Annotated in this window: 215 protein-coding genes, 3 tRNA genes and 2 pseudogenes (1 of these 220 only partly in view); 101 read left to right on the forward strand and 119 right to left on the reverse strand. The window is 69.8% G+C overall.

Annotated elements, in window-relative coordinates; genetic code table 11:
- Positions 1 to 59: 59 nt before the first annotated feature.
- Positions 60 to 1,295, reverse strand: coding sequence for an IS256 family transposase (locus tag ABC271_RS00890; protein ID WP_046746337.1), 1,236 nt, complete (start codon positions 1,293 to 1,295; stop codon positions 60 to 62).
- Positions 1,296 to 1,425: 130 nt separating this feature from the next.
- Here ABC271_RS00890 and ABC271_RS00895 point away from each other — a divergent pair, with 130 nt between their 5' ends.
- Positions 1,426 to 1,692: a hypothetical protein gene (locus tag ABC271_RS00895; RefSeq protein ID WP_459564427.1), complete on the forward strand. Its 267-nt coding sequence runs from the start codon at positions 1,426 to 1,428 to the stop codon at positions 1,690 to 1,692.
- Between the two features lie 310 nt (positions 1,693 to 2,002).
- Here the strand turns inward: ABC271_RS00895 and ABC271_RS00900 are convergent, their stop codons facing one another.
- Positions 2,003 to 2,788, reverse strand: a complete 786-nt coding sequence (locus ABC271_RS00900; protein WP_412923049.1) for a TIGR02391 family protein — start codon at positions 2,786 to 2,788, stop codon at positions 2,003 to 2,005.
- A gap of 179 nt (positions 2,789 to 2,967) precedes the next feature.
- Complete coding sequence (locus ABC271_RS00905; protein ID WP_056207437.1) at positions 2,968 to 3,957, reverse strand: Abi family protein; 990 nt, start codon at positions 3,955 to 3,957, stop codon at positions 2,968 to 2,970.
- Positions 3,958 to 4,155: 198 nt separating this feature from the next.
- On the opposite strand from ABC271_RS00905, the gene ABC271_RS00910 reads away from it, so the two are divergent.
- Positions 4,156 to 4,617, forward strand: coding sequence for a hypothetical protein (locus ABC271_RS00910; RefSeq protein ID WP_056518829.1), 462 nt, complete (start codon positions 4,156 to 4,158; stop codon positions 4,615 to 4,617).
- 69 nt (positions 4,618 to 4,686) lie between these two features.
- On the opposite strand, the gene ABC271_RS00915 is transcribed toward ABC271_RS00910, so the two are convergent.
- The 7 genes and pseudogenes from ABC271_RS00915 to ABC271_RS00945 all read right to left on the reverse strand — a co-directional run bounded on the left by ABC271_RS00915 (position 4,687) and on the right by ABC271_RS00945 (position 11,206).
- Positions 4,687 to 5,004, reverse strand: coding sequence for a hypothetical protein (locus ABC271_RS00915; protein WP_156454719.1), 318 nt, complete (start codon positions 5,002 to 5,004; stop codon positions 4,687 to 4,689).
- Positions 5,005 to 5,011: 7 nt separating this feature from the next.
- On the reverse strand, positions 5,012 to 6,508 hold the full coding sequence (locus tag ABC271_RS00920; protein ID WP_412926187.1) for a hypothetical protein: 1,497 nt from the start codon (positions 6,506 to 6,508) through the stop codon (positions 5,012 to 5,014).
- Between the two features lie 189 nt (positions 6,509 to 6,697).
- Positions 6,698 to 7,159: pseudogene (locus ABC271_RS00925) on the reverse strand (TniQ family protein); the annotation flags it as partial.
- Positions 7,156 to 8,211: an AAA family ATPase gene (locus ABC271_RS00930; RefSeq protein WP_162237841.1), complete on the reverse strand. Its 1,056-nt coding sequence runs from the start codon at positions 8,209 to 8,211 to the stop codon at positions 7,156 to 7,158. The gene ABC271_RS00930 and the pseudogene ABC271_RS00925, both read right to left, overlap by 4 nt.
- A 101-nt stretch (positions 8,212 to 8,312) precedes the next feature.
- Entirely contained in the window at positions 8,313 to 10,466 is a 2,154-nt protein-coding gene (locus ABC271_RS00935) for a helix-turn-helix domain-containing protein (RefSeq protein ID WP_056518834.1), read from the reverse strand.
- Complete coding sequence (locus tag ABC271_RS00940; protein WP_412923050.1) at positions 10,463 to 10,858, reverse strand: hypothetical protein; 396 nt, start codon at positions 10,856 to 10,858, stop codon at positions 10,463 to 10,465. The genes ABC271_RS00935 and ABC271_RS00940 overlap by 4 nt, the downstream gene beginning before the upstream one ends.
- Entirely contained in the window at positions 10,859 to 11,206 is a 348-nt protein-coding gene (locus tag ABC271_RS00945) for a TnsA-like heteromeric transposase endonuclease subunit (RefSeq protein WP_412923051.1), read from the reverse strand.
- A gap of 332 nt (positions 11,207 to 11,538) precedes the next feature.
- Here ABC271_RS00945 and ABC271_RS00950 point away from each other — a divergent pair, with 332 nt between their 5' ends.
- Positions 11,539 to 11,859 carry a hypothetical protein gene (locus ABC271_RS00950; RefSeq protein ID WP_156454721.1) on the forward strand — a complete coding sequence of 107 codons (321 nt, stop codon included), beginning with the start codon at positions 11,539 to 11,541 and terminating at the stop codon, positions 11,857 to 11,859.
- Positions 11,860 to 12,072: 213 nt separating this feature from the next.
- Here the strand turns inward: ABC271_RS00950 and ABC271_RS00955 are convergent, their stop codons facing one another.
- From ABC271_RS00955 to dnaB, 4 genes are all read right to left on the reverse strand, one after another.
- Complete coding sequence (locus tag ABC271_RS00955; RefSeq protein WP_412923052.1) at positions 12,073 to 13,599, reverse strand: ThiF family adenylyltransferase; 1,527 nt, start codon at positions 13,597 to 13,599, stop codon at positions 12,073 to 12,075.
- 244 nt (positions 13,600 to 13,843) lie between these two features.
- On the reverse strand, positions 13,844 to 14,836 hold the full coding sequence (locus tag ABC271_RS00960; protein ID WP_056518837.1) for an SMODS domain-containing nucleotidyltransferase: 993 nt from the start codon (positions 14,834 to 14,836) through the stop codon (positions 13,844 to 13,846).
- Positions 14,836 to 15,831: a CBASS cGAMP-activated phospholipase gene (locus ABC271_RS00965; protein ID WP_412923053.1), complete on the reverse strand. Its 996-nt coding sequence runs from the start codon at positions 15,829 to 15,831 to the stop codon at positions 14,836 to 14,838. Before ABC271_RS00965 ends, ABC271_RS00960 begins: the two co-directional genes overlap by 1 nt.
- 354 nt (positions 15,832 to 16,185) lie before the next feature.
- On the reverse strand, positions 16,186 to 17,556 hold the full coding sequence (dnaB, locus tag ABC271_RS00970; protein WP_412923054.1) for a replicative DNA helicase: 1,371 nt from the start codon (positions 17,554 to 17,556) through the stop codon (positions 16,186 to 16,188).
- A 593-nt stretch (positions 17,557 to 18,149) separates the two neighbouring features.
- Here dnaB and ABC271_RS00975 point away from each other — a divergent pair.
- On the forward strand, positions 18,150 to 19,214 hold the full coding sequence (locus ABC271_RS00975; protein ID WP_412923055.1) for a hypothetical protein: 1,065 nt from the start codon (positions 18,150 to 18,152) through the stop codon (positions 19,212 to 19,214).
- 83 nt (positions 19,215 to 19,297) lie between these two features.
- Positions 19,298 to 20,893, forward strand: a complete 1,596-nt coding sequence (locus ABC271_RS00980) for a chaplin family protein (protein ID WP_412923056.1) — start codon at positions 19,298 to 19,300, stop codon at positions 20,891 to 20,893.
- Between the two features lie 277 nt (positions 20,894 to 21,170).
- Here ABC271_RS00980 and ABC271_RS00985 read toward each other — a convergent pair whose 3' ends face one another.
- From ABC271_RS00985 to rpsF, 6 genes are all read right to left on the reverse strand, one after another.
- A complete protein-coding gene (locus ABC271_RS00985; RefSeq protein WP_412923057.1) occupies positions 21,171 to 21,602 on the reverse strand; it encodes a cupin domain-containing protein in 432 nt (143 codons plus the stop codon).
- Positions 21,595 to 22,920, reverse strand: a complete 1,326-nt coding sequence (locus tag ABC271_RS00990) for an amidohydrolase family protein (RefSeq protein WP_412923058.1) — start codon at positions 22,918 to 22,920, stop codon at positions 21,595 to 21,597. Before ABC271_RS00990 ends, ABC271_RS00985 begins: the two co-directional genes overlap by 8 nt.
- A 91-nt stretch (positions 22,921 to 23,011) precedes the next feature.
- Positions 23,012 to 23,464 (reverse strand): 50S ribosomal protein L9, encoded by a 453-nt coding sequence (gene rplI / locus ABC271_RS00995; RefSeq protein ID WP_138177627.1) that lies wholly within the window; start codon positions 23,462 to 23,464, stop codon positions 23,012 to 23,014.
- 10 nt (positions 23,465 to 23,474) lie between these two features.
- Positions 23,475 to 23,729 carry a 30S ribosomal protein S18 gene (gene rpsR, locus ABC271_RS01000; protein WP_013584646.1) on the reverse strand — a complete coding sequence of 85 codons (255 nt, stop codon included), beginning with the start codon at positions 23,727 to 23,729 and terminating at the stop codon, positions 23,475 to 23,477.
- Between the two features lie 101 nt (positions 23,730 to 23,830).
- Positions 23,831 to 24,340, reverse strand: a complete 510-nt coding sequence (locus tag ABC271_RS01005) for a single-stranded DNA-binding protein (RefSeq protein WP_412923059.1) — start codon at positions 24,338 to 24,340, stop codon at positions 23,831 to 23,833.
- 5 nt (positions 24,341 to 24,345) lie between these two features.
- Positions 24,346 to 24,738 (reverse strand): 30S ribosomal protein S6, encoded by a 393-nt coding sequence (gene rpsF / locus ABC271_RS01010; RefSeq protein WP_412923060.1) that lies wholly within the window; start codon positions 24,736 to 24,738, stop codon positions 24,346 to 24,348.
- A 201-nt stretch (positions 24,739 to 24,939) separates the two neighbouring features.
- On the opposite strand from rpsF, the gene ABC271_RS01015 reads away from it, so the two are divergent.
- Positions 24,940 to 26,034, forward strand: a complete 1,095-nt coding sequence (locus ABC271_RS01015; RefSeq protein WP_412923061.1) for a hypothetical protein — start codon at positions 24,940 to 24,942, stop codon at positions 26,032 to 26,034.
- A gap of 120 nt (positions 26,035 to 26,154) precedes the next feature.
- Here ABC271_RS01015 and ABC271_RS01020 read toward each other — a convergent pair whose 3' ends face one another.
- The 6 genes from ABC271_RS01020 to ABC271_RS01045 all read right to left on the reverse strand — a co-directional run bounded on the left by ABC271_RS01020 (position 26,155) and on the right by ABC271_RS01045 (position 34,228).
- Positions 26,155 to 27,846, reverse strand: coding sequence for a dipeptide ABC transporter ATP-binding protein (locus ABC271_RS01020; RefSeq protein ID WP_412923062.1), 1,692 nt, complete (start codon positions 27,844 to 27,846; stop codon positions 26,155 to 26,157).
- Complete coding sequence (locus ABC271_RS01025; protein ID WP_412923063.1) at positions 27,843 to 28,907, reverse strand: ABC transporter permease; 1,065 nt, start codon at positions 28,905 to 28,907, stop codon at positions 27,843 to 27,845. The genes ABC271_RS01020 and ABC271_RS01025 overlap by 4 nt, the downstream gene beginning before the upstream one ends.
- A gap of 1 nt (position 28,908) precedes the next feature.
- Entirely contained in the window at positions 28,909 to 29,982 is a 1,074-nt protein-coding gene (locus tag ABC271_RS01030; protein ID WP_412923064.1) for an ABC transporter permease, read from the reverse strand.
- Between the two features lie 66 nt (positions 29,983 to 30,048).
- Complete coding sequence (locus ABC271_RS01035; RefSeq protein ID WP_412923065.1) at positions 30,049 to 31,680, reverse strand: ABC transporter substrate-binding protein; 1,632 nt, start codon at positions 31,678 to 31,680, stop codon at positions 30,049 to 30,051.
- A gap of 437 nt (positions 31,681 to 32,117) precedes the next feature.
- Positions 32,118 to 32,867, reverse strand: coding sequence for a 3-hydroxybutyrate dehydrogenase (locus ABC271_RS01040; protein ID WP_412923066.1), 750 nt, complete (start codon positions 32,865 to 32,867; stop codon positions 32,118 to 32,120).
- A 5-nt stretch (positions 32,868 to 32,872) separates the two neighbouring features.
- The gene (locus ABC271_RS01045) at positions 32,873 to 34,228 is read right to left on the reverse strand and encodes an MFS transporter (RefSeq protein WP_412923067.1); all 1,356 of its coding nucleotides are present in this window, start codon (positions 34,226 to 34,228) and stop codon (positions 32,873 to 32,875) included.
- Between the two features lie 104 nt (positions 34,229 to 34,332).
- On the opposite strand from ABC271_RS01045, the gene ABC271_RS01050 reads away from it, so the two are divergent.
- Positions 34,333 to 35,286, forward strand: a complete 954-nt coding sequence (locus tag ABC271_RS01050) for a LysR family transcriptional regulator (RefSeq protein ID WP_412923068.1) — start codon at positions 34,333 to 34,335, stop codon at positions 35,284 to 35,286.
- A 56-nt stretch (positions 35,287 to 35,342) separates the two neighbouring features.
- Positions 35,343 to 36,404: an LLM class flavin-dependent oxidoreductase gene (locus ABC271_RS01055; RefSeq protein ID WP_412923069.1), complete on the forward strand. Its 1,062-nt coding sequence runs from the start codon at positions 35,343 to 35,345 to the stop codon at positions 36,402 to 36,404.
- A gap of 187 nt (positions 36,405 to 36,591) precedes the next feature.
- On the opposite strand, the gene ABC271_RS01060 is transcribed toward ABC271_RS01055, so the two are convergent.
- The gene (locus ABC271_RS01060; protein ID WP_412923070.1) at positions 36,592 to 37,533 is read right to left on the reverse strand and encodes an ATP-grasp domain-containing protein; all 942 of its coding nucleotides are present in this window, start codon (positions 37,531 to 37,533) and stop codon (positions 36,592 to 36,594) included.
- Positions 37,534 to 37,662: 129 nt separating this feature from the next.
- Between ABC271_RS01060 and ABC271_RS01065 the strand changes: the two genes are divergently transcribed.
- From ABC271_RS01065 to ABC271_RS01100, 8 genes are all read left to right on the forward strand, one after another.
- The gene (locus tag ABC271_RS01065; protein ID WP_412923071.1) at positions 37,663 to 38,493 is read left to right on the forward strand and encodes a class I SAM-dependent methyltransferase; all 831 of its coding nucleotides are present in this window, start codon (positions 37,663 to 37,665) and stop codon (positions 38,491 to 38,493) included.
- Positions 38,494 to 38,604: 111 nt separating this feature from the next.
- Positions 38,605 to 39,144 (forward strand): hypothetical protein, encoded by a 540-nt coding sequence (locus ABC271_RS01070; protein ID WP_412923072.1) that lies wholly within the window; start codon positions 38,605 to 38,607, stop codon positions 39,142 to 39,144.
- A gap of 86 nt (positions 39,145 to 39,230) precedes the next feature.
- Entirely contained in the window at positions 39,231 to 40,166 is a 936-nt protein-coding gene (locus ABC271_RS01075; RefSeq protein ID WP_412923073.1) for an ABC transporter ATP-binding protein, read from the forward strand.
- On the forward strand, positions 40,163 to 40,960 hold the full coding sequence (locus ABC271_RS01080; RefSeq protein ID WP_412923074.1) for an ABC transporter permease: 798 nt from the start codon (positions 40,163 to 40,165) through the stop codon (positions 40,958 to 40,960). Before ABC271_RS01075 ends, ABC271_RS01080 begins: the two co-directional genes overlap by 4 nt.
- 20 nt (positions 40,961 to 40,980) lie before the next feature.
- Entirely contained in the window at positions 40,981 to 42,090 is a 1,110-nt protein-coding gene (locus ABC271_RS01085; RefSeq protein WP_412923075.1) for a sensor histidine kinase, read from the forward strand.
- On the forward strand, positions 42,087 to 42,692 hold the full coding sequence (locus tag ABC271_RS01090) for a response regulator (protein ID WP_412923076.1): 606 nt from the start codon (positions 42,087 to 42,089) through the stop codon (positions 42,690 to 42,692). Before ABC271_RS01085 ends, ABC271_RS01090 begins: the two co-directional genes overlap by 4 nt.
- Positions 42,693 to 42,902: 210 nt before the next feature.
- A complete protein-coding gene (locus tag ABC271_RS01095) occupies positions 42,903 to 43,850 on the forward strand; it encodes a hypothetical protein (protein ID WP_412923077.1) in 948 nt (315 codons plus the stop codon).
- Positions 43,851 to 43,858: 8 nt separating this feature from the next.
- On the forward strand, positions 43,859 to 44,179 hold the full coding sequence (locus tag ABC271_RS01100) for a hypothetical protein (protein ID WP_412923078.1): 321 nt from the start codon (positions 43,859 to 43,861) through the stop codon (positions 44,177 to 44,179).
- 36 nt (positions 44,180 to 44,215) lie between these two features.
- Here ABC271_RS01100 and ABC271_RS01105 read toward each other — a convergent pair whose 3' ends face one another.
- The 4 genes from ABC271_RS01105 to ABC271_RS01120 form a co-directional block, all read right to left on the reverse strand.
- On the reverse strand, positions 44,216 to 44,602 hold the full coding sequence (locus ABC271_RS01105; protein ID WP_412923079.1) for a DUF779 domain-containing protein: 387 nt from the start codon (positions 44,600 to 44,602) through the stop codon (positions 44,216 to 44,218).
- A 190-nt stretch (positions 44,603 to 44,792) separates the two neighbouring features.
- A complete protein-coding gene (exaC, locus tag ABC271_RS01110; protein WP_412923080.1) occupies positions 44,793 to 46,343 on the reverse strand; it encodes an acetaldehyde dehydrogenase ExaC in 1,551 nt (516 codons plus the stop codon).
- Positions 46,344 to 46,681: 338 nt separating this feature from the next.
- Positions 46,682 to 47,206, reverse strand: coding sequence for a hypothetical protein (locus tag ABC271_RS01115; protein WP_412923081.1), 525 nt, complete (start codon positions 47,204 to 47,206; stop codon positions 46,682 to 46,684).
- 28 nt (positions 47,207 to 47,234) lie between these two features.
- Positions 47,235 to 48,542: a GAF domain-containing protein gene (locus ABC271_RS01120; RefSeq protein WP_412923082.1), complete on the reverse strand. Its 1,308-nt coding sequence runs from the start codon at positions 48,540 to 48,542 to the stop codon at positions 47,235 to 47,237.
- Positions 48,543 to 48,910: 368 nt separating this feature from the next.
- Here ABC271_RS01120 and ABC271_RS01125 point away from each other — a divergent pair, with 368 nt between their 5' ends.
- The 3 genes from ABC271_RS01125 to ABC271_RS01135 all read left to right on the forward strand — a co-directional run bounded on the left by ABC271_RS01125 (position 48,911) and on the right by ABC271_RS01135 (position 51,699).
- Entirely contained in the window at positions 48,911 to 49,945 is a 1,035-nt protein-coding gene (locus ABC271_RS01125) for an NAD(P)-dependent alcohol dehydrogenase (RefSeq protein ID WP_412923083.1), read from the forward strand.
- Positions 49,946 to 50,230: 285 nt separating this feature from the next.
- Positions 50,231 to 50,590, forward strand: coding sequence for a PadR family transcriptional regulator (locus tag ABC271_RS01130; protein ID WP_412923084.1), 360 nt, complete (start codon positions 50,231 to 50,233; stop codon positions 50,588 to 50,590).
- The gene (locus ABC271_RS01135; protein WP_412923085.1) at positions 50,587 to 51,699 is read left to right on the forward strand and encodes a hypothetical protein; all 1,113 of its coding nucleotides are present in this window, start codon (positions 50,587 to 50,589) and stop codon (positions 51,697 to 51,699) included. The genes ABC271_RS01130 and ABC271_RS01135 overlap by 4 nt, the downstream gene beginning before the upstream one ends.
- 175 nt (positions 51,700 to 51,874) lie before the next feature.
- Here the strand turns inward: ABC271_RS01135 and ABC271_RS01140 are convergent, their stop codons facing one another.
- From ABC271_RS01140 to ABC271_RS01150, 3 genes are all read right to left on the reverse strand, one after another.
- Positions 51,875 to 53,797, reverse strand: coding sequence for a M1 family aminopeptidase (locus tag ABC271_RS01140; RefSeq protein WP_412923086.1), 1,923 nt, complete (start codon positions 53,795 to 53,797; stop codon positions 51,875 to 51,877).
- 147 nt (positions 53,798 to 53,944) lie between these two features.
- Positions 53,945 to 55,372, reverse strand: a complete 1,428-nt coding sequence (locus tag ABC271_RS01145; protein ID WP_412923087.1) for a CCA tRNA nucleotidyltransferase — start codon at positions 55,370 to 55,372, stop codon at positions 53,945 to 53,947.
- Positions 55,373 to 55,551: 179 nt separating this feature from the next.
- Complete coding sequence (locus ABC271_RS01150; protein ID WP_412923088.1) at positions 55,552 to 57,066, reverse strand: DUF7059 domain-containing protein; 1,515 nt, start codon at positions 57,064 to 57,066, stop codon at positions 55,552 to 55,554.
- 106 nt (positions 57,067 to 57,172) lie between these two features.
- Between ABC271_RS01150 and ABC271_RS01155 the strand changes: the two genes are divergently transcribed.
- The 3 genes from ABC271_RS01155 (at position 57,173) to trxA (ending at position 60,814) form a co-directional block, all read left to right on the forward strand.
- Positions 57,173 to 59,308, forward strand: a complete 2,136-nt coding sequence (locus ABC271_RS01155; protein ID WP_412923089.1) for a DUF6049 family protein — start codon at positions 57,173 to 57,175, stop codon at positions 59,306 to 59,308.
- A gap of 133 nt (positions 59,309 to 59,441) precedes the next feature.
- On the forward strand, positions 59,442 to 60,428 hold the full coding sequence (gene trxB / locus ABC271_RS01160) for a thioredoxin-disulfide reductase (RefSeq protein WP_412923090.1): 987 nt from the start codon (positions 59,442 to 59,444) through the stop codon (positions 60,426 to 60,428).
- 62 nt (positions 60,429 to 60,490) lie between these two features.
- On the forward strand, positions 60,491 to 60,814 hold the full coding sequence (gene trxA / locus ABC271_RS01165) for a thioredoxin (protein ID WP_412923091.1): 324 nt from the start codon (positions 60,491 to 60,493) through the stop codon (positions 60,812 to 60,814).
- 158 nt (positions 60,815 to 60,972) lie between these two features.
- On the opposite strand, the gene ABC271_RS01170 is transcribed toward trxA, so the two are convergent.
- The 6 genes from ABC271_RS01170 to ABC271_RS01195 all read right to left on the reverse strand — a co-directional run bounded on the left by ABC271_RS01170 (position 60,973) and on the right by ABC271_RS01195 (position 68,820).
- Positions 60,973 to 61,320, reverse strand: a complete 348-nt coding sequence (locus tag ABC271_RS01170) for a tryptophan synthase subunit alpha (protein WP_412923092.1) — start codon at positions 61,318 to 61,320, stop codon at positions 60,973 to 60,975.
- An 84-nt stretch (positions 61,321 to 61,404) separates the two neighbouring features.
- Complete coding sequence (locus ABC271_RS01175) at positions 61,405 to 62,394, reverse strand: ParB/RepB/Spo0J family partition protein (RefSeq protein ID WP_412923093.1); 990 nt, start codon at positions 62,392 to 62,394, stop codon at positions 61,405 to 61,407.
- The gene (locus ABC271_RS01180) at positions 62,394 to 63,311 is read right to left on the reverse strand and encodes a ParA family protein (protein WP_412923094.1); all 918 of its coding nucleotides are present in this window, start codon (positions 63,309 to 63,311) and stop codon (positions 62,394 to 62,396) included. Before ABC271_RS01180 ends, ABC271_RS01175 begins: the two co-directional genes overlap by 1 nt.
- Positions 63,312 to 66,398: 3,087 nt before the next feature.
- Positions 66,399 to 66,761, reverse strand: coding sequence for a hypothetical protein (locus ABC271_RS01185; RefSeq protein ID WP_412923095.1), 363 nt, complete (start codon positions 66,759 to 66,761; stop codon positions 66,399 to 66,401).
- A 22-nt stretch (positions 66,762 to 66,783) separates the two neighbouring features.
- Entirely contained in the window at positions 66,784 to 68,217 is a 1,434-nt protein-coding gene (locus ABC271_RS01190) for an MFS transporter (protein WP_412923096.1), read from the reverse strand.
- Between the two features lie 90 nt (positions 68,218 to 68,307).
- Positions 68,308 to 68,820 (reverse strand): TetR/AcrR family transcriptional regulator, encoded by a 513-nt coding sequence (locus ABC271_RS01195; protein WP_412923097.1) that lies wholly within the window; start codon positions 68,818 to 68,820, stop codon positions 68,308 to 68,310.
- Between the two features lie 596 nt (positions 68,821 to 69,416).
- Between ABC271_RS01195 and ABC271_RS01200 the strand changes: the two genes are divergently transcribed.
- Entirely contained in the window at positions 69,417 to 69,797 is a 381-nt protein-coding gene (locus tag ABC271_RS01200; RefSeq protein WP_412923098.1) for a hypothetical protein, read from the forward strand.
- 22 nt (positions 69,798 to 69,819) lie between these two features.
- Here ABC271_RS01200 and rsmG read toward each other — a convergent pair whose 3' ends face one another.
- Genes rsmG through rpmH form a run of 6 tightly spaced genes read right to left on the reverse strand, consistent with a single transcriptional unit; the run spans position 69,820 to position 72,894 of the window.
- Complete coding sequence (gene rsmG, locus ABC271_RS01205) at positions 69,820 to 70,449, reverse strand: 16S rRNA (guanine(527)-N(7))-methyltransferase RsmG (RefSeq protein WP_412926082.1); 630 nt, start codon at positions 70,447 to 70,449, stop codon at positions 69,820 to 69,822.
- A 10-nt stretch (positions 70,450 to 70,459) separates the two neighbouring features.
- Positions 70,460 to 70,966 (reverse strand): Jag family protein, encoded by a 507-nt coding sequence (locus ABC271_RS01210; protein WP_412923099.1) that lies wholly within the window; start codon positions 70,964 to 70,966, stop codon positions 70,460 to 70,462.
- Positions 70,967 to 70,979: 13 nt separating this feature from the next.
- Entirely contained in the window at positions 70,980 to 72,053 is a 1,074-nt protein-coding gene (yidC, locus tag ABC271_RS01215; RefSeq protein WP_412923100.1) for a membrane protein insertase YidC, read from the reverse strand.
- A gap of 3 nt (positions 72,054 to 72,056) precedes the next feature.
- A complete protein-coding gene (gene yidD / locus ABC271_RS01220) occupies positions 72,057 to 72,413 on the reverse strand; it encodes a membrane protein insertion efficiency factor YidD (protein ID WP_412923101.1) in 357 nt (118 codons plus the stop codon).
- A complete protein-coding gene (rnpA, locus tag ABC271_RS01225) occupies positions 72,410 to 72,748 on the reverse strand; it encodes a ribonuclease P protein component (protein ID WP_412923102.1) in 339 nt (112 codons plus the stop codon). Before rnpA ends, yidD begins: the two co-directional genes overlap by 4 nt.
- Before the next feature lie 8 nt (positions 72,749 to 72,756).
- Entirely contained in the window at positions 72,757 to 72,894 is a 138-nt protein-coding gene (rpmH, locus tag ABC271_RS01230) for a 50S ribosomal protein L34 (RefSeq protein ID WP_022879826.1), read from the reverse strand.
- 420 nt (positions 72,895 to 73,314) lie between these two features.
- Between rpmH and dnaA the strand changes: the two genes are divergently transcribed.
- The 10 genes and pseudogenes from dnaA to ABC271_RS01280 all read left to right on the forward strand — a co-directional run bounded on the left by dnaA (position 73,315) and on the right by ABC271_RS01280 (position 83,829).
- Positions 73,315 to 74,616 (forward strand): chromosomal replication initiator protein DnaA, encoded by a 1,302-nt coding sequence (gene dnaA, locus ABC271_RS01235; protein ID WP_412926083.1) that lies wholly within the window; start codon positions 73,315 to 73,317, stop codon positions 74,614 to 74,616.
- Between the two features lie 359 nt (positions 74,617 to 74,975).
- Positions 74,976 to 76,070: pseudogene (gene dnaN, locus ABC271_RS01240) on the forward strand (DNA polymerase III subunit beta); the annotation flags it as partial.
- 195 nt (positions 76,071 to 76,265) lie between these two features.
- Positions 76,266 to 77,417 carry a DNA replication/repair protein RecF gene (recF, locus tag ABC271_RS01245; RefSeq protein WP_412923103.1) on the forward strand — a complete coding sequence of 384 codons (1,152 nt, stop codon included), beginning with the start codon at positions 76,266 to 76,268 and terminating at the stop codon, positions 77,415 to 77,417.
- Entirely contained in the window at positions 77,410 to 77,898 is a 489-nt protein-coding gene (locus tag ABC271_RS01250; RefSeq protein ID WP_412923104.1) for a DciA family protein, read from the forward strand. Before recF ends, ABC271_RS01250 begins: the two co-directional genes overlap by 8 nt.
- Positions 77,899 to 78,017: 119 nt before the next feature.
- On the forward strand, positions 78,018 to 80,051 hold the full coding sequence (gene gyrB / locus ABC271_RS01255; protein WP_412923105.1) for a DNA topoisomerase (ATP-hydrolyzing) subunit B: 2,034 nt from the start codon (positions 78,018 to 78,020) through the stop codon (positions 80,049 to 80,051).
- A gap of 31 nt (positions 80,052 to 80,082) precedes the next feature.
- The gene (gyrA, locus tag ABC271_RS01260; protein ID WP_412923106.1) at positions 80,083 to 82,707 is read left to right on the forward strand and encodes a DNA gyrase subunit A; all 2,625 of its coding nucleotides are present in this window, start codon (positions 80,083 to 80,085) and stop codon (positions 82,705 to 82,707) included.
- A complete protein-coding gene (locus tag ABC271_RS01265; RefSeq protein WP_412923107.1) occupies positions 82,704 to 83,108 on the forward strand; it encodes a DUF3566 domain-containing protein in 405 nt (134 codons plus the stop codon). The genes gyrA and ABC271_RS01265 overlap by 4 nt, the downstream gene beginning before the upstream one ends.
- A 68-nt stretch (positions 83,109 to 83,176) precedes the next feature.
- Positions 83,177 to 83,250 (forward strand) — tRNA-Ile (locus ABC271_RS01270).
- 14 nt (positions 83,251 to 83,264) lie between these two features.
- Positions 83,265 to 83,337: transfer RNA gene (locus ABC271_RS01275), tRNA-Ala, on the forward strand.
- Positions 83,338 to 83,406: 69 nt separating this feature from the next.
- On the forward strand, positions 83,407 to 83,829 hold the full coding sequence (locus ABC271_RS01280) for an NUDIX hydrolase (protein WP_412923108.1): 423 nt from the start codon (positions 83,407 to 83,409) through the stop codon (positions 83,827 to 83,829).
- A 3-nt stretch (positions 83,830 to 83,832) separates the two neighbouring features.
- Here ABC271_RS01280 and ABC271_RS01285 read toward each other — a convergent pair whose 3' ends face one another.
- Positions 83,833 to 84,306, reverse strand: a complete 474-nt coding sequence (locus ABC271_RS01285; protein ID WP_412923109.1) for an aminoacyl-tRNA deacylase — start codon at positions 84,304 to 84,306, stop codon at positions 83,833 to 83,835.
- Entirely contained in the window at positions 84,303 to 84,875 is a 573-nt protein-coding gene (locus tag ABC271_RS01290; protein ID WP_412923110.1) for a DNA helicase, read from the reverse strand. Before ABC271_RS01290 ends, ABC271_RS01285 begins: the two co-directional genes overlap by 4 nt.
- A 100-nt stretch (positions 84,876 to 84,975) precedes the next feature.
- Between ABC271_RS01290 and ABC271_RS01295 the strand changes: the two genes are divergently transcribed.
- Together ABC271_RS01295 and ABC271_RS01300 are read left to right on the forward strand one after the other, a co-directional pair.
- Positions 84,976 to 85,533 carry a peptidylprolyl isomerase gene (locus ABC271_RS01295; protein ID WP_412923111.1) on the forward strand — a complete coding sequence of 186 codons (558 nt, stop codon included), beginning with the start codon at positions 84,976 to 84,978 and terminating at the stop codon, positions 85,531 to 85,533.
- Positions 85,534 to 85,702: 169 nt separating this feature from the next.
- Positions 85,703 to 86,479, forward strand: a complete 777-nt coding sequence (locus ABC271_RS01300; protein ID WP_412923112.1) for a rhomboid family intramembrane serine protease — start codon at positions 85,703 to 85,705, stop codon at positions 86,477 to 86,479.
- A gap of 60 nt (positions 86,480 to 86,539) precedes the next feature.
- Here ABC271_RS01300 and ABC271_RS01305 read toward each other — a convergent pair whose 3' ends face one another.
- Complete coding sequence (locus tag ABC271_RS01305; protein WP_412923113.1) at positions 86,540 to 86,779, reverse strand: cell division protein CrgA; 240 nt, start codon at positions 86,777 to 86,779, stop codon at positions 86,540 to 86,542.
- 54 nt (positions 86,780 to 86,833) lie between these two features.
- On the opposite strand from ABC271_RS01305, the gene ABC271_RS01310 reads away from it, so the two are divergent.
- The 3 genes from ABC271_RS01310 to ABC271_RS01320 are packed head-to-tail and all read left to right on the forward strand — an operon-like array spanning position 86,834 to position 88,400.
- Positions 86,834 to 87,607 carry a class E sortase gene (locus ABC271_RS01310; RefSeq protein ID WP_412923114.1) on the forward strand — a complete coding sequence of 258 codons (774 nt, stop codon included), beginning with the start codon at positions 86,834 to 86,836 and terminating at the stop codon, positions 87,605 to 87,607.
- Positions 87,607 to 87,762, forward strand: coding sequence for a hypothetical protein (locus tag ABC271_RS01315; protein WP_412923115.1), 156 nt, complete (start codon positions 87,607 to 87,609; stop codon positions 87,760 to 87,762). The genes ABC271_RS01310 and ABC271_RS01315 overlap by 1 nt, the downstream gene beginning before the upstream one ends.
- A complete protein-coding gene (locus ABC271_RS01320; protein WP_412923116.1) occupies positions 87,759 to 88,400 on the forward strand; it encodes an anthranilate synthase component II in 642 nt (213 codons plus the stop codon). Before ABC271_RS01315 ends, ABC271_RS01320 begins: the two co-directional genes overlap by 4 nt.
- Here ABC271_RS01320 and pknB read toward each other — a convergent pair.
- From pknB to ABC271_RS01355, 7 genes are read right to left on the reverse strand one after another with little or no spacing between them, the layout of a single operon-like run.
- On the reverse strand, positions 88,382 to 90,082 hold the full coding sequence (gene pknB, locus ABC271_RS01325) for a Stk1 family PASTA domain-containing Ser/Thr kinase (protein WP_412923117.1): 1,701 nt from the start codon (positions 90,080 to 90,082) through the stop codon (positions 88,382 to 88,384). The two genes, ABC271_RS01320 and pknB, sit on opposite strands and share 19 nt — an antisense overlap.
- Before the next feature lie 40 nt (positions 90,083 to 90,122).
- The gene (locus ABC271_RS01330) at positions 90,123 to 91,865 is read right to left on the reverse strand and encodes a serine/threonine-protein kinase (protein WP_412923118.1); all 1,743 of its coding nucleotides are present in this window, start codon (positions 91,863 to 91,865) and stop codon (positions 90,123 to 90,125) included.
- Positions 91,862 to 93,331 (reverse strand): peptidoglycan D,D-transpeptidase FtsI family protein, encoded by a 1,470-nt coding sequence (locus tag ABC271_RS01335; RefSeq protein ID WP_412923119.1) that lies wholly within the window; start codon positions 93,329 to 93,331, stop codon positions 91,862 to 91,864. Before ABC271_RS01335 ends, ABC271_RS01330 begins: the two co-directional genes overlap by 4 nt.
- Before the next feature lie 46 nt (positions 93,332 to 93,377).
- Positions 93,378 to 94,778 (reverse strand): FtsW/RodA/SpoVE family cell cycle protein, encoded by a 1,401-nt coding sequence (locus tag ABC271_RS01340; RefSeq protein ID WP_412923120.1) that lies wholly within the window; start codon positions 94,776 to 94,778, stop codon positions 93,378 to 93,380.
- Positions 94,775 to 96,013 carry a Stp1/IreP family PP2C-type Ser/Thr phosphatase gene (locus ABC271_RS01345; protein ID WP_412923121.1) on the reverse strand — a complete coding sequence of 413 codons (1,239 nt, stop codon included), beginning with the start codon at positions 96,011 to 96,013 and terminating at the stop codon, positions 94,775 to 94,777. Before ABC271_RS01345 ends, ABC271_RS01340 begins: the two co-directional genes overlap by 4 nt.
- Positions 96,014 to 96,022: 9 nt before the next feature.
- Positions 96,023 to 96,571, reverse strand: coding sequence for an FHA domain-containing protein FhaB/FipA (locus tag ABC271_RS01350; RefSeq protein WP_412923122.1), 549 nt, complete (start codon positions 96,569 to 96,571; stop codon positions 96,023 to 96,025).
- A complete protein-coding gene (locus ABC271_RS01355) occupies positions 96,568 to 97,305 on the reverse strand; it encodes an FHA domain-containing protein (protein ID WP_412923123.1) in 738 nt (245 codons plus the stop codon). Before ABC271_RS01355 ends, ABC271_RS01350 begins: the two co-directional genes overlap by 4 nt.
- A 153-nt stretch (positions 97,306 to 97,458) precedes the next feature.
- Between ABC271_RS01355 and ABC271_RS01360 the strand changes: the two genes are divergently transcribed.
- Positions 97,459 to 97,542, forward strand: a tRNA-Leu gene (locus ABC271_RS01360).
- Positions 97,543 to 97,657: 115 nt separating this feature from the next.
- On the opposite strand, the gene ABC271_RS01365 is transcribed toward ABC271_RS01360, so the two are convergent.
- Positions 97,658 to 98,050, reverse strand: coding sequence for a type II toxin-antitoxin system VapC family toxin (locus ABC271_RS01365; protein ID WP_412923124.1), 393 nt, complete (start codon positions 98,048 to 98,050; stop codon positions 97,658 to 97,660).
- A complete protein-coding gene (locus tag ABC271_RS01370) occupies positions 98,047 to 98,310 on the reverse strand; it encodes a hypothetical protein (protein WP_412923125.1) in 264 nt (87 codons plus the stop codon). The genes ABC271_RS01365 and ABC271_RS01370 overlap by 4 nt, the downstream gene beginning before the upstream one ends.
- Positions 98,311 to 98,401: 91 nt before the next feature.
- On the opposite strand from ABC271_RS01370, the gene ABC271_RS01375 reads away from it, so the two are divergent.
- On the forward strand, positions 98,402 to 99,658 hold the full coding sequence (locus ABC271_RS01375; protein WP_412923126.1) for a sensor histidine kinase: 1,257 nt from the start codon (positions 98,402 to 98,404) through the stop codon (positions 99,656 to 99,658).
- Positions 99,651 to 100,337, forward strand: a complete 687-nt coding sequence (locus ABC271_RS01380) for a response regulator (RefSeq protein ID WP_412923127.1) — start codon at positions 99,651 to 99,653, stop codon at positions 100,335 to 100,337. Before ABC271_RS01375 ends, ABC271_RS01380 begins: the two co-directional genes overlap by 8 nt.
- A gap of 247 nt (positions 100,338 to 100,584) precedes the next feature.
- Here the strand turns inward: ABC271_RS01380 and ABC271_RS01385 are convergent, their stop codons facing one another.
- Genes ABC271_RS01385 through ABC271_RS01395 form a run of 3 tightly spaced genes read right to left on the reverse strand, consistent with a single transcriptional unit; the run spans position 100,585 to position 101,633 of the window.
- Positions 100,585 to 100,938, reverse strand: coding sequence for a UBP-type zinc finger domain-containing protein (locus ABC271_RS01385; protein WP_412923128.1), 354 nt, complete (start codon positions 100,936 to 100,938; stop codon positions 100,585 to 100,587).
- Between the two features lies 1 nt (position 100,939).
- Positions 100,940 to 101,215 carry a hypothetical protein gene (locus ABC271_RS01390; RefSeq protein ID WP_412923129.1) on the reverse strand — a complete coding sequence of 92 codons (276 nt, stop codon included), beginning with the start codon at positions 101,213 to 101,215 and terminating at the stop codon, positions 100,940 to 100,942.
- 31 nt (positions 101,216 to 101,246) lie between these two features.
- Positions 101,247 to 101,633 carry a nuclear transport factor 2 family protein gene (locus ABC271_RS01395; RefSeq protein ID WP_412923130.1) on the reverse strand — a complete coding sequence of 129 codons (387 nt, stop codon included), beginning with the start codon at positions 101,631 to 101,633 and terminating at the stop codon, positions 101,247 to 101,249.
- A 194-nt stretch (positions 101,634 to 101,827) separates the two neighbouring features.
- Here ABC271_RS01395 and ABC271_RS01400 point away from each other — a divergent pair, with 194 nt between their 5' ends.
- The 4 genes from ABC271_RS01400 to ABC271_RS01415 are packed head-to-tail and all read left to right on the forward strand — an operon-like array spanning position 101,828 to position 105,220.
- Positions 101,828 to 102,574 carry a 3-oxoacid CoA-transferase subunit A gene (locus tag ABC271_RS01400; RefSeq protein WP_412923131.1) on the forward strand — a complete coding sequence of 249 codons (747 nt, stop codon included), beginning with the start codon at positions 101,828 to 101,830 and terminating at the stop codon, positions 102,572 to 102,574.
- The gene (locus ABC271_RS01405; protein WP_412923132.1) at positions 102,571 to 103,218 is read left to right on the forward strand and encodes a 3-oxoacid CoA-transferase subunit B; all 648 of its coding nucleotides are present in this window, start codon (positions 102,571 to 102,573) and stop codon (positions 103,216 to 103,218) included. Before ABC271_RS01400 ends, ABC271_RS01405 begins: the two co-directional genes overlap by 4 nt.
- Position 103,219: 1 nt before the next feature.
- Positions 103,220 to 104,395 (forward strand): thiolase family protein, encoded by a 1,176-nt coding sequence (locus tag ABC271_RS01410; RefSeq protein ID WP_412923133.1) that lies wholly within the window; start codon positions 103,220 to 103,222, stop codon positions 104,393 to 104,395.
- A gap of 33 nt (positions 104,396 to 104,428) precedes the next feature.
- Positions 104,429 to 105,220, forward strand: coding sequence for an IclR family transcriptional regulator domain-containing protein (locus tag ABC271_RS01415; RefSeq protein WP_412923134.1), 792 nt, complete (start codon positions 104,429 to 104,431; stop codon positions 105,218 to 105,220).
- Here ABC271_RS01415 and ABC271_RS01420 read toward each other — a convergent pair whose 3' ends face one another.
- The 4 genes from ABC271_RS01420 to ABC271_RS01435 are packed head-to-tail and all read right to left on the reverse strand — an operon-like array spanning position 105,221 to position 110,176.
- Positions 105,221 to 107,368 carry a heavy metal translocating P-type ATPase gene (locus tag ABC271_RS01420; RefSeq protein WP_412923135.1) on the reverse strand — a complete coding sequence of 716 codons (2,148 nt, stop codon included), beginning with the start codon at positions 107,366 to 107,368 and terminating at the stop codon, positions 105,221 to 105,223.
- 20 nt (positions 107,369 to 107,388) lie between these two features.
- A complete protein-coding gene (locus tag ABC271_RS01425; RefSeq protein ID WP_412923136.1) occupies positions 107,389 to 109,593 on the reverse strand; it encodes a heavy metal translocating P-type ATPase in 2,205 nt (734 codons plus the stop codon).
- Positions 109,590 to 109,877 (reverse strand): heavy-metal-associated domain-containing protein, encoded by a 288-nt coding sequence (locus tag ABC271_RS01430; protein ID WP_412923137.1) that lies wholly within the window; start codon positions 109,875 to 109,877, stop codon positions 109,590 to 109,592. Before ABC271_RS01430 ends, ABC271_RS01425 begins: the two co-directional genes overlap by 4 nt.
- Before the next feature lie 17 nt (positions 109,878 to 109,894).
- Complete coding sequence (locus ABC271_RS01435; protein ID WP_228162000.1) at positions 109,895 to 110,176, reverse strand: metal-sensitive transcriptional regulator; 282 nt, start codon at positions 110,174 to 110,176, stop codon at positions 109,895 to 109,897.
- A 77-nt stretch (positions 110,177 to 110,253) separates the two neighbouring features.
- Between ABC271_RS01435 and ABC271_RS01440 the strand changes: the two genes are divergently transcribed.
- Positions 110,254 to 111,258, forward strand: a complete 1,005-nt coding sequence (locus ABC271_RS01440; RefSeq protein ID WP_412923138.1) for an endonuclease/exonuclease/phosphatase family protein — start codon at positions 110,254 to 110,256, stop codon at positions 111,256 to 111,258.
- Between the two features lie 10 nt (positions 111,259 to 111,268).
- Here ABC271_RS01440 and ABC271_RS01445 read toward each other — a convergent pair whose 3' ends face one another.
- Both ABC271_RS01445 and ABC271_RS01450 read right to left on the reverse strand, forming a co-directional pair.
- Entirely contained in the window at positions 111,269 to 111,697 is a 429-nt protein-coding gene (locus ABC271_RS01445) for a hypothetical protein (RefSeq protein WP_412923139.1), read from the reverse strand.
- A gap of 60 nt (positions 111,698 to 111,757) precedes the next feature.
- Positions 111,758 to 112,375 carry a GntR family transcriptional regulator gene (locus ABC271_RS01450; RefSeq protein ID WP_412923140.1) on the reverse strand — a complete coding sequence of 206 codons (618 nt, stop codon included), beginning with the start codon at positions 112,373 to 112,375 and terminating at the stop codon, positions 111,758 to 111,760.
- A gap of 318 nt (positions 112,376 to 112,693) precedes the next feature.
- On the opposite strand from ABC271_RS01450, the gene ABC271_RS01455 reads away from it, so the two are divergent.
- Positions 112,694 to 112,897: a cold-shock protein gene (locus ABC271_RS01455; protein ID WP_412923141.1), complete on the forward strand. Its 204-nt coding sequence runs from the start codon at positions 112,694 to 112,696 to the stop codon at positions 112,895 to 112,897.
- A 9-nt stretch (positions 112,898 to 112,906) separates the two neighbouring features.
- Here ABC271_RS01455 and ABC271_RS01460 read toward each other — a convergent pair whose 3' ends face one another.
- Positions 112,907 to 114,970: a bifunctional lysylphosphatidylglycerol flippase/synthetase MprF gene (locus tag ABC271_RS01460; protein ID WP_412923142.1), complete on the reverse strand. Its 2,064-nt coding sequence runs from the start codon at positions 114,968 to 114,970 to the stop codon at positions 112,907 to 112,909.
- A 62-nt stretch (positions 114,971 to 115,032) separates the two neighbouring features.
- Between ABC271_RS01460 and ABC271_RS01465 the strand changes: the two genes are divergently transcribed.
- The gene (locus ABC271_RS01465) at positions 115,033 to 115,908 is read left to right on the forward strand and encodes an N-acetylglucosamine-6-phosphate deacetylase (protein WP_412923143.1); all 876 of its coding nucleotides are present in this window, start codon (positions 115,033 to 115,035) and stop codon (positions 115,906 to 115,908) included.
- A gap of 2 nt (positions 115,909 to 115,910) precedes the next feature.
- Here the strand turns inward: ABC271_RS01465 and ABC271_RS01470 are convergent, their stop codons facing one another.
- The 4 genes from ABC271_RS01470 to ABC271_RS01485 form a co-directional block, all read right to left on the reverse strand.
- A complete protein-coding gene (locus ABC271_RS01470; RefSeq protein ID WP_412923144.1) occupies positions 115,911 to 117,083 on the reverse strand; it encodes a hypothetical protein in 1,173 nt (390 codons plus the stop codon).
- On the reverse strand, positions 117,076 to 117,777 hold the full coding sequence (locus ABC271_RS01475) for an HAD hydrolase-like protein (protein ID WP_412923145.1): 702 nt from the start codon (positions 117,775 to 117,777) through the stop codon (positions 117,076 to 117,078). Before ABC271_RS01475 ends, ABC271_RS01470 begins: the two co-directional genes overlap by 8 nt.
- 162 nt (positions 117,778 to 117,939) lie before the next feature.
- Positions 117,940 to 118,635 (reverse strand): endonuclease NucS, encoded by a 696-nt coding sequence (gene nucS, locus ABC271_RS01480; RefSeq protein ID WP_412923146.1) that lies wholly within the window; start codon positions 118,633 to 118,635, stop codon positions 117,940 to 117,942.
- 9 nt (positions 118,636 to 118,644) lie between these two features.
- Positions 118,645 to 119,886 (reverse strand): MFS transporter, encoded by a 1,242-nt coding sequence (locus tag ABC271_RS01485; RefSeq protein WP_412923147.1) that lies wholly within the window; start codon positions 119,884 to 119,886, stop codon positions 118,645 to 118,647.
- 78 nt (positions 119,887 to 119,964) lie between these two features.
- Here ABC271_RS01485 and ABC271_RS01490 point away from each other — a divergent pair, with 78 nt between their 5' ends.
- The 7 genes from ABC271_RS01490 (at position 119,965) to mnhG (ending at position 127,495) form a co-directional block, all read left to right on the forward strand.
- Positions 119,965 to 121,014 carry a LacI family DNA-binding transcriptional regulator gene (locus ABC271_RS01490; RefSeq protein ID WP_412923148.1) on the forward strand — a complete coding sequence of 350 codons (1,050 nt, stop codon included), beginning with the start codon at positions 119,965 to 119,967 and terminating at the stop codon, positions 121,012 to 121,014.
- Positions 121,015 to 121,110: 96 nt separating this feature from the next.
- Positions 121,111 to 124,044: a Na+/H+ antiporter subunit A gene (locus ABC271_RS01495; protein WP_412923149.1), complete on the forward strand. Its 2,934-nt coding sequence runs from the start codon at positions 121,111 to 121,113 to the stop codon at positions 124,042 to 124,044.
- A complete protein-coding gene (locus ABC271_RS01500) occupies positions 124,041 to 124,691 on the forward strand; it encodes a Na(+)/H(+) antiporter subunit C (protein WP_412923150.1) in 651 nt (216 codons plus the stop codon). Before ABC271_RS01495 ends, ABC271_RS01500 begins: the two co-directional genes overlap by 4 nt.
- Complete coding sequence (locus tag ABC271_RS01505) at positions 124,688 to 126,244, forward strand: Na+/H+ antiporter subunit D (protein WP_412923151.1); 1,557 nt, start codon at positions 124,688 to 124,690, stop codon at positions 126,242 to 126,244. Before ABC271_RS01500 ends, ABC271_RS01505 begins: the two co-directional genes overlap by 4 nt.
- On the forward strand, positions 126,241 to 126,855 hold the full coding sequence (locus tag ABC271_RS01510; RefSeq protein ID WP_412923152.1) for a Na+/H+ antiporter subunit E: 615 nt from the start codon (positions 126,241 to 126,243) through the stop codon (positions 126,853 to 126,855). The genes ABC271_RS01505 and ABC271_RS01510 overlap by 4 nt, the downstream gene beginning before the upstream one ends.
- Complete coding sequence (locus ABC271_RS01515) at positions 126,852 to 127,118, forward strand: MrpF/PhaF family protein (protein WP_412923153.1); 267 nt, start codon at positions 126,852 to 126,854, stop codon at positions 127,116 to 127,118. The genes ABC271_RS01510 and ABC271_RS01515 overlap by 4 nt, the downstream gene beginning before the upstream one ends.
- A 2-nt stretch (positions 127,119 to 127,120) precedes the next feature.
- Positions 127,121 to 127,495, forward strand: a complete 375-nt coding sequence (gene mnhG, locus ABC271_RS01520; RefSeq protein WP_412926084.1) for a monovalent cation/H(+) antiporter subunit G — start codon at positions 127,121 to 127,123, stop codon at positions 127,493 to 127,495.
- 126 nt (positions 127,496 to 127,621) lie between these two features.
- Here the strand turns inward: mnhG and ABC271_RS01525 are convergent, their stop codons facing one another.
- The 7 genes from ABC271_RS01525 to ABC271_RS01555 all read right to left on the reverse strand — a co-directional run bounded on the left by ABC271_RS01525 (position 127,622) and on the right by ABC271_RS01555 (position 135,889).
- Positions 127,622 to 129,586 carry an MDR family MFS transporter gene (locus tag ABC271_RS01525; protein ID WP_412926085.1) on the reverse strand — a complete coding sequence of 655 codons (1,965 nt, stop codon included), beginning with the start codon at positions 129,584 to 129,586 and terminating at the stop codon, positions 127,622 to 127,624.
- 208 nt (positions 129,587 to 129,794) lie between these two features.
- Complete coding sequence (locus tag ABC271_RS01530) at positions 129,795 to 130,337, reverse strand: SRPBCC family protein (protein WP_412923154.1); 543 nt, start codon at positions 130,335 to 130,337, stop codon at positions 129,795 to 129,797.
- Between the two features lie 82 nt (positions 130,338 to 130,419).
- Entirely contained in the window at positions 130,420 to 132,315 is a 1,896-nt protein-coding gene (locus ABC271_RS01535; protein ID WP_412923156.1) for a YhgE/Pip family protein, read from the reverse strand.
- Positions 132,312 to 132,938: a hypothetical protein gene (locus ABC271_RS01540; RefSeq protein WP_412923157.1), complete on the reverse strand. Its 627-nt coding sequence runs from the start codon at positions 132,936 to 132,938 to the stop codon at positions 132,312 to 132,314. Before ABC271_RS01540 ends, ABC271_RS01535 begins: the two co-directional genes overlap by 4 nt.
- Positions 132,938 to 133,543 (reverse strand): TetR family transcriptional regulator, encoded by a 606-nt coding sequence (locus tag ABC271_RS01545; RefSeq protein ID WP_412923158.1) that lies wholly within the window; start codon positions 133,541 to 133,543, stop codon positions 132,938 to 132,940. The genes ABC271_RS01540 and ABC271_RS01545 overlap by 1 nt, the downstream gene beginning before the upstream one ends.
- Before the next feature lie 125 nt (positions 133,544 to 133,668).
- Positions 133,669 to 135,111 carry an argininosuccinate synthase gene (gene argG / locus ABC271_RS01550; RefSeq protein WP_412923159.1) on the reverse strand — a complete coding sequence of 481 codons (1,443 nt, stop codon included), beginning with the start codon at positions 135,109 to 135,111 and terminating at the stop codon, positions 133,669 to 133,671.
- A gap of 85 nt (positions 135,112 to 135,196) precedes the next feature.
- Positions 135,197 to 135,889 (reverse strand): Pr6Pr family membrane protein, encoded by a 693-nt coding sequence (locus ABC271_RS01555; RefSeq protein ID WP_412923160.1) that lies wholly within the window; start codon positions 135,887 to 135,889, stop codon positions 135,197 to 135,199.
- Positions 135,890 to 136,008: 119 nt separating this feature from the next.
- Between ABC271_RS01555 and ABC271_RS01560 the strand changes: the two genes are divergently transcribed.
- Together ABC271_RS01560 and ABC271_RS01565 are read left to right on the forward strand one after the other, a co-directional pair.
- A complete protein-coding gene (locus ABC271_RS01560) occupies positions 136,009 to 137,295 on the forward strand; it encodes an adenylosuccinate synthase (protein WP_412923161.1) in 1,287 nt (428 codons plus the stop codon).
- A gap of 1 nt (position 137,296) precedes the next feature.
- Positions 137,297 to 138,496 (forward strand): lactonase family protein, encoded by a 1,200-nt coding sequence (locus tag ABC271_RS01565; RefSeq protein WP_412923163.1) that lies wholly within the window; start codon positions 137,297 to 137,299, stop codon positions 138,494 to 138,496.
- A 3-nt stretch (positions 138,497 to 138,499) separates the two neighbouring features.
- Here ABC271_RS01565 and ABC271_RS01570 read toward each other — a convergent pair whose 3' ends face one another.
- The gene (locus ABC271_RS01570) at positions 138,500 to 139,624 is read right to left on the reverse strand and encodes an AI-2E family transporter (RefSeq protein ID WP_412923164.1); all 1,125 of its coding nucleotides are present in this window, start codon (positions 139,622 to 139,624) and stop codon (positions 138,500 to 138,502) included.
- 64 nt (positions 139,625 to 139,688) lie between these two features.
- Here ABC271_RS01570 and ABC271_RS01575 point away from each other — a divergent pair, with 64 nt between their 5' ends.
- The 4 genes from ABC271_RS01575 to ABC271_RS01590 all read left to right on the forward strand — a co-directional run bounded on the left by ABC271_RS01575 (position 139,689) and on the right by ABC271_RS01590 (position 143,642).
- Entirely contained in the window at positions 139,689 to 139,994 is a 306-nt protein-coding gene (locus ABC271_RS01575) for a chorismate mutase (RefSeq protein WP_412923165.1), read from the forward strand.
- A 315-nt stretch (positions 139,995 to 140,309) separates the two neighbouring features.
- Positions 140,310 to 141,659 (forward strand): quaternary amine ABC transporter ATP-binding protein, encoded by a 1,350-nt coding sequence (locus ABC271_RS01580; protein WP_412923166.1) that lies wholly within the window; start codon positions 140,310 to 140,312, stop codon positions 141,657 to 141,659.
- Entirely contained in the window at positions 141,659 to 142,615 is a 957-nt protein-coding gene (locus ABC271_RS01585) for an ABC transporter permease (protein WP_412923167.1), read from the forward strand. Before ABC271_RS01580 ends, ABC271_RS01585 begins: the two co-directional genes overlap by 1 nt.
- Positions 142,616 to 142,733: 118 nt before the next feature.
- Positions 142,734 to 143,642 (forward strand): glycine betaine ABC transporter substrate-binding protein, encoded by a 909-nt coding sequence (locus tag ABC271_RS01590; RefSeq protein ID WP_412923168.1) that lies wholly within the window; start codon positions 142,734 to 142,736, stop codon positions 143,640 to 143,642.
- Positions 143,643 to 143,672: 30 nt separating this feature from the next.
- Here ABC271_RS01590 and ABC271_RS01595 read toward each other — a convergent pair whose 3' ends face one another.
- Positions 143,673 to 144,419 carry a YqjF family protein gene (locus ABC271_RS01595; RefSeq protein WP_412923169.1) on the reverse strand — a complete coding sequence of 249 codons (747 nt, stop codon included), beginning with the start codon at positions 144,417 to 144,419 and terminating at the stop codon, positions 143,673 to 143,675.
- 48 nt (positions 144,420 to 144,467) lie between these two features.
- Here ABC271_RS01595 and ABC271_RS01600 point away from each other — a divergent pair, with 48 nt between their 5' ends.
- Positions 144,468 to 144,728, forward strand: a complete 261-nt coding sequence (locus ABC271_RS01600) for a DUF3253 domain-containing protein (protein ID WP_412923170.1) — start codon at positions 144,468 to 144,470, stop codon at positions 144,726 to 144,728.
- Between the two features lie 51 nt (positions 144,729 to 144,779).
- Here the strand turns inward: ABC271_RS01600 and ABC271_RS01605 are convergent, their stop codons facing one another.
- Both ABC271_RS01605 and ABC271_RS01610 read right to left on the reverse strand, forming a co-directional pair.
- Positions 144,780 to 145,499 (reverse strand): hypothetical protein, encoded by a 720-nt coding sequence (locus tag ABC271_RS01605; protein ID WP_412923171.1) that lies wholly within the window; start codon positions 145,497 to 145,499, stop codon positions 144,780 to 144,782.
- Between the two features lie 9 nt (positions 145,500 to 145,508).
- Positions 145,509 to 146,426 (reverse strand): hypothetical protein, encoded by a 918-nt coding sequence (locus ABC271_RS01610; RefSeq protein ID WP_412923172.1) that lies wholly within the window; start codon positions 146,424 to 146,426, stop codon positions 145,509 to 145,511.
- A 186-nt stretch (positions 146,427 to 146,612) separates the two neighbouring features.
- Between ABC271_RS01610 and ABC271_RS01615 the strand changes: the two genes are divergently transcribed.
- Together ABC271_RS01615 and ABC271_RS01620 are read left to right on the forward strand one after the other, a co-directional pair.
- Positions 146,613 to 147,878, forward strand: coding sequence for a TrkH family potassium uptake protein (locus tag ABC271_RS01615; RefSeq protein WP_412926086.1), 1,266 nt, complete (start codon positions 146,613 to 146,615; stop codon positions 147,876 to 147,878).
- On the forward strand, positions 147,871 to 148,566 hold the full coding sequence (locus tag ABC271_RS01620) for a potassium channel family protein (RefSeq protein ID WP_412923173.1): 696 nt from the start codon (positions 147,871 to 147,873) through the stop codon (positions 148,564 to 148,566). The genes ABC271_RS01615 and ABC271_RS01620 overlap by 8 nt, the downstream gene beginning before the upstream one ends.
- Before the next feature lie 66 nt (positions 148,567 to 148,632).
- Here ABC271_RS01620 and ABC271_RS01625 read toward each other — a convergent pair whose 3' ends face one another.
- The 5 genes from ABC271_RS01625 to fdhD all read right to left on the reverse strand — a co-directional run bounded on the left by ABC271_RS01625 (position 148,633) and on the right by fdhD (position 154,983).
- Positions 148,633 to 148,770 (reverse strand): hypothetical protein, encoded by a 138-nt coding sequence (locus ABC271_RS01625; protein WP_412923174.1) that lies wholly within the window; start codon positions 148,768 to 148,770, stop codon positions 148,633 to 148,635.
- Between the two features lie 58 nt (positions 148,771 to 148,828).
- Complete coding sequence (gene purL / locus ABC271_RS01630) at positions 148,829 to 151,177, reverse strand: phosphoribosylformylglycinamidine synthase subunit PurL (protein WP_412923175.1); 2,349 nt, start codon at positions 151,175 to 151,177, stop codon at positions 148,829 to 148,831.
- Positions 151,178 to 151,353: 176 nt separating this feature from the next.
- Complete coding sequence (locus tag ABC271_RS01635) at positions 151,354 to 151,515, reverse strand: hypothetical protein (RefSeq protein WP_412923176.1); 162 nt, start codon at positions 151,513 to 151,515, stop codon at positions 151,354 to 151,356.
- Between the two features lie 206 nt (positions 151,516 to 151,721).
- Positions 151,722 to 154,043, reverse strand: coding sequence for an FdhF/YdeP family oxidoreductase (locus ABC271_RS01640; protein ID WP_412923177.1), 2,322 nt, complete (start codon positions 154,041 to 154,043; stop codon positions 151,722 to 151,724).
- Positions 154,044 to 154,104: 61 nt separating this feature from the next.
- The gene (gene fdhD, locus ABC271_RS01645; protein WP_412923178.1) at positions 154,105 to 154,983 is read right to left on the reverse strand and encodes a formate dehydrogenase accessory sulfurtransferase FdhD; all 879 of its coding nucleotides are present in this window, start codon (positions 154,981 to 154,983) and stop codon (positions 154,105 to 154,107) included.
- Between the two features lie 118 nt (positions 154,984 to 155,101).
- Here fdhD and ABC271_RS01650 point away from each other — a divergent pair, with 118 nt between their 5' ends.
- From ABC271_RS01650 to ABC271_RS01660, 3 genes are all read left to right on the forward strand, one after another.
- Entirely contained in the window at positions 155,102 to 155,695 is a 594-nt protein-coding gene (locus tag ABC271_RS01650) for a hypothetical protein (RefSeq protein WP_412923179.1), read from the forward strand.
- Positions 155,696 to 155,766: 71 nt separating this feature from the next.
- Positions 155,767 to 156,519: a YcnI family copper-binding membrane protein gene (locus tag ABC271_RS01655; RefSeq protein WP_412923180.1), complete on the forward strand. Its 753-nt coding sequence runs from the start codon at positions 155,767 to 155,769 to the stop codon at positions 156,517 to 156,519.
- Positions 156,520 to 156,521: 2 nt separating this feature from the next.
- The gene (locus ABC271_RS01660; protein ID WP_412923181.1) at positions 156,522 to 157,133 is read left to right on the forward strand and encodes a copper resistance CopC family protein; all 612 of its coding nucleotides are present in this window, start codon (positions 156,522 to 156,524) and stop codon (positions 157,131 to 157,133) included.
- Between the two features lie 133 nt (positions 157,134 to 157,266).
- Here ABC271_RS01660 and ABC271_RS01665 read toward each other — a convergent pair whose 3' ends face one another.
- Positions 157,267 to 157,755 (reverse strand): DUF1990 domain-containing protein, encoded by a 489-nt coding sequence (locus ABC271_RS01665; RefSeq protein ID WP_412923182.1) that lies wholly within the window; start codon positions 157,753 to 157,755, stop codon positions 157,267 to 157,269.
- 158 nt (positions 157,756 to 157,913) lie between these two features.
- Between ABC271_RS01665 and ABC271_RS01670 the strand changes: the two genes are divergently transcribed.
- From ABC271_RS01670 to ABC271_RS01680, 3 genes are read left to right on the forward strand one after another with little or no spacing between them, the layout of a single operon-like run.
- Positions 157,914 to 159,110 (forward strand): molybdopterin molybdotransferase MoeA, encoded by a 1,197-nt coding sequence (locus tag ABC271_RS01670; protein WP_412923183.1) that lies wholly within the window; start codon positions 157,914 to 157,916, stop codon positions 159,108 to 159,110.
- On the forward strand, positions 159,104 to 159,691 hold the full coding sequence (gene mobA / locus ABC271_RS01675; protein ID WP_412923184.1) for a molybdenum cofactor guanylyltransferase: 588 nt from the start codon (positions 159,104 to 159,106) through the stop codon (positions 159,689 to 159,691). The genes ABC271_RS01670 and mobA overlap by 7 nt, the downstream gene beginning before the upstream one ends.
- Positions 159,688 to 159,957 (forward strand): DUF6457 domain-containing protein, encoded by a 270-nt coding sequence (locus tag ABC271_RS01680; RefSeq protein WP_412923185.1) that lies wholly within the window; start codon positions 159,688 to 159,690, stop codon positions 159,955 to 159,957. Before mobA ends, ABC271_RS01680 begins: the two co-directional genes overlap by 4 nt.
- Before the next feature lie 137 nt (positions 159,958 to 160,094).
- Here the strand turns inward: ABC271_RS01680 and ABC271_RS01685 are convergent, their stop codons facing one another.
- A complete protein-coding gene (locus tag ABC271_RS01685) occupies positions 160,095 to 161,276 on the reverse strand; it encodes a citrate/2-methylcitrate synthase (RefSeq protein ID WP_412923186.1) in 1,182 nt (393 codons plus the stop codon).
- A gap of 52 nt (positions 161,277 to 161,328) precedes the next feature.
- On the opposite strand from ABC271_RS01685, the gene ABC271_RS01690 reads away from it, so the two are divergent.
- Positions 161,329 to 162,444 (forward strand): citrate synthase, encoded by a 1,116-nt coding sequence (locus ABC271_RS01690; RefSeq protein WP_412923187.1) that lies wholly within the window; start codon positions 161,329 to 161,331, stop codon positions 162,442 to 162,444.
- A 128-nt stretch (positions 162,445 to 162,572) separates the two neighbouring features.
- Positions 162,573 to 163,769 (forward strand): MFS transporter, encoded by a 1,197-nt coding sequence (locus ABC271_RS01695; RefSeq protein WP_412923188.1) that lies wholly within the window; start codon positions 162,573 to 162,575, stop codon positions 163,767 to 163,769.
- Positions 163,770 to 163,826: 57 nt separating this feature from the next.
- Here the strand turns inward: ABC271_RS01695 and ABC271_RS01700 are convergent, their stop codons facing one another.
- Positions 163,827 to 164,702, reverse strand: a complete 876-nt coding sequence (locus tag ABC271_RS01700) for a helix-turn-helix transcriptional regulator (protein ID WP_412923189.1) — start codon at positions 164,700 to 164,702, stop codon at positions 163,827 to 163,829.
- Between the two features lie 73 nt (positions 164,703 to 164,775).
- Positions 164,776 to 165,150 (reverse strand): hypothetical protein, encoded by a 375-nt coding sequence (locus tag ABC271_RS01705; RefSeq protein WP_412923190.1) that lies wholly within the window; start codon positions 165,148 to 165,150, stop codon positions 164,776 to 164,778.
- Positions 165,151 to 165,223: 73 nt separating this feature from the next.
- Between ABC271_RS01705 and ABC271_RS01710 the strand changes: the two genes are divergently transcribed.
- A complete protein-coding gene (locus ABC271_RS01710) occupies positions 165,224 to 165,967 on the forward strand; it encodes a DUF429 domain-containing protein (protein WP_412923191.1) in 744 nt (247 codons plus the stop codon).
- A 50-nt stretch (positions 165,968 to 166,017) separates the two neighbouring features.
- On the opposite strand, the gene ABC271_RS01715 is transcribed toward ABC271_RS01710, so the two are convergent.
- Positions 166,018 to 166,770, reverse strand: coding sequence for an SDR family NAD(P)-dependent oxidoreductase (locus tag ABC271_RS01715; protein ID WP_412923192.1), 753 nt, complete (start codon positions 166,768 to 166,770; stop codon positions 166,018 to 166,020).
- 305 nt (positions 166,771 to 167,075) lie between these two features.
- Here ABC271_RS01715 and ABC271_RS01720 point away from each other — a divergent pair, with 305 nt between their 5' ends.
- Together ABC271_RS01720 and ABC271_RS01725 are read left to right on the forward strand one after the other, a co-directional pair.
- Positions 167,076 to 167,441, forward strand: a complete 366-nt coding sequence (locus tag ABC271_RS01720; RefSeq protein WP_412923193.1) for an ArsR/SmtB family transcription factor — start codon at positions 167,076 to 167,078, stop codon at positions 167,439 to 167,441.
- A gap of 18 nt (positions 167,442 to 167,459) precedes the next feature.
- Positions 167,460 to 168,437, forward strand: a complete 978-nt coding sequence (locus ABC271_RS01725) for an SRPBCC family protein (protein WP_412923194.1) — start codon at positions 167,460 to 167,462, stop codon at positions 168,435 to 168,437.
- A gap of 50 nt (positions 168,438 to 168,487) precedes the next feature.
- Here the strand turns inward: ABC271_RS01725 and fdhA are convergent, their stop codons facing one another.
- The 4 genes from fdhA to ABC271_RS01745 form a co-directional block, all read right to left on the reverse strand.
- Positions 168,488 to 169,705 carry a formaldehyde dehydrogenase, glutathione-independent gene (gene fdhA, locus ABC271_RS01730; RefSeq protein WP_412923195.1) on the reverse strand — a complete coding sequence of 406 codons (1,218 nt, stop codon included), beginning with the start codon at positions 169,703 to 169,705 and terminating at the stop codon, positions 168,488 to 168,490.
- Positions 169,706 to 169,901: 196 nt separating this feature from the next.
- A complete protein-coding gene (locus ABC271_RS01735; RefSeq protein ID WP_412923196.1) occupies positions 169,902 to 170,345 on the reverse strand; it encodes an iron chaperone in 444 nt (147 codons plus the stop codon).
- A 445-nt stretch (positions 170,346 to 170,790) separates the two neighbouring features.
- Positions 170,791 to 171,246, reverse strand: a complete 456-nt coding sequence (gene sufU, locus ABC271_RS01740) for a Fe-S cluster assembly sulfur transfer protein SufU (protein WP_412923197.1) — start codon at positions 171,244 to 171,246, stop codon at positions 170,791 to 170,793.
- Positions 171,243 to 172,490, reverse strand: a complete 1,248-nt coding sequence (locus ABC271_RS01745) for an aminotransferase class V-fold PLP-dependent enzyme (RefSeq protein WP_412923198.1) — start codon at positions 172,488 to 172,490, stop codon at positions 171,243 to 171,245. Before ABC271_RS01745 ends, sufU begins: the two co-directional genes overlap by 4 nt.
- A 254-nt stretch (positions 172,491 to 172,744) precedes the next feature.
- Between ABC271_RS01745 and ABC271_RS01750 the strand changes: the two genes are divergently transcribed.
- Positions 172,745 to 173,218, forward strand: coding sequence for a hypothetical protein (locus ABC271_RS01750; RefSeq protein ID WP_412923199.1), 474 nt, complete (start codon positions 172,745 to 172,747; stop codon positions 173,216 to 173,218).
- A gap of 355 nt (positions 173,219 to 173,573) precedes the next feature.
- On the opposite strand, the gene ABC271_RS01755 is transcribed toward ABC271_RS01750, so the two are convergent.
- The 7 genes from ABC271_RS01755 to ABC271_RS01785 all read right to left on the reverse strand — a co-directional run bounded on the left by ABC271_RS01755 (position 173,574) and on the right by ABC271_RS01785 (position 181,871).
- Complete coding sequence (locus tag ABC271_RS01755; RefSeq protein ID WP_412923200.1) at positions 173,574 to 174,245, reverse strand: response regulator; 672 nt, start codon at positions 174,243 to 174,245, stop codon at positions 173,574 to 173,576.
- Positions 174,245 to 176,755 carry a DUF4118 domain-containing protein gene (locus tag ABC271_RS01760; protein ID WP_412923201.1) on the reverse strand — a complete coding sequence of 837 codons (2,511 nt, stop codon included), beginning with the start codon at positions 176,753 to 176,755 and terminating at the stop codon, positions 174,245 to 174,247. The genes ABC271_RS01755 and ABC271_RS01760 overlap by 1 nt, the downstream gene beginning before the upstream one ends.
- 422 nt (positions 176,756 to 177,177) lie before the next feature.
- Positions 177,178 to 177,768 carry a K(+)-transporting ATPase subunit C gene (kdpC, locus tag ABC271_RS01765; RefSeq protein ID WP_412923203.1) on the reverse strand — a complete coding sequence of 197 codons (591 nt, stop codon included), beginning with the start codon at positions 177,766 to 177,768 and terminating at the stop codon, positions 177,178 to 177,180.
- Between the two features lie 11 nt (positions 177,769 to 177,779).
- Complete coding sequence (gene kdpB, locus ABC271_RS01770; RefSeq protein ID WP_412923204.1) at positions 177,780 to 179,921, reverse strand: potassium-transporting ATPase subunit KdpB; 2,142 nt, start codon at positions 179,919 to 179,921, stop codon at positions 177,780 to 177,782.
- A gap of 2 nt (positions 179,922 to 179,923) precedes the next feature.
- The gene (gene kdpA / locus ABC271_RS01775; protein ID WP_412923205.1) at positions 179,924 to 181,594 is read right to left on the reverse strand and encodes a potassium-transporting ATPase subunit KdpA; all 1,671 of its coding nucleotides are present in this window, start codon (positions 181,592 to 181,594) and stop codon (positions 179,924 to 179,926) included.
- An 11-nt stretch (positions 181,595 to 181,605) separates the two neighbouring features.
- Complete coding sequence (kdpF, locus tag ABC271_RS01780) at positions 181,606 to 181,686, reverse strand: K(+)-transporting ATPase subunit F (protein WP_412926087.1); 81 nt, start codon at positions 181,684 to 181,686, stop codon at positions 181,606 to 181,608.
- Positions 181,683 to 181,871, reverse strand: a complete 189-nt coding sequence (locus tag ABC271_RS01785; RefSeq protein ID WP_412926188.1) for a hypothetical protein — start codon at positions 181,869 to 181,871, stop codon at positions 181,683 to 181,685. The genes kdpF and ABC271_RS01785 overlap by 4 nt, the downstream gene beginning before the upstream one ends.
- Positions 181,872 to 182,250: 379 nt before the next feature.
- On the opposite strand from ABC271_RS01785, the gene ABC271_RS01790 reads away from it, so the two are divergent.
- The 4 genes from ABC271_RS01790 to ABC271_RS01805 all read left to right on the forward strand — a co-directional run bounded on the left by ABC271_RS01790 (position 182,251) and on the right by ABC271_RS01805 (position 184,580).
- On the forward strand, positions 182,251 to 182,580 hold the full coding sequence (locus tag ABC271_RS01790; RefSeq protein ID WP_412923206.1) for a PadR family transcriptional regulator: 330 nt from the start codon (positions 182,251 to 182,253) through the stop codon (positions 182,578 to 182,580).
- Between the two features lies 1 nt (position 182,581).
- Positions 182,582 to 182,941, forward strand: a complete 360-nt coding sequence (locus ABC271_RS01795; RefSeq protein ID WP_412923207.1) for a DUF1048 domain-containing protein — start codon at positions 182,582 to 182,584, stop codon at positions 182,939 to 182,941.
- Positions 182,942 to 183,033: 92 nt separating this feature from the next.
- Positions 183,034 to 183,822 (forward strand): ABC transporter ATP-binding protein, encoded by a 789-nt coding sequence (locus ABC271_RS01800; protein ID WP_412923208.1) that lies wholly within the window; start codon positions 183,034 to 183,036, stop codon positions 183,820 to 183,822.
- Positions 183,819 to 184,580: an ABC transporter permease gene (locus tag ABC271_RS01805; RefSeq protein ID WP_412923209.1), complete on the forward strand. Its 762-nt coding sequence runs from the start codon at positions 183,819 to 183,821 to the stop codon at positions 184,578 to 184,580. Before ABC271_RS01800 ends, ABC271_RS01805 begins: the two co-directional genes overlap by 4 nt.
- A gap of 7 nt (positions 184,581 to 184,587) precedes the next feature.
- On the opposite strand, the gene ABC271_RS01810 is transcribed toward ABC271_RS01805, so the two are convergent.
- Both ABC271_RS01810 and ABC271_RS01815 read right to left on the reverse strand, forming a co-directional pair.
- Entirely contained in the window at positions 184,588 to 184,953 is a 366-nt protein-coding gene (locus ABC271_RS01810; protein WP_412923210.1) for a PLDc N-terminal domain-containing protein, read from the reverse strand.
- A 214-nt stretch (positions 184,954 to 185,167) separates the two neighbouring features.
- Positions 185,168 to 187,258: an APC family permease gene (locus tag ABC271_RS01815; RefSeq protein WP_412923211.1), complete on the reverse strand. Its 2,091-nt coding sequence runs from the start codon at positions 187,256 to 187,258 to the stop codon at positions 185,168 to 185,170.
- A 132-nt stretch (positions 187,259 to 187,390) separates the two neighbouring features.
- On the opposite strand from ABC271_RS01815, the gene ABC271_RS01820 reads away from it, so the two are divergent.
- The 8 genes from ABC271_RS01820 to ABC271_RS01855 all read left to right on the forward strand — a co-directional run bounded on the left by ABC271_RS01820 (position 187,391) and on the right by ABC271_RS01855 (position 196,868).
- Entirely contained in the window at positions 187,391 to 188,473 is a 1,083-nt protein-coding gene (locus tag ABC271_RS01820; RefSeq protein ID WP_412923212.1) for a VanZ family protein, read from the forward strand.
- A 225-nt stretch (positions 188,474 to 188,698) separates the two neighbouring features.
- Positions 188,699 to 190,021, forward strand: coding sequence for an extracellular solute-binding protein (locus ABC271_RS01825; RefSeq protein ID WP_412923213.1), 1,323 nt, complete (start codon positions 188,699 to 188,701; stop codon positions 190,019 to 190,021).
- Between the two features lie 149 nt (positions 190,022 to 190,170).
- Positions 190,171 to 191,025: a carbohydrate ABC transporter permease gene (locus ABC271_RS01830; RefSeq protein ID WP_412923214.1), complete on the forward strand. Its 855-nt coding sequence runs from the start codon at positions 190,171 to 190,173 to the stop codon at positions 191,023 to 191,025.
- Complete coding sequence (locus ABC271_RS01835; protein WP_412923215.1) at positions 191,022 to 191,858, forward strand: carbohydrate ABC transporter permease; 837 nt, start codon at positions 191,022 to 191,024, stop codon at positions 191,856 to 191,858. The genes ABC271_RS01830 and ABC271_RS01835 overlap by 4 nt, the downstream gene beginning before the upstream one ends.
- Before the next feature lie 31 nt (positions 191,859 to 191,889).
- Positions 191,890 to 193,272, forward strand: coding sequence for a NosD domain-containing protein (locus ABC271_RS01840; RefSeq protein WP_412923216.1), 1,383 nt, complete (start codon positions 191,890 to 191,892; stop codon positions 193,270 to 193,272).
- An 11-nt stretch (positions 193,273 to 193,283) separates the two neighbouring features.
- Positions 193,284 to 194,330 (forward strand): LacI family DNA-binding transcriptional regulator, encoded by a 1,047-nt coding sequence (locus tag ABC271_RS01845; protein WP_412923217.1) that lies wholly within the window; start codon positions 193,284 to 193,286, stop codon positions 194,328 to 194,330.
- A 46-nt stretch (positions 194,331 to 194,376) separates the two neighbouring features.
- On the forward strand, positions 194,377 to 195,609 hold the full coding sequence (locus ABC271_RS01850; RefSeq protein ID WP_412923218.1) for a glycoside hydrolase family 32 protein: 1,233 nt from the start codon (positions 194,377 to 194,379) through the stop codon (positions 195,607 to 195,609).
- Positions 195,610 to 195,632: 23 nt separating this feature from the next.
- Positions 195,633 to 196,868, forward strand: a complete 1,236-nt coding sequence (locus ABC271_RS01855; protein WP_412923219.1) for a wax ester/triacylglycerol synthase domain-containing protein — start codon at positions 195,633 to 195,635, stop codon at positions 196,866 to 196,868.
- 155 nt (positions 196,869 to 197,023) lie between these two features.
- On the opposite strand, the gene ypfJ is transcribed toward ABC271_RS01855, so the two are convergent.
- The 3 genes from ypfJ to ABC271_RS01870 are packed head-to-tail and all read right to left on the reverse strand — an operon-like array spanning position 197,024 to position 199,719.
- Positions 197,024 to 197,899, reverse strand: a complete 876-nt coding sequence (gene ypfJ / locus ABC271_RS01860; protein ID WP_412923220.1) for a KPN_02809 family neutral zinc metallopeptidase — start codon at positions 197,897 to 197,899, stop codon at positions 197,024 to 197,026.
- A gap of 55 nt (positions 197,900 to 197,954) precedes the next feature.
- Positions 197,955 to 198,458: a hypothetical protein gene (locus ABC271_RS01865; RefSeq protein WP_412923221.1), complete on the reverse strand. Its 504-nt coding sequence runs from the start codon at positions 198,456 to 198,458 to the stop codon at positions 197,955 to 197,957.
- Positions 198,459 to 198,504: 46 nt separating this feature from the next.
- The gene (locus tag ABC271_RS01870) at positions 198,505 to 199,719 is read right to left on the reverse strand and encodes an amidohydrolase (RefSeq protein WP_412923222.1); all 1,215 of its coding nucleotides are present in this window, start codon (positions 199,717 to 199,719) and stop codon (positions 198,505 to 198,507) included.
- 391 nt (positions 199,720 to 200,110) lie between these two features.
- Here ABC271_RS01870 and ABC271_RS01875 point away from each other — a divergent pair, with 391 nt between their 5' ends.
- Both ABC271_RS01875 and ABC271_RS01880 read left to right on the forward strand, forming a co-directional pair.
- Entirely contained in the window at positions 200,111 to 201,304 is a 1,194-nt protein-coding gene (locus ABC271_RS01875; RefSeq protein ID WP_412923223.1) for an NAD(P)/FAD-dependent oxidoreductase, read from the forward strand.
- Between the two features lie 63 nt (positions 201,305 to 201,367).
- Positions 201,368 to 202,588: a DUF4190 domain-containing protein gene (locus ABC271_RS01880; RefSeq protein WP_412923224.1), complete on the forward strand. Its 1,221-nt coding sequence runs from the start codon at positions 201,368 to 201,370 to the stop codon at positions 202,586 to 202,588.
- Between the two features lie 14 nt (positions 202,589 to 202,602).
- Here ABC271_RS01880 and ABC271_RS01885 read toward each other — a convergent pair whose 3' ends face one another.
- Both ABC271_RS01885 and ABC271_RS01890 read right to left on the reverse strand, forming a co-directional pair.
- Positions 202,603 to 203,601: a LacI family DNA-binding transcriptional regulator gene (locus tag ABC271_RS01885; RefSeq protein ID WP_412926088.1), complete on the reverse strand. Its 999-nt coding sequence runs from the start codon at positions 203,599 to 203,601 to the stop codon at positions 202,603 to 202,605.
- Positions 203,602 to 203,628: 27 nt separating this feature from the next.
- A complete protein-coding gene (locus ABC271_RS01890) occupies positions 203,629 to 205,308 on the reverse strand; it encodes a glycoside hydrolase family 13 protein (protein ID WP_412923226.1) in 1,680 nt (559 codons plus the stop codon).
- A gap of 165 nt (positions 205,309 to 205,473) precedes the next feature.
- On the opposite strand from ABC271_RS01890, the gene ABC271_RS01895 reads away from it, so the two are divergent.
- Positions 205,474 to 205,998, forward strand: a complete 525-nt coding sequence (locus tag ABC271_RS01895; protein WP_412923227.1) for an adenine phosphoribosyltransferase — start codon at positions 205,474 to 205,476, stop codon at positions 205,996 to 205,998.
- Between the two features lie 575 nt (positions 205,999 to 206,573).
- Here ABC271_RS01895 and hpxO read toward each other — a convergent pair.
- From hpxO to uraD, 3 genes are read right to left on the reverse strand one after another with little or no spacing between them, the layout of a single operon-like run.
- On the reverse strand, positions 206,574 to 207,758 hold the full coding sequence (hpxO, locus tag ABC271_RS01900; RefSeq protein ID WP_412923228.1) for an FAD-dependent urate hydroxylase HpxO: 1,185 nt from the start codon (positions 207,756 to 207,758) through the stop codon (positions 206,574 to 206,576).
- Positions 207,759 to 207,767: 9 nt separating this feature from the next.
- Entirely contained in the window at positions 207,768 to 208,088 is a 321-nt protein-coding gene (gene uraH, locus ABC271_RS01905; RefSeq protein ID WP_412923229.1) for a hydroxyisourate hydrolase, read from the reverse strand.
- A complete protein-coding gene (uraD, locus tag ABC271_RS01910; protein WP_412923230.1) occupies positions 208,085 to 208,612 on the reverse strand; it encodes a 2-oxo-4-hydroxy-4-carboxy-5-ureidoimidazoline decarboxylase in 528 nt (175 codons plus the stop codon). Before uraD ends, uraH begins: the two co-directional genes overlap by 4 nt.
- A gap of 411 nt (positions 208,613 to 209,023) precedes the next feature.
- Between uraD and allB the strand changes: the two genes are divergently transcribed.
- From allB to ABC271_RS01955, 9 genes are all read left to right on the forward strand, one after another.
- Positions 209,024 to 210,352: an allantoinase AllB gene (gene allB / locus ABC271_RS01915; RefSeq protein ID WP_412923231.1), complete on the forward strand. Its 1,329-nt coding sequence runs from the start codon at positions 209,024 to 209,026 to the stop codon at positions 210,350 to 210,352.
- A complete protein-coding gene (locus tag ABC271_RS01920; RefSeq protein WP_412923232.1) occupies positions 210,349 to 211,638 on the forward strand; it encodes an acetamidase/formamidase family protein in 1,290 nt (429 codons plus the stop codon). Before allB ends, ABC271_RS01920 begins: the two co-directional genes overlap by 4 nt.
- The gene (locus tag ABC271_RS01925) at positions 211,635 to 211,823 is read left to right on the forward strand and encodes a hypothetical protein (protein ID WP_412923233.1); all 189 of its coding nucleotides are present in this window, start codon (positions 211,635 to 211,637) and stop codon (positions 211,821 to 211,823) included. The genes ABC271_RS01920 and ABC271_RS01925 overlap by 4 nt, the downstream gene beginning before the upstream one ends.
- Entirely contained in the window at positions 211,820 to 213,478 is a 1,659-nt protein-coding gene (locus ABC271_RS01930; protein WP_412923234.1) for an AtzH-like domain-containing protein, read from the forward strand. The genes ABC271_RS01925 and ABC271_RS01930 overlap by 4 nt, the downstream gene beginning before the upstream one ends.
- A 184-nt stretch (positions 213,479 to 213,662) precedes the next feature.
- Complete coding sequence (locus ABC271_RS01935) at positions 213,663 to 214,892, forward strand: pyridoxal-phosphate-dependent aminotransferase family protein (protein WP_412923235.1); 1,230 nt, start codon at positions 213,663 to 213,665, stop codon at positions 214,890 to 214,892.
- The gene (locus tag ABC271_RS01940; RefSeq protein ID WP_412923236.1) at positions 214,889 to 216,166 is read left to right on the forward strand and encodes an allantoate amidohydrolase; all 1,278 of its coding nucleotides are present in this window, start codon (positions 214,889 to 214,891) and stop codon (positions 216,164 to 216,166) included. The genes ABC271_RS01935 and ABC271_RS01940 overlap by 4 nt, the downstream gene beginning before the upstream one ends.
- A 218-nt stretch (positions 216,167 to 216,384) precedes the next feature.
- Positions 216,385 to 217,233, forward strand: a complete 849-nt coding sequence (locus ABC271_RS01945) for a PhzF family phenazine biosynthesis protein (RefSeq protein ID WP_412923237.1) — start codon at positions 216,385 to 216,387, stop codon at positions 217,231 to 217,233.
- Between the two features lie 121 nt (positions 217,234 to 217,354).
- Complete coding sequence (locus ABC271_RS01950; protein ID WP_412923238.1) at positions 217,355 to 217,945, forward strand: class I SAM-dependent methyltransferase; 591 nt, start codon at positions 217,355 to 217,357, stop codon at positions 217,943 to 217,945.
- Positions 217,942 to 218,772: a PIG-L family deacetylase gene (locus ABC271_RS01955; RefSeq protein ID WP_412923239.1), complete on the forward strand. Its 831-nt coding sequence runs from the start codon at positions 217,942 to 217,944 to the stop codon at positions 218,770 to 218,772. Before ABC271_RS01950 ends, ABC271_RS01955 begins: the two co-directional genes overlap by 4 nt.
- Positions 218,773 to 218,801: 29 nt before the next feature.
- Here ABC271_RS01955 and ABC271_RS01960 read toward each other — a convergent pair whose 3' ends face one another.
- The 3 genes from ABC271_RS01960 to ABC271_RS01970 are packed head-to-tail and all read right to left on the reverse strand — an operon-like array spanning position 218,802 to position 223,026.
- Entirely contained in the window at positions 218,802 to 221,537 is a 2,736-nt protein-coding gene (locus ABC271_RS01960) for a molybdopterin-dependent oxidoreductase (RefSeq protein WP_412923240.1), read from the reverse strand.
- Positions 221,538 to 221,574: 37 nt separating this feature from the next.
- Entirely contained in the window at positions 221,575 to 222,408 is an 834-nt protein-coding gene (locus tag ABC271_RS01965; RefSeq protein WP_412923241.1) for an FAD binding domain-containing protein, read from the reverse strand.
- A 3-nt stretch (positions 222,409 to 222,411) separates the two neighbouring features.
- Positions 222,412 to 223,026 (reverse strand): pyridoxine/pyridoxamine 5'-phosphate oxidase, encoded by a 615-nt coding sequence (locus ABC271_RS01970; protein ID WP_412926089.1) that lies wholly within the window; start codon positions 223,024 to 223,026, stop codon positions 222,412 to 222,414.
- Positions 223,027 to 223,167: 141 nt separating this feature from the next.
- On the opposite strand from ABC271_RS01970, the gene ABC271_RS01975 reads away from it, so the two are divergent.
- Positions 223,168 to 224,190 (forward strand): methylenetetrahydrofolate reductase C-terminal domain-containing protein, encoded by a 1,023-nt coding sequence (locus tag ABC271_RS01975; RefSeq protein ID WP_412923242.1) that lies wholly within the window; start codon positions 223,168 to 223,170, stop codon positions 224,188 to 224,190.
- A gap of 394 nt (positions 224,191 to 224,584) precedes the next feature.
- On the opposite strand, the gene ABC271_RS01980 is transcribed toward ABC271_RS01975, so the two are convergent.
- Together ABC271_RS01980 and ABC271_RS01985 are read right to left on the reverse strand one after the other, a co-directional pair.
- Positions 224,585 to 225,349, reverse strand: coding sequence for a GNAT family N-acetyltransferase (locus ABC271_RS01980; RefSeq protein WP_412923243.1), 765 nt, complete (start codon positions 225,347 to 225,349; stop codon positions 224,585 to 224,587).
- A gap of 168 nt (positions 225,350 to 225,517) precedes the next feature.
- Positions 225,518 to 226,053, reverse strand: partial view of an SDR family NAD(P)-dependent oxidoreductase gene (locus ABC271_RS01985; protein ID WP_412923244.1) — the 3' portion only. The gene runs 169 nt beyond the window's last position; 536 of the gene's 705 nt are visible here — the last part of the coding sequence; its start codon lies off the right edge, out of view; its stop codon occupies positions 225,518 to 225,520.

The following is a 226,053-nucleotide window of genomic DNA, read 5'->3' on the forward strand; positions in this document are numbered from 1 at the left end:
GGCCGCGTCCGTTTGAGTGGTGGTCTTTCGCTTCGTTGCGATGATCAGCTGTCGTTAGTTTAGGCGGCGGTGATCTCGGGGAGTATCACCGCCTCGTCGATGGTGGGGGTGGTCGCGGTGAGCTCGGTCATGGAGGCTTCGGAGAAGTAGCGGCGGTCGGCGGCTTCCCATTCGTCGTGTTGCTCGACGAGGACGGAGCCGGCCAGGCGGAGCAGGGCGGCGTTGTTCGGGAACACGCCAACGACGTCGGTGCGGCGCTTGATCTCCCGATTGAGGCGTTCCAGCGGGTTCGTGGACCAGATCTGTCGCCAATGCCGGGCGGGGAACGCTTTGAACGCGAGGATGTCGTCACGGGCGTCGGTGAGCATCACGGCGGTCTTGGGGTGGACGCGCTCGATCATGCGCACGACTTCGTCGAACTGGGCATCGATGTGCTCGGCGTCGGGTTGGGCGAAGATCGTGCGGATCACGCTGGCGACCATCTCCTGCCGGCCCTTCGGGAGGGCGGTCAGGACGTTGCGCATGAAGTGGACGCGGCAGCGCTGCCAGGCGGCGCCCTGCAACACGGTCGCTGCGGCCTTCTTCAGTCCGGCGTGGGCGTCGGAGATCACCAGCTTCACCCCGCCCAGACCTCGTGTCTTCAACGAGCGCAGGAACTGCTTCCAGAACTCCTCGGTCTCGCTGTCTCCGACATCGAAGCCCAGCACGACCCGCCGCCCGTCAGCGGCGACGCCGATCGCGACGACGACCGCCTGGGACACGACACGGTGGTCGATGCGGACCTTGCAGTAGGTCGCGTCGAGGAACACGTAGGGGTAGGCGATGTCAGACAGCGAGCGGTCGCGGAACGATGCGACCTCGGCGTCGAGCCCTTGGCAGATGCGGGACACCTCGGACTTCGAGATGCCAGTGTCAGCGCCGAGCGCTTTGACGAGGTCATCGACCTTCCGGGTTGAGACGCCGTGGAGGTAGGCCTCCATCACGACCGCGAACAAGGCTTGGTCGACCCGGCGGCGCCGCTCCAGCAGCGACGGGAAGAACGACCCCTGCCGCAACTTCGGGATCCGCAACTCCAGATCCCCAGCCGTGGTCGACAGCACCCGCGGCCGGGAACCGTTGCGGGTAGTCGTGCGCTCGCTCGTGCGCTCGTAGGGGGCGGCGCCGATGAATGCGGCTGTCTCCGCGTCGATCAGCTCCTGGTAGAGCCGCTCGGTCGCGGCTCGGATGCGGTCGGTGGTGCCGGTGAGCTTCAGTTCCCCGAGCAGCTCGAGGAGGGCAGACTGGTCAAGAGCCATCGTGCGGTGTCGTCTTTCTGTGTGAGTTCTTGGTCGTTCTCACTGACCATCGCACGATGGCTCACCCCGTCGCGGTCACGACGCCGCGGGCCCGAAAGACCACCACCCCGCGGGACTCCAGGCGGGATTCGTGCTCTCCCTGCTGTGGATGTCCCTGGCCGGCACCGCCGCGACCACCGTCGCCTGGTACGCGGAGACGCAACGGTCCCGGCTCGACATCCTCACAACATGGACGATTCTCGTGCCCGTCTTCGGGATCGTCCTGTCCGTCGGGCTCTTGCAGGAGACCCAGAGCGTGCTCGGCTGGACCGGCACCGCCATCGTGATCGGCTCCGTCGCCCTCCTCACCATCCCCGGCAGACACGCTGACCGCGCGTCCCGTCGGCTTGAAGGTTGAGCGCCCGCCTGGTGGCGCCCCGCCACCACCCATCAAACCGACGTCCCAGCCCTGGCCGGGTGATGTAGTCGTCAAGCTGGTCGGACATGCCGGTGACGTGGCCGCAACGAACAGCCCGAGATGCCGGTACACACGACCCATCGGACAAAACGAATAGCCCGTCCGCCCGCCGCCGGTGGAAATTGCAGCTCCTATCGAGAACCCTCACCCTGGCGGTCCGTCGCGCAGAAGGACGGCGCCCGAGAGCTCAGTGTAGGTTCCCGTTGGATTTGGTGAAGAGTTCCGCGATTCCACCGTAGGTGGCAGCGGTTCAGGGTCGTCGAGTGCGGGCCGCGTCGAGACGCCGGTGGATGTACGACAGGGTGGAGAAGACATCGAGTGCGTCCGGCTCGCTGACGGGCCACGCCACCCGGGGTGCGTGCGCGGTCGGGTTGCGGAATGTTCCGATCACCCCTCTGAGGAGGTTCGCGAACCCGGTGTGTTCACTGGCCTCCGACTTCGTCTCCCAGTCGTTGATCGTCACCAGCGGCCGGCCCTTGGACGACGAAAAGCACGCATCGATCAGCTCCGAACCATCCAGGATGAGCCCGGTCATGGTGCGAAGCCGGTCGCACGCACCTTTTACTGCCTCGGAGACGGCGTGGAAGGTCGATTGCCGGATCAGTTCCTCCCGGCAGTATGCGAGGACTTGGTCGTGCACGCCACGACGCTGTGATTCGGCGAGGAGCCGACCCGTGAGCGCGGCGACTTCATCGAATGTTGTCGCCTTGCGTCCGAGACGAGCGACGCGGCCGTCGTCTCGGATACGGAGCCCAGCCAACGACAGTGCCGGGTCTACGACATCCCTCAGTTCCTCGAATCGTTCTTGCCTGCCCAGGTAGCGGCCGATGGACATGGATTCGGCCACGAAGCGGATGATGCCGTTGCTTGCGTTGTCCTTGCGCTGCTGGTTGATCAGCGCGACCGCGAGGCGATGCCGCTTCGTCATGTCGGGGCCGGGATCATCGAAACCCAGCTGCACCAGAATCCTCCCGATCTCCGAGCCCGTCAGCCCGATGCTCGTCTCGCCGAGAGCGTCGGCGATCGCCGTCACCACGCCCTCTGATAGCGGTGCGTGTCGTGTGTTCGGCATGTGCCTAGCTTCGCGAATCCCGCAACCGGGTGCGCAGCACGGGGAGATGTCGCGGCGTGGATGATCGCGCAGCCCGTCTCGTCCTGCGTCCGCGCGTCACCGCTCCGGCAGCGGGAGTGTGAGCGGGCCACCGATGGAGGTCGCTATTCGCGCCAGAGATCCATCTCCGACCATCGCGGGTGCACGCCGAGAGCGTCGACCGAGAAGTTCTTCGCGGCGGGAAAGGTGTCCAGGAGTGTGACCAGTCGCCGCGGCCACCCAGACTTGGCGTCGATCGAACGAAGGAGATAGGCGGTGACGGCCAGGGCGTTGTAGAGGCCGTAGACAGCCTTCGACGACTCCTCGTCACGGAGATGGTCCAGGAGGGGGACCACGCCGACGCCCGGCCGGCTGGGAGCCACCACCAGTTTCCGGTTGAACAATCGCGCATGGTGAGCGGCGACGTTGCGCACATAGTTGAGGCTGGCAATCCAGCTGGCCATCACTCGTTTGGAAGGCACCGCGTACGCGTGCGCGATCTTCGTGGCGCGCGAGTTGCTAAGCCCGCCGTAGAGCCGACCGAGATGACCGAGCTCCAACACCTCGGTCAGCGCCCAGATCGGCATCTGACCGTCGTACTTCTCCCGGAAATGGGCGACGAACGTCTCATCCGACCCGCCCAGCCGACTGTCCACTCGCCGCAACCATTCCCGATGCTTGCTCGTCTCCTCGCCGGTCTCGGGGTCCTCATATAGTTCGGTGAACGAGGAGACGAATGTGTCCGCGTCACGATGCGCGAACGGGGACCCCTCGCCGAGTACGTACCCGATCTCCATCCGGAGGGACACCTCTATTCGCTCGACACCATCCATCACCAGCATCCGCAGTGCGCGGTCGAAGTCGATCAGCTTGGCGGCATGCGCGAGGGAGGTGCCGGGCAGGTACTCGTTGAGCACCCGAACCCGGGATCTTCCGTCGTCGCTCTCGTATCGTTCGGAACGCCGAAACGGGTACAGATAGCCGGTCAACCGGTAGTACCCCACCGCTCGGAGCAGCTTCGTCGCTTCGGTGCGGTCGCCGATTTCGATGCCGCGGCTGACGAGCTTGTCGGTCTGGGCGTCCACCGACAGCCAGGGCTTGGTGTACTCGACCATCATGCCCACGGTACAAAGAAAATCAGCCCGAGCCGTGAGGCGAGCGGGCTGATCGTGATGACTTTAGGGTAGCACGAGCAGGCGACAGCACGTCCGCATACATCCTCGAGTTCGACTCTGCTGCAGTCGCGGTGGAGGGTGTGGACGCGGCCGTGCCCGGGTGACAGACTGCTCTGTTCTGCTTAGGAAGGGTTTCGCATGTCACACGATGATCACGGGGTTGATTGGGAGCAGGCGATCGACGACATGATTCAACGAAACACCGAGTCCGCCCCCACCGAACCAGGCGTCTACCGGATGCCGTGCGGGAACTGCTACGTAGACTTCTTCCTCGCCTCGGACGGCTCCGAACGCTGGCTCGTCCCCGGAGACGAACGCAGCTATACGCGCGACACAATCTCCACCTTTCGGCACGGTGAGCACCCGTGGGAGCGGATGTACACCCTCGCGCACGCCGCCGCCGAGATCCGGCGCCGCGCGACCGCGGAAAGCACGTCAATCGAGGTACTTGTCGGCGACCTGGAGTCGATCGCGGATGCCGAGGATGCAGCGGAGGAAGAAGAGATCGCCCGCATCGTCCGGGAACGTCCCGCCGACAGTGAGGAGATCCCGCTCGCCGAACTTGCCCAGAAGTTCGGGATCGATCTCGACGAACTCTAGCTATGTCTAATCAGGTCTACGGAAACGGTAGACACAGCTAGATTCCGCTAGACACCCGCCCGGCCAGGTTCAGCTCTGGTCCCACGCCTCCACCAGGTACCGAGTTGCGTCTGCGAGGTTCGCTACTTCCTCGTTTCCAGACACAGCGAAATTGATCTTGATGTCGGCGCCGGTCGCGTAGAACACGTACGGGTAGCCGCCGTCGTGGAGAATCTGCGCACGTCCATCTTTCGCTGACTCAAGGAGATGGTCGACCCAGGTCCGGTATGGGACGTACGCGAGTCGGCGGGCGATCACCGCATTCAGGTGGATTGTTCTTTCCTCGTTCGATTCGAGTGCGATCCGACCGATGTCTTCTGCGGAGACACCGGCCGCGATCTCGTACACGTATGCGTCATATCCGAGCATCGGCCGATCCCGTTCCTCGTCGTTGGGATGATGTATGCCGTCCTCCACGTGGTCTGAGGTCGATGCCGGCGGCACGTAGGTGGCGGTTGGCTGTCGTTTCGCTGCATCCAGCGATGCGTGCGATCTGCCCGATGGTGTGCTGATGCGTCTCGTACTGCTCGCGCAACCAGACAGGATCAGGGGTGAAGGTGCGGGGTCGTCCTCGACGGGTTTGGGTGCCCGCGTCGGCGAGTATGCGACTCACGGTCTGCCGGGACACGTTGGCATCTGCAGCGATCTCGGACGTCGACGCTCCTGCCGTGTACGCCCGCACCATGTCGTCTGGCGAGCTGGACTTCATGGCAGCTGTTCGCGCTGGGCGGCTCGGCGGCCACAGGGTTGAGGCGGTTTGCGCGCTTTCCGTCCGGGCCGTGTCGGCGACGGGAGGGCACCACGTGATCGGCTCGTGGATGCCGTTGGCGATGAGGAAGTCGGCGGCGATCTGCTCTAGCCGGAGGCGGCCCTCATGCGGCAGCGCTTTCACGAAGCGGGCGACGGATCGTGTGCTGACTCCCGTAGCTCCCCACTCGGCCGGGAGCGTGCGGAGCGGGTTGCCGGACAGTGTCCGGTACAGGAACGCACGAGCCACCCGCCACCGCCGTCCGCCGCCCGCGGATACGCCCACCGCCCGGCACGATTCCCGCCACTCGGCTTCTGGTAGCAGTCCGGTGTAATCGAGGGAGCGGCGCCGGGTGTAGTCCACGGGCACGTCGTGGGTGTCCAGGAACGCGACCAACCGGAGGATCGCGTGGAGCGTGTGGACGTCGTGGGCGCTGCGGCCGAGGTCACGCATCACGTGCGTGACTTGCCGGACCGGTGCGTCCGGATCGAGCAGAGCGAGGGCTGCGGAGTGTGTGAGCCGTGTGCCGGTGAACACGACAGCCGCCGCCAGTGCTGATGCCGCGATCTCGTTTGTCACGCGGAGCGGCGCGTGGTGGGCGATCCACTCGTCCCACAGCTGTGCGGGTACCGTCCGGGCGCGTTCGGCCGGCCCGATCCCGGAAGGTGGCGCGGACTGCAGGAACACGGTAGGACGGCGGCGTCGCCCCAGCGCGGTGGCGATGAGCGTCTGTAGTTGCGGGGTGTTGGCTGTGTACGACGTGCTCTGCGCGACGCGTCCCCGCAGGAGGGTAGCAACGGTCTCAGGGTTGGCCAATGCCGTCAGCGCGAGGGTGGTACCGGCTGCCGCCCCAACTGCGGACTCCGGTCGCGCCCGGACGGCCGGGGTCCAATCCTCGCTCGCCCGGAACAGCTGGACGGCATCTTCCCCGAGCGCGCCGGTATCGATGCCGTCGTCAGCGACCATCGCGTTCCGTGCGATGCGAGACAGCAGCCGGACGTCTTCCAGCACGGCCACTGCTGGCTGCGGTGCGCCCACGTAGATCCCGAACCGTGCGCTCCCGGTGGAGATGATCCGCATCATCGCCCGCTGCGCTTCCAACACGGCGCGAGGGACGGGAGCGGGTGTCGGGTTGTCGGTGAGGTCTGCCCGGCATCGGTTGGCCTGGGGGCCTCTCTGCGGACCCGGGATCGGGTTGTGGCAGCGGCCGGGAACCGGAACGAGGGCGAGCGGGTGAGCGCGTTGCCGGGCGGGACGATCGCATGCGCGGCATCGATCTACGAGCAGGCGACGATGGCGGGCGCACGCAAACCCGAACGGGAACTGCCACGACATCCGCCATCGCCCACCTGAGTCGACCAGGCACTCGGGGCAGTATCGTCCCGTAGTTCCCGCAGCCGGGCATTGCGCGCTTATCCGCCCCTGCCGGGTGAAACGGATCGCGTGGCGTGCAAACCTCATCCTGGTCATCTCATGGAACTGATCTGTGGGGATGCCCGTCGACGCTTCGAGTCGGGAGGCCTGGTCGGCGGTGAGGGTAGTGGCCCACATGTCCGCCATCCATGCAGTCGCGGAGACCGCCAATCCTTTCTGCTGCTCGATGAGGCCGAGTGCGCAAGCCATCTCGTTCATCGTTGCCCCGTAGGTGGCCGCCATCTTCTCCAGCCAGGAGTCGAACGGCTCATCCGGCAGCGGCCGCACTCGGAACGGCAGTACCCGCACCTGATCCGAGGGCGTTGCCGTCGTCGTGGTCATGCGGTCGCCGCCTCTGCGTCCTGATTCTTGCGGCGGCGGTGTGCTTTCTGGGTTCGCGATTGCTGTTCGAGCTTGGCCTCAAGCTCGCGTCGTTCGGTTTCGGCGCCTTCGTCGATGCGGATGTCGTCGAGCAGTTCGCGGTCGATGGATTCCCGGCCGGTGCGGATTGCGCGAGATGCGCCGCGGCGGATCAGGTCCATCAGGGAGCCGATGTTTCCAGTGGTGCGGGCGAACAGGTACCGCGATAGGTCCACCAGCATCCCAGGGCGAGCGTCGGTGAGGACGAGGGATTGTTCGATGCCGAATAGCAACCGGCCCCATTCCTCCCTGCCGCGTTTGTGGGCGAGAGTGAACGGGCTCAACCCGAGCACCGTCCACCGGCGGAATGTCTGTGCCATCGCCGCTTCCCTCCCGGTCTCACCTTCACCTACCAGGCCGCGGGCGCGCAGGGCGACGCCGGCGAACAGGAAGGTGGCGTTGTACTCGTTGGCGAGCCACTTGAGCTGGTTGGCGACCTCGACTCCGTCACGGGTGCGCATGTTCAGGAAGTGCAGGTCGTCGATGATCACCAGCCGGGTGTCGTGTCGTTCGATGCATTCCGCTGCCGCCCGCGCCAGGTCACGGCCGGCCATCGACCGGTGCAGGATGCCGGCGGTGGCGGGGTGGGCGTAGAAGCCGAGGATCATCATGTGCAGCCCTTTGATCGTCAGCCGCCCGGTCAACGTGACGTGGCACACCGGCAAGTGCCGAATATCCCTGTCCGGGTCCAACCAGTCCCCGACCTCCGCGTTCCGCTGCTGATGGAACATCCGGCCGAAGTTGTTCACCACGGTCGACTTCCCCAACGCTGGCGGCGCGTCAATCGCTGCGGCGGACTTGACCCGGTCGGAGTCCTGCAGGTTCGAGTCGAGGATGTCCGCCAATTGCACCTCGATGTCCTCCACCTGCCGGGTGCGCAGCAGGATGTTCGCATGCCAAACTCGCCGCTCCAGGTCGTACGCCGCGCGTTCGCGAGCCGGCAACGAATCCAGCTGTAGGCGGGTGAGCTTCATGGGGCGAGTGCGGGGTGGACGGTCAGCGAAGTCCGTCCAGCCCTCGTAGGTGGACAGGCTGCGCTGACGGGGCGGCAGCTGCGTCTGCGCACTTGGGGACGTCATCGGAGCATCTCCATCGGTTCGAAGTGATAATCGGCGCGGATGGTTGGTTCGTCGATGTCGTCCTCATCGTCGTCATCGCCGGTGTCCGGCGAGGCCACCCGACGACCGGGGTCCTGCATGGGGCCGCTGAGCTCGGTGGCGAGATCAGATGAGCTCGACAGTTCCGCGTCCAGCAGCCGCTGGACCGTGCGCAGCGACCACACCCCGTCTGGGTCGGGCTCCCGCTCATTCAGCTGGGCGGCCATCCGGGCGCTCATACGCCGCTCCGAAGGGGTCAACCCACGCCCGGCGCCCCAGTCCTCCAGCAGCTGCGCCGCGACATCGTCGACCCGTGAGGGACGACCCTGGCGAACCGCGATCTTCTTCGCGTACTCCAAAGCGTCAAGGCTGAAGGGCGTGTCGAAGCTGCCTTTATGCTCCCACTCGAGGGTGTGCCAGGTGTGATCCTCCGGGTCGTGAAAGTAGATCTTGGTGAGGTCGTCCGGGTTCACCACGAACGGCCACTCCGTGCCCTTGTCACGGTGGATCGACCGGGCACGGTTGCGGTACTTCGCGACGGAATCACCGGTGTAGCGCAGCTTGTGGATCTCTACCCCGTAGTGATTGAACTGCCGCTTCACCACCGGCAACAGTTCCAGGAGCACGTTCCGGTCTGCCGGCATCCGCAGCGCCCCCGCCACCGCGAGGCCCTGGTCGTACCGTTGTGCAGGGCTCATCTTCACACCGGGCAACCCAGGGTCGACGAGGGAATCGTGCGGCCGGAGGTGATAAACCGTCGCGATCCACTCGCGGATGATCTGCTCCAACTGCGGGACCGTGTACACCGCCTCAGCCTCGATGTCGTCGCCGCGACCGGACACGTCAGCGCCCTTGTAGCCAGGGAGCTCTTGGAGGAGTGAGTCGAGGGTGCGGAAGAACCGTTCGACCGGGCTCTTGTCGGTCGGCTGGTAGATGCGGGCGGGCTGGATCGAGATTCCTAGCCGAGCGCATGCCGTGGTGACGTGTTCGGACAGGAACGGGCGGCCGTGATCGATCACGATCGTTTCCGGCAGGATGCCCGCCCGAGTGAACCGGGCAACACCGGTGCGGGCGGGGTCGACGAGCACCGTGTCGGGGAGCCCGTGGTACGGCCAACGAGCTGGCGTGCCCCAGCTCTTCGGGATCTCGAAGGGCTGCATAGCTTCGGCGAGGACGCCGGACACGTCGATGGACTTCGTGGAACCCGGCGTGAGTCTCAGTCCGAGGATGCACCTCGAGTAGAGGTCGATCGCGACGGTGAGGTCCGCGCACACCCACTTTCCGGTGACCGGTGCGACGGCGAACACGTTCAGCGGGGTGGTGTCCAGAAGGACGAACTCGCCCGGGCGGGTCGCTGTCAGGCGGCCGTAGGGGGCGGAGGGCCGGTTCGCTATTGATCGTTTGGCTTTCGTGGACCCGGAGAACGTTGCTCGGCCTCGGGAGAGCTCGTCCAATGCCCGGTATCCGCTGGCGGTCGACGGGAGGGTGACGACCTCGGGTCCGTGGACGCGCTCGACGCGGGCGGCGATGCGGGCGAGGATGATCTTCTTCTGCACCTTGGACTGGTTGCCCTGTTCATCGATCACGGTCCGGGCGGCGTCGACCCAGCGCGGATCGAAGTTCGTCAGGGCCGCGCCCGTCCGAGACCTGCGGGTGTCGATCAGGCCCGCCTCGCCGGTGTCGCGGTAGCGGGATACCCAGCGTTCCAGTGTCCGCGTCCCGATGCCGAGCTCCTTGGCCTTCGCGGTCTGCCGTTCTCCCAATGAACGTTGTGGGTGGTACTCAAAGCGCGGTTCTCCCTCACGGGCGATCTCTCGACTTCCCGATCTGTATCCGGTGAGTACCTCGCGGACATGATCGGCGCGCTCATGGGCGGCCGCCTGGGCGGACTCGGTCGCATCAGACCAGACGAGCATCAACGGCTGCGACTCTTCGTCATCGGGAAGTCTTCCCGGGACGTGCGCGGTACCGCCCTCCGAAGCAGGCCGCAGCACGTCGAGCATCCGCAGCCGGCGAGTACTCCCGTCCGCGGTGCGGACGATGACCGCTCCATCCCCGATCTCCGCGACGGTGCACATTTCGCCGTCGTAGACGAGCTGTGCGCCCGGGGCAACCGTCCATGTCTTCTTCATCCCGACTGGTCCTCTCTGGAAGATGGCGTCAAAAGGCTGGCGGTCGACAGGGGCCGAGTCAGGTCGGCGTTCAGATGCCGCACCCACAGCAGATGCAAGACGAGGGAACGCGCGAACCTGATGTCACCCTCTATAGGAGCTACGGCTCGCACCGCCTCTCCAAGGGTGAGAGGAGTGTGGAGAGTGCCGGTCGCGGCGGCAACCTCGGCGTCCGGAAACTGGAATCGGCGCCGGTAGCCCGCGAGGAACTGCACGTTGGCAAGCATCACGGGGTTGGGTTCGGATTGCACCCGGTATTCCCAGCCGTGCCCCTCGATGACTCGCCGGGACCACGCCAACGAGTTGTGAACCTTTGGTCGCGACAGCTTCTCGGCGGGCTTCACGTCGACCACTCACGCCGAGTCATCGGCGTGAATAAGCAGGTAATCCGGAACGTGCCTCCGCGCCGTGCCTCGGTCATCTCCGTCGACCAAGAATGGCTGTGACAAGATCCACACCACCCGCGGGTCGAAGTCCGCCAACAAGAGGTTCGCGTACTCGAGCCGCGATTCGTACCCGACCGGCGCCTCCATCGTCGCCGACCAGTAGGAGCCAGAGAAGTGCCGTTGCTTGCGGTACCAGCGAAACTCCCGCCACGGCACCGCCGTGTCGAACTGACGAACACGAAGATCACGCAGGTCACTGACGTCGACGCGATCGTCGGACCTGCGGATCCGAATGGTTGCCTCTGCCCCCGTCACGAGCCGAGGACTACCCGGCGCGAGACCTCACCCGAACTACCACTCGCGGGAGACCGATCTGTGGACATACGGCCATCCTGGAGGCCTATCGACACAAGCAACCATGAACGAATCCCACGCAATTACGTAAGTCACGTCGTACCGAATCGCACTTGTGGCAACGGCGTTTACGTAGTACGTGACATACGTTTCAGTGAATGTCACATTCACTGTACGCTCGAAACCAGCGGAGTCAAGTTGTGTAGGTCAGGTAGACAACACCGGAAGGAGAATGCCTCAGAATCACCTTCGCGTAGGTGCCGGGCGTCGGCGACCTATGCGAAACTCGGGGCATGACGATAGTGGAGCCGATCGCACCGGAGGAGTCCCGTCTGTTCTTCGGCAACAGCTACATGAACGCCGTCGTCATCGAGATCGCCGCACTCGAAGGCGAAACCTTCTCACCCAAGCAGATCGTCGAAGCGACCGGGTTGCTGGGGAGCATCGTTCACCCGCTGATCCACAAGCTCCGCGACGCACACTTCCTCGAATTCGTTGGCCGCGTTCCGGGGGAGCGGACCCTGCTCTACCGGATCCGCGACAACTACTGGTGGGAAGCGGCACGACGCTACGCCGCGGATCGACAGGCGACAACGGAGCGCGCGGCCTCCTAAGCGTCCGCCGCCCGCCGTCCGCATGTCGCGGCGCCGCCCCTCGTTGCCGTAAGAGCGTCGGCAACCCCAACGCCGCAACACGAAAGCCCACGACCTCGGGCCCTAGTCATCCACGCCCGCGCAAACATCGCCGGTGCGATCGCTGCAGATGGATCTCCGACAGGAGAGTCATCCGCGCCGACGCGGCAAAACGCAACCTGAGACTAGCTCCGGTCAGGCAGCGAGCCCCTCGCTGATGTCCGCGGCAGTCACGGGGACGAAATGATGTCGGGGTCCTGCTGAGGCGTGCGGCAACGCGATCAGGTGTGCGCCGGCGGTGGAGGAGTCTGCGGCGAGGTGTGTGCCGATCAGGCTGGTGAGGACTCCGGCCACGGCGGCCAAGTCCGCAGCGGAACCATGAAAGGTCGGCACCGAACATCCCCGGGTGGGGACGATCTCATCACCGGCCAGAGGGTCCCGCCACAACCCGTGGTACAGCTCGAGCGCCGGATCGGCGCCCACGACCCGACCCACCCGGTCGTCCACAGACGACGGCGACCCAGCGCGGGACGGGCAGATCGTGACCAACCCAAGGGTGCCGGACGCGACATCGGTGGCGACTTGGGCGATCACCGCCCGACGGTCCGGCACCTCTGCGGTGGCGTCCAGGAGGGTCGTCACGGCGTTGCTGACCGTCGCGTCGATGACGATGTCCGCGTCGAGCGCGGCGCTGAGGTCTTCGGGGATCGCGCCGGCGGCGACATGGACGACGATGTCGTCACGAAGCGACCGCAGCCGTGTGGCGAGAGCTTGGGCCTTGGTCTCGCCGATGCTCGTCTCGGTGTAGTTCTGCCGTACCAGCAACCCACCGGTCACGACACCCGGGTCGCAAATCGTGATCTCTCGGGCCCCTGCCCGGACGACGAACTCGGCGATCCAGGATCCGAGACCTCCGCACCCCCACACGTGCACGGACTTTCCTGCGAACCCGTTGACGGGACGGTCCACGTCGCGTCGCGTGGTGACGGCTTCTCGTTCATCAGACATGTTGCACCATTCGATCGGCACCTCGACGTCGAGGAGGGTGGGATTCAGGTCCAGCGCCGTGCCCCGCGTCCGGCCGACTTTGCGCAGCGCGTTCGCGACAGCGGGTGTGAGCCGGCCGCAGAGCAGATGCGGTGGCCCGCCCGCACCGTGCGGGACGGCGAGGACGAAGTACTGAGGCGAATCCGCGGGGCTGCGCAGAGCGGCGGCGATCAGCATCGTCGTGAACGCCGGACCGAGCGGGGCATGGCGGCGCACCGGTCCGAACGCGCGGGGTGTCGCGACGTCCGCGGTCGGGTAGTCAATCAGGTATAGCAACGGCACCAACGACTCGGTCGCACCAAACGGCAGGTCGGAGAGCAGTCGCACCACCGGCACGATCATCTCGCCACGGTTACGCCAGGTGAGATCCAACCGTGCGTCGGTTCGTCGGTGCAGCGTCGCGGTCGTCACGCGCAGCGCCGGGAGATCATCGCGGGCGACGATCGTCGGTGTGCCCTGGGTGCGGTGCAGCACCCCGCCAACGGCGTGGTACATGGCCGTGGACGGATCGAACAGTGCCGCGGCGGCCTCGGCAAGCCACCCCCAGAGCCGGTTCAAGGTCGCGCTGACCCCGCTCTGTGGGTGCCACTCGCGGGACGGGTCCAGGTAGATGCACAGTCGACGCCCCTGCAACACGTGCGGGAACCCGAGGAAGCGGGTATGGGTGACTTCCACGGTCGGGGGGAGAAGGGGCTGGTCGGGATGCGCAGCACGAAAGGCTCCCAGCCATGCAGCTGCAACCCGTTCGCGGCGTGCTCGATCGTGTCGGTGTTCAGCTCGATCGGGACGCAGGCATCACCTTCAGGTCCCTCGCTCGCCGCACCGCAGCGCAACTCGTGCGGGCGTGCTCTGGCGAGTGCCCGTAGTTCCTGCAGCTGGGTCACCTGCCAGGGCGCGAAGGTCGGCTGCTTTCGCTTGGTCATCCCGCGCGCCCCGACCTCCCCGTTGTGGTCTCCTTCGTCGGGGCGGCCGGGGCGAACTTCGCAGGGCCGCTGCCGGCTGGTGCCTTGAAGCCGTCGCCGAACAGCGCCTGCCACTTCTGGACGCTGCGGTCCTTGTCCGGCTCGGCGTAGGCGTCCTCGATCTCGGCCGCGTGGACGTGGATGCGGTCCCGGAAGTACGAGTACGTCTCATCGGACCACCGGTGGTCGAAAGTGACTCCTGATCCTGACGGGTCGGCGATTGACGGCCGGTTAGGTCGAGCCTGCAGCCACTCGTCAAGATCCGTGACGATCGTGCGCAGCGCGGTGGGGAGGTTGCTGTAGCAGGACGGGTCGCTCATCTTGCTGAGCTCGCTGACCCGCTCTCCGAGGAGTGTGGTGAGCAGGATCGATCGGGTGCCGGTGAAGGAGTTCTTGTGATCGCGGAGGAACTTGATGAGGCGGATGACGCGGCGCAGGTTGCCGCCGGCGATCTGGTCCTGTTTCTTCATCCAGTCCGTGAACCCCTGCGGGTTGGTGTCTTCCCAGATGTTCTCGTCGCGGTTCACGATCACCTCCCGCCAGCCGGAGAGGATGACGTGCGGGACGATGTCGACATGCATGTCGTTCGCGTACGAGACCCGCACGCACCGGCACTTGCGGGCTAGGGGCATCTGCCCGTACTTCGGATGCCGCTTCAGGGCGTAGTAGACCTCGTCGATGTACGTCTTCGGGCTGGTGGACCAGTCCGGGTTCTCCTCCATGTCGAGCATGAAGTCGGCGTCGAACTCCTTCCCCTTCTGGGGCTGGATGATCGTGCGATGTGCCCACGATCCCTGCGGGGTCTTCCCCAGGATCATCGCCCCGATCGTCGCATCCGCGGCGATCGCCGCGTAGATCGCGTCCACCCTCGTCTCGAGAGTCTCCAGCTTGAACTGGCTGAGGTTGACGGTGTCCTTTAGAAGGACATCGAAGTGGTCGGCGAGCTGCATCAGTGGGCCTCCGGTTGATTCTCGGATGTCGATCCCGTTCGGGTAGGGATCGAGAAGGCAGGTGTGTAAGCCGCGGCGCGGTGCGCGGCGAACTGCGCCTGGTACGTCGGGCTGAGAATCCGGCTGGCCGACGCCGCCAACCCGACCACGTCGTCGCGGTCCACCGCGTCAAGCGCGAACGCACCCCTCGGAGTCGGGGCGTCGAAGCGTACGTAGTTCTGCTTACCGACGAGGTGTTCGGCGATCCCTTGACCGCCCCGGCTGCTCGCGTTCAAGATCATGGACGCGGCCGGCTTCGCCCACCCGAGCAGACCAGCCTCGTCGAGATGCTTCCCGTGTGAGGCATCCGGCTCCATCGTGCCGACGTTGAGAACACGGACGTTGCCGATCGACGCGCCGAGCATGCTCGTCGCTTCCGCGATCGCAACCACCGACGGGTTGTTCGCCCACACGCCACCATCGATCAAACGCAGCCCACCCACCCGCGCAGCCGGGAAGTACAGCGGGGCCGCAGCGGTCGCGTTCGCGACATCCACCATCGAAGTCCGCCAATCGCGTCGGAGCCGATCATGGTGCGGCGTCTTGAAGACGTGCACACCTCCCCACTGCACATCCCACGACGGCACCACCAGGCGCTTCCCGCTGTCGCCGACCCGAAGATCGCCGAACACTCCGGCCAGAGCGGCGCGCAGCGCGTCGGCGTCGTACACCGGCCGGAACAACTGACGGCCGCGACGCCACACACGGCGACGCGAATGCGGGAAGACCCGTTCGATCAGCAGCTCGTAGTGCTCGACGATCTCCGCGGGACGAAGCCCGGCGCCTAGTGCGAGCGCGATGATTCCACCCGCAGACGTACCGGCGATCAGGTCGAACGAGTCCGCAACAACAACACCGAGGTCCTCCTCGAGCTGGGCCAACACGTGGGCAGTGAACAACGCCTTCGCGCCGCCACCGTCCAAGGCGAGGACCTGCAGGCGACCGGCCCAAACCACGTCAGCCCCACGCCCAGCCGCATCAGAAGAGCCATCAGTCATCTCGTTCACCGCCGGCGTGGTGTTGGTGGAATTACATACGTGTAATTATGATACGCCGTTCCACCGACACTCACTCGGTTCGCGAGAACCAGGCGATCGAATCGTCGCCCCCCGTGACGTCGCGAAATTCGCAACTCGCTCGACGGACGTCGCGGAGTTTGCGGGGCCAATCGAGGACCGAAACCTCCGCCCGGCACATACGGCGCCTCGCGTCCGTCTACAGACGTCGTTCTCAAGAACATGACGGATCCGCCACTTGTCCGCCACTTCATCTGAGAATCCGCCATCTTCGCCGAGAACCTACACAGTCGATCACATACCCGGCGCCATATCCGCGAACCGCGAATAGTGCCCCTGGAACGCCACCGTGATGGTGTCGGTGGGCCCGTTACGGTGCTTCGCCACGATCAGGTCCGCCTCGCCGGCGCGGGGGCTGTCCTTCTCGTACGCGGCTTCGCGGTGGAGGAGGACCACCATGTCGGCATCCTGCTCGATCGAGCCCGACTCACGCAGGTCGGACAGGGCCGGCTTCTTGTCGGCGCGCTGCTCGGCACCACGGTTCAGCTGTGACAGCGCGATGACGGGAACCTGAAGCTCTTTCGCCATCAGCTTCAGCGCACGCGAGAACTCACTGACCTCCTGCTGACGCGACTCGACGCGCTTACCGCTCGTGAGCAGCTGCAGGTAGTCGATGACGACCATTTTCAGACCCTCGCGCTGCTTGAGGCGACGGCACTTCGCGCGGATCTCGACGAGCGTCATATTGGGGCTGTCGTCGATGAAGAGGGGAGCGTCGTTGATACGACCGCGCGTGGCGGCCACCGTCGTCCAGTCGCGCGAGTCGAGGGTTCCCTTGCGCATGCTCTGCAGCGGAATCGCGCCCTCGGCGCTGAGCAGACGCATCGCGATTTCGCTGCGCCCCATTTCGAGCGAGAAGAAGATGGTCGGCATGTTCGCCTTGACCGCGGCGGCACGGGCGAAGTCGAGCGCGAGCGTCGACTTACCCATGGCGGGGCGCGCGGCGATCACGATCATCTGACCCGGGTGCAGACCGTTGGTCAGCTGGTCGAGCCCCGCGAAGCCGGTCGGGATGCCGGTCATCGACCCATCACGGCCGCGAGCGGCCTCGATCTCGTCGACCGCGGCATCCACCGCCACCGTCAAGGGCACGTAGTCTTCGGCGCTGTCGTCGCCCGAGACGTTGTAGATCTCGGCCTGCGCACTGTTGACGAGCTCGGTCGGGTCGCCCTCGCCCGCGTAGCCCATCTGCACGATGCGGGTGCCCGCCTCGACGAGACGCCGCAGCAACGCACGCTCGGCAACGATCGACGCGTAGTAGCCGGCGTTCGCGGCCGTCGGCACGATCGAGGTGAGGGTGTGCAGGTAGTCGGCACCTCCGGCGCGCTGCAGCTCGCCGGTCTTGATGAGCTCGTCGGTGACGGCGACGACGTCGGTCGGCTCGCCGTGCGAGTAGAGCGTGAGGATGGCCTCGAAGATCAGCTCGTGCTTCGGCACGTAGAAGTCGGGCCCGCGGAGCGTCTCGATGACGTCGGCGACCGCGTCCTTCGAGAGCAGCATGCCGCCCAGCGCGCTCTGCTCGGCGAGCATGTCGTGCGGCGGGGTGCGCTCCGGCCGGGGCTTGGACCCCCCGAGACGCTCGTCGGCGATGTCGGCAATCGACACAGGCACTCCTTCTCCGTTTCGGACGCACGCCCCCGTGGGCCGATTCGCGCACAGAAAGCGCACGGAACAACTCGGCATCACGATCTCGGGACAGCATCGAATCACCGACCTCCGACATCGGCGACCCTGCGCTGACGCGCTGCTCCGATGGGATGCACCCACGCTAAGGACGACCCCTCCTCCACGCAAATGACCCTGTGGATAACTCTGTGGACAGCTTGCGAGAAACGCCGCGATTGCTGTGCACAACTCCTGTGGACAACTCCGTGGATGATGTGGAATCTCCTTCGCGAATCAGGCCGCGACCAGGCATTTATCTGTCCACAGGAAACCTGTGCGAATCCTGTTTGAAGCCCGGGTTGAAGGTTCTCGGACTTGACAAAAAGGTGTGTACAACCCGGTGGAGAACTGGGGCCAAGAGCTACTGGCAACCCCGCCTCGTGTCAAGTCACATTCACCCGCGGCGTGTCGCTGCGTTACGCAGTGTCCATCTCCCGATAGCTGCACGTTTCCTGTGACTCTGTCCTCCTCCGGCTCCGAGGCGTAGAGTCGCGCGTCATAGATCAACGTCGATCGACTTTGGGGAGTCAGACATGGATGCCGCGGCCCGGCGGAGCGCGATACCGGCGCTTCGTGTGCTCGGCCTGGCGTTCCTCGCGGCCCTCGCGGGGGTCCTCCTCTCGCTCACGTTCTCCACCTCATCAGCATCGGCGAACGACGAGCCCGGCTCAGGCCTCCTCGGCGCCGTCTCGCACACCGTGAACGAGACCACCGGCGCGGTCGGCGGAGTCGTCGACACCGTGGCATCCGTCGTCCAGGCCGTCGAGCCGGTGACGGCTCCGGTCGTCGAGGTCATCCCGGAGCCCGTGAGCGAACCCGTCCGCACGATCACCGAGAGCACAGTGGATGCCGTGAACGCGGTCGTCGAGCACGTCGATGAGACCGCGACGAGCGCGGTCGACACCGTTGCCGACACGGTCTCGGACGTCGCCGCCTCACACCTCGTCGGAACGGTCGTGGACCCTGTTGTCGACACCGTGGTCTCGGTTCCCCTGGTCGGCGATGTCGTGTCGGGGATCGGCCTCGACGACGTCGTGACCGGGGTGGTCGACACCGTCGACGAAACCGTCCCGGCGGTCGTCGGAACCGCGCCCTCCACCAACCCCCTGCTGCCGCCCCTTCCCGGCGGCAGCGACCACCCGCTGCTGCCCACTCCCCCGGGCAACGGCGTCGAGCCGGCCACGCCCGCCGAGCCCGGACCCGGCGCCACGCCGACCGAGCAGGCGGTCCCTGTCGCACCCGAGCCGGGAGCATCCGCGTCGGCGCCCGTCCCCGCGGCGAGCGCCGCAAAGCCCGCCACGACCGATGCTGTCCGGACGGCCGCCGCGGCCTTCGCCGCGGCCACCACCACCGTCCTGGTCGAGAGCTCCGTTCACAGCACGCCACTTCCCGCCGAGATGCCCGTCACGTACGGCCTGGGCGATGGCATCCCGGGCTCGGCTTCGGCATCCCTCTCGTCCGGCGGCACGGGCCCGACGGCCGCGCGCCTCGACGACCGCACGGGGTCGCCGACCTTCGTTCTTCTCTTCCGCAGCGCACCCGTCGACGACGATCTCCCCGGCGCTCCCACCTTCGCCACCGACGTCTCCCCTGACTGAGGCGGTCCGCGTCGTGCCCCGGCACGACAGACGGTCCCCCGCGCGTTCCGCGCACCTCATTCACACCTCAGGAGAGAACTCTCATGCGAAAGATCTACTCGCGCGCCATCCTCGGTGCGCTGATCGGCGGCGGCTTGGCCGTCGTCGGAGCCGGCATGGCCAATGCCGCGGAGACGTCGGGCACCGACGGCCTCCTCTCGGGAGACCAGGCGATCATCTCGGTCGACCTGCCCATCACCGTCGGCGGCAACGCCGTCTCGGTCATCGGCGACAGCCACAGCGAGGATGCCGACACCTCGGCACCCGCGTCGCAGCCGTCGCCCGATGCGACCACCGAGGGAAGCGACAGCATCCTCGGCGGCAACCAGGGCCTCGTCTCGGTGGACGTGCCCGTGACCGTCGGCGGCAACGCCGTGTCGGTCATCGGTGACAGCCACACCGAGGATGCCAACACGTCGGCACCCGCCGAAGAGGCGGCGCCCGCGCCGGTCGGCGACGTCTCGACGGACGGGACCGACAGCATCGGTGGCGGCAACCAGGTCGAGGCTCCGGTCTCGGTGCCCGTGACCGTCGGCGGCAACGCCGTGTCGGTCATCGGCGACAGCCACAGCGAGGATGCCACCACCACCGGCGGCGAGACATCCGGCGACGCCGTGGGCGACGTCGAGACCGACGGATCGGACAGCATCCTCGGCGGTAACCAGGCGGCCCTGCCCGTGTCGGTGCCCGTGACCATCGGCGGCAACGCCGTCTCGGTCATCGGCGACAGCCACACCGAGGACGCGACCACCACGGGCGGCACCAGCGGCGGCACCTCGGGCGACGTCTCGACCGACGGAACCGACAGCATCGGCGGCGGCAACCAGGCCGTTCTGCCCATCGCGATCCCGGTCACCGTCGGCGGCAACGCCGTCTCCGGAATCGGCGACAGCCACACCGAAGACGCCACCACCACGGGTGGCACCACCGGCGGCACCGTGGGTGACATCGAGACCGATGGCAACGACAGCATCCTCGGCGGCAACCAGGCGGTCCTCCCGATCAGCCTCCCCGTCACCATCGGCGGCAACGCGGTCTCCGGCATCGGTGACAGCACCTCCGAAGACGCCACCACCACCGGCGGGGGCACGGGCGGCCTGATCGGCGACGTCACCACCGACGGCGGCGACAGCATCCTGGGCGGCAACCAGCTGATCATCCCGATCAGCCTCCCCGTCACCATCGGCGGGAACGCGGTCTCGGTCATCGGCGACAGCACCACCGACGGCTCGGAGACCGGCACCCCGGGCACCCCCGGAACACCGGGAACCCCCGGCACCCCCGGCACCCCCGGCACCCCCGGAACACCGGGGACCCCCGGCACCCCCGGAACCCCGGGAACGCCCGGCACCCCCGGCACCCCCGGCACCCCCGGCACCCCCGGAACCCCGGGAACGCCCGGAACCCCCGGGACACCCGGCACCCCCGGAACGCCGGGAACGCTCGGCACCTCGGGCGTGACCGGCTCGGTCGCCTCGGTGTCGTCCGTCTCGGCGATGTCATCCATGGCCTCGGGCAACAACGGCGCGCTGGCCGTCACGGGACTCGACGACGGCATCATGTGGGGCCTGCTCAACGCGGCGCTGATCATGCTCGGCCTCGGAGGGGTGCTGATCGCCCGCCGTCGCCTCACCGCCTGACACCCGTCGGGGGGGCTATGGCCTCTCCCGACAGGGCACCGGATGCCGCGGCTCATTGAGGGCGTGGCATCCGGTGCCTGGCGTGTCCGGACTCGGCCCGCCGCCGCACCCCACCCGCGATCCGCACGCGGTGGCGCCGCGCGACGGGAGGACTTCCGCGCGGCGGAGGACCGTTCGCCTCCGCGCGGTCCTCCCCTCGCCGAATCTCCTCCCCCACCCCAGGATCACGGGCCTGGATGCCATGCGTCCCGCGCCGAAGGAGGGCCTGGCGTGAAGCTCAGTCGGCCAGGCGCCAGTCGTCGAAGCTGAACCCGGGCGAGACCAGGCAGCTCACGACCGCCTCGGCGTCGTCGACGAGCCGCGCGGACTGCCACACACCCGCGGGGACGGTGGCCTGCAGCCGCTCCCCCGCGGCGAGGTCGGCGCCGAGCACCACGGCGCCAGTGAGTTCCGGAGAGAGTTCATCGCCGCCGAACGACAACTCGAGCCGACCGGGGCCGTGCCACAGCCACACCTCGTCGCTCGTCACGACGTGCCACGCGCTGTGCTCCCCCGGGGTCAGCAGATAGTGGATCAACGTCGCCGCGGGACGCTGGCCTGCGGCGGTGTCGACCGCATACGTCCCGGTCCACATGCGGCGGAACCATCCGCCCTCGGGGTGCTGCTCGAGGTCGAGCAGTCGGGCGGTGGCGGGACGGTCGTCAGTCACGGGACACTCCGGTCTCTCGGGTGAAGGCGGACGAGGCGAAACGCGCGTCGCCGTCGATGAAGGTCGCGGCCGCGCGGCCGGCCCCATCGACGACGAGATGCTCGAGCATGTCGTCGGCCGCGGCGGCGGGGATGTCGAAGAATGCGAGGTCGGCGACGGCCCCGACGGCGAGATACCCGGTGCGCTGAGGTCCGGTGTCGAGCCCCATCGCGTGAGCTCCCCCGAGCGTCGCGGCGCGCAGCAACAGCGCGGCCAGGTCGCGGTTCGCGTACCCCTGGTGACGGGCGAGACGGTGCAGTTCCGCGACGTCGGCGAGGAGGTCGAGTGACGGAGACGATGACAGCGAGTCGGTCCCCACCGCGATCGCATTGCCCTCGACGAGGTACGCGGCGACCGGCGGCTCGTCGAGACCGATCACGGCGTTCGACCGCGGGCACAGCGCCACCGTCGTTCCGCGCAGACGCAGCGTCGCGCGGTCGCGGGCGGTCATGTAGACGCCGTGGGCGATGTGGCAGTCGGGTCCGAGGACGCCGAGCTCGTCGACGAACTCCGTCGCTCCGGTGCCGAAGCCCTCATCGCGCAGCGCCTGGAAGCTCGCGGGCCGCCGCTCGCGCCACGGCAGCGCCTCGCCGTGCTCGCGCTCGAACGCGGCCTCGCCGAGGTGGATGTGCAGGCGACTCCCCCGCTCTCGCACGATGTCGGGGATCTCGAGCAGCGGCTCGACATCGAGCGAGTACGGCGCGTGCGGCGACAGCCCCGTGCCCGGAGGTGACGGCAGGGCATCCAGTCGCGCCTCGATCTCGGCCCTCCCGCGCTCCGCCCACGCCTCGTTGGTCCAGCTCATCACCTCCCAGTAGGTGATGCCGTGCAGCCCGGCGTCGTGCAGCGCCGACGCCGCCTCGACGTCGGTGACGATGTCGGCCACGGCGGTCGTGCCGGCGGCGATCATCTGTGCTGCGCCGGCCTTGGCATCCGCCGCCCAGTCCAACCCCGACTCGTAGACCGGCTGGAAGGCCGCGGCCCACTCCTCGAATCCGCGATACGACCCGCGGCCGACCTCGGCCATGCCGGTGTACTGCAGGTGCGAGTGGGCGTTGACGAGACCCGGGGTCAGCAACCCGGGCCACCGCACCTCGTCGAACTCGACGCCGCGCTGGCGCAGCTCGTGCCGCACCCATTCGCGGTCGCCGACGTGGCGGATACGGCCGCCCGCGACGGCGATCGCCCCGTCCACGATCGGCGGAGCGGTGATCGGAACGACGAGGGATGCCGAATACAGCACGACCCGCGGGCGCCCGGGTGCGCGATCGACGGTCATGCCGCTCAGCCTAGGAGCCGCAGATGACGGTCGTGCAACGCAGAACGGCCCCGGTCCGCCGAAGCGGGACCGGGGCCGAATCTGGAGCGAATTACTTCGCGGCGACCACCTGGAGGGTGATCACGGCGGTGACGTCGTCACGCAGGCGAACGGTCGCCTCGTGCTCGCCGACCGACTTGATCGAGGAGGTGATCTGGATCTTGCGCTTGTCGAGCTCGCCCAGGCCGGCAGCCTTGACGGCGTCAGCGACGTCGCCGGTCTTGACCGAACCGAACAGGCGACCCTCAGCACCGGCCTTGACGGCCAGCTTGACGGTGGTCGACTCGAGCGAGTTCTTCAGGGCCACGGCGTCTTCGTGGTCGTGGATCGCGCGGGCTTCGCGAGCGGCGCGAATCGACGCCACCTGCTTCTCGCCACCGCGGGACCAGGACACAGCGAAGCCCTGGGGGATGAGGTAGTTACGGGCGTACCCGTTCTTGACCTCGACAACGTCACCGGCGCTACCGAGCCCGGTGACCTCATTCGTGAGAATCAGCTTTGCCATCGGGTGCTCCTTAGCGGCCGGCGCCGGCGTAGGGCAGGAGAGCCATCTCGCGCGCGTTCTTGATGGCGCGGGCGATCAGGCGCTGCTCCTGCACGGAGACACCGGTGATACGACGGGCGCGGATCTTGCCGCGCTCCGAGATGAACTTGCGGAGGGTGGCGACGTCCTTGTAGTCGATGACGCCGACGCGGATCGCCTTCGCGGGGGCTGCGTTCTTCGCGCCCTTCCGCGGCTTGCGGCGGTCGCCAGTGGCCTTTCCAGCCATGCTTCCTTCTTTCGTGTGGGTTCGGATGCCGGGGGCTCTTGCGGGGCCCGGGCTCGGCATCCGGAATTTCAGGGGTCGTCACGCCGTGAGGCGTAGCGAGATCAGAACGGGGTGTCGTCTCCGTAAGAACCGGGAGTGCTCCACGCATCGGCGCCGCCCTGGCTCGACCCGGGGGTCGACCACGGCTCGTCGGCGCCCTGCTGCACCTGCTGGCGCGGCGCGCCGCCGCCACCGCCGCCGCCCGAAGAGGCGGCACGGGTGACCTGGGCGGTCGCGTAGCGGAGCGAGGGGCCGATCTCGTCGACCTCCAGCTCGATCGAGGTGCGGTTGTTGCCTTCGCGGTCCTGGTACGAGCGCTGCTTCAGGCGACCGGTCGCGATGACACGGGAACCCTTCGTCAGCGATCCGGCGACGTGCTCGGCGAATTCGCGCCACACCGAGGCGCGCAGGAAGAGCGCCTCGCCGTCCTTCCACTCGTTCGCCTGACGGTCGAACGTGCGAGGGGTCGACGCGATGGTGAAGTTCGCCACCGGCAGCCCGCCCTGCGTGTACCGCAGTTCAGGGTCGGCCGTGAGGTTCCCCACGACGGTGATGACGGTTTCGCCGGCCATCGTCGTTACTTCGCAGCCTTCTCGGCGGACTCGACATTGCGGGGAGCGGCAGCCTTGCGGGCGGCCTTCTCCTCGGAGCGCTTCGCCTCGGCGGCAACCTGGGCGATGGCTTCCTCGGCACGGAGGACCTTGGTGCGCATGATCTGCTCGCTCAGCTTCAGCTGGCGGTCGAGCTCCTGCGTGGCCTCGCTCGTGGCGGTGAAGTCGACGACGGCGTAGATGCCCTCGTTCTTCTTCTTGATCTCGTAGGCCAGACGGCGGCGTCCCCAGACATCCACCTTCTCGATGGTTCCCCCATCGTTGGTGATGACCTTGAGGAACCCGTCGAGCTTCGGAGCGACCTGGCGCTCGTCGACCTCGGGGTCGAAGATGACCATGAGTTCGTACTGGTGCGTCACTAACCCACCTCCTTCGGACTAGAACGGCTGACGGGCATTTCCCGGCAGCAGGAGGGTGTGGTGCACGTCGTCTCGGGCTTACACGCGCATGGGCGTCGCCAGACAACCTTCGTAGTCTAGCGGATGCCACGCTCCCCCGCGGAACCCGTCCTCACCGGCATCCCTCCGCGTACTCGGCATCCCGCTCGGTAGCGTGGGGACATGAGCCGCATGCCCCTGGACACTTCGGCCCTGACCGCCCCCGTCGACCGTGCCGCCGTCCGCGCGTTCACCGCGCAGCTGCGCCGGGAGGGGAAGCTGACGAGCGCCGTCGTCACCACGATCGGGTTCGTGCTGGTCGGGGGCATCATCCTCGTGGCCGCCACCCTGATGGCATCCGTCGTGAGCTTCGGGCTTCTCGCCGACAACGGGCGGCCCAGCCCCGTGGGCATCGGCTTCCTGCTCTTCTTCGTCGCGGTGGTCGCGCTGGTCGGCTACGCGCTCATCGTGCTGTTCCGCGGCCGCGCGACACGTCGTTACCGCCTCGCGCACTTCGCCGAGGCGAATGGGTTGACGTGGTTCCCGGCCGTCCCGAACCCCGACCTGCCCGGCATGATCTTCAGCGAGGGCCACGACCGCGAGGCCACCGACGTCGTGCACGGGCCGCGCCCCCGATGGGTCGAGGTCGGCAACTACACCTACAAGACCGGCTCGGGAAAGAGCGAGCAGACGCACAAGTGGGCGTACGTCCAGCTGCGGCTCGACACCCCGCTCCCCCATATCGTCCTGGATGCCGTGGGCAACAACGGCCTGTTCGGGGCGTCGAACCTGCCGACGACGTTCTCGCGCGACCAACGACTCAGCCTCGAGGGCGACTTCGACCAGCATTTCGCCCTGTATTGCCCGAAGGGATACGAGCGCGACGCGCTGTACCTGTTCACGCCCGACGTCATGGCGCGGTTCATCGACAACGCCGCGGCCCTCGACGTCGAGATCATCGACGACCGGCTGTTCCTCTATGCGCGGCGCGAGCTGTCGACGCTGGACCTCGCGACGTGGGAGTGGATCTTCAGCACGGTGGATGCCATCGACGACAAGCTCGGACAGTGGGCGCGGTGGCGCGACGAACGGCTCGCCGCGACGCCGGCGCCGGCGCCGGTGGCATCCGGGATTCCGTTGCTGACTCCCCCGCCGGTCGGCGTGGCGCGCGAGGGCCGCCGGCTGCGCCGCGGGTTCTCGTGGATCACCGCGGTGTTCATCGTGCTCGGCGTCGGCTGGTGGCTGTTCACCGTGCTCTCCGACACGTTCCTCCGCTGAGCGCCGAACGTCAAAGTTCTCGTGCCGAACTCCTGAGTTCTCGGGCCCAACCGGCGTTCTGGGCACGACGCGGCCCGCCGAGCCACGAGAACTCAGGAGTTCAGCCCGGCCGACGAGGCGTCAAGCGCCGCGCGTCGACCGCCACAGCTCGCGACGGGCTTCTTGCGCGATCGGGTCGGGCACAGGCAGGGATGCCAACAGCCGCTTCGTGTAGTCGTCGCGGGGCTCCGTGAGCACCTGCACGGTCGTGCCCTGCTCGCGGATCACGCCCTGGCGCAGCACCACGACGCGGTCTGCCACCTCGTCCACGACCGCGAGGTCGTGGCTGATGAAGAGGCAGGCGAACCCGAACTCCCGCTGCAGCTGCGCGAACAGCTGCAGCACGCGGGCCTGCACGGACACGTCGAGAGCCGAGGTCGGCTCGTCGGCGATGAGCAGCTTCGGGTCGAGCGCGAGCGCCCGTGCCAGCGACGCGCGCTGGCGCTGACCGCCGGACAGCTCGTGCGGGTAGCGGTCGCCGAACGCGGTCGGCAGCTGCACGGCATCCAGGAGCTCGTCCACCCGCGCCCGCGCGGCCCGCGCCCCAGACGCGCGCCGGTGCACGAGGAGCGGCTCCGCGATGCACTCCGCGATCGTGAGGAGCGGGTTGAAGCTCGTTGCCGGGTCCTGGAACACGAAGCCGATGTCGGGCCGGGTCTTGGCGAGCGTGCGGGGCTTCGCGCCGCGCATCTCGGTACCGAGTACCTTCAACGAGCCGCCGACGACCGAGGTGAGCCCGACCATCGCGCGGCCGATCGTGGTCTTTCCCGAACCGGACTCCCCCACCAGACCGAGCACCTCGCCGGGTCCGATCCAGAAGTCCACGCCCTTCACGGCGATGACGCCCGTCGCGCCGAAGCGGCCGGGGTAGCCGATCTCGACCTTGTCGGCGACGACCAGGCTGCCCTCGGGCGGAGCCGTCGGCGCCGGGGTGTCGAGCGACTGCTGCGCGCTCTTGCCGCGGCCGACATGCGGCACGGCGGCGAGGAGCTCGCGCGTGTACTGCTGCTGCGGCGCCGCGAACAGCTCGCGCACCGGCGCCTGCTCGACGATGTCGCCGCGGTACATCACCACGACACGGTCGGCGAGGTCGGCGACCACGCCCATGTTGTGGGTGATGAGCACGATGGTCGCGCCGAACTCGTCGCGGCACGTGCGGAGCAGTTCGAGGATCTCGGCCTGCACCGTGACGTCGAGGGCCGTGGTCGGCTCGTCGGCGATGATGAGGCCGGCGTTCAGCACGAGCGCCATGGCGATCACCACGCGCTGCTTCTGCCCGCCCGAGAACTGGTGGGGGTAGTCGTCGACGCGCTTCTCGGGATCGGGGATGCCGACACGGCGCAGGATGTCGACGGCCTTGGTCTTCGCTTCGGCTTTCGAGAGCTTGCCGTGCGCGCGCAGACCCTCGGCGATCTGCCATCCCACGGTGAAGACGGGGTTCAGTGCCGTGGACGGCTCCTGGAACACCATCGCCGCGTCGCGCCCGCGCATCGCGCGCAGCTGCGCGTGCGTGGCGTGCACGATGTCGGTCTCCTCGCCCTCACGGCCGCGCACGATCACTGCGCCCGAGAGCGTCGCCGTCTCCGGCAGGAGCCCGAGCAACGTGTTGGCTGTCACGGTCTTGCCCGAGCCGGACTCGCCGACGATCGCGAGCACCTCTCCGGAGTGGGCCTCGAGCGAGATGCCGTTGATGGCGGCGACGGGCGCCCCGTCGGTCGCGAAGGCCACCCGCAGATCGTCGATGCGGGCGACGGATGCGGCGGTGCCGGTCATGAGGGGCTCCCGTCGGAAGGGGCGGATGCCGGGGGTCCGGCGGGGGCGACGGTCGCCGACGTCGTCGCGGGGGCGGGGTCGACGGCCGTGATCGGCGCCGGAGCGCGTCCGGCGCGGCGACGCGTGCGCAGGCGCGGGTCGCTCAGGTCGTTGAGGCTCTCACCGACGAGGGTGATGCCGAGCACCGCGAGCACGATGGCGACGCCCGGCGGGATGGCGGTCCACCAGATTCCGCTCGTGACGTCGCTCACCGAGCGGTTGAGGTCGTAGCCCCACTCAGCCGCGGCGGTCGCCTCGATGCCGAAGCCGAGGAAGCCCAGGCCCGCGAGGGTCAGGAGCGCCTCTGACGCGTTCAGCGTCACGACGACGGGGAGCGAGCGGGTCGAGTTGCGCAGCACGTGGCGCAGCAGGATGCGCGCCGTCGGCACGCCGATCACGCGGGCCGACTCGACGAACGGCTCGGCCTTCACGCGCACCACCTCGGCGCGGATCACGCGGAAGTACTGCGGCACGAACACCACGGTGATCGAGATCGCGGTGGCGAGGATGCCGCCCCACAGCGTCGATTGCCCCTTCGTGATCGCGATCGACATGACGATGGCCAGCAGCAGCGACGGGAACGCGTAGATCGCGTCGCACAGCACCACGAGGACGCGGTCGATCCAGCCGCCGAAATAACCGCTGACCAGGCCCAGGAAGATGCCGAGGAAGATCGAGAAGGCGATCGCGCACAGGATCACCAGGAGCGCCGTCTGCGCACCCCAGATCACGCGGGACAGCACGTCGTACCCGCCGACCGTGGTGCCCAGCAGGTTGGTCGCGTTGGGAGCCTGCTGCGTGCCGAACTTCACGCCGTCGGCTTCCTGCTGCGCGAAACCATAGGGCGCGAGAAGGGGCGCGAGGAGCGCCGTGAGCACGAACACGGTCGTGATCACGAGACCGATCACGAGCATCGTGCGCTGCAGGCCGACACTGCGGCGCAGGTGCGAGATGACCGGCAGGCGGTCGCGCAGCGGGACCTTGCGCGCGGTCAGGGCCGCGGGGGTCGTGGCATCCGTCATGTCAGTACCTCACTCGCGGGTCGATGATCGCCGCGATGACGTCGACGAGGAAGTTGGTGAAGGCCACCAGCACGGCGATCATGACGACGATGCCCTGCACGGCGACGAAGTCGCGCGCCTTCAGGTATTCGCTGAGCATGAAGCCGAGGCCCTTCCACTCGAACGTGGTCTCGGTGAGCACCGCTCCCGACAACAAGAGCGCGATCTGCAGACCGATCACCGTGATGATCGGGATGAGCGCGGGGCGGTAGGCGTGCTTGGTGACCAGGCGGTACTCCCCCACGCCGCGCGAGCGCGCCGAGGTGACGTACTGCGCGCCGAGCGTGCCGATGACGTTGGTGCGCACGAGCCGCAGGAAGATACCCGCGGTCAGGATGCCGAGCGCCAGACCGGGCAGGATCGCGTGGATCAGCACGTCACCAACCGCGGCGCCGTCGCCGAGGCGCAGGGCGTCGAGCAGGTAGATGCCGCTCGGGTTGTCGAGGCTCGCGAGCTTCAGCTCTGTGCGCGTGTTCGCGCGGCCGGCGACCGGCAGCACGCTCAGCCACACCGAGAACACGAGCTTGAGCAGGAGTCCGACGAAGAAGATGGGGGTCGCGTAGCCGAGGATCGCGCCGATGCGCAGCACCGCGTCGGGCCAGCGGTCGCGCCGGTAGGCGGCGAGCAGACCGAACGGGATGCCGATCAGCAAGGCCACGATCAGCGCATAGATCGCGAGCTCGAGCGTGGCCGAGCCGTACTGCAGCAGGATGCCGATGACCGGACGGTTGTCGGTGATCGTCGTGCCGAAGTCCCCGCGCAGGATGCCGCCGATGTACTCGAAGTACTGCACGTAGAGCGGACGGTCGTACCCGGCTGCGGCGATGCGTTCGGCCAACTGCTCGGGTGGGAGGCGCCCGCCGAGGGCCGCGGTGATCGGATCGCCGGTGACCCGCATGAGCAGGAACACCACGGTCACGAGGATGAAGACCGTCGGGATGATCAGCAGGAGTCGGACGAGGATGTAGCGCCAGAGGCCGCCGCCTTTCGGGGCGACGGGCGCGGCGATGACGGGGGCGTCGACGGCGGTAGCCATGGGAACCTAACGGGAAGAACGCGGCGGGTGCCCGGCCCCGCGAGGGACCGGACACCCGCCTCGTGATTACTTGTGCAGCGGGGCGTAGCGGAACTTGAAGGACCCGTCGAGGACGGCACCCTCCACGCTCGAGCCGACGATCGCGACCTGCTTGCCCTGGAGCAGCGGCAGCGTCGACAGGTCGGCCGCCACGGCGTCCTGAATCTCGCCGATCTCCTGCTCACGCGTGGCCTTGTCGGTCTGCGTGGCCTGGTCGATGAGCATCTTCTGGACGTCGGCGTTGTCGTAGTGGTTGCCGAGGAAGTTGTCCAGCGAGAAGAACGGGGTCAGGTAGTTGTCGGCATCCGAGTAGTCCGGGAACCAGCCGAGCTGGTACGCGGGGTACACGTCGGCCGTGCGGTCCTTGCTGTACTGCACCCACTCGGTCTGCGCGAGGTTGACGGTGAACAGGCCGTCCTTCTCGAGCTGCGCCTTGATGGCGGCGTACTCGTCACCCGACGAGGGGCCGTAGTGGTCGCCGTTGTACTGCAGGTTGAGGGTGACGGGCGTCGGAACGCCGGCGGCCTCGAGCGTCGCCTTGGCCTTGGCGGCGTCGGGCATGCCGCTGCCGTCGCCGTAGAGACCCTTCAGCGCCTCGTTGGCACCGGCGAGACCCTGCGGAACGTAGGAGTAGAGCGGCGAGTAGGTGTCCTTGTAGACGTCGGTCGCGATGGCCTGACGGTCGATGAGGTCGGCCGCCGCCTGACGCACGGCGAGCGACTTGGCCGCGTCGGCCTCGGGCGTGGTGGCGCCGAAGGGCATCGTGTCGAAGTTGAAGACGATGTAGCGGATCTCGCCACCGGGGCCGTCCACGACCTTCACCGCGTCGTTCGACGACAGGTCGGCGATGTCGGTCGCGCTGAGGCTGCGGAACGCAACGTCGATCGCGCCGGACTGCACGTCGAGCTTGAGGTTGGACGCGTCGGCGTAGTACTTCGCCGAGATGCCGCCGTTCTCGGGCTTGGGCAGCGAGCCCTGGTAGTCGGCGTAGGGCACGTACGAGATGAGCTCGTTCTGCTTGTACGAGTCGATCGTGTACTGTCCGGCGAACGCCTTGCCCTCGACGATGGTGTCGTCGGGCGTCACCGAATCGGCGGAGAACACTTCTTCGTCGACGATCGGCGCGGCGGGGCTCGACAGGATCTGCGGCCAGACCTGGTCGTTGCCGTTCTTGAGCGTGAAGACGACGGTGGTGTCGTCGGGCGTCGCGATGCTGTCCAGGTTTCCGAGGAGCGACGACGGGCCGTTCGGGTCGGCGATCGTGACCTGACGATCGAACGAGAACTTCACGTCCGACGACGTGAGGTCGTGACCGTTGGCGAACTTCAGGCCCGACTTGAGCTTGACGGTGTACTCGGTCGGCGAGGTGAACTCGCCCGACTCGGCGATGTCAGGCGTGACGTCCGACGTGCCGTACTGGCTGTTGAGCAGGAAGGGGTAGACCTGGTTCATCACGGCGAACGAGCCGTTGTCGTACGAGCCGGCCGGGTCGATCGAGCTGATCTTGTCGGTCGTACCGACGACGAGCGGCTCGGTGGAGCCGCTGTCGGATCCCGTGTCCCCGCCGCCGGCGGAGCAGCCCGCGAGAACGAGTGCCGAGGCGCCGAAAGCGCCGAGAGCGAGGCCGAGACGGCCTCGACCACTGTGGTGCAGTGTCATTGAGTTACCTCTGCTGTGAAGTGTCGATAGCGACAAGTGCCGCCGTCCTTCGGACATCTTTGTCGTCGGCAGGCCACACACCAACTCTTGGCCTGTGTTTTTACGATAACGAAACCTCGGAAATCTTCCGGTCCCCCGGATGACGGTTCGGACTTGTTCCGGGCGGGAGCGCTCCCTGCTGCGTTTTCGGGCCAGGCCCGGGGGACCGTGGACGGCGGTGGGCGGCGTCCGGCGGCATCCAACGGCGTCCAACGAGCCAAACTCCTGACTTTCGTGAACCGGCGCGCCGCCGGCGTCGGCGCGAGGCCCGGCTTCAGGGGCCGCGCGACCCCCGAGCGGCGACATCCGGCGGCCTCGGCCCCGAAAACTCAGGAGTTGAGACCAGCGAGGGCGCGTCCGCCGCGCCGGATTCCAGAGCCGGCCGCACCCCGTGCCACTCAGTGCGCCGACCAGCCGCCGTCCATCACGTAGCTCGTCCCGGTGACCATTCCGGCATCCGGTCCTGCCAGCCACAGCGCGAGCGACGCGACCTCGGACGGCTCGACGAGCCGCTTGATCGCGGCATCCTTCAAGAGCACCGTCTCGAGCACCTCGGACTCCGGGATGCCATGCGCCCGCGCCTGATCCGCGAGCTGTTTCTCGACGAGCGGCGAGCGCACGTACCCGGGGTCGATGCACACGCTCGTGACGCCGTGGCGGGCGCCCTCGAGCGCCGTGGTCTTGGACAGCCCCTCGAGTCCGTGCTTCGCCGTGACGTACGCGGACTTGTATTCCGATGCGCGTATACCGTGCACGCTGGACACGTTTAGCACCCGACCGAACCCGCGCTCGTACATCCCGGGCAGCGCTGCCCGGATCAACAAAAACGGTGCCTCGAGCATCAGCCGCAGCATGAACGAGAAGCGTTCGGGCGCGAAGTCCTCGATCGGACTCACGTGCTGGATGCCGGCGTTGTTGACGAGGATGTCGACGTCGAGGGTCAGGTCGGCCAGGGCCGCCGTGTCCGAGAGGTCGACCGCCCACGCGCGGCCGCCGATCTCGGCGGCGAGGGCTTCGGCACCCTCGGCGTTGAGATCGGCGACCGTGACGGTGGCCCCGGCCTCGGCGAACGCTCGGGCGATCGCCGCCCCGATACCGCTGGCGCCACCCGTGACGAGGGCGCGGCGTCCGCTGAGGTCGATGCTCATGGTTCCTACTTCCCCCGCGCGGCGTCGGCGGCGTCGATGGCACGCAGCGAGATGCCGCGCGTCTCCTTCAGTGACAGTACGGCGACCGACGTCAGCACGCAGGCGATCACGATGTAGATCGCGATGGGCAGCCACGAACCGAAGTCACGCAGCCACTGCGTCGCGAGGATCGGCGCGAGCGAACCGGCGAGGATCGCGGTGACCTGGGCCCCGAGCGAGACGCCCGAGTAGCGCATGCGCGTCGGGAAGAGCTCCGCCATGACCGCCGGCTGCGGCGCGTACATGCCCGCGTGGAACACCAGACCGATCGACACGGCCGCGACGATCACGACGGGGTTGAGCGTGTCGAACATCGGGAAGGCGAAGAACGCCCAGGTCGCGCTGAGGATCGCACCGGCGAGGTACACGGGCTTGCGGCCGATGCGGTCGGCGAGACGGCCGAGTGGGGGGATCACGGCGAAATGGATGACGTGGGCGATCAGGAGCGCGAGGAGCAGCTGACTCGTGTCGTACGAGTGCACGAACTTCAGGTACACGATCGAGAAGCTGACGACGATGTAGTAGACGATGTTCTCCGCGAAGCGCACGCCCATCGCCTGGATGACACCCTTCGGGTAGCGGCGCAGCACCTCGACGACGCCGAACGAGGTCGCCTTCTCCTGCTCGACCTGCTTCTTGGCCTCGAGGAAGATCGGCGCCTCCTCGACGTGCGTGCGGATGTAGAAGCCGACGAGCACGATCACGGCCGATAGCCAGAACGCGACGCGCCAGCCCCAGTCGAGGAAGGCGGCGGGCGTGAGGATGAACGACATCACCAGCAGCACCGTGGTGGCCAGCAGGTTTCCGACCGGAACGGCGGCCTGCGGCCAGCTCGCCCAGAACGCGCGGGAACGGTCGGGGCTCTGCTCGGCGACGAGCAGGACGGCACCGCCCCACTCACCGCCGACCGCGAAGCCCTGGATGAAGCGGAGGGCCACGAGCATCGCGGGCGCCCAGTATCCGACGGAGGCGAAGCCGGGGAGGCATCCCATCAGGAAGGTGGCCGCGCCGACGATGATGATCGTCGCCTGCAGCGTGGGCTTGCGGCCGAAGCGGTCACCGATCTGCCCGAAGACGATGCCGCCCAGCGGGCGGGCGACGAAGCCGACGGCGTACGTGACGAACGCGGCGATGATGCCGTCGAGCGGCGAGCCCGACGACGGGAAGAAGAACGTGCCGAACACCAGGCTCGCGGCCGTGGCGTAGAGGAAGAACTCGTACCACTTCACGACGGTGCCGGCCATCGAGGCGGCGACGACGCGGCGGATCTTGCTGGTCGAGATTTCGGGGGAGGCGCTGCGCTGCGCGGTGGGGGATTCCATGCTGCTCCTTCGGTGTCGACGGTGACATCCGGAGACGAGTCTGCGTCGAGGTGCGGATCGCGGCAATGCCCAGAGCTGCCGACCCGGTGTGCAGAATTGCACACATGGATGCCACGAACGTCCGCGCCGACGACCTCCTCATGCTCCTCGCGGTGGCGCGCACCGGTCGCTACACCGCCGCCGCGCAGATCCGCGGCGTCGACCACACCACCGTTGCCCGGCGCATCGCGGCGCTCGAGGACGCCCTCGGCGGACGCGTCGTCGCCGCGTCGGCCCGCGGCTGGGAGCTGACAGCGCTCGGTCAGCACGCCGTCGAGACGGCTGGGCGCATCGAGGCCGCGATGTCGCGGTTGTCGGGTGGGGGAGAGGAGCCGGACCCCGTGTCGGGCGTCGTGCGGATGTCCGCGACCGACGGATTCAGCGCGTACGTGGCTGCTCCCGCCATCGCGACGTTGCGGCAGCGGCATCCGGAGCTGTCCGTCGAGATCGTGGCCACCCAGCGCCGCGCCGCCTTGCACCGGCCCGGCCTCGACCTGGAGGTGGTCGTGGGGGAGCCGCAGACGTCGCGCGGCACGGCGACGCGCCTCGGCACCTACACGCTCGGCATGTACGCCTCGCGCGCCTACCTCGAGCGTGAGGGGACGCCGCGGGATCTCGCCGAGCTCGAACAGCACCGGCTCGTGTATTTCGTCGACTCGATGCTCCAGGTCGAGGCGCTGGACCTCCCGCGACGGCTCGTTCCGCGTATGCGCGACGGCGTCACGTCGACGAACGTGTTCGTTCACGTCGAGGCGACGCGGGTAGGTGCCGGAATCGGCATGCTTCCGTGTTTCGCCGCCGACCGGCATCCGGATCTCGTCCGCCTGCTGCCCGATCTCGTCGCCGAACGGCTGGCGTACTGGATGATCGTCCGCGCGGACTCGCTGCGCATTCCCGCCGTTGCGGCCCTGTCGGAGGCGCTGCGCGCGCAAACTGTGGCCGCACAGCCCATGCTCGACGGGGCATATACGGTTGTCAGGGTAGGTGCCGGGGTGAGGCGGGCCCACGCGTCGTCGTGACGCAGCGTTGCGAACGGGGGAGCCACGCATCCGCCACGCGGGTGAGGATGGATGCCATGACCTCCCCCCAGCGCGTGCGATTCGGCTACTGGACCCCGATCTTCGGCGGGTGGCTCCGTAATGTCGATGACGAGCAGACCCCCGTGTCGTTCGCGCACATCGCCGAGATCGCGCGGGCGGCTGAGGAGGGCGGCTTCGATCTGACGCTCATCCCCGAGCTGAACCTCAACGACATCAAGGGCGTCGAGGCGCCGTCACTCGACGCGTGGGCCGTGACCGCGGGGCTCGCGGCGGTGACGTCGACGCTCGAACTGCTCGCGGCCGTACGACCGGGGTTCCACAGCCCGTTCCACACGGCGAAGCACGCCGCGACCATCGACGAGATTAGTGGCGGCCGCTTCACGCTGAACGTCGTCTCGGCGTGGTGGGCCGAGGAGGCGAAGCAGTACGACGGGCTGTTCAGCTCGCACGACGACCGCTACGCCCGCACGATCGAGTGGGTCGAGGTGCTGCGCGGCCTGTGGACGCAGACGCCGTTCGCCTACGCGGGGGAGTACTACCGCACCGAGGGCACGTACCTCGAGCCGAAGCCGCGCGTGATCCCTCGGCTGTACGCGGGCGGCGAGAGCGAGGCTGGTCGCACCGCGATCACGCGCTTCGCCGACGCGTACCTCACCCACGGCGGCACGCTCGACGAGCTCGAGACGAAGGTCGCCGACATGCGGCGCCGCCGCGCGGAGGCCGGGGCTGCGCCGTTCGAAGCGTTCGGCATGGCGGCGTACGCCATCGTCCGCGACACCGAAGAAGAGGCCCAGGCCGAGATCGACCGGATCACCCACGTGCGCGGGGGAGCGGCCTACGGCTCGTACCAGGAGTTCGTGAGCAAGTCGAAGCTCGATACCCCCGTCGACCTCAAGGAGTATTCGGTCTCGAACCGCGGCCTGCGCCCGAACCTCGTCGGCACGCCCGACCAGGTGGCCGATCGCATCGTCGCGTTCGCGAATGTCGGCGTCTCGACGCTGCTGCTGCAGTTCTCGCCGCACCTGCCCGAGCTGCAGCGTTTCGCCGCCGAGGTTATCCCGCGCGTCCGTCGACTCGAAGCGCTGCGCGACGGCTGACGCCCGGCGCGCTCCGACGTTCGGCGCGACCCGGCCCTCGGCGCGAACCCGACGTTCGGTGTCCACGACACGCGGGTCGGGTGCCGCGGCATCCGCGTGTCTTGGACATCAGCGGGGATGCTGAGGCGCCTGCTTCCGCGGGGACGCTCTCAGCGGCCACGCCGGGCCCCGGCTCGCCCTGTGCAGCTCAGCCGAGCGCCCCCACCGCCTCGTGCGGGAGTAGCGCGCCGAGCCAGCGCGCGATCTCGCGCGGTCCGGAGCGCGGAGCGGATGCCTCGACATCGGGGTTGTAGTTGGTGTTGGTGTTCACGTCGTAGGTGACGACACGGCCGTCGCGGGTCTCGATGAACTCGATACCGGCCACGCCGATGCCCTCGGCCGCAAGGAAAGCGAGGTAGCGGTCGATGATCGCGGGGTCGACGTCGTCGCGGAGACGGAACAGCGGCTCGGGCTCGACGCCGTCGGCACCGGGGACGGCGCACGCTTCGGCCGGACACAGCTCGAAGCTGCCCGCGCTCGTGTCGACCCGGACGGCGTAGACGAACTCGCCCCCGACGAACTCGACGCGCGTGATGAACGGCGCGCGGGCGGCGAGAAGTTCTTGCAGCAGGGTGATGCCGTCGGGGGAGGGCTCGAAGTCGGGGCCGTCGACCCAGGCCGCGAACTCGTCGTGCGTCTCCCACCGGCGGACGCCCAGGCCCTTGCCGCCCTGGTTGTGCTTGCTGATGAACGGCGCCTCGAACTCGCGGGCCTTCGCGACCAGCCCGGCCCGCCCGAACACCGCAGACGTGCGCGGAACCTCGACGCCGGCGTGCCTCAGCGCCGCATGCTGCGCGACCTTGCTGACCTCGAGCTCGAGCACGTCGGCACCGTTCACGACCGTGCGTCCCCACGAGGCGAGCCACCGCAGCACGGCGCGACCGTACTCTTTGCTCGCCGCGTGGTCGCGCGTGTGCGCCGAGGCGCTGAGCCGCGACCAGAACACGCCCTCCGGGGGCTCGACGCACAGATCGATGGAGCCGTCGGTCAGCAGCCACTCCTCCAGCGGAACGCCCTCCGCCTCGAAAGCTGCCTGAAACGGCGGAAGCCACTGGGGGTTCTCATGGATCACGTACACGCTGCCCGACATTCCGTCAGGCTAACCCGGGCCTCCGACAGCGGGACAGGTCGTCGTCACGCGCGGTCACGACGGACGCGGACTGGGGAATTGGCATCCGGATCTGTATCGTGACAAGGCTGTACGGCCGGAAGGGATGCCATGACCACCGAGTACATCGACGCGAACCGCGCCAACTGGAACGAGCGTGCCACGCTGCACGCCGCCCGCGACGGGTCGGGCTACGGCGTGCTGCGGTACGTCGAGGATCCGGCCGCCCTCAGCGACGTCGTGCGGTTCGATCAGCCGCTCCTCGGCGACCTCAGCGGGGTCCGCGCGGTGCACCTGCAGTGCCACATCGGCACCGACACGCTGTCGCTCGCGCGCCTCGGTGCCCGCGTGACGGGCCTGGACTTCTCCGAGAACGCCGTCGCGGAAGCCCGGCGCCTCGTCGCCGAGACCGGGGATGACGTGGACTTCGTGCAGTCCGACGTGCGGAAGGCGGCAGAGGTGCTGCCGAAGGGAGCGTTCGACCTCGTCTACACCGGCATCGGCGCGCTGTGTTGGCTGCCGTCGATCACGGAGTGGGCCGGGGTCGTCGCCGACCTGCTCGCGCCGGGCGGCACGCTCCACATCCGCGAGGGGCACCCCGTGCTGTGGTCGATGAACGAGACGCTCCCCGGTCTCACGCTCGCCTTCCCCTACTTCGAGCAGCCCGTCCCTCTGGAATGGGATGACGACAGCACCTACGTCGAGGTGTCGGCACCGCTGCAGTCGACCCGCACGTACGAATGGAACCGGGGCCTCGGCGAGATCGTCACGGCGCTGCTCGACCGCGGGCTGCGGATCGACGCTCTGGTCGAGCACGACAGCGTGCCGTGGGAGGCGCTCCCGGGCCGCATGACCCTGCGGCCCGAGGGCGAATACGCCCTCACCGAGCAGCCGTCGGTCATGCCGCTGAGCTACACGATTCGGGCCTCGAAACCGGCCTGAGCGGGCGTAGGGTCCCCGGCGGGCGGAGGAGTGTCAAGACCCGCGGGGCCCCGGACGGGCCCGTGGGAGGGTGCCGGAATGGAACGGAGAGCCCACCAACGAACAGCTCCGATGACGTTCCGGAGCACCGTTGCGGCGGTCACCGCACTCGCCCTGGCCGCGGTCGGGGTCGCCGGCTGCACGGCACAGACGACGGATGCCGCGTCGTCACCGCCGCCTGTGGCATCCCAGGCTCCCTCTCTCTCACCGACGCCGGCGCCGACGGAAGACGCGAGCAGCGACGAGGCCCTGCTGCCGATCCCCTTCGACGAGATCGGCGACTGGGCGGAGACGGCGGTTCCGCCCTCCGAGAGTGGCGCGCTGACCGGCAGGCTGACGGGCTGGATGAGCCAGAACACGTCCCCGCATCAGCGGAACTCCTTCGGGTTCCTCGAACCGGGCGACTATCAGGGCCAGCTCGCCTGCCGCGGCGGCGGCACCATCGTCCTCTCGGCCGGCGAACTCGACAGCGAGTCCTTGGCGGACACGGTCTCCTGCGACAACTCCACGATCGCCTTCGACGTGTCGATCGCGCAGACGGGGATGACGATCGATCTCGATCTCGAGGGGGATCCGTCGATCTACGCGGTGTCACTCAAACGAATGGGGTGAGGGGCGCGGCACCCGTGACGAACGTCACCCCCACGAGGTGACCCCCGCCCCGGGTGCCGAGGCCGCTGGGGGGCCACGATGAGGACATGACCTCCTCCACCCCTGGCCCCGCGGCGATCGACGCGCGGGGTGTCGTCAAGAGCTTCGGCTCCGTCCATGCCGTCCGCCGCGTCGATCTGCGCGTGCAGCCCGGTGAGATCGTGGCGTTCCTCGGCCCGAACGGCGCCGGGAAGACCACCACGATCGACATGATCCTCGGGCTGACGAACCCCGACGCGGGCTCGATCGAGGTGTTCGGACACACGCCCCGCGGCGCCGTGTCGCGCGGCCTCGTCTCCGCCGTCCTCCAGACCGGCGGGCTGCTGAAAGACCTCACCGTGCGCGAGACCGTCGAGCTGACGGCGAGCCTGTTCGCCGAGAAGCGTCCCGTGGACGAAGCGCTGGAGCGGGCCGGCATCCGGGATCTGGCGAACCGTCGCGTGGGCCTGTGCTCGGGCGGCGAGCAGCAACGGCTGCGGTTTGCGATGGCGCTCGTGAGCGACCCGGCGCTGCTGATCCTCGACGAGCCGACCACGGGCATGGACGTCGAGGCGCGCCGCTCGTTCTGGGCCGCGATCCGGGCGGATGCCGCCCGCGGGCGCACCGTGATGTTCGCGACGCACTACCTCGACGAGGCCGACGAGTACGCCGACCGCATCGTGCTGATGAGCCGTGGGCAGATCGTCGCCGACGGGTCGACCGCCGAGATCAAGAACCTTGTGTCGGGTCGGGTCGTGCAGGCGACGCTTCCGGATGCCGATCTCGCGGCGCTCGCGGCTCTGCCCGGCGTCGATTCGGTCGAGGCCAGCGGCGAGCGCGTCACGATCCACACGCGCGATTCGGACGCTCTCGCACGACACCTGCTCACCGCCACCCCCGCGCGGGACCTCGAGATCACCGCGCAGAACCTCGAGAGCGTGTTCGTCGCTCTGACCATCGACTCCCCGGCATCCGCCGACGCCTCGAACGGAGCATCCCGATGACCGCCATCAGCCTCGACCGTCCCGCCCCCGTCCTGGGGGGCTTCACGCTCACCTACCTGCGGATCGAGCTGCTCCGCAAAATCCGCAATCCGCGGGCGCTGATCTTCACGGTCGCGTTCCCGGTGCTGATGTTCTTCATCATCGGGTACCAGATGCTCGATCTGCCCCTGACTGATGTGCCGGTGGCATCCGGGGGAGTGTCGGTGGCCGCCTACATCATGGTCTCGATGGCGATGTACGGCGCGATGATGTCGGCGACCCAGACGGGGGCCGCGGTCGCCGTCGAGCGCGCGCAGGGCTGGACGCGTCAGCTACGTCTCACGCCGCTGAATCCCCTGGTCAACGTGATCATCAAGCTCTTGGCGGGCATGGTGTTCGGACTCATCGCCGTGGTGGCGACGTACCTGGTGGCATCCTTTTCGGGGGTTCAGCTGTCGGCCGTGCAGTGGATCGTCACGGGCCTGGCCGCGTGGCTGCTGGCCGGGGCGGTGTTCACGACGCTCGGACTCATGGTCGGGTACATGGTGCCGGGCGAGAACGTCGCGCAGATCACCAGCCTCGCGGTGGTGCTGTTGTCGTTCCTCGGCGGGCTGTTCTACCCGCTGTCGACGATGCCCGACTTCCTCCAGACGATCGGAAAGCTGACGCCGGTGTACGGCATCGGGGTGCTCGCGCGTGCGCCGCTGACGGGGGATGCCTTCGACCTCGGCGCCCTGATCAACGCGGTGGTGTGGCTGACGGTGTTCATCGTGGGCACGGTGTACTTCTTCCGTCGGGACACGCGGCGTTCGTGAGCCGCTCTATCGTGAACGACATGAGCGAGATGACCGGCCCGGGGCGCGTGCGCGCTCCGGGCAGGCGCTCGTTCACGCGAGGCTGGTTCATCGGCGCCGGCCTCTCTCTCATCTGGACCTTCCCGACGCTGGTGTCGATCTGGGAGTCGCCCGATCCTGTCGCTCACGCCGTGGGAACGCTCATCGTGGTGGTCTTCGCGGCGGTGTTCCTCGCGAGTGTCCCGTTCGCGCGCCGCACGCCCTCCGGGTGGCGCCGGCTGATCCCCGCCGCCGTGATGTTCGCCCTGAGCCTGAGCCTGGCGCCGTGGATCGGCGGCGACGTGCGGTGGATGTGGACGTTCGTCGGCGTCGCCGTCGCGGTGTCGAGCGTGGCCCGGCGCCCCACGTGGATCCTCGTGCTGCTGCTGAGCGCTTCGTCGTTCATCGTCGGAACGTGGAGCGGCGCCGACACCTTCACGAACGTCCTGAGCTCGGCGATCATCCTGTCCATCTCGATCATGATGCTGAGCTTCGTGCAGAACATCACGACCCTTGAGCGCCTGCGGGCCACGCAAGAGCAGGTCGCCGAACTCGCCGCCGAACGCGAGCGCAGCCGCGTCGCACGCGACGTGCACGACATCCTCGGCCACTCGCTGACCGTGATCACGGTGAAGGCCGAGCTGGCCGGAAGACTGATGGATGCCGGCTCCCCCGCCGCCCGCGACGAGATCGCGCAGATCGAGCAGCTGTCGCGCGGTGCGCTGGCCGACGTCCGCGCGACGGTGCACGGGTATCGCGGCGTGAGTATCAGCGGAGAGTTGGCGGCCGCGCGGGCGGCGCTGGAGAGCGCCGGGGTTGCGGCAGAGTTGCCGGGGTCGACCGACTCGGTGCCTTCCGACCGCCGGGAGCTCGCGGGGTGGGTGGTTCGTGAGGCAGTGACAAACGTGGTGCGGCACGCGGGGGCATCGGTGTGTCGGGTTTCGCTCGACGGCCGATCGGTGGAGGTTGCCGACGACGGGTGCGGGCCGTCCGGTGTTCCTTCGTCGGGTTCAGGGCTGCCGGGGCTGCGCGAGCGCGTCGAGACCGCCGGTGCCCGCATGACCGTGGGACGCAGCGACCTCGGCGGATTCCGTGTGAGGGTGACGTGGTGATCCGCCTTCTCATCGCTGACGATCAGGCGCTCGTGCGCGGCGCCCTTGCCGCGCTGCTCGGCCTGGAGCCCGACATCGAGGTCGTCGCCCAGGTCGGCCGCGGCGACGAGGTGGTCGAGGCCGCTCGCGCGTCGAGCGCGACGGTCGCCCTGCTCGACATCGAGATGCCCGGCATCGACGGCATCGCCGCCGCGGCGCAGCTGCGTGCGGAGGTTCCCGGATGCCGCGCCCTCATGGTCACGACCTTCGGCCGGCCGGGGTACTTGGCGCGCGCCATGCAAGCCGGGGCGTCGGGGTTCGTGGTGAAGGACACGCCCGCGGCGGAACTGGCGGATGCGGTGCGGCGAGTGTCGGCGGGATTCCGCGTTGTGGATCCTTCGCTGGCCGCGGAGTCGCTGGCGCAGGGGGACTCGCCGCTGACCGAGCGGGAGACGGACGTGCTGGCCGCGGCCCGTTCGGGTGGGTCGATCGCGGACATCGCGCGGATGGTGCACTTGTCGGAAGGCACGGTGAAGAACCACCTGTCCAGCGCGATCGGGAAGACCGGCGGCCGGAATCGGGCGGATGCCGTGCGGGTCGCGGTGGAGCGGGGGTGGCTTTAAGCCGACACTCAGCGCAACCTCACTAACCCCGTGGGGGAAGCGGCCGTGTCCTCTCTGTGGCGGACACAACCCAGCTTCGGGTGGATTTCGCGGCGCATACGCATGCGTGCATGCTCACGCTTCTTAGTGTTCCTTAGCGGCCACGGCATCGGAGCACGAGATCAACTCGCCACTCTGCTCTCGCTTCCGCGCCGCAGAGAGGTGAATCACATGACAAGCGAACCTGTATCCCCGCGAGCGCGGCTCTGCGGGCACCTGACCGTGGCGGCGATAGCCTGTTGCGTCGTCGCCTGGTCGGCGGTGCCGGCTTCAGCAATCGAGCCCACCAGCGCCATCAACGCTTCTGAAGTTGCGGCCCTCGTCTCGGACGCCGCCCCGGATCTCATTGAACCGGCGCCTGCCGTCGAGACTGGAAATTCCTTCGAGGCAGGCGGCCTCGGTACGGACACGAGTATCCCCGTCAGTCCGGATGACCCCATCGATGTGTCGACGACGGTCGGAGGGAGAGAACTTTCGGCCAGCATCACGCTGCCGGAAGGACTCGACCTCAGCCGAGCAGACGCGACCGATGACGGGACCGTCGTCTACACGAGCGACAATGACGCGAGCGTCGCAGTTCAAGCGTTGGAGACCGGCGACACCCGCGTGCACACCGTGATTCCTGATCGCCACGCGACTCACGAGGCAGAGTTCGGAATGGACGGCTTCCGGGCCGTCGTCGATACAACGGGCAACGCGGCGTTCGTCCAGGACGGCCGTGAGGGAGTCGCGGTTCCCGTTGATGCCCCCTGGGCAACGGACGCGAGCGGCGCGCCGGTTTCGACGCACTATGAGGTTCGCGGTGATCGACTCGTCCAGATCGTCTCTCCGACGGATGCCACCATCTACCCGATCGTCGCCGATCCAACCTGGGGCTGGCGGAATGCGACATGGGGGCTCACGCTCACTCGCTCGGAAACGGCGAACATCAAGGACTACGCGGGCGCCTCATCGTTCTGCGCCGCCTTGGCGAAGGACAAGCGGCTCGTGCTCGCATGCGGGCTGTGGTCGGGATATCTGCAGGTGCAGGCCGCTACGGCGAACAACCTGCGTCCGAAGGGGTGCTTGCACATCGTCGTAGCGCCGCTGCCCGGTGCAATTTCACACACCTATTGCTGAGGCGGAAGATGGAACACGTTCTCACGTTGCTCCGCGAGCCCGTAGTGGTGTGCATACTCGCCGCCCTGATCGGTGTCGGAGCCGGGTTGGCATATGAGCTCCGGAGTCCGCGTGCCCTCGCGGGAGCGGCGGCGGCAGCGGCTGTCGCCAGCGCCCTCATCTCGTCGCTAGCCAGCGAGGCCACGCTCGCCGCGCCGGCCTTGATTCTCGGCTTCGCGATCACAGCGATGATCCGCGATTGGATCGGGCGCAAGATGGCCGATAGGCACGCGAACGAAGTCGCTACTCGGCCTTCGGGGGCACTACCCACCAACCCGTCGCGCGACTGAAAATCGTGAGGTCACGGGATCGTTGGCCCGGTGCACCTACACCCCCACCCCGAACGCCACAGCCTCCTCCTCGGTAAGCATCCGCGACCGGATCAGGAACCGCATCCCCGTCGGTCCCTCGACCGAGAACCCCGAGCCGCGCCCCGGAACGACGTCGATCGTAAGGTGCGTGAACTTCCAGTACTCGAACTGCGACTCCGACATGTAGACCTCGATCGGGTCGTCGAGGCCGACGTCGATGTTGCCGAGGTGCACGTCGCTGGGGCCGGTGAGGAACATCCCCACCGGGTAACACATGGGGGAGCTGCCGTCGCAGCAGCCGCCCGACTGGTGGAACATCAGCGGGCCGTGCTTCGCCGTCAGGTCGCGCAGCAGCGCGGCTGCGGCATCCGTCACGTCCACGCGGGAGAGCTGGGTCGTCATGTCCCACTCCTTTCAGTTCATGTCCCAAGATGTGTTGGCGGAGCAGCCGCTAACCGGCCATAAGTGGGACGAGGGTCCGCCCAACCCATGAGCAGTCGCCGCGGCATCATGCTCGAAATGGGTGTGACCCCCGGGCGCGAACCCGGGGGTCACTGAGCGCCGGCGACCCGCCGCCCCGACGCTCCGTCGATCAGAAGAAGCCCATCGCCCCTTCGGCGTACGACACGAGCAGGTTCTTCGTCTGCTGGTAGTGGTCGAGCATCTTGAGGTGGTTCTCGCGGCCGATGCCCGACTGCTTGTACCCGCCGAACGCGGCGTGCGCGGGGTACTGGTGGTACGTGTTCGTCCAGACGCGTCCAGCTTCGATGGCGCGGCCGGCGCGGTAGGCGGTGTCGCCGCTGCGGCTCCACACGCCGGCGCCCAGACCGTAGAGGGTGTCGTTCGCGATCGAGATGGCGTCGTCGAACGAATCGAACGACGTGACCGAGAGCACCGGGCCGAAGATCTCCTCCTGGAAGATCCGCATGTCGTTCGTGCCCTCGAACACCGTCGGCTGCACGTAGTAGCCGCCCGACAACTCGCCGCCGAGGTCGACCCGCTCGCCACCGGTGAGCAGCTTCGCGCCGCCGGCCTTGCCGATCTCGATGTACGACAGGATCTTCTCGAGCTGGTCGTTCGAGGCCTGCGCACCGATCATCGTCTCGGGGTCGAGCGGGTTGCCCTGCTTCACCTTGCCGACGCGCGCAAGGCCGTCGCCGAGGAACTGGTCGTAGATCGACCGCTGGATCAGCGCCCGCGACGGGCACGTGCACACCTCGCCCTGGTTGAGAGCGAAGAGCGTGAAGCCCTCGAGCGCCTTGTCGTAGTACGCGTCGTCGGTCGCGCGAGCCACGTCTTCGAAGAAGAGATTCGGGCTCTTGCCCCCGAGCTCGAGCGTCACCGGGATGAGGTTCTGCGACGCGTACTGCATGATCAGGCGGCCCGTCGTGGTCTCACCGGTGAAGGCGACCTTGCGCACACGCTTGTGCTGCGCGAGCGGCGCCCCCGCCTCGATACCGAAGCCGTTCACGATGTTCACGACGCCCGCCGGCAGCAGGTCGCCGATGATGTCGAACAGGAACAGCAGCGACGCCGGCGTCTGCTCGGCCGGCTTGATCACGACGCAGTTGCCCGCGGCGAGCGCGGGAGCGAGCTTCCACGCGGCCATGAGGATCGGGAAGTTCCACGGGATGATCTGCGCCACCACACCGAGCGGCTCATTGAAGTGGTACGCGACGGTGTTCTCGTCGAGCTGGCTGAGCGAGCCCTCCTGCGCCCGCAGCACACCCGCGAAGTAGCGGAAGTGGTCGACGGTCAGGGGGATGTCGGCGGCGAGCGTCTCGCGCACCGGCTTGCCGTTCTCCCACGTCTCGGCGACCGCGATCATCTCGAGGTTCTGCTCGATGCGGTCGGCGATCTTGTTCAGGATGACGCTGCGCTCGGCGGGCGTGGTCTTCTTCCAGGATGCGAACGCCTTCCAGGCGGCATCCACTGCCCGGTCGATGTCGGCGGCGTCGCCGCGCGCGATCTCGCAGAACGGCTTGCCCGTGACGGGGGTGATGTCTTCGAAGTACTCGCCGCTGTGCGGCTCGACCCACTCTCCGCCGATGTAGTGCCCGTACCGCTCGCGATACTGGGCGACGGCCCCGCGCTGTCCGGGGGCGGCGTAGACGCTGGAAACGCCTTCTTCGACGATGGTCATGCGTGTCTCCTTCGACGGTCATGAACGCCGCGACGGCTCCGGGCGGCGATGCGCCGACGGTACGCCGCGGCACGTTGCATCCGGTTGCACGGTGCGCGGGCCGCGAGGTCACACGTTCCGTTCGACGTCACACGTTCGGGCCGCCCACAGCGTGTGCTCTCGCACGGATCGTGTGCTCTCGGCGCCGCCCACGGCCGCCCGCCCGCGCCCACCACCGCCCGGCCGCGGCGTCGCCCGCGCGTTGCGGCGCAAGCCCATCGACCCGACGCAGCCGCGCCCGCCACGCAGAACGACGGATGCCGCGACCCCGAGGCCGCGGCATCCGTCACATCATGCGTCTACGCGTCGGCGTCGACCAGCACCGACCGCAGCGGCGGGACGTTGACCTCGTGCAGGTCGACGTCGTCGAGGCGCTCGATGCTCACCACGCGGGGCGCGATCGCGCGGTCGTCGGCGACGATCCAGCTGCCGACGAGGAGGAAGCGGTCGTTGCCGGCGGTGATCGGACCCGTCACCGCGAACGTCGCGTGGGTCGGCGTGATGAACGTCACGCGCACGGGCGTGCCGTGGGGGAGAGTCGAGGGATCGATGACGTCGGCCGACAGCGCCGGCTCGGGAGCGGGGATGCCGAGGTCGATGCGCTGAATCTCGGCGCTCGTGGCGAGGATGACGTCGCCCACGAGTGGCTGACCGCCGACCCCGATGCGCACGGTGCCCTCCAGGGCGTACAGCCCGTAGCGTGGCGAACGGACGAGGACGCGGGCGATGTCGCCGGCCTTCACCTCGGCGACGGCCTCGCGGATGCGCCCCACATCGCGACGGGCGCGAGCTGCCGAGAAGATGTCGAGCGTCTGTTCGTCCATGGATTCAGCGTAACCAGGGCCTCCGACATCAGTCCTGTTCGAGGCGCTCGATCCGGGCGACGAGTCCCGCGCGTTTCGGCGACCGCGCGGGCAGCATCCCGAGGCACAGGCGCAGCAGCTCCGCGTCGTCGCGCGCATCGGCGGTGTCAGCGTAGGCGAGCAGCACGTCGACCCCCGCTTCCTCCAGCAGCGCTTCGCGCAGCGCCTGACGCACCGACTCCCGCACCTCGGCCACCCCGGGCGCGACCGAGTCGGGCAGCACCGGCCCGCGGTAGGCGGCGAGCGCCACGCGGTGCGCGCCGCGGTCGAGCAGCGACAGCACGTGCTGGGCGTCGGTTTCGAGGCCGTCGGGCAGCCGGTAGGGCCGGGATGCCGGCACCAGAGCGGGTGCGAGGGGCGCGAGCACCCTCCGCAACCGCACCATCTCGGGGCGCAGCGTCTCGGTCGCCGGGTGCCCGTAGACAGCCTCGCTCAGCGCCTCGGCCGACATCCCCTCCCGGTGCACGGCGAGGAGCAGCAGGATCTCCGCGTGCCGGGCGCCGAGCTCGACCACCGTCTCGCCGGTCTGGCCCGACACCTCCAGCAGTGCGCGGTCGCGGCCCAGGATCCGCAGCACGGCACGCGTCCCGGGGGAGCGCCGCGGACGACGCGGCGGCGGGTCCTGCTGCGCACGGAGCCGCCCGACGAGGATCTCGCTCTCGATCGCCCGGGCCGTGGCATCCACGAGCAACTGGGCCTGCGGGGTCACGGCCTCGGGGCCTCCCGTGACGTCGATGACACCGAGCAGCCGACGCGTCTCGGGATCATGCACCGGTGCCGCGGTGCACGACCACGGCTGCACGAGGCGGTTGAAGTGCTCGGCACCGCGGATCTGCACCGACCGGTCGAGCGTCAGGGCCGTCCCCGGGGCGGAGGTGCCCACGGCATCCTCGGCCCAGTTCGCGCCCGCGACGAAACCCATGTCGCCGGTCAGAGTGCGGATGTGCCGGTCTCCCTCGACCCACAGCAGGCGGCCCGCCGCATCGCCGACGGCCACGACGACACCCGAGTCCTCGGCCGTGCCCGGCAGCAGCAGACCCCGCACCATGTCCATGACCCCGGCCAGCGGGTGCGCGCGACGGTAGGCCTCGAGCTCCTCGGACGCGAGGTCGAGCGTGGGCAGCCCCTCCGGACCGACGAGAGATGCCAGCGACCGACGCCACGACTCCTGCACCAGCGGGCGCACGTCGGCGAGCCGTCGATCCTCGTTGCCGGCGAGCAATTCGTCGTGGGCGCGCGCGATCAGCAGCCCCGACGTTTCGGGGGAGATCGCGGGACGCGACCACGGTGAAGGCACGGAACTCCCATCGACGGTGACGGAGGTGGCACCAGTGTAGGTCGGTGGGGGCCGCGGCGGGAGGGTTCGCGGGGGGATGCCAGGCGCCCCGCGCCGCGCGACGGGTTCGGGTGCGCGATCCCTGGGCCCGGGGCCACGCGTAACGCCCCGGGGCCGCGTGCAGCGCCCCGCGACCACGCGCAACGCCCCGCGACGACCGGCGCCCGCATGAACCCTCCGGCGTGTCGATCCCGGCATCCGGGAATCCATTCACACGCATTAATGAGAGCGATTCCCAACGCCGGAAAACGCCGTCGACCCCCTCGACACGGGTGACCCTCGGGCGCACGGTTGAGGTATCCCCAACCGCCCCCGAAGAAAGGGATGCCATGAAAGCAGTGCAGTATCGCGAGATCGGTAAAGGACCCGAAGTGGTCGAGATCGACGAGCCCCACCCCGGTCCCGGCCAGATTCGACTGAAGGTCACCGCGGCGGGCCTGTGCCACTCCGACTGGTTCGTCATGGACCTGCCGGAGGACCAGTACACCTACGGCCTGCCCCTGACCCTCGGGCACGAGGGCGCCGGTGTCGTCGACGAGCTCGGCGAGGGCGTCGAGGGCGTGAACATCGGCGAGGCCTACGCGATCTACGGACCCTGGGGCTGTGGCCGCTGCCACGCGTGCGCGCAGGGCGCCGAGAACTACTGCCCCTACGCCGCAGAGCTGGGCATCACCCCTCCCGGGCTCGGCAGCCCCGGCGCCATGGCCGAGTACGTCATCGTCGATGACCCGCGCCACCTCGTGCCGCTCGGCGACCTCGACCCCGTCGAAACGGTGTCGCTGACCGACGCCGGCCTGACCCCGTACCACGCGATCGTCTCGGCGAAGGAGAAGCTGTACCCCGGTGCCACGGCCGTCGTGATCGGCGTCGGCGGGCTCGGGCACGTGGGCGTGCAGATTCTCCGCGCCATCTCGCAGGCCACCGTCATCGCGGTCGACCTCGGCGAGGACAAGCTCGCCCTCGCCCGCGAGGTCGGCGCGCACCACACGGTGACCTCCGACGAGCACGCCGCCGAACGCATCCGCGAGCTGACGAACGGCCTCGGCGCAACGGCCGTCTTCGACTTCGTGGGCGTGCAGCCCACGGTCGACCTCGCCCGCCAGGTGGCCGGCATCGACAGCTTCATCCACATCGTCGGCATCGGCGGCGGAATCATGCCCGCCGGCTTCTTCTCCACCCCGATGGGCGCCGCGGTGCGCGCTCCGTACTGGGGCACGCGCGGTGAGCTGATCGAGGTGCTCGATCTCGCGCGCAGCGGCGCCGTCGGCGTCCACGTCGAGCGGTACGGCTTCGACTCGGCGGTCGAGGCGTACCAGCGCCTGCACCACGGTGAGGTGCGGGGCCGCGCGGTCGTCGTTCCGTAAGCGCGGCGTCGAGGGGGTGGTATCCGGAATCTCGGATGCCACCCCCTTTCGCGCTTCGCCCCTGTCTCGCTCCCGCTTCGGGCCCGCCCGCCCCGGCCCCCGCTCCGCCCCGTTTAGGGCGTGATTCTGCTGTTTGGGGCGCGAATTTCCCGCCCCGACCGGAATCGCGCGCCCCAAACCCGGTCACCCGACCGGCACCCCAGATCCGCGGCATCCGAAATCCGCACTGCGCACTACTGCGCATCGCGTGGTACTGTCCGAGGCAGACAAGCGAGAGGGGGCGGCGTGGATACGACGCAGCTGTTGAAGGGGGTGCTGGATGCCGCGGTGCTCGCGGTCGTGCAGCACGACGACGGATACGGGTACGACATCGTGCGGAGATTGCGCGACGCGGGACTCGGAGAGGTGGGGGATGCCTCGGTGTACGGCACCCTGCGCCGGCTCTACTCCGCGGGCGCGCTGTCGAGCTACGTCGTCCCGTCCGACGGCGGACCGCACCGCAAGTACTACGCGATCAATCCGCAGGGTCGCGAGTTGCTCGACGCGCAGCGCGCGAGCTGGGCGCACTTCTCCACCGCCATGACCACCCTGCTCGACGACACCACGCGACCGAAAACCCTGCGCACGATCGGAGACGCCCGATGATCACCACGCCCGTCCGCGACGACATCCGCACGTTCGCCACCGCGGTGCGCGCGCAACTCGACGACCTTCCCGCCGACGAGGTCGACGACCTGCTCGACGGCCTCGAGGCCGACCTCTCCGATCAAGCCATCGAGGCCGGCGACGCCTTCGCACTCCCGGATGCCACGACCTACGCCGCCGAGCTGCGCGCGGCCGCGGGGCTCCCGGAGCGCAGCGACACCGCCCCGACGGAGCGCACGTCGGTGCTGCAGCGCGTCACCGGGCTCGTCCGGTCCATCGACGCGCAGATCCGGCGCAACCCGGCGGCCGCGTGGACCGTCGACTTCTTGGCATCCCTCCGTCCGCTGTGGTGGATCCTCCGTGCGGTGGTGCTCTACCTGTTCATCGGCCCCTTCTTCTGGTCGGGGTACGGCTGGATGTCGGGACCGATCGCTTACCTCATCGGCGCGGTGCAGTTCCCGGGCATCGTGCTCATGGCGGCGCTGCTCCTCATCAGCGTGCAGTGGGGACGCGGGCGCTGGGCCCCGAACCGGATCGCGCGGGGGATCCGCACCCCCGTCACCGTCGTGGCGATACTGCTGACCCCGTTCACCCTGGTGGCGCTCGGATCGAGCCTGCAGTCGATGGTGTGGGACTCGTCGAGCAGCGCCTCCAGCGGGCCGTCGTACACGCCCGGCCTCTCGGTCGACGGACAGCGCGTGCGGAACATCTTCGCGTTCGACGCCGACGGCAATGCGATCCCGGCGGTGCAACTGTTCGACCAGGACGGCAACCCGCTCACGACCGTCGGCCGCGAGAACGGTCCGGCGCCCTTCGACAACTACTTCTACGGAGGCGGCGGACCCGTACCGGTGCCCTACACCGCCCCCGGTGCGAGCGACACCTGGAACATCTATCCCCTGCGCGAGATCCCGCCGGGTGTGATGTCGTGGGACCCCGCGACGGATGTCGCGAAGGCGCAGGCGACGACGTTCCCCTTCCTGCGGGTGCAGCCCGTTCCCACGGACGTGGCACCGACTCACGGTTCGACCCCGCTGCCCAGCCCGACCACCGGGGCGGAAGCGGCTCCGGATGCCACCCCCACCCCGAGCGCATCGGCGACGCCGTGAGCGACGAGCCGCGCATCGTGAGCATCGACCTCACGCACCTCGTGATCGCTGCGCTGGAACAGGCGCACGACGAGGAGGACTAGGCATCCGCACACTCGGGGCGTGATTCGGCGAATTGGGGCGCACGAATCACGCCCCGTTCGCGTTCCCCGCCCCGAGCCGGTCGGCACCCGAGTCAATTCGCGCGACGACGACGGCGCGCGATCACCAGCACAGCCGCACCGATCGCGAGCAGCATGCCTCCGGCGAAGAGCGCGCCGTACGCGGGTGTCGACCCCGTCGCGCTCAACGCGGTGCCCGGCGGTTGCGCCACCCCGGGGGTGCTCGCCGAGGGCGAGACCGTCGGCGACGGGGAAGCCGTCGGCGACGCGGTCGGAGTCGGCGATCCCGTCTGGGTCGGGGTCGGCCCGGGTACGACGGTCACGACGATGGATGCCGTGGTGAACGGCGCACCGAAGAAGTCGGTGCCCGACCCGGTCAGCGTCACGGTGCCCGGCGTCGACCAGTCGGCACCAGCGGAGTCCCAGGTGACCGGCACCGGCACACCCGACGCCGGCACACCCGACTCCGACGCGTAGACCGGGGTGACCTCCGCGGGGAGCTCCGGCGACGTACCCGCGGTCGTCTTCGCCGTGAGCGGCTCGAACGACTGGATGACCGCCGGCACGGCGGGCGGGGTGTCGCTCGAGATCCACTGCACCAGCGTGCGGCTGAGGTCGCGGCCCGACACCTCGTTCGCGAGGGTCAGGAAGTCCTGCGTGACGACCGATGATGTGGCGTGTTTGGCGGTCCAGGCACGGAGCACGGCGTCGAATCCGTCGGGTCCGATGGCGTTCATCAGGGCGCTGTAGACGTAGGAGCCGCGCGTGTAGCTCTGGCTACCGAAGACCTGGGCGGGGTCGGTCCAACCGACCGTGGGGACCTGCCAGATGTCGGGGTCGCCATCGGGCCCGATGGCTTCTGTGGCCAGCTCACGGGGATCGGTCTGGCTGTGCACCTCCCACGCGTAGTACGACTCGAAGAACGAGGCCCCTCCCTCGCTGAGCCAGATCTCCGACCACGTGCGCGGACTCACCGAGTTGCCGAGCCACATGTGCGTCAGCTCGTGAAGCAGCGTGGTGTCGTCGATCCACCCGTCGAAGAACGGCCGGTCCTGGGTTTCGAGGGCATACCCGACGTCTGCGTAGTCGTAGATGAGGCCGGTGCTCTCGCCGGGGTAGGGTCCTAGCTTCGTCTCGAGCCAGTTGAGCATCGAGGTGATCCGGCCGCGCATGTCCGCGACCAGGGCCTTGTCCTCGTCAGAAGCGTCGACCGTGACGAACGACAGCTCGGGCAGTACTCGTCCGCTCGCGAGCGTGATCGTCGATCCGAAGACGTCGTAAGGCCCGACCGCGAGCACGAGCATGGAGGTCGAAAGCGGCACGCCGACACTCCACGACCAGCGCGTGCGGTCGGCCCCCACACCCTCCCGACCGACGAGGTTGCCACTGCTCGCGACCGACAGGTCTCGCGCATTCGTCTGCGTCGGTGCGGTGACCTCGATGTCGTAGGTCGCCTTGTCGCTCGGAGTGTTGTTGCTCGGCAGCCACGTCATCGTGCCCACCGGCTGGCCGAGCGCGACCACGCCGCCAGTCGTCGGCATCCATCCCTCGAACGAGCCGTCCGGATCTTGGTGCGTCCCGGGAGCACCGTGGTAGCTCACCTCGACGGTGAAGTCGCCGCTGACGGGCGCCGCGGGCGCGACGACCAGCTTGTGCAGGGTCGCTGCGTCGTCGTCCTCACGGGTGAAGGCGGCCGCGGTTCCGTTGACGGACACGGCGTCGACGATGAGGCCCTCGAAGTCCAGGCGGATCGTGTCGAGCGTCACCGCCGCGGAGGCCGTGATCGTCGTGACGACGGAGACGTCGTCGCTCGCGCGGTAGTCCATTTGCACGTCGTAGTGCTCGACGTCATAGTCGGCGGTTCCCACCTGGGGGAAGACGTCAGCGGCCGGTGCAACGGTGTCGGCCAGGGCGACACCGGGAAGTCCGGCGGCCAGGAATCCTGCCGTCAGCACCGTGACGGCGAGCGCACTCAGGGCGCGGGGTGTGGGGGTCATGGGAGGACACTAGACACACAGCGTTTCCTCAGGATTTCCGCGGGGAGAAAGCTGACGCTCGCAGCCACGGCCAGATTTCGGCCCGCCGGACGGCGCACCGAGATGCCGCACGCCCGGCAGGAAGCCACGCCGGCGCCGCGTCGAAGCTCAGCCGCGCGCGGCCCACCACTCCCGAAGCCGCTTCTCGGCCTCGTCCTCGCCGAGCACGCCCTCGTCGAGTCGGAGGTCGAGCAGGAAGCGGTACGCCTCGCCCACTTCACGCCCCGGCTTCAGCCCGAGCACCTCTTGGATGCGGTTTCCGTCGAGCTCGGGGCGGATCGAGTCGATCTCCTCCTGCTCGCGCAGCGCGACGATGCGGGCCTCGATGTCGTCGTACGCGGATGCCAGGCGCTGGGCCTTCCGCTTGTTCCGCGTCGTCACATCAGCGCGCGTCAGGATGTGGAGGCGCTCGAGTTCGTCACCGGCGTCGCGGACGTAGCGGCGGACCGCGGCATCCGTCCACGCCCCCTCGGCGTAGCCGAAGAACCTCAGGTGCAGCTCCACGAGACGCGAGACGACGGTCGTCGTGGCGGCGTCGAACCGAAGGGCCTGCAGCCGCTTGCGGGCCATACGCGCGCCCTTGATGTCGTGATGGTGGAACGTCACGCCGCCACCGGGTTCGAGGCGACGCGTCGCGGGCTTGCCGATGTCGTGCAGAAGCGCGGCCAGACGCAGCGGCACATCGGGAGCAGAGCCGGGATGCCGCTGCTGCTCGAGCGCGATCGCCTGTCGCAGCACGGTGAGCGAGTGCTCGTACACGTCTTTGTGGTGGTGGTGCTCGTCGACCTCGAGCCGCAGCGCGGGGATCTCGGGCAGGAACTCTTCGATGAGCCCCGTCTCGACGAGCACCCGGATGCCACGCACCGGGTCGTCCGTCTGCAGCAGTCGCACGAGCTCGGCCTGCACGCGCTCGGGACTCACGATCTCGAGCGTGCCGCGGAGCTCGGCGATGGCATCCAGGGTGTCGGGGTCGACCGCGAACTCGAGCTGCGACGCGAACCGGGCAGCACGCAGCATGCGCAGCGGGTCGTCGCCGAAGCTGACCGCCGGGTCGATGGGAGTGCGGAGGCGCTGCGCGAGGAGATCTTCGACACCGCCGGTCGGGTCGACCAGCGTGCGCGCGGGCACCCGCAGCGCCATGGCGTTGACGGTGAAGTCGCGGCGGCTCAGGTCGGCCTCGAGCGTGTCGCCGAACTCGACCGTGGGCTTGCGGGTCACACCGTCATAGCTGTCGGCCCGGTACGTCGTGATCTCGACCTGCTCGCCGCGGACCTTGGCCCCGATCGTGCCGAAGGCGCGGCCGACGTCCCACTGCACCGACGACACCGGCTTCACCAGCGCAAGGATCTCGTCGGGGCGCGCGTCCGTCGTGAAGTCGAAATCGTGGGTCGTGCGGCCCAGCAGTGCGTCGCGCACGGGGCCCCCGACGATCGCCAGATCGCGCCCCGCCTCGGCGAAGACGCGAGCCAACGTCGCCACGACGGGATGCTCGGCGAGCTCGCCGAGGCGCGCGACACCGTCGGCCATGTTCAGCATGCCTTCGAGCCTAACCGGGGCCACCGACGCGCCGAAGTCCCGGCGCCGCCCTTCCGGCCCGCGCGAACCCCGGGGTCCTCTCCCCGGTTCCGCGAGACTTCATCGGGCCGACAAGTGGCCCGCGGTCTGCGTGAGGGTTGTCGGCGCGATGAAGTCTCGCGGAACAGGCCGCCCCACCCTCACGCGTCGGCGAACGTGAGGAACCCGGTGACGATGAGCTCGCGCACCCGCGGCAGGATGTCGGCGCGGAGCTCCTCGGCATCCACGTCCAAGAGCTGCGCGATCGCGTCGACGAGCGCGCCGACCGAGAGGTCGCCGTCGCAGGCTCCGACGAGCGCGGCGAGCGCCGAATCCACCTCGATCGTCCGGGCGAACCCGCCGCCCTGTCGCAGCTCGATGACCGACGGCGACTCCTCGCCCGGGCGGTGATGGCGGGCTTCGGTCACATCGGGGGAGACGCGCAGAGTCGCGGATGCCAGTCCCTCGTCGTCGAGCAGAGCCGCACGGTCGTGATTCTCGAGGCATGCCGCGAGGTGCGGCCCGAATGCCGTATCGCCGCCCCCGGCGACGCGCTCGTACCGGGCGAGGGTGGGTGCGCCCGCGAGCGGGCGGCGGAGCAGCACGTACCCGAACCCGACGCCCGTGACGCCGCGCCGCGCGAAGTCGTCGAGCCACGCGTCGATGAGCCGCGCGTAGTCGGGTGTCCCGGGCACGGTGCCGCCGTCGCGCACCCACAGCTCGGCGTAGGCGAGCGGGTCGAGCACCTCCCGCTCGACGACCCACGCGTCCAGGGAGGGATCCACCCACGCGCGGAGGCGATCGAGCCCCGACTCGCCGTCGCGGTACTCCCAGTTGCCCAGCGACTGCGCGACGCCACCGGGTTCGAGGTGCGCACCCACGCCCGCGATGACGGAGGCGACCAGCGCGTCGCCCTCGAGCCCGCCGTCCCGGTACTCGTACGCCGGAACCCCGGCGACGCGCGGCGTGATCACGAACGGCGGATTGGATGCCACCCGGTCGAACGTCTCGCCCTCGACGGGCTCGAACAGCGAACCGAGCCGCGTCTCGATGCCGTCGACATCGTTCAGGAGAGCGTTCAGGCGGGTGAAGCGCAACGCGCGTTCGGAGATGTCGGTCGCGATCACGCGCGAAACCAGTCGCCGCAGGCGCAATGCCTGGATGCCGCATCCCGTGCCGAGGTCGAGCGCCGAGCCTCCGCGCCACGTGAGCTGCAGCTTCGCCAGTGTCTGCGAGGCGCCGCCCACCCCGAGGACGTGGTCCTCGGGCAGCGAACCCCCGAGCGCGGCCTCGTCGAGATCACTCGCGATCCACCACTCGACGTCGCCCTCGGCGTCGGCGAACGGTTGCGGTCGGATGAGGGCCGCCGGCACGACCCGGTCGCCGTCGAGTGCGACGAGGCCGAGGCGGACAGCACCGGCGAGGCCGAGGCGCGGCAGGGCCGCCTCGGCATCTACCCTCGAGACCTCCGCACCCAGACCCCACAGGCGACCGAGCACCGCGAGAGCGTCGCGACGGTCGCCGAGGGCACGTTCGGCCGGTCCGCGCAGGCCACGGGCCACGGCGTCGTCGGCCTGGGCGCCCCACGCGCCACGGAGGGAGGCCCCCGAGAATTCCGCGGAACGGAGGTCGTCGGCGAGCGCCCGGCAGAGGGTGGGATCGGGTTCGGGGAGCACCGGTCCATTCAACCGTCTGCGCGAGGCTATCGGGGGGCTCCGAGGTACGCGGGCCTAGACTCGTCGCGGTGCGAGGCCCCCTCGCCCGACCAACGATCGTATGACCGTGACCTCCCTGCCTTCGGGCTCTCCCGCACCGCGGCGCTCTCTCACGCGCCGGTTGCTGGCGACCCTCGCGGTCGCAGCGATCGCGGTCGGGTTGGCCGTCCCCGCTGCGGCGACGGCCGCGACTCCGTCTCCCACCGCCTCCGCGAGCACGGCGCCACCGGTTCTTTCCGCGGCTCCGGCCGGCAACGGCATCCTGCGCCCGGGCGAGACCCTGGCCGTGCTGAGCACGTTGGCGAACCCCGGCGACGCGACCATCTCCTCGAGTGCGGCGACCCTGTCGATCGGCACGGCACCCCTCGCCGATGACGCGGCCCTGACGCGGTGGCTGAGCGGTGACACGTCGGGCGTCGCGGTTCAGCAGATCGCGACGGGAACCCTGGATGCCACCAGCGCGGCGGCGCAGAACACGGTGTCGTTCACGGTGCCGGGCACGGATCCCTCGCTCGCCGGGCGCGCTGCCGGCGTCTATCCCCTGCTCGTGCAGACCACCGGGGGGACCTCGCTGCAGGCGCCGACCGTGGTCGTCATCCCGGCCGACGGTGCGACCACCCCGCTGGCCGTCGTCGTGCCGATCACGGCGGCTCCCCGCACGAGCGGGCTCCTGACGGCGAGCGAACTGGCCGACCTCACGGCGGTCGACGGCCCGCTGTCGGCGCAGCTCGACGCGGTCGATGGGACACTCGCCACCCTCGCCGTCGATCCGGCGATTCCTGCGGCGATCCGGGTGCTCGGGTCGGCGGCCCCTCCCACGGCGGTCGCGTGGCTCCAACGTCTTCTTTCTCTTCCCAACGACCGCTTCGCCCTGCAGTTCGGCGACGCCGACCTCTCCGCGCAGATTCGCGCGGGCCTGGCGACGCCCCTCGCGCCGACGTCGCTGCGGTCCTACATGACCGCGGCCGACTTCACGCAACCCGTCGCGTCCGTGACGACACCGAGTCCCACCGAGTCGGCCGCGCCAGGGCAGCCGTCGTTTCCCGACCTCGCGGCCCTGCTCGACATCGGCTCCACCGACCAGAACGTGTTCTGGCCCGCGACGGCGTCGGTCGACGCCGGAGTCATCAACGCGCTCGGCGCTCTCGGAACGGAGTCCGCGGCCGCTCGTATGCTCGTCGCCTCCCGCAATCTCGCCGAAACTCCGACCACCGCGAGCGCAACGATCGGCGGAGTCTCGACCCTCGTCTACGACGCCGAAGTGTCGAGCGCGCTGACCACCGCCGCGGCCGAGAACGACACGGCGCGTCGCGGTGCGGCTCTGGCGGCCGCGTCGGGTCACCTCGCCTTCGCGCGCACGGGTACCGGCGACAGACCGGTCCTCGCCGTCCTCGACCGTGGAACCGATCGCTCGCGCGTGAGCTTGCGCGCAACGCTGGGCGCCCTGGCATCCGCGCCCGGCTACACCACCTCGACGCTCGCGGCGATCGAAGCCGCACCGGCGACGGAAGTCACCCTCGCTGACGCCGCGCCCGACGCCGTGCGGGCCGCCGATGTCTCGGCGCTCACCGCGGACGAGGGCACGATCGACCGCTTCGCGACGATCCTCGACGAACCCGAGCTCCTCACGGGGCGCGAACGCGCCGAAGTGCTGCAGGTTCTGAATGTCGCTTGGACCGGGGATGCCGCCCGCAAAGCCGTCGCCGACCACCGCGCCGCAACGCAGACCACCCTCGACTCGGTCGGCATCCTGTCCTCCGACTTCCGTCTCGTCAGCTCCAGTGCCCCCCTCCGTCCGTGGGTGCGCAACGACCTCCCGTGGCCCATCACGGTGGTGCTGCGGGCTCAGCCCGACGATGTGCGGCTGCGTGTGCAGGCGAGCACCCCGATCGACGCTCAGGCCGCCGCCAACACCCGCGTCGAGGTACCCGTCGAGGCCCGTATCGCCAACGGCGAGGTCGACGTCGCGATGCAGCTGTACAGCCCGACGGGCGAGCCGGTCGGTGCACGCCAGAGCGTGCAGGTCGAGGTGCGCGCCGAGTGGGAGAGCATCGGCCTCATCGTCATCATCGCGCTCGTGGTGATCTTCCTCGGCATCGGTGTCCTGCGGACCATCACCGGGCGGCGACGGGCACGGGCCGCTGAGACGGCAGCGGGTGAGGATGCCACCGAGAGCGGCGGGGAGCAGAAGACGGACGCGTGAGCCGAAGCGGATCGCGTCGCCTCCCCGCACTCTGAATCGGGGTTCGTCCCCCGGCGCCAGCCCCCGACCGGCGGAATACTGCGGGGCTACCATGGGTTTCATCCGACGGAATCAACGAAGGGAACGCGCTACCGTGCGTCACGTCATCATCATCGGATCGGGCCCGGCCGGCTACACGGCCGCGATCTACGCCGCCCGAGCCAACCTCGAACCCCTCGTCGTCGCGAGTTCCGTCGAGGCGGGTGGAGACCTCATGACCACCACCGACGTCGAGAACTTCCCCGGCTTCCCCGATGGCATCCTCGGGCCCGACCTCATGGCGAAGATGCAGGCCCAGGCCGAGCGTTTCGGCGCCGAGGTCCTGTACGACGACGTCGTCTCCCTCGAGCTCGACGGCCCGGTCAAGAAGGTCACGCTCGGCAGCGGCAAGGTCCACGAGGCCGCGTCGATCATTTACGCCACCGGATCCGCTTACCGCAAGCTCGGCCTCGAGGGTGAAGAGCGCCTCTCCGGGCGCGGCGTCTCGTGGTGCGCCACGTGTGACGGGTTCTTCTTCCGCGAGCGCACGATCGCTGTCGTCGGCGGCGGTGACTCGGCGATGGAGGAGGCGAACTTCCTCACGAAGTTCGCGTCGAAGGTCTACATCATCCACCGCAAGGACACGCTCCGCGCTTCGAAGATCATGCAGGAGCGCGCCTTCGCCAACCCGAAGATCGAGTTCGTGTGGAACAGCGAGGTCGCCGAGATCCTCGGTGACGACGCCGTGAACGGTCTGCGTCTGCGCTCCACCGTCGACGGGAGCGAGCAGGACTTCGCCATCGACGGCCTGTTCGTCGCGATCGGCAACGACCCGCGCACGCACCTCGTGCACGACAAGCTCCGTCTCACCGACCAGGGCACGATCTGGGTCGAGGGTCGCTCCTCGCACACGTCGGTCGAGGGTGTCTTCGCCGCCGGTGACGTCATCGATCCGACCTACCGTCAGGCCATCACGGCCGCCGGCAGCGGCACGGTGGCCGCGCTCGACGTGGAGCACTTCCTCGCCGCGCGCGGTGAGGCGGGCGAGCCCGCCGTCGCCGAGAGCCCCCTCGACGGCCTCCCCGACCCCGCTGTCGTCTGAGGAATAAATCTGCGCTCACCGGGGTTTCAGCCGGTAACGCTTCCATCTAAGGAGAAATGCACATGACCGCCAAGGCGACGACCAGCGCGACCTTCGAGCAGGACGTCCTGCAGGCCGAGGGCCCCGTTCTCGTGGACTTCTGGGCCGAGTGGTGCGGACCGTGTCGTATGGTCAGCCCCGTTCTCGACGAGATCCAGTCCGAGAACGCCGACAAGATCACCATCGTGAAGCTCAACGTCGATGAGAACCCCGACCTCGCGATGAAGTACCAGATCACCTCCATCCCCGCGATGAAGGTCTTCGAGGGTGGCGAGGTCAAGACCACCATCATCGGCGCCAAGCCCAAGTTCGCCCTCGAGAAGGACCTCCAGGCGTACATCGGCTGATCCCCCTCGCAGCGAAAGCCCCGACATCCTCGCGATGTCGGGGCCTTTTCGTGCCCGGATGCCATCTGCCCGCCGTCGTGTCCTGACCGCGGAACAAGCGGCGTGGCGGCATCTTGGGGTCGGTTTCCCGCCTCGCCGGCGCTGGTCCGTAGTGCGGGCTACGACGCGTCGAGACGCACGGATGCGTCCCAGCGCCGGTGTGGCTCTTCATCGCCGAGAATGCGCCACACCGCGCGCGTCAGCGGAGGGTACTCGAGGGCGATTTGTCGCAGAACGCGGTAATTGCGGGATCGGTTCGGACGCATCCCACCGTTCTCCGCGATGTTCTCGGCGCGCAGCGTGAGCACGACCAGCTCGTCGACGCTGGGAAGGTCTTCCATGAACTCCCACGGATCTTCACCGCCGCGGAGACGCTCGTGGATGAGGACGGCGAGCTCATCCGAGGCTTCGGCCCGCAGCAGCTCGAGGCTGGCGCGGCGGCGAGGGCTGTGGTCGTTCGCGGTCACCATTCCAGACTACGTCGGACGCCGGACATCCGGCTCGGGAGACCGTCGGTCACAGCGTATGCCGAGCGAGGAATAGGCCGAAGCTCAGCCGGTGTACCCTTCTTCGCCCAGAACGGAGAGGATACGGTTGAGATCTTGGATGGTCGCGAAATCGATGCTGATCTGGCCTTTTCTCGCGGTGAGCGACACCTTGACCTTGGTGTCGAACTTGTCGCCGAGCCGCTCCGCGATAGTGTCCAGACCGGAACGGCGGGACCCTGCCTTCGGCTTCTGGCGAACAGGTGCCACACCCGGCATCTTCGCGGCAGCTTCCGCCGCGCGCACCGACAGGTCTTCATTCACGATCTTGTCCGCGAGCTTCTGCATCTCCCGCGCGTCGTCGAGCGACAGGATGGCGCGGGCGTGGCCGGCGCTGAGCACTCCGGCGGCGACACGCTGCTGCACCGGCACCGGCAACTTCAGAAGGCGGATCGTGTTGCTGATCTGCGGACGTGACCGCCCGATCCTCGTCGCGAGCTCCTCCTGAGTGATGCCGAAGTCTTCGAGGAGCTGCTGATACGCGGAGGCTTCTTCGAGCGGGTTGAGCTGCGATCGGTGCAGGTTCTCGAGCAGCGCGTCGCGGAGGAGGTACTCATCCTCGGTCTCCCGCACGACAGCCGGGATCGATGTCAGACCCGCCTCGCGGGATGCGCGCGTTCGACGTTCACCCATGATGAGCTCATAGGTCCCGTCGCCCTTGTCGCGTACGACGACAGGCTGCAAGACGCCGAACTCACGTACGGAGTGGACGAGCTCGGCGAGGTCTTCGGGGTCGAAGTGCGTTCGGGGCTGCCGCGGGTTGGGAACGATCGTCGTCGGATCGATGTGGACGAGTCGTGCTCCCGGCACGGTCACGAGTTCGGCGTCCGCGGCACCGCTTGCCTGGCCGGTCGTCGACGTTGCGTCGGAGGCTTCCTTGGCTGTCTCGGATGCCGATGCCCCGGGGAAGAACACGTCGACCGGGCGCGCCTCCGACGACTCCGCCGTGGGGATGAGGGCACCGATACCGCGGCCCAGTCCGGTTCTCTTGGCCATCAGTCTTCCTTCGTGGTGGTGTCGCGCGCGACGATCTCGACCGCTGCTTCGCGGTAGGCGATCGCGCCCGCTGAGTGGCCATCGTACGCGATGACGGTCTGGCCGAAGCTCGGCGCCTCCGACACACGAACGGACCGGGGAATGACGGTATCGAGCACCTCGTTCGCGAAGTGCTCGCGTACTTCGTCGGCAACCTGCTGAGCGAGACGGGTTCGACCGTCGTACATCGTGAGCAGAATCGTCGACACGTGCAGCGCAGGGTTCAGGTGTTTCTGGATCATCTGCACGCTGCCGAGCAGCTGGCTCAGTCCCTCCAGCGCGTAGTACTCGCACTGGATCGGGATGAGCACCTCATCCGCCGCCGTGAAGGCGTTGATGGTGAGCAGGCCCAGCGAGGGTGGGCAGTCGATGATGACGAAGTCGAGGTGGTTGTCTTCGATGGCGAGGTAGTCGCGGAGCGCACCACGCAGGCGATGCTCGCGAGCAACCTGGGACACGAGCTCGATCTCGGCGCCGGCGAGATGAATAGTGCTGGGCGCGCACAGCAGGTTGGGGGACTCTGGACTGGTCTGGACGATGTCAGCGAGGGGGAACTCGTCGATCAGAACGTCGTAGATGCTCGCCGTATCCGCGTTGTGCGGCACACCGAGTGCGGTCGACGCGTTTCCCTGAGGGTCGAGATCGATCACGAGCACTCGCGCTCCGAGCGACGCCAGAGCGGCGGAGATGTTCACTGCGGTGGTCGTCTTGCCGACGCCACCCTTCTGGTTGGACACCGTGAAGACTCGAGTGCGCCCGGACAGCTTCACCTCGGCTGCCTCCAGCGCCCGGCGCCGGGCCGAGAGATCGGCGATTTCACGCGCAATGGGGGAGTCCTCGAAGGAGGTGGAGCCTGACGACTCACCGGACTGTTTCACGTGAAACGCGCTCCTTCGTCTCGGGGACAACGTCCCAAGTCTACCGGCGTAGCGCGCCGCGCATGGGTCGTATGCATCTTGATCGGGCGCGCTCGGGGACGACTGGTAGGGCCCGCTTGCCCTGACGCGCCCGCAAGCGCACGCGCACCGAGCGCACGCGGACGTGGCCACGCCCGTTCACGATGCCGTCCCGCTCGCCGCACCCATCCCGAGAGCGCTGGACCTACTCGGCCACATGGTGCACCCAAGCGGCAATGTGTGCGGCGATGACGCCGTCCGCATGGTGTGTACCGAGGCTGAGCCCGCTGCAAGAGCGTGCACGGGGGCGTTCTTGAGGATGTTTCACGTGAAACGTCTCTCTTCAAACGTCCCGCCACCATGTCAGGTTCCTGTCCCAGTCGCCTCCGGTGCCAACCCGTTGGTCGCCGACGACACCGCGATCGCCTTGCATCGGTTCACCCCACCCATGGCGCGCTGGACCTGCAGTGTGGTCTCCGGTGGATGAGCGCGGCCCGCGCGCAGCCCGCCGCACACTTCGTGCCGCTGGCGAAGCCGTAGGCACGGACGAGCGTCCGTCAGTGTGTCGGTCAGGCCGTACATCCGGCGCCATTCCCCGGTCCGATATGTCAGCAGTGCTAGTGCGCTCAACCGACGAGTCCGGGAGGATGACCGTCCGCCCCACCGCATCGGGGGAGTGCGTCCGCTCGGTTCGCCGTTGGCGCGCGGGCACGCTTCCGACCGGACTCACTCCTGATTGCGCCTCTCTGCTCGGTCACTCCTCGGCGTTCCTCACTCACGCGCCGCGCACAGCGCAGACCGCCACTGTGGTGCGGTGCCTGCCCCTGACCCTTCGCTCCTCGGTGCGCCCAGCTCTGGCAGTCGCGGTCGCTCCCCGACACCTGCGCCAGCCTCTCGGCACCGACACCCGCCTCGCGACGCTGGCGCCCGCCCGCCGACACCCGACCCCGCCCCCGCGACTCCCACGCGCAGCCCTTTATCCCACTCACCCCCGGCACTCGCGCCCGCCCCCCCGGGCCGTCCCGGCCGCAGTCGATTGACTCCCGGTCCCTCCGGAACTGTCGCGCACTTCCCCACACTCCCGCACCGCAGCCCCCTACCTCCCGCTGACCTGCGGGCACCACCGCACGACTCCGTGCACTGTCGTCCATCTGCCCACACTCTCGCGCCGCAGCCCCATGCGTCCCGCTGACCTCCGGGCACCGCCGCGCGCGTCCCTGCACTGTCGCCCACCTGCCGGCACTCCCGCGCCGCAGCGCCATGCGTCCCGCTCATCCCGTCGCGCACCGCACCCATCGAGCGACCCTGTCGGTTCTGAAGACTTCACACCGTGGCGCTCACACCGCTGCGCTGCGGACACCAGGATCCGTATGGTCGCGCGTGCGCGCGATCACCGTCCACGCTCGCCAATGCGGCGAGGCCGATGGTGCTCCGCAGTGAACTCACTGAGCTCGGTCCGCTCGCCAGCGCCGAGGAGGTTCGCGGCACCCTTACCAAACCGCCGGGGTGTAGCGACGAACGGCTCCGGCTCCCGAGAGACCTGTCGTCGACCGTCGGGCGCCTGCGACTGTTCCCCGCCTGGGGGAGCGCCCAGGTGCCGTCGCCCCACACAGCGCGGTGTCGATGCGGAGGTCTCCGCCGACTGCGGTCAGAGGGATCGTTCCTTGCCTGGGCCCGGCTTGGCGGGAATGGTTCGAGCCCGACTGCCGTCGCCTGGCCCAGCCAGATATCTCGCACCATCCACAGCCCCGCGCCAGTGTTCCCTCCCGCGTGCCGGATCGCCCTGCGACTACCGACATCGCTGGCACCAGCTAATCCATGACGGTGTCCCGCACACACGCGCCGGACAGCGATCTCTGCTGCGGTCAGTTTTGAAGACGATCTCCGCTGGTCGAACCGGCTAACCTCAGAGCTGCGCGGGCCGGGCTCGCATGATTGACCCGCGCCAGACACGACGTCGACGATAGACGGAGCGCCGACTCAGTAGGACCGCCGAACGCAAGCGACGATGTTTCACGTGAAACAGTCCGAACGAAGCACTCCAACAGACTCCCACCGCGCGCCCTGGTTCGCTCCGGGAGCCACCTCCCGACATGCATGACGTGACCGGACGTCGATCGAGGAGCGGATATGACTGCGATGCACGTCGCCGCCCTCTCCTTTGCCGGCCCCTCCTACTCCCTGTGAGCACGTCCCTGGGCGAGACATGCGTCGTGCGAATTCACTCTGCGCGGTCGATTGAACTCGACATGCGCTCTGATCCCACCGCGGCGCCGCGCACGGGTCGATACCGGCGCTGCATCTACCCGTTGCCCAACGAGGTGAACGCACCCGGGATCGTGCACCGTGAACGACACCCGGCACTGCCACGCAAGGCTCGCAGAGCTCGTGCCTTCGCGAACCGCGGGGCGTGGCCAGACCACTGTGGTCTCGACACGACGCGACACAGGTTGTGCGCATGCCCATCGACAGATCTCGAGACAGCGAGAGAGAGAGATCCGTCAGCTCGAGGGAATGCCTCAATCCCGCGGACCACATTGGGGGCGTGGCGTTACCCCACCCGTCGCGTCCTGACCGGTGATGCACGAACCGCTGCCACCGGAGGAGAGCCACCAGGCCGACCGGCCGCACTTTGAGGACATCGCCCGTCCAACGCTGTGCATCGCAGATGATCTGGGTGAGAGGTCCACCCCGCGCGCAGGGTCGTTCCCATGCTGTGGTGTTCGTTTCACGTGAAACACTCGCTCGCCCATGACAAGTTGCGAGAGTCAGCTGCCATGCAATCAAGGAAGGCCATGGCTGGAAGGGGTGGCCGCGAAGGCCCATCCTCGGCATCCGTAGACACCAGCGGCTCAGCTGCCTATCGACGCTCGAACCCCCGCCAGTCCCAGGTACTCACTGCCATGTGACTTCGCGAGCGCGAATTGCACTGTTTCACGTGGAACATTGAGACCCGCCAACCGACCAACTTCGTGACCTCGCTCTCGTGAGCAGGGCCCGCGAACCCGGAGGGGCCACGACCGGAGGTGGAATCTGCACCCGGCCGTGGCGCACTCCGGCCTCCATCGCCTATCGCTTGGCACTGGCGAGGATTCTTGCGATCAGCGCCACTGCCGCGGCGACGATGATCGACGCGAGCGCGGGATCCATGTCCACACTGAGACTCTGGGCCCGTTCGGGTCGCAGGATCCACAACACGAGCGGCGCGACGTAGGAGATGGCCACGGCCATCACCCACCAACGGAGCGCCCGACTGCGAGTGTCCCGCATCACGGTCACCACCGCCACCACCATGGGAACGGCGGCCAACAGCGCGAACTGGCCCAGGATGAGGATCGGAATCGACCACGCCGAGATGACGATCGCCGGGTGAGCCCCCCGCACTCGAGGCCGAGGACGAGGGGGAGTGGGGGAGGAGCTGAGTTTATCCATGATGCGACTGGTCCTTCGCTGGTCAGCGGCCAGTGCGCGAGAACATGGCCGCGATCATACCGACGAGAGCGAGTCCCGCCGCGCCGAGGAAGACCCAAGAGAACCCGGACGTCAATGCATCAGCCGAGACCACACCCTCGGCCAGCAAGGCGCCGGTGCGGGCAGTCGCCACTGACGCCAGGATGGCAAGGCCCAGAGCTCCACCGATCTGTTGACTCGTATTGACGAGCCCGCCCGCAAGACCGGCCTCTCCGCCTTCGACACCGTCCACCGCGAGCTGGGTCGCCGTCACGAACGCGCCGCCGAGACCGACACCGATGAGGATGCTCGGACCCAAGATGTGGAGGACGAAAACCGCGTCACTCGGCGAGCTCGCCAGCCACACCAGGCCGCCCGCGAGGATCAGTAAGGAACCCGTCAGCGTTCGCTTCAGGCCGACGGAACCGACGATGCCGGGCGCAAGACCGGCCACGATGACGAGAGCGCCGGCGAGGGGCAGCTGAGTGAGACCGGCCGTCAGGGCGTCGTAGTGGAGGACCGCCTGCATGTAGACGGAGAGCGCGAAGAACAGCGCCACCATCGCGCCACCGACAAGGAGCATCGTGAGGTTTCCCGACGTCAGGTTTCGGTTCCGAAAGACGGTCAGGGGAACCAGGGGATCGGCAACTCGGCGCTCGATGAGGACGAAGGCCACCGCGAACAGCAGGGCCACAACGGCGAGCCCGATCGTCACGGGATGCCCGAAGCCCAGCTGTTCAACGGCACTCAGCGCACCGACAGATGAGAACAACGCGCCAGTGATCGTCGTCGCGCCGGGATAGTCGAGGCGAGTGGACGCGCCGGTTTGATCCCGACTCACGAGTCTCGGGACGAGGACGATGACGAGAACTCCTACCGGGATGTTCACGAAGAACACGGCCTGCCATCCGAGCGCCGCGGTGAGGACACCGCCGAGAAGCACACCAGCTGCGGACCCCACTCCGGCGACGGCACCCCAGATTCCGAGAGCCTTGGTTCTATCTGCCGCGCCGGGAAAGAGCTGTGTCACCAAGGCAAGCGCTGCGGGCGCCAGAAGCGCCGCCGACCCGCCCTGCAGTGCCCGCGCACCGAGCAGCATCGGGCTGCTGAAAGAGAAACCCGCCAGCGCGGACGCACCGACGAAGCCGAGGATTCCGAGCAGGAACACCCGGCGATGTCCGTACCGATCAGCCAGCCTGCCCCCGAGGAGAAGAAGGCCGCCGAAGGGGAGGACGTAGGCCGTAATGACCCAGGCCAGCGCCACGGTGTCCATCCGAAGGTGCTCCCCGATGGCGGGAAGGGCGATGTTGACGATAGACGCATCCAACACCACCAGGAACTGCGCCAAAGCCAGCACACTCAGTGCCAACCATCGGTGCGTGCTTCGCGGGACCGTCTGGTGCTGGGGACCAGTTTCGAGAGCTTCTCGAGTGCTCATTTCCATCTCCATTCGTTGATGACGTTAGGGAGTGACTACTCACTCACTCTTAAGGGCAAAAGAAGGGAACATCGCCGAACGCGCGAGCTGCTAAGAACGGTGACGAATCCCGTGCGACAGAATCGTGGCCCAGGTCTCGGGGATACTCTCGATGCCGGCAGTCACGATCAAGTGGCACAGCTGGCCGTAGGCAATGAAGCGCTGGACGGAATCGTCGCTGCCACCCGAACGCGTCTTCACGAAGGTCGTGACCTTCGCCAATCCCGCTCGGAGCGCGTCACCGATCTCAGCAATCTCCGCAACCGACTGCGCGTGGACCTGCAACATGAGGAGGGCTCGGTCAGCGATCAGATCCGCGTACGCGCCCCCCATCGCGAACAGCACGGAATCAGCATCCTGCGCCTCGGCTGCATCCGCGCCCTTCTCGAGTGCATCGACGACCTGATCGAAGCAACTCTGCAGAGCTGCCACGAACAGACGCTCTTTGCTCGGATACAGCTTGAAGACGTACGCCGGGGAGATCTTCGCTTCACGTGCGACGTCGGCGATGGTCGTGGCGTGAAAGCCGCCGCGAGCGAACTCGCGAACCGCGACACCGGCCACGAGTGGCCTCCGCGCATCCGCGGTCGAAAGAACAGAAGAACGAGTAGGCACGGGAGTGACTGTACACTCACTCACCGCCGTGGACAAGGATCAGAGCTGCGAGCTCACGGCCGACAACCACTGCCCGCACGACGCACTCAGGATGATCCACCGCCGACCCTCCCGAAATTCGACGCCGTTCGAGACACTGGAGCATGGCTTCCGCATCGGGCGCTCCGCTCTCCCTCCCCCCGAGGAGATCCCCGGATATCGACGACGACTTCCGGACGGGTGTACTCGGGGGCACCTGGGTGCCGCATTACCTGCCGCACTGGACGACGCCGGAGCGCTCGCGGGCGCGCACCTCCTTCAGTGAGCGCGGGCTCGAACTCCGGATCGACGCGGATCAGCCCGAATGGCGCCCCGAAGACGCGCCCTTACGGGTATCGAACGTGCAGACCGGGACGTTCTCCGGTCCGCAGGGGTCGACTCGGGGCACTCATCGGCACCGATCTGATGGATTGGTTGTCCGCACGGCTGTGCCCACCCGCCTACCGTTCGCGCCTGAAAGCGGTCGCGTGGACGTGACGCTTCACGCCAGTACAGACCCCGACTGCATGACCGCCATCTGGCTCGTGGGGACCGAGCATCGTGATCCCCGTGACTCGGGCGAGATTTGCGTCGTTGAGATCGACGCACACGCGGTCGGAGCACAGACCACGGTGAGGTGCGGTATCAAAGCCCACGACGACGATCGACTGGCCACCGAGATGGTCACGACATCCATTCCTCATGACGCGAGCGGTGCCCTCACATGGACGGTCATCTGGGCGGAGGGGAGGACAGTGATCGGATGCGAAGGAGCTACCGTGCACATCATCGATCAGGCTCCGACGTACCCTCTGATCCTGATGATCGACATTTTCGAGTCGAGGGCCGGTCACGGGGTGTACCCGAAGTCTGCCGCGGTTCAGCGAGTGAGAGCCTGGTCGAGTTGACGCCCGCAACGAGCTCGCGAGGTCAGCGAGTGACGGTCGCCGTCAAGACGCGTGTGGGCTCGTCGACGACACCCTCACCGACGACGTGGATCTCAACGCCGGTCACGCCGAACCGACGGATCTGCTTCTCCGCGGCATCCACCTCTGCCGCGACGTTCGCGCCCTTCAGATAAGCCAGTCTGCCCCCGACGCGTGCCAGCGGCGCCGTCCAGGGGATCAGCGTGCGCAGCGCACTCACCGCGCGGGCGGTCACCACGTCGAACACCCGCCCCTTGGCCCACTCCTCCGCACGCAGGCGCTCGACGGTGACATTCTGCAGGCCGAGCGCCTCGACCTGTTCGGACAACCAGATCGTCCGCCGCTCCATCGGCTCGATGAGGGTGAACTCGACGTCAGGGCGGGCGATCGCGAGGACGAGGCCGGGGAGTCCCGCACCTGAGCCCACGTCGGCGACTCTCCCCGTGAAGAAGGGCGCCGCCACCGCGCTGTTGAGAATGTGGCGTGACCATAGCCGAGGGACCTCGAGGGGGCCGATCAGCCCGCGCTCTTCACCGTGCGCCGCCAACGCCGCGGTGAAGCGGCGCGCCAGATCGATCCGATCACCGAACACCGTGACCGCGGCATCCGGTTCTTCTTCGAGTTCGTGCTCCACGTCGTCCGGATCAGCCGCGACGCAGAACGGTGTGCCGATCGGCTCCTTCACCGAAGGACTCGGATGCGTACCCGCGGTCCGCCGCAATGTCGTGCACGAGCTTGCGCTCGTAGCTCGACATCGCGGGGAGCGACGCCTGCGAAGCACCCTCTTCGAGACGCTGGATCGCACGATCGACGAGGTTCTCGAGCTGACGCTGCCGGGCGTCGCGCGACCCGCCGATGTCGAGGATGAGACGTGAGAAGCGGCCGGTTGCGTTCTGCACCGCGAGTCGTGTCAGCTCCTGGAGCGCCTGAACCGTGTCGGGGTGAGACAGCGTCGACAGGGTCGAGGCGTCATCGGATTCCACCGACACATACGCTCGACCGGCACGCACATCGAGGGCGAGGTCGCCGTCAATGTCAGCGATGTCGAGCAGGCCCTCCAGGAAGTCGGCGGCTACGTCGCCTTCCTGTTCGAGCTGCTCTTCCGTGGCGACCGTGTGGTCAGGGGCGATCTGTTCGGACGTCGTCATCATGGTCTCCGGGTGCTCAGGAGGGGGTGTCGGTGCCGGGCTTCGCCGTCGTCCGCGGTGCGGTTCCCGGCGCCTTGGTGGACTGCTGCTGCTTCTTGGCACGCTGCTTGCCCACCGGCTGTTGGCGCTTGGGCTGCGCAGCACGGGCACGCTCTGCCTCTTCGAAGAGTCGCTGCTGCTCGGCCTCGTACTTCTCGATCGGAACGACCTTGCCGCTCGAATCGATCGCCTTGCCCTTGCGTGCCAGCCGCTCTTCGCGAGCCTTCGCGGCATCCGATCCGGGGGTGGGCATCTCACGGATGACGACGAACTGCTGGACCATCGTCCACAGGTTGCTGACGAACCAGTAGATGACGACGCCGAGCGGGAAGAAGACACCCGAGAAGATGAAGGCCAGCGGCAGGATGTACAGCATGATCTTCTGCATCTGGTACGCCTGACCGGTCTTGGCCTCGGGCGACAGGTTCTTCGAGATGATCTGCAGCTGCGTGAAGAACTGCGAAGCGATCATCAGGACCACGAGGGTCAGGAGGATCGCGACCGTGAACTGACCGTCGGGCTGACCCCACGCGGTGACGAGGTTCACGTGCATGGATGCCACGTCGAACAGGCGCGCATCGTAGAACTCGGTCGTCAGTTCGGGCGTGAGGAGTCCCACACCGCCCTGGCCGGCGGCGGCGTGCTTGGACACGTCGTTCAGCACGCTGAAGAGAGCGAAGAAGATCGGCATCTGCACCAGTAGCGGAAGGCAGCTGGAGACGGGCGTCGTGCCGTGCTTCTTGTACAGCGCCATGGTCTCGCGGCTCATGGCCTCGCGGGAGAGCTGATCGCGCTTGCCCTTGTACTTCTCCTGCACCTTGCGGAGCTCGGGGGCGATCTCCATCATCTTGCGCTGGCTCTTGATCTGCCGAACGAAGAGGGGGATCAGAGCGGCGCGAACGATGAGCACGAGGCCGATGATCGACAGCACCCAGGTGAGACCTGCCGCCGGCGCCAGACCAATGGCCGTGAACAGCGTGTGCCAACCGACCAGGACGAGTTCGACGAGCCACTTCAAGGGCCAGAGGACGATTCCAATGAGATCCGGCACGGATCAGTCCTTTCGGGAGGGCACGACGAAGCCGTGCGGAGTGAGTTCGTGACGGAAGGCGCGGTGAGGACGGACGTCGTCGATGCCTCCCTGAGCCCAGGGGTGGCAGCGGGCGAGGCGGGCCGCAGTCAGAGCGGCTCCTTTGACGAGTCCGTGCTGCTGCACGGCGCCCACCGAATAGGCGGAGCAGGACGGGTAGTACTTGCACACGTCGCCGTAGACGTGCGAAATCGTCGCGCGATACGCGTGCAGAAGAGCGAGACCGGCGTTACGGGGGAGAAGCGGAATGGATGCCGCAACCGAGGACCACTCGAGGTGACCGACACCGGTGGACGAAGTGGGGAGCGTCGACGTACTCATAATGCGGCCTTGCGCTGGAGGCATCGAACGACGTCGGCGCGGAGATCGGCGTAATCGATGGAGGCTGCCGACGGGAGCGCTCGGATGACGACGGAGGCGCCCCCGCGAACGAACGGGAGCGCCTCGGCGCATACCGCCTTCAGACGGCGGCGAACGGTGTTGCGTGTGACGGCGGAGCCGACCTGGCGACTCACGATGAAGCCGAACCGCGCGGGACCCTCGTCCGGCACAGTGCCGACGTAGGTCACCGTGTGCGTTCCGGCACAACGAGAGCCCCGACGGACGGTGGCTTTGTAATCCGATCCGCGGGTGAGTCGGTTCGGCTTCGCGAGCACTAGGTGGGTCAGGCCGAGAGCTCGGTGCGGCCCTTGGCGCGGCGCGCCGAAAGGATCGCGCGGCCGGCGCGGGTACGCATGCGGGCGCGGAAGCCGTGCTTCTTGGCGCGGCGGCGGTTGTTGGGCTGGAAGGTGCGCTTGCTCATGGGGTCACTCCGGAGGTGATGTCACCCGATGCTCTTCTGCCGGGGGACGTGGTCGGGACTGCCGTGTAGGCATAAGTCAACCGACTAAGGCTACGTCGCGCGGGACGTTAACTCAAACCGAGGAGCCCGACCGCTCATTATCCCCAAGCGTCGTCCACACCCGTGGCAAAGACACGCGACCGCGTTCTACAGTTGATTTTGCTCCGTGCGGACCGCGAACTAGCGTGGCCCCGGAAGTTATCCACAGGTTCGGCGCGCTGCACGTCGACAGTATCGCGCCGAGGTCCCGGAGGGGATATGTCACTGCACCAAGTACCGGATGTTCCCGTCTGGTCCGCCGTGCTCGACCACCTCCTCACCGACGACCGGGTCACCCCCCAGCTTCACGGATTCCTCAACCTGGCCGTCCCGCAGGGAGTCATGGGGGGAACGCTCTACCTCGACGTGCCCAACGACCTGACCGCCGCCCAGATGAACAAGCGCATGCGGGCGCCCATCCTGGAGGCCCTCACACAGGTACAGGGAGTCGATCCCGAGGTCAGCAACTTCCGCGTCGTCGTCAACCCCGACCTGATCGAGTCGCACCGATCGGCACCGCCCGCCGAGGACCGACCCACGTCGTCGCAGACCACGAGCACCCACTCGCCGATGTCGGAACAGGCCCCTGACCCGATCGTCCCGGCATCCCGCAACGACACTCGCCTGAACCCGAAGTACACCTTCGACAACTTCGTCATCGGCCAGTCCAACCGCTTCGCGCACGCGGCGGCGGTCGCCGTCGCCGAAGCGCCCGCGAAGGCATACAACCCGCTCTTCATCTACGGAGACTCGGGACTCGGCAAGACCCACCTCCTCCACGCGATCGGCGACTACGCCGCGAGCATGTACGCCGGCATCCGTGTCCGATACGTCTCGAGCGAAGAGTTCACGAACGACTTCATCAACTCGATCGCGAACAACCGCGGCTCCGCATTCCAGGCGCGCTACCGCGACGTCGACATCCTCCTCATCGACGACATCCAGTTCCTGCAGGGGCGCGCCGAGACGCAAGAGGCCTTCTTCCACACGTTCAACACGCTGCACGACCACGACAAGCAGGTCGTGATCACCAGCGACCTGCCGCCGAAGCAGCTCACCGGCTTCGAGGACCGCATGCGAAGCCGCTTCGAGTGGGGTCTGATCACGGACGTGCAGGCGCCCGACCTCGAGACGCGTATTGCGATCCTCCGCAAGAAGGCGCAGAGCGAACGGCTTCTCATCCCCGACGACGTGCTCGAGTACATCGCGACGGTCGTCTCGTCGAACATCCGCGAACTGGAGGGTGCGCTGATCCGCGTCTCCGCGTTCGCGAGTCTGAACCGCTCGACCCTCGACATGTCGTTGGCCCAGACCGTTCTGCGCGACATCATCGATCAAGACGACGCGAACGTCGTGTCGCCGACCGACATCATCACGGCGACGGCTCAGTACTTCAAACTCTCGGTCGATGATCTCTACGGGTCGAGCCGATCACAGGCCGTGGCGACGGCGCGTCAGATCGCCATGTATCTCTGCCGCGAACGGACGAGTCTGTCGTTGCCGAAGATCGGACAGCTGTTCGGCAACCGCGATCACACGACCGTCATGTACGCCTACAAGAAGATCAGCGACCTGATGAAGGAACGCCGGTCGATCTACAACCAGGTCTCGGAGATCACCACCCAGCTCGGCCGCATGCGCTGAGTGCCCACCTGAGGCCAGGGGTTCGTCCGCGTCTGCGGGCGGACCCTTCGCTGTTTTCGGGCCCCGACGGGGCACGAGACGTCTCTCACGGAGATGTCTTCACCCGGTTCTACACAGTGTGGAAAACCTGTGGATAACTCGGAATCTCTGCGGAGGACATGTGAACGACACGCGTACGCCTGTGGAGGGAGCGAAGAACCCACGACCACGCACTCCTGTTAACTGCCCACCCTCTCCGCAATCCGTCCACAGATCACACGCGTGTAGTTCCCTTCTGTTAACACGCATCCCTCGAGTTATCCACAGTCTCCACAGCTGTTAAGAAGATGAAGACCCATTAATGAGTTAACAGAGATCCGATGACCTTGGGGGAGCGATCGCGGGTCGACGTGTGGTCACGCAGCCGGGCACTAGCATGGGAAAGCCATACCGCCGTCAAGGGAGCGCCCGTGAAGTTTCACGTCAATCGCGATGTCTTCAGCGAAGCCGTTTCGTTCGTGGTCAAGCTCCTGCCGCAGCGCAACCCCCAGCCGATCCTTGCTGGAGTCCTGATCGAGGCCGGCGAGCAAGGGCTGACCCTCGGCGCATTCGACTACGAGGCGTCGGCACGGACGACCATCGAAGCCACCGTCGATGAGCCGGGCACGATCCTGGTCCACGGCCGTCTGCTGTCGGATATCGCCAGCCGCCTCCCGAACGCCCCCATCCAGATCACGGTCGACGACGATGGCGGCATCCTCCTGACGTGCGGCTCCGCCCGATTCACGCTGGCATCCATGCCGGTGCAGGAGTACCCGGCCATCCCGGAGGTCACCGGCGAGTCGGGACTCGTCCCGGCCGACGACTTCGCGACCGCGATCGCCCAGGTCGCCTTCGCCGCGTCGCGCGACGACGTCACCCCTGTCCTCACCGGCGTGCAGCTCGAGGTCACCGGCACGCAGCTGAGCCTCGTCGCCACCGACCGCTACCGCGTCGCGCTGCGCGAGATCCCCTGGGACGGCGGCGCTGCGGCATCCGACGAGCCCACGGCTGCTCTCGTGCCGGCTCGCACCCTGCAGGAGGTCGGCAAGACCTTCGCGCACGGCGGAGACATTTCGATCGCGTTCTCCGGCTCGGGCGACCGCGAGATCATCGCGTTCTCCTCGGGCAACAAGACCGTGACCTCGCTGCTCATCAAGGGCAACTTCCCGCCCGTGCGCCGGCTCTTCCCCGCTCAGACCGAGCACCACAGCGTCGTCAACACGGCCGAGCTCGCCGAGGCCGTCCGTCGCGTCGCGCTGGTGCTCGACCGCTCCGCGCCGCTGCGGTTCACGTTCGGGCCGGACGGGGTGTCGATGGATGCCTCGGGCACCGAGCAGGCGCGCGCGACCGAGTCCGTCGACGCGACGCTCGTCGGCGACGAGGTGACCCTCGGTCTGAACCCGCAGTACCTGCTCGAATCCCTCGGCGCGGTCCGCAGCGAGTTCACGCGGATCACGTTCACCTCGAGCGACAACGCGAACAAGCTCAGCCCCGTGCTGATCACCCCGCAGACCTCGGTCGACAAGGGCGGCGAGGGTTCGTTCAAGTACCTGCTGCAGCCCAACCTGCTGCTTCGCTGACCGGCCGCCGACCCGTCGGATGTCTGAGCCGGCGGGTAGTCTGACCCGGTGATCGTGGAGCAGCTCGGACTAACGGACTTCCGCAATTACGCGGCCGCCGACGTCTCTCTCTCCGCGGGCGCCAACCTTTTCGTCGGCCGCAATGGTCAGGGCAAGACCAATCTCGTCGAGGCCGTCGCCTACCTCGCCACGCTCGGTTCGCACCGCGTCTCCAGCGACGCCCCCATGGTGCGTGACGGGGCGGATGCCGCGATCGTCCGCGCGCGGCTCGCGCACGGCGACCGCAGCGTCCTCCTCGAGCTGCAGCTCAACCGCCAGGGTTCCAACAAGGCGCGGGTCAACGGTGTCAATGTCCGCACCGCCGAGCTTCCCCGTTACGCACAGGTCGTCCTGTTCGCACCGGAGGATCTCCAGATCGTGCGCGGCGACCCGTCGGCGCGGCGACGCTTCGCCGATCAGCTGATCGTCCAGCGCGCCCCGCGGCTCGCGGGGGTTCTCGCCGACTACGACCGCGTGTTGCGCCAGCGGACGGCGCTGCTGAAATCGGCGCGCGCCCGCGGTGTCCGCGGTGACGCCCTCGGGACGCTCGACGTGTGGGACGACAAGCTCGTGTCGCTCGGGACGGAGGTGATCGAGGCGCGACTGGCGTTGGCATCCGATCTCTCCACGCCCGTGGCCGAGGCGTACACCGCGATCGCGGGCGCCGACCACGACCCCCGGCTGCGCTGGGCGCTGTCGGTGGTCGGTGGAGACCCCGAGGAGGGCGACGCAGCCGCCGAGACGGGAACGACGGATTCGCTCGCCGAGCAGTTCCGCACCGCTCTCGCTGCGCGCCGGTCGATGGAGCTGGAACGCGGGCTGACGCTCGTCGGTCCGCACCGCGACGATCTCGTGCTCGAAGTGCGCGGACTCCCCGTCAAGGGATACGCCTCGCACGGCGAATCGTGGTCGGTCGCGCTCGCCCTGCGCCTGGCATCCGCTGAGCTCCTCCGGGCCGAGTCGCGCCTCGGCGATCCGGTGCTCATCCTCGACGACGTGTTCGCCGAGCTCGACGCCGGTCGTCGCACTCGTCTGGCCGAACTCGCCGCCGGCTACGAACAGGTGATCGTGACCTCCGCCGTCGAAGAAGATGTGCCCGACGGACTCCGCGCGCACGTCGTCCGGGTCGAGGCCGGCCAGATCAAGGATGCCGATGAGTGACGAGCCCGATCTCCCCGAGACGATCGCCACCTATCTGCGGCTGCGTGGCCTGGAACCGTCCCCGTATCGGAAGAAGAAGCGTCGCCGTCGCGGTGGCGACGACGACAACGCTCCATTCACCGCCGGCCGTGACCCTCGCGGACTCGGCGACGTGCTCTCGACCCTGACGAGATCAGCGGGCTGGGAACCGCAGCTGGCCCGCGAAGACCTCGTCCGCACGTGGCACGACGTCGCCGGCGCCGACACCGCCGCGCACACTCGCCCCGTGGCCCTCGACGCGGGGATGTTGACGGTGCAGGCCGACTCCACGGCGTGGGCGAAGCAGCTGCAGTTGATGCGCGCGCACATCCTGTCGGAGATCATCCGACGGTTTCCGGAAGCGGGGGTCGAGTCGATCCGCTTCATCGGGCCGGACGTCCCCTCCTGGAAATGGGGGACGAGAGCCGTTCCAGGCCGCGGTCCGCGCGATACCTACGGTTAGGCCATGGTCCGGACTGGTCCGGTGCGATTTCTCCCCTCCTAGGGGCGTACACACCGCTTTACGAGGCCTCGCGCGGTAAGATGGAGATTCCGACGAATCGATCTGGAGCTCGCGAAGTCATGACGTCCGAAAACCCCGACACCGTTTCCGAGGAACCCGAAAAGGCCAGCACGAAGGTTTCGAACGAGTACGGGGCAGACGCCATCCAGGTGCTCGAGGGGCTCGAGGCCGTTCGCAAGCGTCCCGGCATGTACATCGGCTCGACCGGTGAGCGCGGCCTGCACCACCTCGTCCAAGAGATCGTCGACAACTCCGTCGACGAGGCCCTCGCCGGCCACTGCGATCTGATCGACGTCACCATCCTTACCGACGGTGCCGTCCGCGTGATCGACAACGGCCGTGGCATCCCGGTCGATATGCACCGCACCGAGGGCAAGTCGACCGTCGAGGTCGTGCTGACCGTCCTCCACGCCGGCGGCAAGTTCGGCGGCGGCGGGTACGCGGTCTCCGGTGGTCTGCACGGCGTGGGGTCCTCTGTCGTCAACGCCCTCTCCACGCGCCTCGAGGTCGAGGTGAAGCGTCAGGGACACGCGTGGCGCCAGTCGTTCCGCGACGGCGGCGTGCCGTTGGCCCCGCTCGCGAAGGGCGAAGAGACCGAAGAGACCGGGACGTCGATCACGTTCTGGCCGGATGCCACGATCTTCGACACCGTCGATTTCGACTACGACACCCTTCGCACTCGCTTCCAGCAGATGGCGTTCCTGAACAAGGGGCTGCGCATCAGCCTGCGCGACGAGCGCCCGCAGGCCGTCGTGACCGAGGGTGAGCCGGGCGAAGAGACCACGCAGGGCCGCCACGACAGCTTCCTGTACGAGCGCGGCCTGGTCGACTACGTGGAGCACCTCAACCGCGTCCGCAAGGCCGACGTGGTCAACGAGGACATCATCGAGGTCGAGTCGGAAGACACCGATCGCAACATCGCGCTCGAGCTCGCCATGCAGTGGACGACGGCGTACACCGAGAACGTCTTCACGTTCGCGAACACCATCAACACCCACGAGGGCGGCACGCACGAGGAGGGATTCCGTGCGGCGCTGACGACGCTCGTCAACCGCTACGCGCGCGCGAACAACCTCCTGAAGGAGAAGGACGACAACCTCACCGGTGAAGACATCCGTGAGGGTCTCACCGCCGTCATCTCCGTGAAGCTCTCCGAGCCGCAGTTCGAGGGTCAGACGAAGACCAAGCTCGGCAACACCGAGGCGCGTGCCTACGTGCAGAAGGTCGTCGGCGACAAGTTGGGCGACTGGTTCGACCGCAACCCCGCGCAGGCGAAGAACGTCATCCGGAAGGCGATCGACGCCGCGACCGCACGTCTGGCTGCCCGCAAAGCGCGGGAGACCGCACGTCGTAAGAGCGTCTTCGAGTCGGCCGCCATGCCCGACAAGCTGAAGGACTGCACGTCGAAAGACCCCTCGATCAGCGAGATCTTCCTCGTCGAGGGGGACTCGGCCGGCGGCTCGGCGGTGCAGGGACGCGACCCCCACACTCAGGCGATCCTGGCGCTGCGCGGCAAGATCCTCAACGTCGAGCGCGCGCGCCTCGACCGGGCGCTCGGCAACAAGGAAGTCCAGGCGATGATCCAGGCCTTCGGCACGGGTATCGGCGAAGACTTCGACATGGCCAAGGCGCGGTACCACAAGATCGTCCTGATGGCGGATGCCGACGTCGACGGCCAGCACATCACGACGCTGCTGCTCACGCTCCTCTTCCGCTACATGCGCGGACTCATCGAGGCGGGCTACGTCTACCTCGCGCAGCCGCCGTTGTACCGCTTGAAGTGGTCGAACCACCCGCACGAGTACGCCTACAGTGACCGCGAGCGCGATGCCCTGCTCGTCGAAGGGCAGGCCGCCGGGCGCCGCATCCCCAAGGACAACGGCATACAGCGCTACAAGGGTCTGGGTGAGATGAACGATCACGAGCTCTGGGAGACCACGATGGATCCCGAGACCCGCACGCTCCGGCAGGTCACGATCGACGACGCGGCCGCGGCCGACGAGATCTTCTCGGTGCTCATGGGTGAGGACGTCGAGTCGCGCCGCAGCTTCATCCAGCGCAACGCAAAAGACGTCCGCTTCCTCGACATCTGAACCGGTCGACTCGATACGAAACTGAGATTCCATGGCTGACGACATCACTCCCGAGCCCGCCGACGGGCCCGCAGAGCCCCTTCACAACCACGGCAAGATCGACCAGGTCGACCTCCAGCTCGAGATGCAGCGGAGCTACCTCGACTACGCCATGAGCGTCATCGTCGGGCGCGCCCTGCCCGACGTGCGCGACGGGTTGAAGCCCGTCCACCGCCGCGTGATCTACGGCATGTACGACGGCGGCTTCCGCCCCGACAAGTCGTTCTCGAAGTGCGCCCGCGTCGTCGGCGAGGTCATGGGGCACTACCACCCGCACGGCGACGCTCCGATCTACGACGCTCTCGTGCGCCTGGTGCAGCCGTGGTCGCTGCGGTACCCGCTGGCCCTCGGCCAGGGCAACTTCGGTTCGCCCGGAAACCAGGGTGCAGCCGCGCCCCGGTACACCGAGACGAAGATGGCTCCCCTCGCGCTCGAGATGGTGCGCGACATCGAGGAAGAGACCGTCAACTTCGAGGACAACTACGACGGTCAGACGCAGGAACCGACGGTTCTTCCGGCCCGCTTCCCGAACCTGCTCGTCAACGGTTCGGTCGGTATCGCCGTCGGCATGGCGACCAACATCCCCCCGCACAACCTGCGCGAGGTGTCCGCCGGTGCTTTGTGGGCTCTGGAGAACCCGGATGCCACCCGTGAAGAACTGCTCGAAGCCCTTATGGAGCGCATCCCCGGGCCCGACTTCCCGACGCGCGCGCAGATCCTCGGCACCCGTGGCATCAAGGACGCCTACCGCACCGGCCGCGGGTCGATCACGATGCGGGCGGTCGTCAACATCGAGGAGATCCAGGGCCGCACGTGCCTCGTGATCACCGAACTGCCGTACCAGGTCAATCCCGACAACGTCGCGGTCAAGATCGGTGACCTCGCCCGCGAGGGCAAGATCACCGGGATCGCCGACATCCGCGACGAGACGTCGGGCCGTACCGGTCAGCGCCTGGTCATCGTTCTGAAGCGCGACGCGGTCGCCAAGGTCGTCCTGAACAACCTGTACAAGCACACGCAGCTGCAGGAGAACTTCGGCGCGAACATGCTCGCGATCGTCGACGGCGTGCCCCGCACGCTCTCGCTCGACGGGTTCATCAGCCTCTGGATCGATCACCAGGTCGAGGTCATCGTCCGGCGCACGCGCTACCGCCTGCGCAAGGCCGAGGAGCGCATGCACATCCTGCGCGGCTACCTCAAGGCGCTCGACGCGCTGGACGAGGTCATCGCCCTCATCCGTCGGTCTCCGACGGCCCAGGATGCCAACGAGGGCCTCCAGAAGCTCCTCGACATCGACGACATCCAGGCGCAGGCGATCCTCGACATGCAGCTGCGCCGCCTCGCGGCGCTCGAGCGGCAGAAGATCGTCGACGAGGCGCAGGAGCTCGAGGCCCGCATCGCGGACTACAACGACATCCTCGCGACCCCGGCGCGCCAGCGCACCATCATCCGTGACGAGCTCACCGCGATCGTGGACCGTTTCGGCGACGACCGCCGCACCGAGATCCTGCACGGATTCGACGGCGACGTGTCGGTCGAAGACCTCATCGCCGAAGAAGAGATGGTCGTCACCGTCACGCGCGACGGCTACATCAAGCGCACCCGCAGCGACAACTACCGCTCGCAGCACCGCGGCGGCAAGGGCGTGAAGGGCGCACAGCTCCGCGCCGATGACGTGGTCGAGCACTTCTTCGTCACCACGACCCACCACTGGCTCCTGTTCTTCACGAACAAGGGACGCGTGTACCGCTCCAAGGCGTACGAGGTTCCCGAGGCCGGTCGGGATGCCAAGGGCCAGCACGTGGCGAACCTCCTCGCGCTGCAGCCCGACGAAGAGATCGCCCAGATCCTCGACATCCGCGACTACAACGTCGCGACGTACCTCGTGCTCGCGACGCGTGCCGGACTCGTGAAGAAGACCCGTCTGACCGAGTACGACACCAACCGCCAGGGCGGCGTCATCGCGATCAAGCTCCGCGGTCAGGCGTCCGACGACGGCGACGAGGCCGAACCGGGCACCGCCGATGAGCTCGTCAGCGCCCTGCTGGTCGACGAGGGCGACGATATCCTCCTCATCAGCCGCCTGGGCATGTCGTTGCGCTTCTCCGCGACGGACAGCGCTCTGCGCCCGATGGGACGCTCGACGTCGGGCGTGAAGGGCATGGAGTTCCGTGCGGGCGACAGCCTGCTCTCGGCATCCGTCGCCAAGGACGATGAGTACGTGTTCATCGTCACCGAAGGCGGCTACGCCAAGCGCACTTCGGTCACCGAATACCGCATGCAGAACCGGGGCGGGCTGGGCATCAAGGTGGCCCGTCTGACGGACGATCGCGGCGTCTTGGCCGGCGGTTTGATGGTGTCCGAGGGCGACGAGGTCCTTGTGGTTCTTGCCAGCGGCAAGGTGGTACGCTCCTCCGTGGCCGAGGTGCCTGCCAAGGGTCGCGACACGATGGGTGTCGTGTTCGCCCGCGCCGGAGGCGATGATCGCATCATCGCAATCGCCCGGAACAGCGAGCGGAACCTGACCGAGACGACGGAGACGACCCCCGATCCGGCCGCGCCCGACGCCGCCGAGACCGCCTCCTCCGAGACCCCCGAGGAAAGTACTGACGCATGAGCACGGTAGCCGACAAACTCGCCAAGAAGTCGACGCACAAGACCCCTGCGAAGCAGGTACGTCTCCGGCTCGTGTACGTCGACTTCTGGTCGGCCGTGAAGCTGTCGTTCCTGGCGGCCGTCGCCATTGCCATCGTCACGGTGGTGTCGTACTTCCTGGTCTATCTCGTGGTGAGCGCGACCGGTCTCATCGGCAAGGCCGACGAGTTCTTCGCGAGCTTCACCGACGGGAGCGCGACGCTCTCGCAGTACGTGGGTCTGCCCCAGGTGATGGCTTTCGCCGCCATCGTCGCGATCCTCAATCTCGTCGTCGTGACCGTGATGGGCGCGGTGGTCGCCGGCATCTACAACCTCGCGGTCAAGGTCACGGGCGGCCTGCTCGTAGGCTTCACCTCGAACTGACACCGATTCGGAAAAACCTCGGGATTCAGGTAAAGTCTTCGAGGTTGACCACGATGCGTCAGCAAGACGGGGCTATAGCTCAGGCGGTTAGAGCGCTTCACTGATAATGAAGAGGTCCCAGGTTCAAGTCCTGGTAGCCCCACCCGTTCCCTTCCCGGGGCCTTAGCTCAGTTGGTAGAGCGCCTGCTTTGCAAGCAGGATGTCAGGAGTTCGAATCTCCTAGGCTCCACAACATCACCCTCGCAGGCTCCTCCCGATCGCCGCGCGCGTCGTCACCGGCGCGGATACAGTGATCGCAATGGACATGCGAGTCGCCGCGTACGCCGTCATCACGGACGCCGATGATCGCGTCCTGCTCGCGCACTGGGTCGACGGTCGAAAGGCGGCATGGACGCTGCCGGGCGGCGGCCTCGAGGACGGGGAAGACCCGGAGCGCGCTGTGCGCCGCGAGGTCCGCGAGGAGACCGGCTTCCGGGTCGCTGTCGACGATCTCCTCGGCATCCATTCGCGCGTGATCCCGGCGGAGTCACGGCTATCCGAGGACGCCCAGGGTCCGCTCCACGCCCTGCGGATCGTGTACCGGGCGCACATCGTCGGTGGGCGCCTGCGCTACGAGGTCGACGGGTCGACCGACCGCGCGGCGTGGTTCACATTGCCGGCGGCGCGGCGCCTGCGGCGGGTGCAGCTCGTCGACGTCGCCTTCCGGATGGCGAAGCTGTAGCCGTCAGCCGCGGGGTGCCGTGATGTCGGCGACGGTGGCTCCGTAGGCACGGATCAGATCGTCGGCATCCACGAACAGGCTGTACCCGTGGGCTCCGGCACCCATCGCGATGCGCCGGCCGACGATGCTCTCGTCGGCGTAGACGGGCCAGTCGTGCGTGCTCCCGATCGGGACGATAGTGCCGCGCTCGTATCCCGTCGCGGCGAGGGCGACCTCGGGCTCCGGCAGGCGCAGCTTGTTGACGCCGACGAGGGCGCGCAGCTTCGGCCACGAGATGACCTTGTCACCCGGTACGAGGGCGAACAGGAAAGTGTCGTCGGATCGCTTCACGACGAGCGTCTTGACGATGTCGTCCGGATGGATGCCGAGCAATGCGGCTGCCTCGTCGAGAGAGTTGGCGGCCGGTCGTTCGCGTACATCGACAGAGAGGCCGCGCTGGAGCGCGGCCTCTCTTACTCTGCTGGTGGGGTCGCTCACGCGTCGGGAGCGCGCAGCGGGTCGTCTGCCACCCACAGCTCGTCATCGGCACGCAGCGTCTGCCATGCGGCGTACGCGACGCCGACGGCGGCGGCGACGCCGAGGAGGATGGCGATGACGCCACCGGCACCGATGCCGTCGTTCTGCTTGGGAAGCTTGGCGGCGAGGCGCTTGCTGGCCTTCTTGCCGTACTTTTCGGCACGCTTGGCGTACTTGTGCGTGTCGAGTTCGAAACCGCGACCCTTGGCCAGGCGGTCACGCGTGTCGCCCGCGGCATCCCACACCGACAATGCCCCGCCGACGACGGCACCGGCCGCCGGGACGAGCTTGTGGCTGAGGAAACGGTTGGCGTAGGAGACGCTCTTGTCGACGTACGGCGCGGCGTACTTGTCGTACCCGTCGTGAACGGTGGGAACGAGGTCTTCGCGGCTGAAGCGGCCGAGCTGGCGGCCTGCTTCGCGGGCAACCTTTCCACTCTCGCCCAGCAGCACCTGCTGAGACTCCCACACCTTTGCGGCGTGCTTCTGGAGCTTGCGCAGTTCCTTCTTGCTCTTGCGGCTGAGGCCCACGGCTTCATCCTCCCTGTCGATGGGATGTACGCCCCTCATCTTGCCAGAACGGGGCTGTCCGTCCGCCGACCCTTGCAGATAACTCTGAGAGAATGTACCCATGGCTTCCCACACCGCCGTTGCGACCCTTCACACCAACCACGGCGACATCGTCGTCAACCTGTTCGGAGACCACGCTCCCCGGACCGTCCGGAACTTCGTCGGCCTCGCCGACGGCACGCAGGAATGGACCAACCCGGCGACGGGCGCCAAGGGCGAGGGTCCTCTCTACTCGAACGTCGTGTTCCACCGCATCATCCCCGGCTTCATGATCCAGGGCGGCGACCCGCTCGGTCAGGGCGTCGGCGGCCCCGGCTACACGTTCAACGACGAGATCCACCCCGAGCTGGACTTCTCCGCTCCCTACAAGCTGGCGATGGCCAACGCCGGTCTCCGCCGGAACGCCATCACCGGACAGCCCGAGGGCACCAACGGGTCGCAGTTCTTCATCACGACCGACCCGACCCCGTGGCTGCAGGGCAAGCACACGATCTTCGGCGAGGTCGCCGACGACGCCTCGAAGAAGGTCGTCGACGCGATCAGCAAGGTTCCCACCGCCGCCGGTGACCGTCCCGTCGAGCCCGTCGTGCTCGAGTCGGTCGACGTCGTCGCCGTCTGACCTTCGGCGGCGGCGGGTGTCAACGACTGAGGAGTTCCGTCGCAACAGCGACAACTTCTGCTACCGGCATCCGGACCGGCAGAGCTTCGTGCTCTGCCAACGGTGTCTTCGCACGGTATGTCCGGAATGTCGTACACCCGCCGCCGTCGGCGTCATCTGCCCCGAGTGCATGGCCCAGCAGAGGGCCACGGAGACGCCCGCGCAGAAGAAGGCGAAGCGGCGCTGGTCGCGTTCGGCGCCGGCGGCGATCGTCGCGAGCGGTCGCCCCGTTGCGACGTTGACGATCATCGCGATCACCGGCCTCGCCTACGTCATCGGGCTCATCCCGGGCGTCGGTGGCATCGTCGGCAACGCCCTGGCCTTCTACCCGCCGTACCTCGTCCCGCAGTTCGGACCGATCGAGCCCTGGCGGCTCTTCACCGCCGCTCTCGTCCACTCCGGGTTCTTCCACATCGGCCTCAACATGCTGGCGTTGTGGTTCATCGGCCGCAACCTCGAGCCGCTCCTCGGTCGGTGGCGGTTCGTGATGCTGTACGTGCTCGGCGCCCTCGGCGGATCGGTCGCCGTCGCGCTCCTGGCCCCGACGACCGTCGTCGTGGGTGCCTCCGGTGCGATCTTCGCTCTGTTCGGCGCGTTGCTGGTCATCGGGCGGCACATCGGAGCCGACATCCGCGTCATCGCGGTGCTCATCGGCATCAACTTCGCCTGGCCGTTCGTGGTGGCCTTGATCTCGTCGTTGACCACCGGCGATTTCGGCGCGGCGCTCGCCAATGTGGGCGTCTCCTGGCAAGCGCACCTCGGCGGCCTCGTCGTCGGCGCGCTCGTCGGCGCGCTCTACGCGCGCACTCGGCTGTCCCGCCAGCGTCCCGTCCAGATCGGACTGCTCGTCCTTGTCACCGTCGGGCTTTTCGCGCTTCTCGTCATCCCCGCCGTGTTCTACTACTGAAGTTATCCACAGGATCATCCACAGCTGGGGATGAATTACACGGGTGTAAGTCCGTTGAGATCAGCGCCAGCGCGTGGTCATCAAGAAGCCGACGAAGGCGATTCCGAAACCGATGACGAGGTTCCACGCGCCGATGCCCGGCACAGGGAACTGGGAGTTGCTCAAGTAGAAGACGAGAACCCATACCAAGCCGACGAGCATGAGACCGATCATGATCGGGAGGAACCACACCGGATTGGGCGTGGAACCGTTGTCGTTGCGCTCAGCGATCGGGTCTTCGCCGTTGCCAGTACGTGCCATGCGGGTCAGTCTAACGGCCAGGTCACGATGACCCTACGGAACTAGACTCGGCAGGTGTCCACGGTCGAGCCGCCCCTCACGCGACGCGCGTCACGTCGGCGTCCGCCGCGTGGTCGCCGGGTCACGGTGCTCGCGGTCCTGGGCGATCTGCTCCTCACTGCCGGTGTCGTGGTGCTTCTCTTCGTCGGGTGGCAGCTGTGGATCGGCGATGCCATCATCGGTGCCCAGTTCAAGAGCGAAGCAGGCGCCCTGACAGACGAGTGGGCGGCCGCACCGGCGGCACCGAGCGCGTCCGCGGACCCGACGGCGCCGAGCCCCGCCGAGCCCCCCGCCCTTGCACAGCCTGGGAACGGCGAGGTCTTCGGCGTCCTTCGCATCCCGCGCCTCGGTCCCGATTACCAGTTCAAGCTCGCCGGTGGGGTCAGCGCGTCGGTCACGCTCGATCCGATCGGGATCGGGCACTACCCCGACACCGCGATGCCCGGCCAGGAGGGGAACTTCGCCATCGCCGGGCACCGTGGCAGTCACGGAGCGCCCTTCGCGGACCTGCCGTCCCTCCGCATCGGCGACGCCGTCATCGTCGAGACGCCCGACGGCTGGTACACCTACCGCTTCCGCAACCTCGAGTACGTCCGCCCCGACGGCGTGCAGGTTCTGCTCCCCGTGCCGCAGCAGCCCGAGGTCCAGGCCACCGACAAGGTGATCACGATGACCACGTGCAGCCCCCGGTACGGTTCCGCCGAGCGCGCCATCGCGTACGGAGTCTTCGAATCGTTCACCGCGCGCGCGGACGGACCGCCCGCGTCCCTGACCTCTGGAGCCGCCTGATGTACGCCGCTCTCTGGCGCGTTCTGCCCGGCCCCTGGTGGGTCCGCCTCCTCATCGTCCTCGTGCTCGCCGCGGCGGTGCTCTACGGGCTCTTCTTCTACGTCTTCCCGTGGGCGAGCGACATCCTTTATCCACAGGAGGTCACGGTCGAGTGAGCTTCCGCGTGGTCGTCGTCGACAACCGCGACAGCTTCGTCCACACCCTGGCCGGGTACCTCACCGACCTGGGTGCCCGCGTGACGACGCACGCGGCGCGAGAGCTCGACATCGAGGCCACTGTCGCCGACGCCGATGCGATCCTCATCTCGCCCGGCCCCGGCCATCCGCTCGACGCCGGCGCTTCGGTCGGGGTGGTCCATGCGGCCCACGCGGCCGGCATCCCGCTGCTCGGCGTGTGTCTCGGCCATCAGGCGCTCGCCGTCGCGTTCGGCGGGCAGGTCGTCCGGGCCCCTGAGCTCCTGCACGGGATCACCAGTCGCATCCACCACGACGGCCGGGGGATCTTCGCTGACCTCCCCGCCGGTTTCGCGGCCACGCGGTACCACTCGCTCGCCGTGGACGCAGGATCCGTGCCCGATGAGCTCACGGTGACCGCGACCAGCGAGTCCGGCGTCATCATGGGGCTCGCGCATCGCACGTCGCCCCTCGTCGGCGTCCAGTTCCACCCGGAGAGCATCCTGACCGAACACGGCCATGCCCTCCTCGGTGCGTGGCTCGAGGATGCCGGACTTCGCGGCGCGGCGGAGACGGGCCGCCGCCTGCAGCCGCGGCGGGATCAGGAACCGCTGCAGTAGGTCAGCGTGATCTCGCTGTGGATGGGGACCTCGCCGGGCGAGAGGGACTGGGTCTTCACCAGGGATGGCGTCGCGGCCGGGCACCCGGGGTCTTCCTGCGTACGCACGGTCAGCTGCTTGTCGGTGGCTTCCAGCTCGCGCTGAGCGACATCGACGGGGTAGCGCTCGTAGTTCACGATGACGACCGTGCCGCTGGCGACCACCAAGTTCACCGTGGTGCCCTTGGCGACCTCCGTCCCGGAAGCCACGCTCGCCGAGATGACGACCCCGGCGGCCAGGGCCGGGTCGGGCTTCCGCTGCACGAGGCCGAGCGAGAGGCCTGCCGATTCGAGCGCGGTGCGAGCCTCGGATTCGTTGATGCCTTCGAGGATCGGAACCTTTGCCGTGTCGGCGCCCGTCGAGACGTAGACCGTCACCTCTTGGCCCGCGGCGACCGACGTCTCGGCGCTCGGCGTCGTGCGGACGACGTTGCCCTCCGGGACCGCGGGATCAGCGATGTCGACCCGCTTGGCGGTGAGGTCTTGCTCCGTCAGCGCCTCCACGGCCTGGTCGTACGTCATGTCGACGACGCTGGGAACGGTGCGTCCGACGGAGGGCACCGTGGACGACGGCTGAATCTGAATCACCCACAGCAGCACGGAGACGAGCAGAACGGCCAGGACGGCGACACCCGCCCAGATCCAGGCCACCGGCGGTCCGGGCTGCGTACGTCGCATCGTCGTGTCCGTGCTCAGCTGGCGCAGCGAACGCGCCGTCTCAGCCGCCTGACGCGGGTTCGGTCCGTACAGTTCGTTCGACAGCGCCGACATCTGACGCTTCGTGGGCTCCTTGCCCTCGACCGTGGCATCCAGGTCTTCACGGAACCCGGCGGCGTCCTGCGGGCGCTGGAAAGGATCCTTGGCGAGAGCACGGAGCACCACGGCGTCGAGCGCACGCGGAACGGCGTCGTTGATCTCGCTCGGCGGCAGGGGTGCCTCGCTGACGTGCTGGTAGGCAACGGCGACCGGGGTCTCGCCTCGGAACGGCGGACGGCCCGTCAGGAGTTCGTACAACACGACACCGGTGGAGTACAGGTCGGCGCGGGCGTCCACCGACTCGCCCTTGGCCTGCTCCGGTGAGAAGTACGCCGCCGTCCCCACGATGGCCGTCGTCTCTGCGACGGTCGACGACGAGTCCGAGACGGCCCGTGCGATACCGAAGTCCATCACCTTGACGCGGCCGGCGTCGGTGATCATGACGTTGCCGGGCTTGATGTCGCGGTGCACGACACCGGCGCGGTGGGAGTACTCCAGCGCCTCCAGGATGCCGTCGGCGTAGCGCAGCGCGTCGTCGAGGGGGACGGGACCGGCCGCGATGACGTCTTTCAGGAGTCGTCCGTGGACGAGTTCCATCACGATGTACGGCACGGGCCGTTCGATCCCGTCCGCGCCAACCTCGACATCCTCGCCGGCGTCGAACACCCGGACGATCGTCGGGTGCGCCATGCGGGAAGCCGCCTGTGCCTCGAGACGGAACCGCGTGCGGAACGCGGCGTCGCTGGCGAGGTCGGCCTTGAGGATCTTGATCGCCACCGTGCGCCCGAGCGTCTGATCGTAGCCGCGGTAGACGCTGGCCATACCGCCGCGACCGATGAGGTCGTCGACGCGGTAGCGTCCGGAGAGGACGCGCGTCTCAGTGGTCACGGGGGAACTCCTGGCGTGGTGGGGGATCGGGGTCTGCGGGTCAGCGGCTGGCGCTGGGGCTCGGTGACGGGGTGTTCTCCCCCGCGATCTGGGCCGATGCCTCGCCCGAAGGACCGGCCGTCCGGTTCGTGCCCGAGCAGCTCACCGTGTAGGTCACCTGGAGCGTCTGGCCGGGCGAGTTGCTCACCTGAAGCTGAGCGCTGCGGGAGTCCGGCGGGAACGACGACGTGGACTGCCCGTTGTCGAACGTGCCGCGCGTCGCGGTGAAGTTGTACGACGTGACGTTCCCCGTGCCCGAGGGGCAGGTGTACTGCTGCCAGGAGACCTCGACGGTGCCCCCGGCCGTGGCCTGGGCCGGCTGCAGCGTGGGGGTGGCCGGCGTCGGCAGGGGCGTCTCTTCCCCGAACACGCGCAGCGTGATGATCGTGCCCGCGGGGACGCGACCGGTGGGGGTGACCGTGTCGACCGTGCCGACCTGTTCGGGGCTGGTCGCGGCGTTGCCGGTCTCGCAGTTGGCACCGAGATTGTTGTTGCTCAGGATGGTGCTGGCCTCATCGCACGACTTGCCCGGAAGCCCGAGCGAATTGACGTCGACGAGCTGCGAGGTCTGGGACGGCGACGCCGAAGGACTGGCGCTCCGGGACGGCGTGGCCGAACTCGGACCAGCGCTGGTCGGCGCGGGCTCGGGGGCGCTCTGATTACTGAGCACGGCGAAGAGAGTGCCGCCGAGGACGAGCAGAAGGAGCAGGATCAGGGCGACCAGCGGCCACGTCCACGGACTGCGCTTCCTCTGCGGGCGCGCGTCCGACTCGGTGTGCTCCTCGGCGAGGAGCGACGTCGCGGCGGGGGCGGGAAGCAGACGCGTCGCCGCGGAGGTCTGGCCCGCGGTGAGCAGCTGCGTCGCCTCGTCGGCGACCGCGACACCCGCGGCGATCGCGGGCACGGCGCCGGCGGCGGCGGCGAGGTCGCCACGACGCAGCGCGGTCGCCGCGCGCGAGACGGCCGCGGCCGAGGCCGGGCGGTCGTCGGGCTTCTTCGCGATCATCGCCATCACGAGGTTCTGCACCGGCACGGCCACCGTCGGCGGCAGCGGAGCGGGCTGCTCGTTGATCTGCGCCATCGCGATCGCGACCTGCGACTCGCCCGTGAAGGGGCGTTTGCCCGCCAGGCACTCGTACGCGACGATGCCGAGCGAGTAGATGTCGGTCGCGGGGGATGCCGGGTGGCCAGACGCCTGCTCGGGGGAGAGGTACTGCACCGTGCCCATGACCTGGCCGGTCGCGGTGAGCGGCACCTGGTCGGCGATGCGGGCGATGCCGAAGTCGGTGATCTTCACGCGACCGTCGGGCGTGATGAGGAGGTTGCCCGGCTTGATGTCGCGGTGCACGAGGCCGGCGGCGTGCGCGGCCTGCAGGGCCGCGGCCGTCTGCGCCACGATGTCGAGGGTCTTGTCGGTCGACAAGGATCCCTCGCGCTCGAGGATCGTCGAGAGCGCCTCACCCGGGACGAGCTCCATCACGAGGAAGGCGCTGCCGTCCTCTTCGCCGTAGTCGAACACGCTCGCGATGCCCTCGTGGTTGACGAGTGCGGCGTGGCGGGCCTCGGCGCGGAAGCGCTCGAGGAACCCGGGGTCGCCCATGTACTCGTCTTTGAGGATCTTGATCGCGACGGTACGCCCGATGACGTGGTCTGTCGCTTCCCAGACCTCGCCCATCCCGCCGATCGCGATCCGCGAATCCAGCTCGTAGCGTCCTCCGAAGGTCACTCCTTGCGTCGGTCTCATTTGCCCAGCACCGCCTCCATGACCTTCTTCGCTATCGGGGCGGCGATCTCGTTGCCGCTCCCGTTCTGCCCCTGGCCGCCGCCGTTCTCCACCACAACAGCGACAGCGACCTTCGGGTCGTCCGCCGGGGCGAAACCGGTGAACCAGAGAGTGTAGGGACGAGTGTCGTTCTCTGCCGTGCCGGTCTTACCCGCCACGTCGACCCCGTCTATTCTTGCATTCGACGCCGCGCCGTCCTGGACGTTCGCCTTCATCATGGTGACCATCTGGGCCGCGACATTCGACTCCAGCGCACGACCGAATTCGCTGTTCGCGCCCTCATCGCGAACCGACAGGTCGGTTCCGATCACCCGGTCGATCATTCGCGGGTTCATCACCACGCCGTCGTTCGCGATGCCGGCCGAGACCATCGCCATCTGCAGCGGCGTCGCCCGCACCTGTCCCTGTCCGAAGCCGCTCAGCGCCGTCTGCGGTGCGTCCAGGTTCGAGGGGTAGGTCGAGGGCGTCGAGGTGAACGACGTCGACGACGGCGTCAGCGAGAACGAGGTGTTGAAGCCGTACTTCTCGGCCTCCGCGCGGATCGCGTCGTCTCCCAGCTCGACGGCCAGCTCAGCCATCGGGATGTTGCAGCTCAGGCGCAGGGCCGTGGCGATCGTCACGGTGTCGCCCCCGCCGCACGTGCCGCCTCCGGCGTTGCTGACGACGCTCGAGGACTGGGGCAGCGTGTACGACGCGACGTTCGGGAACGATGAGTCGGGCGTGTAGCGACCGGATGCCAGGGCGGCCGAGGCCACGACCAGCTTGAACGTCGAGCCGGGCGGGTTGAGGTCGCCCTCGATCGCGCGATTGATCAGGGGCTGCGACGGATCCGCGGCCAGCTGGTCGTAGGCGGCGTTCACCGCATCCGGGTCGTGCGAGGCGAGCGTGTTGGTGTCGAAGCTGGGCTTGGACACCATGGCGAGGATGCGGCCCGTCGAGGGTTCGATCGCGACGACGGCGCCCTGCTGGTCGCCGAGCGCGTCCCATGCGGCGCGCTGCACATTGGCATCCAGCGAGAGTTCGACGTTCGATCCCCGGGGCACCTGGCCCGTCACGGCGCGATCGATGCGCGAGAAGAACTGGTTCTCGTCCGAACCGCTGAGGACGGCGTTCTCAGCCGACTCGATTCGGGTCTTCGCGTCGAGCACCGGGTTCATGTAGCCGGTCACCGGTGCCCACATGGCGGCATCCGTGTACTCGCGCTGCCAGCTGTAGACGTCGCCGGAGGGGACCGATGAGGCGATGGCGGTGCCGCTGGCGATGATGGACCCGCGCTGGATCTCGTACGAGTCGTAGAGCGCCCGGCGGTTGCCAGGGGTGTTCGCGAGGTTGGCGGCCTGGCCCACCTGGATGACGCTGGTGGAGACGAACAGCGCGAGGAACATCGCCAGCATGACGATGCTGAGGCGTCGGAGCTCTTTGGTCACGGTGCCTCCTCCGGGGTGCGGCTGCGGGTGGGTGCGGGCGTGTTCATCAGCCGATCACCACCCGCGGGCGGCTTCGCACGGCATCGGAGATGCGCAGCAGGAAGGCGACGATGATCCAGTTCGCGACGAGCGAGGACCCACCGGCCGCGAGGAACGGCGTGGTGAGACCGGTCAGCGGGATGACCCGTGTCACGCCGCCGACCATGATGAACACCTGCAGGGCGATCGTGAACGAGAAGCCGGTGGCCAGGAGCTTGCCGAAGTCGTCCTGACCGGCCAGCCCGACGCGGATGCCGCGGCTCGCGAACACCATGTACAGCGCGAGGATCGCGAAGAGTCCGACCAGGCCGAGCTCTTCACCGATGCTCGGGACGATGTAGTCGCTCTGCGACAGCGGCGTGATGTACGGACGGCCCTGACCGAGACCGGTGCCGAAGAGGCCGCCGTGCGCGAGACCGAAGATGCCCTGCGTCAGCTGGTAGCTTCCGCCGTCGGCGTCGACGACGGCGGGGTTGAACGCGTCGAGCCAGTTCGTGAAGCGGCCGTTTACGTACGGGAGGACGCGGGATGCCAGGAACGCCCCGGTCGCGGCGAGGATCACACCGATCAGCACCCAGCTCGTCTTGCCCGTGGCGACGTAGAGCATCGCGACGAACATTCCGAAGATGAGCAGACCCGTACCGAGGTCGCGCTGCAGCACGATAATGCCGAGCGAGACGAGCCAGATGATGAGGAGCGGGCCCAGCTCCCGCGCGCGCGGCCACGTCATGAAGAGGAAACGCGTACCGGTGGACGTCAGACTCTCGCGGGTGCGCACCAGGTAGCCGGCGAAGAAGATCGCGAGGGCGATCTTGGCGAGCTCGCCGGGCTGGAACGACACGAAGCCGAGCGAGACCCAGACGTCGGCGTTCTGCTCGGTCCCCAGGCCCGGGACGAAGGGCAGGAGGAGCAGCAGGATGCCGATCAGCCCCGACAGGTACGTGTACCGGAACAGCACGCGGTAGTTGCGGACGAAGATCACCACGAGCAGGGCGGCGACCAGCGCGATGGCTGCCCAGGCGATCTGGCGGATGGCCGTGGCATCCCACCCGTTCAACCCCACCGCGAGGTCGATCCGGTAGATCATCGCGATGCCGATGCCCGTGAGGACGGTGGCGATGGGAAGGACGAACGGGTCGGCATCGCGAGCGCGCAGTCGCAGGACGACGTGCGTGATCAGGGCGAGGAGAGCGGGGACGCCTGCGAGCAGCAGGTAGCCCCACTCCACCGCGCCATTGACGCCGAGCTGGACCAGCACGATCGCCGAGCCGTAGACCGCGATCGCGAACAGCAGCAGACCGAGCTCGCGGTTGCGTTGCTTGGCGGGCGTGCGGATCTTCTTCAGCGCGCGCATCACCGCAGTGTCGGTGGACACCTCGCCGGTGCGGGTCAGTTTCTGGTCGGTCATCCGGTGGCCTCCGGTTTCGGACGCAGACGATCCACGATCTGTTCGGCATCCGCCAGCGAACCGGCCGAGACGGTGGTCTGCACGGTCTGTCGGTCGAAGTCGGAGAGACCGGAGAGCTCGATGCCGGTGTCTTCGTAGACGGATGACAGCGAGATGGGCCCGAGGGACTGCTGAACGCCGCGGTAGATGACGACCGTGTCGGTGTCGGCGCCGACGTAGTAGCGCGTCTGGGTCCAGGCGTACCCGGCGAACAGTGCCCCCGCGATCGCGGCGAGGACGAGGATGAGCGCCGCCAGCCAGCCCAGACGGCGGCGGCGGGCGCGCCGGCGGTCCTCCTCGATGAGCTCCTCGAGGAACTCGGCGGCGGGTTCGAAGTGCGTCGGTTCGTTCGCCGCCTGGCGAGCCGAATGCAGCCACGGTGACCGTGCCGCCCGGACGGGAGGGACCACGACGCCGCTGGGATTCGAGGCCGAACCGACGATGGTGGGGGTTCCGATGAACACGGGGTGTTGGCCGCCCACGTCGACGATCACGACCGTGACGTTGTCGGGCGCGCCGCCGTCAAGCGCCTGCTTGAGCAGCGCGTCCGCGGTGCGGGCGGGCGGCATGCCCTGCGCGAGCGCCTTCGCGGTGTGGGCGTCGTCGACGACGCCGGAGAGGCCGTCGGAGCACAGCAGCCACCGGTCGCCGTCCTGCGTCGGCATGATGAACGTGTCGACCTCGGGGTCGGGGTCCATGTCGCCGAGGACGCGCATGAGGACCGATCGACGCGGGTGGTATCGCGCCTCTTCGGGCGTGATGCGTCCCGAGTCGACGAGCCGCTGCACGAAGGTGTGGTCGGTGGTGATCTGGGTGAGCGTGTCGTCGCGGTACAGGTACACGCGCGAGTCGCCGATGTGGCCGATGACCGCGTAGTCGTCGACCATGATCACCGCGCTGACGGTGGTGCCCATGCCCGCGAGCTCCGGACGCCGCGCGACCGTGTCGATGAGGTCGGTCGCGGTGTCGGCCAGCGCGTCCCGTAGGGCATGCTCCGCTTCGGTGGTGCTGGGGAAGGGCCGGTCGAGTTCGGTCAGACGCGAGATCGCCAGGCTCGAGGCGACGTCACCCCCCGCGTGACCGCCCATGCCGTCGGCGACCACGAAGAGATTGGATCCGGAGTAACCGGAGTCCTGGTTGTTGGAGCGGACCTTGCCCGTGTGGGAGATGGCCGCGCTCGAGCCCTGAAAGACCATGGAGGGGGGTTACTCCCGCAACTCGAAGGTCGTCGCGCCCACCTTGATCGGCGCACCCACCTTCACCTGCACGGGGGATGCCACGCGCACCCCGGCGTGCGTGGTCCCGTTGGTGGAGTCGAGGTCTTGCAGCATCCACTGGTCGCCCCACAGGACGAGACGGGCGTGATGACTGGAGGTGTAGTCGTCGCGGATGACGAGGCCCGACTCGCTGGACCGGCCGATCGTGAGGGGCTCGGTGCCGAGCGGGAGCTCCAGCCCCGCCTTCGGACCGCTCGTGATGACGATGCGGGAGACCGATGCGGTGGTCGCGAGGCCACCCGCGGCAGCCGGCGCCGGGGCTGCGGGTCGCTTGACCTGCGTCGTCACCGCGTTCGGCCCGGCGGTCGGTGCCGCGGCCGCCGGAGCCGGAGCGGGAGCGGATGCCGAGGGCTCGGGCAGCTTGCGCACCTTCACACCGAACAGGTCGGCGCGGAGCGAGTACACGACACCGAAGACGAAGAACCACAGCAGAACGAGGAACCCGCCCTGCAGAAGGAGAAGAGTCAGCGGACTCATGACAGGGGCCCCCGCTCCTGAGCGTCGAACAGCTGCGTCGCATCGGATGGCGCCGCTCGCCGTGCGGTCTGCGCCTGAGCGACCACACGGAAGACGATATCGGTGCGACCGATCGAGATTCTCGAGTCGGGCGGAAGCGCGGCCTCCGAGACCTTGCGGCCGTTGAGGGTCGTGCCGTTCGTCGAGCCCAGGTCGCGCACCATCGCGCGCTCGCCGTCCCACAGGATCTCGACGTGCTTGCGGCTCGTACCGGCGTCGGGGATCGTGATGTCGGCGTCGCTGCCGCGCCCGATGACCGTGCGGGCCTTGACGAGCGGGTGGCGCGTTCCGTTGATGTCGACGACGCCGCGCCACGACACCTGGCCCTCGCTGGTGCGGGACTCGACGCGCAGCGTGCCGGTCGACAGCGAGGTGTCGCGCTCGATCGAGATCGTCACGGGCCCCGCGAATGAATAGCCCTGCGTGCGCGCATGCTTCTTGACCAGCGTGTCGAGTTCGGACACGAGCGTCGAGCCGAGCGCGCTCATTCTCTCGTCGTCGGCGGGGGAGAGGCGCACCGAGAACGCGTTCGGCGCCAGGATGCGGTCACGCGTGACCACCACGGCGTTCTTGTCGAGCTCGCTCCGCAGCGCGGAGGCGATCTCCACCGGCTGGATGCCACTGCGGAAGGTCTTCGCGAACGCACCGTTGACGGCGCGTTCGAGACCCTTCTCGAAACTGTCGAGTAGTCCCACGAGACTCCTTCGGGCAGGCAGACCAGTAGCCACATCGTAGTCAGCACGCCTGGACAGGTCATGGATGCCGCCGTCGAACACGGTTCATACGGCGCGTAGGGCCGTGATATTCTCGGGAAGTTGAGTGCGCGGCATCCGTGCACGAAACGAATCGCGCGAGTGGCGGAATAGGTAGACGCGCTGGCTTCAGGTGCCAGTGCCCGCAAGGGCGTGGGGGTTCAAGTCCCCCCTCGCGCACAGAACGTGAAGGCCCCGGAGTACCGGGGCCTTCGTCGTTGGTTGGGGGAGCGGGAGGGCGTCCCGGGCGAGGTCGGCCGGCCGCCCGGCGGCTTCGGTGATCCGCGGTGCTCTCTTACTCGGCGTCGGCGATCGGATGCCGCACGCCCAGGCGTTCGGCGACCTGGCCGAGGCGGTCGTCGAAAGTCGCGAGCGGCGCGCCGGCGTGGGTCGCTGTAGCCAACACGCACGTGTCCGGCATCTTCAGCCCGTGCTCGGCGCGGAGTCGTGCGAGAAGGATGGGCTCGGCGGGTCCGATCGTGGCGAGTTCTACGCCGATGGCCTGCAGGTCAGACCAGAGTGCGGCGTCGTTCCCGATCTTTGCCGCTCCCACGAGGGTTTCGGCGGCGGTCAGTGGGTGCATGAGAAATGGAGAGGTCTGGCTCGCGAACAGCTGTTTGGCCCGTGCGTGATGAGCGTCGCTGGGGGAGAAGAGTGCGATGATGACGCCAGCGTCCAGGACGATCACTCGGGCCAGTCCGCGCGGAGATCGTCGAGGTATCTCGGAGCGTAGGTGCCGGCGAACCGTCCGACTATGGCGTTGATGCGTTGCAGGCGATCCGCTGCCGCGGTCGGACTGGCGGCAGCGACCGTTCTTGCACCCTCGGTGACGAGATGCGCCAGCAGGGCGGAGGAGCTCTCGTTGGGCCACCGCGTGCGAGCGATGCGCAGAGCCTCTTCGATCTCAGGCGTGTGGGTCACCTGAGTGCGCGTTCGAGTGGTGGGCATGATGTAAGTGTACCACTTGCACACCGGTGCAACACCTCTGATGTCCGACGACGGATGGCGGTGCGACACCTTCGCCCGGTAGGAAGGTGCGATGGACAAGGTCGCCAGCCCCCGGGTCGTCTCGGTGATGCGCTCGCCGCTGTTCGCGGTCGTCGTGTTCGTCGCCACCGTCGTGCAGGTGTGCGCGGTGCCCGTGTTGTCGCTGCTCGGCGGCATCGGGACGTGGGACCACGCCCTTGCCCCGGTCGTCGTGATCGCCCTCACGATCGCGGTGTGCGCGGTGCAGGCGGCCTGCCTGACGCTCGTGGCATCCCGCCCCGTCTTCGCGATGCTCGCGATCATCGTCTGCTACCTGCTCGTCGCGGTGGCCCTCGGTGTGCCGAACTGGGCTCGTCCCATGTACCTCGTCATCGCCATCGCGATGTTCGCCGTCGGTAGCGCCCGGCCGATCTCGGTGGCCGCCGCTTGGGCCGCGTTCGGTGTGGTGGGTGCGAGCGTCGGCCTGGCATCGTGGGCGGCGAGCACGGGAACGCCCGCCAACATCGTGATCGGGTTCCTCCTCACCGAGGGAACGGCGCTGGCATCCACCTCGTTCGCCGGTGTCGCGCTCGGGATCCTGTGGGCTGTGCTGGATCGACGTGCGGCCCGGGAGCGGCAACGGGTCCTGGAGCTCGAGGAAGAGCAGTCGGTCGCCATCGAGCGCTCGCGGGCCGCCGAGCGCGGGCGGATCGCTCAGGAACTGCACGACGTCGCCGGGCAGCACCTCGCCGGTCTGGTCTCGCTGTGCGACGCCTCGGCTGACCTCGCGCCAACGCATCCGCAACGCGCCCTGCAGTTGATCGAGGAGGTCCGCGCCGAGGGGCGGTACGCGGCGGCCAGCCTCTACGGTGCGCTCGGAGATCTGCGTGCCGTCGACGCGGTCGCGCATGCGCCGACTCCCGACCTGCGCGACCTCGACACGCTCGCCGGGTTCTGGCGTGAGCGCGGGATGGACGTATCGGTCGAGACCCGCGGCGACCTCGACCTCGCGCCCGTGGTGGTGTCGGCGACGGCCTACCGCGTGGTGCAGGAGGGCCTGTCCAACGTCGCGAAGCACGCGGCCGGTGCGCCCGTCGCGGTGCGGCTGGCGGTCGAGGACGAGCGACTCCACGTGAGCGTCGAGAACGGAGCCGCGCGGAACGCCCGACCCGGCGAGGACGACCTCGGACTCGGCTGGGGCCTGGACACCCTGCGCGACAGGCTCGCTCTCGTGGACGGATCGCTGGACGCCTCGGACGACGGCGTGGGCGGGTGGCGCCTCACGGTCGACATCCCGTTCGCCCACGCGCGGGAGACCGTGCGTGACTGACGGCGAGCCTGTCCGTGTCCTCATCGCCGACGACAACCGCACGTTCCGGCGCGGGGTGCGTCTGCGACTGGAGAACACCGACGGCGTCGCGGTGGTCGGCGAAGTGGCCAACGGGAGGGATGCCGTCGCTGCCGCGCTGAGCGAGGGTCCCGACGTCGTGCTCATGGACCTCGAGATGCCGGGGATGAACGGCATCGACGCCACGCGCGCGGTGGTCGAGGCATCCGGAGGTTCGGTCCGGGTGATCGCCCTCACCAGCCACGGCGAGGATCATCTCGTGCGTCGCGCGATCGCCAGCGGCGCGAGCGGCTACCTTTTGAAGACCCACGACAGCGCGCAGCTCGTCGACGCCATCCGTGCTGCCCATCGCGGCGATGCGCTGGTGTCTTCGCGCGTGACCCGTACGCTTCTCGCCGGAGTCGTGCAGCACAGAGCGACGGAGGAGGACCGGGTCAAGCTGGCATCCCTCACCCCCTCGGAGATCCGGGTCGTGAAGCTGCTCAGCGAAGGGGTGACCTCCAATGAGCAGGTCGCCGCCGAACTCGTCGTCTCGGTCAACACCGTCCGCTCACACATCCGCGCGTCGCTGGGCAAGATCGGCGTCGACGACCGCACTCAGCTCGCGCTGTGGGGCGCGCGGATGACGGAGGATCTGGGGCGCTCGGACGGGCGGGTCTGACACCTCGTGTCGAACGGGCCGCCGCCGGGCGAGGCCCCCAATCCCAACCCCCGCCCGACTGCGATGCCCGGCCGCCCGGGCGGTGCGCGAGATCACGCGCCGAAAGCCCGGATGACCGGGACGCATCTCTCTGCGCAGAAGCTAGCGTGCGCGCAGCCGACCATGGGGCGCCCTCCGGTGCCGATCGTCGGAATATCGCGGCGACGCCCGCCACTTTTCTCGCGAGAGATCATCCGAATGGATGAGGTCAGCCGCCGAGCAGCGCCCGCCAGTTGGCGGGCACGCGCCCGGCCGGCCCCGGAGTCGGCTGGCTCGCGGGGTGGCTGCGCGGCGGGGCCAGGAGCGGCCCGTCGATGAACGCCTCGGTGCGGTAGTCCCAGAACCAGTCCTCGCCGGGCTCGAAGCTCTGGATGACCGGGTGGCCGCTGGCGTGGGCGTGCTTCGTGGCGTGCCGGTTCAGCGAGTCGTCGCAACAGCCGATGTGACCGCACTCGGCGCACCGACGCAGGTGCAGCCACCAGGAGCCCTCCGCCTCGCACTCGACGCAGCCGGTTCCGCTCGGCGGAACCTCGGGTCGGATGGCATCCGTCTGGCTGGTCATCTCACTTCTCCGCCGTGTAGTACCCCGCGTTGCGGAGAGCGCGGCGGATGTCGAGCACCATCTGCTCGTCGATGTCCTTGTGCCGCGGCGGCGAGAGGAAGAGGACGTCGTCGCCGAGTCGCACCTTGAGCTTGCCGTCGTGCTCGTCGGTGACCTCGCCGACCTCGCGCAGCAGCGACACGATGTCGTGCCACTCGAGGTTGTGCGAAGTCGGGTGCTGCTCCAGGTGGTACAGCGTGTTGCGGTGGTTCTCGGTCAGGTGCGGGAAGTCGGACATGGTGCTCCTTGGTGCTTCGGGGTGGTGTGGTTCACGCGGCGATGTCGAGGGTGTGGATGAGGGCGTCGTCGAGGTGGAAGGTCAGGGTGGCCGGGCCGTTGAGGCGCGCGCTGTGCACCTGGACATGGACGGCCACGTGGTCGCTCCCGCGGAGACAAACGCGGTCCGTGAAGCGGACGCGCTCCGCGCGGATCCAGTTCTCCGACCAGAAGCGGATGCCCTCCGGGCCCGTGAAGAGGACGCCCCACGCGTTCACCGCGGCATCCGTGGCGAAGCCGGTCAGCAGCAGCTCGGTGTCGTACGCCTCGAAGGCCGCCAACGTCGCGGACACCGCGACCGGCAGGGCTGCCGGGGACAGAAGATCGGGAGGAGTCCACGCGCGCAGAGGCGTGGCGCGCGCCGACGCGCTGGGAGACATCGCTCACTCCTTCCGCTGGTGGGTGCTGCCGAACGTACCCGCGGCGGGGCGAGGTGCCATTCGACGCGCGTCGGAAGCATGGCGGACCTCCCCCGGCGAACCCGCCGCAGGCCAGCGGATGCCACTGGCGCGACGTCCTCGCGCGGAGTACGATCGCTAAACGAACACGCGTTCGCTGAACGAACAGAGGACCCATGATCGACAAGACCGTGTCGGATGTCGCGGCGGCCGTGGCGGGCATCGCCGACGGCGCGACCGTGATGATCGGCGGATTCGGCCGCGCCGGGCAGCCCGTCGAACTCATCGACGCGCTCATCGCCCACGGTGCCCGCGACCTCACCGTCGTCAACAACAACGCCGGCAACGGCGACACCGGCCTCGCGGCGCTGCTGAAGGCTGGGCAGGTGCGCAAGATGATCTGCTCGTTCCCGCGACAGAGCGACTCGTGGGTGTTCGACGAGCTCTACCGGGCGGGCAAGGTCGAGCTCGAACTCGTGCCGCAGGGCAACCTCGCGGAACGGATCCGCGCGGCCGGCGCCGGCATCGGCGGCTTCTTCACCCCGACGGGCTACGGAACGCAGCTGGCCGAGGGCAAGGAGACGCGGCGCATCGGCGACCGCGACTACGTGCTCGAATACCCCATCCACGCCGATGTCGCCCTCATCAGCGCGCGCCGCGCCGATCGCTGGGGCAACCTCGTCTACCGCGAGACCGCGCGCAACTTCGGACCGATCATGGCGGCCGCTGCCACGACCACCGTCGTGCAGGTCGACGAGATGGTGCCGCTCGGCGACCTCGACCCCGAGGCTGTCATCACTCCCGGCCTGTACGTCGACCGCGTGGTCGCCGTGGGGGAGCGCCGCTGGCTGCGCGACGGCGTCTTCGTCGGGGGCGTCGACATCGAGGGGCGCCCGCTCGCCCGGAACGGAGCGGACGCGTGACCACCCGCATCTCCCGCACCGCGCTCGCCGCGCGCGTGGCATCTGACATTCCCGAAGGTGCCGTGGTGAACCTCGGCATCGGGGCCCCGACCCTCGTGGCGGAATATCTCCCTGCGGGTCTCGAGATCGTGTTGCATACCGAGAACGGAATGTTGGGGATGGGGCCGGCGCCCGTCGAGGGGAGCGTCGATCCCGACCTCATCAACGCCGGCAAGCAGCCGGTCACGGCGCTCGCCGGAGCCGCGTACTTCCACCACGCCGACTCGTTCGCGATGATGCGCGGCGGACACCTGGACGTGTGCGTGCTGGGCGCCTTCCAAGTCTCGGCGGACGGCGACCTCGCGAACTGGTCCACGGGCGAGCCCGGCGCGATCCCCGCCGTCGGCGGGGCGATGGATCTCGCCATCGGCGCCAAGGACGTCTACGTCATGACCGACCTGCTGACGAAGCAGGGGGCGCCCAAGCTCGTCGAGGCATGCACGTACCCGGTGACGGGCGTCGCCTGCGTCTCGCGGGTCTACACCGACCACGGCGTCTTCGACATCACCCCCGACGGCTTCCGCGTGCGGGAACTGTTCGGCGACAACACGCACGCCGAGATCGAGGAACTGCTCGGTCTCACGCTGATCGAGCGAGGAGCCTGACATGACCGCCAGCTACGTCTACGACGCCGTCCGCACGCCCTTCGGTCGGGCCGGTGGGGCTTTGGCATCCACCCGTCCCGACGATCTGGCCGCGCTCGTCATGAAGGCCACCGTCGAGCGGACCGGTCTCGACCCGGCCCGCATCGACGACGTCATCTTCGGGGATGCCAACCAGGCGGGTGAGGACAACCGCAACGTCGCGCGTTTCGGCGCGCTGCTCGCGGGGTTCCCCACGACGGTCACCGGCACCACCGTGAACCGGCTGTGCGCGTCGTCGCTCGAGGCCGTCATCCAGGGATCCCGGGCGATCGAGGCGGGTGACGCCGAGATCGTGCTGGCCGGCGGTGTCGAGTCGATGAGCCGCGCTCCCTACGTCGTGGAGAAGTCCCCGAAGCCGTTCCCCGCGGTCGGCAACGCGACGATGTGGAACACCGCGATCGGCTGGCGGATGACGAACACGGCCCTCCCGAAGCACTGGACGATCTCGAACGGCGAGTCGGCGCAGAAGATCGCGCGAGAGTGGCGCATCTCCCGCGACGAGCAGGATGCCTTCGCTGTGCAGTCGCATCAGCGAGCGGCATCCGCGTGGCAGGCGGGCGTCTTCGACGGCGAGATCGTGACGGTGCCGGGGGTCGCGCTCACTCGAGACGAGAGCATCCGCGACGACACCTCACTCGAGAAGCTTGCGGGGCTGAAGGCCCTCTTCGCGGCGGACGGCAACGGCAGCGTGACCGCCGGCAACTCGTCGCCGATCAACGACGGCGCGTCCGCCGTGCTCATCGGCGCCGACGGCGCGCTGGACGGCGAGCCGCTCGCGCGGATCGCGGGCCGCGCGGCCCACGGCGTGGATCCGGATGTCTTCCCCATCGCACCGATCGAGGCCGCGAACAAGGCGCTCGCGCGTGCCGGGAAGACCTGGGCCGACGTGGATTTCGTCGAGCTCAACGAAGCCTTCGCGTCGCAGTCGCTCGCGTGCCTCGCCGGATGGCCCGACCTCGACCCCGAGAAGCTCAACGTCCACGGCGGCGCGCTCGCGATCGGGCACCCGCTCGGTGCGTCCGGCGGCCGCATCATCGGCCGCGCGGCGCACGAGCTCGCGCGCCGCGGATCGGGCGTCGCGGTCGTGGCGATCTGCATCGGCGTGGGCCAGGGCCTCGCGGTCGTCCTGGAGCGGTGAGGGTGTCGCTCGCCCGATGGATAGGGTGAGCCGGTGACCGACGCCGCGCCCCTTGACGACAGCGACGGCCCCGGCGAGGTCGTTCAGGCTTTCGTCCGCGGGCTGGCAGTCATCCGCGCCTTCGACGCCAACAACCCCGAGCTGACCCTCAGCGACGTCGCTCGCCGTGCAGATGTGACGCGCGCCGCCGCGGGGCGGTTCCTCCGCACGCTGCAGAGCCTCGGCTACGTGCGGAACGACGGGCGCTCGTTCGCCCTCACCCCGCGCGTGCTCGAGCTCGGCTACAGCTACCTCTCCGCCCTGTCGCTCCCCGAGGTCGCGCAACCGCACCTCGAGGCGCTGTCGCGCGCGGTCGGCGAGAGCGCGTCGGCGGCGGTGCTCGACGGCACCGAGATCGTCTACGTCGCGCGCGTTCCGGTGCGCCGCATCATGTCGGTGGGGATCACGGTCGGGACGCGGTTCCCGGCCGCGGTCACGAGCATGGGACGCGTGCTGCTCGCCGCGGCATCCGTCGAGGAACGTGACCGGATCCTGGATGCCACGGACCTCTCCGCCCGGACCCCGCGCACGCTGACCGATCCCGATGCCGTCCGGCGCGAACTCGAACGCGTGCGCGCGCAGGGCTGGGCGCGGGTCGACGGCGAGCTCGAGCCGGGACTGCAGTCCCTCGCCGCTCCCGTTCATGGGCGGGAGGGTGCGGTCGTCGCCGCGATCAACCTCTCCATGACGACCGGCCGCTACCCCGAGAGCGACATCGCGGATCGGCTGGTGCCCGCCCTGCTCGCCGCCGCGCGCGGTATCGAGGCCGACCTGCGAACGCCCTGACTACCGGACCGGGGCGACGGCATCCGGCCGCAGATCGAGGCGGCGCAGGAGCTGCGCGTTGAGCGCCACCACGATCGTCGACAGCGACATCAGGATCGCGCCGACCGACATCGGCAGGACGAACCCGATCGGCGCCAGCACGCCGGCGGCGAGCGGCACGGACAGCAGGTTGTACCCCGCTGCCCACCACAGGTTCTGGCGCATCTTCCGGTAACTCGCTCGCGAGAGCTCGATGACCGAGACGACGGACCGCGGGTCGTCACTGGCGAGGACGACCCCCGCGGAGGCGATCGCGACGTCGGTTCCGGCCCCGATCGCCAGCCCGACGTCGGCTCGCGCCAGCGCCGGTGCATCGTTGACGCCGTCACCGACCATCGCGACGCGACGACCCTCGCCCTGCAGCCTGGCGACCTCGGACTCTTTGTCTTCCGGGCGCACTCCGGCCGAGAACCTCCGGATGCCGACAGCCTCGGCCACGGCGGCGGCGACCGGTTGCGCGTCGCCGGTGATCATCACGACCTCGATCCCGCGCTCGGTCAGCGCCCGCACGGCGGTCACGGACTCGGGCCGTATCTCGTCGGCCAGGCGCAGGGCGCCCACCGTCTCGCCGTCGACGACCACATGCAGCACGATGGACCCGTCGCCCGCCCAGTCCGCGGCGATGGGGAGCTCGGCCGCCCCCTCTTCGGCGAGGAGCAAGGGACCGCCCACGCGCACGACCCGTCCGTCCACGACCGCCCGGACGCCGACCGCCGGCGACGAGGAGAAGTCGGTGGATGCCGGGACGTCGAGGCCCCGGGCGGTGGCGGCGCGGACGATCGCGCCGGCGAGGGGGTGCTCGGAGTCGGTCTCGGCGGCGGCGGCCCACGCGAGGGCGGTATCGCGGTCGATGCCGGGCGCGGCCTCGGTGGCGGTCACCGCCGGCTCGCCGCGCGTGAGCGTCCCGGTCTTGTCGAACACAACCGTGTCGACCGTGCGCATGCTCTCCAGCGCGAGGCGATCCTTGACGAGGACGCCACCGCGTGCAGCGCGTTCGGTCGCGATCGAGACGACGAGGGGGATCGCGAGCCCCAGCGCGTGCGGGCACGCGATGACGAGGACCGTGATCGTGCGGACGACGGCGGAGTCCGGCATCCCGACGAGCGTCCAGACCACCGCGGTGATCACGGCGGAGCCGAGGGCGAACCAGAACAGCAGCGCGGCCGCGCGGTCGGCGAGGCGTTGGGCTCGCGAGGTCGATGCCTGTGCTTCGGTCACGAGCTTCTGGATGCCGGCCAGGGCCGTGTCGTCGCCGACGGCGGTGATCTCGACCCGGATGCCGGAGTCGGTCGCGACCGTCCCCGCCACCACGGGGTCGCCCTCGCCGCGCGACACGGCGCGGGACTCGCCCGTGATCATCGACTCGTCGATCTGCGCGGACCCCTGGATGACTCGGCCGTCGGCGGGGACGCGTCCGCCGGGCCGCACGACGACGACGTCACCGACGCGCAGTGCGGACGGCGGCACCGGCACGGTCGTTTCGCCCTCGACGCGTTCGGCCTCGTCGGGAAGCAATGCGGCGAGCGAATCCAGCGCCGACGTGGTCTGGGCGAGGGATCGCATCTCGATCCAGTGGCCGAGCAACATGATCACGACGAGCAGCGCGAGTTCCCACCAGAAGTCGAGATCGTGGTGCAGCAGGCCCAGGCTGGCGCCCCAGGATGCCAGGAACGCGACGGTGATCGCGAGCGCGATCAGCAGCATCATGCCCGGCGCGCGCCCGCGGATCTCGTCGACGGCGCCGGTCAGGAACGGGGCTCCGCCCCACACGTACATCACGGTTCCCAGGACCGGCGAGACCCACGGGACCCAGGCGGCATCCGGAAGCGTGTAGCCGAGGAGGTCGGCGAACATCGCGGAGAAGCCGACGACGGGTACGGCGACCACGAGCATGGTCCAGAACAGGCGGCGGAACCGCGCGACGTGGTCGGCGTGGCCGCCACCGTGGCCGGAGTGGTCCCCGTGGCCGGTGTGGTCCGCGGGGCTCGCGTCGTGCATCGCGTGTTCGTGGCCGGCGGACGCGTGCCCGTCGTGCATCGCGTGCGCGTGCTCGGTCGTCGCGGGCGGAGGCGCTGCGGGGCCGGAGCCGGAGTGATCGTGCGAGGTCATGGCATCCCTCTCTGCTGGTCTCAGACTGCGGCGGGTTCGGCGCGGAACCGCCGTAGCCGCAGGCTGTTCGTCACAACGAACACCGATGACAGCGCCATCGCCGCGGCCGCGACGACGGGATTCAGCAGGCCCGCCATCGCCACCGGGATCGCCGCGACGTTGTACGCGAAGGCCCAGAACAGGTTGCCCTTGATGGTCCCGAGCGTGCGGCGCGCGAGCCGGACGGCGTCAGCGACGACGAGCAGATCGCCCGAGACGACCGTGACGTCGCTCGCCGCGATCGCGGCATCCGTCCCGCCGCCCATCGCGATGCCGAGGTCGGCGGCGGTGAGGGCCGCGGCGTCGTTGACGCCGTCGCCGACCATCGCGACGACCCGGCCCTCGGCCTGCAGCCCGCGCACGACGTCGAGCTTCTCGGACGGAGTCACCTCTGCCCGGACGTCGTCGACCCCGACCTCGGCCGCCACGTGCGCGGCGGTCTCGGCGTTGTCTCCGGTAAGCAGCACGGGGCGCAGTCCCAGGCGACGGAAGCGCGCGATGGCCTCGGCGCTCGTCGGCTTCACGGTGTCGGCGACGACGATCGCGCCGAGGTACTCCCCGTCGCGGGCGACGGCGACGACCGTTCCACTCGCCGCCAGGGAATCGACCTCGGATGCCATCGCCTCCACGCTCCACTGATCACGCAGCCACGACGGCCGACCGGCGACCACGGCGGAGCCGTTCACGACACCCTGGACGCCGTATCCCGCGTGCGCGACGAACGACTCGACGGCAGCCCCGACCCCGGCGGCGGCCGCGATGGCGCGGCCCACGGGGTGCTCGGAACCGCCCTCGACGGCCCCCGCGGCGGCGAGCAGCTCGGCGCGATCGACGCCCGGCGCGGGAAGCACCTCGGTCACCGCCATGCGGCCCGTCGTCACGGTGCCGGTCTTGTCGAGCACGATCGTGTCGACCCGGCGCGTCTGCTCCAGCACCTGCGGACCGCGGATCAGGATGCCGAGCTGCGAACCGCGCCCTGTCCCGACGAGCAGCGCCGTGGGGGTGGCGAGGCCCAGGGCGCACGGGCACGCGATGATGAGCGTCGCGACGGCGGCGGTGAAGGCGAGCTCGAGCGAACCGGCCGCGACGAGCCACCCGACGAACGCGGCGATCGCGAGGAGGATCACGACCGGCACGAAGATCGCGGAGACGCGGTCGGCGAGACGCTGCACTTCGGCCTTGCCGGTCTGCGCCTCTTCGACCAGGCGTCCCATGCGGGCGAGCTCGGTGTCGGCTCCGACGCGGGTGATCTCGACGACGAGGCGGCCACCGACGTTGATCGTGGCGCCGACGACGCGGGCACCGGGGCCGACCTCGACCGGCACGGATTCGCCGGTGAGCATGCTGGCATCCACCGCCGAGGTTCCGTCGACGACCAGGCCGTCGGACGGGATCTTCTCGCCCGGGCGCACCACGACGACGTCGCCGACGCCGAGGCTCGCGACCGGGACGCTGCGCTCTCGGCCGTCGTCGAGCTTCGTCGCCGATGTCGCGCCGAGGTTCAACAGGGCCTTCAGCGCGCTCGCCGAAGCCGTGCGCGCTCGTGCCTCGGCGTACCGGCCGGCGAGGAGGAAAACCGTCACGAGGGCGGCGACCTCGAGGTAGATCTCGTGCGCGCCCGCGGACGGAGCGCCGAAGAGGGTGAAGGTCATCGTCATCCCGGGCATGCCCGCGCCGCCGAGGAACAGCGCGTACAGCGACCACCCGAAGGAGGCGATGACGCCGAGACTGATGAGGGTGTCCATCGTGACGGCGCCGTGGCGGGCGTTGATCGCCGCCGCGCGGTGGAACGGCCAGGCTCCCCACACCGCGACCGGGGCCGTGAGCGTGAGCGCGAGCCACTGCCAGTTCTCGAACTGCAGCGCCGGGACCATGGACAGCACCGCGACCGGCAGCGCGAGCGCCACGCTGATGAGCAGGCGGCGGCGGAGGGCGTCGGTCTCGGGGTCGGTCGCGACCTCGTCCGCGACCGGCGGCGCGGGCACCGCGGCTGCATATCCGGCGGCTTCGACGACCGCGATGAGCCCGGCGGGGTCGAGGTCGTCGCCGCGCACGCGCGCCTTCTCGGTGGCGTAGTTGACGGATGCCTCGACGCCGGGGAGCTTGTTCAGCTTGCGCTCGATCCGGGTGGCGCACGACGCGCACGTCATCCCCGTGATGTCGAGCTCGACGTCGGTGGTGCTCATGACGGGTCGGCGACCAGGGCGTAACCGGCTTCCTCGACGGCGTCGCGCACGAGGGCGGCGTCGAGGGGAGCGGAGCTGGCGATCGTGACGCGCGATACGTCGCCGACGCGCAGGTCGACGGACACGCCCTGTACCCCCGCGATCTCCGAGATCTCCTCGGTGACACTCCGCACGCAGTGCGCGCACGTCATCCCGGTCACGCCGATCTGCTGGGTCACGGCGCCTTCTGGCAGGGGGGTGGATGCCGCGGCTTCGCGGAGGCCGAGATCGATGCGTTCGTTCATGGTGTTCTCCTCGGTGGTCAGGACCGGACGAGCCGGGCGATGGCGTCGTTGGCTTCGCGGATCTTGTCGGCGGCGACCTGGCCGCCCTCCGCGCTGGCCTCGGCGACGCAGTGGCTGAGGTGGTCGGACAGGAGCGACAGCGCGACGGTTTCGAGCGCCTTCGTCGCGGCGGACACCTGCGTGAGGATGTCGATGCAGTACTTGTCCTCGTCGACCATCCGCGCGATGCCGCGCACCTGACCCTCGATGCGTCGCAGCCGCTTCTGAAGGTCGTCTTTGTGTCCGTCGTACCCGTTCATGCTGGATACCATACCCCCCTAGGGTATCTGGCGGGCCCATCCGGCGAACATTCATCGACGTCCGCTTCACTGTGGGGATGCCGACCGCATCGCGCCGCCGACTCCCTCTCGTCATCACGCTGGGCATCGGCGGACTCCTCGCGGTCCTCGCCGTCTGGCCGCAGCTCATCGGCGCGCAGCGCTGGCAGGGCGTGGCGCTCCTCATCTCCTTTCGCGGACCGCTCGCGCTCGGGTTCGCCGCGCTCGCCGTCGCCGCCGGGATCACCGCGCTCCTGCGCCGCCGGGTCGCGGTCGCCTTCGGGTTGGCGGTCGTGTTCGCGGTCGCCGCGGTCGGCAACGGCGCTGTTCTCTTGGCACGCGGCGGGGGAGGTTCCGTCGCGCAGGGCGACCTCACGGTCGTGGTCTGGAACACGTACGGCGGCGGCGCGCCGCCCGAAGCGATCGCACGGCTCGTCCGCGAGAGCGGTGCCGACGTCGTCAGCCTGCCCGAGACCGACGCCGACGCGGCCGGGGAGGTCGTCGGCATCCTGGCTCGGGAGGGGATCCGGATGACCGCCGCGACCGTGGAAGCGGCCCCGGGCGATCGGCCCGTCCCCACCTCGCTCCTGGTCGCGAACGCGCTCGGTCCGTACGTCCTCGATCTGGATGCCGGGTCGACCCCCGGGGCGCCGAGCGGCGTGTGGCGCCCGGTCGAGGGCACCGGGCCCACGATCATCGCGGCTCACCCGCTGCCTCCGTTGCCGTTCATCGTCGACGAGTGGACCCGGGGCATCGACTGGGTCGCCGAGCAGTGCGCGGGACCCGACGTCATCCTCGCCGGCGACCTCAACTCGACGCTCGATCACCTGTCCGGGCTCGGGAGAGACCGCGGGTCGGTCGGGGAGTGTCAGGATGCCGCGCAGCAGGCGGGCGCGGCCGCGCAGGGCACGTGGCCGGCGAGTCTGCCCGCGGCTCTCGCGGCACCCATCGACCACGTCCTGGTCGGATCGGGGTGGGAGGTGCGCAGCTTCGAGGTCCGCACCGACTTCGACGACGCCGGCAGCGACCATCGCCCGGTGGTCGCGGTGCTGTCGCGCCGCTGAGGCGGGTCGCTCACTCCAGGGTCGGGGGCAGCACGTAGACGATGTCGGCCCCGTCACGCTCGTACTCGACGAAGCCCAACTGCGCGAGCGTGTCGTGCGACGGGTCGTCGTCGGCCGCGACGCACGCGTAGAGCGGGCGCTCCGCCTCGGCGAGGGTGAGCAGCCGCAATGCTTCGGTCGCCGATTCCCGTGACGTGTCCGGTGTCACGGCGAGGAGCGCCTCCCGGTCACCGTCGATGTCGAGGGTCGCGGCGAGACCGACCACGTCCTCGCCGTCGACGATCGCCCGCGCCGTCACTCCCTCACCGTCCACCCACGCGTCGAATGCGGCACGATCGGCCACCCGTCCGCGGGGCCACGTCGAGGCGCTCGCGCGCACCGCGCGGTAGGCGGCATCCCGATCGTCGTCGGAGAGGTCGCGGAGCTCGATGCGGGTCATGAGGTCACGGTAGCGGGATCGCCCGGGATGATCGGATGCCTTGCGCCAGCCCTGACCACCTCAGTAGAGGCCGTGCAGCCGCAGCCACAGGTGGGCGGTGAGCGCGGTGTCGCGCTCACGGATGGCGTCGGCCAGGAGGAGGAACAACTCCTCGCAGTCCTCTGTGTGCGCGCACATCCAGCCGCGCAGGTTCCGCCGCACCAGGAAGGTGGTCTGCTTCAGCGTTTCGATCAGCACGATGTTCTCGGACGCGCGGGTGAAGTGGGCGAGGAGTCCGAAGCCTGCATCGACGTAGGCGGGGGAGGAGTCGGCGCGAGCGGCATCCATCAGGACGCCGAGGAGCCTGGCGCCCTCCGTGATGTCGTCGTCGGAGCACCGCAGGAGCGCCAGGTGCATTGTCATCCCGATCATGTGCACCGCGTAATCGCGCATATCCGCGACCTCCTTGTCGCTGGGCGACGTGACGCGGGTGAAACGGTGCGGTGCGATCTCGACGAGCCGGATCGCCGCGAGGCGCTGCAGCGCCTCGCGGACGGGGGTACGGGAAATGCCCATCTGGGTGGCGAGCTCGACGTCACGCAGCCGGTCGCCCGGCCTCAGGCGGCCGTCGACGATCGCCTCGCCGAGGACGGCGTACGCCTCATCGACGAGGGCGGAAGGCTGTCGCCGCTCGTCCACAGGCGGATTCTATGACGACCGGCTATCACACATCCTCGTCATATGTGAAGAATTCCCAGCTTTCGTGTCGCGCGAACCGCATTCGCGGCTGTAAAGTGATCGCCGTCACGCCTCGCGTGACATATCCGGGGGGATCCGTCGACGCCCGGGCTTCGAGCTTCTGCTCAGCCCGGGCGTCGTATGGGCTTAAGGGGAACTTTCCCTTCGTGACGCCGTACAACGTTTCTGTCACGGGTCGATGCGCGGTTCCGCTAGCACCCGTTAGCGTGGGCCCTGACCGACGCGCTCGGCGTCGGCACGAGCGGAAACGGCACGTCGATGACGCAGGGCACGGTCAAGTGGTTCAACTCGGAGAAGGGCTTCGGCTTCATCGCGCCCGATGAGGGCGGCCAGGACGTCTTCGCCCACTACAGCGCGATCCAGGCGGGCGGCTACCGCTCGCTCGAGGAGAACCAGCGCGTCGAGTTCGACATCGCGCAAGGCCCCAAGGGTCTGCAGGCGGAGAACATCCGCCCGCTCTGACCCGGGCGGTCACCGCTCGGGGCGGACGAGGTCCACGCCGGCGGCAGCGAACTGCCGGAGGGTCGCATGCGGCAGGAACGCGCGGGTCAGCGCGGCACCGATGCGCGTGAGGTCGGCCTCGTCGCGATAGAGCAGGTACATCGTCTCGTAGCGCGGGTGGAACTTCTGCTTGAACCGGTGCAGCGACGCGAACCCGTATACCGGCTCCAGCATCGAGGCCATGCGCCCCTGCAGATCAGCGATGACGCCGGCATCCGGCGGGTACTCGTGGGCGAGCGGCGCGCCGGACAGCGACATCACCTCGGCGCCCTCTGTCGAGAACTGCTGCGCGGACGAGCCGATGAGGTACTCCATCACGGGGCCGAAGCCGCCGTCGCGGCGCCGCATGAGATCCAGGGTCCAGCCGCGGACGCGCCCGTCGCCGTAGACGGGCAGCCACGACAGGAAGCCGTCGACGTCGCCGGCGGGCGAGACGGCCAGCGCGATCCGCACCTCGGGGTCCGCGGCCTCCTGAAGGGTGCCGAGGGTGAATCCCATCTCGGGGAGTCCCTTGTCGCCGACCCAGCTCTCCGAGATGGCGCGCAACTGCTGGCGCACTCCCCACGTCTCGTCGGCAAGACGCGAGAGACGGAACGTCATGCCCTCGCGTTCGGCCCGGTTCAGCGACGTGCGCACCGCACCCCAGGCCTTGCCGGTGAACTTCAGGCCCGGAAGGTCGACGATCGTGTCGTCCGCCACCACGATGCTGCGCCATCCTTCCGGGACGGCCGAGCGGGTCGCCTCCCCGGCGCTGAAGAAGCACGGCGCGAGCCCGGCGATCTCGGCGCGCTCGACGAACGCGCGGACGGTCGCTGCCCGATCCTCCTCCGGGCCGAGCGGGTCGCCGAGGACGAGAGCGACACCCGACCGGCGCTGGAAGGCGACGATCCCACGGCCGAACCGCGCGTACGACATGCCCTCCCACGTCGTCATCCACGACAGGGTCCCGCCGCCGGTCGCGCGTAGTTCCGTCTTCACGTCGTCGACGCTCGGCGCGGGCGCGTCGCCCAGGGCCGCCTTCGGACGCGCGCGGAAAGCGGCGCGCACGAGGACCAGATACACCAACGCGACGACCCAGGTCGCCGACGAGGCGAGCGTGATCGTGAGGTCGACGTCGACCGTTCCCTCGACGCCCCCGAGCCCCACGATCAGCGCGATCACCACGAGCAGCGCGAGGATCAGGGCGTTGAGGGCCCCGTAGATCGTGAGCAGCACCCAGGCCCACCGCCGACCGCGTCGGATGCCGGTCGCCACCGCGAGCACGATGACGGTGTTCACGACGACATCCACCCACGAGCCCGAGACCGGGTCCGAGCTGCCGAACGGCCCCGTCGTGGGGCTCAGGTAGGTGAGGACGTCGATCGCCCCGAGACCGCACACCACGACGAACGCGATGAGGCGCTGCTCACGCACCGACACCCGCTGCGGACGCAGCGACCGGTCGACGGCGAGCACGAGGGCGACCGCGAGAACGTGTTCGAGGTCGTTGAGCGACCCCCAGTAGAGGAAGGTCACCGCGAGCACCGCGACCAGCACGGTCCATGCGCGCAGACGCCACGGCGACGGGAGCAGCGACACCGCCGCCGCCACGCACGCGATCACCCCGGGGGAGGGACCGACGTCGAGCGCTGCAGCCTGCTCCTGGGCCCACGGCCAGGGGAGCAGCGCGGCGAGCCACAGCAGCCCCGACGCGAGGAGCACCGCGCCGAGCTGTCCACCCGCGAAGTAGGCGAGGGCGACACGCCAGCCGCGGCGGAACTCGAGGTACCCCATCCCGGCCAGCCCGACGACGATCGCCGCGTAGAGCCACGGCACCGACACGAAGAACGCCCCGGTGATCGGCGTCCACCACCGGCCGGCCTCCAGCGCCGGAAGGCCGTACGCCACGGCGTCGTGCAGCGGCGACGCCGCGAACGGCGACCACAGACCCGCGGATGCCACGCCCACGGCGAGCAGCACCAGGGCCAGTGCCACCGTGGCCGGGAGGCGGCCGACGGCGGCGATGACCCGACGGAAGGTGGTTCTCTCCCCCATGCCGCTCACGATAGGGCACTCTCCGTCGAGACCGGGGGTCGAACGCGGAGAGGAGGAGAACAATGGAGGCGATGGATCTGCACTGCCACGGAGCCCTCGGGCACTCCTTCGACGACGCCGACGCCGCCGGGGTGGCCGCCGCCGTGGCCTACCACCGGGAGCACGGCAGTGACGCCGTCATGCTCAGCCTCGTCAGTGCGCCGGTCGACCGGCTGGTCCACCGGGTGACCGAACTCCGGCGGATCGTTTCCGACGTGCCGGGGGTGTTGGGCGTGCACCTCGAGGGCCCGTTCCTCGCGCCTCGCCGTCGTGGCGCCCACGACCCGTCCGCCCTCACCGACCCGACCCCGGAGGCGGTGGGCACACTGCTGGCGGCGGGGGATGGCATCCTGCGTCAGGTCACCATCGCGCCGGAGATCCCGGGCGCGCTCGCCGCGATCCGGGCCTTCGCCGACGCGGGTGTCATCGTGGCGGTCGGGCACACCGAGGCGGACTACGCCACGACCCTCGAGGCGTTCGACCACGGCGCCCGTCTGCTGACGCACGCCTTCAACGCGATGCCCGGTCTCCACCACCGCGATCCCGGGCCCGTGGGCGCGGCGCTCGAGCGTGACGACGTCGTGCTCGAGCTCATCGCCGATGGTGTGCACGTGCACCCGGCCCTCATCCGCGCGCTTTTCGCCGCCGCGCCGGAGCGCGTGGCCCTGGTGACGGACGCGATGTCCGCGACGGGGCTCGGCGACGGGACGTACACGCTCGGCGAGCTCGCCGTGGAAGTGACGGACGGGCGCCCCGTGCTGCGGGGTACCGAGACGCTGGCGGGTTCCACCCTCACGATGGATCGTGCCGTTGAGGTGTGCCTGCGCGCGGGCGTCCCCGAGGACGCGGTGGGCGAAGCCGTCAGCACGGTGCCGGCGCGTGTTCTCCACGGGAGGTGACGTCAGTCCGTCACCGCATGCCACGCGGCGCGGGCGGATGCCAATGCCTGGAACGCGTCCTGCGCGGAGCGGGCCGCCGCCAGCTCGCGCCGCGCGACGTCGAGCCGCAGCCGGTCCTGAATGGGCGGCGCGTCCGCGAACGCCTCGGTCGCGGCGACGGCCGCTCGCGCGCACGCGAGCGTGCCGGGGAGGGCTGCGCGCGCGGCTTCCAGTCTCCGGCGGGGGCTCGGGGCGTCGCCGAGCGCGTCGTCGCGGGTCTCGCGCACGCGGGCGACGACCTCGATCGCCGTGCGTGGGCGCCGGGGGAGACCTTCCGCCGCGGCGCGGAGCTCGGCACGCGCGGCGTGGAGCCGCTCGGCGGCGTCGGGCGCGCACTCACCGGGCCGGGACACCGCGATCTCGAGGCCTTCCGCGATCTCGGCCTCGGCGGCTGCCACCTCGGCTGCCGCGTTCTCTTCTGCCTGGACGAGGAAGCGGTGCGCATCCTCGACCGCTCGGAACAGGCGCTCCGCCCGGCGGAGAGCGACGGATGCCTCGAACACCTCGGCATCCGCCGCGTCGGGGTCGTTCAACGCCGCATCGGCCCGCACGAGCGCCGCGCGTGCTTCGCGGTCGGCGCGGTCGGCATCCGCCCACTCCCCGTCGTCGAATCGCGTGCGGGTATCGGCCAGGAGTCGGGCGGGGTCGCCGGAGGTCCGAGCGATCTCCTCGCGCCGCGCGCGGGCCGCGGCGACGCGAGACGCGGGGCTGCCGTGCGTGCGGGTCCATTCGGACAGGACGACGCGGGTCGTGCTCGCGGCCGTGATCCTTCGCTCGAGGTCGTCGCGGAGGCGGACGGCGTCGACGCGCCGCTGCGCGGGGAGCCGTGCCGAGGTCGCGAGCGCGGCCACCTCGGCGAAGCCGCGATCCCGGCCGCGCAGCGCAGCCGCCCGCGCACGGCGAAGCTCGGTCGGGGCTTCGTCGTCTCCGGCCGCCTCGAACGCGACGTCGAGCGCGATCGCCGCATCATCGAGCCGTGACAGTGCCTCTTCCGCAGCGGAGCGCGCCTCGGATGCCGCCGCGATGGCGCGAGGGGACCGGCGGCGCGCCCGCACGACGAGCACGATGACTCCGGCGACGAGCAGCGCCGCGAGCAGGGCGATCGACGCGGGGAGCGCCCAGGAGAGGTCAGACACCGTCGGCGGGACCGGGATCCTCGTCGGGCACGAGCAGGAGCGCGCGCAGCTCGTCGGCGGTATCGACCGCCGCCTGGGCACCGTCGGCCTCGTGCGGCCAGCTGAAGCCCCAGCGGACGAAGATCACCGGCACATCGGCATCCAGCCCGCCCTCGACGTCGTGGTGTCGATCGCCGATGAGGACGGGGCGGGAGGTGTCGTAGCCGCGCACCTCGAGGCGCCGCAGCGCTTCGCGCACGATGTCGGCCTTCGCGCTGAGCGTGCGCTCGTCGGGGCTCGCGCCGACCATCGCCTCGAGGTCGGGGGCGAGACCGAAGTGGTCCATGAGCGCCACGACCTGCACCTCGGGCTTCGAGCTCGCGGTCGACTGCGGGATGCCGGCGGCGTGCAGGTCGTGCACGATCTCGGCGACGCCGGGATACAGCTGTGCGCTGCCGGTGTAGCCCTCGTCCTTGTTCAGCGCGCGGTAGAAGGTGACGGCTTCGGTCGCCTCGTCGGGGGTCATGCCGACGTTGACCTGGAACGACTCGAACATCGGCGGCCCGATCCAGCGCGACAGTTCGCCACGGGTCGGCGGCGTCCGCCCGAAGTGTTCGAGAGTGACGGTGAGACGGCGGAGGATGCCCTCGGATGCATCGACGAGGGTTCCGTCGACGTCCCAGAGGACGCACGACCAGGGGGAGCGCACGGGCATGGGCTCCACGCTACCGGGCGTGTCGGGCGTGGGCCGCGCGGGGGTGGGTGGCGGTGGCGTAACGGAGGACATTCGCCGGAGGGAGGATCCGCGAGCGGTGCGGCATCCTCCGCTCCTCGTATCTCCTCCGCTCGCCGCGTCGAGTGACGCGCGGGCCGCGGCTCAGAACAGGCGCGGGGCCCCCGACTCGATGCCCTTCATCTCGTCGTAGTCGAGGGTGAGGCACCGGATGCCGCGATCGGTCGCGAGCACGCGCGCCTGCGGCTTGATCTCCTGCGCGGCGAAGACGCCACTCACCGGCGCGAGCAGCGGGTCGCGGTTGAGCAGCTCGAGGTAGCGGGTGAGCTGCTCGACGCCGTCGATGTCGCCGCGACGCTTGACCTCGATGGCGATGGTGCCGCCGTTGTCGTCGCGCAGCAGCAAATCGACCGGGCCGATCGCGGTGGGGTACTCGCGGCGGACGAGCGTGAGGCCCTCACCGACGACCGAGACCTGCTCGGCGAGCAGACGCTGCAGGTCGGCCTCGACGCCGTCCTTGATGAGTCCCGGGTCGACGCCCAGCTCGTGCGAGGTGTCGTGGATCACCTCGTAGATCTTCACCACGAGTGCGTCCCCGGACTTCTTGTGCGTGACGCGCCACTGCTGCGTGACGCCGACGCTGGCGGCATCCTCGTCCGGCTCCTCGACCGTGAGGGTGCACGGCGGGCTCATCCAGTTCAGTGGCTTGTACGACCCGCCGTCCGAGTGCACGAGCAACGACCCATCGCCCTTATGCACGAGCAGACGCGTGGCCAGGGGGAGATGGGCGGTGAGTCGACCGGTGTAGTCGACGGAGCAGCGGGCGATGACGAGACGCACCCGATGAGCCTAATCGCGGCGGACGGCGTTCTCGCGCTCGGCTGTCGCGACCGGGAGCGGCTTGGCCGCCCCGGAGAAGAGCCCGGATGCCACGATCAACCCGACCACGATGAACAGCGTGTTGAGCAGCCCGATGTGATCGCCGATCCAGCCGAGGATCGGGGGACCGCAGAGGAACGCGACGTATCCGATCGTGGCGGCGGCGGCGACCCGGGAGGCGGCCTTGGCGGGGTCGTCGGCGGCGGCGGACATGCCGATCGGGAAGCCGAGCGAGGCGCCGAGACCCCACAGGGCGGCGCCGATGTACACGAGCGGTCCGAACGGCGCGACGATGAAGAGCAGCAGGCCCGCGGCGGCGGTGACCGCGAGGATCCGCAGCACCCACACACGCCCGAACCGGTCGACCACGGGACCGCCGAGCAGACGCCCGGCCGTCATCGCGACGGAGAACACCGCCAGCACGGCGGGGCCGGCCTCCTCGGCGGCGCCGTGGCCGAAGACGACGGCGGACGGCAGCCAGTCGTTCGCACTGCCCTCCGCGAAGGCCATCCCGAGCATGATCACGCCGAGCGTGTACGTGCGCGGCTCGCGCCAGGCGGCGAGCGAGGCTCGGAGACGCTCGCGCCAGTGTGCGCGCTCCTCCGCAGGAGACGCGTCCATCGCGATCTCGCGGGGCGGCACGTTCGCGACGGCGACGAACACCACGACGGCGATCACGATCGCCATCGCGACGGAGTGCGCGACCACGGGCAGGCCCCCGCGCACCGCGAGGAAGCCGATCCCGGCGCCGATCACCGTGCCGAAGCTGAAGAACGCGTGCAGCAGCGGCATGACCGTGCGCCCCGTCGCCTTCTCGAGTGCGGCGCCCTCGACGTTCATCATTACGTCGACCGCGCCGTTGCCGAATCCGAACAGCGCGAGGCCGACGAGCGCGACACCGAACAGCTGCAGGGTGTCCGCCCCGAGGCCGATGATCGCGAGGCCCACGGCGACGGTGACGAGCGACGCGAGCATGCCGCGGCGGGCGCCGAGCCGCGACATGATGGCGGGCGCGATGGTGAGCCCGATGATGGATGCCACGCCCATGCCGAGCAGCAGCAGTCCGACGCCGGAGTTCTCGATGCCGAGCGCCTCGCGGATGGCCGGGACCCGGGAGGCCCAGGTCGAGATGCTCAGGCCGCTCGCGAGGAAGATCGCGCAGATCGCGATGTACCAGCGCACGAGACGCGAACGGGTGAGCGTGGAGTCCATGCAGCAACAGTAACGAGGAACCCGCCGCCGAATCGAATCGATTCGAGACCGGGGGTACGGTCGAGGTACGATCGGGCGGTGAGCACGCGCCGCGCGACCATCAGCGACGTCGCCCGGGAGGCGGGCGTCTCCCCGTCGACGGCATCCGTCGTGTTCAGTGGCAACACTCCGACGTCGGAGGCGACGCGGGCCCGCGTCCTCGCCGCCGCGGAGAAGCTCGGCTATACCGGTCCCGACCCCCGAGCCGCGTCCCTGCGCCGCGGTCGCTCCGGCATCGTCGGCGTGGTCTTCGACCAGCATCTCGGCACCGCCTTCCTCGACCCCGTGACGACGCACATGATGGACGGGCTCGCAGACGGCGTGTCCCGGCTCGGTGCCGCGCTCCTCCTCCTGCGCGACGACGGGGTGACCGTCAGCGAGCCGTCGCTGCACACCGCCCCGATCGACGCCGCCGTGCTCATCGGTTGCAGTCCCCGCATGGCCGACTCGCTCGAGATCGTGCGAGGGCGTGGCATCCCGGTCGTCGTCATCGAGGGAGACGCCGGTGCGGGAATCCCCCGCGTGCTGCTCGACAACGTCGAAGCGCAACGCCAAGCGGCCCAGCACCTCGCGGACCTCGGGCACACCGACGTCGTCATCGTCACGCTTCCGACCGACGTCGAGCGACGCCGGGGCTGGATCCCCGACGACGCGGTGGTGCGCGTCGACATCACCGCGGACCGACTAGCGGGTGTGCGCCAGGTGTTCGCCGACGCGCCCGCGCTCGCCGCCGCGACCAGCTCGATCGACGAGGGCGCGATCGCGGGCCGCGCGATCTTCGCCGATCCCGCCCGCCGGCCCACCGCCGTGATCGCGCAGAGCGACCTGCTGGCGGCCGGGGTGATCCGCGCGGCCGAGGAGGCGGGGCTCCAGGTACCGCGCGACGTGAGCGTGACGGGCTTCGACGGTGTGGTCGTGGACGGGCTCGCGCCTCACGTGCTGACGACCCTCGTGCAACCGGCCACGGCGAAGGGGAGAGCGGCGGGCGAGGCCGTTGCCGCGATGCTCGAGGGCTCGACGCCCGCCGGTCTCGACCTCACCTGCACGTTCCGCGCGGGCACGACGACCGCACCGCCGCGGTCGACCTGAAGCCCGACGGGGCGGGGAGACGAATGCTCCGGGTAGAATAGATCCGACACCCCGAGAGCCCGGGCACCCGCCCGTCGACCCCGAGGAGGCCCACTCGTGCTGGCATTCCTCGGCGCCTTCGCCCTCGTCCCCATCCTCCTCCCGTTCCTGGTCGCGAAGATCGGCGCCCGCGCCTTCTATGTCGCGGCCGTCCTGCCGGCCCTCGCCTTCGCGCATGCGATCGTGCTCGCGCCCTCCGTTCTCGCGGGCGCCATTCCGTTCGAGGAATACAGCTGGATCCCCGGTCTCGGTGTGACGCTTTCGATGCGCATGGACGTCCTCGGATGGCTGCTGACCCTCGTCGTCACGGGCGTCGGAGCACTCGTCATGCTCTACTGCCGTTGGTACTTCCGCGACAAGACGACGGGCGTCGGGCAGTTCTCCGCCGTGCTGCTCGCGTTCGCGGGAGCGATGTACGGCCTCGTCCTCACCGACGACATCGTCGTGCTGATCATGCTGTGGGAGGTCACGAGCGTCCTGTCGTACCTGCTCATCGGGTACTACCACGGTCGCGCCGCCAGCCGACGCGCCGCGTTGCAGGCGCTCCTGGTGACCACGCTCGGCGGACTGGTCATGCTGATCGGCGTCGTGCTGATGGTCGTGCAGGCCGGCACCACGAGCCTGTCCGCGATCCTCGCCGACCCGCCCGTCGGGACGGTGACCGACATCGCTGTGCTCCTGCTGCTCGTCGGGGCGCTGAGCAAGTCCGCGATCTTCCCGTTCCACTTCTGGCTCCCCGGCGCCATGGCGGCTCCGACCCCGGTCAGCGCCTACTTGCACGCCGCGGCGATGGTGAAGGCGGGCATCTACCTCATCGCGCGGCTCGCCCCCGGGTTCGCCGAGACACCGTTCTGGCGTCCCACGCTCATCGCGCTGGGTGTCTTCACGATGCTGCTGGGCGGGTTCCAGGCGCTGCGCGAACGCGACCTCAAGCGCATCCTCGCCTTCGGCACGGTGAGCCAGCTCGGCTTCCTCACCGTCATGCTCGGATACGGAACACGGGATGCCGCCCTCGCGGGCATCGCGCTCGTCCTGAGCCATGCGCTGTTCAAGTCGTGTCTGTTCCTCGTCGTCGGCGTCATCGACCGCCAGCTGTCCACGCGTGACATCGGCGAGCTCTCGGGCCTCGGACGTCAGGCGCCGGTCATGGCGACGGCCTCGTTCATCGCGATCTTCTCCATGGCCGGGGTCATTCCGACCCTGGGCTTCGTGGCGAAGGAGACCGCGCTGACGGCGCTGTGGCACGAAGCCACCGCGGGCGCGGCGTGGGGCATCGTCGCGCTGATCGGCGTGGTCGCGGGTTCGGCGTTGACGGCGGCCTACGGCATCCGGTTCCTCTGGGGTGCGTTCTGGACCAAGCGCTCCGTCGAACGCACGGAGTGGCCCGACCCGCCGATCGGATTCCTCGCCTCGCCCGTGCTGCTGTCCGCGGCCACACTGACGCTCGGATTCCTCGCGCCCCTCGTCGACGGCTGGCTCGCGCCGTACGCCGACACCGTCCCCGAGGCCACGGCGGGCGTTCCCGCCCCCGAGCACGTGTACCACCTCGCGCTCTGGCACGGTCTCGAGCCGGCGCTGTTCCTCTCGCTCGGCACCCTCGCCCTCGGCGCCGGCGTCTTCTGGCTGGTGCGCCGCACGCAGCTGCACCGCCGCGGTCGCGTTCTCCCCTTCACCGCGAACGATGCCTACAACGGTGCCCTGCGTGCCATCGACCGGACGTCCGAGTGGACGACGGCGCGGTTCCAGCGCGGATCGCTGCCCTTCTACGTCGGCACGATCTTCGTCGTCCTGGTCGTGGCCGAGGGCACGGCGCTCCTCGCTTCGGACGAATGGCGCGCGCAGCTCGACGCGTGGCAGTCGCCCGCCCAGCTCATCGCCGCCCCGGTGATGATCGCCGCCGGAATCCTCGCTGTGCGGGCACCCAAACGGTTCACCGGCGTCGCGCTCGTGTCGGTCACGGGCCTCGGCATGGTCGTGCTCTTCGCCACGAGCGGCGCGCCCGATCTGGCGCTCACGCAGGTGCTGATCGAGACGATCACTCTCGTGGTGTTCGCGCTGGTCCTGCGGCGCCTCCCCGCCCGCATGGGCGAGCACAACGCCTCCGTCGCGCCGCTCGCGCGCGCGGCGCTCGGCGTCGGCGTCGGGCTCACGATGGCGCTCGTCGCCGTCGTCGCCACCGGCGCGCGGCAGGATCAGCCCATCTCCCTGGAGTGGCCGCCGCTGGCGTACGAGATCGGCCACGGCCGCAACGTCGTCAACGTCGCGCTCGTCGACCTCCGCGGCTGGGACACCATGGGCGAGCTGTCGGTGCTCATCCTCGCGGCCACGGGCGTGGCATCCCTCGTCTTCATCACCGACCGCAGCGACAACCTGTCACGCCGCCGCTCCGGAACCGGGCGCAGCCGCGTCGGCATCGGTCGCCGACGTCCGCTCATCGAGACCGACAGCGGTGTCCGCGCGCAGCGGGCGGGCGAAGCCGATGCGCCGCGGGCATGGCTCATCTCCGGATCGAAGGTGCAGCCCGAGAACCGGTCGATCCTGATGGAGATCATCATCCGGGTGCTCTTCCACGCGATCATGATCATCTCGCTCTACCTGCTCTTCGCGGGGCACAACCTGCCCGGCGGGGGTTTCGCCGGCGGTCTCGTCGCGGGCATGGGTCTCGTGATGCGCTACATCGCGGGCGGGCGTTGGGAGCTCGGTGCCGCTGCCCCCACCGACGCCGGTCGCCTGCTCGGCGCGGGCATGTCGATCGCCGTGCTGTGCGCGATCGTGCCGCTGTTCTTCGGCTTCGCGCCGCTGCAGAGCTTCACATTCGAGGGCGAGCTGCCGCTCATCGGCCACTGGGAGTTCGTCACCAGCACGATCTTCGACGTGGGCGTCTACCTCGTCGTGATAGGGCTCGTGCTCGACGTCCTCCGCAGCCTCGGCGCCGAGGTCGACCGGCAGTCGAAGGATGCCGTCGACACCGAGGCGGTGACGGTCCCGTGAGCGTCTCGTTCGTCCTCATCGTCGTGATGGCGGTGCTCTTCGCCTGCGGCGTCTACGCCATGCTCGAGCGCAGCCTCACGCGCGTCCTGATCGGGTTCCTGCTGCTGGGCAACGCGGCCAACCTGCTGCTCCTCATCGTCATGGGCCAGCCGCGGATCGCCCCGTTCTACGACGGCGGGCAGACCGACCCGGCCGACATGTCCGACTCGCTGCCCCAGGCCCTCGCCCTCACCGCCATCGTCATCACCTTCGGGATCTCGGCATTCTTGCTCGCCCTCATCTACCGCTCGTGGCAACTGGGTCAGGCCGACACGGTCGTCGACGACGCTGAAGACCTCGCGATCCGCTCGCGTACCGCGGCAGAGCCCGAGGATGCCATGGATGAGGAGTCCCGCTCGGACGACACCGACGTCACCACCGACTTCGTCGGCGACGCGGTGTCGCCGATCCGGGTTCTGCACGCGGGCGACCTCTCGCAGCTCATCGACGACGCCCCGGTCGATCGGGTGGCCGTGCGGCAGAACCGTCCTCAGGGAGACACGCGGCACCCCGAGGGATCCGACGACGCGGACGGAACCGAGAGCTCCGAGGACCCCACGACGCCCTCCGGCGACACCCGAGACCCGGAAGACGGTGATCGCGCGTGAGCGCCCTGGTTCCCCTGCTCGTCGGCATCCCGCTCTTCGGAGCGGCGATCAACCTCATCTTCGGTCGGCGCAAGAAGACCCAGATCCTGGTGTCGGTCGTCTCGCTGACGACGGTGCTGGTGCTCGGCGCCATCCTGCTGGTCGCCGTCGACACGAGCGGGCCGATCGCCGTGGCCATCGCGGCGTGGCCGGTCCCGCTCGGAATCGTGCTGTACGTCGACGTGCTGGCGGCGCTCCTCGTCGTGGTCACCGCGATCGTGCTGCTGGCGGTCCTGCTGTTCTCGATCGGCCAGGGCGCCGCCGACAACGACGAGGACACCCCGGTCTCAATCTTCTACCCGGCGTATCTGATCCTCGGCGCGGGCATCTTCAACGCCTTCATCGCCGGCGACCTGTTCAACCTCTACGTCGGCTTCGAGATCCTGCTCGTCGCGTCGTACGTGCTCATCACGCTCGGCAGCACCGAGTCCCGCATCCGCACCGGCGTCGTCTACATCGTCGTGTCCCTGGTGTCGTCGATCCTGTTCCTCGCCGCGATCGCCATGGTCTACGGCGCGCTCGGCACGGTCAACATGGTCCAGATCAGCGAGCGCATGGCCGAGCTCCCGCAGGACGTGCAGACGATCCTGCACCTCATGCTGCTGCTCGCCTTCGCGATCAAGGCGGCGGTCTTCCCGCTGTCGTTCTGGCTGCCCGACTCGTACCCGACCGCTCCGGCGCCGGTCACGGCGGTGTTCGCGGGGCTGCTGACCAAGGTCGGCGTCTACGCGATCATCCGCACCGAGACGCAGCTGTTCGTCGCCAACGACCTCAACTTCCTGTTGATGATGATCGCGCTCGCGACGATGATCGTCGGCATCCTGGGCGCCGTCGCGCAGGCCGAGCTCAAACGCATCCTGTCGTTCACGCTCGTGAGTCACATCGGGTACATGATCTTCGGACTCGCGATCAACACTCCGCTGGCGGTCGGCGCGACGATCTACTACATCGTCCACCACATCATCGTGCAGACCACCCTGTTCCTCGCCGTGGGACTCATCGAGCGCCGCGCCGGGAGCACCTCGATCCTCAAGGTGAAGGGCCTCATGCGGGCCGCGCCGGTGCTCGCGGTGCTGTACTTCATCCCGGCGATCAACCTCGGCGGACTTCCGCCGTTCTCGGGCTTCATCGGCAAGTACGCGCTGTTCGACGCGGGGGCCCAGGTCGGGACCCCGGTGATGATGGTGCTGATCGTCGGCGGCATCGTGACGTCGATCCTCACCCTGTACGCACTGATGCGCGCATGGAACCTCTCGTTCTGGCGCGAAGAGAACGACTCCACCGAGACTCTGGAGCGCATCGCGTACCTCGGCAACGCACCCGCCGCAGCGATCTCGACCGAACGCCGCACGATCCCGAAGATCATGACCGCCGCCACAGCGGGAATGGTCGTGGTCACGTTGTCGCTGACGGTGTTCGCCGGTCCGCTGCTCGACCTGTGCCTGCGGGCCGGAGAGCGCATCACCGAGGGCGTCACGCTGGTGCAACTGCAGGATCAGGCGGGTGAGCAATGAGCCCGTCACGGCGGTCGCAGGTCGGCTTCTTCCTGCACCAGCTGCCCTTCTTCATCGTCCTCGTGGCGCTGTGGATGCTGCTGTGGGGGCAGTTCACGTGGCTCGCCTTCATCACCGGACTCGCCGCCGCCGTCTTCGTCACCCGGGTGTTCCGCCTCTCCCCGGTCGACCTGTCCGGGCGGCTGAATCTCTGGTACGGCCTCGTGTTCGTCATGACGTTCTTCGCGGCGGTGGTGCGGGGTTCGCTCGTCGTCGCGTGGCAGGTGCTCGACTTCCGTCGGGCTCCCGGAGCGGCCATCATCGCCGTCCCGCTCCGCGTGGACGACGACGTGATCATGGCGCACACCGCGGTCACGGCATCCCTCATCCCCGGCTCGCTCATCGTCGACGTCGACCGCGAAGGACGCACGCTGTTCCTCCACACCATCGGCATCCGCAGCGACGAGGATGCCGAACATCAGCGCCGCGTCGTGCTCGGCTGGGAGGCCCGCATCACGCGTGCCGTCGGCTCACGCGAGCAGCTCGCCGATCTGCGCCGCCAGATCGCGGATGCCGATGACCACGCCCACCTCGGGGCCGAGACGCCCCGCGACGGACGGACTCCGCTATGACCGCTGTCATCGTCGTCATCCTGGTCGTCTTCGCCGTCGCCGCGGTGCTGGCACTGATCCGGCTCGTGATCGGGCCGTCGATCCTCGACCGCGCGGTGGCCGCCGACGTGCTGCTGACCGAGGTCATCTGCATCCTCGGCGCCGACATGGTCATCAATCACCACACCCGATCGATGCCGGCGATGCTCGTCATCGCCGCGGTCGGCGTGTTCGGCTCCATCGCGGTGGCGCGATTCGTGGCGCGGAAGGAGAACCCCCGGTGACTCTGGAGTCCATCCTCGACATCGTCGCGCTGGTCCTGGTGCTGATCGGTGCGGTGCTGTGTCTCACGGCGACCATCGGCTTGGTTCGTTGGCCCGACGTCCCCTCTCGCCTGCACGCCGCGACGAAGCCGCAGGTGCTGGGCGTGCTTCTCATCGTCATCGCCGTCGTGCTGTCGGCGCGCACGTGGGAGGCGTTGGCGTTCGGCATCCCGATCATCCTCATCCAGTTCGCCACCGCACCGCTCGCCGCGCACATGGTCGGGCGCGCCGCGTACCGCAACCGCACGATGGACGAGGCGGGCCTGTACGTCGACGATCTGCAGCACCGCACCGAGGAGGGCGGCTCGATCGCGACGCCGTCCCGTCCCGAGAGCTGACGCTCGGGCCGCCGGGCTCGGCGTCCCCTGCGATAAACGCTTCCTGCACTGAGAAACGCGCGCAGACCGCGTGTTTCAGTGCAGGAAGCGTTTATCGGGCGAACATCACCCCCGGGGACGGATGCCTCAGCCCAGCGCTGCCATGGCCTCCGCCTTGCGCTCGGCGTCGGCCGACTCCTGCAGCGCCGACTTGGCGCGGAGCGGCGGCGTGCGGAAGAACAGCGTCAGGACGAAGGCGATGAGGGCCACGCCCATCGCGACCCAGTACACGCTGACCGTCGACTGGTTGAACGACACCAGCAGCGGCTTCGTCAGGCGCGGATCGGCGCCGTTGAGGAACGACGTGTCGTCCATCGTGCTGTTGTCGAACGACGAGTCCGAGGATCCCGACATGCCGTCGATGATCTGCGGAACCGCCTGGTCGACGAAGGACTGCCGGGCCGTGGCATCCGTGAAGTCCAGCGTCACGGTGCCGTCGGTGGCGACCTTCGCGACGGGCAGCTGCTGCTGGATCGCGGCGGCCGCCTGCTGGATCGCCTGCTCCTGCGCGGCGGCGGTGGCCTGCGCCTGCGCGGCGGCGGGAATCGCGCCGGCCGCGACCTGCTGCGCGACGGCGTCCGCCGCGGCGGTCTTGGCCTGCTCGACACCCTGCTGCGCGCCGCTCAGCGCACCGTCGGTGAGCTGCTCGACGAACGGGTCGTAGACCTTCGACATGATGCCCGCGTTGGCCGGGGCGCTGGCAACGGTCGGGTCGAGGGCGGCGTCCAGCGCATCGGTGAGCGTGGCCTGGTCGCGGAAGTTCGTCTGCAGGTTCAGCGGGACGAGCGTGAACAGCAGCGACAGTAGGACGGCGGTGCCGAGCGTTCCACCGATCTGGCGGAAGAACGTGGAGCCCGAAGTGGCCACGCCGATGTCGCGCGGACCGACGGAGTTCTGCGAGGCGATCGTGAGCGTCTGCATGAGCTGACCGAGACCGAGGCCGATCAGGAGCATCGCGCCGGCGATGATCCAGTACGACGTGTCGTACCGGATGAAGGTCAACGTGAAGAAGCCGAGCGCCATGAAGGCCGTGCCGATGGTCGGGAAGATGCGGTAGTGCCCGGTGCGGGAGATGATCTGGCCGCTCACGATCGACGAGATCATGAGGCCCAGGATCATGGGCAGCAGCTGGAAACCGCTCTCGGTCGGGCTGGAGCCGAGCACGAGCTGCAGGTACAGCGGGAGCGTCAGCATCGCACCGAACATCGCGAAACCGACGAAGACGCCGATGATCGTCGCCATCGAGAACGTCGAGGAGCGGAAGAGCTTCAGCGGGATGAGCGCGTCGTCCTTCATGCTGCGCTCGATGAGGATGAAGGCCAGGATGCCGAGGGCGCCGATGATGTAGCAGGCGATCGAGATCGGCGAGGTCCAGCCCCACTCGCGGCCCTGCTCGGCGACGAGAAGGAGCGGCACGAGGGCGATGATGACCGTCGTCGCGCCGAACCAGTCGATGCGGACGGAGCCGTGCGGGTGGCGCGGAATGTGGAGGAACCGCAACACGATCGCGAGGGCGACGAGGCCGATCGGGACGTTGATGAGGAACACCCAACGCCAGCCGGCGATGAACAGGATCTCGTTCGCCCCGGCGAACAGGCCGCCGACGAGCGGGCCGATGACCGACGAGATCCCGAAGACGGCGAGGAAGTACCCCTGGTACTTGGCGCGTTCGCGGGGCGCGAGGATGTCGCCCATGATCGCGAGCGGCATCGACATGAGGCCACCGGCGCCGAGGCCCTGGAGGGCGCGGAACGCCGAGAGCTCGATCATCGAGGTCGAGAAGCTGGCGGCGACCGACCCGAGGATGAAGATCGCGATCGCGATGATGAACAGGGGGCGGCGTCCGAAGATGTCGGAGAGCTTGCCGTAGATCGGCGTGGCGATGGTCGACACGATCAGGTAGGCGGTGGTCACCCACGCCTGCTGGCTGAGGCCGTTGAGGTCGTCGCCGATCGTGCGGATCGCGGTGCCGACGACGGTCTGGTCGAGCGCGGACAGGAACATCCCCGCCATGAGCCCGAAGATGACGAACAGGATCTGTCGGTGGTTCATCACCGGGGTGCTTCGGGTGGTCGGAGTCGACACGGCAGCAGTGGTCACGGGTTCCTCGAGAAAGAGAGGGTCGAACGGGGGAGAATGCCGGGCGAAGGGGCGTGCACGGCTGGGCGGTCCGAAGCGGGTACCTCCGCGACCGAAAAGAAGTTGTGTTTTGTCAACTATACGACGCCTGAGCACTCGCGAGCGCACGTTCTCCGGACGTTCAGATGTCGGCTTCGGCCGCGTCGCTCTCGGCCTGGGGCGACGCCGCGCCCTCGGCGGGGTCGGGTGTCTCGGGCCGCGCCTCGAGCTCGCCCCGCTCGCGTTCCTCGCGTCGACCCTCGGCGAGGAACGCCAGCCGGGTGAGGCACTCGTGGTTCCGCAGCGCCAGCAGAGGTCGCCACAGGATGCCGGGAAGCACCGCCGGGAGTCCGGACACCGGCTCCTCCGCGATCGTGACCGCGATCCCGTCGCCGTGCGGTCGGACGTCGAATCGGATGACGCCCCGACCGAGCGGGCCCGCCTTGGGGCGCAGTCGCACGCGGCGCGGCGGGTCCCACTCGACCATCTCGGTGGTGTCGTGGACCATCACGGGCCATACGCCGAGCGAGTGGTGGATGCGAGTGCCTTCTTGCGGCCACTCGGCGTCGACGTCACGCATGCGGGCGGCCCCGACGACCCACACCGGGTACAGCCAGCCGTCGGCGAGCACCGCGAAGAGGTCGTCGGGCGTGCAGCGCATCAGGCGGGTGTTGCGGGCGGCCATGGCATCCCCTCGTCAACGGAGTTCCCTCGACCCTAGGGCGCGACCGGGGTCCCGCGCAGGATCTTGACGGGTGCGCCGCGGGTCAGCCGATGAGGCTCGGCTGCAGGTCGCGGAGCGTGCGGTGATGCGTCATCCGCGTCACGCCGATGGCCGCGAGCACGACCCCGCCGACGAGCCACGCCCCGAGCACGAGCAGGTCGGGGCCGACGCGTCCCAGGTCTCCGCCGTACATCACCTGGCGCATGGCATCCACGACATATCCCATCGGCAGCACGTGGTGCAGCGCCGCGAGGGGCCCCGGGAGGGTCTGCCACGGGAACGTCCCGCCGGCCGTCACCAGCTGCAGAACCATGAGCACGAGGCCGAGGAACTGACCGACCGACCCGAGCCACACGTTCAGCGCGAGCACGATCGCCGCGTACGTCGCCGAGGCGAACAGCAGGATGCCGAGGGCCGCCCACGGGTTCGCGAAAGAGAACTGCAGCGTGACGGCGAGCACCGTGAACAGTCCCACCATCTGGACCGCGCCGAGGCCCGCCGGGGTCAGCCACCCCGCGAGCGTCACGCGGAACGGCGACCGCAGTGCCGTGACCGCGCGCTTGGACACCGGCTTCACGATGAGGAACAGGGCGTAGATGCCGATCCAGCCGGCCAGGGCGGCGAAGAAGGGTGCGAGTCCCGCGCCGTAGTTCTGCGCCTTCGTGACGGAGGTCGATCCGACGCTCACGGGGTCGGAGATCGTGTCGGCCTGCGCCTGCCGTGTCTGGTCGTCGGAGTCGGGGATCTGGTCCACCCCCGACGCCAGTCCATCGCGCAACTGCGTCGCGCCGTCCGAGAGCTGTCCGAGGCCGCTGTCGAGCTGGCTCGCCCCGTCGCGCAGCTGCGCGGCGCCGGTCGCCGCGGTGCTCGCGCCGTCGGCGAGGGCGGCGGCGCCGTCGGCCGCGCTGGACGCTCCGGATGCCACGGTGGCACTGCCGTCGGCCACCTGTCGCGCGCCGTCGTCGAGCACGTTGATCTGCGTCACCGTGTCCTGCACGCGGGTGTTCGCCGCCTGCAGACGCTCACCGACCGGGTCGAGGCGCGCGAGGATCTCGTCGATCTTCTGTTGCTCCAGGCCGGCATCGGCCAGGGCCTGCGCGATGTCGGCGCGGGCTTGCGGCAGCTGGGCCGCGGCATCCCCGGCGATCGTGCTGACCTGGCGGGCGGCGGCATCGATGCGGTCGACCCCGCCCGCGACCTGCTGCGCGCCGTCGGCGACGCGCGCGGAGCCGTCGCGCAGTTGCGCGGTGCCGTCGCGCAACTGCGACGCACCGTTCGAGAGCTGGGTCGTGCCGTCGGCGAGCTGCGCCGAGCCCGAGGCGAGCTGCGCGGAGCCCGTCTTGGCCGTCGCGAGGCCGTCCACGAGCTGCGTCGCCCCCGTCGTGGCATCCACGAGGCTCACCCGGATGGTGTGCAGCGCGTCGAGGAGGGTGAGTCCGGCTTCGTCGACGACCTTCTGCGCGACGGATGCCTGGATGCGCGCCACGGCCTGCGAGCCGATGGTGGACGCGAGGTAGTTGTTCGCGTCGTTCGTGCGCAGCTCGATCGCGGCCTGACGCGGAGAGTCGGTGGAGAGCGAGGCCACCGCGTCGCTGAAGTCGGCGGGCAGGGTCACGATGAAGTCGAAGTCGCCTCGCTCGAGTCCCGTCGAGGCCTGGTCGGCGTCGACGCGGTGCCACTCGAACGTGTCGCTGTCGAGCAGCTGGTCGGCGGCTTCGTCGCCGAGGTTCCGCTGCTCCCCGTTGATCTGTGCGCCGCGGTCGTCGACGACCAGCGCGACCGGCACGTGCGAGAGGTTGCCGTAGGGGTCTTGATTGGCCCAGAGGTAGAGGCCGCCGTACAGGATCGGCACGGCGAGGAGCGCGACCAGGGCGAGCACCGACATGCGCGTCGACGTGAGGCGGCGGAGTTCGGCCGTGATCATCTGCGGGATCTTCACCGTGCGTCCTCCTCTGCGGGCTGCTCCGCGGCTTCGAGGGTGGAGATCGCGGTGAGCGAAGCGTGCCCGGCGATCACGAGCACCGCGTACCCGCGTTCGGCGAACTCCTCGGCGATGCGCCACCAGGCGGCGGGCTCGCCGCCGTGGCGGTCGGGGGCGACGAGCACGAGGCCGTCCACGCCTTTACGGAGTGCCGCGAGCTCGAGCAGCAACCGGATCCGTTGCGGCGGGTCGACGTTGCCGATCGGAACGGATGCCAACGACTCCAGGCCCAGGCCCTCGAGCCACCGCTGCGCCGCGAACGGTGTCGGCGCGTGCCCGGCGAACATGAGCTCTTCGGCCACCACACCGGTCACGGTGACGTTCGCCTCGGGCTCCGAGACGACGGGGGCGTCGACGAGCGCGACGCGGCGGCGGATCCGACCGGCATCCGCGCGGCCGTCGATCGTGACGGATCCGCTGTCGATCTTCATTCGACCGGATGCCACGAGGCCGAGCACCGTGGGGCGCTGCTCGGTCTCGGCGACGGCGAGAGTCGCCCGCCCGGTCTCGTAGGTGGCGGAGGTCTCGGGGAGGGCGCCCTGCGCCTTGCCCTTGGTGACTGCGTCGAGGACGACCTTCATCAAGACTCCAGATCGGGGTGCTGGGCCATGAGTTCGCGGGCCTCGGTCCACGACAGGCCGGCGATGCCGAGGACGGCCGTCACCGCGATGGCCCGGGCGGCGCGGGACTCGGCATCCACGCGGCTGACGACCATGCGGCCGGTCTCCTCGAGCAGGCGCGAGAGGGTCGGGGCAGGCAGGTCGGTGCGCAATTCGCCGGCCTCCTGGCCGCGCCGGACGATGGTGTCGATCCGGTGGCGCAGCGGGGCGAGCGCCTCGGAGGTCTCGGGGACGTGGGCGTCGTCGAGCGCCAGGGCGGCGGCGGCCTGGACGTGGGCGGCTTCGCGCCACAGCTCGGACGCGAGGCGCGCGAGAGCCAGCCGCGAGTCGGGGTCGTCGATGGTGTCGGCGATGGCGTTGAAGCGCGCGGCGCCGGTGGCGATGACCTCGCGGACGATGGCGTTGCGGTCGTCGAAGTGGCCGTACAGCGCGCGGCGCGAGAGGCCGGCGCGCGCGGCGATGGCGGCGATCGAGGCGTGGGGGTCGTGTCCGATGGCGGCGGTGGCGGCATCCACGATGCCGGCGCGGTTCTCGACGGCGTCGCGTCGACGTGCGGGGGTGCTCACGAGCGTCGAGTATACGCCCGAACTTGCACTCCGGTGTGCAAGTTCCCCCCTCGCCTCACGCGTGAGGGGTCAGAAAGTGTCGCTTCGCTTGCTCCGAAGCGACACTTCTTGACCCCTCACGCGGTTCAGTCGGTGCCGGACTCGAATGCGGCGGACTCGCCCGCGGCATCCGTCGCCTCGGCCAAGCGCTCGCCGGCGGCGTCGAGGGGAGCGGCGGGCTCGATGATCTCGCGCGCGCCGCCGGCGGCCACGTCGCCGACGAGCTCGCCGGTCGGGCCGCCGATGAGTCCGAGCGCCGCGTACTGCTCGAGGCGAGCGCGCGAGTCGGCGATGTCGAGGTTCCGCATCGTCAGCTGGCCGATGCGGTCGACGGGGCCGAACGCGGCGTCGCCGACGCGCTCCATCGAGAGCTTCTCGGGCGAGTACGACATGCCGGATGCCACGGTGTCGAGGATCGTGTAGTCCTCGCCGCGGCGCAGCCGCAGCGTCACGGAACCCGTGATCGTGGAACCGACCCACTTCTGGATCGACTCGCGCAGCATGAGGGACTGCGGCTCGAGCCACCGGCCCTCGTACATGAGGCGGCCCAGGCGGCGGCCCTGCTCGTGGTAGGTGGCGAGGGTGTCTTCGTTCAGGATGCTGTTGACGAGGCGCTCGTACGTGATGAAGAGGAGCGCCATGCCCGGGGCCTCGTAGATGCCGCGCGACTTCGCTTCGATGATGCGGTTCTCGATCTGGTCGCTCATGCCGAGCCCGTGACGGCCGCCGATCGCGTTCGCCTCGCGGACCAGCGCCACCGGGTCGTCGAACCGGGTGCCGTTGATGGCGACGGGGCGGCCGGCCTCGAATGCGACGGTGACGTCCTCGGTCTCGATCTCGACCGCGGGGTCCCAGAAGCGCACGCCCATGATCGGCTCGACCGTCTCGAGCGACACGTCGAGGTGCTCGAGCGTCTTGGCCTCGTGGGTGGCGCCCCAGATGTTGGCATCCGTCGAGTACGCCTTCTCCGCGGAGTCGCGGTAGGGGAAGTCGTGCGCGACGAGCCACTCGCTCATCTCTTTGCGGCCGCCGAGCTCGGTGACGAAGTCGGCGTCGAGCCACGGCTTGTAGATGCGGAGGGCCGGGTTGGCGAGCAGTCCGTAGCGGTAGAACCGCTCGATGTCGTTGCCCTTGTAGGTGGAGCCGTCGCCCCAGATGTCGACGCCGTCCTCCTTCATCGCGCGGACGAGGAGCGTCCCGGTGACGGCGCGGCCGAGCGGCGTGGTGTTGAAGTAGGTGCGTCCGCCCGAGCGGATGTGGAACGCGCCGCACGCGAGGGCGACGAAGCCCTCCTCCACGAGCGCGGTCTTGCAGTCGACCAGCCGCGAGATCTCGGCGCCGTACTGCGTGGCGCGGCCGGGGATGGATTCGATGTCGTCTTCGTCGTACTGCCCGAGGTCGCCCGTGTAGGTGCAGGGAACGGCGCCCTTGTCGCGCATCCACGCGACGGCGACCGAGGTGTCGAGACCCCCCGAGAAGGCGATGCCGACGCGCTCGCCGACGGGAAGGGACTGCAGGACCTTGGACATGCCCTCGATTCTATTCGGGACGGATGCCACGCCCCGAAACACCGGAACCGGTCAGGCGAGCCGCAGGCCTAGGCCGCGGCACGCCTCAGGCCTCGCGCGACCCCCGTGCCCGCCCGAGCGCCACGGCGCCGAACGCGACGACGATGATCGTCACGGCGATGCCGATCATGTACCCGATGACACTGCCCCAGCTGCTCTCGTACGGGTTGAGGAACGGGTACGGGTACCAGTAGGGCTGCCCGGTGGTCGGGTTGGTCACGAGGTTCGCCCGCACCAGCGTGTAGACGATCCACGCGATCGGGAAGATCGCGGCCCCCAGCGCCGCCTTCCACGGCAGACGCCGGCGGCAGGGCCCGAGGAACAGGTCGAGCAGCAGGAACAGCGGTCCCCACACGTGCATGACCTCGTTCGACCAGGCCACGGTCTCGGGCTGGAGCGGAAGACCGCGGAGGAGCAGGTTGTACACGACGCCGGTGATCACCATGTACGTCGACACCCAGGCCAACGCGGCGGCCAACGCAAGCGGGTCGGGTTCGAGCCGGCGTCCGCGCGAGAGGAACCGGATACCCGCCCAGGCGAGCACGACCACGCTCGCGGTGTTCGACAGGATGGTGAAGAAGCTGAAGAAGTTCGCGATGGTCGTCGGCACGTCGCGGTGGGCGGCGGCGGCACCCGCGACGGTGGAGACGAACTGGGCGATGATGGCGGCGGCGATGAGCGCGGCCATTGCGAGGCGGAGGGCGGTCCAGCCGGTCGCCCAGCTGCGAGAGCGGATCATGCGCCCAGGGTAGTGACGCGGCAGGAGCGCCGGGTGGGGTTGTGGACAACCCCGAGGGGGTGCTGTCGGGGCGGTCGATAGGATGGGGTGTACCGCCGGATAACACGCGAGGAGCGCACATGCCCGGAATCGTGATCGTCGGCGTCCAGTGGGGCGACGAGGGCAAGGGCAAGGCCACCGACTTGCTCGGTGAGCGCACCGACTGGGTGGTGAAGTTCAACGGCGGCAACAACGCCGGGCACACCGTCGTCATCGGCGACGAGAAGTACGCGCTGCACCTGCTGCCCAGCGGCATCCTGTCGCCCGGCGTCAACCCGGTCATCGGAAACGGCGTGGTCATCGACCTCGAGGTGCTCTTCAACGAGCTCGAGGCTCTGAACGCGCGCGGTCTCGACACCAGCCGCCTGAAGATCAGCGCGAACGCGCACATCATCACGCAATACCACCGCACGCTCGACAAGGTGACCGAGCGCTTCCTCGGCAAGCGCATGATCGGCACGACCGGTCGCGGCATCGGCCCGGCCTACGCCGACAAGATCAACCGGGTCGGCATCCGCGTGCAAGACCTGTTCGACGAGAACATCCTGCGGCAGAAGGTGGAAGGCGCCCTCGACCAGAAGAACCACCTGCTCGTGAAGGTCTTCAACCGGCGGTCGATCACGGTCGACGAGATCGTCGAAGATCTGCTCGCGTACGCCGAGCGCGTGCGCCCGATGGTCGCCGACACCTCGCTGCTGCTGAACGACGCCCTGGATGCCGGTGACGTCGTCGTCTTCGAGGGCGGTCAGGCCACGATGCTCGACGTCGACCACGGCACCTACCCGTTCGTGACCTCGTCGTCCGCGACCGCGGGCGGGGCGTCCACCGGCTCCGGTGTCGGGCCGAACCGCCTCGACCGGATCGTCGGCATCGTGAAGGCCTACACGACGCGCGTCGGCTCCGGCCCGTTCCCGACCGAGCTGTTCGACGAGAGCGGCGATTATCTGCGTTCGCGCGGGTTCGAGTTCGGCACCACGACGGGCCGTCCGCGCCGCGTCGGCTGGTACGACGCCCCGATCACCCGCTACGCCACGCGTATCAACGGCATCACCGACCTCGTGCTCACCAAGCTCGACATCCTCGGCGGACTCGAGCAGATCCCGGTGTGCGTCGCGTACGACGTGGACGGCGAGCGGTACGACGACCTGCCGGTCAACCAGACCGACTTCCACCACGCCAAGCCGATCCTCGAGTACCTGCCCGGCTGGAGCGAAGACATCTCGACCGCGCGCACGTTCGACGAGCTGCCGCAGACGGCGCAGGAGTACGTACTGGCGCTCGAAGAGATGAGTGGGACGCGGATCTCGGTCATCGGCGTGGGTCCCGCGCGCGACCAGGTCATCGTCCGTCACGACCTCATCGACTGACGTGCGGTTCTGGGTCGGCGCGTACACCCCCGACGCGGGGGCGGCTGAAGGGATCGGCATCCTGCAGGCCGGCGACGCCGACTCGGCCTGGGCGTCCGGCCCCTTGGGCATGGTCGGCACCGCGGTCGCCGCGTCCGGCTCGCCGTCGTGGGTCGCGCTGCACCCGCAGCTCGACGTCCTCTACGCCGCGCACGAGTCGGACGGCACGGTGCAGGCCTATCGCCGCACCGGAGAGACCCGCCTCGCCCCGCTCGGAGCGCCGGTCCCCGCCGGCGAGGCCGTGTGCCACGTGGCGGTCGCGCCCGACGGGTCGTTCCTCGTCGCCAGCTGCTGGGGCGACGGTCGTGTCGTCCGCATCTCCTTGGATGCCGCGGGCCGACCCTCCTCGCCCGTGATCGCCGCCGCGGCGAGCGACCCGTACGGCGGTACCGATGACGCCTTCGTCGTCGAGACGCCGACCGCGGTGTCCGGCGCCGCCGTGCCCGATCTCGCGGCCGCGGCCCGCGCGCTGCGCGAGGCCGCCGGCGAAGAATACGGTCACCTGATCCCCGACTACGACGCGCTCCCCGAGACTGACGCCGAGTCCGAGGAGGCCGTCGCAGGCGCTCGGGTGTCGCGCGCGCACGAGACGATCGTGCTGCCGCGGGGGCTCCTCGCCACCACCGACATGGGTCTCGACCTCGTCCGCTTCTGGCACTCGACCGGCGCCGGGCTCCGCCTCGTGCAGGAGGTGGCGCTGCCCAAGGGCAGCGGCCCGCGCCACGGCGTGTGGCATCCGTCCGGTCACCTGTACGTCGTGACAGAGCTCAGCCGCGAGGTGTTCGTGCTGACCCCGGATGCCGAGGGCCGCTGGCGCATCATCTCGGGCGAGCAGCTGCTCGGCACGCTCGAGGGCGACACCGCGGCCGAGCTCGGCACGAGCCGCGACGGCACGACGCTGTACGCGGGCGTCCGCGGCAGCGACACGGTCGGCGTGCTCGCGGTCCGCGGGGCAGGCGAGGCGCTCCAGTTCACCGCGCTGGCCGAGGCCGGAACGCACTGGCCGAGGCATCACGTCGTGGTCAACGACATGCTGCTCGTGGCCGGGCAGCTCGCCGACGAGATCGTGTCGCTTCCGCTCGACCCCCGCACCGGGGTCCCGGGCCGTGTGCGCCACCGCACGGCGTCCCCCGCGCCGACGCGTCTGCTCCCGATGCGCTGACTCCTACTTCTTGGCATCCTGCCGCGGGATGATGATCTGCTTCACGATCAGCAGAACGGACGCGGTCACGGGGATGGCCACGAGCGCTCCGAGGAGGCCGAGGAGAGTGCCGCCGACGAGCGCGCCGATCACGACGAGCGAGCCGGGAACCGAGATGGTGCGGTTCATCACGCGGGGCGTGAGGACGTATGCCTCGACCTGCATGTACACGAGGTACACGCCGGCGAAGATCAGCCCCGAAACCGGGTCGACGATGAGCGTCAGCACGGACGCCGTCGCCCAGAAGAGGACGGAACCGACGAGCGGGATCAGGGTGATGCCGAAGGCGAGGGCACCGAGGAGCGCGGCGAAGGGCTGGCCGAGGATCGTCAGGACGATGAAACCGAAGACGGCGTTGCACAGCGCGAGGACGACCATCCCCGCGAGGTAGCCACCGACCGATTCGGTGATCTGGCCGGTCATCTCCGAAACGGTCTCGCGGCTGCGCGCCGGAGTCAGGCGCACGAGCGAGTTCTTCATGGCAGGCAGGGATGCCAAGAAGTACAGACTCAACACGAGCACGATGATCGCGCCCGAGATGCCGGTCGCGATGCCGACGCCCACCTGGAGCAGGCCGCCGCCGATGGCGGTGAGGTTGGCCGGGTTGGTGAAGAACTTCTGCACTTCCTGGAGGATGTTGCCGAGGCTGTCGCCGAAGTTGGTCTCGACCCACCGGACGGCGTCGCTGTTGATCAGGTCGTTGACGAACGTGGGGATGTCCGTGACGAACTGCTCCACCTGCCGGACGACCGGCGGGATCAGCAGCCACAGAGCGGCCACGAGGATGACGGCGAGGCCGCCGAACACGATGACGATCGCCCAGGCCCGCGAGACGCCTCGGCGAACGAGCCGCCGCACCAGGGGATCGAGCGCGAGCGCGATGAAGAGCGCGATCGCGATGTAGATGAGCACCGTCGACAGGCTCGACAGTGCGAGGCCCAGCAGGATCGCCGTCAGGCCGCCGAGGGTGAGGAAGAACCCTGCGGCGTAGGGCCGGGAGAAGGCCCACCACATCGGCCGATCCCGGGACGTGACCTCCCCGGCGTTCGCGCCTTCGGCGGACGGGTCGGGGCGCGTGGATCGGCTCATGCTCACACTGTAGGGCTCGCGGTCGCACGGGGCGGGGCGCGATAGGGTCGCATCCGGAGGACCCATGACCGAGGCCGACCCCACGACGATCCTGCAGGGCTTGCGCGGAAGCATCGACAATATCGACGCCGCGCTCATCTTCCTGCTCGCCGAGCGCTTCCGCTGCACCAAGCAGGTCGGGGTGCTCAAAGCGCAGCACGGGATGCCGGCATCCGACCCCGCCCGCGAGGAGCAGCAGATCGCCCGATTGAAGCGTCTGGCCGCCGAGGCCGACCTCGATCCGGACTTCGCCGAGAAGTGGTTCAACTTCGTCGTGGCCGAGGTCATCCGGCACCACCGGTCCGCCGCCGGTACGCCTGCCGACGACTGAGCCGACACGCCCGGGCCAGCCGTCGGATCCTCCGTCGCCGAGCGCCCGTGGCTCTTCTGTCTCGCGCCCGCGCGTGCCACGGATGTCCGCCGAACGCAAACGAGCGGTCGGTTTGCCAGCCGATCCATCAGCGTGAAACGGTAGAGGAGGCCCCTCGCGGGGCCGCCCACCCGACCAGTCCGCGGTCGCCGGTGCCGACTCGGGGGAGTCGCGCCGCGAGCGTACGGTCGGCGGCCAGGACCCGGATCCGACATCCGGCGTCGGAGCGCTCGTCCCCCCGAGGAGCGCCGAGCGGCTGCCACCCGGGCGTGACCGATGCGGCCACCCGAGGCCGCACAGGTGCACACAGTGACCCATCCGCATGCCATCGCGGCGAGGAACCTCTTCAAGGTCTTCGGCCGCTCCCCTCAGACCGCCGTCGAGAAGCTCCGTGCCGGGGCCCGGCGGGACGACCTCGACGACGCCGGAACGGCGGCCGTCATCGACGCGAGCTTCGACGTCGAACCCGGCGAGATCTTCGTCATCATGGGCCTCTCCGGTTCCGGCAAGTCGACCATCATCCGCATGCTCAACGGCCTGCACGACGCCACCGCCGGCACCGTCGAGGTGCAGGGCGACGCCCTCACCGGAGTGAGCTCCGCGCGTCTGCGGACCCTCCGTCGCGAGCGCATCGCGATGGTGTTTCAGCACTTCGCCCTCCTGCCCCACCGCACGGTCGCCGCGAACGTCGCCTACCCGCTCGAGATCCGCGGCGTCGGCAAGGCCGAGCGCCTCGCGAAGGCGGACGAGATCCTGGCGCTCGTGGGCCTCGAGGGCTGGGGCGACAAGCTCCCCTCGGCGCTTTCGGGGGGCATGCAGCAGCGCGTCGGCATCGCCCGCGCTCTCGCCGCCGACACCGACATCCTGCTCATGGACGAAGCCTTCAGTGCCCTGGATCCGCTCATCCGCCGCGAGATGCAGGAGCAGCTCCTCGAGCTCCAGCGGACGCTGAAGAAGACGATCGTCTTCATCACGCACGACCTCAACGAGGCGATGTTCCTCGGCGACCGCATCGCGGTCATGCGCGACGGCCGCATCGTCCAGATCGGAACGCCGGAGGACATCCTCACCGACCCCGCCAACGACTACGTCGAGCAGTTCGTGCAGGACGTCGACCGCGCCCGCGTGCTCACGGCGGCCAACGTCATGGAGCGTCCGCGCCCCCGAGTGGATGCCGCCGCCGGCCCGCGCACGGCCCTGCGCCAGATGCGCGACGCCTACATGTCGGCCGTGTACGTCACCGACCGCGACCGGAAGCTCCTCGGCATCGTCACCGACCGTGACGCCGTGAAGCTCGTCCGCGCCGGCGAGAGCTCGCTGCTCGGCAGGCTCAAGCCCGTGCCGCAGAGCGTGCGCGAGGACGAGGTATTGATGAACCTCTTCGTGCCCGCGGTCGAGTCGCCCCTCCCGCTCGCTGTGGTGGATGCCGAGGGACGCCTCACCGGCGTCATCCCGCGCGTGACGCTGCTCGCCGCGCTCGGCCCTGGACCCACCTCCACCGAGGAGATCACGGTGCTTCCACAGCCCGTGCCCTCCGCCGAGATCGACGCCGTGCTCGCCGCTGCCCCGGCTTCGGCGGGTGAGGCGCCCGACGCCGTGGCATCCGGAATCGAGGCGGTGCGCTGATGGACGGGTTCCGCATTCCTGTCGGCACGTGGGTCGACGCGGGAGTCGACTGGCTCCGCGACAATCTCTCGGGCTTGTTCGACGTCATCGCCGTGGTCGTCCGCTTCTTGGTCGGCGGCCTCAGTGACGTGCTGCTGTCCGCCCCGATCGTCGTCGTGATCGTCGTCGCGGCGCTCCTGGCCTGGCTCGTCCGCTCGTGGAAGCTGGCGGTCGGAACCGTGGTCGGGTTCGCCCTCATCCTCGCGATGGGACAGTGGGTGACCGCCATGCAGACGCTCGCGCTCGTGGTCATCGCCGCCGCCGTCGCCGTGGCGATCTCGGTGCCGCTGGGCATCTGGTCGGCACGCAACCCCACCGTGCGCGCCGTCATGAAGCCGGTGCTCGACTTCATGCAGACGATGCCGGCGTTCGTGTACCTCATCCCGGCCATCACTTTCTTCAGCATCGGGGTCGTTCCCGGTGTCGTGGCGACGGTCATCTTCGCCCTCCCTCCTGGCGTGCGTCTGACCGAGCTCGGCATCCGCGGGGTGGACTCCGAGACCGTCGAGGCCGGACACGCGTTCGGCGCGACGCCCGGGCAGATCCTCCGCGGCATCCAGTTGCCGCTCGCGATGCCCACGATCATGGCCGGCGTGAACCAGGTGATCATGCTCGCGCTGTCGATGGCGGTCGTGGCCGGCATGGTCGGAGCCGACGGTCTGGGCAAGGAGGTCGTGCAGTCGATCTCCACGGTCAACCTGCCCAAGGGCGTCGAGGCGGGGCTGAGCGTCGTCATCCTCGCGGTCTACCTCGACCGCCTCACCGCCGCCCTCGGCACACGCTCCGGCAACACGTCGTCGCTGCTCGGCATGCTCGGTCGCCGACGGACGCCCGACACTCCGGCCGGGGATGCCCACACGGAGGCCGAGCGCGCGGTCGCCTCCCCGCGTCGCGCCCCGATCACCACGGGCGCCTGACTCCCCAACCCCGCGCGTGAGGGGTCGACAAGTGTCGCTTCGGGGTCATCGAAGCGACAGAAATCGACCCCTCACGCGTCGAAGAAACGACATACGGAACCAGAAAGAGAGCAATCACATGAAGAACACGCGACACCTCACCGGCATTCTCGTCCTCGGCACCGCAGCGTCCCTCGCGCTCGCCGGCTGCGCGAGCGGCAACCAGGCAGAGGGCGGCGCCGGCGACGGCGGCGACAAGGGCACCATCACGCTCGGCTTCCTGCCGTCGTGGACCGACGGCCTCAGCACCGCGTACCTCCTCGAGGACCAGCTCGAGAAGATCGGCTACACCGTCGAGATGCAGACGCTCACCGAGGCCGGTCCGCTGTACGCCGGGCTCGCGCAGGGTGACGTCGACATCTACCCGTCGGCGTGGCCCGAACTGACCCACAAGTCCTACATGGACACGTACGGCGACTCGATCGAAGACCTCGGTTCCTACTACGACAACGCCAAGCTCACGATCGCGGTGCCCAGCTACGTCGACATCGACTCGATCGACCAGCTCAAGGGCAACGCTGCGCGCTTCGACGGCAAGATCTACGGCATCGAGCCCGGGGCGGGTCTGACGAAGCAGACGCAGGAGACGATGCTTCCCGGCTACGGCCTCGACGGCGACTTCGAGCTGGTGACCTCGTCGACTGCGGCCATGCTCACCGAACTCGACAACGCCATTTCGGCGCAGAAGGACATCGCGGTGACCCTGTGGCGCCCGTTCTGGGCCAACGACGCGTACGACGTGAAGGACCTCGCCGACCCCCAGGGCCTCATGGGCGACCCCGAGAAGCTGCACTTCCTCGGTACCGCCGGGTTCGCCGAGAAGTACCCGGATGCCGCTGAGCTCATCGCCGGCATCCAGCTCGACGACGCGCAGTACGGCTCGCTCGAGGACCTCGTCGTGAACGAGTACGGCGAGGGCCGCGAGGCCGAGGCCGTCGACGCGTGGCTGGAGCAGAACCCCGAGGCGTTCTCGACGCAGCGCAGCTGACGCACCGCACCGCGAGCCCCCTCCGTCGACTCAGGCGGAGGGGGCTTTCGCGATCGCCCGGGCGGCGGTGAAGCGCGTGCGGAAGCCGGGGTGCCCGGCAGGCATCGCGAGCACGGAGTCGGGGGTGCGTCCGGCGAGCTGCGGGAAGCCGGCATCCGCGACGAGGTCGTCGTCGAGCACCTCGAGCTCGGCGGTGACGAGCGGCCACGGCTCGTGGCTGTTCGCGGCCCAGATCGTGCGGCCGAGGTGGCGCTCGTGGAATCCCCAGCGCGCCGTGAGGAAGCGCGAGAGCGGAGTGTCGACCGGGTCGGTACCGATGCGCGCGCGCAGGCGGGTGCCGGGATGCCGGTCGGTGTGCCGGCGCGACCGGTACTCGATGAGCGGCCCGTCGGTGCGCACCCCCGCCCGTGCCCAGCGGTACGGCAGTCCGAACAGCACCCGGGCCGCGAGCACCGGCGCGAGATGCTCGGCCTCGAGCGTGCGGAAGACCACCCCTCGACGCCCGGCGCCGTCGACCGCGTACGTGCGGACGTTGATCTCGGTGAACGTGCCGACGAACGGTACGGGCGGCAACGGCAGGAAGCGGAACTCGCTCAGCACGAACGGCACCAGCCCCACCCACGCCGAGCCGTCGTGCACGTCCGGGCGCGTCCCGGCGGGCAGCATCGGCGCGACCTCGTCCGGGTCGACGCGCCAGTGCACGAAGACGGCGCGGTTCCACCGCTGCTCGATGACGGCGCGGCCGGGGAGGGCGGGGGCGTGGCGTTCGACAGGCACGCGCCGATTCTCGCCCCTGATGCCGTCTCGCGGAGGGACACTGGACACATGCCCCCGTCATCTGCTGCGGATCCCCGGCTCGTGGCATCCATCCGCTCGTTGCTCGCGCAGCGGGCGGACGGCGCGACGATCTGCCCGTCGGAGGCGGCCCGTGAGGTGGGCGGCGACGAGTGGCGCGACCTGATGCAACCGGCGCGGGATGCCGCACGCGAGCTCGTCGACGCCGGCGAGGTCGAGGTCACGCAGCGCGGCGAGATCGTCGACGTGACGACCGCGCGGGGGCCGGTGCGCATCCGCCGCGCGCGCTGAGGCGGCGTCGCGTCGAGGTTCGCGGATCGGCATCCGCGACGAACGGTGGCGTCAGACGGCGGGTTCGGGCGGCGTCGGTGAGGCAGGGCGCGGCAGTTCGAGCGCGACCTTCTTCTCGAGGTTCTCGACGGCCTCGTCGCTCAGCCAGATGAGTCCGTCGAGCTCCTGCCGGACGCGGCGGTAGGCGACCTGCCGCTCGTTCGGGGTCGCCGCCTGGTCGACCGCGACGCCGAGCAACTGCTGAGCGGTCTCGAGGCGCTTGCGCTCCTCGGGGGTGAACGCCGCCGCCTTCACACGCCGTGCGTCGCGCTCGGCCACCTCGAACGCGACCTCGTAGTCGGTCACGGCGTCGCGGTACTCGGCGAGACGCTCGGGCGTCGGCTTCTCACCCGCGGCGGGGCGGAGGTTGTCGGCGACCTTCTTCGCGCGCAGGAATGCGGCGGTGAGGGGCTGCCGGCCGTCGCTCATCGCGGGGTAGGAGATGAGCTTCGAGACGTCGAGTTCGTAGTCGAGCCAACGGTGCGTGATGTCGTCGTGTCTCGCCTGCGCTCGGGCCAGGTCGTCGCCCACTGCAGGGGCTTGGACGACCGGGGAGGGCACGGATGCCGCGACCCCGCTCTGCACCCGCATCAGTTCCAGCTGCTCGCGGTGGCGGCGTCGGGCCGAGAGCTCGCGCTGCTTGTTGACGGTTCCGATCGCACCCATCGTCATGCCGAACAGCGGGAACACGAGCCACCAGTAGTGCCCGGCGAACTGCAGGAATTCGTTCACGTCGCCACGCTACGCGTCCGAGTCGTTCTTGCGCGCACGCTTGGTGTGGCGCTCGTTCCACGACTTGGATGCCGCCTTTCCCATGTTCTCCATCGACCAGGCCAGAGCCCGTTGCGCCTGCTCGGCCCAGTCCGACGCCATCCGGCCCCACGCGTCGGCGGGATCCACCGGGGGACCGTCGTCCCGCCCACGGCGCGCGGCGCGTTCGGCCCGCTCGAACGCGTGGGTCAGCGCGCGGACGGCGTCGCGGTAGGCGAGGAAGTCGGCCGGTTCGAGCCGCGAGGTCGTCGACGCCGGGCGCAGCCACTGCGCTCGCTCGTGAGCGCGGAGGAACTCCGCCAGGAGCGGCGACTTCGGATCGCTCATCACCGGGAAGTCGATCGCGAGCGCCGGGTCGGTCTCGTACGCCATCCAGCGCACGAGCACCGCGTCGTGCTCGGCGAACAGCCGCTCGACGGGCAGCGGAGCACTGCCCGCGCGGATCGCGGGCAGCATCGCCTTCGCCGCACGTACGGCGGCGCGACGCGCCCGGATCTCGGCCGAGGCCGCCCGCAGTTCGCGTTGCGCCGCGGTGAGGCGGGCCCGCGCCGAGGAGACCGCGTCGGAGGAGACTCGGGATGCCGCGCGCTCGGCCTGGGCGCGCATGACCTCGGCATCCGCGATCTTCACCTCGGCCCGGCCGCGGGTGACGGCGTGGCGTGACCTCTGCAGATCGAGAAGGGCCGCGTCGAACTCGAGGCGTCGGGCGGCGGACTTGCTGAGCGGTCGGTTCGTCCACGCCCGCGCAGTGCGATCGGTCGTGGAGGCACCCGCGGGAAGGGCGCGGCGGCGCGTGCTGCGCACGCCGATCCAGCCGACGGTGCCGGCACCGGCTGCAGCGGGGCCTATCCACCACCAGTCGACGATCAGCGCCAGGAGCGGTTCCACGCCCTCATGCTACGACGGTGTGCCGACAAGCGCCTGAGTCGTCCGGTCGGCCGCCGAGCGGGGGTGTGAGATCGTTGCTCGGTGAGATTCCGGCGATCCGCGGGGCGCGGCAGCGTGGGCGCCGGCGTGCTCTGGCGACTCACGCCCGGGCGGGCCATCGTCCTCGCGTTCGGCGGTGTCCTGGCCATGGGCACGGGTCTGCTCAGCCTTCCCGTTTCGACGCAGGGGCGCGGGGCGACCTTCATGGAGGCCCTGTTCACCGCCACCAGCGCGCTGTGCGTCACGGGGCACATCATCGTCGACACGGCGACCTTCTGGTCGCCGTTCGGTCAGGTCGTGATCATGGTGCTCATCCAGATCGGCGGCTTCGGCGTCATGTCCCTCGCGACCCTCCTCGGGTTGCTCGTGGCGCGGCGGCTCGGCCTGCGTACGCGCCTGACGGCCGTGAGCGAGACGCACACCGTCGCGGTGGGCGATGTGCGTCGGGTCCTCCTCGGCGTCGCCACCATCACCGTGATCGCCGAGGTCGCGGTGGCGATCCTGCTCGCGGGACGATTCGGACTCGGGTACGGCGAGCCCTTCGGTCGAGCGCTCTGGCTCGGCGCGTTCCACGCCGTGTCCTCCTTCAACAACGCGGGCTTCGCCCTCTTCAGCGACAACCTGATGTCGTTCGCGACCGACCCGTGGATCTGCCTGCCGATCTGCGCCGCGATCATCCTCGGCGGTCTGGGGTTCCCGGTGATCATGGAGCTGCGTCGGCGGATCCGCTTCCCGCGTCGGTGGACCCTGAACACCGTGACGGTCGTCACCGGCACCATCGTCCTGCTCGTGGCCGGGGCGGTCGCCCTCACGGCGCTCGAGTGGTCGAACCCGGCGACTCTCGGGCCCATGGACCCGGCCGGGCGCGTTCTCGCCGGGTTCACGATGTCCGTGATGCCGCGCACCGCGGGGTTCAACTCGATCGACGTGTCGCAGATGCACGGGGCGAGCTGGTACGTGACCGACATCCTCATGTTCATCGGTGGCGGTCCCGCGGGCACGGCGGGCGGCCTGAAGATCACGACGTTCGCCGTCCTCCTGTTCATCATCGTGGCCGAGCTGCGAGGGGACACCGCTGTCAACATGTTCGGCAAACGCCTCCCGCGGTCGACTCACCGCGAGGCGCTCACCGTGGCGCTGCTGTCGCTGGCGCTCGTCGTCGGCTCGACCCTCGCCATCATGGTGATCAGCCCGTTCGGTCTCGACCGCGTCCTCTTCGAAGTGATCTCCGCGTTCGCCACCGTGGGCCTGTCGACGGGGATCACCGCGGACCTTCCGACCGCCGCCCAGCTCATCCTCATCGTCCTAATGTTCATCGGCCGGCTCGGCCCCGTCCTGCTCGGCACCGCCCTCGCGTTGACCCGAGAGAAGCGCATGTACGAACTCCCGAAGGAGCGTCCGATCATTGGATAACGCAGCCCCCTTCTTCCGTCGCCGCCGCACACGTGAGAACGCATCCTCCATCGCGGTCATCGGTCTCGGGCGCTTCGGCGGAGCGCTCGCGATCGAGCTGGCCCGCTCGGGCACCGAAGTGCTCGGCATCGACACCGATGAGGACATCGTCCAGGCGATGAACGGCGTGCTCACCCACGTCGTGCGCGCGGACTCCACGAAGCAGGCAGCCCTGGAGCAGCTGGGTGTTCTGGACTTCGACCGGGTCGTGGTGGGCATCGGCACCGACATCCAGGCCAGCATCCTGACGACGTCTCTGCTCAAGCGGATGGGCGTGCGGTCGATCTGGGCGAAGGCCATCAGCGAGCAGCACGGACTGATCCTCGAGCAGCTCGGTATCGAGCACGTCGTCTATCCCGAGGCGGACATGGGCCGACGGGTGGCGCACCTCGTCCGCGGCGCGATGCTCGACTACGTCGAGTTCGACAAAGACCTCGTGGTCGCGAAGACCGTCGCACCCCGGGAACTGGAGGGGATGACCCTTCAGCAGGCCGGTGTGCGTCGTCGCCACGGTGTGACGATCGTGAAGATCAAGGGCGCCGATGGGGAATGGCGTCCCGCCGGCGCCGATTCGGTGGTGTCGGCCGGTGATCTGCTCATCGTCATCGGCCCGGTCGAGCAGACGGAGCGGTTCGCGGCCCTCCTCTGACCCGGGTGGTGCCTCGCGGCCGGCCGCCGAGGTGTCGCGTCGTGACCGGCGGGGCCGTCGGACGCGTCAGCCGAACAGCAGCGTCAGGACCGTCGCGCCGCCACCCGTCAGGATCAGCGCGCCGATCACCACCCACGCGGTGATCTTGACGCGGCGCTGACGGCGGGCGTCGAAGCCCGCCATGTCGTCGTCGTGCTCGGTCATCGGCGACTCCTTTCGTGTGGCGGGTTCGTACGGACCCCGGCCTGATGGGCCGGACGGCTCAGGCGGCGGGCTCGGTGACCGTCGGGCCGAAGACGCCGGGGAGCGTCTCGGTCGACAGGCGGCGCAGCTCCGAGACGGGAACCGTGAACACGTCCTGGATCTCCAGCGTCGCCTCCGCACCCGGCTCGACGTCGGTCACGCCGATGCGCAGCACCGGGTAGCCGCGGCCGTTGCACAGGCCCCGGAACTTCACGTCCTCCTCGCGCGGCACGCTCACGAGCACGCGGCCGGTCGACTCGCTGAACAGGGCGGCGGTGGCATCCACGCCGTCACGTTCCATGAGCTCGGTGAGCCAGACGCGCGCGCCGACGCCGAAGCGCATGACGCCCTCGGCGAGGGCCTGGGCGAGTCCGCCCGAAGACAGGTCGTGCGCGCTGGAGACGAGCGACTGCGAACCCGCGGCCTGCAGCAGCTCGGCGAGCTTGCGCTCCTGCGCGAGGTCGACCTTCGGTGGACGGCCGCCGAGGTGGTCGTGGATGGTGCCGGCCCACTGCGAACCGTCGAGCTCGTCGGCCGTGACGCCCAGGAGGTACAGGTTCTCGCCGGCATCCTGCCAGCCGCTCGGGATGCGCGCGGCGACGTCGTCGATGATGCCCATGACGCCCACCACGGGGGTCGGGTGGATCGGCTGGTCACCGGTCTGGTTGTAGAACGACACGTTGCCGCCCGTGACCGGGATGCCGAGTTCGAGGCATCCGTCGGAGAGGCCCTCGACGGACTGGCTGAACTGCCACATGACCTCGGGGTTCTCGGGGCTGCCGAAGTTGAGGCAGTCGGTGACGGCGGTGGGAACCGCGCCGGTGACGGCGACGTTGCGGTACGCCTCGGCGAGGGCGAGCTTCGCGCCGGTGTAGGGGTCGAGCTGGCAGTAGCGGCCGTTGCAGTCGGTGGCGATCGCGAAGCCGAGACCGGTCTCTTCGTCGACGCGGATCATGCCGGCGTCGTCGGGGAAGCTCAGCGCCGTGTTGCCGAGCACGTAGTAGTCGTACTGGTTCGTGATCCACGACGTGTCGGCGAGGTTGGGGCTCGCGACGAGGGTCGTGAACTGCTCGCGAAGGGCGTCGTTGTCGACGGCGCGGGGGAGCTTCGCGGCCGAGTCGGACTGCAGCGCGTCGATCCACGTGGGGTACGCGACGGGACGCTCGTACACGGGGCCGTCGACGGCGACGGTCGAGGGGTCGACGTCGACGATGCGCTCGCCGTACCAGTCGATGACGAGGCGGCCGTCGCCGGTGACCTCGCCGAGCACGCTCGTCTCGACGTCCCACTTGCCGACGACCGCGAGGAACGCGTCGAGCTTCTCGGGAGCCACGATCGCCATCATGCGCTCCTGGCTCTCGCTCATGAGGATCTCCTCGGGCGTGAGCGACGGGTCGCGCAGCAGCACCTTCGACAGCTCGACCTTCATGCCGCTGTTGCCGTTGGCCGCGAGCTCGCTCGTGGCGCACGAGATGCCTGCGGCACCGAGGTCCTGGATGGCTTCGACGAGGTCGTCGCGGTAGAGCTCGAGGCAGCACTCGATGAGCACCTTCTCGGCGAACGGGTCGCCCACCTGCACCGCGGGGCGCTTCGTGGGTCCGCCGTCGGCGAAGGTGTCGGATGCCAGGATGCTGGCGCCGCCGATGCCGTCGCCGCCCGTGCGGGCACCGAACAGCACGACCTTGTTGCCCGCGCCGGACGCGTTCGCGAGCTTGAGGTCTTCGTGGCGGAGGACGCCCACGGCGAGGGCGTTGACGAGCGGGTTGCCCTGGTAGACGGAGTCGAACACCGTTTCGCCGCCGATGTTCGGCAGGCCCAGGCAGTTGCCGTAGAACGAGATGCCACTGGTGACGCCGTGCACCACGCGCGGGGTGTCGGGGTGGTCGATGGCGCCGAAGCGCAGCTGGTCCATGACGGCGACGGGGCGCGCGCCCATCGAGATGATGTCGCGGACGATGCCGCCGACGCCCGTCGCTGCACCCTGGAAGGGCTCGATGTAGCTCGGGTGGTTGTGCGACTCGACCTTGAAGGTGACCGCCCAGCCGTCGCCCACGTCGACGACGCCGGCGTTCTGGCCCATGCCCACCATGAGGCGGGTCTTCATCTCGTCGCTGACCTTCTGGCCGAACTGGCGCAGGTAGATCTTGCTCGACTTGTAGGAGCAGTGCTCGCTCCACATGACCGAGTACATCGCCAGCTCGCCGCTGGTGGGGCGACGGCCGAGGATCTCGCGGATGCGGGCGTACTCGTCGTCCTTGAGGCCGAGGGCGCCGTAGGGCTGGTCCTTCTCGGGCGTGGCGATCGCGTTCTCGACCGTATCGGCGAGGGCCGTGCGGTGGGCGGGTGCAGCGGGGTTCGGGGTGGTCACGCGGCTGAGCTCCAAGAATCGCGGGGGCCGGACGGGATCAGTCTAGTTGGGCGGTCCGTGCAGGCTGCCGCGGCTCCGCGATGCGCACACCCTCAGTCCGTTTGGCGGCATCCGGGCTGAGGGTGTGCGAATCGCTGAGGTTGCGCGCGACAGTGGCGTGTGGCATCCCCTCGAGGTCAGTCCGCGATGTGGACGACCTCGCGGCTTCGCCAGTGACCGATCGCGCTGAGAACCAGACCGACGACCGCCCACGCCGTCAGCACGAGCCAGGGCTGTGTCGTGTCTGCAGCGGGGAAATAGCTCAGATCGCGGATGAGCGTCGCCGACGCGCCCGGCACGAAGAACTGACCGACCCCGCCCCACGGTGCCGCGCCGGGGCCGCGCGCGCTCGGTCAGTGATTCGCGCAACCTCAGTCGCTCAGCCGAGGCCCGGGCTGAGTTTGTGCGAATCGCTGAGGTTGTGCCGTGCGCACCGAGGCCGGCGGTCGGGCTGCGCAGCCGGTTGCGGCTGCACGCGAACAGCGCGTGCAGCCGCGGCATCCGGTCAGGCCGTCTTCGCCACCCGCACGCGCAGGCTCTTCATCAGCGGCTGGTCGCTCTGGCGGCTGTAGTCGTCGGGGCCGAGGAGCACGTTCATCTCGGGGAAGTACCCCGCGGCGCTGCCGCGCGGGGTGTCGTACTCGAGCGCCCGGAACGCGGTGATGCTGCGCACCGAACCGTCGCGTGAGGTCGCCACGATGTCGACGAGGTCGCCCTCGGCGATGCCGCGCTCCTTCATGTCCTTGCGGTTCATGAAGATGAGCTCGCGGATGTTCCGGACGCCGCGGTACCGGTCGTCGGCCGAGTAGATCGTGGTGTTCCACTGGTCGTGCGAGCGCATGGTCTGGAGCACCAGGACGTCGGAGTCGGCGGGGATGACGTCGGGGAGCTCCGCCGTGGAGAACTCCGCCTTGCCGGAGGGCGTGCGGAAGTCGCGCTCGCGCGCCGGCTGCGGGATGCGGAAGCCCCAGTGCTGACGCACGAGCTCGTTGAAGCCCTCGAAGCCGGGCAGCACCTTCGCCATCGTGTCGCGGATGCGGTCGTAGTCGGCGACGTACCACTCCCACGGCGTCTTCGAGTCGGGCATCGCGGCGCGGGCCATGCGCGCGATGATCGCCGGCTCGCTGAGGAGGTGCGGCGACGCGGGCTTGCGCGACCCGAGCGAGAGCATGACGGAGCTCATGGCATCCTCGGTCGAGATCGACTGCGGACCGGATTCCTGCTCGTCGCGCTCGGTGCGACCGAGGCAAGGGAGGATCAGCGCGGCCTTGCCGTGCGTGAGGTGGCTGCGGTTCAGCTTCGTGCTGACGTGGACCGTCAGCTCGCAGCGGCTCATGCCCTCGGCCGTGAGCTTCGTGTCGGGAGCGGCCCGCACGAAGTTGCCGCCCATTCCGACGAACACCTTCAGGTCGCCGCGGTGAAGGGCCGCGACGGTGTGGACGGTGTCGAGCCCGGGATCGCGGGGCGAGCGGATGCCGCACACCTCGTCGAGCTTGGCGAGCCACTCTTCCGTCGGTTTGTGGTTGATGCCGCACGTGCGGTTGCCCTGCACGTTGCTGTGGCCGCGCACCGGCGACGGACCGGTGCCCAGGCGCCCGACGTTGCCGCGCAGGAGGAGGAGGTTGACGATCTCGCGGACCGTGTCGACGCCGTGCTCGTGCTGGCTGACGCCGAGGCACCAGCTGATGACGGTGCGCTCGGACGCGAGGTACACATCGGCCGCTGCGCGGATCTCGGTCTCGGTCAGACCCGCCTGCGTGACGAGGTCGTCCCACGCCGTCGCCTCGACGAGTGCTCGGTAGGCCTCGAAGTCGTTCGTGTATCCGTCGATGAACGCGCGGTCGAGCACCGACGGGTCGCTCTCGGCGGCCTCGAAGACGACCTTGGCCATGCCGCGGATGAGGGCGAGGTCGCCTCCGGGGCGAACCTGCAGGTTCATCGTGCTCGTCGGGGTCGAGTGGAACGTCGCCATGTCGACGATCTCGTGCGGCACGATCGTGCGGGTCGCCGCCGCCTCGCGCAGAGGGTTCACGTGCACGACCTGCGCCCCGCGATCGACGGCCTCGGCGAGGCTCGTGAGCATGCGCGGGGCGTTCGACGCCGCGTTGACGCCGAGGACGAAGAGGGCGTCGCAGTTCTCCCAGTCCTCGAGGTCGGCGGTGCCCTTGCCGGTGGCGAGGGATGCCGTCAGCCCGCGGCCCGAACCTTCGTGGCACATGTTCGAGCAGTCGGGGAGGTTGTTCGTCCCGAGCTCTCGCGCGAACAACTGGTACAGGAACGACGCCTCGTTGCTGAGGCGCCCGGACGTGTAGAACGCGGCCTGGTCGGGGCTATCGAGACCCTGCAGGTGCTGTGCGATGAGGCGGAACGCGTCGTTCCACGAGATCGGGACGTAGTGGTCGGTCGCGGCGTCGTACGCCATCGGACCGACGAGTCGGCCGGCATCCTCGAGAGCGAAATCGGACCATTCGGCCAGCTCGGACACGGAGTGCTCGGCGAAGAACTCCCTGCCGACGCGCTTGTGGGTCATCTCCCACGTGACGTGCTTGATGCCGTTCTCGCAGATGTCGAGGGCGACGCCCTTGTCGTCCGGCCACGCGCACCCGGGGCAGTCGAAACCGCTCTTCGGGTGGTTCATCGTGAACATCGCCTTCGTGCCGGCGATGGGCTGGCGCTGCTCGAGCAGGACCTTGCCGACCGTGAGCGCGGCACCCCATCCGGCGGCTGGGTGCTGGTACTCGCCGGTGCTCGACCAGTCGCCTGTCACGGCGGGTCCGAGACCCCCCTGGCGCGGAGTCTCCTTCATCAGCCCGAACGCGTCACCCATGCTCACCCCTTCGATGGTTGCGGCGCCGACACGGTGGCATCCACACACCGTGCGCCTCCGGTCAGCGTACGCCCGAGGCCTCCGCCATGGCGGGGGTTGTGGACGGTGCGACGATGCGATCCGGACGTGTGTAGAGGTTCATGCTGCCCCCGCGGACGAATCCGGCGACGGTGAGTCCGGCACGCTCGGCCAACTCGATGGCGAGCGACGACGGCGCCGACACGGCGGAGAGAACGGGGATGCCGGCCATCACGGCCTTCTGCACGAGCTCGAAGCTCACGCGGCCCGACACTTGCAGCACGGTCCCACGCAGCGGCAGCCGGTCGTTCAGCAGGGCCCAACCGACGACCTTGTCGACGGCGTTGTGGCGGCCGACGTCTTCGCGCACGACGAGCAGCTCGCCCGAGGCGACGTCGAACAGCGCCGCCGCGTGCAGCCCGCCGGTCTTCTCGAACACCTTCTGGCCCTCGCGGAGGCGGTCGGGGAAGCCCGCGAGGTCGACCGCCTCGACCCGGATGGAGTCCTCCGACACGTCGTACGTCGACACCTTCTCCACCGCCTCGATGGATGCCGTTCCGCACACCCCGCACGAGCTGGTCGTGTAGAAGTTGCGGGCGATGTCGGGCGAGGGGAGCGTCACACCCGGGGCGAGGGTGAGATCGAGCACGTTGTAGGTGTTGCCGTCGGCGCCGCCGGTGCCCGGTCCTCCGCAGTGGATCGCGCGAGCGAACTGGTCGCCCCGGTGGATGACGCCTTCGGACACGAGGAACCCCGCCGCGAGCTCGACGTCGTGACCCGGCGTGCGCATGGTGACGGACAGCGGTGACCCGGCGACGCGGATCTCGAGCGGCTCCTCGACGGCGACGGCATCCGGTCGCTGCCGGTTCACGCCGTCGAGCGTGATGCGGGTGACGCGGCGCGACGCCGTCAGGCGGCCCACGTCAGGACCGCTCGCGCGAGGTGGGGGACATGCGTCGAGCGTACGCCCGGGGTGCGGGGCGGGGGCCGGTGTCCGACCCGTGTGATGGAATGGCAGCGCACGAATCTGGAGGACCGACATGTCGGCGAGAGCGGGGCGCGCGCGTCGCGCGGTACGCGGGGTGTCCGCTGCCGTGCTCGCCACCTTCGTCGCGACCCTCTCGCACTCCGTCGCCGCGGGTGACCTGCCCGCCGCCCTGAACGTCGTCCTGGCGCTCAGCCTCGCGGCGCCGCTGTGCATCGCCCTGGTCGGCCGCACCGCCTCGTGGTGGCGCCTGACGACCGCCATCGTCGCCAGCCAGGCGCTGTTCCACTCGCTGCTCGCCGTCGACCTCAGCGGGGGAATCGTCGCTTCCGGCCACCACGGCGGTGCCACAGCTCTCGCCGAGGTCGCGGCATCCGGTCACTCCCACGGGCTCACGGGCACCGAGTCGCCCTGGATGTGGGTCGCGCACGCGTTCGCCGCGGCCGTCACCGTCGTGGCGCTCGGCTCGGGCGAGCATGCGCTGCGCGCCGTGGCCTGGCTGCTGACCGACACGTTCCGCGCCCTCGTGCCCGTCTCGGCGCCGCGCCCCCGGGTGGCGCCCCGCGTGCGTCCGGAGGCACCGCTGCTCACGGTCGCAATGACCGTGCTGTCGGTGATGAGGCATCGGGGTCCGCCGCTCGCGGCGTAAGACCCTCTCCTCTTCACCCTTCGCGCTTCGGCGTGCCCTCACGCCTGCGCATTTCGCAGAAAGCAGCATTCATGTCCCGTACGTTCTCGCGCGCCCTCGTGGGCGCGGCCGCCGGCCTCGCCCTCGCGCTGGGCATCCCGCTCGCGGCATCCGCACACGTCACCGTCAACCCCAACACCGCCACCCCGGGCAGCTACGCCACGGTCAACTTCCGCGTTCCGACCGAGTCGGAGACGGCCTCGACGGTGAAGATCGAAGTGACCCTCCCGACCGAGACCCCGTTCACGGCGGTCCTCGTGCAGCCGGTGCCCGGCTGGACCGCGACCGTCGAGAAGGGCGCCCTCCCGGCGCCCGTCGAGGTCGACGGCAACACCATCAGCGACGGACCGCTGAAGATCGTCTGGCAGGCCGACCCCGGCGTGGGCATCGGTCAGGACCAGTTCCAGGTCTTCTCGGCCGTCCTCGGACCCGTGCCCGACACGGGACACGTCGTTCTGCCCGCCGTGCAGACGTACTCCGACGGCGAGGTCGTGAACTGGTCGGCCACGCCCGACGAGGTCGCCGCCGACGACACGCTCGAGCCCGCTCCGGTGCTGTACATCAACGACGCACCGCCGGCCGCGGGCCACGGCGCCTCGCACGACACCGCGACCGCGGCGCCCGACGACGACCACGACGCGGCCGACGCGTCGGCGTCGGCGTCCTCCGCTTCCGACGATTCGGCCGGGGTTGCGCTGGGCCTCAGCATCGCGGCGCTCGTCATCGGCATCGGCGGCGCAGTCCTCGGCGCGCTAGCGTTCGCCCGCCGCCCGAAGAAGGCCTGACCGTGCGCGCGCTCACGGCGTCTCGGCGTCGGGCCGGCCTCCTCAGCCTCATCGTCGCCGCGGCCGCCGTGGGCGCGGCGTTCGGCGGAGCCCCGGCCGCGTCGGCCCACGACAGCCTCGTCTCGGCGACGCCGACGGCCGACGAGACGGTGTCGACGGCATCCGATGTGGTGTTGACGTTCAGCGCCAACCTCCTCGGCGCTGACGGCGGCAACGAGGTCATCGTCGTCGGGCCCGACGCCCGCCACTACGAGACCGATTGCACGGCTCTCGCGGGACCGGCGCTCACCACCCCGGTGGAGCTCGGACCCGCCGGCGAGTACCAGGTGACGTGGCGAGCCGTGTCGTCGGACGGTCACCCCGTCTCGGGCACGTACGCGTTCGCGTATGCCCCGGCACCGGGCGCGACGGCCGCCGCCGGCTCGGAAGCGTCGCCGTGCGCGAGCGTCGCGTCGCAGCAGGAAGCAGCGGGGGCCCCGGATGCCTCGACCCCCGCGGCCCCGTCGGGGTTGGTCATCGGCCTGTCGGTCGGAGGCGTCGCCGTCATCGTGGTGGGGGTCGTGGTGGCGCTGCTGCTGCGTCCGCGCCGGACGGACGAGTCCTCAGACGAGTGACACCGGAGGGGAGGGGCTGCGGTCCCTCCCCTCTCGGGTGGGGGCGTGGAATGCGGTTCGACCTGTGGCATGCGGCCCGGCCCGTGGCATTCGGCCCGGGCCGTGGCATCCGGTCGGTCAGTGGTTCGGGGTGTCAGCGGCTCGGCGCGTCGAGAGTCCGGAGGTAGCGCTCGGTCATGCGGCGCTGGATCAGGCGATTCGCGGGCCACGCGATCCGCGTGAACCAGCGGCCGGGACGCGAGAACGCCGTGATCGTGAAGGTCACCTCGCCCGATGAGGCGAGGGCCAGGACGAAGCGCTCCTCGCCGCTCTCCGGATGCCCGGGCAGTGACCCGTACGCGAACCCCGCGTGGTCGTCGTCGCGCTCGGCCCAGACCACCAGACACGGGATGCCGAACGGCCCGAGCCGCATGTCGATCCGGGTGCCGACGCGCAGCGGTGTGTCCGACATCCGCACGATGGCGCCCGCCCGTCGCTGAACGGCGCCGCACAGCAGCGCGTCCGCCGCCTGCTCGAACGCGACGCGACCTCGACCGATCACGCGCTCGGCGCGCACGTGGTGGTACCCCGGCGGAAGCGGTCCGGCCGTCGCCCCGATCTCGGCGTAGGTCAGGTCGCTCATGCCGCACACGGTACTCGCGCGGTGTCGCCGAAGGGAGGGGATTCCGTCGGGGGAGGACGTGTCAGAGCTCCCACGTCCTCCGCTCGCGCGATTCCCTCCCGCCGCGCCGGCCCGGCTTACGCTGGGCACATGCCCCTCACCCTCCGTCGGTCGGTCGTGTGATCGACGTCGCCGAGCACCTCGCCGCCGTCCTCGAGGCGGCGCGGCCGCTCCCCGCCGAGTCCCACGACGTCGCCGCGGCGCGTGGCCGCGTGCTGCGGCATCCCGTGCGTGCGGCGGTCGATGTGCCCGCGTTCGACTCCTCGGCCATGGACGGCTTCGCGCTGCGTTTCGCCGACGTCACCGCCGTGCCGGCGACCTTCCGCGTCGTCGCCGACCTTCCGGCCGGCACCGATCTCGATCCGACCCTGGATACCGCCGAGGCCGCGCGCATCATGACGGGAGCGCCCGTGCCCACCGACGCCACGGCGGTCGTCCCCTTCGAGGACACCGAGCGTGGACTCGCCGGCGGCCTCGACCCCGTCACGGTCGTCGCGGCGCCGCGCGCGCCCGGGGCGCACATCCGCCGTCGGGGGTCGGACGTGAGCGCGGGGGACCTCGTCGTCGACGCGGGCGTGCGGCTCACCGCGGCGTGGATCGGCGCGATCGCGGCATCCGGGGTCGGCACCGTGTCGGTGTCGCGCACGGCGCGCGTGGCGGTGGTGTCCACGGGGTCGGAGCTCGTCTCGCCCGGCGCTCCGATGCGGCGCGGGCAGATCCCCGAGTCCAACAGCGTCCTGCTCGCGGGACTCGCCGAGGAGTCCGGTGCCGAGATCGTGTTGCGCACCAGCGTGCCCGACGAGGGCGACGGCCCCCGCCGGGCGATTGCCGCCGCCGAAGAGGCCGGTGCCGACGTGGTCGTGTTCTCGGGGGGCGTCAGCGCGGGAGCGTACGAGGTCGTGAAGAACACGCTCGGCGACCTGATGCGCTTCGATCGCGTGCGCATGCAGCCCGGCAAGCCCCAGGGCTTCGGGGTCACGCCCCGTGGAACGCTGCTGTTCGGCCTCCCCGGCAATCCCGTGAGCGCGGCCGTCTCGTTCGAGCTCTTCGTGCGCCCCGCGCTGCGGGCACTGGAGGGGGACGCCGAGGTCGGCCGCACGAGCACGCGCGTCGCGCTCGCCGGAGGGTGGCGCGCCCGACCCGAGAAGACGCAGTACGTTCCGGTCTCGCTGGACCGGACGGATCCGGCCGCGTGGGTGGCGCGCCCGACCGAGCGAGGCCCGCGCGGTCTCGGCGCCGCCGACGGACTCGCCGTGCTCCCGCCCCGCGAGAGCGATGTCGCGCCGGACGAGCTCGTCACGGTCGCGCTGTGGTGAGCGTCGACGCGATCCTCCTCGCGGGCGGGCGCGGCTCGCGCGTCGATGGTGCGGTGAAGCCGCTGTTCGAGGTCGGCGGCGGCACGCTGCTCGGCGCGGCGGTCGAAGCGGTCCGGACGCACGGGGCGCGGCGGATCGTCGTCGCGGCCCCCGTCCTCGATCCGACGCTCGACGTGGAGTGGGTGCGTGAGGATCCGCCCTTCGGTGGGCCGGTCGCAGGCATCGTCGCGGCTCTGGGCTCGGTGGATGCCGACGAGGTCTACGTCGTGGCCTGCGATCTCGCGCACGCCGATCGTGCGGTCGCATTGCTGTCGGAGCCGCTGTCGGCCGGTCTCGACGGAGCGTGCCTCGACGACGGTCGACGGCAGTGGCTCGTCGGGCGGTATCGCACCGTGGCGCTGCGGGAGGCGGCATCCGCTCTGCCCGACGGCGGGCGCGACGCGTCGATGCGCGCACTGCTCGGCGGCCTGGAGGTCGGCGCGATCCGCGCGGATGCCGACGTCACCCGCGACATCGACACGTGGGACGATCTGACTGCGGCGGGCGGACGAGCTCCCGCATCCCCCGAGGAGGAGCCGTGACCGAATCCCGCACCCTGCCGCCCGAGGCGCTGAACGAGTGGAGCGCCGCCCTGGCCGAGGAGTTCGGCCTCGCGGAGGGCGACATCCCCATCGCGTTGATCCTCGACCTGGCCCGGGACGTCGCGAACGGTGTGGCGCGCCCTGCCGCTCCGCTCAGCGCCTTCGTCGCCGGACTGGCCGCCGGGCGAGCCGGGGGAACGCCCGCCGACACCGAGGCCGCGGTCGCCGCGGTGGTCGAGCTGGCGAAGGGGTGGGACCGGGGCTGACCGACCCGGGACCGTCCCGCGGAGTCGGTGGGTGGCACGCCGTCGGCGGCCCGCCGTAGCGGCATGTCCCGGACGGACTCCGCACGACCGCACGCCCGGAGCCCGCACGCGGTACGGAGGGAACCCCGCCGCCGGGGCTACGGCCCGACGTACTCGCCGCGCGGTCGCAGGCGCATCGCGGGCTCGGCGTACTCGGCGGCGATGTGGGCGATCCATCCGGCCGTGCGCCCGACGACGAACACCGTGGCCGCGGTGTCCTCGGGGAGCCGGGCCGCCGAGGCGAGCGCCGCCAGTGCCAGGTCCACGTTCGGTGCCAGGCGGGCGCGGTCGGCGACGACCTCCCGGAGCCGGCGCACGGCATCCATCGTCCCTGCGCCGTCGGGCAGGGTGGCGAGCAGCGGGAACAGGGCGTCGGCCCGGTCGTCGATGCTGTCGTAGAGCGGATGGCCGAACCCCGGGATGCCATTGCCCTCCTGCAGCGCCTCGGCCAGGGCCCGCTCCGGCTCCAGGCCGCGGCGCACCCGGGCCAGGAGGCGCGCGGTGCGGGTGGCGGCAGAGACGTGGAGGGGCGAATCGGCGGCGCCGAGCGCCGCGCTGACCGCGGCGTATCCGTCGGCCCGTGCCGATGCCGCCACGCGCGCCGCGAAGGTCGACACGGCCAGATCGTGGTCGATGAGCAGCACGAGAGCGGCGTTGACCGCTGCGACCACCGCGGCCGACGGGGCGGGGATCCACGAGCTCACCAGGGAGCGGGCGAGATCGGGGTGCGGGTGCCCGCCGAGGGCGACGGGGAGCCCGGTCAGCAGGACCCACCCGACGCGATACGCCGTCGCGGGACTCGCGTCGCGCCGGAGCGGATCGTCGGCGGCGAAGCCCGTCAGTGCCGCGCGCAGTCGGTCCATCGGACCCGTGTGCAGCGGCAACGCCTGCACCATCGCTCGGGCGGAGCCGATCGCGGTGTCGGGCGCGTCGACGCGCTCGGCATCCCACAGCCACGCGACGATGTCGGCGAAGGGGCGATCGATCAGATCGCGGGCACGCCGGCCGCGGAAGAGCAGTTCGCCGTCTTCGACGTCGGCGACGTCGGTCCGGATGACGCCGAGGGGCATGCCGGTCGTCGGGTGCGGGGGCGTGCGTGCGGCCGTCCGCCGACGGGCGGCGGCGAAGGCCTCGACCTCGAGCGCGTCGAACGTCGATCCGCGTGCGTCGCGCTCGCGCGCCAGCATGCCGCGCGAGACGTAGGCGTACAGGGTCGCGGGCTTCACGCCGAGGCGTGCGGCGGCCTGAGCGGCGGTAAGGCGGGCGAGTGGTGCGGACACATTGATCCGATCAACATTGACGGTACGAACGTCATGTTCGCACACTGAGCGCATGAGCGAGCTGATCGATGTCCCCCGCGGCCTGACCGGGGTCGTGGCCGCCGAAACCACCATCGGCGACGTGGACGGCGAGGCCGGCGTCTACCACTACCGGGGAATCCCGGCGGTCGACCTCGCGCGCGAGCGCACCTTCGAAGACGTCTGGCATCTGCTGGTCGTCGGTGAGCTTCCGGATGCCACCGCCCGGGCATCCTTCCTCGCCCGGGTCGCGGAGGCCTCGGCGCATCCCGCCGTCGCCGGGGTCGTCGAGACGGTCGTGGCACACGTCGGTGATCCGCTCACCGCTCTGCGTGCGGCGTGGCCCCTGCTGGCATCCGCGCGGGGCACCCGCCCCCTGTACGACCTCGACGAGGGGGCGCGGCTCGACGACGCGATCGCGTTCGCGGCCGTCGCCCCGCGGGTCATCGCCGCCGCGGCGCGTGGGGCCGACGCGGGCCCGACTGGGAGCGGTCTCACCCCGACGGGCAGCGTCGTCGCGGACTACCTCACCGCGCTCACCGGCTCCCGTCCCGACGCCGGGCACGAGCGGGCCCTCACGGCGTACCTCATCGCCGCGATGGACCACGGCTTCAACGCCTCGACCTTCACCGCGCGGGTCATCGCCTCGACCGGCGCCGACATGGCGGCGTGCCTGACCGGGGCGCTCGGTGCGCTGTCGGGACCGCTCCATGGCGGAGCGCCCGCGCGGGCGCTCGAGAGCCTCGATCGCGCCGGTGAGGACCCGGAGCCCTGGATCCGTTCCGAACTCGCCGCCGGCCGTCGTCTGATGGGCTTCGGTCACGCCGTGTACCGCACGACGGACCCGCGTTCCGCGCTCCTGCGCGACATCGCGGAGGGCTTCGGCGGTCCGCGGGTCGCGCACGCGTTGACGTTCCAGCAGGCCGCCGAGCGGCTCCTCGCCGCGCACAAGCCCGACCGGCCGCTGCACGCCAACGTCGAGTTCTACGCCGCGGTCGTGATGGAGGAGTGCGGCATCCCTCCCGAGATGTTCACGCCGACGTTCGCGCTCGCGCGGACGGTGGGCTGGACGGCGCACGTGCTCGAGCAGGCGCGGGACCCCAAGATCATCCGGCCGTCCGCGCGTTATGTGGGCCGGCCCCTGTCGTAGCGTCCGGTTGCGCGGTCTGGACGCCGACGCGTTGCGGACGACCGCGGCGGGCGGGCCCCCGGACGAACGGTGGGATGCCGCGGACGTTCGGTCGGGCGCGCCGGTCGGTCGTCCGCGAGCATCGAGGAATGACCACGACAGCACCCGTTCCCGTCTCCTCTCCGACCCGGATGAGGTACGGCGGACTCGTCGTCCTCATGTTCATGAGCTTCTTGCTCGTCACCGCCGAGTTCCTCCCGAACGGCGTGCTGACCGAGATCGCCGCGAGCCTGGGGATCACCCCGGGTCAGGCCGGTCAGACGGTCACCGTCACGGCGCTCGCGGGACTGCTCGTGGCACCGACCATCGGCATCCTGGTGCCGCGCCTCGATCGGCGACTGCTGCTGACGGCCGCGGCGGCGGCCGCCGCGGTGTCGAGCATCGTCGTCGCGGTCGCGCCGAGCCTCATCGCGATCCTGGCGGCACGGTTCCTGCTCGGGGCGGCGATCAGCACGTACTGGTCGATGTCGATCCTCGCGGCCGCGGCGCTCGCCGCCCCCGGACGCATCGGCCGGGCCGTCATGTTCACGTCGGCCGGCCTGTCGCTTGCCACCGTCGCGGGTGTGCCGCTCGGCGTCGCCCTGAGTGAGCTGCTCGACTGGCGGATCACGTTCCTCATCGTCGGCGTCGCCACGGCCGTTCTCGGCGTCGCGGTCCGCGCCGTGCTGCCCCCGGTGCCGGCGGTCACCGTGTCGAGTCTGCGCATCCTCGGCGACACGCTCCTGCGCCCCGGCAACCTCGTCGGGATGATCGGACACGTCCTCGTCGTGCTCGGACACTTCCTCGCCTACACGTACGTGCGCCTGTCGCTGGAGCGCCTGCCCGGCATCGAGCCGGGAACCGTCGTGCTGCTCCTCGCCGCCTTCGGTGTCGGAGGGTTCGCGGGCAACATCGTGATCGGCATGATCGTGGACCGGGCCTTCGGGCGGCTGGCGGTGACCGGTCCGCTCGTCATCGCCGCCGCGATCGCGGTCGTCCTGCTGCTGCCCGGCGCCTTCGCCGCCGTGGCCGTCGCGGTGGTCGTGTGGGGCTTCTTCTTCTCGTCGTGGCTGATCATCGTCAACACGTGGGTCGGCAAGCGGATGCCGGACCGCCTCGAAGCCGGCGGCAGCCTGGTCGTCACCGGATTCCAGCTCGCGATCACGATCGCCGCGGGGGTCGGTGGCCTGCTCGTCGACACGGTCGGGATCGAGACGGTGGATGCCATCGGCATCCTGCTGCTCGTCGTCGGTGCCGTGCTGTTCGGGCTCTCGCTGCGTCGGCGGACGGCCGCCTCTGTTCGGTGAGCGCGGGAGTCGCGGGCCCGCTGGACACCGAACGAGTGTGCTCCGGGCTCGCGGCTCCTACGCCGTGACGGCGCGCGCCCGCCAGGACGACGGCGCCACCCCGGTGTGGCGGCGGAACGCGCGGCGGAAGCCCTCGTCGCTGGCGTAGCCGAGGGAGCGCGAGACCTCGGACACCGGCATCCCGGCATCCAGGAGTCTCTTGGCCTCCCGCACGCGCACCTCGGTCACGTAGCCCGCGGGCGAGCGCCCCACGGTGTCGCGGAAACGCTCGGCGAAGACGCTCCGCGACATCGCGGCGAGCGACGCGAGCTGCTCGAGCGTCCAGTCGTGGCCGGGGTCCGCGGCGATCGCGGCCGTGACGCGGGCGAGGAACGGGTCGGCGACGGGCGCGGGCCAGCCGTCCATCGACGCCCAGGCCCGCACGGCCGACAGCAGCACTGACCGGATCATCGATCGGCAGACGACGGTGTCACCCGGTCGGTCGCACGCGGCGCCGTCGGGCATGGGGCCGAGGTGCCCGGCCAGAGCCGCGGCAGCGGGCTCGAGCCGCGCGAATCCGGTCACGAGCACGGTCGGCGGGAGGGATGCCACGACCTCGGACGGCGTGATCTCCGCCGTGACCACGATGACCTCGACGCCGGACTGCGACGACAGCACCAGACGGCGGCCTCCGAGCGACATCGCCGCATCGCCCGCGAGGAGCGTGCGTCGACCGCTGACGGAGTGGCCGCCGCCGGTCGGGGCGTCGACCTGGCAGCCCGTGCCGACCGCGAGGTCACCCGTGATCTCGCCGCGGTGCACGTACACGAAGGTCGTCGATCCGGTCGGGAGCACGATGTCTCCGCCGGCGTCGAGGACGACGCGGCGGGAGCTCCCCGTGCGCACGTCCAGGGTGGCGAGGGCGCGCTCGAGAGCGTCGGTCGGCGGCGTCATGCGTGAGCAAACGGCCGGCGCCGCCCGGGCATTCCTGCGGCGTGCTCCCGTGTCCTCGACCGGGGGGAACGGGTCAGGTCAGGAACAGGGCGCCGCTGAAGAGGCCGATCGAGATCGACAGCAGGAACGCCGCGACACCGGCGATGAAGCCGGCGGCGGCCAGCTCGCGCGCCATGCGCGCATTCAGGCTCAGGATGCCGAGCACGAAGGACACGAGGGCGAGGGCCCAGATGCCGATCTGGATCCAGAGGAACTCATCGAGTTCCGCGACAGCGCTCACCGACACCAGGAAGATGTGCCAGCCCACCACGATCGCTCCCGTGACGATCGCGATGATCGACACCGCGCGCAGGTCACCCCGCGGCGTCGGGGGTGCCGGCGGTTCGTCGCGCGGCGGCACGTTCTGTCCCGGCTCGAGGGAGTCGGGGAGTTCGTCGTCGGCGGGCATGGGTCGATCCTCGCAGGTTCGCCGCCCCGACGGCGAGGGCTGCGACGTCGGTGGCCGCGCGTAGCCTGCCGGAATGAGAACGATCGGCGTCGACCTCGCGGCCGGTGTGCCCGGCACCGCCCTCGCCGAGATCGAGTGGTCGAGCGGCGGCGCTCGCTTGACGCGGCTCGAGGTGGGGGTCGACGACGCTGCGATCGTGGCATCCGTCGGCGCGGACGGCTGGCTGGGACTGGACTGTCCGCTGGGCTGGCCCGACGCGTTCGTCGACTTCGTGCAGGCGCACCACGCTCGCACCGTTCCGGTCGCGGGCGAGGTCGACGGGGGAGCGGAATGGCGGCGCGGCCTCGTCTACCGCCGCACCGACGTCGTGGTGCGCGACCGCATCGGGCGCTGGCCGCTGAGTGTCTCGACCGACCGGCTCGGCGTGACCGCCCTGCGGGGGGCGGGGCTGTTGCGACGTCTCGCCGAGGCGGGCTTCCCCGTCGATCGCGCGGCCGAGGGGCGGCTGTTCGAGGTCTACCCCGGCGGGACGCTGCGGATCTGGGGCTTCGACACCACGAGATATCGAGTGGATGCCGCCCGCCGAGCGGCCCTGCTCGCGGTGCTGCAGCAGCGGTCACCGTGGTTCGACGCGCGGCCGTTCGCGGCGCTCGCCGTGGCATCCGCCGACGCGTTCGACGCGGTGATCGCGGCCCTCGCGACCCGCGCCGCAGCCGCCGGCCGCTTCGTCCGGCCCGAGCCCGCTGACCTCGAGGTCGCGCGGCGCGAGGGGTGGGTCGCGCTGCCGGACGGGGACTTCGAGGATCTGGCCCGCTGAGGCCCGCGCGGCCCCGCCCGGTCGGGGCGTGGGCCGCGCGGCATCCGGGATCAGGCGGCGGTGTATCCACCGTCGACGACGTGGTAACTGCCGGTGACGAAGCTCGCGGCGTCGCTGGCGAGGAAGGCGACGAGATGCGCGACCTCGTCGGGCCGACCGAGGCGGCCGATCGGGTGCTTGCTCACGAGGAACTCCTTGGCCTCGTCGCCGAGGGCGTCCAGCAGCGGGGTGTCGATGAAGCCGGGGCCGACCGAGTTCACGCGGACGCCGTGCGCCGAGTACTCCAGTGCGGCGGTCTTGGTCATGCCGACCACGGCGTGCTTGGCCGCGACGTAGGCGGGCGAGGTGGCGAAGCCGACGCTGCCGAGGATCGAGGCCATGTTCACGACGGAGCCGCCGCCGTTGGCGAGGATCGAGGTGATCTGCGCCTTCATGTTGCGGAACACGGCGTTGAGGTTGATCGCGATGACCTTGTCCCACGCGTCATCGGGGTACTCGGCGGTCGGGGCGGCCGCGCCGCCGATGCCGGCGTTGTTCACGCCGATGCGCAGCGGCGCGAGGGAGTTCGCGAGCTCGATCGACGACGCGATCCACGCCACATCGGTGGCGTCGCCGACCGAGGCCTCGGCCGTGCCGCCCGCGGCGCGGATCTCCTCGACGACCGTGTTCGCGTGGTCGGCATTGAGGTCGTTCACGACCACGGCGGCGCCGTTCTGGGCGAGGAGCAGGGCGGTCGAGCGTCCGATACCGCTGCCCGCTCCCGTCACGATCGCCGAACGGTTCGCTACGTCGTACTGAGCCATGGGTGGGCTTCTTCCCGGGCGGGCGCGGTGCCGGGAGATCTTCTCGGACGGTCCGTCCTCGTGCTTCGAGCCTACGCCTGCGTGAGGGGGATGGATGCGGGTGAATGGAAATAGGGCTGGGTGCGACAACGCCCGTCGGCCCGTCGCGTGCGGCGCATCCTCAGCGATTCGCGCTACTCGAGTGGCATCCGGAGTCTTTGGGGTGACGTCGTGCAGATCACCGAGTTCGTGTCGACCCTCGACCACCACCGCAACAGCCGGCGCGCTCTTGCCCACCCTCCGCCGCAGTGCTAACGTGCAACCAAATGGTTGAACGAACCGATCCCACCGATGCCGACATCGATCGCGTGTTCCACGCGCTCGCCGATGCGACGCGGCGCGACATCGTCCGCCGGACGCTCGTGGCCGAGCAGTCGGTGTCGGCGCTCGCCGCGGGGTACGCGATGTCGTTCGCGGCGGTCTCGAAGCACATCGGCGTGCTCGTCGAGGCCGGGCTCGTCCGCAAACGCGCCGAGGGGAGGGAGCGTCTCGTGCACGCCGATCCCGGCGCCATCGCGCGGGTGCAGCAGCTTCTGCGTTCCTACGAAGACCTCTGGCGCGGACGCATCGACCGCCTCGACGCCCTCCTCGCCGAAGACCCGGATGCCACGGCATCCAGCCAGCCGAACTGAGAAACGAAGGAGTCCCTCATGCCCGTCACCTCCGTCGAGACCGACACCGAGTCGCTCACCATGACCCTCGTCGCCGACTTCCCCGTCGGCCCCGAGCGGCTGTGGGCGGTGTTCACCGATCCGCGGCAGCTCGAGCGCTTCTGGGGCCCTCCCGGCTGGCCGTCGACGTTCGACGCGTTCGACTTCACCCCCGGCGGCTGGGCGAAGTACCACATGACCTCGCCAACGGGGGAGCGCGCCGGCGGCGCGTGGGAGTTCGTGTCGATCGACCCGCCTCGAGGATTCGAGGTCATTGATTCGTTCGCCGACGACAACGGCGAGCCGATCGAGGGGATGCCGTCGATGCACATGGTGTTCACGTTCGAGGCGACGCCCGAGGGCTCCCGCATGACCAACGTCTCGTCCTTCGCCTCGGCCGACGCGCTCGAACAGGTCGTCGCGATGGGCGCCGTCGAGGGCTCCACGCTCGCGATGAACCAGCTCGACGTCGTCCTGCAGGACCTCCGCGCCTATGCGCAGGGCAAGGGCACACAGCTCGAGGTGCTCAGCGACCAGCACGTGCGGATCACGCGCCTCATCGACGGGCCGCGCGACCTGGTGTGGCGCGCGCACACCGACCCCGACCTGATGCGGCAGTGGCTGCTCGGGCCGGACGGCTGGCGGATGACCGAGTGCGAGATCGGCGACACTGTGGGCGCGACGTATCGCACGGCGTGGGCGCCCGAGCCCGGCACCGAGGGCGAGGCGTTCGGCTTCGACGGCGAGGTTCTCCTCATCGACGCGCCCCGCCGCGTCGTGCAGACCGAGCACATGATCGGCACCGACTTCCCGTCCACGACGAACGACCTCTCCTTCTACGAGGAGGACGGCGTCACCCTGCTGACGCTGCTCATCGAGTACCCGGATGCCGCCACCCGCGACATGGTCCTCGCCACGGGCATGATCGACGGCATGGAGATCAGCTACCGGCGCCTGGAGGGCGTGCTCGTCAGCTGAAGCACGAGGGCGGCGGGCCGAGAGACCCGGTCCGCCACCCCCGTTGTCACTCAGGCGCGGATGTACCCGTTCGGGTTCAACACGTACTTGCGCGGCGCGCCCTTGTCGAAGTCGGCGTAGCCCTGCGGAGCATCGTCGAGAGAGATCGGCGTCGCGTTGACGGCCTTCGCGATCTGAACCTTGTCGTGCAGGATCGCCTGCATCAGCTGTCGGTTGTACTTCATGACCGGGCACTGGCCCGTGGTGAAGGACAGCGACTTGGCCCACCCGAGCCCCAGGCGCAGCGACAGCGAGCCGACCTTGGCCGCCTCGTCGACCCCGCCCGGGTCGCCGGTGACGTACAGACCCGGGATGCCGACCGCACCACCGGCCGCGGTCACGGTGAACAGCGAGTTGAGCACGGTCGCCGGTGCTTCGTGTCCGGCATCGGCGCCGTGACCGCGGGCCTCGAAGCCGACCGCGTCGACAGAGGCATCCACCTCGGGAACGCCGAGGATCTGTTCGATCTGCTCCCCCGGATCGCCCTGCGACACATCCACGCTCTCGAACCCGAGCGAGCGTACCTGCGCGAGGCGCTCGGGGTTCAGGTCGCCGACGAGCACGGCGGCCGCGCCCAGCAGCTGCGCGCCGACGGCAGCGGCGATGCCGACCGGCCCGGCGCCCGCGATGTACACCGTCGAGCCGGGGCGGACGCCCGCGGTGACCGCCCCGTGGAAACCCGTGGGGAAGATGTCGGACAGCATCGTCAGGTCGAGGATCTTCTCGAGCGCCTGCTCGCGGTCGGGGAAGACCAGCAGGTTCCAGTCGGCGTACGGAACGAGCACGTACTCTGCCTGACCGCCGACCCAGCCGCCCATGTCGACATAGCCGTAGGCGCTGCCGGGACGGTCCGGGTTCACGTTCAGACAGATTCCGGTCTTGCCCTCCTTGCAGTTGCGGCAGCGGCCGCACGCGATGTTGAAGGGGACCGAGACGATGTCGCCGACCTTGACGAACTCGACGTCGGGGCCGACTTCGACGACCTCACCGGTGATCTCGTGGCCGAGGACGAGCCCGGCCGGCGCGGTGGTGCGTCCGCGCACCATGTGCTGGTCGGATCCGCAGATGTTCGTGGCCACCGTGCGCAGAATCGCGCCGTGCGGCACCTTCCGCCCGACGTTGGCGGGATTGACCCCGGGGCCGTCTTTCAGCTCGAACTCCGGATAGTCGGTGTCGATGACCTCGACGACCCCGGGCTCCTTGTACGCGACTGCTCTGTTCCCTGACATCTTCGTCCTCTCCAGCCGGTGGCCCGACCGATCGTGTCGTGCAGGCAGGGTCCTAGACCCCCGACGCGAGACGTCCCGTGCCGAGACGTCGGCGCGACGGATGCCTCCACGAAACGCCGAAGGACGGAGAGGGGCAAGACAGGTGCGGCTTCGCGCCGCGAGGCGTAGGGTGCAACCCGTCCTGAGGTGCGTCGCGTCAGGCCCCCGGCGCCGCCCGTCGCACGAGAGCCCGGATCGTCTGCTCGACCTCGGGGGTGACCTCGAGCACCGCGTACGACACGGGCCACATCGGGCCGTCGTCGAGCTGGGCGGTCTCGTCGAAGCTCACCGTGCCATAGCGGGTCTTGAACTTCGACGCCGGCTGGTAGAACACCACGACCTTGCCGTCCTTGGCGTACGCCGGGAAGCCGTAGAACGTCTTCGGGGTGAGGTGCGGTGCCTCCTCGAGCACGATGACGTGCACGCGCTCCGCGATAGCCCGGTCGGCGCCCTCGAGCTTGTCGATCGCCTCGAGGCAGGCGTCGTTCTCCTTCTCGAGCTTCGCCGCGCCCTTCAGGCCCTTCATGGCCTTGAGCTCTTCGGCCCGCTGCTTCATCGCCGCGAGTTCTTCGTCGCTGAATCCTGCTCCGCTGGCCGCCATGGCATCCATCCTTCCGACGTCGTCGCTCCGCAGACTAGCGCCGCCGGCCGTCGCTCGCTCAGCGATTCGCGCTCGGTCAGTCGCTCGGGGGTGGATGCCGGTGAGGTTGTGCGGATCGCTGAGGTTGCGCAGGTGGCGTGGGTGCGCGGTGCGGGGGTGCAGAGTGCTACGCAGGGTCAGCGACGTGCGTTCGCTCAGTCACGGAGGCTCGGATGCCGCTGAGGTCGTGCGGATCGCTGAGGTTGTGCGGGGGCGGGCAGGCGCAGCGCGGGTCGCAGAGGTTGCGCAGACCGCTGCGGGTGCGGGTGCCGGGGTGCGGCGCTCGCTCAGTGATTCGCGTTTGCTCAGTGGGGTGGGTGGGGATGCCGCTGAGGTTGTGCGGATCGCCGAGGTTGCGCGGCGGCGGGCAGGCGCAGACAGGCCGGCGCACGAGGAGCCGGGGGCGTCAGGCCTGGCGCAGCCCCTCTTCGAGCGCGACCCACGCGAGCATCGCGCACTTCACGCGCGCGGTGTACTTCGAGACGCCCGAGAGCGCGGCGGCGTCGGCGAACGTCTCCTCGTCGAGGGGGATCTGTCCACGCGAGCGCAGTGCCTCGCGGAACTTCCCGATCAGCGCTTCGGCGTCGGTACGCGGCATCCCGTCCTCGCCGCCGTCCTCCTCGAGCAGGGCGACGAGCATCGACGCGGACGCCTGCGAGATCGAGCAGCCCGCGCCCTCCCAGCTGACGGATGCCACGCGGTCGCCGTCGACGTCGACCCGCAGCGTGATCTCGTCGCCGCAGATCGGGTTGCGCTGATGCACCGTGGCGGAGTGCGCGCCGGGGTCGGCGAGTCCGAAGCCGCGGCGGTTCTTCGAGTGATCGAGGATCAGCTCCTGGTACAGCGACTCGAGCCCGCTCATGCCATCGCCCCCACCCCGAAGAACGCCCGGACGCCGGAGACGGCATCCAGGAAAGTGTCGACCTCTTCGATCGTGGTGTGGATCGCCGCACTCGCGCGCACCGACGCCGTCAGGCCGAAGCGGCGGTGGAGGGGCTGCGCGCAGTGGTGCCCGACGCGCACGGCGACGCCGCGACTGTCGAGGAACTGTCCGACGTCGTGCGCATGGACTCCCTCGACATCGAAGGCTTGTAGCGCGACGCGGTCGGCGGCATCCGTGTCTCCGAGCAGGCGGATGCCGTCGATGGAGCGGAGCCCCTCACGCATGCGCCGTTCGAGCGCCGCCTCGTGCGCGTGAGCGGCATCGCGGTCGAGGTCGCCGAGCCAGCGGACCGCGGCCGCGAGCGCGACGGCCTGCGACACCGGCTGCGTGCCCGCCTCGAAGCGCTGCGGCGGCGGGAGGAACTCGGCCGTGTCGAGCGTGACGGTCGTGATCATGGAACCGCCCGTGGTGAACGGCGGGAGCGCGTCGAGGACCTCGTCGCGGCCCCAGAGTCCGCCGATCGCGTACGGACCGAAGACCTTGTGGCCCGAGAACACGGCCAGGTCGACGCCGGATGCCGGGAGGTCGAGGCGCAGGTGCGGCGCCGACTGGCATGCGTCGAGCACTGTCAGCGCGCCGACGCTCTCGGCGAGGGCGACGAGCTCGGCGACCGGGTTCACGATGCCCAGGACGTTCGAGACGTGCGGGAAGGCGACGACTCTCGTGCGCTCGCCGATGAGGTCGGTCGCGGCGGTCATGTCGAGGGTGCCGTCGTCGTGCACGGGGATGTGGCGCAGGCGCGCGCCGGTGCGGGCGGCGAGCTCCTGCCACGGGATGAGGTTCGCGTGGTGCTCGGCCTCGGTGACGACGATCTCGTCGCCCTCGAGGAGACGCCCCGCGTAGCCGAGCGAGCCGGCGACGAGGTTGAGGCCGGCCGTGGCGCCGGAGGTCCAGACGAGCTGTTCGGGCGTACCGCCGACGAAGGCGGCGACGGCGGCACGGGCGTCCTCGAACAGCTCGGTCGCCTCGGCGGCGAGCGTGTGCGCACCGCGGTGCACGGCCGCGTTCGCGTGCTCGAGGAAGTCGCGCTCGGCATCCAGGGCGGCACGCGGCTTCTGGCTCGTCGCGCCGGAGTCGAGGTAGACGAGGGGTCGGCCGTCGATCTCGGTGCCGAGGATCGGGAACTCGGCCCGCACCGCGGCCACGTCGAAGGGGGTTGTCACCCCTCCAGGCTACGGCGTGGCGCGTGGGGAGGCGCTGGCGCGGCCGGGCCGTGGTCGGGGCCGGGCCCGTGCGGGTCGGGGCCGCGCTACGGTCGCCGAGACTCCATCGCGCCGACATCTCCCTTGCAGGCTGCGCGTGACTTGACGGCGCGGTGAAGTCTCGCGGATCGGGAACCGTCAGGAACGGGCGCGAGGTCGTACGGAAAGCGTGAGCGCCCCGGGAGCGCGGTCGCCCGGAGCGTAGACCGGATGCCATGACCCTCACCGCCCTCCTTCCCACCCTGCGCGCGAGTATCCCCGCGCCCTTCGACGCGGCCGCGTGGCCCGCCGGTGCCACGCCGACGCTCGACGATGTCACCGTCCGCGCGGTGTCCATCGGCCGCTACGCCGACATCTGCGGCACGCCCTGCGTGTGCACCGGCCCCGCGGTGATCCCGGCGTCGGGAGGGGTGGCATCCGCGGTGCATTCGACGACGGTGGTCGTGGCGACCGTCCTGGATGCCATGCCGGGAACGCTGCGCATCGACGCGTGCGTCGCGGAACTCGACGCGGTGTGGCGCGAGGTGCGGCTGATCGGACGGGTGTCGCACGCGTACGACGAGCGATTCGCGATCGTCGACGCGCGCGGCTTGGCCGCCGGGAGCGTGATCCTTCCCGGGGACGTCCGGTCGGGGGACCGAGTCGCGTTCCCGTGCCCCGGGTGCCACACCGTCGGTGAGGTCCGCTGATGCTGGTGCACTCGATCGTCTACGCGTGCCGCTGCGCCCGCGTGCAGGCGGAGTTCGAGGCCGTCGACGCCGAGGAGCCCGCGCCGAACTCCTGAGATCTGGGCCGAATTCGGGCCGGATGCCGCGCGGTGGGGCCAGAACGACGGGTTTCTCCGGAGTTGGGCACGTGCCGCGATCCGGCAGCGGCGTGGGCGGCGGGTCAGCCGTACCGGGCCGCCGTGTGCCGAACTCCTGAGTTTTCGGCTCGATTCGGACCGGATGCCGCTCGGCGCGGCCGGAACGGCGGGTTTCTCCGGAGTTGGGCGCGCGCCCCGATTCGACCGCGGCCGTGACCCGCCCCCCACCCCCGCCCCCGCTACAGCACCAGGCGGTACCCCATGCCCTGCTCGGTCAGCAGGTGCGCGGGGGCGGAAGGCTCGGCCTCGAGCTTCTTCCGGAGCTGCGACATGTACAGGCGCAGGTATCCCGAGTCGGCGACCTGTTCGCTGGCCCAGATCTCCTTCAGCAGCGTTTGGCGCGTCACGAGCGAACCGGGGTTGCGGGCGAGGAACTCGAGCATCCGCCATTCGGTCGGCGTCAGGTGCACGCGGGTGCCGGCACGCGTCACGGCCTTGGCCACGAGGTCGACCTCGACGTCGCCGAAACGCACCACCGACTCACCGCTCGTCGGAACCGTCCGCCGCCCGTGCACGCGCAGGCGCGCGAGCAGCTCGTCGATCTGGAACGGCTTGGTGACGTAGTCGTCGGCGCCGGCATCCAGCGCCTCGACCTTGTCGGCGGAACCGGTGCGTCCGGACACGACGATGATCGGCGCCGTCGTCCAGCCCCGCAGTGCCTGGATCACCTGCACACCGTCGAGGTGCGGCATCCCGAGGTCGAGCAGCACGATGTCGGGGTGCGCCTGTGCGGCGAGTGTGATCGCGGCGGCGCCGTCGGCCGCGGCGACGACGTCGTACCCGTGCGCGGCCAGGGTGATGCGCAGCGCCCGCACGAGCTGCGGGTCGTCGTCGGCGATGAGGACCTTCATCACAGCTCCGTTCGCGACAGGGACATAGCGGACTCCACCGGCAGAGCGATCACCATCGTGAGGCCGCCGCCGGGAGTGTCCTCCGGTGCCAGCGTGCCACCCATGCCCTCGGCGAAGCCGCGCGACAGCGCGAGACCCAGGCCGAGTCCGACGGTGTTGTCGGTGTCGCCGAGGCGCTGGAACGGCGCGAACATGTCGCTGCGGCGTTCGGGCGCGACCCCCGGCCCGTGGTCGATGACGCGGATCTCGGCCACGCCCCCGAGGCGGCTCGTGGCGACGCGGGCGCGCTGTCCGTCGGGGGTGAACCGCACGGCGTTGCTGAGGACGTTCACGAGCACCCGCTGCAGCAGCACCGGATCGGCGCGGAGCGGCGGGAGATCCGGGTCGAGGGCGAGCTCCACCTCGTCGGGACCGAGGCCGAGTTCGTCGAGCGCCGCGAGCACGACGCCCGCCGCATCGACCGGCCCGAGCGAGACGGCGAGCACCCCCGCCTGCACGCGGCTGACGTCGAGCAGGTCGGTCACGAGCACCGACAGCGTCGCCAGGCTCTCGTCGGCGGTCTCGAGCAGTTCGCGCCGGTCCTCCTCCGACAGGTGGTCGCCCGCGGCGCGGAGGCCCCCGAGCGCCGCGACGGCGGCGGCGAGCGGCCGGCGCAGGTCGTGGCTCACCGCCGACAGCAGGGCGCTGCGCACCTGGTCGGTCTCGGCCAGGATGCCGGCTTCGGCGGCGGTCTCGGCCAGATCCGTGCGCTCCAGGGCGGCGGCGAGCTGCGCGACGATGACGTCGAGGAGGCGCCGCTCGGTGGCATCCAGGTCTCTGCCGTGCAGTTCGAGTCGGGCGCGTCCGTCGCCGATGGGGATCGTCGTCGCCCGGCCGTCGCGCACGGGCTCACCGTCGGTGGCCATGACGGACTCGTCGGATGCCACGAGCCGCACTCCCGCCAGGCCGAACGCCTCGCGGGCACGGCTGATGAGTGCCGGCACGGCGCTCTCGCCGCGCAGGACGCTGCCCGACACGGTCGCGAGCAGCTCCGACTCGGCGGCGGCCCGGCGAGCGGCTCGTGCCCGACGTGCGGCCTGGTCGACGACGATGCTGACGAGCATCGCGATGACGACGTACAGGACGAGGGCGATCGCGTGGATCGGGTCGGCGATCGTGATCGTGTACACCGGCGCGATGAAGAGGAAGTCCAGGGTGAGGCCCGACAGCACGGCCGCGAACACCGCGGGCCAGATGCCGCCGATGAGGGCGACGATGACGACGAGCAGCTGATACGCGAGCACGTCGGTGGTGATGGACTCGTCGGTGCCGGTCGCGATGAGCAGCCACGAGAGCAACGGTCCGCCGGCCAGGGCGGTGACGAATCCCAGGATGCGTCGCTTGGCGCTGAGCGCCGGGCCCGTGAGACGGGGGAGCGCGAAGCGTCCGCCGGCGCGTGCGTGGTTGACGATGTGCACGTCGATGTCGCCGGAGAGACGGATGACGGTCGCGCCGATGCCGGGACCGGTCAGGGCTGCGCCGAGGCGTCCGCGCCGACTGACGCCGATGACGAGCTGTGACGCGTTGACGGACCGCGCGAAGTCGACGAGCGCGGCGGCGACGTCGTCGCCCACGACCTGGTGGTACGTGCCGCCGAGCGACTCGACGAGCGCGCGCTGCGCCGCGAGGGCGCCGGGCTCGTCGGCGCGCAGCCCGTCCTGCGTCGACACGTGCACCGCGAGCAGCTCGCCGCCGGCCGACCGCGCGGCGATGCGGGCACCGCGGCGGAGTAGCGTCTCTCCCTCGGCACCACCGGTGAGGGCGACGACGACGCGCTCGCGCGCCTGCCACGATCCCTCGATGCCTTGCTCGACGCGGTACCGCTGCAGCGCCGAGTCCACCTCGTCGGCGAGCCACAGCAGGGCCAGCTCGCGCAGCGCCGTGAGGTTGCCGAGGCGGAAGTAGTTCGACAGGGCGGCGTCGATGCGCTCGGCCGGATAGACGAACCCGGCCGAGAGGCGATCGCGCAGCGACTGCGGCGCGAGGTCGACGACCTCGATCTGATCGGCGGCGCGGACGATGGCATCCGGAACCGTCTCACGCTGCACCACGCCGGTGATCTTCTCGACGACGTCGCCGAGCGAGGCGATGTGCTGCACGTTCACGGTCGTGATGACGTCGATGCCCGCGTCGAGGAGCGTCTCCACGTCCTGCCACCGTTTCTCGTTCGTCGAGCCGGGGGCATTGGTGTGCGCGAGCTCGTCGACGAGGGCGATTCGTGGATGCCGTGCGAGCACGGCATCCAGGTCCATCTCGTCGAGGTCGACGCCGCGGTGTGCGACGTCCCGGCGCGGAACGACCTCGAGCCCCTGGGCCTGAGCGGCGGTGGCGGCGCGCCCGTGCGTCTCGACGATCGCGATGACGACGTCGTGGCCCTCTTCGCGAAGCCGGCGCCCCTCTTCGAGCATCTCGTACGTCTTGCCCACGCCCGGTGCGGCGCCGAGCAGCACGCGCAGGTGCCCGCGCTTCACGAGACGCTCCGGGGGGCGGGGGTTCCGGTTGCGCGGGCGCGGCTCGGTGTGGGGTGTGGGGTCGGTGCGGGGTGGTGGGTCGGCGCGGGGTGTGGGGTCGGCGCGGATGCGGCTTGGGTGGCGGCGAAGTGCGCGTGGGGGCGTTGGGTCGCGGCGAAGTGCGCGTGGGGGCGGTGGGTCGTGCGAAGTGGCGCGATGGAAGCGGGGGTGGGGTGTGGGGATGCGGCTTGGGTGGCGGCGAAGTGCGCGTGGGGGCGTTGGGTCGTGCAAAGTGGCGCGACGCAACGCAGCGCGACGCAACGCAGCGCGACCCAACGCGGCGCGGGGCCGCGCCGCGTCCCCGCGGACGCGCCGAACCGCCGCCGCCCGGGGAGGGCGACGGCGGTGGCCGGGAACGGACGCATGTCAGCGATTCTCGCGCGTCATCGGGCGTCCAGTGCGCGATTGAGCTCGAGCACATTCACGCGCGGGTCGCCGAGGAAGCCGAGGTCGCGGGGCAGGGTGTGCTCCGCGACCAGCGCCTCCACGTCGGCGGCAGGGATGCCACGGGCCTCGGCGACCCGCGCGACCTGGCGCTCCGCGTTCGCGACGGAGATGTCGGGGTCGAGGCCCGAGCCGGAGGCGGTGACCGCGTCGGCCGGGATCGTGCCGGCGCCGTCGAGCAGGCGCGAGGCTTCGGCCCGGTCCGAGATCGAGGCGATGAGGTCCTCGTTCTCGGGGCCGAGGTTCGACCCGCTCGACGCCGCGGAGTCGTACCCGTCGCCGGCCGACGAGGGACGCGACTGGAAGTACTGCGGGAGTGCCTGGCCGTCGGCATCCTGGAACGACTGCCCGATCAGCGACGAACCGACCACGGCGCCATCGGCGGATCGGACGAGCGATCCGTTCGCCTGCGCGGGGAGGGCGAGCTGGCCGATCCCGGTGATCAGCAGCATGTAGCCGACGCCGAGGAGGACGGTGAAGACGAGCATCGCGCGGACGGCGACACCGGCGGTACGCAGAGTGGTGCGCATGACAGGACCTTTCAGAAACCCGGGAGCAGGCTCACGACGAGGTCGATGAGCTTGATGCCGATGAAGGGGACGATGACGCCGCCGAGCCCATAGATGAGCAGATTGCGGCTGAGGATGCTCGACGCGCTCGCCGCGCGGTACTTCACTCCGCGCAGCGCGAGCGGGATGAGCACGATGATCACGATCGCGTTGAAGATGATGGCGCTGAGCACCGCCGAGGCCGGCGACGACAGCTGCATCACGTTCAGCACCGCGAGCCCGGGGAACACGCCCATGAACATCGCCGGGATGATCGCGAAGTACTTCGCGATGTCGTTGGCGAGCGAGAACGTCGTGAGCGCACCGCGGGTGATGAGCAGCTGCTTGCCGATCCGCACGATGTCGATGAGCTTCGTCGGGTCGCTGTCGAGGTCGACCATGTTGCCGGCCTCCTTCGCGGCCGACGTGCCGGTGTTCATCGCGACGCCGACGTCGGCCTGCGCGAGCGCGGGGGCGTCGTTCGTGCCGTCGCCGGTCATGGCGACGAGGTTGCCGCCCTCCTGCTCGCGTCGGATGAGGGCCAGCTTGTCCTCGGGCGTGGCCTCGGCGAGGTAATCGTCGACGCCGGCTTCGGCGGCGATCGCCTTCGCCGTGAGCGGGTTGTCGCCCGTGATCATCACGGTGCGGATGCCCATGGCCCGGAGCTCCCCGAACCGCTCGCGCAGTCCGTCCTTCACGACATCCTTCAGGTGGATGACGCCGAGCGCGCGTCCTTCGCCCGCGGGCGACAGGGTCGCCACGACCAGGGGCGTACCGCCGGACTGGGCGATGGCATCCGTCTCGCTCGTGAGGGTCGCCCGCAGCGCGTCGGGGACGGGCGCCCCGGATGCCGCGAGCCAGGCGACGACGGCGGATCCGGCGCCCTTGCGCACCTGCGTGCCGTCGGTGAGGTCGAGGCCGCTCATGCGGGTCTGGGCCGTGAACGGCACCGGCTCCGCACCGCGGGGCATCTCGGCGACGATTCCCTGCGCCGCGGCGAGCTCGACGACCGAGGTGCCCTCGGGCGTGGGGTCGGCCTGCGACGACAGCGACGCCGCCTCGGCGAGGGTCGGGGCACCGACGCCCGGCATCGGGACGAACGCCGACGCGCGACGGTTGCCGTACGTGATCGTTCCGGTCTTGTCGAGCAGCAGTGTCGTCACGTCGCCGGCCGCCTCGACGGCGCGGCCCGACATCGCCAGGACGTTCCGCTGGACGAGGCGGTCCATACCGGCGATGCCGATGGCGCTCAGGAGCGCGCCGATCGTCGTGGGGATCAGGCACACGAGCAGCGCCACCAGCACGGGGATCGACACGGGGGATGCCGCGTACGAGGCGATGGGGTTCAGCACCAGCACGACCACGACGAACACGATCGACAGGCTGGCCAGCAGGATGTTCAGCGCGATCTCGTTCGGCGTGCGCTGGCGCGAGGCGCCCTCGACGAGCGCGATCATCCGGTCCACGAACGTCTCGCCCGGCTTCGACGTGATCTTCACCACGATGCGGTCGCTGAGCACGCGCGTGCCGCCGGTCACGGCGTTGCGGTCGCCGCCGGACTCCCCCACCACCGGGGCCGACTCGCCCGTGATCGCCGACTCGTCGACGGTCGCGATGCCGGCCACGATGTCGCCGTCGCCGGGGATCAGCTGCCCCGCCTCGACGAGCACGACATCGCCGACGCGCAGGTCGCCCGACGGCACGTCCTCGACGGACGCGGTGGATGCCAGGGCGTCGGCCTTCGCGTCGTACGAGACGACGCGGCGGGCCGTGGTGGTCGTGCGGGTCTTGCGGAGCGTCGCCGCCTGCGCCTTTCCGCGACCTTCGGCGACCGACTCCGCGATGTTCGCGAAGAACACCGTGAGCCACAGCCAGATCGCGATGCCCCACGTGAAACCGAAGGGCAACGAGGCGTCGCCGCCGCCGAGGAACGGCTCGGTGATCGCGATGAGGGTGGTCAGGGCCGCCCCCACCCAGACGAGGAACATGACGGGGTTGCGCCACTGCGACGCGGGATTGAGCTTCTTCGCGGCGCCCGGCAGGGCGGCCACGACCTGCGCGGTGCTGAACGCGCGGCGCGGGGCGGCCGGAGTCGGGGCCTCGGCGGGTGCCGGGGCGTGGGTGAGCGTGGACATGATCAGACGAGTCCTTCGGCCAGGGGTCCCAGGGTGAGGACCGGGAAGTAGGTGAGGGCGGTGACGATGACGGCCACGCCCGCGAGGAGGCCCGCGAACTGCGGGCGGTGTGTCGGCAGGGTGCCGGCGGTGGCGGGCACGGCATCCTGTGCCGCGAGAGAACCCGCCAGGGCGAGCACGAACACGATCGGCAGGAAGCGTCCGAGGAGCATCGCCACCGCGAGGGCCGTGTTGAACCACGGGGTGTTGGCGGTGAGTCCCGCGAACGCGGAGCCGTTGTTGTTCGCCGCCGACGTGAACGCGTAGAGCACCTCGCTCAGCCCGTGGACGCCCGGGTTCCAGATCGACGTCGACTCGACGTCCTCTCGGATGCCGGGGAGCGCGAAGCTCAGCGCGGTACCGGCCAGCACGAGCGTCGGCGTGACGAGGATGTACAGGCTCGCGAGCTTGATCTCGCGCGGCCCGATCTTCTTGCCGAGGTACTCGGGGGTCCGCCCGATGAGCAGTCCGCCGACGAACACCGCGATGACCGCGAGGATCAGCATGCCGTAGAGGCCCGAGCCGACACCGCCGGGCGCGATCTCGCCCAGCATCATGTTGATCATCGGCATCATCCCGCCGAGGGCCGTGTAGCTGTCGTGCATCGAGTTGACCGCGCCCGTCGAGGTGAGGGTGCTGGTCGTGCCGAACAGCGTCGAGCCGAAGATGCCGAACCGCACCTCCTTGCCCTCCATCGCACCGCCGGCGAGTTGCGGGGCGGTCCCGGCTGCAGCGAGCTCGGCCCACGTGAGCAGAGCCGCGGATGCCACGAAGATCGCCGCCATGACGCCCAGGATCGTGTAGCCCTGGCGGTCATCGCCGACGATGCGGCCGAACGCGCGGGGGAGCGAGAACGGGATCACGAGCATCAGGAAGATCTCGAACAGGTTCGTCCACGGCGCGGGGTTCTCGAACGGGTGCGCCGAGTTGACATTGAAGAATCCGCCGCCGTTGGTGCCGAGAAGCTTGATCGCCTCCTGGGATGCCACCGGCCCACCGGGGATGGACTGGGCCGCGCCGGCGAGGGTCGTGGCATCCGTGAATCCGGTCAGGTTCTGGATGACGCCGCCGGCGAGCAGCACGACCGCCGCGACGATCGAGAACGGCAGCAGGAGCCGGTAGGTGCCGCGGACGAGATCGACCCAGAAGTTGCCGATCACGCCGCTGCGGCGGTACGCGAAGCCGCGCACCAGCGCCACCGCGATCGCGATGCCGACCGCGGCGGAGACGAAGTTCTGGACCGTCAGCGCCGCGAACTGCACCGTGTAGCCGAGCGTGGTCTCGCCCGAGTAGGACTGCCAGTTCGTGTTCGTCACGAACGAGACGGCGGTGTTGAACGACAGGGCTTCGCCGGGGGACTCGAGCCCGAGCGAGAACGGCAGCAGCGCCTGCAGGCGCATGAGCGCGTACACGAAGACGACTCCGGCGGCGGAGAACAGCAGCACCGACCGCAGGTACGCCTGCCAGGTCTGCGCGCCGCGGGGGTCGACGCCGATGAGACGGTAGGTGCCGCGTTCGACGGCGAAGTCGCGCCCGCCGGTGTAGATGCGGGCGATGTAGTCGCCGAGCGGGCGGTAGGCCAGGCCCAGGGCGACGATGAGCGTGAGGCTGGTCAGGACGATGGACCAGATCATTCCGGCATCCATCAGAACTTCTCGGGGTGAAGGAGGGCGATCACGAGGTACACCACGGCGGCGACCGCGAGGACGGCGGCGAGGACGGTCATGCCGAGTCGCCCCCTCGGGTGGGTGCCTGGGTGGTGCCGGACGCGGGTGACGCCGGGGCGCCGTGGCCGGGGGTGCGCGCGGAGGGAGCGCCGGGCTGCGGGCCCAGCTTCTCGACCCCCTGCGCGATGAGGGCGACCAGCGCGAAGAGCGCCAGGATCGCGACGAGGTAGACGACATCGAGCACGATGACTCCAGATTCGGGAGCTTCCGCGCGACTGCTGTGGCGCGGGCGCCGCGGGGCGGCACGTGTGTCGATGCAACTCCTGTGCGCGGTGGCATCCGGCGGTCCTAACGGTTTCCCTACGGCCCGCCGTCCGACGCATACGCCCTGCTCACGCCGTGCCCCCCCCGCTGTGCCCCCGCCCGTGCCCCCGCCCGCGTGCCCCCCCACTTCCCGCGAGACTTCATCGCGCCGACATCCCCCGCGCAGTCTGCAAGGGAGACGTCAGCGCGATGAAGTCTCGGCGGAAGGGGCCCACAGCAGTCGCGTGCGGTATTCACTCTTGCTGAGTACCGGTAGTCAGTGTTACTTTGTAGTGGTAGTCAATGTTGAGGAGTAGCGAATGGGCAGACAAGACACCGAGATGCTCAAGGGGGTGCTCGAGGGCGTCGTCCTCGCCGTGCTGGCGCGCCGGCCGGCGTACGGGTACGAGATCACCGCCGACCTCCGCGACCGGGGCTTCGCCGACCTCGCCGAAGGCACGGTCTACGCGATCCTCGTCCGCATCGAGCAGCGGGGTCTCGTCGACGTCGAGAAGGTGGCATCCGAAAAGGGGCCGCCCCGCAAGGTCTTCACCCTCAACGACACCGGACGAGCGCAGCTCGCCGAATTCTGGACCACCTGGAGTCTTCTCGCCGACCGGCTCGAGCAGCTCCGCAACGAAGGGAACTGACATGGCCTGGTACGAGAAGATCATCGGCGACCTGAGCGCCAAGAAGCAGTGGCGCGAGTACCGGCGTCGCCTCGACGCCCTCCCCGCGCCCTACCGGCAGGCGGGCCGAGCGCTCGAGCGGTACGTGCTCAACCTCGGGCCGACGGATGACAGCGACGCCCTCATCCGCATGGTGACCGATCTCGCCGACCTGCTGGAGCAGGCCGCCGCGGCCGGCACCCCCATCCGCGATCTGACCGGCGAGCAGCCGGCGGCCTTCGCCGAGGAGTTCATGGCGAACTACGGCGACGGCAGCTGGATCGGACGCGAGCGCGCCCGCCTCGCCCGCGCGATCGACGAGGCGGCCCGCACCCAGGGCTGACCCGACTTTTCGCACGCGTCCTCCGGAACCGGCTGGCCGGAGGCGATGGCCTCGTGCGCCCTCCGGCCGGTACCCCACGAGAGGAACAACACATGTCCATCATCGATACCGGTCCCGCGATCCGCGTGCGCGACCTCCGGAAGTCCTATGGCGACGTCGCCGTGCTCCACGGCGTCGATCTCGACGTCGAGCGCGGCACGATCGTCGCGCTGCTCGGCTCCAACGGTGCCGGGAAGACCACCGTCGTCCGCATCCTGTCGACCCTGCTCCGCGCCGACGGCGGGACGGCGGTCGTCGACGGAGCAGACGTCGCGACCCAGGCCGCGCGGGTGCGGGCCTCGATCAGCCTCACCGGGCAGTTCGCCGCCGTCGACGAGGTCCTGACCGGTCGTGACAACCTCACGCTCATCGCGCGTCTACGCCACCTCCCCGACCCCGCCGGCGCGGCGGACGAGCTGCTCGCGCGGTTCTCGCTCACGGATGCCGCACGCCGGGCGGCATCCACGTACTCCGGCGGCATGCGCCGACGCCTCGACATCGCGATGAGCCTCGTCGGGCAGCCGGCGGTGGTCTTCCTCGACGAGCCGACGACGGGGCTCGACCCGGAGGGACGTTTGGAGGTGTGGGATGCCGTGCGCTCCCTCGCCGCATCCGGCACCACCGTGCTGCTCACGACGCAGTACCTCGACGAAGCGGAGAACCTCGCCGACCGCATCGCGATCCTGCACGGCGGACGCATCATCGCCGAGGGGACTCTCGCCGAGCTGCGGGCGCTGTTCCCGCCCACCACCGTCGAGTACGTCCAGAAGCAGCCCACCCTCGAGGAGATCTTCCTCGCCATCGTCGGCTCCGCCGGCCCGCTCGACAAGGAGGAGTCATGACCACGCACGCCCTGTCCGACACCGCAGCCCTTACCGGCCGCTCCCTGCGGCACATCCTCCGCAGCCCCGACACCATCGTGACCACGGCGATCATGCCGGTCGCGATCATGCTGCTGTTCGTCTTCGTCCTGGGCGGCGCCGTCGACACGGGCGGCACCGCGTACGTGGACTTCCTGCTCCCCGGCATCCTTCTCATCACCGTGGCATCCGGCATCGCCTACACCGCGTACCGCGTCTTCCTCGACGTGCGCGGGGGCATCGTCGACCGACTCCGCTCCCTGCCGATCGCCCCGGCGAGCGTCCTGTGGGGACACGTCCTTACGTCGCTGCTGGCGAACGCGGTGTCTCTCGCTCTCGTCGTCGGGGTGGCGTTGCTCGTCGGCTTCCGGTCGGGGGCTTCGGTCGGGGCGTGGCTGGCGGTCGTCGGCATCCTGATGGCGTACACGCTCGCGCTGACGTGGGTCGCGGTGGTCGCCGGCCTCGCGGCGAAGACCATCGACGGTGCCAGCGCCTTCAGCTACCCGCTGATCTTCCTGCCGTTCGTCAGCTCGGCGTTCGCGCCCACCGACACCATGCCGGGCCCGGTGCGCTGGTTCGCCGAGAACCAGCCCGTGACCTCGCTCGTGGATGCCATCCGCGCGCTGCTCGCGCAGCAGGCCGTCGGCGCGAGCGTGTGGGTCGCGCTGGCGTGGTGCGCCGGGATTCTCGCCGTCGCGTGGATCGTCGCGGTCGCCCTGTTCCGGCGGTCGGGGCGCTGAGGCCGGGTTACGCGGGTGCGTCGCCCTCGAGGCGGCGGCGGCGCACCTGCTCCTCGAGGTCGGCGAGGTACATCTCCCGCTCGAGGTCGGCGATCTGCTGCTCGGTCGTCCGTGCGTCGGAGGCGCGCGGTGCCGGAGCCGGCTCGGCATCCCTCTGCCAGCGCCGCGGGTCGCCGAAGCTCATCGGCTCGCCCCGCTGCTCCCACTCCCGGCCGATCGTGAACCACAGGATCGAGCCGATCAGCGGGAGCAGCACGATGAAGAACACCCACGCGAACTTCGGCAGGTGTCTGACCTGGTCGTCGCGGCGGGTGATGGCATCGATCAGCGCGAACACCATGACGGCCAGAGTGAGCACGGCGAGGATCGGCATGGCATCCACCCTGTCGCAGGTGCTCCGCACAGGGCAAGGCTCGGTGCCGCGGCCCCTCCCGAAACGCCGAGACTTCATCGCGCCGACAAGTCCCTTGCAGTCTGCAAGGGAGACGTCAGCGCGATGAAGTCTCGCGGGAAACGTGGAGCCCGGGGGCAGACGCGGCCCGGGGGCAGACGCCGCCCGCGGCATGGCCGGCGGCGCCCGGACGGGATCAGGATGCCGAGGTCCGCGAGCCCTTGTTCCGGTGCGCGGGCACCTCGGCGACGGGCTGACCACCGCGCTGCTGGCCAGGGAGCGGGCGGGAGCGGCGGCCGTAAATGACCTCGGACGAGTCCAGCAGCCACGGAACCAGGGTGATCGAGACGCCGTGCACGAGCATGAGCTGCTGCGCGAGGCGGCGGGACCGCCGGTTGTGGAGGATCGACTCCCACCAGTGGCCGACGATGAACTGCGGCAGGTACACCGTCACCACCGCGGAGCCGTGCTTCTCGCGGTAGCTCTTGATGAACGTCGTGACCGGCGAGGTGTAGGTGCGGTACGGCGACTCGATGATGACGAGCGGGATGGGCATGTCGTGCGCCGCCCATTCCTTCTGGAGGCTCGTGGCATCCTCCTCCGAGATCGCCACGTGCACCGCGAGCGTCTTGTCGTGCTTGGCGGCGAGGGCGTAGTCGATCGCCTTCATGACCGGCTTCTGCAGGCGGTTCACGAGGATGATCGCCACGTCGCCCGACGAGCCGAAGTGGACGGTGTCGTCCATGCGGATCTCGTGCTCGACGTCGCGGTAGTAGCGGTTCACGCCGAGCATGAGCGTCGCGAGGATGGGGATCGCGATGAAGACGAGCCACGCGCCGTGCGTGAACTTCGTGATCGTGACGATGACCAGCACGAGCACGGTGAGCGAGGCGCCGACCGAGTTGATCCACAGGCCCGTGATCGCCGAGCGTCGTTCGTACCGCGCGCTCTGCTGGCGTGCCGCCTCGGGTGGGAGCGCACGAAGACCCGCCAGCGCCCGCCGCCAGTGGCGGACCATGCCGATCTGTCCGAGCGAGAACGAGACGAACACGCCGATGATGTACAGCTGGATCAGCGTCGTGAGGTTCGCCTGGTAGACGATCAGCACGCCGATCGCCACGATGCCGAGCACCACCATGCCGTTCGAGTACACGAGGCGGTCGCCGCGGGTGTTGAGGGCCTTGGGGGCGTAGCCGTCACGGGCCAGTACGGCGCCCAGCAGGGGGAAGCCGTTGAACGCGGTGTTGGCAGCGAGCAGCAGCACGCACGCGGTGGCGGCCTGGATGATGAAGAACGGGATGCTGCCCATTCCGAACGTCGCGGCGGCCACCTGCGCCATGAGGCTCGGCTGCGGGTTGTTCGCGCAGTCGAAGCCGATGAGGTTGCAGGGGTTCTCGGCGTAGTGGACGCCGGCGAGCAGGGCGAGCAGGGTGAGACCGACGAACAGCGCGATCGCGATGCCGCCCATGAGGGTCAGCGTCGTCTGGGCGTTGCGGATCTTGGGCTTGCGGAACGCGGGGACGCCGTTGGACACGGCCTCCACGCCGGTGAGGGCCGAGCATCCGCTCGAGAACGCACGCAGCACGAGCAGGATCAGCGCGGCCTGCGTCAACGATTCGGCGCGGACCGCGTACTCGGCACTGGATGCCACCGGCACGTCGCCCAGGAGCGCGCGGCCGAGGCCCGCGACGATCATGATGCCCACCGACCCGATGAACAGGTACGTCGGGATGGCGAAGACCGACGACGCCTCACGGACGCCGCGCAGGTTGACGATGACGATGAGGATGACGAACCCGACGGCGATCTCGACCCGGAACGGGTTCAACCCCGGCAGGGCCGAGATGATGTTGTCGACCCCGGATGCCACCGACACGGCGACCGTGAGCACGTAGTCGACCAGCAGCGCGGCGGCGACCACGACGCCCGGGACCTCGCCGAGGTTCTTGCTCGCGACCTCGTAGTCGCCACCCCCCGAGGGGTAGGCCTTGATGAGCTGACGGTAGCTGAGGACCACGACGACCAGCAGCACCACGACCGCCGCCGCGACCCAGGGGCTGAGCGTCAGCAGGGCCGTTCCGCCGATGAGCAGGATCATCAGCAGCTCCTGTGGCGCGTAGGCCACGGAGGAGAGTGCGTCGGAGGCGAAGATGGGGAGTGCCATCTTCTTGGGGAGGAGCTGCTCGTCGAGTTTTTCCGACGTGAGCGGCTCCCCGATAAGGATGCGCTTGGCCATCGGCGTCTGTTCGCCGGGCTCGCGACTTTCGTCAGTCACGGCGCGCGACATTACGCGCACTACGGGCCGTATGCAATCTGACTCACGGGTCGTTCACCGGGTGGTAGTCCACCGGCGAGACAGAATACGACCGATAACGGAGTGAACTCGGTGAGGCCGGTCTGTATTCCCTAGGATCTGCGGGTGCACAACATCGTCGGCTCCGGGCTGCTTGCGGTCCTCCTCGGCGGTGTGGTCGCGGTCCTCGCGTTCGTGCCGTTCGTCGCTCTCAGCTACTGGCGACGGGGCGGTCTGTCGTTCGGGCGCAGCGTGCTCTGGGCAGGCGCAGCTGTCTATTTCTGGGCGATCTGGACGTACACGCTCGTCCCCCCGCCCGACGGCGATGCCTACCGCTGTGCGGGGACGAACCTCCGGCCGTTCGAGTTCGTCGACGAGATCCGCGAGGCCGTCGCGGTTTCGGGCCGATACCTCACCGATCCGGTCGTGCTGCAGGTCGCGCTGAATGTGCTGCTCTTCGTGCCGCTCGGGTTCTTCCTGCGCGTGCTGGGCGGTCGCGGCATCCTGGTCGCCGGTCTCGTCGGACTGGCCGTGAGCGGGGTGATCGAGACGACGCAGCTCACCGGGGTGTGGGGCGTCTTCCCGTGCGCGTACCGGGTGTTCGACGTCGACGACCTCATCACCAACACGTCGGGGGCGCTCCTCGGGTCGCTCGTGGCGTTCGCGGTGCCGAGGGAGTACCGCGGGGCGGACAAGACCCCGGATGCCGACCTCCCCCGTCCCGTCACGCGCGGGCGTCGCCTGCTCGGCATCCTGTGCGACGTGCTCGGCGTCGGTCTGCTCCAGTCGGGTGTCGCGGTGGTGCTGCAGGCGGTGCTGGTGCTGCTGTTCGAGGATCCGGGCCGCACCGGAGACGTCGCGTCCGCGGCGGGGGCGGCGGTCGCGGCGGTCGTGTGGCTCCTGGTGATCCTCGTCACCGGACGTTCCGTCGGCGATCTCGCGACGCGCGTGCGCTACACCAATGGAGTGCTGCCCGCGTGGCTCGCGCGGGTCCTCCGGTTCGTCACCGGTGCGGCCGCGTACTCGGTGCTCGAGAGCCTGCCCGCGCCGTGGTCCATCGCGTCCGTGGTGCTGCTGATCGCGACGGTGGTGCTGCTGTTCGTGTGGAAGGACGGCCGCGGCCTCACCGGCTGGATCGGCCGGCGGCGGCTCGTCGACGACCGCGCGGGCGTGGTGAGCCCGACGGTGGACGGGGTCTCTCGGCGCTGACCGGACGAGGGTCACCGGGCGCAGACGGGGCAGGAGCGCCAGGCGAGCCGAATGCTTTTGGCTCGCGCCATCTGCCGATTCCCAGCGCCAAAGTCTTTGGCCCTTTCGCGCACTTGACGCGTGCGCTGAGGGGCGGTTAGCGTCATGCCAAGACGATTTGCCAAAACGTATTGGCGGACCGTCCCACCCTCACTTTTCCCAATCACTCACGAAGGAGTCGAAGTGATGAAGCTTCGCACGCAGCAGCGCACCGGACGTGTCCGGCGCGCGTTGGGGCCGATCGCCGTCGTGGCGGCGGCCGCCGTCGTCCTCACCGGATGCGGTGCCGGAGGCGGCACCGGAGCCGCCGAGGGCGACTCGACGCTCACCGTCGTCGTGGAAGGGGGCGGCAAGGCCGAGCTGCAGCCGATCGCCGACCTCTACAAGAAGGAGAAGGGCACCGACGTCACGCTCGTCGAGTTGCCGTACGACGGTCTCTACGACCGCATCCAGTCCGAGCTGCAGGCCGGGACGCCCTCCTTCGACGTTGCCGCGCTGGATGCCATCTGGCTTCCCGCTTTCGCCCCGGGTCTGGCATCCCTCGACGACCTCTTCACCGACGAGGTCAAGAGCGACCTGTTCGACGGCCTCGTCGGCGAGTCGCAGGTCGAGGGGAAGCACGTCGGCATGCCGGTGTGGACGAACTCCGAGATCCTCTTCTATCGCACCGATCTTTTCGACGACGCCACGAACAAGGCCGACTTCCAGGCGAAGTACGGTTACCCGCTCGCCGCTCCCACGACGTGGGAGCAATACCGCGACGTCGCCGAGTTCTTCACGCGGGACACCGACGGCGACGGCACCGTCGATCTCTACGGCACCGATGTGAAGGGTGCGGTCGAGACCGAGTGGCTCGCGACCGTCTCGCAGGCCGGAGAGTCTCAGATGATCCTCGACCCGTCCACCGGCGACGTGACCATCGATGACGCGGAGCACAAGGCGGCGCTCGATTTCTACGTCAGTCTGCTCCCCTACGCGCCGTCCGGCGCCGCTCAGCTCGACTGGGCCGGTTCGCAGAACCTCTTCTACCAGGGCAAGCTCGCGATGATGCGCTTCTGGGGTCACGCGTACCGCCAGACCCCGGCCGATTCCCTGATCAAGGATTCGATCGGCGTCGCGCCGATGATCGGCGGCCCCGGAGGAGTGGCCGGCGTCCCCGGCGCCTGGTACCTGTCGGTTCCTGCCACGGGTGCCAAGCAGGATGCCGCGAAGGACTTCATCGCCTTCGCCTACGAGCACAACGACTTGGCTGCCGACACGTCTCTGGGTCTCGTCGCCCGCAAGAGCGCCTTCGAGTCGAAGGCCGACGTCGCCGGATTCGAGAACTACGCCGCTCTCGTTCAGACGCTCGAGGCGCCAGGTTCCCGTCCCCGCCCGGCGACCGGGGAATGGCAGGAGATCGTCGACTCCGTGCTCGTACCGATGCTCCAGAAGGCTGTCGAGCCGGGAGCCGACACCGCGAGGCTCCTCGGCGACGCGAAGACCCAGATTCAGTCGATCGTCAACTGACGATCCCCACCGGAAAGTACCTCGTGGAGACCATCGCTCCTCCCGCCCGCGATGGGGCGGCCCCGGCCGCCCCATCGCGGGACGTGCCGCCGCCCCCGCGTCGGCGCCACAGCAAGGATGCCGGAGACCGCCGCTTCGCCTTGGCCCTCATGGCTCCAGCAGCGCTCTTCCTCACCGTGTTCGTGCTGTGGCCGCTCGTCCGCTTCGTCTATGACAGCTTCTTCGAGATCTCACCGTTCGCAGGGGCAGGGCGCACGTTCGTCGGTCTCGCCAACTACGCGGCCGCCTTCGGATCCGATACGTTCCAGTCGGCGTCGGTGCGCACGGTGGTCTACACGGTCGTGGTAGTGGGGGCGGAGTTCGTCCTGGGCCTCGCCGTCGCGCTGCTGTTCACGGCGCTGGGCCGGCGATCAGCGGTGTTCCGCACGATCTTCATGTACCCGCTGATGATCGCCCCCGTCGTGGCGGGGCTCCTCTGGCGCTTCCTGCTCATCGACAACTTCGGCATCGTCAACGAACTGCTCACCCGTGCCGGCATCCTGTCCGATCCGGGCCAGATCGCCTGGTTGAGCGATCCCCGCATCGCGCTGTTCTCGGTGGCGGTGCCCGACATCTGGTTGACGACGTCGTTCATCACGCTCGTCCTGTTCGCGGGTCTCCAGAACATCCCGGGCGACGTGATCGAGGCGGCCCGGATCGACGGAGCGCGGTACCCCCGCATCCTGTTCAGCATCATCCTTCCGCTGCTGCGGCCGGTGATCGCCGTGGCGCTGATCGTGCGCGGCATCGACGCGGCCCGGGCGTTCGACATCATCCTCATCCAGACCGACGGTGGGCCGCAGAACAGCACCACCACCCTCAGTCTGCTGATCTACCGCACGATGACGCGCTTTGGTGACCCGGGACTGGCGAGCGCGATGGGCACGGTCTACCTCGTGGCCATGCTCACCGTCGCGATCGCGGCCGTCCTGCTCATCTGGCGTCCCGGAGGTACCGCGCGATGAATCCCCTCGAAACGGTCGGCCGGAGCCGCGTGGTGCTGTGGGCGCTGCTCGCCGTCGCCGTCGTCCTGTACGGCTTCCCGTTCCTCTATCTCCTCCTGACGTCGTTCAAGACCCCGTTGGATGCCATCGCGGTCCCGCCCACGGTCCTCCCCGGCGTCTGGACGCTCGAGAACTACGTCTCGGCGCTCTCCCGCGCGGGGGTCCCGGCCGCGCTCATCAACAGCGTCGTGACCGCGGTGATCTCGACCGCGCTGTCGCTCGTGCTCGCCGTCCCCGCCGCGTACGCGATCACGCGGTTCCGTACGCCGAGCGGTCGCGTGTTCATCCTCGCCGCCCTGGTGACGCGCATGGTGCCCACGATCGCCGTCGGCGCCCCGCTCATCGAGGTGATGCGGTCGCTGGGCCTCACCGACACGTCGTTCGGACTCGCCCTCGCGCACACGACGATCTCGCTGCCCCTGTCGATCTGGCTCATGGCCAGCTTCTTCGAGGCGGTGCCCGACGAGCTGGGCGAAGCGGCCGAGGTCGACGGGTGCTCGCGCCTGCAGGCGATGGTGCGGGTCGTCCTGCCCGTGGTCTCGGGAGGGCTGGCGGTCACGGCGATCTTCGCCTTCCTCGCCTCGTGGAACGAGTTCCTCTTCGCGCTGCTGCTCACCTCCGTCCGCGCACAGACGACCCCCGTCGTCATCGCGAACTTCCAGACCCAGTTCGGTCTCGACTGGGGCGGCATGACCGCCCTCGCGACGGTCTACTCGATCCCCGTCATCCTGCTCACGCTGTTCCTCCAGCGGCACATCGTCGCCGGGCTCACGCTGGGCGCCGTCAAGGGCTGACATGGCGCCCGCAGAAAGGGAGAACCTTCCGATGCCTCCGCACAACAACCGCTACGACGTGACCGAATGGCCCTCCGGTGACGCCGCGCAGGACATCGGCGCGGTCATCAACGACATCATCCGTGACGTGAAGGAGCGTCAGAGCGTCAGCGACGTCGAGGACGGCGGTCGTCCCGGGGCCGTCATCCGAATCCCGCCGGGCGACTACCGGTTGCGCACCCAGGTCGTGATCGACGTCAGTTTCCTGCGCATCGAGGGCGCCGGGCACGGCTTCACCTCGTCCAGCATCCGGTTCAACGTCCCCGAGGCCGAGTGGCCCGGTCTGCACGAACTGTGGCCCGGCGGCAGCCGCGTCATGGTCGACCTCGACGACCCGCGCCCCGGGGACGAGGCGTCCGGAGCCGCGTTCCTCGTGGCGCGCACGGGCAGCCCGCGGATCAGCTCGGTGGAGTTCAGCGGGTTCTGCATCGACGGCCTGCACTTCACCGCACCAGGCCCTGACGACAACGTCGAGAACTCGTACGTCAATGGCAAGACCGGGATCTTCGTCCAGGATGCCAACGACTCGTTCCGGGTGAACGGCATGGGCTTCGTCTACCTCGAGAACGCCCTCACGATCTACAACGCCGATGCGCTGTCGATCCACGACAACTTCATCGCGGAGTGCGGGAGCTGCGTCGAGCTACGCGGCTGGGGGCAGGCGTCGAAGATCACCGACAACCTCATCGGCGCGGGTTTCGCGGGGCACTCGATCTACGCGGAGAACCACGGCGGGCTGCTGATCACCGCGAACAACGTCTTCCCCCGCGGAGCCAGTAGCGTCTCGCTGCACGCGGTAACCCGATCGAGCGTGACGAACAACCGGCTGCATTCGTTCTACCCGGGCATGGTGGTCCTCGCCGCCGGGAGTTCCGAGAACCTCGTGGCATCCAATCACTTCTTGCGCGACCACGAGCCTTGGACACCGTTCCTCGGGGTCGAGGGGCGATACGACGACGCGTTCGGGCTCGTCCATATCGACGGCGACGGCAACTCGATCATCGGCAACCACTTCTCGGAGGTGGTCGCCATGTCGCGGGTGCGGCCAATGGGCGCACCGCCCGTGATCATCCGGGTCGCCGCCGGGCGCGGAAACCGGGTATCTGACAACCACGCCGTGGCCTCCGACGTCGACCCCGGCTCGCAGGACTCCGCGTTCGAGGCGCAGGTCGAGGCGCTGCTGTCGACCGCCGACGCGCGGCCACTCGAAATCGTCACGGTCCGCGTCGACCCGGCATCCACGGGGAATACCGTGCTCGACTCGGGAACCGAGGACGAGGTGGACGTCGACCTGGAGATGAACGCCGTGCGCTTCACTCCGGCCGTCCGGGCACCGCACGGCACCGCGCCGGGGCAGAAGATGGTACGAACGTGAGGGGGGCGACGATGACCGAGACGCGGCGGAGCGGTAAGACGGCGGGGATCCGTGATGTCGCCGCGCGCGCCGGGGTGTCGCAGACGACCGTCTCGCACGTGCTCAACGCCACCCCGCACACCCGTGTCAACGAAGAGACCGCTGCCCGTGTCCGCGCGGCGGCCGAGGAGCTCGGCTACCGCCCCAACCGCCTGGCGCGAGGCCTGCGCACCCAGGCGTCCGAGATGATCGGGCTCCTCACCGAGGAGATCGCGACGACTCCGCACGCCGGTCGCATCATCCTCGGCGCCCAGGAAGAGGCGAGTCGCCACAACCTGACGCTGGCGATCATCAACTCCGAGTTGAATCCCGAGCCGGAGGTTCCCCCGGTCCAGGTGCAGGCGTTCCTAGACCGGCAGGTCGACGGCATCATCTACGCCACCGTCTATCACGACGAGATCGTCGTGCCCGAGAACCTTTCTGCTCGTCCGGCCGTACTCATCGGTGCACGCGACAGCACTGGCATCCTGCCCGCCGTCCTCCCTGACGAGCGGGCCGGAGCGGTCGCCGTCGTCGAGATGCTGGCCGCGCGCGGACACCGTCGCATTGCTTTCGCGGCCAGCGCCGAGGACGTCCCGGCGACGCGCGGCCGCCTCCGTGGCTACCTCGACGCGATGGCCTCGGCGGGGCTGTCGACCGCGGGACTCGTCGTCGACGGGAGCTCGGACGCCCGCGGCGGGTATAGCGCCGCCAACGCGCTTCTGCACGCCGCACCCACCGCGCTCTTCTGCTACAACGACCGCATGGCAATGGGCGCCTACCGGGCCGCTGGTGAACGCGGCCTGTCGATTCCGGGTGATCTGTCGGTGGTCGGCTTCGACGACCAGGCTCCGATCCCTGAGAGCTTGTTCCCGCCGCTGACCACCGTCGCCCTGCCGCACTACGAGATGGGGGCGTGGGCAGTAAACGCGCTGTATGCGGTCATCGACGGATCGGACGGGCGCGCGGCATCCCTTCCGCCGACTCTGCTGCCATGCCCCCTGGTCGAGCGCGAGTCGGTTGCGGCTCCCCGCGCCTGACCTCCCGCCACCCCTCCCCTCGGGGACCCTGTCTTGAGGACCCTCCATGCGCCCTTCACTGCACTTCACCGCCCGCTCGGGCTGGATCAACGACCCCCACGGGATCACGTGGCGGGACGGCAAGTACCACGCCTTCTTCCAGTACGTCCCCGACCGGGTCGAGTGGGCCCCGAGCTGCCACTGGGGGCACGCGAGCGGGCCCGACCTGCTCTCGCTGACCGAGTGCGCGGTCGTGCTCGCGCCCAACGACGGCGATGACGGGATCTGGACCGGATGCCTCGTGGTCGACGGCGAGGACGTCCGCATCTTCTACACCGCTATCACCGAGCCTGACTTCGGCATCGGCCGCGTGCGCGTCGCGACGCCGGAGGGCGGCCTCGACGGACCGTGGGTGAAGGGCGACGTGGTCGTTACGGCGCCGCCCGACCTCGACCTCATCGCGTTCCGCGATCCGTTCATCCGGCGCGACATCGACGGCTGGCGCATGTTCGTCGGTGCGGCGGGCCGAGACGGGACGGCCATGGCCCTGTCGTGGACCTCTCCCGACCTGCGGGGGTGGGAGTACCGGGGGATCGTGCTCGAACGCTCCACCCAGGTGACCGAGCCGGTGTGGATGGGTGCGCTGTGGGAGTGCCCGCAATTCGTCACCCTCGACGGCCGCGACGTGATGATCTCGTCGGTGTGGGACGCCGACGTGCTGCACTACGCGGGGTACGCCATCGGCGGGTTCGACGGCGATCGCTTCGACGCCGAAGCGTGGGGGCGCCTGACGTACGGCGACGGTCTATACGCGCCGTCGCTATTCCTCGATGCCGACGGGGAACCGTGCGTGCAGTTCTGGATCCGCGGGGTCGGCGATCACGCCGCCGGGTGGGAGGGAGCGCACAGCTTTCCGTATCGCCTCGGCCGCCGGGGAGCCCTCCTTACCGCCGAGCCGCATCCCGACGTGGCACGTCACCGCGGTGCACTCGCCGCCGACGGGCGGGTGACGGGGCTCGCGGCCGACATCGAGTGGGCGGCTCCTGCGGGTCGCCTGACTGTGTCGTCGGGCGGAGAGGAACTTTTCGTCGTCGAGAGGGACGCGACAGAAGCCACGGTGCACGTGGGTGCGAGGGAGTGGGACATCCCGGTCGGCGAGGGGGTGCGGATCATCCTCGACGGGCAGGTCCTGGAGTTGTCGTCCTCTGCCGGGGTGTTCAGTGCCGTCCTCTCCCCGGCGGCCGACGACCTGTCCGTCGACGTGAGCGAGGGCCACCTGCGGGTGTATCCGCTGGGCTGAGTCGGCCCGCTACCGTTGACGCCATGGGAGAGCCCCTCTCGGCCGACGACGCGCGCATCCTCGCGCTCGAATCGGATGCGGTGCGCGGACACGCGCTCAAGCTGCTGCTTCTGGAGCCCGGCGCGGTGCTCGATCTGGATGCCGTCCGCGCGAGCGTCCTGTCCCGCCTGGGCGCGTTCCCGCGGGCGCGGCAGCGGGTCGTGGGCTCTTCGCCGGAGTGGGAGGACGCGGAACCGGAGATCGCGGCCCACGTGCGGCGGTTCCCCGCTGCCGATCCGGCAGAACTCCGCGCGGTGGTGGGGCAGCTCATGTCCGAACCGCTCGACCGGTCGCGGCCGTTGTGGACGCTCGACCTCATCGGACCGCTGGCCGACGGTCGCGAGGCCCTCGCGATCCGCCTCCACCACGCGATGGCCGACGGGATCACGGCCGTGCGGTTCCTCGACGCCGTGGTGTTCGAGCCGCACGACGCTCCGGCGCATGCCGTCGGCATCCGGGATCCCGACGCGCGACCGTCGCGCTGGCGGGAGTGGGAACGGATGCCGCTGACTCTGGCTCGCGAACTCGGCCACCCCGGTGGGCGGTCGCCGTTCGACCGCCCGCTCACGGCGCGGCGGGCGCTCGCTTTCGCGGACGTGCCGCTCGCGGAGGCGCACGCGGTCGGGGCATCGCGTTCCGCGCACGCGACCGTGAACGACGTGCTCCTCGCCGTCGTGGGAGGCGCGGTCCGTCGGGTGCTCGAGCGCCGCGGCCACGTGCCGCACCTGAACGTCCAGGTTCCCGTGAGCCTTCACGAGGCGGGGGAGGATGCCACGACAGCCGGCAACCGCGACTCGTTCGTCGACATCGACCTCTGCCTGGCGGAGACCGATGATCTGCGCCGCGTCGATCTGCTCAGCGCCCAGACCCGCGAACGCAAGCGCGATCGCGACGCCCGGTCGCTCGACGAGCTGTTCCGCGCGGTCGGGCCGATGGGGAACGTGCTGCGCGGCCTCGCCGATGGTCCGCGCGCCTTCGCGCTGTCGGTCTCGAACGTGCCGGGGCCGCGGGTTCCCGTCGCCGTGTCGGGGCGACGCGTGACCCACGTCTACACGTCGTCCGAGCCCGCGCCCCACCACGCGCTGCGGGTCGCGGCGATCTCGAACGACCGCTGGCTCGGCGTGGGCTTCTGCGTCGACCCTGTCGCCGTTCCCGACGTGGAGGCGTTCGCCGATGCCGCGCACGACGCGTGGGAGGCGCTGCGCGGGGGAGCCGGCTGACGTCGCGCGCCCTCCGCTCAGCGCTGTCCCAACTGCCGTGACGGGGTGACCTCGTCCCACATATTGCCGTTTCGGCCGTCCTGCAGCGGCGATATGTGAGACATGCACCGCCAGAAGTGGGACGCGGCTCAGGGGGGAGAACGTCGGCGCAGGACCTACAGACTCCCCGCCGGCACCGCGAATGTGTCGCAGGCGTTCACGCCGCCGGCCCGACCCTCCTCGAACCACCGTTGTCGCTGCTCGCTCGACCCGTGGGTCCAGCTCTCTGGGTTGACGACTCCGCCCGACTCGGCCTGGATGTGGTCGTCACCCACGGATGCCGCTGCCGCCAGGGCGTCCGAGATCTGCTGCGTCGTAGGCGGCTCGAGGTAGGGCGTCCCGTTCTCGTCTCGTTGGTCGCCGGCGTCGGCCACCCAGGCGCCCGCGAAGCAGTCGGCCTGCAGCTCGGTGCGGACGCCGTTGCTCGCGGGTCCCGTGCCGTCGTTCGGGTGCTGCTCCATGACGCCGATGAGGTTCTGCACGTGGTGCCCGTACTCGTGGGCGAGGACGTACAGCTGGGCGAGCGGACCCGCGGTCGTATCGAACTGCTCGCGCAGCAGCGCGAAGAACGTCGGGTCGACGTACACGGTCTCTTCGGGCGGGCAGTAGAACGGACCGGTCGCGTTCGAGGCCGTGCCGCACTGCGTCGACGTGGAGCCGTCCACGATGATCAGCTGCGGCTCGCGGTACCCCTCGAGGGTGTTGCCCCAGAACTGGTCGATGTTCAGCGACGCGGCCGCGAGGCGGCAGTCGTCGTTGCGGTTGGCATCCTGCCCGGTCTCGCAGTTCGCGATGCGCTCGCCGCCGGTCTGGGGCGCGGCGGGTTCGCCACCGCCGCCGATGAGCCCCGTGAGGTCGGTGCCGGTGAACATCGAGATCAGCAGCACGACGATTGCGCCGAGCCCGACGGCCCCACCGCCGACGGCGGCGACCGTGCCACCTCGGCGCTTCGCAGAGTTCCCGCCGACGCGGGCGTTGTCGTTGAACGTCACGTCCGCGACCGTAGCGCGCGGCGGGCGCGGCGGAAGGGGGCTTGAAACGCGGGCGTCAGCCGGTCGCGCCCATCGGGTGCGTCGCGATGTCGAACGTCGCGAACGGGAACGGGTACAGCAGCGAGTAGCTGCTCCAGTCGTCGACCCGGATCGTCATGATCGCCCCGTACCCCACGACGAACGTGACGAGTGTGAGCACCACGATCACCATGCGGGCATTGTTGATGATGCGCAGGGCGGCGTCGATGGTGTCGGCGCGACCCAGGATCCGCGTCAACGACATCACCACGATCAGGCCGATCGCGACGTACACGAGCGGGTTCGCGCTCAACGTCACCGAGCCGCACATCGGCGCGGTGTCGGTCGGTTGCCCGTCGGCGTCGAGGAACCCCCCGCTGCCGGTCACACCCCCCGAGCAGCTGCTCATCGAACCGCGCAGGAACACCGCGAGCATCGTCGCCGCCACGATCGCCCAGATCAGGAGCGACCGGATGCCGACGACCACCGCCGCACCCGGGAGCAGCGTGTTCTCGTCGGTCTCGTTCCGCGTGATGGTCATGATCGCCTCCCCAAAGGACCCTTCCACCCTCACACGGCGGCTCCGATCAGTCCAGGAACTCCCGCGCGGCGACGACGAGGTTCTCCACGCCGCGGTCGATCGTCGGCTGCATCACCGGTGCGAAGAACGGCGAGTGGTTGGTCGGGATGTCGCGCTCGACCGTGCCGCCGGCCACGGCATCCGCGTACGTCTGCGGATCCACGCCGCCCCAGAACCAGAACACGAGCGGGGCGCCCGACTCCCGCGCGAACCACGACACGTCCTCGCTGCCCGTAAACATGCCGGGGTCGACGACGCCGGCCTCGCCGAACGCCCGACGGAAGGCCGCGGTCAGGCGGGAGGTGGCATCCGGGTCGTTGATGGTGGGCGGCAGGGTGTGATCGGTCGTGATGGTGGGGGTCTGCTCGGCTCCGGATGCCTCGGCCTCGGCGCGGATGATCCGCTCGACCTTGCTCATCACCCGTGCCCGAGCGGCGTCGTCGGGGTAGCGGAGGCTCAACTCGAGCTTCGCCTCGGCGGGGATGATGTTGTTCTTCAGCCCCGCGTGGATCGAGCCGACCGTCACGACGGCGACGTCGCGCGGGTCGACCTCGCGCGAGACGACGGTCTGCAGCCGCATGACGGTCGCGGCGGCCATGACGACCGGATCGATCGTGGAGTGAGGGCGCGAGCCGTGCCCGCCGCGGCCGTGCAGCACGACCGTGAGGCCGTCCGACGCCGCCATCTGCGTGCCCGGTCGTACGCCGATCGTGCCGGCGGGGAGAGGGGTGACGTGCTGACCGAGCACGATGTCGGGGCGCGGGTACCGGTCGAGCACGCCATCGGCGATCATCGCCTGGGATCCTGCGCCGTACTCCTCGGCCGGCTGGAACACCGCGACGACGGTGCCCGACCACTCCGACGTGGTCGCGACGAGGCGTTCGAGCGCGCCGATGAGTGCGGTGACGTGCATGTCGTGCCCGCACGCGTGCATCACGGGCACGGCGTTGCCCGCCGGATCGGTGCCCCGCGCGGTGCTGGCGTAGGCCAGGCCCGTCTGTTCCTCGACCGGGAGGCCGTCCATGTCGGCGCGCAGCCACACGACGGGGCCGGGGCCGTTGTCGATCCGGGTCACGACGCCGGTGCGGCCGACGCCCTCCTCGACCTCGAGGCCCAGGTCGGCGAGGTGCCGCGCGATGACGCCCGTGGTCCGCGTCTCCTGGAACGACAGCTCGGGGTGCGCGTGCAGGTCGGTGTAGAGGCTTTCGAGGTCGACGCTCATGCTCCCGAGCCTATGCGGCGGGCACGTCGGAAAATCTACCGATCTCTATGGCCGATCTAGCGAATGCGCTAGAAAGCCACGACTGTCGCTGCACCCTGCGCTGGAGTGTGGAGTACTCGCGGCGGCTGTCCGCTTGCCCCGAGCTTTCGGGCGAGTGTCCAAGACACGCCGCGTGCGCCCGACGCCCTACGGCGCGTCTTGGACACTGAACCTCTCACGGGACGCTCGCGCGTGCGAGGTGCCGTTCGATGCGATTCAGTGTCCAGGACACGCAGACGAGAGCGCGTGGCATCCGTGTGTCTGGGACACCGAATGCCGTCGCCCGCTACCGGATGCCACGCCCCCTGTCCACCCGTCCCGGGTGCGGCGCGGCCGCGGCGAGGCTGGCGGCATGCCTACGACACACTTCGACTACCTCATCGTCGGCGGCGGAATGGTCGCCGACACCGCTGCGCGCGGCATCCGCGAGCTCGATGCCGACGGGTCGATCGGCATCCTGAGCGATGACATCGACGAGCCGTACACGCGCCCTGCCCTCAGCAAGAAGCTGTGGACCGACGACGAGTTCACGTGGGAGAAGGTGCCGCTGAACACCGCCGACGACACCGGCGCGGACATTCGTCTGCGTACTCCCGCAACCGCGATCCGTCCAGACGCGCATGAAGTGGATGCCGACGGCCAGACGTTCTCCTACGGCAAGCTCCTCGTCGCCACCGGCGGCCACCCCGTGCCCCTCCCGATCGAGGACGCGTCGAACGGCGAGCGCGCACTGACCTTCCGCACCGCCGCGGACTACCGGCGGCTGCGCGCGCTGGCGCACGACGTCGACCGTATCGCCGTGGTCGGCGGGGGATACATCGGCTCGGAGCTCGCGGCCGCCCTGGTGCAGAACGGCGTCGACACGGTCCTGATCCACACGGGCGCGGTGCTCGGCGACGCCGTGTTCCCGCCCGCGCTCGCGGAGCGGTTCGAGAAGCTGTTCCGCGACGCCGGGGTCGAGATCGTCGCCGGCTCGAAGGTCGAGGGCGGAGAGGTGGATGCCGACGGCGTGCGGCTCGCACTCGAGGGCGGTGACGAGGTGCGCGCCGACGCGGTCGTCAGCGGTCTCGGCATCGAGGTCGCGACCGATCTCGCCGAAGCCGCGGGACTCGCGGTGGACGACGGGATCGTCGTCGACGCGCAGCTGCGGGCGTCGGTCGACGACGTGTGGGCCGCCGGGGATGTGGCCAGCTACCCGGACCGGCTGCTCGGACGTCGCCGCGTCGAGCATGTCGACAACGCCAACGAGATGGGCCGGGCCGCGGGGCGCAACCTCGCCGGCGCCGGGGAGCCCTACACCCACACGCCGTACTACTACTCGGCGGTGTTCGGCATCCGGTACGAGGCCGTCGGCACGCTCGACTCCTCGCTCGAGACGGTCGAGGACTGGGTCGAGCCCGACCGCGGCGTCGTCTATTACCTCGACGACGATCGGGTCGTCGGTGTGCTGCTGTGGAACGTCGAGGACGCCCGGGATGCCGCCCGCGCGGTTCTCGCCGAGGCCGACACGCTCACGCGCGACGACCTGGTGGGCCGCATCCGCTGAGAGCCGGGCGATAGCCTGGTTCCGGCCACGTCACCCGTAGGGTGACGAGATCAGGGGGCATCCGTGGCGACCGCAGAACTGCGTCTTCTTCTTCCGCTCGATCAGGCGCGCGACGCCGTCGCGTCGACCCTGGTGGAGCAGGGGTTCACCGTGCAGCCGACGGCAAGCGGTTCGCTCGACGTCTCCCGCGGAAGCCTCGGCACCACGATCGTCGCAGGAGCCTTCGCGGGCCAGGACATGCACGTGCGATTCGACGTCCACCTGTCCGAGATCGAAGAGGGCACCCTGGCCGCCTTCGAGCACTCCACCGTCGGCGGGTTCTTCAAAGGCGGCGCCGTGGGTGCGGTCAAGGCGGGCGACGTCGTCCGCGAGGCCGCACACCTGTCCGGACTGCGGCTGGCGCAGCAGGGTCTGCTGGTCGGCGCCGTGCCCGACGGTGCCGTGCCCGACGGTGCCGTGCCCGACGGAGCCGTGCCCGATGGAGCCGTCCCCGCACCGACCGCCTCCGATGCGCCCGGGGGGCCGCTCCCCGGCGACACCGCCGCCTTCCCCCAGGGTCTCCCTGTTCCGCCCGCGGGCTCCGCGGCGATTCCTCCCGGTGTCCGCTACGGCGCACCGGCTCCGATCCCCGGCGCCGAGCAACGGACGAACACGGTCGCGATCGTCGCCCTCGTCCTCGGCTTCGTCTTCCCGATCGGCGGTATCGTCGCCGGTTCCGTCGCCCTCGCCCAAGTGAAGCGGACCGGCGAGAAGGGGCGCGGTCTCGCGATCGGCGGCATCGTCGTGGGGGCGGTCGTGATGGTGCTCACGGTCATGGCCGCCATCGGCTTCTTCCTCTTCTTCGCGCTGGGTGCGGCGACCTCGTCCAGCGCGGGCTCGCCGCCCGATCCGTTCGTTCCGCCCGGCGAGGAGTCCTCCGCCCAGCCGGACGAAACGTTTGCGCTCCCGGTGGGCTCGTGCCTCGACGACGTGGCCAGCGGCTTCATCACCGGTGACAACGTGCTCGACTGCGCCGAGCCCCACACGTACGAGGTGTTCTCCTCGTTCCTGCTCGACGACGGCGCCTTCCCCGGGGACGACGCGCTCCAGACCCAGGCGCTCGACCGGTGCGGTGCGGTGTTCGGCGACTTCGTCGGCATCCCGTATGCCGATTCGGCCCTCGACTACTCCTACGTCTCACCGACCGAGGACACCTGGGCGCAGGGCGACCGCGAAATCCTGTGTCTCATCTTCGACCCGGCCGCGGCGCAGACGACCGGATCGTTGGCGGCCTCGCAGCGCTGACGGGCCGAGAAGTATTACTCCGGCGGCCGCGCCGTCGACCCGCGCTCGAGCAGCGCGAACGGGAGGGTGCCGCGGCGGGTGGCCGGGTCCGCGCCGTCGAGCTCGGCGAGCACGGCTTCTGCCGCCTTCTCGCCCTGGCCGCGGGCGAACTGATCCACGGTCGTGAGGCCGAACCATCGGCCGAGGTCGTTGCCGTCGACGCCGATGATCGACACGTCCTCCGGCACCCGCAACCCCGCCTCGCGGGCGGCGAGCACCGCCCCGATCGCCATTTCGTCCGACGCGGCGAAGATCGCGGTCGGGCGCTCGTCGTCGCCGAGGAGCAGCCGCGCCGCGGCGGATCCGCCCTCGATCGTGAAGTCGCCGGCGGCGAAGGCCGGCGTCGCACCGGTGGCATCCATCTCCTCGACGAAGCCTCGACGCCGCAGAGCCGGGACGGATGACACGGCGTCGGTCGTCGCGTCGGCGCCGATGTGCGCGATGCGGCGATGCCCGAGGCCGAGGAGGTGCCGCGTGGCCAGACGCCCCACGGCGAGGTCGTCGACCGTGAGTGTCGTGAGCAGCGGGGTCGGCCCCGCGATCGCCACGACGGGGATGCCCAGGCCCCGCAGCAGCGTGGACTCCGCGGCATCCAACTCGAGGGCGATCGTGATGACCCCGTCGATGCGGCGGCGGCGGAGGTGGTCGTCGAACACCCGTCGGCGTTCCGCGCGCTCGCCGCTGACGCTGTACAGGGTGATGTCGTAGCCGCGGCGAACGAGCGCGTCCGAGATGCCGGCCAGTACCGTGCTGAAGAACCACCGGTCCAGGAACGGCACGACGACGCCGATCGCGCGCGTGCGTCCGGTCGCGAGGGCCGACGCGGGTGCCGAGACGACGTATCCCAGTTCGTCCGCGGCTCGTTGCACGCGCTGCCGTGTGGCGGGCGAGACGGCTCCGCGGCCGCTGAGGGCCCGCGAGACCGTGGCCGTCGACACGCCCGCCCGGCGGGCGACCTCGTCGATGCCGACCACGGTCTCGCGGATCCCGGATGCCACGGCTCAGGCCGCGGCGATCCAGACGGTCGTGTCGGTGGGGAGCGTGGCGCCGTCGAGCGGACCGCTCGCGACGAGGACGTCACCGGCGGGGAGGTCCACGGTGGAGTCGCCGAGGTTGGCGATCACGGTGATCTGTCCGTTGCGGAACGCCACGACGTCGTCGCCGTACCCCTCGAGCCACTCCAGGGTCCCCGCGCCGAGGCCCCGCGCGCGACGCTCGGCGAGCAGCGAACGGTAGAGCGACAGGGTGGATGCCGGGTCGTCACGCTGCGCGTCGCGAGCGAACTCCGCCCACTCCGCCGGTTGTGGCAACCAGGCGGCACCGGTGTCGTTGAAGCCGTAGGCGGGAGCGTCCGCGGTCCAGGGGATCGGGACGCGGCAGCCGTCGCGGCCGTAGCGCTCGCCGTTGGTGCGGAACCACGTCGGATCTTGGCGGGCGTCGTCGGGCAGGTCGATGACCTCGGGAAGGCCCAGCTCCTCGCCCTGGTACAGGTACGACGATCCGGGCAGTGCGAGCATCAGCGAGGTCGCGGCGCGGGCGCGGCGCAGGCCCTTCACCGGGTCGGGCTGGCCCGGGGACTTCGGTCCGATGCCCGCGCCCTGCGGGTTCTCGGCCGTCAGTGCGAGCCGCGACGCGTGACGCACGACGTCGTGGTTCGACAGCACCCAGGTGCTCGGCGCGCCGACGGCACCGTACTCGTCCAGCGACTCCTCGATCACGGCGCGGAGGGCCGTGGCATCCCAGGCTGTCTCGAGGTAGTGGAAGTTGAAGGCCTGGTGCATCTCGTCAGGGCGCACCCACAGCGCGGTCTGCGCGACGGTCGGCAGCCACGCCTCGGCGCACAGGGCGCGGTCGCCGTCGTACTCGGCGAGCACCTCGTGCCAGTCGCGCCACACCTCGTGGACGCCGGGCTGCCCCCAGTACGGCACCTCTTCGTCGTCGCCACCCATGGACCCGCCCTCGGGGTCGGGCGTGTAGTCCGGCAGGCCGTCGGCCTTGATGAGGCCGTGCGCGACGTCGACGCGGAATCCGTCGACCCCGCGGTCGAGCCAGAAGCGCAGGATGTCGCGGAACTCCGCGCGCACCTCGGGGTTGGTCCAGTCGAAGTCGGGCTGCGACTCGTCGAAGATGTGCAGGTACCACTGGCCGGGCTGCCCGTCGGCCTCGGTCACGCGCTTCCACATGCCGCCGCCGAAGACGGACTCCCAGTTGTTCGGGGGCAGCTCGCCGTTCTCGCCCTTGCCGTCGCGGAAGATGTACCGCGCGCGCTCGGGGCTGCCGGGCGCGGCCTTCAGCGCCTCCTGGAACCACACGTGCTGATCGCTGGAGTGGTTCGGCACGAGGTCGACGATCACCCGGATGCCACGCTCGTGCGCACCCGCGAGCATCGCGTCGAAGTCGGCGAGCGTGCCGAAGATCGGGTCGACGTCGCGGTAGTCGGCGACGTCATACCCCGCGTCCTTTTGCGGCGACCGCTGGAAGGGGCTGAGCCAGATGGCATCCACCCCCAGTTCGTGGAGGTCGTCGAGGTGCGCGGTGACGCCGGGCAGATCGCCCAGACCGTCGCCCGAGGCGTCCGCGAACGAGCGGGGGTAGATCTGGTAGATGACAGCGGTGCGCCACCACTCGGATCCGGGGGTGGACACGAGTTCGGGGCGCGGGTCCTCCTGCGTGAAAGTCATGCGTTCCACGTTAGTGCAAGCGCTTGCAGTGGGGCGAGTCCGGGGCGGCGTTCTCGCGGCGGCAGAACCATGTCCCACTCATTGCCACTTCGGCGCCCCGCATTCGGCCACCATCGGGACATGATTCGCCAGAAGTGGGACGAGGTCCGCGTCTAGGCTGGGGCGGTGCCCGACGCCTCCGCCCTCGCCCGTGCCGAATCGTTGATCGGCAGCATCCCCGACTACCCCGAGCCGGGGGTGACGTTCCGCGACATCACGCCCTTGCTGGCGGATGCCGAGGCCCTCCGCGCCACGATCGATGCGCTGCTCGAGCCCTTCGCCGGACGGTTCGACGTGGTCGCGGGCATCGAGGCGCGCGGATTCCTTCTCGCCGGCGCCGCCGCCGTCGCGGCGGGTGTCGGGCTCGTGCCCATCCGCAAGGCGGGCAAACTGCCCCGGCCGGCGGCGTCCGTCTCGTACGCGCTCGAGTACGGCACGGCCGAGATCGAGATGCACGACGACATCCCCGACGGCACGCGCGTGCTGCTGCTCGACGACGTGCTGGCCACGGGTGGCACGCTCGAGGCCGGCCGAGCCCTGGTCGCGCGCCTCGGCGGCGACGTCACCGGCACCGCGGTGCTGCTCGAGATCGACGTCCTGGGTGGCCGCGAGGTGCTCGGCGGCGACGTCCATACGGTCTTCCACGTCTGACGCCGCGCCGCGCTGTGCCGCGCCGTGCCGTGTCGAACTCCGGAGTTTCGGCATCCTGTGGCCGGTGTGACCGGCGTTCTGGCTGTGGGCGGCGGGTTTCTCCGGAGTTTGGCCCGGCCCGGAAACCTCGGGGCTCCTCGGCGCCGCGCCGGCCGACCGGCACGTTCTGCCCGGGGGAGGGCATCGGGGATGCCGACCCGCAGTGCCAAACTCCTGACTCTTGGCGGTCTGGGGCCTGTGCGTCTGTGGTCGGGGCCGTGGGTGGCAGGTTTCTCCGGAGTTCGGCCCGGCCGGAGGCCCCGGGCCCGGGGTTTCCCGCCCCACGCCGGCCGCCCGGCACATTCTGCCCGGGGCGGCTGCGGCCGCGCTGCCGTTGCAGCAGCGGGGTGCCGAGCCGCGCCGAACTCCTGAGTTTCGGCATCCTGTGGCCGGTGTGACCGGCGTTCTGGCCGTGGGTGGCGTGTTTCTCCGGAGTTCGGCCCGGCCGGAGGGCCGGGGTTTCCCGCCCCCCCGGGCTCGGTTTCTCCGGAGTTCGGCCCGGCCGTCGTGACAGTGGCGAACGGGGAACCGGCGCGTCAGCGCAGCACGGAAGCGCCGAGCTCCACGGGGCTGCCCTCGATGTTGCCGACGATGCCGCGGATGACGCCCGTGCCGTCCTCGCGTCGCAGGCCGTCGTACCACGCCTGCGTCGCTTCGACATCGAAGGCGTGCGTCTCGTGCGCGCGCTTGCGGGCGCGGAGCACCAGGTCGCCGGCCCGCTCGGTGCGGATGCGCTCGTACCGCTTCAGCGAGTCCTCGACCCCCAGCGTCGTCGTGGCGAACACGATGCCGAGGGCGAAGCTGTCCTCCAGCGCCGAGCACGCGCCCTGACCGATGTCGGGGGCGGTGTTGTGCGCGGCATCCCCGAGGATCGCCACGCGCCCGCGGACCCACGTGTCGAACGGGTCGATGTCCCAGATCTCGACGCGGTTGAGTGAGGCGTCGGGGTCGATGGCATCCAGGAGCGCCCGGACACCCGGCGCGCCCCACGAGCCGAACGCGGCTTCGAGTGCCGCCATGCGGTCCTCGAGCACGCCGGAGGGCCCGGGCACATCGACGAAGAAGTAGAACCGGTCGCCCGCGACGGGCATCACGGCGCAGCGCTTGCCGTCGCCGACGTAGGTCGTCCACTGGTGCGGCGGGCCGATCCGCGGGTCGGCGGCGACGAGGCCGTTGTAGTTGACGTAGCCGGAGTAGCGCCTCTCGGGGCGGATGCCGGTGGGCTCGGTGACGTAGTCCCGCACGAGCGAGCGCGCCCCGTCGGCCCCGATGAGCAGGTCGGCGGTGTCGGTCGACCCGTCGGCGAACGTCGCGGTGACGGTGGTGCCGTCGTCGGCCACCTCGATGAGCTGCATCCCGAGGTGGATGTGCTCGAGGCCGACGGCATCCATCATCAGCGCCTGCAGGTCGGCGCGGGCGACGGGGTAGGGTCGCTGCCCGGTCTGGGAGGTGACGGATGCCAGGCTGAACCGGCACATCTCGTCGCCGGTGTGGCCGTCGTAGTAGGCCATGTCATCCATCTGTCCGCCGAGCGCGGCCACCTCGGCGCCGAGGCCGAGCCAGTTGAGCACCTTCACGCCGTTCGACCACAGCGACAGCGCGGCGCCCACCGGGCGGTTCTCGCGCATGCGGTCGTAGACGACGACCTCGTGGCCGAGCTTCTGGAGCGCCAGGGCGGCGGAGGTGCCGCCGACGCCGGCTCCGATGACGATGACCTTCATGGCTTCTCCTCAGCTGCCGCGGTAGGTCGAGTATGCGAAGGGGCTCAACAGCAGCGGCACGTGCAGGTGTCCCTCGCCGCTCACGGTGAACGCGACCGTCGCGACGGGGTGGAACGACGCGACCCCGCGTGAGCGGAAGTAGGCGCCCGTGCCGAACGTCAGCGCGTAGTCGCCGTCGGTGAGGCGATCCGGGCCGAGCGCGAGGCGCCCGTCGGCGTCGGTGACGGCGGAATCGATCGTGGCCCCGTCGAGGTGCGAGAGCGTCACGGAGACGCCGGCCGCGGGTGTGCCGGTGGCGGCATCCAGCACGTGGGTGGTGAGGTAGGTCACTCGGCGGGCTCCGGTTCGTCGGGGACGTCGTCGGCGAGGGTGGTCCGCAGGCGCAGCAGGGCGATCTCGGCGAGCTGCCGCGTCGCCTCGAGGGTTTCGGCGTCGGGCTCGTTGTCGAGACGTCGCTCGAGTTCGGCGCGAATTTCACCCGGGGTTCGCCCCGCGGCGCGGATGAGGAACACCCGTCCGAACCGTGCTTCGTACGCGGCGTTGCCCGCGGCGATCGCGGCGACGTCGTCGTCGGCGGCAGTGGTCATCGCGGCCTGTTCGCGACGGGATGCCGCAGCCTCGGCGTTCTCGCCCGACACCTTCGCGCCGATGCGCGGGTGGGCGTGCAGGGCGGCGGCGAGGTCTTGTGGCGACCAGGCCGCGGCGAGGTCTCCGGCGTAGGCGGCGAGGGCGTCGACGTCCGCGTAGGGGCGGCCGGCGACGACGGCGTCGACCCACCCCGGGATGTCGGCCCAGACGCGGACGACCTCCGCCGCATCGGCGGGCGAGGCCGCGTTGAAGGCGGTGAGGTGCATGCCCGCAACGCTATGCGGCGCGCGTTACGGGGCTGTGGCGGGATGTGTCCGCAATGTTGCTGTGGGGAACATTGCGCGAGGGCGCCCGCCCTCCCACGGCCGCGCGCCTGGGACCCGCCCATCCCACGGCCGCGCGCCGGGGACCCGCCCATCCCGAGGCCGCGCGCCGGGGACCCGCCCATCCCACGGCCGCGCGCCGGGGGCCCGCCCCGGGCCAAACTCCTGAGAATTCGGGCTGGATTCCAGCCAACCGGCGTCCCTACGGCCGGTAGGCGCCGAAACTCCGGAGTTTGAACCGCGCTGCACCGGGTCCGGCTGCGGCGGGCCGACTCCTCCTCCACAGCCCGAGTGTTCGCATGAATGTTGATGACGGTTACATCGGCGAAACGCGGGGCCTTTAGCGTGATCGGCATGAGCACCAGGATCGCCGCCCGTCGCACGTACGTCGACGGGCGCTTCATCCCCGCCACGGTCGTGATCGACGAGGGCCGGATCTCCGCCGTCACCGTCTTCGACCCGGTCGCCGACACGGTCCTGCCCGACGATGCCGTGCTGCTCCCCGGCCTCGTCGACTCGCACGTCCACCTCGACGAGCCGGGACGCACCGAGTGGGAAGGTTTCGCGACCGGCACAGCCGCCGCGGCCGCCGGCGGAGTGACGACCGTCGTCGACATGCCCCTCAACAGCTCGCCGGTCACGACGACCCCCGAAGCCCTGGATGCCAAGCGCGCCGCCGCCGCGGGGAAGCTCGCCGTCGACGTGGCCTACTGGGGAGGAGCCGTCCCCGAGAACCTCGGGTCGCTGCGTGCGCTGTCGGATGCCGGCGTCGTCGGGGTGAAGTGCTTCCTCTCGCCGAGCGGCATCGACGAGTTCGGGCACCTCGACGCCGAGCAGCTCGAGGCGTGCCTCGCCGAGCTCGCCGTCTTCGACGGCTTGCTGATCGTGCACGCCGAAGACCCCGCACACCTGCACGCCGACGGTGCCCTCGGCCCGCACTACGCCGATTTCGAGGCGAGTCGTCCGCCCGAGAGCGAGCGCGCGGCAATCCTCCGCGTGATCGACGCGGCTCGCCGCACGGGGGCGCGGGCGCACATCGTGCACGTGTCCGACGGCGAGGCGCTCGACGACGTCCGTGCCGCGAAGGCCGAGGGCGTGCGCCTGACCGTCGAGACGTGTCCGCACTACCTCACGCTCGACGCCGCCGAGGTGCCCGACGGGGCCGCGGCGTTCAAGTGCTGCCCGCCGATCCGCGGCGCCGCGAACCGCGACCTGCTGTGGGCGGGGGTGGTCGACGGCACCATCGACGCCATCGTCAGCGACCACTCGCCCGCGACCGTCGAGCTCAAGTCCAACCCCGATTTCGGACTGGCCTGGGGAGGGATCGCGGGACTGCAGACCGGCCTGTCGTCGGTGCATACCGCGGCGCGGGGGCGTGGCATCCCCCTCGAAAGCCTGCTGCCTCTCCTCACCACCGGACCCGCGCGCATCGCCGGGCTCGCGGGACTCGGCGTCATCGCTCCCGGAGCCCCCGCTCACCTCGTGGCCTTCGCCCCCGACGAGCAGTTCGTCGTGGATGCCACCGCCCTCGAATACCGCAATCCGGTGTCGCCGTGGCACGGGCAGACGCTCGCCGGCGTCGTGCGCGAGACGTGGCTGCGCGGGGAGTCGGTGTTCCGCCGCGGCGAGCCCGTGACGCTTCGCGCGGGGCGCGAGCTCGTGCACGCGGCGGTCGAAGCGTGAGCGCCGTCCCGATCCTGCAGCCCGGCGTCGGCGCCATCCCCGGCGACCACTACGTCCGGGCGACGACCGGGACCGTGCTGTGGGGGCGCCTCCCGTGCGCGACCGACGCGGCTGTGCTCGAGATCGCTTCGGGCGAGAGCGTGACGTTCGACACCGTGAGCCACGAGGGCATCCTCGACGACCAGGGCAAGAACCCGCGCGCGTACTTCGCCTCGCACGGTGTGCCCGCGGAACACGTGCTCGACGATGCGATCGCGATCGCGGCATCCGTCCCGCGCGATGTGATGGCCGACGGTCCGCACGTGGTCGTCGGGCCCGTGCACGTGCGGGGAGCGCACCCCGGCGATCTGCTCAAGATCACGGTCGAAGCCCTCGCGCCGCGGGTGCCGTACGGCGTGATCTCGAACCGCCACGGCAAGGGCGCGCTCGTGGGCGAACTGCCCCGCGGAGAGCGCAACGTCAGCGTGTTCGCCGCGGTGGCCGAGCGTGACGGCGCGTTGTACGGAACTCTGCCCGTCGCCGACGGCGGGGAGCCGGTCGTCACCTTCCCGCTCGCGCCGTTCCTCGGCACCATGGGCGTCGCCGTCGCGGGGAGTGAACGCCCGCACTCCGTGCCGCCCGGGACACACGGCGGCAACATCGACATCAACCTGCTGGTCGAGGGGACGACGCTGTTCCTTCCCGTCCAGGTCGAGGGGGCTCTCGCGTACGTCGGCGACCCGCACTTCGCGCAGGGCGACGGCGAGGTGGCGCTCACGGCGCTCGAGGCCTCGCTGCGGGCGACCCTGCGCTTCGAGGTGATCCCCGCGGATGCCGCCCTCGCGGCGTTCGGCGAGGTCACCGGCCCGCTCGTCCGGACCCCCGAGTACCTGGTGCCGACCGGCATGGATCCCGACCTGAACGCCGCGATGCGCGCGTGCGTCCGCTCCGCGCTGTCGCTCCTCGGCGGACGGTGGGGCATGGACGAGCACCTCGCCTACGCCTACCTCAGCGCCGCGACCGACTTCGACATCTCGCAGGTCGTCGACATCGTGACCGGCGTCCACGCCCGCATCCGCGAGGCGGACTTCGCGTCCGTGCCCGCCGTGGAGCCGGTGCCGCTGGCATTCGGTGCGTCGGCCGTGGGGGAGCCCGCACCGTCGGCATCCGGTGCGGGTCCATCGGGTTCCGCCGCCGACCCGGCGGACGACGCCCCGGTCGCTTCCGCCGCCGACGCGGCCGACCCACCGGACGACGTCCCCGCCACCCCCGATCCTTCCGTCGGCCCCGAAGGAGACGCCCCGTGACCCCCGCTCTCGCCGCCGCCCTCGCCCGCGCCGAGGCCGCGGACGCCGCCGGTGCCGCTCCGGGAATCGTCCCGCAGCGCCCGGCTCGTGGTTCGGTGTCCACGACACGCGGATGGCTCGCGCACGCATCCGCACGACTTGGACACTCACCCTTGGACGACGCGCCGGAGAGGGGACGACAGTGACGGATGCCACGATCCCGGCCGACCTGCGCGAAGCGTTCGACGCGTACGAGCGGGCGATCGTCTCGAACGACCTGGACGCGCTCGACGCCTTCTTCGCGCCGGGCGACGAGACGCTGAGGGGCGACACCGCGGGACTCCTCGTCGGGCACGACGCGATCAGCGGGTTCCGCGCGCTGCGGGGCGGCGTCCCTCGGCGCGAGATCGCCGAACTGCACTACCGCCCCCTCTCACGCGGCGGCCGGACCCCGGCATCCCCCGCCGACGCCACTGCCCCGGAGAGCGACGCCGCCGCGAACCCCCCGGAGAGCACCGACGGCGACGTCGCCCTCCTCGTCTCGGTGTCGGCGTTCCGTGGCGGCGGGCGAGGGTTGCAGACCCAGATCTGGCAGCGCATCGACGGGCGGTGGCTCATCACCGCGGCCCACGTCACGCCCCGGACTCCCGCAATCGACCGCACGATCTGGCGCAGTGTCGGCGACCCGTTCCTGCAGGGGGCGTGGGAGGGCCCGCTCGCGGGACTCACCGTCGCCGTGAAAGACCTCTTCGCCGTCGCCGGCTTCCGGATCGGCGCGGGTAACCCGACGTTCCTCGAGGAAGCCCGCCCCGAGAAGGCCACCGCTCCGGCTGTCGCCGACCTGCTGCGCGCGGGGGCGTCGCTGCGCGGCATCGCCCGCACCGACGAGTTCGCCTACTCGATCGCGGGCGACAACGTGCACTACGGCACCCCGCCGAACGGGGCCGTGGTCGGCGCCCTGCCCGGCGGATCGTCGAGCGGGCCGGCATCCGCCGTCGCCCTCGGCCACGCCGACATCGGCCTGGCAACCGACACCGCCGGTTCCATCCGCGTGCCCGCGTCGTACCAGGGCCTGTGGGGGCTGCGGACGACGCACGACCTCGTGCCGCGGCAGGGGATGCTCCCGCTCGCGCAATCCTTCGACACCGTCGGCTGGCTCACCCGCGACGGCGAGACCCTCGAGCGCGTCGCCGACTGGTGCCTCAGCTACGACGGCTCGGCATCGACCGAGAACGTCTACGGCGCTTCCGGTGACGACCTGCCCTGGCGGTTCCTCGTGCCGGAGGAGATTCTCGACTGCGTCGAGCCCGACACCCGTGCGGCCTTCTCGCGGATGCTCGCCGGGCTCGCGGCATCCGATGATCCGCCGCCCTTCCGCGCGGTGCACTCGGGAGACCTGGATGCCACGTTCACGGCGTTCCGCACCGTGCAGGGCGCCGAGGCGTGGCGCAACGACGGCGAGTGGCTGAGTGCGCACCCCGGGGCCGTCGGCCCGGCGGTCGCCGAGCGCTTCCGCGTCGCGTCGGAGATCACCGCGGCCGACGAGGCCGCCGCGCGTCGGGAGCTGGAGCCCATCGCCGCGCACCTCGCCGAGCTCGTCGACGGGGCCGTGCTGATCTTCCCGACCGTGCCCGGTCCCGCGCCGCTGCGGACCGCCGACGTGGATGCCGTCCGCGCCGCGACCCTGCGGATGACCGCACCGGCCGCGGCGGCGGGCCTCCCCGCCGTGTCGGTGCCGCTGTTGACGGTCGCCGGTGCGCCGGTCGGCGTCTGCCTGGTGTCGCGCGCCGGCACCGACATCGCGCTGGTCCGCCTCGCCCGCCGGCTCGCGTCGCTGGTCGGTTCGGGAGCCGGCCGATGACCCGTCGCGCCTCCGCATCCGCGCCCAGCACCGGGCTGTTGCCCCGTCCCGAACTCCTGAGGAACCGTCGTCATCTTGCTGCTGCCCCCGCGCCAGCGGCCTCTGCGACCGAAATCTCAGGAGTTCGGCAGTGCCGAACCGCCGCTGTCCCCCGTCCCACCCACCCCCGCACCACGGAGTCCCGATGACCCAGCTCCCCGGCCCGATCGACCCGCCCGCGCGCCTGCTGATGGGCCCCGGCCCCATCTCGGCGTATCCGAGCGTGCTGCGGGCGATGGGCGCCCCGCTCGTCGGACAGTACGACCCGTTCATGACCGCGACCATGACCGAGACGCAGGAGCTCTACCGGCGGGTCTGGGGCACCGAGAACGACGCGACGGTCCTGATCGACGGCACGAGCCGCGCCGGCATCGAGGCGGCGATGGTGTCGCTCATCCGCCCCGGCGACCGGGTGCTCGTGCCGGTCTTCGGCCGGTTCGGCCACCTGCTGAAAGAGATCGCCGAGCGCGCGCTCGCCGAGGTGCACACGATCGAGGTTCCGTGGGGAGAGGTCTTCCCCGTGTCGACGATCCGCGAGGCGATCGAGCGGGTGAAGCCGCACCTCGTCGCGTGCGTGCAGGGCGACACGTCGACCACGATGCTCCAGCCGCTCGATGAGATCGGTGAGATCTGCCGCGCGCACGGCGCCCTGTTCTACACCGACGCGACGGCCTCGCTCGGCGGCAACCCCTTCGAGATGGATGCCTGGGGCCTGGATGCCGCGACCGCGGGCCTGCAGAAGTGCCTCGGCGGACCCTCGGGCTCGGCGCCGATCAGCCTGTCGGACCGCGCCGTCGAGGTGGTGCGTTCGCGCGCCCGGGTGGAGGCGGGAATCCGGGAGGAGGGCGATGCCGAGGCATCCGACTTCATCCGCTCCAACTACTTCGACCTCGCGATGATCCTGGACTACTGGGGCCCGCGGCGCCTGAACCATCACACCGAGGCGACCACGATGCTCTACGGCGCGCGGGAGTGCGCGCGCGTGCTGCTCCTCGAGGGTCGCGACGAGGTGATCGCGCGGCACCGGCTGCACGGCGACGCGATGGTCGCCGGTGTCGAGGGTCTCGGGCTCGCCGTCTTCGGAGACGTGGCGCACAAGATGACGAACGTCGTCGCGGTCGAGATCCCCGAGGCGGTCGTCGGAGACGCGGTGCGCGCCGAGCTGCTGAACGACTTCGGCATCGAGATCGGCACGTCATTCGGCCCGCTGCACGGACGCGTCTGGCGCATCGGCACGATGGGCTACAACGCGCGGAAGGATGCCGTGCTCACCACCCTCGCCGCTCTCGAGACGGTGCTGCGCCGGCATGGTGCCGCGGTCGCCGCGGGCGGGGGCGTCGAGGCCGCGCAGGGCGTGTACGGAGCCGCCGGATGACGGCGCGCCTGCAGGTCGCTCCCGAGCGGATCGCGGCGGCCGCCCGGCGCGTGATGGGCCGGTGCGAAGAGCTCGCGCGGGTCACCGCAATGACCGGTGGCATCGAGCGCGTGTACCTGTCGCCCGAGCACGCACGGGTCAACCGGCTCGCCGCCGAGTGGATGCGCGAGCTCGGCATGTCCACCCGCCAGGACGCGGCCGGCAACCAGGTCGGCCGCCTCGCTCCCGCCGGCGATCGCGACGCGCCCGCGCTCCTGATGGGCTCGCACCTGGATACGGTCCCGGATGCCGGCCGCTTCGACGGCATCGTGGGTGTGCTGATGGCCCTCGAGGTGGTGCGGCTGGTCCGTCGCGTCGACGACGAGGGTGTGGCATCCAGCCCCTTCCCGTTCGCGTTGGAGGTCATCGCGTTCTCGGACGAAGAGGGGACACGGTTCGGCAAAGCACTGCTCGGTTCGTCGGCGGTGGCCGGGCAGTGGGACCCCGCCTGGTGGGATCTGTCGGATGCCGACGGCTCGACGCTGCGGCAGGCGTTCCGCGAGTTCGGCCTCGACCCGGGCCGTGTCGGCGAGGCCGCGCGGAAGCCGGAGGAGCTCGTCGGGTATCTCGAGGCGCACATCGAGCAGGGCCCCGAGCTCGACCGCGCCGGGTTGTCGCTCGCGGCGGTGTCGTCGATCGCGTCGGCGCGGCGGTTCCAGCTCGTCGTCGAGGGCGAGGCGCGGCACGCGGGCGGCACGCCGTACGACATGCGTCGTGACGCGCTCCTCGGGGCGAGCGAGGCCGCACTCGCGGTCGAGCGCATCTGCCGTGCCGAGCACCACATCGTCGGCACGGTCGGACAGCTCGAAGCGTTCCCCGGTGCGGTGAACGTCGTGCCCGGCGAAGCGGTGTTCTCCCTCGACCTGCGCGGCGAGTTCGACGAGACCCGTGACCACGCGTGGACCGAGATCTCGGCAGAACTGGATGCCATCATGGGCCGCCGCGGGCTGCGTTGGCGGGCGCGCGAGGTGCACTCCGCTCCGGCGGTGTTCTGCGAGCCGCTGCTGCAGGACGTGGTGCGGGCGGGGATCGGTGCCGAGGCTCCGACCCTGTTCAGTCGCGCCGGTCACGACGCGATGGCGATCGGTGCGATCACCGGGGTGGGGATGCTGTTCCTCCGCAACCCCGACGGGATCAGTCACCACCCGGACGAGGCCGTCTCCACGGAAGACGTCGCGGCGGGGGTCCGGGCACTCGCCGAGGCGGTGCTCGCGCTGGGCGCCGAGCCGCGGTAGCCGAGCAGCGGCCGGGCCGGCCGTCCGGGCCCCGAGCGAGCGGGTGGTGCGGTCGAGAAGGAGCCCCGACGGTGCACCGGTGCGATGGTGTCGCGCGCGTCCGTACACCCACCGGGCGACAAACGTCGGGCGGAGGCGTCACCTCTGGGGATCGCACGCGGTCCACGGATTCCCGTGTGGCCCGCGAATGCCCCGGGTTCGCGCGGAAGAATCGACGCATGACCGAGGCTCCTGGCATCCTGCACCTGCTCGCCTTCGCCGCCGAACCGGGGGGTGGCAATCCCGCGGGAGTCGTCCTGGATGCCACGGCCCTCGACGAGTCCGACATGCTGCGAATCGCGGCCGAACTCGGTCATCCCGAAACGGCGTACGTCGTCGCTCGGAACGGGCGCCGACTGCGGGTGCGCTATTTCTCGCCGGAGGCCGAGGTGCCGTTCTGCGGTCACGCGACGATCGCGACCGCGGTCGCCCTCGCCGAGGCCGAGGGGCCGGGGGAGTTCGTGTTCGAGACGGTCGCGGGTGACGTCGAGGTATCGGCGCGCGACGATGGCGGCCGCATCGCCGCGGGCTTCACGAGCGTCGAGCCGACGGTCCGCGATCTCGACGACGCCGCGCCGCTGCTGGCGCTGCTCGGACTCGACGCCGACGACCTCGACCCGCGGATGCCGCTCGCCGAGGCCTTCGCCGGAAACTGGCATCCCATCGTCGCGGTGCGGGTGCTCGACGTCTTCGACGGCTTCGGGTTCGACCCGCTCACGGTGCAGGCCCTCATGCGCGAGCGCGGGTGGACGGGCACGGTCACGGTCGTCCACGCCGGCGGCGAGATCGCTGACGGCGCGGTCATCGAGGCGCGCAACCTCTTCCCCGTCGGCGACATCACCGAAGACCCGGCTACGGGATCCGCGGCGGCTGCCCTGGGCGTGTACCTGCGGGAGCGGGCGGGGCTGGACGCGCCGTTCCATGTCACCGTCCACCAGGGACGCCACATCGGCCGGCCGAGCATCCTCGAGGTCGATGTGCCTCCGGTCGGTGGCATCCATGTCCGGGGTGGCGCGACGCCGATGTGACCGGCGGCGGCAAACGCGGCCCGCTACCCGGGAGATCGCCGCAGATCCCGACGGTGCGGACGCGCGCGTGCAATCATGGGCGGAAGTCCATCCCTCGACCGCGTCGACCGCTGGAGAACGAATGTCCCCCCTCTGGAGACGACTCGTCCCCCGCAGCGTTCGCCTGCGCAGCCGGCTGCGGTGGAAGAACGGCCGGTGGCGTCTGGCGACGCCCGACCGCGTGCTGCTCGAAGACGTGATCGTGCCGGAGTTCGTCGGGCGCGCCGACGTCCGGCGCGTCCTCGACGTCGGAGTCGCCTGGTACACCCGCACGTATCCGCGGCTGTATCGCGGGATCGAATACCACACCATCGACGTCGACCCCAAGATGCAGCGGATCGCGGGACCGCACCACCTCACCCTGTCGATGACCGAGCTCGCGACGGCCTACTCGGTCGACACCTTCGACCTGATCGTCTGCAACGGCGTCTTCGGGTGGGGACTCGACACCGCCGACCAAGTCGAGCGCGGACTCGCGGCGTGCGCCGACGTGCTGCGTCCGGGCGGATGGCTCGTCGTGGGCTGGAACGATATGGAGGGGCGGCGTATCCCTGATCTCGACGCGCTCGCCGCCGGGCGTTTCGACCGGGCCGTGCTCCCCGCCGCGGGCGGGGACCACCTGGTGACCGAGACGCACTACGCGCACCGCTACGACTTCTTCACCCGCCGGTGACCGCCGCGGCGCCGGTGACGGCAGGGATCTGGTCGCACTACGACGACGACCTCCTGTTCGCCGTCCCGACGCTCGATCGGGCCATTCGCCGTGGGCACCATGTGCGCAACCTGTTCCTCACCGCCTCGGATGCGGGCACCGGCATGTCGACCTACGTCACCGGCCGCGAACGGGGCCTCCGCGCGGCCTACGACGTGATGCGCGGCTCGTCGACGCCCTGGACCGACCACCAGACGGTGTTGTCGAACGGCGTCGCCGTCACCACAACCTCGCCTGACGACGACCCCCGGATCGCCCTGGCGTTCCTGCGCCTTCCCGACGGCGGCTTGACGGGCGGCGGGTGGTACGCGACCGGATACCGCACCCTCCCCAAGCTCGTCGACGGGCGCGTCTCATCGCTGACCACGCTCGACACGGGACGGGAGCTCACCCTCGGTCAACTCGTCAGCACGATCGGCGCCTTCGTCGCCGAGAGCGGTGCGTCGGCGGTGCTGACGACCATGCCGGACTCGGCGGTGGGCAGCGAGGGCGACCATCCGGACCACGGCGGTGCGGGTCGACTCGTCGCCGCGGCCGTCGACGCGGGCCTCGTGGACGGCGAGGTCGTCCGCTACGCGGTGGGGTATCCGCTTCAGTCGTGGCCGGCGAACCTCGACGCCGCGGACGTCGACCGCAAACTCGACGTGTTCGCCGCGTACGCCGCGCACGACGCCGTCGTGTGCCGTGATCCGGCGGGCTACGCCTCGCTCCCCGGTTTCGGCGATTGGCTTCGGCGCGAGCATCACGTCGACCATCGCGATCTCGCGCGAGTCGAAGGCCCCCGCTGACGGAACGCGCAGGCTCGCGACCTGGCGCGTCACTCCCCGCCGGCGAGCCTCCACACGCGGTCGCGCGAGAACGGCAGCTCGTACCCGCGGCGGCCGAGTGCGCGGGAGACGGCGTTGCCGATCGCCGCGCCCACCGGGTTGTACGGCGATTCGCTCATCGACTTCGCACCGAACGGGCCGAGCGCGTCGTCCGTCTCGGCGAAGTACACCTCGGTGTCGGGGACGTCGGCGAACTGCGGCACCCGGTAGGTGCGGAACACCGCGTTCTGAACGACGCCGTCCTCGAGCATGACCTCCTCGTACAGCGCGCCGCCGAGGGCCTGCGCGGCCCCGCCCTCGATCTGGCCCCGGCACTGGGCCGGGTTGATCACGACGCCGGCGTCGGCGGTCTGGATCGACTGCAGCACCTTGACCGTCCCCGTCGCCGGGTCCACGGCCACCCGCACGGCGTGCACGTTGAACGCGAGCGAGCGGAGGTCGCCGAACTCCGCGCCGTCGGCCGTGAGCCCGTGCTCGTCGCGCATCGTGGCGGGGGCGGCATCCACGATCCGATCCCACGGAACCAGCTCGTCACCGGCCAGAACACCGGATGCCACGACCTCGGCGGAGGAGGCGTCCCCTCCGGCGAGTTCCGCGGCGACGTCGAGGATCCGCCGCCGCAGCGCCGTGCACGCGGCGTGCAGGGCCTTGCCCGCGACCGTCGTGCCCGCCGAGGCGAAAGCGCCGGTGTCGTGGCGGACGGCGTCGGTGTCGGCGGCCCACAGTTCGAGGCGGTCGTGCGACGCGTCCAGCACCGTCGCCGCGATCTGCCGATGCACGGTCGAGGTGCCGTTGCCGAACTCGGCCGTGCCGACGCGGAGCAGGTAGGTGCCGTCCGGGCGCAGGGTGGCGGTGGTGTGCGCGATGTGCCCGCGCGGAGCCATCGTCGCGATCATCGCGGCGGCCATGCCCTCGCCGACCGCCCAGCCCGCGGGCGCCTGGACGCCGTTGCCGCGCCGCAGCGCGTCCTGCGCGAGGTCGAGGCACTGATCGAGGCCGTAGCTGCCCCAGATCAGGTCTTCCTCGTACTTGTCCTCGTCGGGGTGGAGCGGATCGCCTTCGCGTACCGCGTTGATCCGGCGCAGGTCGAAGGGGTCGATGTCCAGCTCCTCGGCGAGGGCGTCCATCGCCGACTCCACGGCGAACACGACCTGCCCCAGCCCGTAGCCGCGGAACGCGCCCGACGGCGGATTGTTCGTGTAGACCGCCGCGGCGTCGATCCACTTCGTCGGCACGCGATAGAGCGTCGTCGACTCCGCGCACGAGTGGAACAGCACCCCGATCGCGTGGTTGCCGTAGGCGCCGGTGTCGCTGAGCACGTCGAGCTTCATCGCCGTGAGGCGCCCGTCGGCATCCGCCCCCAGCGTCGTGCGTACGCGCATCGGATGCCGCAGCGACGCCCTCACGAACTGGTCGGTGCGCGAGAACTCGTACGCGACGGGGCGGCCGAGCTTCAGCACCGCGAGGGCCGTGAGGTCCTCGGTGAACAGCTCCTGCTTGCCGCCGAATCCGCCGCCGACGCGGTTCGCGAAGACGCGGATACGGTCGCGCTCGAGGTCGAAGATGTGCGCGAGCTCGTTGCGGGCGAGGAACGGCACCTGGGTCGACGAGCGGATCACGAGGCGTCCCGCGTCGTCGAGCCACCCGACCGAGCCGTGCGTCTCCAGGGCGGCGTGGGTGACGCGCGCGGAGCGCCACTCGCCCGTCACGGTGACGTGGCTCGCGGCGAGGGCGGCGTCGATGTCGCCGCCGTGACCGGTGTGGAACTCGGCGACGACGTTGCGGTCGGCCGCGGTGACCCGTTCCTCCGGCGTGCGGTCGGGGTGCAGCAGCGGTGCTCCCGGCCGACGCGCCTCCTCGGGGTCGAAGACGGCGGGGAGCACGTCGTACTCGACGCGGACCGCGCGGCAGCCGGCATCCGCCGCCTCCGCCGTCTCGGCGACGACCGCGGCGACCCGTTGGCCGACGTGGCGGACGACGTCGTCGAGCATGCGCGTGTCGTCGGGGTCGTCGGTGCGGTGCTCGTGACGGCCGGTCGAGTATCGGATGTCGGGGACGTCGGCGTGGGTGAACACGGCGATGACGCCGGGAAGGGCGAGCGCGGCCGTGGTGTCGATCGAGGTGACGCGGGCGTGCGCGTGAGGCGAGGTGACGATGCGGAGCACGAGCGGCGGACCACCCGGCACGGGCTCGTCGAAGGTGAACGGCTCTTTACCCTGCACGATCCGGCGGGCCGACTCCGGGACCACCGAGGCGCCCACGCGCCCGTCCGCCGGGCCGGTCTCGCGAACCGGGCCCAGCACGGATTCACGGATCGCTTCGCGGATCGGACGGTATCCCGTGCAGCGGCACAGGTTGCCCTTCATGCGGCGGTCGAGGTCGTCGAGGTCGCTCTCGCACAGGGTCGAGGCCGTGACGCTCATGCCCGGGGTGCAGAACCCGCACTGGAACCCGAATCCGGATGCCAGAGCCTCCTGCACCGGGTGCAGGTCATCGCCCGGAGCGAGTCCGGCGGCCGTCGTGATCGAGCGTCCCTCGAGACGCATCGCCGGAACGATGCACGAGTGCGTCGGCTCGCCGTCGAGCAGGACCGAGCACGCGCCGCAGTCCCCCGCGTCGCATCCCTTCTTCACTTCGACGTGGCCGGTCTCGCGCAGCAGCGTGCGCGCGCACTGACCGGGCCGCGGGTCGGCCTCGACGGCGGACCCGTTGACCTGGAACTTCACTCGGTGTCCTCCCGCCGGCGTCCACCGGCCTGCGCCCTCACGCGGCGCCCTCGTGCGAAGCGCGGGCGAATCCCGCGCGCAGCCGCTCGGCGAGCACGACGCTCACCCCGCGCCGCCAATCGGCGCTCCCGAGCGGATCGGTGTAGAAATCGGTCGCGGATGCCACGGCATCCCGCAACTCTCCTGCCCCCGGCACGCGGGCGAACCGCAGCACACGGGGTCGGCGCACCGCCGCCGTGACGACGAACACGGACGATCCGTCCGGGTCGAGGCGTGCGGTGACGACGGCGCCGGAGCGCCCGAGCTCGGCCAGGGCGATCTTCTGCAGCCCCACGTGCGAGCTGAGCACCGCGCGCGGGATCTCGAGCGCCCGCAGCACCTCACCCGGCGCGAGCGACGTCGCGGCGTTGTCGATGACGAGGTCGGCCACCGCGATCCGGCGCTCGCCGCCGTCGGGCGTCCACACCTCGGCCGTGGCATCCAGGGTCGAGAGGAAAGCGATCATCGCCCCGGCCGCGAACGCTTGGCAGACGTTCCCGCCGACGGTGGCGGTGTTCCAGATCTTGAACGACGCCAGGAGCGCCTCGGCGGAGGGCCGCGCGAGCGCGAGCGACGTCCACTCGGCGGGCGCTTCGCGCTCGACCCACGCGAGAAGCCGGGCGATCGTGCAGGTCGCGCCGATGCGCAGACCCGTCTCGGTGATCTCGACGTCGGCCCACCCGAGGGTCGTGAGGTCGACGAAGCCGGTGGTGCGCGGCTGCGGCTCGCTCATGAGCCACGTGCCGCCGGCCATCACGACCTCGCCGGGCGCGAGCGTCAGATCCTCGCGGGTGCGCGCGGCGCGGTACGACGTGACGGTGGTGATGTCCACGCGTCAGCCCGCCAGGATCTCGCCCGACCACGTTCCGTCGGTGAGGCGGTAGTGCTGGCGCGTGCTCTGCCCGGCGGGATCGCCGCGCCAGAACGTCAGGGTGAGGGGGCGCAGGCGGAAGCCGACCCAGCGCTGCGGCGGATCCAGGACGGGGTGCGCCGCATCGAAGTCGGCCCACACCCGTCGACGCTCGTCGGCGGGGAGCTGGGCGTTGTCGAGCGTGTTCATCCAGGCCAGCAGCTGCAGGTACCGGGACCGCTGGGCGTAGACCGCGGCCGCCTCGGGCGCGCTCACGCGCTCGACGATTCCGCGCACCACGAGCTGACGGCCGACCTCGGGCCACGCGACCGCCATCGCCGCGACGGGGTTCGCCGCGATCTCCGCGACCTTGGCGCTGGCGGCGTCGGTGTGGAAGTACAGGCCCGTGGCATCCCGGTCGCTCACGAGGACGTGGCGGAGCGACGGCAGGCCGTCCCGACCGATCGTCGAGAGAGCGGCGAGCGGCCGCAGCTCGCTCTCGTGCTCGGGCAGCCACTGCGCCATGAGCGCGAGCGGGTCGCCGACGAGGGCGTCGGTCTCGTCGAGGTCGGAACCGAACGTGGTGCCTGCCGTGATCATCGCCACCTCCGGGTTGTACGTGTCACCGCCGAGCGTAGGGACCGCGCGTTTCGGTGATGTTGCCGCCATGAACATTCGCGGAAACACGCGATCCGTACACTCCGGGCGTGAGGCCGCGGAGCCTCGGAACGGAGGCGTCCCGTGGAAGTTCTCCCCCTGATCGACGCGTGTCCGAAGCGCATGGAGTACGGTCCGTGCGGCGGAGTCGGCTTCGACGGCTCGTGCGAGATCGACGCCGAGCACGCGTGCGCATTCCTCCCTCGCGCGACCGTGCCGTGGACCGGCGTCGACCGGGTCTCGGCACCGACCCCGGGCGCGCGCACCGTCGCCGCGGAAGAGACCCTGGCCTCGCTCGGCACGCGCCCGTGGGTCGTGGCCGACCTGCCCGCGCGGGCGCTGAGCGTGGCATCCATCGACGCCTGCGCCGCGATCCTGGGGGGAGAGGTGGATGCCGTCCTCGCCGGTGACGCGGGTTCGGCGCGGGTCCAGTTCCCCCCGGCCTACCGCGCGTACCTGCTGCAGCGCGCGGGGCTGCGGGTCTGGACGGGGCTGAACATGCGGGACCGCAACCGCGTGGCGATCGAGGGAGAGCTGGCGGCCCTGGCGGTCGAGGGGGTGGCCGGGGTGCACTGCGTCACCGGCGACCACACCCGCACGGGGCATCGGCCCGACGCCGCCCCCGTGTTCGACCTCGACTCGACCGAGGCGACGGCCCTCGCCCGCGCGGCGGGGCATGTCGTGTCGGTCGCGGCGTCGCCGTCCGCTCCGCCCGTGGAGCGTCGCGCGGCGCGCCTGCGCGAGAAGCTGCGCGCCGGCGCCGACGTCTGCTTCGTGAACCACGCCGGGGGAGCGGAACCGGTGCGGAGGTTCATCGACTCCGTGGCCGCCCCGGTGCAGTTCATTCCGTGCGTGCCGGTGGTGGTCGACCATGCCTCGGCCGACGTGCTCGAGTCGTTCACGACGCTCGTGCTCCCAGATGGGTTCCTCGAGCGCGTGCGGTCGGCGCGGGACCCGCGGGCGGAGGGCATCGCGCTGGCGGTCGCGCTCGCCGAGGAGATGCTGGCGCTCCCGGGCGTCGTCGGCGTCAATCTCTCGGGCGGTCGCGACGGCGGCGAGGAGGCCTTCGCCGAGGCCCAGGCCGAGGTGGCGCGGCGGCTGCGGTGAGGCGCGGGGGGGCGTTGGGTCGTGCCAAGTGGCGCGACTGAGGCGTGGGTGGTGCGTTTTGCCGCGACCGAAGGCGCGGGGTGGGGCGTTGGTGTGTGGCGTCGTGCCAAGTGGCGCGACTGAGGCTTGGGTGGTGCGTTTTGGCGCGACCGAAGGCGCGGGGTGGGGCGTTGGTGTGTGGCGTCGTGCCAAGTGGCGCGACCGAAGCGTGGGTGGTGCGTTTTGCCGCGACGGAAGGCGCGGGGTGGGGCGTTGGTGCGTGGCGTCGTGCCAAGTGGCGCGACTGAGGCGTGGGTGGTGCGTTTTGGCGCGACCGAAGGCGCGGGGCGGGGCGCGACGCGCAAGGCGCGACGCCCGGGGCGCGACGCGCGGGGCGTCGCATCGTGCCGGCGCGTCAGGCGGGCGTGCGCGCCGCGGCGAAGCGGTTGATCCGGCGGAGAGTGAACCCGAGGCGTTCGTAGGCGGCGATCGCGCCGACATTGCTCGCGGCCGCGTGCATCATGGCGCGGTCGCCGCGCTGCTGGATATGGAAGGCGACATCGAGCACGAGACGCGAGGCCAGGCCCTGCCGGCGGTGGTCCGCGTCGACGGCGACGGCGCTGATCTCGGTCCAGCCGGTCGGGTGCAGGCGCTCGCCCGCCATCGCCACCAGGCGACCTCCGCGACGGATGCCGATGTACCGGCCGAGCTCGTGGGTGCGGGGCCGGAAGGGGCCGGGCTGGTTCCGCTCGACGATCGCCATCATCTCGGCCGCGTCGTCGGCGTCGAGCTCGATCGCCTCGTCGTCGGGGCGTGCCCGCAAAGCGGGTGTTTCGACGAGCTGAACGCCCTCGCCGCCGCCGAGGAACTCCCACCCCGCGGGAAGATCGCCCTCGTACCCCGAGAGGCCGACCTCGGCACCGGCGCCGACGAGCTCGCGCATGGCATCCCACACGTCGGGGTCGTCCCATGTGCGCACGGCGACGAACGGGGCCACGTCCTCGGGGTAGCGGCGCACGAGGTCGCCACCGATGGCGAAGCGGGCGTGCGGCCCGGCGAGCGAATGCCACGCGGCGTTGTCGAGCACGGCGGCGGGGTCGTGCGTCGCTGCCGTCGCGTCTTCGGCGCGGCCGGGGTCGTCGGGGGTCGAGGCGGTGGGGGCGAGGTCGGCTGAGGTCATGGCATCCATTCCGAGCGGGGTACCCGGTATGCAACGTCGGGCTGGGCGGGCCATTCCCGGTTCTCGGCGGGCCGAACTCCGGAGAAACTGCCGGATGACGGTGTGGATGCCCCTCGTTCCAGCGATGCAGCTCGTTTCTTCCGGAGTTTCGCCCGCCGCCCTCCGGCCTCAGTGCATGATCATGCCGCCGGTGACGTTGATCGCCTGGCCGGTCAGGTAACCGCCGGCGGGGGAGGCGAGGAAGTGCGTCACCCCCGCGACGTCTTCCGGGATGCCGAGACGACCCAGCGGCGATTTCGCGCTCCACGCCGCGATGTCCTCCTCGGACCGCGTGTCGGCGCCCATGTCGGTGAGCACGTACCCCGGGCAGACGGCGTTGACGGTGACGCCATGGCATCCCCACTCCTGCGCACCCGCGCGCGTGAGCGCCACGACCGCGGCCTTCGACGCGGCGTAATGTCCTTCGCCGCCGCCGCCGTGCTTCGCGGCCATGCTCGCGATGTTGACGATCGAGCCTGACCGCGCCTCGAGCATGACGGGCGCGACCGCTTGCATCGTGACGAGGGTCGCGCGGGCGTTGATGTCGAGGACGCGATCCCAGTCGTCCACGGTGATGTCGAGCAGGGACGCGTGCTGGAAGATGCCGGCGCAGTTCACGAGCACGTCGACGCCGCCGAGCCCCTCGATCGCTTCGCCCACCGCGC

The sequence above is a fragment of the Microbacterium canaveralium genome (assembly GCF_047238045.1).
In the GTDB taxonomy this organism is placed as follows: Bacteria; Actinomycetota; Actinomycetes; order Actinomycetales; family Microbacteriaceae; genus Microbacterium.

Bases quoted from the DNA above. Each gene is read 5' to 3' on its own strand.
- ABC271_RS01330 (WP_412923118.1), bottom strand. From the start codon at position 91,865: ATGAGACCGACGCAAGGAGTGACCTTCGGAGGACGCTACGAGCTGGAT.
- ABC271_RS01445 (WP_412923139.1), bottom strand. From the start codon at position 111,697: ATGACCCGCATCGAGCTCCGCGACCTCTCCGACGACGATCGGGATGCC.
- ABC271_RS01420 (WP_412923135.1), bottom strand. From the start codon at position 107,368: ATGACCTCGCACGATCACTCCGGCTCCGGCCCCGCAGCGCCTCCGCCC.
- ABC271_RS01395 (WP_412923130.1), bottom strand. From the start codon at position 101,633: ATGTCTCCCAGCGCGTCGGCGCGCGCCACGCCTCTGCGCGCGTGGACT.
- ABC271_RS00990 (WP_412923058.1), bottom strand. From the start codon at position 22,920: ATGACCGTCGATCGCGCACCCGGGCGCCCGCGGGTCGTGCTGTATTCG.
- ABC271_RS01710 (WP_412923191.1), top strand. From the start codon at position 165,224: ATGAGAACGATCGGCGTCGACCTCGCGGCCGGTGTGCCCGGCACCGCC.
- ABC271_RS01350 (WP_412923122.1), bottom strand. From the start codon at position 96,571: ATGAGTCCGCTGACTCTTCTCCTTCTGCAGGGCGGGTTCCTCGTTCTG.
- ABC271_RS01040 (WP_412923066.1), bottom strand. From the start codon at position 32,867: ATGAGCATCGACCTCAGCGGACGCCGCGCCCTCGTCACGGGTGGCGCC.
- ABC271_RS01690 (WP_412923187.1), top strand. From the start codon at position 161,329: ATGAGCGAGCTGATCGATGTCCCCCGCGGCCTGACCGGGGTCGTGGCC.
- ABC271_RS01140 (WP_412923086.1), bottom strand. From the start codon at position 53,797: ATGACCCCCACACCCCGCGCCCTGAGTGCGCTCGCCGTCACGGTGCTG.
- ABC271_RS01870 (WP_412923222.1), bottom strand. From the start codon at position 199,719: ATGAGCGTCGACCTCGAAAGCCTCTACACCGACCTGCACGCGCACCCC.
- ABC271_RS01855 (WP_412923219.1), top strand. From the start codon at position 195,633: ATGGGAGAGCCCCTCTCGGCCGACGACGCGCGCATCCTCGCGCTCGAA.
- dnaA (WP_412926083.1), top strand. From the start codon at position 73,315: ATGGGGGGAACGCTCTACCTCGACGTGCCCAACGACCTGACCGCCGCC.
- ABC271_RS01840 (WP_412923216.1), top strand. From the start codon at position 191,890: ATGCCTCCGCACAACAACCGCTACGACGTGACCGAATGGCCCTCCGGT.
- ABC271_RS01570 (WP_412923164.1), bottom strand. From the start codon at position 139,624: ATGAGCCGATCCACGCGCCCCGACCCGTCCGCCGAAGGCGCGAACGCC.
- ABC271_RS01175 (WP_412923093.1), bottom strand. From the start codon at position 62,394: ATGGCCAAGAGAACCGGACTGGGCCGCGGTATCGGTGCCCTCATCCCC.
- ABC271_RS01410 (WP_412923133.1), top strand. From the start codon at position 103,220: ATGACCGCCAGCTACGTCTACGACGCCGTCCGCACGCCCTTCGGTCGG.
- ABC271_RS01430 (WP_412923137.1), bottom strand. From the start codon at position 109,877: ATGAACGAACGCATCGATCTCGGCCTCCGCGAAGCCGCGGCATCCACC.
- ABC271_RS01340 (WP_412923120.1), bottom strand. From the start codon at position 94,778: ATGACCGACCAGAAACTGACCCGCACCGGCGAGGTGTCCACCGACACT.
- ABC271_RS01015 (WP_412923061.1), top strand. From the start codon at position 24,940: ATGAGCCGCATGCCCCTGGACACTTCGGCCCTGACCGCCCCCGTCGAC.
- ABC271_RS01665 (WP_412923182.1), bottom strand. From the start codon at position 157,755: ATGAGCGACCTGACCTACGCCGAGATCGGGGCGACGGCCGGACCGCTT.
- ABC271_RS01085 (WP_412923075.1), top strand. From the start codon at position 40,981: ATGAGCGAGATGACCGGCCCGGGGCGCGTGCGCGCTCCGGGCAGGCGC.
- rpsR (WP_013584646.1), bottom strand. From the start codon at position 23,729: ATGGCTGGAAAGGCCACTGGCGACCGCCGCAAGCCGCGGAAGGGCGCG.
- ABC271_RS00910 (WP_056518829.1), top strand. From the start codon at position 4,156: ATGTCACACGATGATCACGGGGTTGATTGGGAGCAGGCGATCGACGAC.
- ABC271_RS01560 (WP_412923161.1), top strand. From the start codon at position 136,009: ATGCCCGGAATCGTGATCGTCGGCGTCCAGTGGGGCGACGAGGGCAAG.
- ABC271_RS01345 (WP_412923121.1), bottom strand. From the start codon at position 96,013: ATGGTCTTTCAGGGCTCGAGCGCGGCCATCTCCCACACGGGCAAGGTC.
- ABC271_RS01075 (WP_412923073.1), top strand. From the start codon at position 39,231: ATGACCTCCTCCACCCCTGGCCCCGCGGCGATCGACGCGCGGGGTGTC.
- ABC271_RS01800 (WP_412923208.1), top strand. From the start codon at position 183,034: ATGTCCATCATCGATACCGGTCCCGCGATCCGCGTGCGCGACCTCCGG.
- ABC271_RS01750 (WP_412923199.1), top strand. From the start codon at position 172,745: ATGACCCTCACCGCCCTCCTTCCCACCCTGCGCGCGAGTATCCCCGCG.
- kdpF (WP_412926087.1), bottom strand. From the start codon at position 181,686: ATGACCGTCCTCGCCGCCGTCCTCGCGGTCGCCGCCGTGGTGTACCTC.
- ABC271_RS01540 (WP_412923157.1), bottom strand. From the start codon at position 132,938: ATGAAGGTCGTCCTCGACGCAGTCACCAAGGGCAAGGCGCAGGGCGCC.
- ABC271_RS01375 (WP_412923126.1), top strand. From the start codon at position 98,402: ATGGACAAGGTCGCCAGCCCCCGGGTCGTCTCGGTGATGCGCTCGCCG.
- trxA (WP_412923091.1), top strand. From the start codon at position 60,491: ATGACCGCCAAGGCGACGACCAGCGCGACCTTCGAGCAGGACGTCCTG.
- ABC271_RS00960 (WP_056518837.1), bottom strand. From the start codon at position 14,836: ATGCAGCTCGCCGACCACTTCGATGTCCTTCTAAAGGACACCGTCAAC.
- ABC271_RS01615 (WP_412926086.1), top strand. From the start codon at position 146,613: ATGGGCACGGGTCTGCTCAGCCTTCCCGTTTCGACGCAGGGGCGCGGG.
- ABC271_RS01305 (WP_412923113.1), bottom strand. From the start codon at position 86,779: ATGGCACGTACTGGCAACGGCGAAGACCCGATCGCTGAGCGCAACGAC.
- ABC271_RS01475 (WP_412923145.1), bottom strand. From the start codon at position 117,777: ATGCCCGTGCGCTCCCCCTGGTCGTGCGTCCTCTGGGACGTCGACGGA.
- ABC271_RS01810 (WP_412923210.1), bottom strand. From the start codon at position 184,953: ATGCCGATCCTCGCCGTGCTCACTCTGGCCGTCATGGTGTTCGCGCTG.
- ABC271_RS01190 (WP_412923096.1), bottom strand. From the start codon at position 68,217: ATGAGCACTCGAGAAGCTCTCGAAACTGGTCCCCAGCACCAGACGGTC.
- ABC271_RS01080 (WP_412923074.1), top strand. From the start codon at position 40,163: ATGACCGCCATCAGCCTCGACCGTCCCGCCCCCGTCCTGGGGGGCTTC.
- ABC271_RS01590 (WP_412923168.1), top strand. From the start codon at position 142,734: ATGAAGAACACGCGACACCTCACCGGCATTCTCGTCCTCGGCACCGCA.
- ABC271_RS01315 (WP_412923115.1), top strand. From the start codon at position 87,607: ATGTACGCCGCTCTCTGGCGCGTTCTGCCCGGCCCCTGGTGGGTCCGC.
- ABC271_RS01720 (WP_412923193.1), top strand. From the start codon at position 167,076: ATGGTTGAACGAACCGATCCCACCGATGCCGACATCGATCGCGTGTTC.
- ABC271_RS01790 (WP_412923206.1), top strand. From the start codon at position 182,251: ATGGGCAGACAAGACACCGAGATGCTCAAGGGGGTGCTCGAGGGCGTC.
- ABC271_RS01465 (WP_412923143.1), top strand. From the start codon at position 115,033: ATGGAGGCGATGGATCTGCACTGCCACGGAGCCCTCGGGCACTCCTTC.
- ABC271_RS00980 (WP_412923056.1), top strand. From the start codon at position 19,298: ATGCGAAAGATCTACTCGCGCGCCATCCTCGGTGCGCTGATCGGCGGC.
- ABC271_RS01045 (WP_412923067.1), bottom strand. From the start codon at position 34,228: ATGGAATCCCCCACCGCGCAGCGCAGCGCCTCCCCCGAAATCTCGACC.
- ABC271_RS01065 (WP_412923071.1), top strand. From the start codon at position 37,663: ATGACCACCGAGTACATCGACGCGAACCGCGCCAACTGGAACGAGCGT.
- ABC271_RS01515 (WP_412923153.1), top strand. From the start codon at position 126,852: ATGACCGCTGTCATCGTCGTCATCCTGGTCGTCTTCGCCGTCGCCGCG.
- ABC271_RS01600 (WP_412923170.1), top strand. From the start codon at position 144,468: ATGCCCCCGTCATCTGCTGCGGATCCCCGGCTCGTGGCATCCATCCGC.
- ABC271_RS01035 (WP_412923065.1), bottom strand. From the start codon at position 31,680: ATGACACTGCACCACAGTGGTCGAGGCCGTCTCGGCCTCGCTCTCGGC.
- ABC271_RS01830 (WP_412923214.1), top strand. From the start codon at position 190,171: ATGGCTCCAGCAGCGCTCTTCCTCACCGTGTTCGTGCTGTGGCCGCTC.
- ABC271_RS01435 (WP_228162000.1), bottom strand. From the start codon at position 110,176: ATGAACGGGTACGACGGACACAAAGACGACCTTCAGAAGCGGCTGCGA.
- ABC271_RS01530 (WP_412923154.1), bottom strand. From the start codon at position 130,337: ATGGCCGCCCGCAACACCCGCCTGATGCGCTGCACGCCCGACGACCTC.
- ABC271_RS01525 (WP_412926085.1), bottom strand. From the start codon at position 129,586: ATGAACCACCGACAGATCCTGTTCGTCATCTTCGGGCTCATGGCGGGG.
- ABC271_RS01100 (WP_412923078.1), top strand. From the start codon at position 43,859: ATGGAACACGTTCTCACGTTGCTCCGCGAGCCCGTAGTGGTGTGCATA.
- ABC271_RS00905 (WP_056207437.1), bottom strand. From the start codon at position 3,957: ATGGTCGAGTACACCAAGCCCTGGCTGTCGGTGGACGCCCAGACCGAC.
- rplI (WP_138177627.1), bottom strand. From the start codon at position 23,464: ATGGCAAAGCTGATTCTCACGAATGAGGTCACCGGGCTCGGTAGCGCC.
- ABC271_RS01655 (WP_412923180.1), top strand. From the start codon at position 155,767: ATGTCCCGTACGTTCTCGCGCGCCCTCGTGGGCGCGGCCGCCGGCCTC.
- ABC271_RS01735 (WP_412923196.1), bottom strand. From the start codon at position 170,345: ATGGCGGCCAGCGGAGCAGGATTCAGCGACGAAGAACTCGCGGCGATG.
- ABC271_RS01650 (WP_412923179.1), top strand. From the start codon at position 155,102: ATGTCGGCGAGAGCGGGGCGCGCGCGTCGCGCGGTACGCGGGGTGTCC.
- ABC271_RS00935 (WP_056518834.1), bottom strand. From the start codon at position 10,466: ATGAAGAAGACATGGACGGTTGCCCCGGGCGCACAGCTCGTCTACGAC.
- ABC271_RS01705 (WP_412923190.1), bottom strand. From the start codon at position 165,150: ATGCCCGCCGACGACGAACTCCCCGACTCCCTCGAGCCGGGACAGAAC.
- ABC271_RS01135 (WP_412923085.1), top strand. From the start codon at position 50,587: ATGATCACCACGCCCGTCCGCGACGACATCCGCACGTTCGCCACCGCG.
- kdpA (WP_412923205.1), bottom strand. From the start codon at position 181,594: ATGATCTGGTCCATCGTCCTGACCAGCCTCACGCTCATCGTCGCCCTG.
- ABC271_RS01390 (WP_412923129.1), bottom strand. From the start codon at position 101,215: ATGTCCGACTTCCCGCACCTGACCGAGAACCACCGCAACACGCTGTAC.
- ABC271_RS01060 (WP_412923070.1), bottom strand. From the start codon at position 37,533: ATGTCGGGCAGCGTGTACGTGATCCATGAGAACCCCCAGTGGCTTCCG.
- ABC271_RS01945 (WP_412923237.1), top strand. From the start codon at position 216,385: ATGACCGAGGCTCCTGGCATCCTGCACCTGCTCGCCTTCGCCGCCGAA.
- ABC271_RS01055 (WP_412923069.1), top strand. From the start codon at position 35,343: ATGACCTCCCCCCAGCGCGTGCGATTCGGCTACTGGACCCCGATCTTC.
- gyrA (WP_412923106.1), top strand. From the start codon at position 80,083: ATGGCTGACGACATCACTCCCGAGCCCGCCGACGGGCCCGCAGAGCCC.
- sufU (WP_412923197.1), bottom strand. From the start codon at position 171,246: ATGAGCGGGCTCGAGTCGCTGTACCAGGAGCTGATCCTCGATCACTCG.
- ABC271_RS01875 (WP_412923223.1), top strand. From the start codon at position 200,111: ATGCCTACGACACACTTCGACTACCTCATCGTCGGCGGCGGAATGGTC.
- allB (WP_412923231.1), top strand. From the start codon at position 209,024: ATGAGCACCAGGATCGCCGCCCGTCGCACGTACGTCGACGGGCGCTTC.
- ABC271_RS01815 (WP_412923211.1), bottom strand. From the start codon at position 187,258: ATGTCGCGCGCCGTGACTGACGAAAGTCGCGAGCCCGGCGAACAGACG.
- ABC271_RS01020 (WP_412923062.1), bottom strand. From the start codon at position 27,846: ATGACCGGCACCGCCGCATCCGTCGCCCGCATCGACGATCTGCGGGTG.
- ABC271_RS01485 (WP_412923147.1), bottom strand. From the start codon at position 119,886: ATGGACTCCACGCTCACCCGTTCGCGTCTCGTGCGCTGGTACATCGCG.
- ABC271_RS00975 (WP_412923055.1), top strand. From the start codon at position 18,150: ATGGATGCCGCGGCCCGGCGGAGCGCGATACCGGCGCTTCGTGTGCTC.
- ABC271_RS01460 (WP_412923142.1), bottom strand. From the start codon at position 114,970: ATGGGGGAGAGAACCACCTTCCGTCGGGTCATCGCCGCCGTCGGCCGC.
- ABC271_RS01200 (WP_412923098.1), top strand. From the start codon at position 69,417: ATGACCGCCATCTGGCTCGTGGGGACCGAGCATCGTGATCCCCGTGAC.
- ABC271_RS01025 (WP_412923063.1), bottom strand. From the start codon at position 28,907: ATGACGGATGCCACGACCCCCGCGGCCCTGACCGCGCGCAAGGTCCCG.
- rpmH (WP_022879826.1), bottom strand. From the start codon at position 72,894: ATGAGCAAGCGCACCTTCCAGCCCAACAACCGCCGCCGCGCCAAGAAG.
- ABC271_RS01050 (WP_412923068.1), top strand. From the start codon at position 34,333: ATGGATGCCACGAACGTCCGCGCCGACGACCTCCTCATGCTCCTCGCG.
- ABC271_RS01265 (WP_412923107.1), top strand. From the start codon at position 82,704: ATGAGCACGGTAGCCGACAAACTCGCCAAGAAGTCGACGCACAAGACC.
- ABC271_RS01980 (WP_412923243.1), bottom strand. From the start codon at position 225,349: ATGACCTCAGCCGACCTCGCCCCCACCGCCTCGACCCCCGACGACCCC.
- ABC271_RS01805 (WP_412923209.1), top strand. From the start codon at position 183,819: ATGACCACGCACGCCCTGTCCGACACCGCAGCCCTTACCGGCCGCTCC.
- ABC271_RS01400 (WP_412923131.1), top strand. From the start codon at position 101,828: ATGATCGACAAGACCGTGTCGGATGTCGCGGCGGCCGTGGCGGGCATC.
- ABC271_RS01455 (WP_412923141.1), top strand. From the start codon at position 112,694: ATGACGCAGGGCACGGTCAAGTGGTTCAACTCGGAGAAGGGCTTCGGC.
- uraD (WP_412923230.1), bottom strand. From the start codon at position 208,612: ATGCACCTCACCGCCTTCAACGCGGCCTCGCCCGCCGATGCGGCGGAG.
- ABC271_RS01970 (WP_412926089.1), bottom strand. From the start codon at position 223,026: ATGATCACGGCAGGCACCACGTTCGGTTCCGACCTCGACGAGACCGAC.
- ABC271_RS01700 (WP_412923189.1), bottom strand. From the start codon at position 164,702: ATGACGCCGCCGACCGACGCTCTCGAGCGCGCCCTCGCCACCCTGGAC.
- ABC271_RS01185 (WP_412923095.1), bottom strand. From the start codon at position 66,761: ATGGATAAACTCAGCTCCTCCCCCACTCCCCCTCGTCCTCGGCCTCGA.
- ABC271_RS01145 (WP_412923087.1), bottom strand. From the start codon at position 55,372: ATGCTGAACATGGCCGACGGTGTCGCGCGCCTCGGCGAGCTCGCCGAG.
- ABC271_RS01070 (WP_412923072.1), top strand. From the start codon at position 38,605: ATGACGTTCCGGAGCACCGTTGCGGCGGTCACCGCACTCGCCCTGGCC.
- ABC271_RS01580 (WP_412923166.1), top strand. From the start codon at position 140,310: ATGCGGCCACCCGAGGCCGCACAGGTGCACACAGTGACCCATCCGCAT.
- ABC271_RS01370 (WP_412923125.1), bottom strand. From the start codon at position 98,310: ATGCCCACCACTCGAACGCGCACTCAGGTGACCCACACGCCTGAGATC.
- ABC271_RS01280 (WP_412923108.1), top strand. From the start codon at position 83,407: ATGGACATGCGAGTCGCCGCGTACGCCGTCATCACGGACGCCGATGAT.
- ABC271_RS01825 (WP_412923213.1), top strand. From the start codon at position 188,699: ATGAAGCTTCGCACGCAGCAGCGCACCGGACGTGTCCGGCGCGCGTTG.
- ABC271_RS01625 (WP_412923174.1), bottom strand. From the start codon at position 148,770: ATGACCGAGCACGACGACGACATGGCGGGCTTCGACGCCCGCCGTCAG.
- ABC271_RS01755 (WP_412923200.1), bottom strand. From the start codon at position 174,245: ATGAAGGTCCTCATCGCCGACGACGACCCGCAGCTCGTGCGGGCGCTG.
- ABC271_RS01385 (WP_412923128.1), bottom strand. From the start codon at position 100,938: ATGACCAGCCAGACGGATGCCATCCGACCCGAGGTTCCGCCGAGCGGA.
- ABC271_RS01425 (WP_412923136.1), bottom strand. From the start codon at position 109,593: ATGAGCACCACCGACGTCGAGCTCGACATCACGGGGATGACGTGCGCG.
- ABC271_RS01835 (WP_412923215.1), top strand. From the start codon at position 191,022: ATGAATCCCCTCGAAACGGTCGGCCGGAGCCGCGTGGTGCTGTGGGCG.
- ABC271_RS01850 (WP_412923218.1), top strand. From the start codon at position 194,377: ATGCGCCCTTCACTGCACTTCACCGCCCGCTCGGGCTGGATCAACGAC.
- ABC271_RS00890 (WP_046746337.1), bottom strand. From the start codon at position 1,295: ATGGCTCTTGACCAGTCTGCCCTCCTCGAGCTGCTCGGGGAACTGAAG.
- ABC271_RS01640 (WP_412923177.1), bottom strand. From the start codon at position 154,043: ATGGGTGACGCGTTCGGGCTGATGAAGGAGACTCCGCGCCAGGGGGGT.
- kdpB (WP_412923204.1), bottom strand. From the start codon at position 179,921: ATGTCCACGCTCACCCACGCCCCGGCACCCGCCGAGGCCCCGACTCCG.
- ABC271_RS01575 (WP_412923165.1), top strand. From the start codon at position 139,689: ATGACCGAGGCCGACCCCACGACGATCCTGCAGGGCTTGCGCGGAAGC.
- ABC271_RS01695 (WP_412923188.1), top strand. From the start codon at position 162,573: ATGACCACGACAGCACCCGTTCCCGTCTCCTCTCCGACCCGGATGAGG.
- ABC271_RS01935 (WP_412923235.1), top strand. From the start codon at position 213,663: ATGACCCAGCTCCCCGGCCCGATCGACCCGCCCGCGCGCCTGCTGATG.
- ABC271_RS01795 (WP_412923207.1), top strand. From the start codon at position 182,582: ATGGCCTGGTACGAGAAGATCATCGGCGACCTGAGCGCCAAGAAGCAG.
- ABC271_RS01585 (WP_412923167.1), top strand. From the start codon at position 141,659: ATGGACGGGTTCCGCATTCCTGTCGGCACGTGGGTCGACGCGGGAGTC.
- ABC271_RS01890 (WP_412923226.1), bottom strand. From the start codon at position 205,308: ATGACTTTCACGCAGGAGGACCCGCGCCCCGAACTCGTGTCCACCCCC.
- ABC271_RS01865 (WP_412923221.1), bottom strand. From the start codon at position 198,458: ATGACCATCACGCGGAACGAGACCGACGAGAACACGCTGCTCCCGGGT.
- ABC271_RS01250 (WP_412923104.1), top strand. From the start codon at position 77,410: ATGAGTGACGAGCCCGATCTCCCCGAGACGATCGCCACCTATCTGCGG.
- ABC271_RS01295 (WP_412923111.1), top strand. From the start codon at position 84,976: ATGGCTTCCCACACCGCCGTTGCGACCCTTCACACCAACCACGGCGAC.
- ABC271_RS01105 (WP_412923079.1), bottom strand. From the start codon at position 44,602: ATGACGACCCAGCTCTCCCGCGTGGACGTGACGGATGCCGCAGCCGCG.
- hpxO (WP_412923228.1), bottom strand. From the start codon at position 207,758: ATGAAGGTCATCGTCATCGGAGCCGGCGTCGGCGGCACCTCCGCCGCC.
- ABC271_RS01950 (WP_412923238.1), top strand. From the start codon at position 217,355: ATGTCCCCCCTCTGGAGACGACTCGTCCCCCGCAGCGTTCGCCTGCGC.
- ABC271_RS01715 (WP_412923192.1), bottom strand. From the start codon at position 166,770: ATGGCTCAGTACGACGTAGCGAACCGTTCGGCGATCGTGACGGGAGCG.
- ABC271_RS01005 (WP_412923059.1), bottom strand. From the start codon at position 24,340: ATGGCCGGCGAAACCGTCATCACCGTCGTGGGGAACCTCACGGCCGAC.
- kdpC (WP_412923203.1), bottom strand. From the start codon at position 177,768: ATGCGCACCACTCTGCGTACCGCCGGTGTCGCCGTCCGCGCGATGCTC.
- ABC271_RS01555 (WP_412923160.1), bottom strand. From the start codon at position 135,889: ATGATCCGCTCTCGCAGCTGGGCGACCGGCTGGACCGCCCTCCGCCTC.
- ABC271_RS01125 (WP_412923083.1), top strand. From the start codon at position 48,911: ATGAAAGCAGTGCAGTATCGCGAGATCGGTAAAGGACCCGAAGTGGTC.
- ABC271_RS00930 (WP_162237841.1), bottom strand. From the start codon at position 8,211: ATGAAGCTCACCCGCCTACAGCTGGATTCGTTGCCGGCTCGCGAACGC.
- ABC271_RS01940 (WP_412923236.1), top strand. From the start codon at position 214,889: ATGACGGCGCGCCTGCAGGTCGCTCCCGAGCGGATCGCGGCGGCCGCC.
- ABC271_RS01115 (WP_412923081.1), bottom strand. From the start codon at position 47,206: ATGGACGAACAGACGCTCGACATCTTCTCGGCAGCTCGCGCCCGTCGC.
- ABC271_RS01725 (WP_412923194.1), top strand. From the start codon at position 167,460: ATGCCCGTCACCTCCGTCGAGACCGACACCGAGTCGCTCACCATGACC.
- ABC271_RS01510 (WP_412923152.1), top strand. From the start codon at position 126,241: ATGAGCCCGTCACGGCGGTCGCAGGTCGGCTTCTTCCTGCACCAGCTG.
- ABC271_RS01095 (WP_412923077.1), top strand. From the start codon at position 42,903: ATGACAAGCGAACCTGTATCCCCGCGAGCGCGGCTCTGCGGGCACCTG.
- ABC271_RS01030 (WP_412923064.1), bottom strand. From the start codon at position 29,982: ATGGCTACCGCCGTCGACGCCCCCGTCATCGCCGCGCCCGTCGCCCCG.
- ABC271_RS01210 (WP_412923099.1), bottom strand. From the start codon at position 70,966: ATGATGACGACGTCCGAACAGATCGCCCCTGACCACACGGTCGCCACG.
- ABC271_RS01300 (WP_412923112.1), top strand. From the start codon at position 85,703: ATGGCCCAGCAGAGGGCCACGGAGACGCCCGCGCAGAAGAAGGCGAAG.
- exaC (WP_412923080.1), bottom strand. From the start codon at position 46,343: ATGACCATCGTCGAAGAAGGCGTTTCCAGCGTCTACGCCGCCCCCGGA.
- gyrB (WP_412923105.1), top strand. From the start codon at position 78,018: ATGACGTCCGAAAACCCCGACACCGTTTCCGAGGAACCCGAAAAGGCC.
- argG (WP_412923159.1), bottom strand. From the start codon at position 135,111: ATGTCCAAGGTCCTGCAGTCCCTTCCCGTCGGCGAGCGCGTCGGCATC.
- fdhA (WP_412923195.1), bottom strand. From the start codon at position 169,705: ATGTCAGGGAACAGAGCAGTCGCGTACAAGGAGCCCGGGGTCGTCGAG.
- ABC271_RS00950 (WP_156454721.1), top strand. From the start codon at position 11,539: ATGACGATAGTGGAGCCGATCGCACCGGAGGAGTCCCGTCTGTTCTTC.
- yidD (WP_412923101.1), bottom strand. From the start codon at position 72,413: ATGAGTACGTCGACGCTCCCCACTTCGTCCACCGGTGTCGGTCACCTC.
- ABC271_RS01440 (WP_412923138.1), top strand. From the start codon at position 110,254: ATGCCGACCGCATCGCGCCGCCGACTCCCTCTCGTCATCACGCTGGGC.
- ABC271_RS01845 (WP_412923217.1), top strand. From the start codon at position 193,284: ATGACCGAGACGCGGCGGAGCGGTAAGACGGCGGGGATCCGTGATGTC.